The sequence below is a fragment of the Flavihumibacter petaseus NBRC 106054 genome, from assembly GCF_000974785.1.
In the GTDB taxonomy this organism is placed as follows: domain Bacteria; phylum Bacteroidota; class Bacteroidia; order Chitinophagales; family Chitinophagaceae; genus Flavihumibacter; species Flavihumibacter petaseus.
Window position 1 is genome coordinate 518,020 of record NZ_BBWV01000001.1, and the last position, 230,686, is coordinate 748,705.

General features: G+C 50.1%; 179 protein-coding genes (2 of these 179 running past the window's edge). 60 read left to right on the top strand and 119 right to left on the bottom strand.

The window, feature by feature from the left end:
- Positions 1 to 3,499, bottom strand: the 5' portion of a protein-coding gene (locus FPE01S_RS25590; RefSeq protein ID WP_052955453.1) for a histidine kinase. Its footprint begins 74 nt before the window's first position; 3,499 of the gene's 3,573 nt are visible here — the first part of the coding sequence; it begins with the start codon at positions 3,497 to 3,499; its stop codon lies off the left edge, out of view.
- A 113-nt stretch (positions 3,500 to 3,612) separates the two neighbouring features.
- On the opposite strand from FPE01S_RS25590, the gene FPE01S_RS02235 reads away from it, so the two are divergent.
- Positions 3,613 to 5,175 carry a Na+/H+ antiporter gene (locus FPE01S_RS02235; RefSeq protein ID WP_046367287.1) on the top strand — a complete coding sequence of 521 codons (1,563 nt, stop codon included), beginning with the start codon at positions 3,613 to 3,615 and terminating at the stop codon, positions 5,173 to 5,175.
- Positions 5,176 to 5,401: 226 nt separating this feature from the next.
- On the opposite strand, the gene FPE01S_RS02240 is transcribed toward FPE01S_RS02235, so the two are convergent.
- The 9 genes from FPE01S_RS02240 to FPE01S_RS02280 form a co-directional block, all read right to left on the bottom strand.
- Positions 5,402 to 5,998: a HEAT repeat domain-containing protein gene (locus FPE01S_RS02240; RefSeq protein ID WP_046367288.1), complete on the bottom strand. Its 597-nt coding sequence runs from the start codon at positions 5,996 to 5,998 to the stop codon at positions 5,402 to 5,404.
- A gap of 23 nt (positions 5,999 to 6,021) precedes the next feature.
- Entirely contained in the window at positions 6,022 to 6,900 is an 879-nt protein-coding gene (locus tag FPE01S_RS02245) for a leucine-rich repeat domain-containing protein (protein WP_046367289.1), read from the bottom strand.
- A gap of 77 nt (positions 6,901 to 6,977) precedes the next feature.
- Positions 6,978 to 7,469 carry an SH3 domain-containing protein gene (locus FPE01S_RS02250; RefSeq protein WP_046367290.1) on the bottom strand — a complete coding sequence of 164 codons (492 nt, stop codon included), beginning with the start codon at positions 7,467 to 7,469 and terminating at the stop codon, positions 6,978 to 6,980.
- Positions 7,470 to 7,638: 169 nt separating this feature from the next.
- A complete protein-coding gene (locus FPE01S_RS02255) occupies positions 7,639 to 8,790 on the bottom strand; it encodes an IPT/TIG domain-containing protein (protein WP_046367291.1) in 1,152 nt (383 codons plus the stop codon).
- Between the two features lie 41 nt (positions 8,791 to 8,831).
- On the bottom strand, positions 8,832 to 10,961 hold the full coding sequence (locus tag FPE01S_RS02260) for a glycoside hydrolase family 97 protein (RefSeq protein ID WP_083990114.1): 2,130 nt from the start codon (positions 10,959 to 10,961) through the stop codon (positions 8,832 to 8,834).
- Between the two features lie 13 nt (positions 10,962 to 10,974).
- The gene (locus FPE01S_RS02265) at positions 10,975 to 12,219 is read right to left on the bottom strand and encodes a glycoside hydrolase family 99 protein (protein ID WP_157473869.1); all 1,245 of its coding nucleotides are present in this window, start codon (positions 12,217 to 12,219) and stop codon (positions 10,975 to 10,977) included.
- 1 nt (position 12,220) lies between these two features.
- The gene (locus FPE01S_RS02270; protein WP_046367293.1) at positions 12,221 to 14,074 is read right to left on the bottom strand and encodes a RagB/SusD family nutrient uptake outer membrane protein; all 1,854 of its coding nucleotides are present in this window, start codon (positions 14,072 to 14,074) and stop codon (positions 12,221 to 12,223) included.
- A 10-nt stretch (positions 14,075 to 14,084) separates the two neighbouring features.
- Positions 14,085 to 17,198, bottom strand: coding sequence for a SusC/RagA family TonB-linked outer membrane protein (locus tag FPE01S_RS02275; protein ID WP_052955455.1), 3,114 nt, complete (start codon positions 17,196 to 17,198; stop codon positions 14,085 to 14,087).
- 183 nt (positions 17,199 to 17,381) lie between these two features.
- Positions 17,382 to 17,810, bottom strand: coding sequence for a lipocalin-like domain-containing protein (locus tag FPE01S_RS02280; RefSeq protein WP_046367294.1), 429 nt, complete (start codon positions 17,808 to 17,810; stop codon positions 17,382 to 17,384).
- Positions 17,811 to 17,863: 53 nt separating this feature from the next.
- On the opposite strand from FPE01S_RS02280, the gene FPE01S_RS02285 reads away from it, so the two are divergent.
- The gene (locus FPE01S_RS02285; protein WP_046367295.1) at positions 17,864 to 18,253 is read left to right on the top strand and encodes a YidH family protein; all 390 of its coding nucleotides are present in this window, start codon (positions 17,864 to 17,866) and stop codon (positions 18,251 to 18,253) included.
- On the opposite strand, the gene FPE01S_RS02290 is transcribed toward FPE01S_RS02285, so the two are convergent.
- Positions 18,240 to 19,637, bottom strand: a complete 1,398-nt coding sequence (locus FPE01S_RS02290; protein WP_046367296.1) for an MBL fold metallo-hydrolase — start codon at positions 19,635 to 19,637, stop codon at positions 18,240 to 18,242. The genes FPE01S_RS02285 and FPE01S_RS02290 overlap by 14 nt on opposite strands.
- Positions 19,638 to 20,033: 396 nt before the next feature.
- Between FPE01S_RS02290 and FPE01S_RS02300 the strand changes: the two genes are divergently transcribed.
- Positions 20,034 to 22,379, top strand: coding sequence for a phosphoketolase family protein (locus FPE01S_RS02300; protein WP_046367298.1), 2,346 nt, complete (start codon positions 20,034 to 20,036; stop codon positions 22,377 to 22,379).
- Positions 22,358 to 23,599: an acetate/propionate family kinase gene (locus FPE01S_RS02305; protein WP_046367299.1), complete on the top strand. Its 1,242-nt coding sequence runs from the start codon at positions 22,358 to 22,360 to the stop codon at positions 23,597 to 23,599. Before FPE01S_RS02300 ends, FPE01S_RS02305 begins: the two co-directional genes overlap by 22 nt.
- On the opposite strand, the gene FPE01S_RS02310 is transcribed toward FPE01S_RS02305, so the two are convergent.
- From FPE01S_RS02310 to FPE01S_RS02335, 6 genes are all read right to left on the bottom strand, one after another.
- Positions 23,596 to 24,060 carry an SRPBCC family protein gene (locus tag FPE01S_RS02310; RefSeq protein ID WP_046367300.1) on the bottom strand — a complete coding sequence of 155 codons (465 nt, stop codon included), beginning with the start codon at positions 24,058 to 24,060 and terminating at the stop codon, positions 23,596 to 23,598. The genes FPE01S_RS02305 and FPE01S_RS02310 overlap by 4 nt on opposite strands.
- A complete protein-coding gene (locus FPE01S_RS02315) occupies positions 24,044 to 24,385 on the bottom strand; it encodes an ArsR/SmtB family transcription factor (RefSeq protein WP_046367301.1) in 342 nt (113 codons plus the stop codon). The genes FPE01S_RS02310 and FPE01S_RS02315 overlap by 17 nt, the downstream gene beginning before the upstream one ends.
- Positions 24,386 to 24,757: 372 nt before the next feature.
- A complete protein-coding gene (locus tag FPE01S_RS02320; RefSeq protein WP_174446974.1) occupies positions 24,758 to 25,798 on the bottom strand; it encodes an adenylate/guanylate cyclase domain-containing protein in 1,041 nt (346 codons plus the stop codon).
- A complete protein-coding gene (locus FPE01S_RS02325) occupies positions 25,798 to 26,172 on the bottom strand; it encodes a response regulator (RefSeq protein ID WP_046367303.1) in 375 nt (124 codons plus the stop codon). Before FPE01S_RS02325 ends, FPE01S_RS02320 begins: the two co-directional genes overlap by 1 nt.
- Complete coding sequence (locus FPE01S_RS02330; RefSeq protein ID WP_046367304.1) at positions 26,169 to 27,551, bottom strand: sensor histidine kinase; 1,383 nt, start codon at positions 27,549 to 27,551, stop codon at positions 26,169 to 26,171. The genes FPE01S_RS02325 and FPE01S_RS02330 overlap by 4 nt, the downstream gene beginning before the upstream one ends.
- Positions 27,552 to 27,580: 29 nt before the next feature.
- Entirely contained in the window at positions 27,581 to 28,477 is an 897-nt protein-coding gene (locus FPE01S_RS02335; protein ID WP_046367305.1) for a YitT family protein, read from the bottom strand.
- A gap of 290 nt (positions 28,478 to 28,767) precedes the next feature.
- Here FPE01S_RS02335 and FPE01S_RS25785 point away from each other — a divergent pair, with 290 nt between their 5' ends.
- The 4 genes from FPE01S_RS25785 (at position 28,768) to cysC (ending at position 32,641) form a co-directional block, all read left to right on the top strand.
- Positions 28,768 to 28,959, top strand: coding sequence for a hypothetical protein (locus tag FPE01S_RS25785; RefSeq protein ID WP_157473870.1), 192 nt, complete (start codon positions 28,768 to 28,770; stop codon positions 28,957 to 28,959).
- A gap of 374 nt (positions 28,960 to 29,333) precedes the next feature.
- Positions 29,334 to 31,436, top strand: coding sequence for a PKD domain-containing protein (locus FPE01S_RS02340; protein WP_046367306.1), 2,103 nt, complete (start codon positions 29,334 to 29,336; stop codon positions 31,434 to 31,436).
- 81 nt (positions 31,437 to 31,517) lie between these two features.
- Positions 31,518 to 32,039, top strand: coding sequence for a hypothetical protein (locus tag FPE01S_RS02345; protein ID WP_157473871.1), 522 nt, complete (start codon positions 31,518 to 31,520; stop codon positions 32,037 to 32,039).
- Between the two features lie 50 nt (positions 32,040 to 32,089).
- Positions 32,090 to 32,641 (top strand): adenylyl-sulfate kinase, encoded by a 552-nt coding sequence (gene cysC, locus FPE01S_RS02350; protein ID WP_046367308.1) that lies wholly within the window; start codon positions 32,090 to 32,092, stop codon positions 32,639 to 32,641.
- On the opposite strand, the gene FPE01S_RS02355 is transcribed toward cysC, so the two are convergent.
- Genes FPE01S_RS02355 through FPE01S_RS02365 form a run of 3 tightly spaced genes read right to left on the bottom strand, consistent with a single transcriptional unit; the run spans position 32,590 to position 36,679 of the window.
- Complete coding sequence (locus FPE01S_RS02355; RefSeq protein ID WP_169749122.1) at positions 32,590 to 33,294, bottom strand: 4'-phosphopantetheinyl transferase family protein; 705 nt, start codon at positions 33,292 to 33,294, stop codon at positions 32,590 to 32,592. The two genes, cysC and FPE01S_RS02355, sit on opposite strands and share 52 nt — an antisense overlap.
- The gene (locus FPE01S_RS02360; RefSeq protein ID WP_046367309.1) at positions 33,287 to 34,654 is read right to left on the bottom strand and encodes a cytochrome P450; all 1,368 of its coding nucleotides are present in this window, start codon (positions 34,652 to 34,654) and stop codon (positions 33,287 to 33,289) included. The genes FPE01S_RS02355 and FPE01S_RS02360 overlap by 8 nt, the downstream gene beginning before the upstream one ends.
- 9 nt (positions 34,655 to 34,663) lie before the next feature.
- Positions 34,664 to 36,679 (bottom strand): 3-oxoacyl-[acyl-carrier-protein] synthase III C-terminal domain-containing protein, encoded by a 2,016-nt coding sequence (locus tag FPE01S_RS02365; protein ID WP_046367310.1) that lies wholly within the window; start codon positions 36,677 to 36,679, stop codon positions 34,664 to 34,666.
- A 68-nt stretch (positions 36,680 to 36,747) separates the two neighbouring features.
- Between FPE01S_RS02365 and FPE01S_RS02370 the strand changes: the two genes are divergently transcribed.
- From FPE01S_RS02370 to FPE01S_RS02380, 3 genes are read left to right on the top strand one after another with little or no spacing between them, the layout of a single operon-like run.
- The gene (locus tag FPE01S_RS02370) at positions 36,748 to 38,466 is read left to right on the top strand and encodes a fatty acyl-AMP ligase (RefSeq protein WP_046367311.1); all 1,719 of its coding nucleotides are present in this window, start codon (positions 36,748 to 36,750) and stop codon (positions 38,464 to 38,466) included.
- Positions 38,463 to 39,773 (top strand): LLM class flavin-dependent oxidoreductase, encoded by a 1,311-nt coding sequence (locus FPE01S_RS02375; protein WP_046367312.1) that lies wholly within the window; start codon positions 38,463 to 38,465, stop codon positions 39,771 to 39,773. Before FPE01S_RS02370 ends, FPE01S_RS02375 begins: the two co-directional genes overlap by 4 nt.
- 4 nt (positions 39,774 to 39,777) lie before the next feature.
- The gene (locus tag FPE01S_RS02380; RefSeq protein ID WP_046367313.1) at positions 39,778 to 48,537 is read left to right on the top strand and encodes a hybrid non-ribosomal peptide synthetase/type I polyketide synthase; all 8,760 of its coding nucleotides are present in this window, start codon (positions 39,778 to 39,780) and stop codon (positions 48,535 to 48,537) included.
- Here FPE01S_RS02380 and FPE01S_RS25790 read toward each other — a convergent pair.
- The 7 genes from FPE01S_RS25790 to FPE01S_RS02415 form a co-directional block, all read right to left on the bottom strand.
- Complete coding sequence (locus FPE01S_RS25790) at positions 48,427 to 49,056, bottom strand: DUF6629 family protein (protein ID WP_157473872.1); 630 nt, start codon at positions 49,054 to 49,056, stop codon at positions 48,427 to 48,429. The two genes, FPE01S_RS02380 and FPE01S_RS25790, sit on opposite strands and share 111 nt — an antisense overlap.
- Before the next feature lie 15 nt (positions 49,057 to 49,071).
- Positions 49,072 to 50,085 carry an NAD-dependent epimerase/dehydratase family protein gene (locus tag FPE01S_RS02390; RefSeq protein WP_046367315.1) on the bottom strand — a complete coding sequence of 338 codons (1,014 nt, stop codon included), beginning with the start codon at positions 50,083 to 50,085 and terminating at the stop codon, positions 49,072 to 49,074.
- Positions 50,082 to 51,728 carry a fatty acid CoA ligase family protein gene (locus FPE01S_RS02395; protein ID WP_046367316.1) on the bottom strand — a complete coding sequence of 549 codons (1,647 nt, stop codon included), beginning with the start codon at positions 51,726 to 51,728 and terminating at the stop codon, positions 50,082 to 50,084. The genes FPE01S_RS02390 and FPE01S_RS02395 overlap by 4 nt, the downstream gene beginning before the upstream one ends.
- Positions 51,725 to 52,606: an alpha/beta fold hydrolase gene (locus tag FPE01S_RS02400; RefSeq protein ID WP_046367317.1), complete on the bottom strand. Its 882-nt coding sequence runs from the start codon at positions 52,604 to 52,606 to the stop codon at positions 51,725 to 51,727. The genes FPE01S_RS02395 and FPE01S_RS02400 overlap by 4 nt, the downstream gene beginning before the upstream one ends.
- The gene (locus FPE01S_RS02405; protein WP_046367318.1) at positions 52,607 to 54,043 is read right to left on the bottom strand and encodes a hypothetical protein; all 1,437 of its coding nucleotides are present in this window, start codon (positions 54,041 to 54,043) and stop codon (positions 52,607 to 52,609) included. It lies immediately after the preceding gene.
- Between the two features lie 66 nt (positions 54,044 to 54,109).
- Positions 54,110 to 55,216: a sulfotransferase family protein gene (locus tag FPE01S_RS02410; protein ID WP_046367319.1), complete on the bottom strand. Its 1,107-nt coding sequence runs from the start codon at positions 55,214 to 55,216 to the stop codon at positions 54,110 to 54,112.
- 10 nt (positions 55,217 to 55,226) lie between these two features.
- Positions 55,227 to 55,583 carry a bleomycin resistance protein gene (locus tag FPE01S_RS02415; RefSeq protein ID WP_046367320.1) on the bottom strand — a complete coding sequence of 119 codons (357 nt, stop codon included), beginning with the start codon at positions 55,581 to 55,583 and terminating at the stop codon, positions 55,227 to 55,229.
- Between the two features lie 117 nt (positions 55,584 to 55,700).
- On the opposite strand from FPE01S_RS02415, the gene FPE01S_RS02420 reads away from it, so the two are divergent.
- The 3 genes from FPE01S_RS02420 to FPE01S_RS02430 all read left to right on the top strand — a co-directional run bounded on the left by FPE01S_RS02420 (position 55,701) and on the right by FPE01S_RS02430 (position 59,383).
- A complete protein-coding gene (locus tag FPE01S_RS02420) occupies positions 55,701 to 56,852 on the top strand; it encodes an acyltransferase family protein (RefSeq protein WP_046367321.1) in 1,152 nt (383 codons plus the stop codon).
- Positions 56,853 to 57,200: 348 nt separating this feature from the next.
- A complete protein-coding gene (locus tag FPE01S_RS02425; protein ID WP_072053941.1) occupies positions 57,201 to 58,799 on the top strand; it encodes a tetratricopeptide repeat protein in 1,599 nt (532 codons plus the stop codon).
- Positions 58,800 to 58,912: 113 nt separating this feature from the next.
- Positions 58,913 to 59,383 carry a fasciclin domain-containing protein gene (locus tag FPE01S_RS02430; RefSeq protein WP_046367322.1) on the top strand — a complete coding sequence of 157 codons (471 nt, stop codon included), beginning with the start codon at positions 58,913 to 58,915 and terminating at the stop codon, positions 59,381 to 59,383.
- Between the two features lie 95 nt (positions 59,384 to 59,478).
- Here FPE01S_RS02430 and FPE01S_RS02435 read toward each other — a convergent pair whose 3' ends face one another.
- Positions 59,479 to 59,928, bottom strand: a complete 450-nt coding sequence (locus FPE01S_RS02435) for a hypothetical protein (RefSeq protein ID WP_046367323.1) — start codon at positions 59,926 to 59,928, stop codon at positions 59,479 to 59,481.
- Between the two features lie 40 nt (positions 59,929 to 59,968).
- Positions 59,969 to 60,964, bottom strand: coding sequence for a fibrobacter succinogenes major paralogous domain-containing protein (locus tag FPE01S_RS02440; RefSeq protein WP_052955457.1), 996 nt, complete (start codon positions 60,962 to 60,964; stop codon positions 59,969 to 59,971).
- A 408-nt stretch (positions 60,965 to 61,372) separates the two neighbouring features.
- Between FPE01S_RS02440 and eat the strand changes: the two genes are divergently transcribed.
- The 3 genes from eat to eutC are packed head-to-tail and all read left to right on the top strand — an operon-like array spanning position 61,373 to position 64,886.
- The gene (gene eat, locus FPE01S_RS02445) at positions 61,373 to 62,719 is read left to right on the top strand and encodes an ethanolamine permease (protein ID WP_046367324.1); all 1,347 of its coding nucleotides are present in this window, start codon (positions 61,373 to 61,375) and stop codon (positions 62,717 to 62,719) included.
- Complete coding sequence (locus FPE01S_RS02450; RefSeq protein ID WP_046368574.1) at positions 62,716 to 64,089, top strand: ethanolamine ammonia-lyase subunit EutB; 1,374 nt, start codon at positions 62,716 to 62,718, stop codon at positions 64,087 to 64,089. The genes eat and FPE01S_RS02450 overlap by 4 nt, the downstream gene beginning before the upstream one ends.
- The gene (eutC, locus tag FPE01S_RS02455) at positions 64,089 to 64,886 is read left to right on the top strand and encodes an ethanolamine ammonia-lyase subunit EutC (protein ID WP_046367325.1); all 798 of its coding nucleotides are present in this window, start codon (positions 64,089 to 64,091) and stop codon (positions 64,884 to 64,886) included. The genes FPE01S_RS02450 and eutC overlap by 1 nt, the downstream gene beginning before the upstream one ends.
- Before the next feature lie 102 nt (positions 64,887 to 64,988).
- On the opposite strand, the gene FPE01S_RS24570 is transcribed toward eutC, so the two are convergent.
- From FPE01S_RS24570 to FPE01S_RS02495, 8 genes are all read right to left on the bottom strand, one after another.
- Positions 64,989 to 69,446, bottom strand: a complete 4,458-nt coding sequence (locus tag FPE01S_RS24570; protein ID WP_052955458.1) for an FG-GAP-like repeat-containing protein — start codon at positions 69,444 to 69,446, stop codon at positions 64,989 to 64,991.
- Between the two features lie 154 nt (positions 69,447 to 69,600).
- On the bottom strand, positions 69,601 to 70,986 hold the full coding sequence (gene mnmE / locus FPE01S_RS02465) for a tRNA uridine-5-carboxymethylaminomethyl(34) synthesis GTPase MnmE (RefSeq protein WP_046367326.1): 1,386 nt from the start codon (positions 70,984 to 70,986) through the stop codon (positions 69,601 to 69,603).
- Between the two features lie 18 nt (positions 70,987 to 71,004).
- Entirely contained in the window at positions 71,005 to 73,005 is a 2,001-nt protein-coding gene (locus tag FPE01S_RS02470) for a T9SS type B sorting domain-containing protein (protein WP_046367327.1), read from the bottom strand.
- A 45-nt stretch (positions 73,006 to 73,050) separates the two neighbouring features.
- Complete coding sequence (locus tag FPE01S_RS02475; protein WP_046367328.1) at positions 73,051 to 73,779, bottom strand: DNA-formamidopyrimidine glycosylase family protein; 729 nt, start codon at positions 73,777 to 73,779, stop codon at positions 73,051 to 73,053.
- Positions 73,780 to 73,863: 84 nt separating this feature from the next.
- Complete coding sequence (locus FPE01S_RS02480; RefSeq protein ID WP_046367329.1) at positions 73,864 to 74,694, bottom strand: energy transducer TonB; 831 nt, start codon at positions 74,692 to 74,694, stop codon at positions 73,864 to 73,866.
- A gap of 54 nt (positions 74,695 to 74,748) precedes the next feature.
- Positions 74,749 to 75,294, bottom strand: coding sequence for an ExbD/TolR family protein (locus FPE01S_RS02485; protein ID WP_046367330.1), 546 nt, complete (start codon positions 75,292 to 75,294; stop codon positions 74,749 to 74,751).
- Between the two features lie 25 nt (positions 75,295 to 75,319).
- A complete protein-coding gene (locus tag FPE01S_RS02490) occupies positions 75,320 to 75,985 on the bottom strand; it encodes an ExbD/TolR family protein (protein ID WP_046367331.1) in 666 nt (221 codons plus the stop codon).
- A 76-nt stretch (positions 75,986 to 76,061) separates the two neighbouring features.
- Entirely contained in the window at positions 76,062 to 76,919 is an 858-nt protein-coding gene (locus FPE01S_RS02495) for a MotA/TolQ/ExbB proton channel family protein (RefSeq protein ID WP_046367332.1), read from the bottom strand.
- A 277-nt stretch (positions 76,920 to 77,196) separates the two neighbouring features.
- Between FPE01S_RS02495 and FPE01S_RS02500 the strand changes: the two genes are divergently transcribed.
- Positions 77,197 to 79,710, top strand: a complete 2,514-nt coding sequence (locus tag FPE01S_RS02500; RefSeq protein ID WP_046367333.1) for a zinc-dependent metalloprotease — start codon at positions 77,197 to 77,199, stop codon at positions 79,708 to 79,710.
- A gap of 47 nt (positions 79,711 to 79,757) precedes the next feature.
- On the opposite strand, the gene FPE01S_RS02505 is transcribed toward FPE01S_RS02500, so the two are convergent.
- Entirely contained in the window at positions 79,758 to 80,270 is a 513-nt protein-coding gene (locus FPE01S_RS02505; RefSeq protein ID WP_157473873.1) for a hypothetical protein, read from the bottom strand.
- Positions 80,271 to 80,515: 245 nt separating this feature from the next.
- Here FPE01S_RS02505 and FPE01S_RS02510 point away from each other — a divergent pair, with 245 nt between their 5' ends.
- The 3 genes from FPE01S_RS02510 to FPE01S_RS02520 are packed head-to-tail and all read left to right on the top strand — an operon-like array spanning position 80,516 to position 83,001.
- Positions 80,516 to 81,250, top strand: a complete 735-nt coding sequence (locus FPE01S_RS02510) for a hypothetical protein (protein WP_046367335.1) — start codon at positions 80,516 to 80,518, stop codon at positions 81,248 to 81,250.
- Positions 81,237 to 82,331: a sensor histidine kinase gene (locus FPE01S_RS24575; protein WP_052955459.1), complete on the top strand. Its 1,095-nt coding sequence runs from the start codon at positions 81,237 to 81,239 to the stop codon at positions 82,329 to 82,331. Before FPE01S_RS02510 ends, FPE01S_RS24575 begins: the two co-directional genes overlap by 14 nt.
- Positions 82,303 to 83,001 (top strand): LytR/AlgR family response regulator transcription factor, encoded by a 699-nt coding sequence (locus FPE01S_RS02520; protein WP_046367336.1) that lies wholly within the window; start codon positions 82,303 to 82,305, stop codon positions 82,999 to 83,001. The genes FPE01S_RS24575 and FPE01S_RS02520 overlap by 29 nt, the downstream gene beginning before the upstream one ends.
- 4 nt (positions 83,002 to 83,005) lie before the next feature.
- Here the strand turns inward: FPE01S_RS02520 and FPE01S_RS02525 are convergent, their stop codons facing one another.
- The 21 genes from FPE01S_RS02525 to FPE01S_RS24580 all read right to left on the bottom strand — a co-directional run bounded on the left by FPE01S_RS02525 (position 83,006) and on the right by FPE01S_RS24580 (position 104,472).
- The gene (locus tag FPE01S_RS02525; protein ID WP_046367337.1) at positions 83,006 to 85,366 is read right to left on the bottom strand and encodes an ABC transporter permease; all 2,361 of its coding nucleotides are present in this window, start codon (positions 85,364 to 85,366) and stop codon (positions 83,006 to 83,008) included.
- 121 nt (positions 85,367 to 85,487) lie between these two features.
- On the bottom strand, positions 85,488 to 86,759 hold the full coding sequence (locus FPE01S_RS02530; protein WP_046367338.1) for an ABC transporter permease: 1,272 nt from the start codon (positions 86,757 to 86,759) through the stop codon (positions 85,488 to 85,490).
- Positions 86,760 to 86,794: 35 nt separating this feature from the next.
- A complete protein-coding gene (locus FPE01S_RS02535) occupies positions 86,795 to 88,171 on the bottom strand; it encodes an NADH-quinone oxidoreductase subunit N (RefSeq protein WP_046367339.1) in 1,377 nt (458 codons plus the stop codon).
- 1 nt (position 88,172) lies between these two features.
- A complete protein-coding gene (locus FPE01S_RS02540) occupies positions 88,173 to 89,609 on the bottom strand; it encodes a complex I subunit 4 family protein (RefSeq protein ID WP_245623926.1) in 1,437 nt (478 codons plus the stop codon).
- A gap of 48 nt (positions 89,610 to 89,657) precedes the next feature.
- The gene (gene nuoL / locus FPE01S_RS02545; RefSeq protein ID WP_174446975.1) at positions 89,658 to 91,559 is read right to left on the bottom strand and encodes an NADH-quinone oxidoreductase subunit L; all 1,902 of its coding nucleotides are present in this window, start codon (positions 91,557 to 91,559) and stop codon (positions 89,658 to 89,660) included.
- 1 nt (position 91,560) lies between these two features.
- On the bottom strand, positions 91,561 to 91,899 hold the full coding sequence (nuoK, locus tag FPE01S_RS02550; protein WP_046367341.1) for an NADH-quinone oxidoreductase subunit NuoK: 339 nt from the start codon (positions 91,897 to 91,899) through the stop codon (positions 91,561 to 91,563).
- Positions 91,900 to 91,908: 9 nt separating this feature from the next.
- Complete coding sequence (locus tag FPE01S_RS02555; RefSeq protein ID WP_046367342.1) at positions 91,909 to 92,409, bottom strand: NADH-quinone oxidoreductase subunit J family protein; 501 nt, start codon at positions 92,407 to 92,409, stop codon at positions 91,909 to 91,911.
- Between the two features lies 1 nt (position 92,410).
- On the bottom strand, positions 92,411 to 92,956 hold the full coding sequence (nuoI, locus tag FPE01S_RS02560) for an NADH-quinone oxidoreductase subunit NuoI (protein ID WP_046367343.1): 546 nt from the start codon (positions 92,954 to 92,956) through the stop codon (positions 92,411 to 92,413).
- A 56-nt stretch (positions 92,957 to 93,012) separates the two neighbouring features.
- The gene (gene nuoH, locus FPE01S_RS02565) at positions 93,013 to 94,068 is read right to left on the bottom strand and encodes an NADH-quinone oxidoreductase subunit NuoH (protein WP_083990115.1); all 1,056 of its coding nucleotides are present in this window, start codon (positions 94,066 to 94,068) and stop codon (positions 93,013 to 93,015) included.
- A gap of 31 nt (positions 94,069 to 94,099) precedes the next feature.
- Complete coding sequence (locus FPE01S_RS02570; RefSeq protein WP_046367344.1) at positions 94,100 to 95,203, bottom strand: NADH-quinone oxidoreductase subunit G; 1,104 nt, start codon at positions 95,201 to 95,203, stop codon at positions 94,100 to 94,102.
- 36 nt (positions 95,204 to 95,239) lie between these two features.
- Positions 95,240 to 96,592 (bottom strand): NADH-quinone oxidoreductase subunit NuoF, encoded by a 1,353-nt coding sequence (gene nuoF, locus FPE01S_RS02575; protein ID WP_046367345.1) that lies wholly within the window; start codon positions 96,590 to 96,592, stop codon positions 95,240 to 95,242.
- Positions 96,593 to 96,613: 21 nt separating this feature from the next.
- Entirely contained in the window at positions 96,614 to 97,111 is a 498-nt protein-coding gene (gene nuoE / locus FPE01S_RS02580) for an NADH-quinone oxidoreductase subunit NuoE (RefSeq protein WP_157473874.1), read from the bottom strand.
- A gap of 30 nt (positions 97,112 to 97,141) precedes the next feature.
- Entirely contained in the window at positions 97,142 to 98,383 is a 1,242-nt protein-coding gene (locus tag FPE01S_RS02585; protein WP_046367346.1) for an NADH-quinone oxidoreductase subunit D, read from the bottom strand.
- An 11-nt stretch (positions 98,384 to 98,394) separates the two neighbouring features.
- Positions 98,395 to 99,108, bottom strand: coding sequence for a hypothetical protein (locus FPE01S_RS02590; RefSeq protein WP_046367347.1), 714 nt, complete (start codon positions 99,106 to 99,108; stop codon positions 98,395 to 98,397).
- Positions 99,105 to 99,611, bottom strand: a complete 507-nt coding sequence (locus FPE01S_RS02595) for an NADH-quinone oxidoreductase subunit C (RefSeq protein WP_046367348.1) — start codon at positions 99,609 to 99,611, stop codon at positions 99,105 to 99,107. Before FPE01S_RS02595 ends, FPE01S_RS02590 begins: the two co-directional genes overlap by 4 nt.
- 10 nt (positions 99,612 to 99,621) lie before the next feature.
- Positions 99,622 to 100,203 (bottom strand): NADH-quinone oxidoreductase subunit B, encoded by a 582-nt coding sequence (locus tag FPE01S_RS02600; protein WP_046367349.1) that lies wholly within the window; start codon positions 100,201 to 100,203, stop codon positions 99,622 to 99,624.
- A 38-nt stretch (positions 100,204 to 100,241) separates the two neighbouring features.
- Positions 100,242 to 100,628 (bottom strand): NADH-quinone oxidoreductase subunit A, encoded by a 387-nt coding sequence (locus FPE01S_RS02605; RefSeq protein WP_046367350.1) that lies wholly within the window; start codon positions 100,626 to 100,628, stop codon positions 100,242 to 100,244.
- A gap of 108 nt (positions 100,629 to 100,736) precedes the next feature.
- Entirely contained in the window at positions 100,737 to 102,383 is a 1,647-nt protein-coding gene (locus FPE01S_RS02610; protein ID WP_046367351.1) for a tetratricopeptide repeat protein, read from the bottom strand.
- Positions 102,384 to 102,436: 53 nt separating this feature from the next.
- Entirely contained in the window at positions 102,437 to 103,378 is a 942-nt protein-coding gene (locus tag FPE01S_RS02615) for a PstS family phosphate ABC transporter substrate-binding protein (protein ID WP_046367352.1), read from the bottom strand.
- Positions 103,375 to 103,611, bottom strand: a complete 237-nt coding sequence (locus tag FPE01S_RS02620) for a hypothetical protein (protein WP_046367353.1) — start codon at positions 103,609 to 103,611, stop codon at positions 103,375 to 103,377. Before FPE01S_RS02620 ends, FPE01S_RS02615 begins: the two co-directional genes overlap by 4 nt.
- Before the next feature lie 39 nt (positions 103,612 to 103,650).
- Positions 103,651 to 104,472, bottom strand: a complete 822-nt coding sequence (locus tag FPE01S_RS24580) for a TonB family protein (RefSeq protein ID WP_052955460.1) — start codon at positions 104,470 to 104,472, stop codon at positions 103,651 to 103,653.
- Positions 104,473 to 104,542: 70 nt separating this feature from the next.
- Here FPE01S_RS24580 and FPE01S_RS02630 point away from each other — a divergent pair, with 70 nt between their 5' ends.
- Together FPE01S_RS02630 and hisS are read left to right on the top strand one after the other, a co-directional pair.
- Positions 104,543 to 105,055, top strand: a complete 513-nt coding sequence (locus FPE01S_RS02630) for a low molecular weight protein-tyrosine-phosphatase (RefSeq protein WP_245623927.1) — start codon at positions 104,543 to 104,545, stop codon at positions 105,053 to 105,055.
- A complete protein-coding gene (gene hisS / locus FPE01S_RS02635) occupies positions 105,048 to 106,415 on the top strand; it encodes a histidine--tRNA ligase (RefSeq protein ID WP_046367355.1) in 1,368 nt (455 codons plus the stop codon). Before FPE01S_RS02630 ends, hisS begins: the two co-directional genes overlap by 8 nt.
- A 12-nt stretch (positions 106,416 to 106,427) precedes the next feature.
- On the opposite strand, the gene FPE01S_RS02640 is transcribed toward hisS, so the two are convergent.
- From FPE01S_RS02640 to FPE01S_RS02685, 10 genes are all read right to left on the bottom strand, one after another.
- Entirely contained in the window at positions 106,428 to 106,889 is a 462-nt protein-coding gene (locus tag FPE01S_RS02640) for a hypothetical protein (RefSeq protein ID WP_046367356.1), read from the bottom strand.
- Positions 106,890 to 107,049: 160 nt separating this feature from the next.
- Positions 107,050 to 108,387, bottom strand: coding sequence for a TldD/PmbA family protein (locus FPE01S_RS02645; RefSeq protein ID WP_046367357.1), 1,338 nt, complete (start codon positions 108,385 to 108,387; stop codon positions 107,050 to 107,052).
- Positions 108,388 to 108,389: 2 nt separating this feature from the next.
- Complete coding sequence (locus tag FPE01S_RS02650; RefSeq protein WP_046367358.1) at positions 108,390 to 110,030, bottom strand: TldD/PmbA family protein; 1,641 nt, start codon at positions 110,028 to 110,030, stop codon at positions 108,390 to 108,392.
- A 27-nt stretch (positions 110,031 to 110,057) separates the two neighbouring features.
- Complete coding sequence (locus tag FPE01S_RS02655; RefSeq protein ID WP_046367359.1) at positions 110,058 to 111,374, bottom strand: TldD/PmbA family protein; 1,317 nt, start codon at positions 111,372 to 111,374, stop codon at positions 110,058 to 110,060.
- Between the two features lie 3 nt (positions 111,375 to 111,377).
- A complete protein-coding gene (locus tag FPE01S_RS02660) occupies positions 111,378 to 113,015 on the bottom strand; it encodes a TldD/PmbA family protein (RefSeq protein ID WP_046367360.1) in 1,638 nt (545 codons plus the stop codon).
- A 135-nt stretch (positions 113,016 to 113,150) separates the two neighbouring features.
- Positions 113,151 to 114,806 (bottom strand): hypothetical protein, encoded by a 1,656-nt coding sequence (locus FPE01S_RS02665; protein ID WP_046367361.1) that lies wholly within the window; start codon positions 114,804 to 114,806, stop codon positions 113,151 to 113,153.
- Positions 114,803 to 116,899 (bottom strand): hypothetical protein, encoded by a 2,097-nt coding sequence (locus tag FPE01S_RS02670; protein ID WP_157473875.1) that lies wholly within the window; start codon positions 116,897 to 116,899, stop codon positions 114,803 to 114,805. The genes FPE01S_RS02665 and FPE01S_RS02670 overlap by 4 nt, the downstream gene beginning before the upstream one ends.
- 30 nt (positions 116,900 to 116,929) lie before the next feature.
- On the bottom strand, positions 116,930 to 118,126 hold the full coding sequence (locus FPE01S_RS02675; protein ID WP_046367363.1) for a BatA domain-containing protein: 1,197 nt from the start codon (positions 118,124 to 118,126) through the stop codon (positions 116,930 to 116,932).
- 3 nt (positions 118,127 to 118,129) lie between these two features.
- Positions 118,130 to 119,014 (bottom strand): DUF58 domain-containing protein, encoded by an 885-nt coding sequence (locus FPE01S_RS02680; RefSeq protein ID WP_046367364.1) that lies wholly within the window; start codon positions 119,012 to 119,014, stop codon positions 118,130 to 118,132.
- 7 nt (positions 119,015 to 119,021) lie between these two features.
- Positions 119,022 to 120,014: an AAA family ATPase gene (locus FPE01S_RS02685; protein ID WP_046367365.1), complete on the bottom strand. Its 993-nt coding sequence runs from the start codon at positions 120,012 to 120,014 to the stop codon at positions 119,022 to 119,024.
- A 68-nt stretch (positions 120,015 to 120,082) separates the two neighbouring features.
- On the opposite strand from FPE01S_RS02685, the gene FPE01S_RS02690 reads away from it, so the two are divergent.
- Positions 120,083 to 120,715: a DUF4159 domain-containing protein gene (locus FPE01S_RS02690; protein ID WP_046367366.1), complete on the top strand. Its 633-nt coding sequence runs from the start codon at positions 120,083 to 120,085 to the stop codon at positions 120,713 to 120,715.
- A gap of 11 nt (positions 120,716 to 120,726) precedes the next feature.
- Here the strand turns inward: FPE01S_RS02690 and FPE01S_RS02695 are convergent, their stop codons facing one another.
- Together FPE01S_RS02695 and FPE01S_RS02700 are read right to left on the bottom strand one after the other, a co-directional pair.
- Positions 120,727 to 123,153, bottom strand: coding sequence for a TonB-dependent receptor (locus FPE01S_RS02695; RefSeq protein WP_052955461.1), 2,427 nt, complete (start codon positions 123,151 to 123,153; stop codon positions 120,727 to 120,729).
- Positions 123,154 to 123,284: 131 nt separating this feature from the next.
- Positions 123,285 to 124,478, bottom strand: coding sequence for a thiolase family protein (locus FPE01S_RS02700; protein ID WP_046367367.1), 1,194 nt, complete (start codon positions 124,476 to 124,478; stop codon positions 123,285 to 123,287).
- A 26-nt stretch (positions 124,479 to 124,504) separates the two neighbouring features.
- Between FPE01S_RS02700 and rlmN the strand changes: the two genes are divergently transcribed.
- Positions 124,505 to 125,548: a dual-specificity RNA methyltransferase RlmN gene (gene rlmN / locus FPE01S_RS02705; protein WP_046367368.1), complete on the top strand. Its 1,044-nt coding sequence runs from the start codon at positions 124,505 to 124,507 to the stop codon at positions 125,546 to 125,548.
- A 90-nt stretch (positions 125,549 to 125,638) separates the two neighbouring features.
- Positions 125,639 to 126,172 carry a hypothetical protein gene (locus FPE01S_RS02710; protein WP_046367369.1) on the top strand — a complete coding sequence of 178 codons (534 nt, stop codon included), beginning with the start codon at positions 125,639 to 125,641 and terminating at the stop codon, positions 126,170 to 126,172.
- 35 nt (positions 126,173 to 126,207) lie between these two features.
- Here FPE01S_RS02710 and FPE01S_RS02715 read toward each other — a convergent pair whose 3' ends face one another.
- From FPE01S_RS02715 to FPE01S_RS02730, 4 genes are all read right to left on the bottom strand, one after another.
- A complete protein-coding gene (locus FPE01S_RS02715) occupies positions 126,208 to 129,489 on the bottom strand; it encodes a VCBS repeat-containing protein (RefSeq protein WP_046367370.1) in 3,282 nt (1,093 codons plus the stop codon).
- A 22-nt stretch (positions 129,490 to 129,511) separates the two neighbouring features.
- On the bottom strand, positions 129,512 to 130,960 hold the full coding sequence (locus FPE01S_RS02720; protein WP_046367371.1) for a RagB/SusD family nutrient uptake outer membrane protein: 1,449 nt from the start codon (positions 130,958 to 130,960) through the stop codon (positions 129,512 to 129,514).
- A gap of 24 nt (positions 130,961 to 130,984) precedes the next feature.
- Complete coding sequence (locus FPE01S_RS02725; protein WP_052955462.1) at positions 130,985 to 134,476, bottom strand: SusC/RagA family TonB-linked outer membrane protein; 3,492 nt, start codon at positions 134,474 to 134,476, stop codon at positions 130,985 to 130,987.
- A gap of 62 nt (positions 134,477 to 134,538) precedes the next feature.
- A complete protein-coding gene (locus FPE01S_RS02730) occupies positions 134,539 to 135,543 on the bottom strand; it encodes a FecR family protein (RefSeq protein WP_046367372.1) in 1,005 nt (334 codons plus the stop codon).
- 98 nt (positions 135,544 to 135,641) lie between these two features.
- On the opposite strand from FPE01S_RS02730, the gene FPE01S_RS02735 reads away from it, so the two are divergent.
- A complete protein-coding gene (locus FPE01S_RS02735; protein WP_046367373.1) occupies positions 135,642 to 136,196 on the top strand; it encodes an RNA polymerase sigma factor in 555 nt (184 codons plus the stop codon).
- Position 136,197: 1 nt separating this feature from the next.
- Here the strand turns inward: FPE01S_RS02735 and FPE01S_RS02740 are convergent, their stop codons facing one another.
- Positions 136,198 to 136,620, bottom strand: a complete 423-nt coding sequence (locus FPE01S_RS02740; RefSeq protein ID WP_169749123.1) for a lipocalin family protein — start codon at positions 136,618 to 136,620, stop codon at positions 136,198 to 136,200.
- A gap of 116 nt (positions 136,621 to 136,736) precedes the next feature.
- Between FPE01S_RS02740 and FPE01S_RS02750 the strand changes: the two genes are divergently transcribed.
- From FPE01S_RS02750 to FPE01S_RS02760, 3 genes are all read left to right on the top strand, one after another.
- Complete coding sequence (locus tag FPE01S_RS02750; protein WP_072053942.1) at positions 136,737 to 137,771, top strand: pseudouridine synthase; 1,035 nt, start codon at positions 136,737 to 136,739, stop codon at positions 137,769 to 137,771.
- Positions 137,772 to 137,783: 12 nt separating this feature from the next.
- Complete coding sequence (locus FPE01S_RS02755; RefSeq protein WP_046367376.1) at positions 137,784 to 138,506, top strand: RluA family pseudouridine synthase; 723 nt, start codon at positions 137,784 to 137,786, stop codon at positions 138,504 to 138,506.
- Positions 138,507 to 138,608: 102 nt separating this feature from the next.
- On the top strand, positions 138,609 to 139,043 hold the full coding sequence (locus FPE01S_RS02760; RefSeq protein ID WP_046367377.1) for a hypothetical protein: 435 nt from the start codon (positions 138,609 to 138,611) through the stop codon (positions 139,041 to 139,043).
- Here the strand turns inward: FPE01S_RS02760 and FPE01S_RS02765 are convergent.
- The 6 genes from FPE01S_RS02765 to dinB form a co-directional block, all read right to left on the bottom strand.
- A complete protein-coding gene (locus tag FPE01S_RS02765; RefSeq protein WP_046368584.1) occupies positions 139,026 to 139,412 on the bottom strand; it encodes a bleomycin resistance protein in 387 nt (128 codons plus the stop codon). The two genes, FPE01S_RS02760 and FPE01S_RS02765, sit on opposite strands and share 18 nt — an antisense overlap.
- A 5-nt stretch (positions 139,413 to 139,417) precedes the next feature.
- Entirely contained in the window at positions 139,418 to 139,738 is a 321-nt protein-coding gene (locus FPE01S_RS25795; protein ID WP_072053943.1) for a zinc-ribbon domain-containing protein, read from the bottom strand.
- Between the two features lie 15 nt (positions 139,739 to 139,753).
- Positions 139,754 to 141,052, bottom strand: a complete 1,299-nt coding sequence (locus FPE01S_RS02775) for a metal-dependent hydrolase family protein (RefSeq protein WP_046367379.1) — start codon at positions 141,050 to 141,052, stop codon at positions 139,754 to 139,756.
- Positions 141,053 to 141,102: 50 nt separating this feature from the next.
- Positions 141,103 to 141,570: a hypothetical protein gene (locus FPE01S_RS02780; RefSeq protein WP_046367380.1), complete on the bottom strand. Its 468-nt coding sequence runs from the start codon at positions 141,568 to 141,570 to the stop codon at positions 141,103 to 141,105.
- A gap of 96 nt (positions 141,571 to 141,666) precedes the next feature.
- Complete coding sequence (locus FPE01S_RS02785) at positions 141,667 to 142,305, bottom strand: peroxiredoxin (protein WP_046367381.1); 639 nt, start codon at positions 142,303 to 142,305, stop codon at positions 141,667 to 141,669.
- Between the two features lie 59 nt (positions 142,306 to 142,364).
- Complete coding sequence (gene dinB / locus FPE01S_RS02790; protein WP_245623928.1) at positions 142,365 to 143,513, bottom strand: DNA polymerase IV; 1,149 nt, start codon at positions 143,511 to 143,513, stop codon at positions 142,365 to 142,367.
- A 60-nt stretch (positions 143,514 to 143,573) separates the two neighbouring features.
- On the opposite strand from dinB, the gene FPE01S_RS02795 reads away from it, so the two are divergent.
- Together FPE01S_RS02795 and FPE01S_RS02800 are read left to right on the top strand one after the other, a co-directional pair.
- Entirely contained in the window at positions 143,574 to 144,155 is a 582-nt protein-coding gene (locus FPE01S_RS02795; RefSeq protein ID WP_046367383.1) for a Crp/Fnr family transcriptional regulator, read from the top strand.
- A 74-nt stretch (positions 144,156 to 144,229) separates the two neighbouring features.
- Positions 144,230 to 144,841: a DinB family protein gene (locus tag FPE01S_RS02800; protein WP_052955463.1), complete on the top strand. Its 612-nt coding sequence runs from the start codon at positions 144,230 to 144,232 to the stop codon at positions 144,839 to 144,841.
- Here the strand turns inward: FPE01S_RS02800 and FPE01S_RS02805 are convergent.
- From FPE01S_RS02805 to FPE01S_RS02825, 5 genes are all read right to left on the bottom strand, one after another.
- Positions 144,787 to 147,150 carry an ABC transporter permease gene (locus FPE01S_RS02805; protein ID WP_046367384.1) on the bottom strand — a complete coding sequence of 788 codons (2,364 nt, stop codon included), beginning with the start codon at positions 147,148 to 147,150 and terminating at the stop codon, positions 144,787 to 144,789. The genes FPE01S_RS02800 and FPE01S_RS02805 overlap by 55 nt on opposite strands.
- A 143-nt stretch (positions 147,151 to 147,293) precedes the next feature.
- Positions 147,294 to 147,821: a ribosome maturation factor RimM gene (locus FPE01S_RS02810; protein WP_169749124.1), complete on the bottom strand. Its 528-nt coding sequence runs from the start codon at positions 147,819 to 147,821 to the stop codon at positions 147,294 to 147,296.
- Between the two features lie 58 nt (positions 147,822 to 147,879).
- Positions 147,880 to 148,326, bottom strand: coding sequence for a 30S ribosomal protein S16 (gene rpsP, locus FPE01S_RS26310; RefSeq protein ID WP_046367386.1), 447 nt, complete (start codon positions 148,324 to 148,326; stop codon positions 147,880 to 147,882).
- 113 nt (positions 148,327 to 148,439) lie between these two features.
- Positions 148,440 to 149,774, bottom strand: coding sequence for a signal recognition particle protein (ffh, locus tag FPE01S_RS02820; RefSeq protein ID WP_046367387.1), 1,335 nt, complete (start codon positions 149,772 to 149,774; stop codon positions 148,440 to 148,442).
- Between the two features lie 74 nt (positions 149,775 to 149,848).
- Positions 149,849 to 150,718: a sigma-70 family RNA polymerase sigma factor gene (locus FPE01S_RS02825; RefSeq protein ID WP_046368586.1), complete on the bottom strand. Its 870-nt coding sequence runs from the start codon at positions 150,716 to 150,718 to the stop codon at positions 149,849 to 149,851.
- 325 nt (positions 150,719 to 151,043) lie between these two features.
- On the opposite strand from FPE01S_RS02825, the gene FPE01S_RS02830 reads away from it, so the two are divergent.
- The gene (locus tag FPE01S_RS02830; RefSeq protein ID WP_046367388.1) at positions 151,044 to 151,424 is read left to right on the top strand and encodes an START-like domain-containing protein; all 381 of its coding nucleotides are present in this window, start codon (positions 151,044 to 151,046) and stop codon (positions 151,422 to 151,424) included.
- Here the strand turns inward: FPE01S_RS02830 and FPE01S_RS02835 are convergent.
- Positions 151,421 to 152,038, bottom strand: coding sequence for a hypothetical protein (locus FPE01S_RS02835; RefSeq protein ID WP_046367389.1), 618 nt, complete (start codon positions 152,036 to 152,038; stop codon positions 151,421 to 151,423). The two genes, FPE01S_RS02830 and FPE01S_RS02835, sit on opposite strands and share 4 nt — an antisense overlap.
- Positions 152,039 to 152,071: 33 nt before the next feature.
- Between FPE01S_RS02835 and FPE01S_RS02840 the strand changes: the two genes are divergently transcribed.
- The 6 genes from FPE01S_RS02840 to FPE01S_RS02865 all read left to right on the top strand — a co-directional run bounded on the left by FPE01S_RS02840 (position 152,072) and on the right by FPE01S_RS02865 (position 158,933).
- The gene (locus FPE01S_RS02840) at positions 152,072 to 153,493 is read left to right on the top strand and encodes an LptF/LptG family permease (protein ID WP_046367390.1); all 1,422 of its coding nucleotides are present in this window, start codon (positions 152,072 to 152,074) and stop codon (positions 153,491 to 153,493) included.
- Between the two features lie 20 nt (positions 153,494 to 153,513).
- Positions 153,514 to 154,266 (top strand): superoxide dismutase, encoded by a 753-nt coding sequence (locus FPE01S_RS02845; RefSeq protein WP_046367391.1) that lies wholly within the window; start codon positions 153,514 to 153,516, stop codon positions 154,264 to 154,266.
- On the top strand, positions 154,266 to 155,282 hold the full coding sequence (locus FPE01S_RS02850; RefSeq protein ID WP_046367392.1) for a cation diffusion facilitator family transporter: 1,017 nt from the start codon (positions 154,266 to 154,268) through the stop codon (positions 155,280 to 155,282). The genes FPE01S_RS02845 and FPE01S_RS02850 overlap by 1 nt, the downstream gene beginning before the upstream one ends.
- A gap of 23 nt (positions 155,283 to 155,305) precedes the next feature.
- A complete protein-coding gene (locus FPE01S_RS02855; protein WP_046367393.1) occupies positions 155,306 to 156,673 on the top strand; it encodes a dipeptidase in 1,368 nt (455 codons plus the stop codon).
- 247 nt (positions 156,674 to 156,920) lie between these two features.
- Complete coding sequence (locus tag FPE01S_RS02860; protein ID WP_046367394.1) at positions 156,921 to 157,328, top strand: RNA-binding S4 domain-containing protein; 408 nt, start codon at positions 156,921 to 156,923, stop codon at positions 157,326 to 157,328.
- A 306-nt stretch (positions 157,329 to 157,634) separates the two neighbouring features.
- Positions 157,635 to 158,933, top strand: a complete 1,299-nt coding sequence (locus tag FPE01S_RS02865) for a T9SS type A sorting domain-containing protein (protein WP_046367395.1) — start codon at positions 157,635 to 157,637, stop codon at positions 158,931 to 158,933.
- Between the two features lie 61 nt (positions 158,934 to 158,994).
- Here FPE01S_RS02865 and FPE01S_RS02870 read toward each other — a convergent pair whose 3' ends face one another.
- The 9 genes from FPE01S_RS02870 to FPE01S_RS02910 all read right to left on the bottom strand — a co-directional run bounded on the left by FPE01S_RS02870 (position 158,995) and on the right by FPE01S_RS02910 (position 174,059).
- Positions 158,995 to 160,026 carry a LacI family DNA-binding transcriptional regulator gene (locus tag FPE01S_RS02870; RefSeq protein ID WP_046367396.1) on the bottom strand — a complete coding sequence of 344 codons (1,032 nt, stop codon included), beginning with the start codon at positions 160,024 to 160,026 and terminating at the stop codon, positions 158,995 to 158,997.
- The gene (locus FPE01S_RS02875) at positions 160,019 to 160,681 is read right to left on the bottom strand and encodes a hypothetical protein (protein WP_046367397.1); all 663 of its coding nucleotides are present in this window, start codon (positions 160,679 to 160,681) and stop codon (positions 160,019 to 160,021) included. Before FPE01S_RS02875 ends, FPE01S_RS02870 begins: the two co-directional genes overlap by 8 nt.
- Positions 160,678 to 163,134 (bottom strand): glutaminase family protein, encoded by a 2,457-nt coding sequence (locus tag FPE01S_RS02880; protein ID WP_046368587.1) that lies wholly within the window; start codon positions 163,132 to 163,134, stop codon positions 160,678 to 160,680. Before FPE01S_RS02880 ends, FPE01S_RS02875 begins: the two co-directional genes overlap by 4 nt.
- Before the next feature lie 14 nt (positions 163,135 to 163,148).
- A complete protein-coding gene (locus FPE01S_RS02885) occupies positions 163,149 to 164,183 on the bottom strand; it encodes a glycoside hydrolase family 43 protein (protein ID WP_046367398.1) in 1,035 nt (344 codons plus the stop codon).
- Between the two features lie 11 nt (positions 164,184 to 164,194).
- The gene (locus FPE01S_RS02890) at positions 164,195 to 166,237 is read right to left on the bottom strand and encodes a beta-L-arabinofuranosidase domain-containing protein (protein WP_046367399.1); all 2,043 of its coding nucleotides are present in this window, start codon (positions 166,235 to 166,237) and stop codon (positions 164,195 to 164,197) included.
- Positions 166,238 to 166,241: 4 nt separating this feature from the next.
- Positions 166,242 to 168,095: a glycoside hydrolase family 2 protein gene (locus FPE01S_RS02895; protein ID WP_052955464.1), complete on the bottom strand. Its 1,854-nt coding sequence runs from the start codon at positions 168,093 to 168,095 to the stop codon at positions 166,242 to 166,244.
- Between the two features lie 100 nt (positions 168,096 to 168,195).
- The gene (locus FPE01S_RS02900) at positions 168,196 to 168,930 is read right to left on the bottom strand and encodes a DUF3823 domain-containing protein (protein ID WP_046367400.1); all 735 of its coding nucleotides are present in this window, start codon (positions 168,928 to 168,930) and stop codon (positions 168,196 to 168,198) included.
- Between the two features lie 21 nt (positions 168,931 to 168,951).
- Positions 168,952 to 170,817, bottom strand: a complete 1,866-nt coding sequence (locus FPE01S_RS02905; RefSeq protein WP_046367401.1) for a RagB/SusD family nutrient uptake outer membrane protein — start codon at positions 170,815 to 170,817, stop codon at positions 168,952 to 168,954.
- Between the two features lie 20 nt (positions 170,818 to 170,837).
- Positions 170,838 to 174,059 carry a SusC/RagA family TonB-linked outer membrane protein gene (locus FPE01S_RS02910; protein WP_046367402.1) on the bottom strand — a complete coding sequence of 1,074 codons (3,222 nt, stop codon included), beginning with the start codon at positions 174,057 to 174,059 and terminating at the stop codon, positions 170,838 to 170,840.
- A 143-nt stretch (positions 174,060 to 174,202) separates the two neighbouring features.
- On the opposite strand from FPE01S_RS02910, the gene FPE01S_RS02915 reads away from it, so the two are divergent.
- A complete protein-coding gene (locus FPE01S_RS02915; protein ID WP_052955465.1) occupies positions 174,203 to 177,370 on the top strand; it encodes a ligand-binding sensor domain-containing protein in 3,168 nt (1,055 codons plus the stop codon).
- A gap of 9 nt (positions 177,371 to 177,379) precedes the next feature.
- Positions 177,380 to 178,150, top strand: coding sequence for a response regulator transcription factor (locus FPE01S_RS25600; protein WP_046367403.1), 771 nt, complete (start codon positions 177,380 to 177,382; stop codon positions 178,148 to 178,150).
- A gap of 741 nt (positions 178,151 to 178,891) precedes the next feature.
- On the opposite strand, the gene FPE01S_RS02930 is transcribed toward FPE01S_RS25600, so the two are convergent.
- The 3 genes from FPE01S_RS02930 to FPE01S_RS02940 all read right to left on the bottom strand — a co-directional run bounded on the left by FPE01S_RS02930 (position 178,892) and on the right by FPE01S_RS02940 (position 182,459).
- Entirely contained in the window at positions 178,892 to 180,217 is a 1,326-nt protein-coding gene (locus FPE01S_RS02930; RefSeq protein WP_046367405.1) for a vanadium-dependent haloperoxidase, read from the bottom strand.
- Between the two features lie 26 nt (positions 180,218 to 180,243).
- Positions 180,244 to 181,290, bottom strand: a complete 1,047-nt coding sequence (locus FPE01S_RS02935) for a family 43 glycosylhydrolase (protein ID WP_046367406.1) — start codon at positions 181,288 to 181,290, stop codon at positions 180,244 to 180,246.
- A 74-nt stretch (positions 181,291 to 181,364) separates the two neighbouring features.
- The gene (locus FPE01S_RS02940; protein WP_046368590.1) at positions 181,365 to 182,459 is read right to left on the bottom strand and encodes a cellulase family glycosylhydrolase; all 1,095 of its coding nucleotides are present in this window, start codon (positions 182,457 to 182,459) and stop codon (positions 181,365 to 181,367) included.
- Between the two features lie 174 nt (positions 182,460 to 182,633).
- On the opposite strand from FPE01S_RS02940, the gene FPE01S_RS02945 reads away from it, so the two are divergent.
- Positions 182,634 to 186,185, top strand: coding sequence for a VCBS repeat-containing protein (locus FPE01S_RS02945; RefSeq protein ID WP_046367407.1), 3,552 nt, complete (start codon positions 182,634 to 182,636; stop codon positions 186,183 to 186,185).
- 135 nt (positions 186,186 to 186,320) lie between these two features.
- Here the strand turns inward: FPE01S_RS02945 and FPE01S_RS02950 are convergent, their stop codons facing one another.
- The 5 genes from FPE01S_RS02950 to FPE01S_RS02970 form a co-directional block, all read right to left on the bottom strand.
- Entirely contained in the window at positions 186,321 to 187,442 is a 1,122-nt protein-coding gene (locus FPE01S_RS02950; RefSeq protein ID WP_046367408.1) for an aldose epimerase family protein, read from the bottom strand.
- Positions 187,439 to 188,503, bottom strand: coding sequence for a UDP-glucose--hexose-1-phosphate uridylyltransferase (locus FPE01S_RS02955; RefSeq protein WP_046367409.1), 1,065 nt, complete (start codon positions 188,501 to 188,503; stop codon positions 187,439 to 187,441). Before FPE01S_RS02955 ends, FPE01S_RS02950 begins: the two co-directional genes overlap by 4 nt.
- Positions 188,500 to 189,672: a galactokinase gene (gene galK / locus FPE01S_RS02960; RefSeq protein WP_046367410.1), complete on the bottom strand. Its 1,173-nt coding sequence runs from the start codon at positions 189,670 to 189,672 to the stop codon at positions 188,500 to 188,502. Before galK ends, FPE01S_RS02955 begins: the two co-directional genes overlap by 4 nt.
- 101 nt (positions 189,673 to 189,773) lie before the next feature.
- A complete protein-coding gene (locus FPE01S_RS02965; protein ID WP_217998160.1) occupies positions 189,774 to 190,742 on the bottom strand; it encodes a glycoside hydrolase family 43 protein in 969 nt (322 codons plus the stop codon).
- On the bottom strand, positions 190,739 to 191,920 hold the full coding sequence (locus FPE01S_RS02970; protein ID WP_046367411.1) for a glycoside hydrolase 5 family protein: 1,182 nt from the start codon (positions 191,918 to 191,920) through the stop codon (positions 190,739 to 190,741). The genes FPE01S_RS02965 and FPE01S_RS02970 overlap by 4 nt, the downstream gene beginning before the upstream one ends.
- Positions 191,921 to 192,025: 105 nt before the next feature.
- On the opposite strand from FPE01S_RS02970, the gene trmD reads away from it, so the two are divergent.
- From trmD to FPE01S_RS02995, 5 genes are all read left to right on the top strand, one after another.
- Positions 192,026 to 192,694, top strand: a complete 669-nt coding sequence (gene trmD, locus FPE01S_RS02975; protein WP_046367412.1) for a tRNA (guanosine(37)-N1)-methyltransferase TrmD — start codon at positions 192,026 to 192,028, stop codon at positions 192,692 to 192,694.
- 376 nt (positions 192,695 to 193,070) lie between these two features.
- Positions 193,071 to 193,544, top strand: coding sequence for a nuclear transport factor 2 family protein (locus tag FPE01S_RS02980; RefSeq protein WP_046367413.1), 474 nt, complete (start codon positions 193,071 to 193,073; stop codon positions 193,542 to 193,544).
- A 346-nt stretch (positions 193,545 to 193,890) separates the two neighbouring features.
- Positions 193,891 to 194,961 (top strand): DUF2652 domain-containing protein, encoded by a 1,071-nt coding sequence (locus tag FPE01S_RS24585; RefSeq protein ID WP_052955466.1) that lies wholly within the window; start codon positions 193,891 to 193,893, stop codon positions 194,959 to 194,961.
- 156 nt (positions 194,962 to 195,117) lie between these two features.
- Positions 195,118 to 197,499, top strand: a complete 2,382-nt coding sequence (locus FPE01S_RS02990; protein ID WP_046367414.1) for an ABC transporter permease — start codon at positions 195,118 to 195,120, stop codon at positions 197,497 to 197,499.
- 40 nt (positions 197,500 to 197,539) lie between these two features.
- Positions 197,540 to 198,394 (top strand): SDR family NAD(P)-dependent oxidoreductase, encoded by an 855-nt coding sequence (locus FPE01S_RS02995; RefSeq protein WP_052955467.1) that lies wholly within the window; start codon positions 197,540 to 197,542, stop codon positions 198,392 to 198,394.
- 48 nt (positions 198,395 to 198,442) lie between these two features.
- On the opposite strand, the gene FPE01S_RS03000 is transcribed toward FPE01S_RS02995, so the two are convergent.
- Together FPE01S_RS03000 and FPE01S_RS03005 are read right to left on the bottom strand one after the other, a co-directional pair.
- Complete coding sequence (locus FPE01S_RS03000) at positions 198,443 to 199,981, bottom strand: hypothetical protein (protein ID WP_046367415.1); 1,539 nt, start codon at positions 199,979 to 199,981, stop codon at positions 198,443 to 198,445.
- Between the two features lie 165 nt (positions 199,982 to 200,146).
- The gene (locus tag FPE01S_RS03005) at positions 200,147 to 200,767 is read right to left on the bottom strand and encodes a DUF4142 domain-containing protein (RefSeq protein WP_052955468.1); all 621 of its coding nucleotides are present in this window, start codon (positions 200,765 to 200,767) and stop codon (positions 200,147 to 200,149) included.
- A gap of 111 nt (positions 200,768 to 200,878) precedes the next feature.
- On the opposite strand from FPE01S_RS03005, the gene FPE01S_RS03010 reads away from it, so the two are divergent.
- Genes FPE01S_RS03010 through FPE01S_RS24590 form a run of 7 tightly spaced genes read left to right on the top strand, consistent with a single transcriptional unit; the run spans position 200,879 to position 205,139 of the window.
- On the top strand, positions 200,879 to 201,157 hold the full coding sequence (locus tag FPE01S_RS03010) for a hypothetical protein (protein ID WP_046367416.1): 279 nt from the start codon (positions 200,879 to 200,881) through the stop codon (positions 201,155 to 201,157).
- 55 nt (positions 201,158 to 201,212) lie between these two features.
- Entirely contained in the window at positions 201,213 to 201,491 is a 279-nt protein-coding gene (locus FPE01S_RS03015; protein WP_046367417.1) for a hypothetical protein, read from the top strand.
- A 13-nt stretch (positions 201,492 to 201,504) separates the two neighbouring features.
- Complete coding sequence (locus FPE01S_RS03020) at positions 201,505 to 202,962, top strand: sigma-54-dependent transcriptional regulator (RefSeq protein WP_046367418.1); 1,458 nt, start codon at positions 201,505 to 201,507, stop codon at positions 202,960 to 202,962.
- A gap of 45 nt (positions 202,963 to 203,007) precedes the next feature.
- The gene (locus tag FPE01S_RS03025) at positions 203,008 to 203,484 is read left to right on the top strand and encodes a hypothetical protein (protein ID WP_046367419.1); all 477 of its coding nucleotides are present in this window, start codon (positions 203,008 to 203,010) and stop codon (positions 203,482 to 203,484) included.
- Between the two features lie 9 nt (positions 203,485 to 203,493).
- A complete protein-coding gene (locus FPE01S_RS03030) occupies positions 203,494 to 203,673 on the top strand; it encodes a hypothetical protein (protein ID WP_046367420.1) in 180 nt (59 codons plus the stop codon).
- Positions 203,674 to 203,682: 9 nt separating this feature from the next.
- Positions 203,683 to 204,279: a hypothetical protein gene (locus FPE01S_RS03035; RefSeq protein ID WP_046367421.1), complete on the top strand. Its 597-nt coding sequence runs from the start codon at positions 203,683 to 203,685 to the stop codon at positions 204,277 to 204,279.
- The gene (locus FPE01S_RS24590) at positions 204,276 to 205,139 is read left to right on the top strand and encodes an SMP-30/gluconolactonase/LRE family protein (RefSeq protein ID WP_052955469.1); all 864 of its coding nucleotides are present in this window, start codon (positions 204,276 to 204,278) and stop codon (positions 205,137 to 205,139) included. Before FPE01S_RS03035 ends, FPE01S_RS24590 begins: the two co-directional genes overlap by 4 nt.
- Here FPE01S_RS24590 and FPE01S_RS03045 read toward each other — a convergent pair.
- Genes FPE01S_RS03045 through FPE01S_RS03060 form a run of 4 tightly spaced genes read right to left on the bottom strand, consistent with a single transcriptional unit; the run spans position 205,132 to position 208,692 of the window.
- Positions 205,132 to 206,145: a TIGR03885 family FMN-dependent LLM class oxidoreductase gene (locus tag FPE01S_RS03045; RefSeq protein ID WP_245623929.1), complete on the bottom strand. Its 1,014-nt coding sequence runs from the start codon at positions 206,143 to 206,145 to the stop codon at positions 205,132 to 205,134. The genes FPE01S_RS24590 and FPE01S_RS03045 overlap by 8 nt on opposite strands.
- The gene (locus FPE01S_RS03050) at positions 206,105 to 207,562 is read right to left on the bottom strand and encodes an MFS transporter (protein WP_046367422.1); all 1,458 of its coding nucleotides are present in this window, start codon (positions 207,560 to 207,562) and stop codon (positions 206,105 to 206,107) included. The genes FPE01S_RS03045 and FPE01S_RS03050 overlap by 41 nt, the downstream gene beginning before the upstream one ends.
- 6 nt (positions 207,563 to 207,568) lie before the next feature.
- Positions 207,569 to 208,240, bottom strand: coding sequence for an SRPBCC family protein (locus tag FPE01S_RS03055; protein ID WP_046367423.1), 672 nt, complete (start codon positions 208,238 to 208,240; stop codon positions 207,569 to 207,571).
- Positions 208,241 to 208,290: 50 nt separating this feature from the next.
- A complete protein-coding gene (locus tag FPE01S_RS03060; RefSeq protein ID WP_046368597.1) occupies positions 208,291 to 208,692 on the bottom strand; it encodes a response regulator in 402 nt (133 codons plus the stop codon).
- A 138-nt stretch (positions 208,693 to 208,830) separates the two neighbouring features.
- Between FPE01S_RS03060 and FPE01S_RS03065 the strand changes: the two genes are divergently transcribed.
- Entirely contained in the window at positions 208,831 to 214,929 is a 6,099-nt protein-coding gene (locus tag FPE01S_RS03065; protein ID WP_083990118.1) for a HAMP domain-containing protein, read from the top strand.
- A gap of 2 nt (positions 214,930 to 214,931) precedes the next feature.
- On the top strand, positions 214,932 to 216,161 hold the full coding sequence (locus FPE01S_RS03070) for a sensor histidine kinase (RefSeq protein ID WP_046367424.1): 1,230 nt from the start codon (positions 214,932 to 214,934) through the stop codon (positions 216,159 to 216,161).
- Here FPE01S_RS03070 and ligD read toward each other — a convergent pair.
- The 4 genes from ligD to FPE01S_RS03090 are packed head-to-tail and all read right to left on the bottom strand — an operon-like array spanning position 216,158 to position 219,233.
- Positions 216,158 to 217,033, bottom strand: a complete 876-nt coding sequence (gene ligD, locus FPE01S_RS03075) for a non-homologous end-joining DNA ligase (RefSeq protein ID WP_245623930.1) — start codon at positions 217,031 to 217,033, stop codon at positions 216,158 to 216,160. The genes FPE01S_RS03070 and ligD overlap by 4 nt on opposite strands.
- Positions 217,034 to 217,068: 35 nt before the next feature.
- Positions 217,069 to 217,854 carry a non-homologous end joining protein Ku gene (ku, locus tag FPE01S_RS03080; RefSeq protein ID WP_046367426.1) on the bottom strand — a complete coding sequence of 262 codons (786 nt, stop codon included), beginning with the start codon at positions 217,852 to 217,854 and terminating at the stop codon, positions 217,069 to 217,071.
- Positions 217,855 to 217,869: 15 nt separating this feature from the next.
- Positions 217,870 to 218,169, bottom strand: a complete 300-nt coding sequence (locus tag FPE01S_RS03085) for a hypothetical protein (RefSeq protein WP_052955471.1) — start codon at positions 218,167 to 218,169, stop codon at positions 217,870 to 217,872.
- 59 nt (positions 218,170 to 218,228) lie between these two features.
- A complete protein-coding gene (locus tag FPE01S_RS03090; RefSeq protein WP_046367427.1) occupies positions 218,229 to 219,233 on the bottom strand; it encodes a LacI family DNA-binding transcriptional regulator in 1,005 nt (334 codons plus the stop codon).
- Between the two features lie 141 nt (positions 219,234 to 219,374).
- Between FPE01S_RS03090 and FPE01S_RS03095 the strand changes: the two genes are divergently transcribed.
- Together FPE01S_RS03095 and FPE01S_RS03100 are read left to right on the top strand one after the other, a co-directional pair.
- Positions 219,375 to 219,668 carry a hypothetical protein gene (locus FPE01S_RS03095; protein WP_046367428.1) on the top strand — a complete coding sequence of 98 codons (294 nt, stop codon included), beginning with the start codon at positions 219,375 to 219,377 and terminating at the stop codon, positions 219,666 to 219,668.
- A gap of 78 nt (positions 219,669 to 219,746) precedes the next feature.
- Positions 219,747 to 221,099 carry an MFS transporter gene (locus tag FPE01S_RS03100; protein WP_245623931.1) on the top strand — a complete coding sequence of 451 codons (1,353 nt, stop codon included), beginning with the start codon at positions 219,747 to 219,749 and terminating at the stop codon, positions 221,097 to 221,099.
- On the opposite strand, the gene FPE01S_RS03105 is transcribed toward FPE01S_RS03100, so the two are convergent.
- Both FPE01S_RS03105 and FPE01S_RS03110 read right to left on the bottom strand, forming a co-directional pair.
- Entirely contained in the window at positions 221,056 to 222,732 is a 1,677-nt protein-coding gene (locus tag FPE01S_RS03105) for a glycoside hydrolase family 32 protein (RefSeq protein ID WP_083990119.1), read from the bottom strand. The genes FPE01S_RS03100 and FPE01S_RS03105 overlap by 44 nt on opposite strands.
- Positions 222,733 to 222,743: 11 nt before the next feature.
- Positions 222,744 to 224,252: a glycoside hydrolase family 32 protein gene (locus tag FPE01S_RS03110; protein WP_217998161.1), complete on the bottom strand. Its 1,509-nt coding sequence runs from the start codon at positions 224,250 to 224,252 to the stop codon at positions 222,744 to 222,746.
- A gap of 804 nt (positions 224,253 to 225,056) precedes the next feature.
- Here FPE01S_RS03110 and FPE01S_RS03120 point away from each other — a divergent pair.
- Together FPE01S_RS03120 and FPE01S_RS03125 are read left to right on the top strand one after the other, a co-directional pair.
- Positions 225,057 to 225,527 (top strand): Lrp/AsnC family transcriptional regulator, encoded by a 471-nt coding sequence (locus FPE01S_RS03120; protein ID WP_046367431.1) that lies wholly within the window; start codon positions 225,057 to 225,059, stop codon positions 225,525 to 225,527.
- 5 nt (positions 225,528 to 225,532) lie between these two features.
- Complete coding sequence (locus FPE01S_RS03125) at positions 225,533 to 226,585, top strand: EamA family transporter (RefSeq protein ID WP_072053945.1); 1,053 nt, start codon at positions 225,533 to 225,535, stop codon at positions 226,583 to 226,585.
- Positions 226,586 to 226,591: 6 nt separating this feature from the next.
- Here the strand turns inward: FPE01S_RS03125 and FPE01S_RS03130 are convergent, their stop codons facing one another.
- Both FPE01S_RS03130 and FPE01S_RS03135 read right to left on the bottom strand, forming a co-directional pair.
- Positions 226,592 to 229,294, bottom strand: coding sequence for a family 78 glycoside hydrolase catalytic domain (locus FPE01S_RS03130; RefSeq protein WP_052955473.1), 2,703 nt, complete (start codon positions 229,292 to 229,294; stop codon positions 226,592 to 226,594).
- Positions 229,282 to 230,686, bottom strand: the 3' portion of a protein-coding gene (locus FPE01S_RS03135; protein WP_046367432.1) for an alpha-L-rhamnosidase. Its footprint extends 1,367 nt past the window's final position; the window shows 1,405 of its 2,772 coding nt (coding positions 1,368-2,772); its start codon lies beyond the right edge, outside the window; its stop codon occupies positions 229,282 to 229,284. The genes FPE01S_RS03130 and FPE01S_RS03135 overlap by 13 nt, the downstream gene beginning before the upstream one ends.

Consider the following 230,686-nt stretch of genomic DNA (forward strand, 5'->3'; position numbering starts at 1 on the left):
TAACTGATGCCGGTGTTTCAGATTGACGGTTCAGCAGGTTCAGCCGTTGCTCGGTGAGCTGCATACCGAGGGACTTTCTCGTGGCGGCGGACTTGCTTTTCAGTTCCCTCGCACGATGCCTGCCGACACCATTGTCTTCGATGGTGCATTCCAACGCATTGCCGTCATCGCAACTGATCTGGATCAGCAGTTTACCGGCTTCTTCTTTATGCAGCAGTCCATGCCAGATGGCATTCTCCACATAAGGCTGCAGGATCATGGGTGGAATCTGCAGGCTGTCTGACCGTAGTCCCTCAGACAGCTGGATCTGGTAACTGAATTTCTTTTCAAAACGAATACTTTCCATTTCAATATAAAGGCGCAGCGCTTCGAGCTCGTTGCTGAGGGTAACGGTCTTGTTATTGGAATTGTCGAGGATCAGGCGGATCAGTTTCGCAAATCGCGTCAGGTACAAAGATGCAGTGACCTGGTCGCTTTTCACAATATAGCGGTTGATGGAATTCAGGCAGTTGAAAATAAAATGCGGGTTCATCTGCGCACGCAGGGCCTGCATTTCCACTTCTGCCATTTGTTGCCGTGTTTCCATCAGTATTTTTTCTGCCTCCAGTTTTTCGGCTTCTGCTCTTGCCTTGACCATTTTATTCGCACACAAGGACGCAATTGTGGTGAGTATGGACAAATGCTTTTGCGTAAAGAACCCTTTTTTTGAGTGTTCACAATCAATCACCCCCAGTACTTTCCCATTGGCAACTATGGGAACCGTGATTTCAGACGCCCTTGCAGCATCATCAATAATATAGCGCGGGTCTTTGCTGGTATCCGGAACGATTTCCGCACGGCCATTGGCGGCGACCCAACCGGTGATCCCTTTTCCTACCGGAATTTCTATCGGGGTATGAATCATGGGTGTGTGGATCTCGTTGCTGAGCGAACTTTTCGGTCCGTGGGCGGCTACCTGCCGCAGCACCTGCTTTTCTTCGTCCACCAGGTAGATGACACAATCTTCGAATTGAAGGCGGCCGATGCAATTGCGCGCCACATCCCACAGGATCTGTTCTTCCGTACTGAAGTCCATGATGCTGTTGGAAAAATAATTGATGGCCTGTTCTGCTTCCAGCTCTTCCTGTTTTTCTTCGATCTTGCGGTTCCGGTTGCGTACCAGCAGGATGATAAGCGCCAACAGGGTTCCGCTCAGCAGGGTGATGAACCAGGCACTTCGCCAGAAGGGCGCTTTTATCTCCAGTGCCAGGGCCTGCGGCGCATCGACCCAATCAACGTTATTGATGCTGGCCGCCAGCAGCAGCCGGTATTTACCGGGAGGCAGCGAACTGAAGCGCACGGAATTGGTGTTACCGGCATAGTGCCAGTCGCGGTCAAGTCCTTCCATCTTATAGCGGTACTTCACCTTTTCGTGGTTGTTGAAATAGGGGGCGACGAATTCTGCTTCAAGGGCCCGGGCGTTGTAGGGAAGTTCCAGCATTTTGTCCAGCTCATACCAGGAAGAATCATTGTTGCCGGCAATGACACGCTGAATGTATACCTGCAGGGAATCCTGGCGGGCACTGAAGCGTTTGGGCTGGATATAGTTCAGACCGTTCGTGCCGCCGATGTACAGCATACCGTCCGGGCCTTTGTACCAGCTGTTGCTGTTGAAGCCATAACCCTGAACGTTGTCGGTATAGTCGAACAGGTAGAGTTTGGAATTCGCGGGATCAAAGCGGTAGATACCATTTTCGGAAGTTGCCCAGATAAGGCCTTCATCGTCGGGTACCAGTGAGGTAATGAAAGCATCGTTGAGCAGTTCGGTGAATTTTTTGATGGTGACTTCGCTGCCGTCATATGTAGCCGAGTAAACGCCGCCTTCAATGGCAAAAAGAAAGCGGTTATCGGGGAGCATCACGCCAGCCGTGATCATCGGTCCTTTGCCGGGAAGATTGACCCTTTGAAGGTATTGCAGTTTTTCGTCGAGCAGGTGAAGGCCTCTTGTGGTAGTGAGCCAGATATTACCATCGCTGCCCTGGTAGGCAAAGTTGGTATTTTCATTGGCACCCGGCACATCGACAAAATCCAATTGGTAGGATTTGCCGTTGAGCTGGTAAAGGTGATCGCGGCCCAGGAAAAGATGGTTGCCATTGCGCAGGGACGTGATCGCGTCGAAGAAATCGCGGGCGCTGCTGTTGCGCACGGAATCGCTGGCATAGGCGGGTCTTCTGAAACGGTCATTGGCCGGATCATATAACCATGGCCCCTGGTCACCGGGACCGAGCAGCATGTAATTCCCATCCCAGGCGATGCCCCGCACCGAAGGAAAAGCAAGCCTGTTTTTGCTGCTGCCTTCGGGCAGGTGGAGTTTCCATTGATTGGTGGCGCGGCGCCATTCGATGAAGCCATTGCCGGATGCCAGCCAGAGGTTGCCCTGTCCGTCTTCCGTGATGCTGCGGATATTGTCGATACCGGCGGGCAGGGTGGCATCATTCTGCCGGATCCGGATCAATCCGAAAGATTGCCCCTGCACATGGACGCGGGCGAGTCCATCGATGGTGGCCATCCAGAGGTAGTGTTCCTTGTCGAGGTACAGGAAATTCGCGTAATCGGTGGTAAGCACAGGCCGTCCCTGGAGTTGCAGGTCAATCTTCCGGAATTGAAACGTGGTATTGTTGTAATCAAATAAGCCGTGGGTGGTGGCAAAAAAATAATGATGGTCGCCGGCATCGGCGATGCCGCGCACGCCGAATTTGTCGATGCCCGATGCCTCGCTGATTGTAGCTACTTCACGGGGAACCGGTATAACAGTTCTGCGCTTGTCGCGGAAATTGTACCAGTACGATTCAATGGACCAGGTATTCACCACCACACTGTCTTCGTTCACAGGAAAGATCCGGCGCATATTGGCGTCGGGGAGGCTGTCGAGCTGGCGGGTGTTGACGCGGTAACAAAAGATCTTGCGGTTCTGCCCGAAGAAAATGCTGTTGCCGCAGCTGGCAAACGAGCGGGTGCTGAACCGGGACGATATCCCGAGAGCTGTGAAAGCCGGGATGAATTTGTTCTGCACCGGATCATAACGGAAAAAACCATTGCTGGTAATGACGTGTGTGCCCTGATCGGGCACTTCGAAAACGGGACCGACCGTGGCTGAACTATCGGAGACCGGCAGCGGGAAGGATTTGAATTGCGCGGTTGCTTCATCGAACAGGAACAGTTGGCGCACTGCTGATACCCAGATCCGGCCGGCCTGGTCACAGAACAGGTACTGCAGATCATTTGCCGTTTTGAAGCTGGTAGCCTGCCGGCCATCGAAGCGCTGCACATTACGGGGATAAAGGATCCAGAGAAAACCTTTACTGTCTTTCGCCATGGCCAGGTTGTTGCCGGGACGGATTCCTGATCCGTGATCAAAGGTTTGCAGGTGGTATTCGGGAAGCTGGGACCAGGCCGTGCCGGTCACCAGCAGCATAGCAGCCAGGTTCAGGAATACAGTAAAGGATAGGGCCGTGCGCAAATTTTTTATTTAATATAAACAGAAATGTCGTGAATTACCGGTGGCGTTGCACGCTGGCTGTGTGGTCTGCAGTTTTTTTGAGTATCCGGCGGCGGGGATTTGTAAATTGCCATATGCAAGAGCAAATCCTGTTGTACATCGCCCTGATTATTGCGGTGTTGTTTATTGTGATGCTGGCGGAGAAACTGCGCACCGCCTACCCTATTGTGCTGGTGGTCGCCGGCCTGTTGCTGAGCCTGTTGCCGATCGTGCCGGAAGTGGTGATCAATCCCGAACTGATCTTCGTGATCTTTCTTCCTCCCCTTTTATATGAGGCAGCCTGGTATACTTCCTGGAAAGAATTGTGGCGGTGGCGGCGGGTAGTGGGCAGCTTTGCATTCCTGATCGTGCTGGTGACTTCGCTGGTCGTAGCCTGGGTTTCGTCTTCGCTGATCCCCGGTTTCAGTCTTGCCTTGGGCTTCCTTCTGGGAGGTATCGTGTCCCCTCCGGACGCAGTTTCGGCGACTACGGTGCTGAAGTATGTGAAAGTGCCCAAGCGCTTTATCGCCATCGTTGAGGGGGAGAGCCTGTTGAATGATGCCGCGAGCCTGATCGTGTTCCGGTTCGCGCTGATCGCTGTAGAAACGGGAAGATTTGTTTTTCATGAAGCCGCACTCAGTTTTGTACTGGTGATCGTGATGGGTTCGCTGATTGGTGTAGCCATCGCCATGGTGTATTATGCCATTCACCGCTGGCTGCCCACTACACCGAATATCGACATTGTACTCACCCTGACTGCGCCCTATGTGATGTATATCGTGGCAGAGCATTTTCATTTTTCCGGCGTGCTGGCGGTGGTGAGCGGCGGGCTGTTCCTTTCTTACCGCAGCCACCTGATATTGAGTCACCGCAGCAGAATCAGGGGTGCGAATGTGTGGTCGATGTTAGGCTTTGTTTTGAACGGGCTAGTCTTTATGCTGATCGGGCTGGAACTCCCGGTGATCATCAAGGAGCTCGGGGATGTAAGCCTGGGAACAGCCATCGGATATGGCGTACTGATCACCGGCGTTCTGATTGTCGGTCGCCTGCTGAGCACCATGGGGGCATCTCTTTTCACCGTGTTCATCAGCCGCTGGATCACTACAGCAGATAGCCGCCCCGGCTGGCGTGGCCCTATCCTGCTGGGCTGGGCGGGCATGCGCGGGGTGGTTTCGCTGGCGGCAGCCCTTTCTATCCCCTATCATATCCCGCAACGGAACCTGATCCTGTTCATCACCTTTACGGTGATCCTGCTGACCCTGGTGGTGCAGGGATTAACATTGCCCCTGGTGGTGCGGCTGGTCAACCTCGATGACCCCGATCATATGGATACGCCGGAGCAGCAGGATGCCAATATCCGCAGGCAGCTGGCGCAGCGGACCCTTCACCTGCTCGAAAACAACTACCATGAAAATGTAGCGCTATCCCCTGCCCTGTTGCAATTGCGGGAAAAAATGCGGGCCGAGACCAATGGCACGGATGGTGAGACGCGCCATGCCTATGAGGATTTTCGTGAGGTATACCTGAAGCTGCTCGATGAGCAGCGCGACCTATTGCATGACCTGAACCACCAGCAGTTGGTGGACGAGGAAATTGTGCGTAAACACCTGGGACTGTTGGACTTAGAAGAAGAAAAAGTCCGGATGCGGTATGAATAAAGCTTAAAATACGCTGTAACTTGCTGTAAATCAGTTTTAAAGAAGTCTAAAAGTTGTTTTATCCTTGCTTTAACCTTGCTTTGGAAGCGTGTTTATATTGGAGAAGACCCCAATTTAAAGCAAGGATAAAGCAATGATAAAGGAACTTTAAAGGGACTTTAAAGCAAGGACCAGCGCTTTGAGGGTTAGCACTAAGAAATAAGACGACATCCCCTAAACCCTTAAATCAAAAACTTTTCCGAAGTGCTTTTTTTGCTTCCGCCGAAATAACCTCATCCTCATCATTAACCAATTGAAGTAAAACCGCCCTCACCTTATCAGATTTTACCTTCCCCAATGCAGCTACAAGCATTTGCCGCGATAATCCGTTTTCTCTGTTTAACACTATAGGGAAAATATATGCGGCTTGTTTCTTTATAATTGTCGCTTTCACGGCATATCCAATAACCCATTTCAGGTCTTGATTATCATTAGGCAATTGCAAATAGGTCTCTAACAAAACAGGAATTGCAAGCCCTTTTGCTTCCCGAACGGTCAAAGCCCTTACTATACCTTCCTTATTCCTGGCATAACTCACTAACGGCAGATATTTTATCAAAACAGGTATTGCCAGGGGGTACTTACTCTTAGTGTTGACTAAATCCCAGATGGTATCTATTTCTATACCAAGTTCAGCCAGTTCTTTAATTAAACCGTGATATTCTTTTGCCCTCTCCAATTCTATTTGTTTCGCGAGCAAAAGGGTTTCTCTTACCTCTTCTTTCGTTTTTGGCTTACTTGCTAACTCCGACCAGCGTTTCTCCAACAATTCAAGATCTGACATAACAGGCCTCGTTTTTTTTACTACTATTTTTTTATCATCTCCAGATTCTGCCTCACCAACCTTTCATAATCCTTGTTCTCTAATTTGATATTGTAATGTTTCCGGTGCTTGTAAAATACCTCCTTAATGCTTTTGGCAGGAATCAAATCTCCATCTGCAACACTGGAATTCCCCAGTAAAGAAAGCTTCACCAGAGCAGCAAGGTGATCCACAAATTCAATTGAATCTATTCTACTGCAATCATCAAGCTGCAGGTCGTTTAGCCCGGACAAATTACCGACAGCACTTAAGTCACCGACATTAGGACAGCATTCGAAAGAAAGCTTAGCCAGCTGCTGCATATTTATCAATCCGCTAATTCCTTTCAATTTTCTGCAATTTCCAAGACGCAAATATTTCAACTTACTGAACGAGTCAATTCCTTCCAGACTAATTATTGAAGCAGTCTTTATTGTAAGCTCCTGCAGGCTACGCAGCTTCGCGATTGGCTTGAGGTCTTTTTCATCATAGTCAATCAAACAGAGTGAATTCAATTGATGACAATTTTCCAACCCGGTAATTCTATCCTTTCTCCATGCCAACGTCAGGTTGTTTAAGTAGGCCTGGTTGCTGAGATTTATGACATTCTTCCCGTCAACAGCAATCGCCAGGTCTTTCAAATTCGGAAGGTCCTCAAGAAAATCAAATTCATAATCATCAAAGCTGGAAATATCAAGAGCTTCCAGAAATGAATACGCTCTTAAAAACTCCAGATTTTCCAGCCTGTCTTCACTAAGATGTGCAAAAATACGGAGCCCGCGCAGACCTCTTTCTTTGAGTATCAAACGAACGTCATCTGCTGTGTAACCTTTTTTGTATACTAACAGTGACCCGAATGGTGATACTTCAATGTCTTTATTCATTGTAGCCAAAATATACAAAAAAAACCGGCCATGCTCTATCCTGCCTTAACCTCGCTATAGCATCCTGTGTAAATTTTCTAATTGCATGTGGTATATGGATTGTCGCATTGCATATCCGGCGCTATCCAACCCAAATAGGATTTGGCACCTATAGAAAACTGGATTTTCAACCATTCACCGGAACAATCCAGCACCCACACAGCCTCATTGATCCAGGTTTGGATCACCGCAACTTTTTTAGCTTTAGCGGAGGGCTGCTGGTATAAATTCAGATCCCCGGCATAACTACGAACGTAGATCGCGAGGCGGGAATGCTGTTTTTTTATCCATCCCTGGTAACCCACCTCACTGATACTCATGCCGGCATCCACCAGGAAAGCATTGTCTGTTCGCCTCTTTAAACTAACAGCCACATAATCCTCACTGGCTGCATCATTTGCAAGGTACCGCGGCTGCCTGAAATCCCGCGTTTTATACACAGCCAGTTTTCCGGAATGTAATGGATCATAAATTACGCTGCACGCGCATTCACCCGACTTTCCGGCCTGCCCGTTTGAAAGTAAAGACATCAACAACAAACCCGTAATTACAATAAAAATTCTCATCATCCAGTACAAAGTTGCCTTCAGCAATAAGGAACAACTAAACAAATAAACAACTAAACCTCTAAACCATAAAAAATCCCGGCCAGGAATAGCCAGGATTTACAGTCGACTTACTGCTATATGAAAAAAACTATCATCGGCCTGCCTGTCCCAGGTGGGCCAGCGCGAGGATTTCTGCGTCAGTCAATACTTTGTTGAAGACCCTTACATCATCGAGGGTTGCAGTGATGCCATGAGAGGCCCAGTCGCGGTCAGCAGCAGCTGGCGGATGCCCCCACTGTCCATCAGGAAAATCATCTACAAAGGTGAAGGTGCCGAAGCTGACTTTATTGGGGGTCAGGAGGGCAAGTGTTTCGGGAGCCACCACATTTTCTGCCACGCGGCTGCCAAGCTTCACTCCATTGCCCCAATAGGTCATCGTGTTGGTGGGGCCATCATAAGTCACGGTGATCAGCGCCCAGCCATCTCCGTCATTGGTAAATCCTTCGGTTGCTGTCTCGCCTGGATTCAGGAACAACGCGTCATAGGTAGGATGCGTACCTGTTCCATTCACGTGCGTGGTCATGCCAGCGAGCGAATACACATTACCGTTGGTCCTGGTCGCTACGCCGATCAATCCCCAGATATCCTGGAAATCTTTTCCGTTGATCTGGAAGAGGGAACTCAATGTGCCGGTATTGTCCGGCACCTGTGCCCACATGCTCACGGTAAAGTTTGCAAGGGCATCCGCGTTGTTAATGGCATCGATCTCCGGGTAGATCATGTATGCGCCGGTGAGTTTTGCCGCCTTCCCGATCCGGCCGGTTTCATAGGCTACGGTGCCCACTGTCTTCTCGGCAACTTTGGTGGACACTGACTCCTTCGAGTCAGCATCGAATGTCCAGTGTGCGATCAGTCCGTCAGCAGCCACCTGGTTGGAATTGTCGTACCCGTCGATCTTGGGAACAAGCACCGTAAATCCCGGAAGGGTAACAGTTCCCCCGGGAGTAGTGACCTTCACGTCACCGGTAGCGCCGGTTCCGAGCACCGCCTTGATGGTGGTGGCATTTTCCACCACGAAAGAGCTTGCCGCCGTTCCGCCAAAGCTGACGGCAGTAGCGCCGGTAAAGTTGGTACCCGTAAGGGTGATGGTGGCGCCGGGTTCAGCCTGCGTGGGACTGAATGAGGCGAATGTCGGAGCGGGTACAACAGGAGGGCCATCATCGCTGTCGTCTTTGCTACAGGAATTCAGCAGTACCAGCAGTGCTCCGCCCATGGCGAGGCAGATTTTTTTTAATTGTTTCATGGTTGTAATGTTTAAGTAACCGTATTGCAATCGATAGTTCACTATTTCGTGACGGGACGCAGCGTTACCGCGGCACCTCCGCCTTTTGCCAGCACGAGCTTCAGCTTTGTTTTGCTGTCCACTGCCTGGCGGGTAATTACATAGGCTTCCGGATTGTCTTTCCAGTCGGCATTGGCAGCATCACCATAGATCACGGCCTGGAATTTTTGTCCCTTCGGCAAAAAGCTGAGATCCACAATAGCCATGCGGCTGTTCTCGTCAGTGATCGCACCGAGACACCATTCTTCTTTATCCTTTGATTTACGCGCGATGGTGATGTAATCGCCGGGCTCGGCTTCGAGAATGATGGATCTTTCAAAATCCACCGGAACCTCCCTGATGAATTGAAAGGCATCGAGGTGCGGTGCATAGTTCTCGGGAAGGTCAGCAGCCATCTGCACCGGGCTGTACATCGTCACATACAGGGCAAGTTGTTTGGCCAGCGTCGTATGTACCTGCAGACCAGGGTTGCCGGTATTGTAGCCGCGTAGTTTGAAGATGCCGGGTGTGTAGTCCATCGGGCCACCCATGAGGCGCGTGAAGGGCAGGATGGTCTCATGTTCCGGGGGATTACCGATACTGAAGGCATTGAACTCGTTGCCCCTCGCCGCTTCGCTGGCCAGCCAGTTGGGATAGGTGCGGTATTGCCCGGACGGACGCATCGGCTCATGCATATCTACCATCACCTGGTATTGTGCGGCTTTCGCTGCCACACGTTCGTAGTGCTGCACCATCCATTGCCCGTCGTGGCGTTCACCGCGGGGAATGATACGGCCTACATAGCCTGTCTTCACCGCATGATAGCCGTGCTCCTGCATGAAACGGAAGGCAGTATCCATCTGGCGTTCGTAATTGGTTACGGCGCCGGAGGTTTCGTTGTGCATGATCAGTTGCACGCCCTTGCTGGTGGCATAAGCGCGCAGGCCATTCACATCGAAATCGGGGTAAGGTGTAACAAAATCGAAAGGTGATTCTTTCCAGGTACCGAACCAGTCTTCCCAGCCGGTATTCCAGCCCTCTACCAGTACGCCCTCAATGCCATTCGCTGCAGCGAAATCGATATACCGTTTTACGTTGGCAGTATTGCCGCTGTGTTTGCCGCCGGCAAGCGCCCAGGTTCCCACGCCTGTCTGCATTTCCCACCATACGCCGACAAACTTCATGGGTTTGATCCAGGAAGGATCTTCCACTTTGGAAGGATCATTCAGGTTGACGATCGTATTGGAAGCGAGGATCGCGCGTGCATCGCGGCTCACCAGGATAGTACGCCATGGGGTGCGTGATGGCGCCTGCAGGTAGGCTTTGTTGTTATAGGTATCAGGAACGAGACTTGCCGTGAGGGCAAAACTGCTGTTGTCAACATGCAGCTGCAGGGCGGGATAATTGAGCTGCGCGGCTTCATGGATGTTCAGGTAGAGGCCATCGGCCGTTTTCATCATCAGCGGCGTTTGCACGGCTTTGGGATCAGGCGCTGTACGTACGGCGATCTCCGTGCTTTTGGCCACCATTTCGCGGTTGTCGATGGCACTGATGGCGGATGTCGTATAGGTATATTCGTTGGAATCGTGATCTCCGGGGATCCAGAAGGTTTTGTGATCTCCGGTCAGCCGGAAGGCGGTATGTTCTTCCGAAATGATAAAATGGTTCAATTGAGGTTGCCGCGGGAATTCATACCGGAATCCCACACCATCTTCAAATACCCTGAATACAATATTCAGTTTGCGCTGTGTTGCTGCCTGGATCAACTGAACAGATAGCTGCCGGTAGTTGTTGCTGATCTTACTGTTGGCGCCCCATACCGTTGTCCAGGTTTCGTTCAGTGAATCCTGCCTGGAATCTGCGATGCTGAAACCGCTGTTGAAATTGTCATTGCCGGCAAGTGTAAAACCCATTGCAGAAGGCAGGACTACAGGCTGGTTGCCATAGCTGACCTGGTAAAGCGGGGTTCCCTTGCTGTCGAGCGAAAACTCCAGCCGCACCTGGTTCATGGTCACCTGCAGCACAGGCTGCGAAGCAGCATTCGTGCCAGCAGGCGGTCCGCCCGGTGACTGGGCCACCGGTTGTGCGGCTACTGCTCCCGTGGCCAGCAACGAAAGTGATAAACAGAGATTTTTAACCAATTGCTGAATCATGATGTATTGTTGTTTAAGGAAAAGTTGACAGGATCTCCTGTGCTTTGTCAAACTGCAGAGAGACGAGATAATAAAATACCTGGTCCATCTTCTTTTGCGTTTCGGGTATGCCTGCCTGTGACTTGCGCAACGTGTACATTTTAGCTACCATCTCCAGTTGTTCCTGGCTGATACTGCTCACACCAAGTTTTTGTTGCAGCATGGTGAGATAGCTGTACCCGCTTTCCTGTGTTGGCTCGATGATCGTTCCCTCTCCATAGTCATTCCACGTAGCCAGTTGCACATAGGGCAGCGCCGGTTTGCTGAGTGCGAGATCAAGGGTAGTGGCAAATGTGCCGGTGCCATTGTGGTCGATCGACCAGGTGGGTCCACCCCAGCCGCCTTCAGCATAATAGGAATCGAAGCCGGGATAGGCCGAGCCGAACTTCGTGCCTGTAAAAGGCATAGTGTAAAACCAGTTCAGGGTAGCGAGATGGTCCTGGGGGATCCAGGCGAACTCGCCGGTTTTATTGGCACCTGCTTCTGATGATTCAAACCAGAGCGGAAAGAATGCAGGGGCAGTGGTCAACCCGCTGAATACATTCGACCAGTCGGCCGGTGTGGTCAGTGCCTGCGGGCCAAATACCATCAGCAACGGCTTTCCATTGAACTTTTCATAGTAGGGCAGCGAGAAATATTTTTCCTGCAGGTAAGCCATATCTTTTTTCGCAGTTCCCACCTTATCTGCCACACCGGTATGGTTGAGGTTCTGGTCTTCGTATACGATGGCAAACTGTAATCCCACGCGGGCCATCAGGGTAACAATCTTTTCTGTGTTCCTGACCAGCAGCGGATAGTCAAACTTGTTCTGGATACCCGGCCAGTCGATGAATACGCCATCGATGCCGCTCAGCTTCATCAGCAACAACTGGTACTCGATCACCATGGTGTCTCCTGAGGCATAGGGGCCGATCAGTGGATAATAATGTGATGCGATCTGCCGCTTGCCGGTACCATCTGTAATGTCAGGATTCTTATTGCTCATGGTCCAGTGAATCCCCCAGACACCACCATTGGTTGTCTTCGTTTCAAACCAGGGCATCAGGTGCGCGTAAACTTTTTTGCTGACAGTCTTTCCAACAGCAACCGGCGCAAATACCTTCACGGTAGTATCGGGGGGCACCGGGTCAGATCCTGAAGATTTGCCGCAGGCGAGTAACATCACGCACATCGCCGTGGCAACCAGGCAGTCTTTCATAGTGAATACAGTATAACGCATATCAGTATCCGGGGTTTTGTTGTCCCGCCATCTTGATGTTGGCATTCAGTTCTTCGAGTGGGATCGGGAAGGAATAGGAACGTTCATCACTCCAGTTGCTCGGATGATTATCGGGCAACAGGTTGCCATAATAAGCAGCTTCATTTGCACCGATCCGCCAGCGGCATACATCGAACCACCAGTGCCCTTCCGCGAACAGTTCAGCCCAGCGTTCGTAACGCAACGGCTGGTTGGCCAGGTTCACATCAGATGCGTCTGCTTTGGTACGGTCGCTGAGGGTTTTATAGTCCACATCAGAAGCACTGTTGACCGGAAGTCCATATGCACGGCGATGTACTTTGTTGATGTATTCCAATGCAGTGATATCGTCACCGCTGTTCATGCAGGCTTCTGCATACAGCAGGTAAACATCCGCCATGCGCAACAGGTAATAGTTGGCACCATCCGCTTGCTTTACATCATCCAGCCTGGAGTCAAGCGTCTGGTATTTCTTGTAACTCCACCCATGATACTCCTGCGTGGGCAGGTTGGCACATTTCGCTACAGGCCTTCTCTTGCCGGCACCACCGGGCAGACCGAAATACACCGTATCCTGGTAGGGCTCCAGGGCGCAGACATACAAGCGGGGATCAGTGATCTTTTCCGCACGGTACTGTTTTGTTTTGACGGTATACTCCGGATCGGGTATGCGTTTGATATTGCCCGTAGCAACATCTTCAGGTTTGGTGATGTCGAAATCCGGGTTGTCTACCAGTGCATACAACGGCAGATCATATCCAAAACGCACCAGGTTGCGGTCGTGCACACATTCGTTCGCATAACCCATGCCGATACTTCCCGTGCCCGCATCATTGAATCCACTGGGCGACCAGATCAGTCCCATGCTGGTGGTAAGGTTCTTGTTGGGCATGCCGCCGAAAATGCCATAGTCTGCCGCCACGCGATCCACATTGATCTCAAAAAGCGATTCTTCATTGAATTCACAGTTGGGATTATTGTTCAGGTTGCTGCCCACATTGGAATTGAACGCCATGCGGTATTTGTCATAAGGCATCAGCGTCTTGCCACTGTTGTCAATCACCTCTTTCAGGATGGTTTTCGCATTACCCCAATCCTGCGTGAATACATAGGCTTTTCCCAGCAGGGCTTTTGCCGCCCAGTCGGTTACCCGGCCGCGATAACGGTCTTCCCAATGAACCCCCTGCAGGAGTTGAGCCGCGGTTTGCAGATCCTGTTTAACCAGGTCCCACACCTGTTTCGCGGAACTTCTCGGTTGTTGTGTTTCCGCCAGTGTGGTGGGCACTTTCGTGAAGATGGGTACCCCCATTTTATCGTCACCGCCAGATGCGCTGATATAACTTTCGCCATACAGGCATTCCAGCATGAAATAATAATAGGCGCGCAGGAAATGTGCTTCACCGCGGATATAATTGACCATCTGCAATTCAGAGCTGGTCATGTAGTTGGCTTCATAAAAATCAGCCCGGTCGAGCGCCGCATTGGCGTCCTTCACGCCGGTAAACAGTCCCTGCCAGGTTTGTTTGGCCAGCAGGTTGGAAGAATTCATGTTGTTGTACTGGATATCATTCCAGTAGGCCTGCCCGCCATAGACAAGGTTGGATGTATGTTCCGTTGCCGCAAAGGTTTTGCACAGCAACTGGAAACCGGAGAGGTATTCGTGACGGTAGTTGGCATAGGCCGTGCCCAATACAGACGTCAGGTCATCCAGTGAAGTAGGATAAGAACCGCTGCTGTACCGGCCGAGATCAGTTACGCTGTCCGGGTCTTTGGTGCAGCCGGTAAACAAGCCTGCTGCAACCATCACCATCGTTATTTTTCTATATAGCGCGTTCATTGTTGAATGTTTAAAGGGTCAGGTTGATGCCAACAGAATAGATGCGGGTGCTGGGGTATTTGTAAGGGCCATCAATACCCCGCGACGTGGTACCACCATTGGTATTGAGGTCCTGGCTGCCGAGTTCCGGATCCAGTCCGCTGTAATTGGTGAGCCAGAAAAGATTATTGCCCATCACATAAAGCCTGGCAGATTTGATCTTCACGCGTTCCAGGAATTTGCCGGTGAAGCTGTACCCGATCTGCAGGTTTTTCAGCTTCACATAGGAACCATCTTCCACGAAATAAGAATTGGCCAAAGTATAGTTGCCGTTGGGATCAGGTGCGAAGGAAGTACCATCCGCACTCAACACGCCGATGCGCGGCTGGTCAGTGAGGCCATTGCTCCCGAGAAAGGATGCCTGGTAGGCTTTGGAGGTCGTGTTGCCGTCTGACCAAAAGGTTTCTGCATAAGGCGCCACACCATTGAACAGGTCCACTCCCGTTGCGCCGGTAAACAATAGTGCGATGTCAAAACCTTTATAGTTGGCGTTGAGGTTCAGACCGAAAGTGAATTTCGGATAGGGATTGCCGATAACCGTACGGTCATCGTCTGTGATCTTTCCATCCTGGTTCACGTCTTTGAAGATCAGGTCACCCACATTGGCACGTTGACCAGGACGCTGGGGATGTTTATCGATCTGGTCTTCCGCGGTATACATGCCTTCCACCTGGAAGCCATAGAATTGGCCGAAGGGAAGTCCCGCTTTGGTATACGTAAGCGCTTGTCCCACCCAGATGCCCTGGGTCGCATTGCCATCGCCATAGTTGTTGTTGCCGGTACGGATCGGATTGTTGTTGATGCCATCCAGGTCAAGCACTTCATTCTTGTTGAACGACCCTGTAAACCCGATACTGTAATTCAATGCCTTGTAAACATTGCGGTAACCGATGGCAAGATCAATGCCCTTGTTGTTCACCGATCCGATATTGGTAAAGAAATCACCAATGCCTACGCTGAGCGGTATCGGAAGGCGGTACAGGAGATCTTTCGTCGTCTTCGTGTACCAGTCCACACTGAAATAAAATTTTCCATTCCACAGTTCTCCATCGATGCCGATATTGGTTTCATACAGGCTTTCCCATTTGATCCCGCTGTTGGAAAGATTGGTCTGTGTGTAGTTCAGGATGGCCGTGCCGCCGGGGGTAAAATTCTGTGCACTCACCGCATCATATACGGAGAGGAAACGATAAGCGGGGATCTGGCTGTTGCCCAGCACACCATAGGAGCCGCGGAATTTCAGGGAGCTGACAACGGGCAATAAGGGCTGGAAAAATTTCTCGTTGCTGATCCGCCAGCCGGCTGATGCTGCGGGGAAAACACCATACTGGTTACCGGGACCGAATTTGATGAAATCGCCATCGCGGCGTGCCGATATACTCAGCAGGTATTTGTCGTGGTAGGAATAGTTGATGCGTCCGAACAATGATTTCACCAGCGGGTAGGGATCGTACCCACCGTTTGCGATATTGAACACGGTACCCGATGTAGGCAGGTAGGCATAGCTGGAGCCGCCCACATCAGTTTCGTTGGTGTAAAGGCCATTGTAGGTACCGCGATACTGTTCATACCCGATCAGCGCATTGATCATATGATCGCCAAAGCCATGATCAAAAGCGAGGGTATAGGCATTGAGCAGGTTGCGGTAGCTCACAAAGCTTTTTGCCAGTTGTTTTTTGACCACCGCGTCCACATCGGTGCGGAGCACGCCCTGGAAATCGTTCCCTTCTTCGTTGTAGCCTGTATAGCCGAGTGTTGCTTTGAAAGTCAGGTCCCATGGTAGTTTCACTTCCGCATAAGCATTGGCCTGAACATTCGTTTGCCGGTTGCTGCGGTCTTTGGTCATGATTTGTCCCACGATATTGGGGCCGCTGAATCCGGGTGGGTTTCTTGCCCATTCGCCATCGGCTCCATAAATCGCCATGGTGGGTACAGTACGGAAGGGCGGGTTCAGCCTTGGACTGATCGCGCTGCCTAACGGAGTGCCATAGTCGACGGGAGATGTCTTTCTTTCATATCCATAAACCTGTTCCCCGATCTTCAGCCATTTGGTCACTTTGATATCGGTATTCACGCGGAAGGCATTGAAGGCCGATTCGTTGTTGAGGTATACCCCTTTCTGGTCGTTGTGCACTGCAGAAACAAAATAGGTGACCGCAGGTGTGGAGCCTGAAATGGACAGGTTATAGTCCTGCTCGGTACCATTCCTGAAGATCGCATCCACCCAATTGGTATTGGGAAAGGTATCGGTCATATTGTTGTTGGAATAGACCGGATCGCGTACCAGTCTTTTCATCGCCACGAAATCATCGCGGTCGAGCAGTTCCAGTACATTGGGGGTGGTGACGCCGTAACGGGCGCTGAAATTGATGATCGGTTGCGGTCCCTGTCCGCGTTTGGTGGTGATCATGATCACACCGCCTGCTGCTGCAGCGCCATAGATGGACGCAGCGCTGGCGTCTTTGAGCACATCGATCGTGGCAATGTCCTGGGGATTGATATTATCACCGCTGCCCCTGATTCCATCAATGATGTAGAGGGGGTTTGGTTGGTTGAGCGAGGACACCCCGCGTATGGTGATCTGGGCGCTGGTTCCCGGCTCGCCGGAGGATTTGGTGATGTCCACCCCTGCGACGCGGCCCTGGAGCGCTTCCGCAACATTCTGTACGGGAAGATTTTTAATGGCCTCCCCTTTTACGGAGCTGATGGCACCGGTAACATCGCGGCGTTTCTGTGTGCCGTACCCGACCACGACAACCTGGTCAAGCGTGGTCGCCTGGGCGGCGAGGGTAATGGCGACCGTGGTTCGGCCCTGCAGGGGCACTACCTGGGTGCGGAAACCAATAAAGGTGACCGTTAGCGCGGTATCGCCTGGATCGAGACTGAGGGTGAAGCTGCCGTCATTGGCGGTTTTAACACCAGCTGAAGGCGACCGTTGTCCCTTCACGGTAGCACCCGTGAGCGGAACCTCCTTTTCATCGGTCACCTTTCCGGTGACTGTTTTTACCTGGGCAGAAGAAAACAGGAATGAAGTCAGGGCGGCACATAAGCATGACGCCATCAGCAGTTGTCGCGGCCATTTCATAGCAAGCAATTTTTGAGCTACAGAGACTGAAACTCAAAAGACGCATGGCTGCGAACGAAATCCAATTAGTACCGGCTTTATATCCGAAATATCCGGCGCATTGACTTCAGATCAGAAAATTATGATCTGATAATTAATCCATTACAATAGATTACAGTAAATCCACATATACTATTCTTACCCTTAGTATCGCACATATTTTTCAACATTCAGGCGTTCAATTCCGAGGTTTTCAATTTTTTCGACCCCTGTCTGTATCAGTGAATCTTTGGTAACCCGAAGCGTAAATGTGAAATCATGGCCTTCCCATTCCCGCGCATTGCAATACTCGAGGTGTTCGGTGTACTGGTCACCTTTGAGCTGGTAGGTGCCGCCACCGGAAGAATACATGGCTGTCGCGCTGTCTTTTCCTTTGGAAAGGTCATGTCCCATAAAAGCAAAATGCGTGGCATTGATCACTTTAATAAAGGACTTGTCGCCGGTATATTGGGTAGTCGTGGATTTTCCTTTTTCTACGACGGTTCCCGACACCAGCTTCCAGGTTCCCTGGACGGAAACTTCTTTAGCGGGTTTCGGAAACAAAGAAAGGCAGCACAAAAGCAGTGATAACATATTGGTTCAATTTGGTTCCCAATTTCAATAATTTAGGGGAGAATTGTTTCGATATGGAAAAAGATCAGCGGAATACTCCCCGGAACTCCAATGAGCATCTCGCTAACGAGCGGACATTACTGGCATGGATCCGGACGTCCATCGCGGTGATCACCTTCGGGTTTGTGATCGTCAAGTTTTCCCTCTTCATCAAACAGATGAGCATGGTCATGGGAAAGGAATATTCTGTACCGCAGCATGGTTACTCTGCGCCGGTGGGTATTCTCCTGGTGATCATGGGAGCATTGGGACTGATCTTCGGCGCCTTCCGGTACCGGGCAACCGAAAAACAGCTGGATGAAGGCCGCTATGTAAATCAGTCCGGCATGCTGTATATTTTTGTGGCGGCCATGCTGGTGATCAGCATCCTTCTTGTGTGGTACCTGGTGGTTACGACCCGTTAGCCATGATTACCCCGGCCGCTTTCATTTCTTTCAGTCCGCCTTCCACATCAATTAAATTATCATAGCCCCTTGCCCGCAGGATGGAATTGAATACCATGGAACGGTAGCCGCCGGCACAATGCACATAATAGGTCTTGTTCCTGTCCAGGGATTTCATATCGTCGTTCACAAAATCGAGTGGGGCATTGATGGCGTTCTGAACATGGCCGGCTGCATATTCATCTTCGCGGCGCACGTCGAGAATATTGATGGGGCCGGCATGTTGTAATGCGGCAAATGCTTCGGGTGTAATCACGGAAATGGAATCTTTTTCCTTTCCTGCCTGAAGCCAGGCCTCGAAGCCGCCTTTCAGGTAACCGATCGTGTGGTCGTAGCCTACCCTTGCCAGCCGGATGATCACTTCTTCTTCCCGCCCCTGGTCGGTAACCAGCAGGATTTCCTGTTGAATATCGGGGATCATGGCGCCGACCCATGGGGCAAAGCTGCCATCGATGCCGATATTGATCGAATTCGGAATGAATCCCCTGGAAAAATCTTCCGCATCACGGGTATCGAGGATAATGGCTCCGCTGGCATTTGCTGTCGCTTCAAAAGCATCGGGATCGAGTGCCTGCTGACCCCGGGCGATCACTTTATCGATGGAATCGTATCCCTGCACATTCATCAGCACATTTAAGGGGAAATAGGCGGGTGGTGGCTGAAGCCCGTCGATCACCTGGCGGATAAAATCCTCTTTGGTAAGGTCTTGTTGCAGGGCATAGTTGGTGCGTTTCTGGTGCCCCAGCGTATCGGAAGTTTCCCTGCTCATGTTTTTGCCGCAGGCACTGCCTGCGCCATGGGCGGGATAAACGATCAGGTCGTCGGCGAGGGGCATAATCTTATTGCGCAGGGAGTCATAAAGATGGCCTGCGAGAATTTCGGTGGTAAGGGTGGCATCTACTTTCTGGGCGAGATCCGGCCTGCCGACATCACCGATAAACAGGGTATCGCCACTGAAAAGCGCTTTTCCCTTTCCTGTTTCATCCAGCAGCAGGTAGCAGGTGCTTTCCATGGTGTGTCCGGGCGTGTGCAGCACTTTGATGCTGCACTTGCCCAGGGGCAGGATCTCGCCGTCAGTGGCGGCATAAAAGGGAAAGGAAGGTTTCGCCATCGGGCCGTACACGATCGATGCGCCGGTTTTGGCCGCAAGGTCCAGGTGCCCGGAAACAAAATCTGCGTGGAAATGGGTTTCCAGCACATAGCGGATGGTCGCCCCGTCTTTTTCGGCCCTCCTGATATAGGGTGCCACTTCCCGCAGCGGATCAATCACAGCTGCCTCCCCATCAGACTCGATGTAATAGGCCCCCTGAGCGAGGCAACCGGTATAGATCTGTTCAATGCGCATCACTACAAATTTACCGCTTTCCCGTTTTACAGATGGCTTGCGTGGCTTAGGTGGGCCTTGCCCACCGTCTTAGTCTGCCGAAGCGCAGCGAAGGTAGAAGCTCAAAAATTTACGCGTTTGAATCCGGTTGTTGCGATGCTACCCCAGTTCCAACAAGGTTTCCCTACCAGGATTTTATATGAAGTTCCCGATTGAGAATTTACATGGTTAAGAAAGCTATTGAGCCGTCTAAAACGCATACGGTTATAGAATGCAGTGTGGTGGCTCATTTCACTGAGTTTTACAATTTGTCCAATTTTGAAAAAGAGGATATCGTTCTCAAAATGGCGATTCCGGTGATCACCGGCTGTCATTACAGAAAGGTGAGCACCAAATGTGAGCACCAAACGAACCGACATGACAGATCTGAAACTTATTGATGCTTATTGGCGAGCGGCCAATTATCTTTCGGTGGGACAAATCTACCTCTTTGACAATCCGCTGCTGAAAGCACCATTGAAACTGGAGCACATCAAGAAGGCGCTGCTGGGTCACTGGGGTACGACGCCGGGACAAAATTTCATCTATGTACACCTGAACCGGATCATCAGCCAGTACGACCTGAACATGATCTATATTTCCGGTCCTGGCCACGGGGGACCGGCACTTGTAGCCAATACTTATCTCGAAGGAACCTATTCAGAAATCTATCCTGACATCACGCGCGACGAAGAGGGCATGCTCAGGTTATTCCGCCAGTTTTCCTTTCCCGGCGGTATTGCCAGCCATGTTTCCCCCGAATGCCCCGGATCCATGCATGAAGGCGGAGAACTGGGGTATTCATTGAGCCATGCTTTCGGCGCTGTATTCGACAATCCTGACCTGATGGTGGCCTGCGTAGTTGGTGACGGAGAAGCGGAGACAGGCCCTCTCGCAACGGCCTGGCATTCCAACAAATTTCTGCACCCGGTGAAGGATGGCGTGGTGTTACCGATCCTGCACCTGAACGGTTATAAGATTGCAAATCCCACCGTGTTGGCGAGAATCGACCCTGAAGAACTTGATGCCTTATTTAAAGGCTATGGCTATAAGCCCTATGTAGTGGAAGGTTCAGACCCGGAAGACATGCACCGCAAGATGGCCGATACACTTGACCAGGTGATCCGCGATATCCGGCAGATCAGGGAAAGGGCAATTGCCAATGAGCATGCAGGAAGGCCGCGCTGGCCCATGATCATCCTGCGATCGCCAAAAGGATGGACAGGTCCGAAGGAAGTGGATGGCGTACCGGTGGAAGGCAATTTCAGGAGTCACCAGGTACCGCTTTCCGATCCGGGAGAAAATCCTGCGCACCTTAAGTTGCTGGAGGCCTGGTTAAAACAATACCGTCCGGAGGAATTATTTGATGAAAAAGGTACGCTCCGGGAGGAATTGGCAGCACTGGCCCCGAAAGGCGAACGGCGCATGGGTGCCAACCCGCACAGCAATGGCGGCCCCTCCCTGCGGGACCTGCGTATGCCTGATTTCCGGGAGTATGCGATCCCGGTGAAGGAACGCAGCGCAGCAGGCCCGGGCGATACTAAGGTTCTTGGGAAATTCATCAGGGATATCACCAGCAGCAATCCCGATAATTTCCGCCTCTTCGGTCCTGATGAAACATTATCCAATAAGCTGAATGCCGTTTTTGAAGTGACCAACCGGCAATGGCAGGCACCGGTTGATTCCGGAGACGAATTTCTTTCCCCATCCGGCAGGGTGATGGAAATGCTCAGTGAACACCAGTGCGAGGGTTGGCTGGAAGGATACCTGCTCACCGGCCGACATGGACTTTTCAACTGCTATGAAGCCTTCATCCACATTATCGACTCGATGTTCAACCAGCACGCCAAGTGGCTGAAGATGACGGCTGAGTTACCGTGGAGAAAAAAATTGCCGTCGCTCAATATTCTACTGGCATCGCATGTCTGGCGGCAGGATCATAACGGATTCACGCACCAGGACCCTGGCTTCATTGATCATGTGGTCAACAAGAAGGCTTCCGTGGTGCGGGTGTACCTGCCGCCGGATGCGAACTGCCTGTTGAGTGTAATGGATCACTGCCTGAGCACAAGACATTATGTGAATGTGGTGGTGGCGGGAAAGCATCCCTCACCGCAATGGCTGCCGATGGAAGAAGCAGTGGTGCATTGCACCAAGGGAATCGGCATTTTCACCTGGGCCAGCAATGATGAAAAAACTGCACCGGATGTGGTGATGGCCTGCGCCGGGGATGTGCCTACACTCGAAACACTGGCTGCAGTATCCATCCTGCGGGAACATCTGCCGGAAATCAGGATCAGGGTAGTTAACGTGGTTGATCTCATGAAACTGCAACCGGAATCCGAACATTCACACGGTCTGAATGACCGCGATTTTGATGCGCTCTTTACAAAAGACAAACCAGTGATCTTTGCATTTCATGGATATCCCTGGCTGATCCACCGGCTGACTTACCGGCGTACCAATCATCACAACATTCATGTGCGGGGCTATAAGGAAGAAGGTACCATCACTACGGCATTTGACATGACTGTACTGAACGACCTGGATCGTTTTCACCTGGTGGAAGATGTGATCGATCGTCTGCCTGCCCTCGGAGAAAAAGCCGCCTGGCTGAAACAGCTGATGCAGGATAAACTGATTATCCACTATAATTACATCCGCGAACACGGCATTGATATGCCTGAAATAAGAGACTGGAAATGGAAGGTGCCGAAACAATAAACTGGCTGGTGGTGAATGCCGGCAGCAGTTCACTTAAAGTGAAGGTATTCGGGATGCCCGGGGAAAAGCTATTGTTGTCTGCCACTGCCGAACGGATCGGGTCCGGCAATGCCACTTTCCGCTGGCGTGCGGCGCCTTCAGAAACACCTTCAGCTGCGGACGGCTCGGAATCGCGCGAAAAAACACATGAAGCGGACCAGATCAATGATCATGCTGCGGCATTGCAAAAGATCCATCAGTTGCTTGCCGATGATCCCGAGATACTGCTGGACCAGCAACACCTGCACATCGCACATCGTGTAGTACATGGCGGAACAGACTTTACGACACCTTGCCTGATCACGGATTCTGTGCTGGAAAAAATCAAAACATGGACGCCATTTGCTCCCCTTCACAATCCTGTCAGTCTCTCCTGTATTGCCGTTGCCTCGCACTTATTTCCCGGAGCCGATCAGTATGCCGTGTTTGATACCGCCTTCCACGCGACACTTCCGGAACACGCAGCCCGGTATGCCCTGCCTGAAGCGCTATACCGGGAAGAAAAGATCAGGGTGTACGGCTTTCATGGCATCAGTCATCAATATGTGAGCGGGGAGGTCCGCAAACAATATGGTCCCGATACGCGGCGTATCGTCAGCCTCCACCTGGGCAATGGGTGCAGTGCTTCAGCAATCCGCGATGGCGTTTCTACAGATACCAGTATGGGGTTTAGTCCCCTTAACGGATTGGTGATGGGAAGCCGTCCCGGAGACCTGGATCCGGCAATTGTGTTGCACCTCGTACATGAATCCGGGATGGACACGAAGGCAGTGGATCACTTGCTGAACCGTGACTCGGGACTAAAAGGACTTTGCGGTCAAAGCGACATGCGCGATATCAGGGAAGCGGCAACAGCCGGTGATGCAGCGGCACAACTGGCCATCGCGATCTATGGTTACCGCATTAAAAAATATATCGGGGCATACTCGGCAGTACTCAATGGACTGGATGCGCTGATCTTTACCGGCGGCGTCGGTGAACATGATGCTGCCCTGCGCAGTGAAGTTTGCATGGGCCTCAACCGCCTTGGATTATTGCTCGATGAAAACAAGAATGCGTTACCATCGGAAACCATTGCTGAAATTCAGCAGGACGATGCGCCGGTGCGCATTCTTGTGGTGCCCACTGACGAAGCGCTGGAGATCGTCCGGCAGTGTTCAGCTATTGTATCGCATCTCTAGGCGGCCGACAACAATCCTGCGAGGTATTTATCCAGTTTCTCGATATTCTGCCGCAGGCCTTCGTCTGCTTTGAAGGTTTTGACCACCTGGATAAATTGTTCTTTGGATTCAAACAACATGTGCCAGTTCACCCTTGTCTGGTTGCCCACCGCTTCAAAGCTGATTGTTGCCAGGAACTTAGGGCCGCTTACGTGTTCGTACACCAGTTTCTGCAGTGGTATGATTTCCTTGAATACACTGTGATTTTTATAATCGGTACCGTCAGGGCCATGCATCACCAACACCCAATTGCCATTTTCCTTTACTTCCATCTGGCTGATGGTGTTGGTAAATCCGTTGGGCCCCCACCAGTTTTTGATATGGTGAGGATTGGTCCACACTTCCCACACCAGTTCGACAGGCGCATTCAGCAGCCGCGATAACCGGAGTTCGCGGTCAGCGGTGTCATTTTTTCCTTCCATGTTTTTTTTGTTTTTGAAGATGATCAAGGTATTGTTCGAGGGAGTCAAGATGTTGCTCCCAGAATTGCCGGTATCGTTCCACCCATTGTGCGACCTCGCGGAGTTTGTCCAGTTGTGCTTCGCAGATGCGTTCGCGGCCCTGCTGCCGCAATACGATGAGTCCGCATTCCGACAGGATCTTCACGTGCAGCGAAACTGCCTGACGGGTCATGTCGAACCGCTCGGCAACGGTGTTTACGTTGAGTGGTTGGCCGGAGAGGAGGTCGAGAATCTCCCGGCGGGTAGGATCGGCAATAGCCTGAAAAACGTCCCTTCTTGCTTCCATAGGCAAGTATTTGCTTGCTAATATACGAGCAAGCATTTACTTGCGCAAATTAATTTCGCGCAAAGTTTTCACGCCAAGACGCCAAGGTGCAAAGGCGCAATTTTTTGTTGGAGAAAGGTGACCTTCTGCAGGGCGGCCATTCTGGTCATCATAAAAGTTTGGTACCTGATATCCAAAATTACTGGCACACCTTCTTTGAAGGCAACATTATTCACCGGAAGCTGCACTAAATAACATATTTGCGCCTTTGCACCTTGGCGCCTTTGCGAGAAAAGAATACAGGGGAGTAAAAGCGAAGCGCCTTCAGGCTAAAACCATGCGGGAAACAAGATATTAGCCGACACCTGCGAGAACAAAATAGCGGGCTTTTCTTCATGCAATAACCTCGTAGGTCATTACCGGTTTTGCCTTGTTTTTGAGGGAAAGTTCGCCTACAGGTTTGCAGTTAAAGGATTCTTTGATCTTGCCGTAGGCGGATTCATTGATGAGGATCTGGTTCTCGCCGGCAGCTGCCTGCAGACGTTGCGCGGTATTCACCACATCGCCGATCATGGTATAGTCCAGCCGCCGGAGGCTGGCGGAACCGATATTGCCGGAGATCATTTCTCCGCTGTTGATTCCGATAGAAACCCTTGGCCGGAAGCCGGACAACTGGGCTTCGGCGGGGAGTGCCTCGATCTGAGCCCGGATACTCAATGCAGCATCAATGGCACGGTCCAGGTGAAAGTCGCCCCGGAAAACCGCCATCACCGCATCTCCGATGAACTTGTCGATATACCCTTCCTGCCGGATCACTTCTTTTACGATCACATCAAAGTAATTATTGAGCAACTGCACAACCTTATCTGCAGGAGCTGTTTCGCTGATGGCGGTAAAACTGCAGATATCGATGAATGCCACCGTGGCATCAACACTTTCGTTGGTGAGTAATGCGCCCTCAAACTCCTTTCCGCCCATGAATTTCAACACGTTTTCGTCCACGTACATGCGAAGGATATTGTTTTCCTGGATCGCTTTCATGGTTTCTCTCAGCTGATGGGCGTAGGAAAGGGTTTTCTCCATGGTAATGGAGAGGTCTTCAAAATTGATGGGCTTGGTGATAAAATCAAAGGCCCCGTGATTCATCGCTGTGCGAATATTGCCCATGTCGCCATAGGCAGAAACAATCACGGACTTCACCAGCGGATAGTCTTCTTTCAGGCGGCTCAGCAGGGTGAGGCCATCCATCTCCGGCATGTTGATATCACTGAGTACGATATCCACGTCGGGATGCTCATGAATTTTTTCAAGCGCTTCCTTTCCGTTGGCAGCAAATATGAAATCATACTGGCGCTCCCGTATCTTTTGCCGGAATTTCTGCTTGATCAGCAGTTCCAGGTCTGCTTCGTCATCTGCAACCAGAATTTTCGCCATCAGTGAATGTGTTTAAGTTTTTCTTTCAACATATTGAAATCAAGCGGCTTGGTGAGGAAATCATCTGCCCCGTTTTCCTTGGCTATCCGGAAATTTTCCTCATCACCATAAGCTGTGATCATGATTACCACCGGTGTTGGTTCATAATGATTGTGCTTGATCCTGCCCAGCAGATCAAGGCCGCTCATCCCCGGCATATTGATGTCTGAAAGGATGAGCACGGCTTCCTGTGTATGGCTGTCCAGGTATTCCAGCGCTTCCTCGCCGGAATAGGCAAAAGCGAACTCATAGGATTTTTCGCGGATCTCTTTCCGGAATCGTTGTTCGAAAAGCGACCGGATATCGGTTTCGTCATCAACTACCAGCACTTTCATGCTTTAGGGGTTTGAATGGGTAATGTGATAGTGAAGGCAGCCCCGCTTTCCTGTCCGGCCGGTGGTGTCTGTACATTCAGGGTTCCACCATGAGCTTTCACAATATCGTAACTGAGCGAAAGGCCGAGGCCTGTTCCCTGGCCGGTTGGCTTTGTAGTAAAGAATGGCTGAAAGATCTTGTCAAGGATCTTTTGGGGCACGCCGTTTCCATTGTCGGTGACCGTGATCTCTACCCTGTTGCCGGCCTTCCGCGTACGTACGGCCACGGTGGGCTCATAAGGTTTTGAAGCCGGCTGTTGTTCAGCAAGCTGCTGTTTCTTCTCGTTGACAGCATAAAAGGCATTGGTGATCAGGTTGAGCACCACGCGGCCGATTTCCTGGGGCGCAAGGTCAAGCGTACCGATCGCCGGATCAAAGTCCGATTTCATGGTAGCATTGAACGATTTGTCTTTCGCCCTCAATCCATGATAGGCCAGGCGCAGATATTCATCCACCAGTTCGTTGATATCGGTAGGTTCTTTCTGGCCGCTGCTGGAACGGCTATGCTGAAGCATGCCTTTCACGATTCCATCGGCGCGCTTGCCATGATGCAGGATCTTATCAAGGTTCACTTTGAGATCATCTGCGATCTCCATCGCTGTTTCCGGACGATTCTCTTTCAGCTCCTGGATCATTTCGTCCACCAGCTCCTTGGATACGTCAGAGAAATTGGTGACAAAGTTCAGCGGGTTCTGGATCTCGTGGGCGATTCCGGCCGTGAGTTCTCCCAGTGAGGCCATTTTTTCGGACTGGATCAGCTGCGCCTGGGTAGCTTTAAGTTCCTGCAGGGTTTGTTGCAATTCTTCCTTCTGGCGACTGATGGCTTCGGTTCTTTCCGCCACCTGCACTTCCAGTTCCTTCTTCATCGCCTCACTCATCATGTATTGTTCTTCCTTTTCGCGGAGACGCTGTCGCTGCTGTTCCAGAGCCTTGCGCTGGTTGCGGGTCATCAGGTAAACACCAAACATCCAGGCGACAGCACATAGCATGACAACATCTGCCGCTTCTTCAATCTCCTCATATACGGTAGGCGCAACCGTCTCTATTATCTTGATGCCAAAAGCAATGAACATATAGGGCGCTAATGCCACCATGATCCAGCGGAGCGGTTTGAACACCGTTTCCTTTTGCAACAGGTATACGATATATAAAAGAATCAGGAGGGCGAGCCAGTCAGATGTGGATCCTTTTTTTTCAAGGACACTGAGTATCAGCACCCCAATGGAAACAAAAAATCCGATCGTAAAAGTTTTCTGCCATTTTTCGGAAAGGCCCGATGACTGCGCAAAGACCCGCAGGTACCGGAAAGTGATCATGGCCAATACTGATTCCAGGTTCATAACGGGTGTTAAAGTTAAGGAACGACCGTTTACGCCGCGTGTCTTTTCTCTTTAAGAATGCCCCCTGATGCTTCCTTGATACTGTGAACAAACATAAAGGCGCGCGGATCTATCTGAAGCACAGCATCCTGGATCTGCTTGATCTCCAGGCGGGTTACCACGGTGACAATAATATCACAGTCTGAGCTTACTTCAAAACTGCCCGGCAAAAAACCACGTTTGCCTTCGTACACGGTAATCCCCTTGCCCATTTCGTTTACCAGTAACTGTTTGATCGCTTCATCTTCCGCGGAAATGATATTCATCGCCGTGAATTCCTCGATACCATCCACCACATAATTCGTGGCGCGGGTTGCTGTAAAATAGGTGATCAGGGAGTACATGGCTGTTTCAATGCCGAACTGGAATGCAGCAATGCCGAAGATTACCGTGTTGAACATGAGAATGATCTCACTGTTAGAGAAGCCGGTTCGTCGCCGGGTGAAAACGGCCATCACCTCCGCACCATCAATCACTCCGCCGCCCCTTATGACGAGTCCCACTCCCGTTCCGATCAGCAGCCCGCCGAAAATAGCGATCAGCAGTTTGTCGGTGGTGATTTTCGGTATGGGCAGGAATACCAGCAGAATAGAAAGCAAAACGACCGCTATTGCGGTCTGCACGGCGAAGGTTTTGCCGATGCGGCGGTAACCGAGATAGACAAACAGCGCATTCAGCGTTATGATCAGCACGCTGATATTGATGTGAAACACTTCATGCAGGAGTATCGAGATCCCGGTGATGCCGCCATCCATGAACCGGTTGGGGATCATGAAACCTTTCATGGCGAGAACGGCCAGGCCAACCCCCACAAGGAGATGAAGAAAATTTTTCCCGTTGGTTACCTGTTTCCATTCGATACGGTCGTGAAGCCTTTTGCTGGTCATATGGGGGATGGGTTACGGGTGCAAACTTAGGGAAGTTTGGGGTTTGGGGTTTGAGGTTTGCGGTTTTGGCCTTGCCCACCGACATTGTCGGGCGTAGCGATAGCGAAGGCTGAAGCTTCAGCGAAGGTGGGGGTTAGGTTCGAAGTTTAGGAGATTAGTTGTTTAGAAGTTTCCAGTCGCGGCGTGTGGTGATGAGTCAGCAGTTCCGGTAAGGTTTGCATGGGTTTCGGTGGGCTTCAGGCGAGTTTTCAGGGGGGCATGATGTTCGCTGGCACCAGTTAAAAGTGCGTATGAAAAAAATGCTTCTTTCCGGGATGATCTCGTTGACGATAGGGCTGGGTGCCTGTAACAACAATACGGCTGATGGCAATGACCGGGACCGCGATTCCACTACTTTGTATCCCACCGACACGACACCTGCCAACCAGCAACGGGACCCTATTCACAACGGGGCTGACAGTCTCAACCGTGGCCACAGGTAGGCTTCAAACTTTCTTAATGATATGGGCCGGTGAAATATCATCGGCCTTTTTTTTCCAGCTACTGATAGTTTCAGCTACCACGGACTGTTTCGGATAAGGGTGCTGTTTACTTCGATAACCCGTGCCAGGCGCTGGTTGTGGAAATATTTACCGCATTAAAATTTGAATATTTCCCGGCCGGGGGACATTACGGTACAGTTCTTGTTGCTTTTACGCACCCGGTAATTCGGTTACTCCCACATCCACCCCTTTTGAAGACCACCGGTTGATTTCCCTTAATTATTGTTTGTAGTTATAAAGACGGCTGTAAAGTCGCCCGTAAATCCATTATCCATAAGCGAATCGATATCCGACCCGATCCTTAACTGTACAAGATGATGACAAGAAATTTACTCCGGTTTCTGCGGGCAGGCGCGTTCCTGCTGGCGGGAATTCTGAACAAGGCTGTGGTTAGTGCACAAACAAACATTGTATTCCAGGATGATTTTGAAGGCAGTTCGATTTTTGCGGGGTGGGATGGCGAAGAGGATTGCTGCTCCTATTCCCTGACCAACAGCACCAATTTTAAACGGACGGGCAAAAAAGCATTAAGGGTTGAACTCCGGAAATCGGATGCAGAAGTAGCCGGCAGCAAAAGGGCGGAACTGATTGACAACAGCTACCCTGTTCCCCCGGAAACCAACCGGCGCTGGTGGGCCTTTAGCAATTACCTTCCCAGTGATTTCGGCCTCGACAACGTGCATGAGATCGTTGCCCAGTGGCATGACCGGGCGAAAACCAGTAGTGTCTCCCTATCCCCTCCCCTTTCCCTTCAGATCTACAAAGGCGACTGGATCATCGAATTACGCTATGATTCCGTCGATATCAATTCCGACAGGGGCGCCAATGTCAAACTCAAGACCTTTAATCTTGGCCCCTGGCAGAAGGGCGTCTGGAACGACTGGGTATTCAACTATAATTACTCTCACAACACTGATGGCTCGCTGAAGATCTGGCGGAATGGCCAGCTTGTGCTGGACTATAAGGGCCGGAACTATTATAACGGCTCCTACGACCCGTATTTCAAAGTCGGTCTCTACCGCTGGGTATGGGAATCTGACTGGCCATCAAAATCGGAGCAATCCATCTACAGTTCCCGGATCTATTACGTGGACAATGTAAAAGTGGGCAACCAGAATGCCGTACTGCAGGATTTCACTATACCCAATCCTGTACCCACCAATATTTCGCCGATCGCTTACCTCCGTTACAAACAGACTATCGGTCTCCCTACGAATACCGCCACGATCAGTGCCAGTGGCTGTTCGGATCCTGACGGCAGCATTAAATCATACCAGTGGACACTTGAAAGCGGCCCGAGTGTTCCCACCATGACGAATACGACCGGCGTAGACCTGAAGATCTCGGGCATGATCAGGGGCACTTATATCTACCGTGTAACAGTCACAGACAACCAGGGAGCAACGGCCTGGGCCACGTCGATCATAGAAATGACCAATAGCAGTACCCCCAATATTGTTCCCGTAGTGACCGCAGGAGCGACCAAACTCCTCACCCTCCCTACCAACAGTGTTCAGTTGTCCGCCATGGGCTCATATGATCCTGATGGATCGATTTCCGGTTACCTGTGGTCGCAGGAGTCGGGGCCAAATACTGCCACCATCTCCAATGTTTATGCATCAGCCCCTACCGTAAGCAACCTGGTAGCGGGGTCTTATTATTTCAAGCTGAAGATCACAGACAACAAAGGTGGATTCAACAATGCCTATGTGCAGGTGCTGGTATCCGGTACGGGTTCAGGGTCAGGGTCAGGGTCTTCAGGGTCAGACGGCTCCTCTGCCCCGGTTGCCAATAAGGTGCCCATCGCTAATGCCGGGCCCAACCAGAGCTTTGACGCACTGTACACCACCATCACGATGAACGGGTCGGCTTCCTATGACCCTGACGGCACTATCAAAAGTTACAAATGGACCCAGGTATCCGGACCAACTGTAACGATGAGTTCAGCCAATTCGGTAAGCAATGTAGCCCGCGGGGCTGTCGCGGGAACCTATGTGTTCAGCCTGACCGTTACCGATGATGATGGGGCAACCGCAACTGCCCAGATGACTGCGACGCTGAGAACAGTGAGTACGGCCCGGGCTTCGGGCACCCAAACGATCGCGATGGCGGGTCCGGTGGCAGTCGAATCACCCCGTTCCGGAACCTGGCAATGGCCCGGGAAACAGCTGGTGATCTATCCTAACCCCGCAAGGGAACAGGTGACGGTCAACCTGAATTCGTCCTATACCGGCGATGCGCTAATCCGGGTTTACACGCTCCAGGGAGCCCTGGTTTATGAAGAAAAATTCCGGAAAACCAGCCTGATCCACCAGCAGCAACTTCACCTGGCCCACCTGGCAGCCGGAACCTACATGGTCGGTGTCGTGGAAGGCAAAAAACAACTTGGCCTGGAAAGAATTATACGGGCAGAATAATGCTGTCCAAATGTTAACGGTACGGTTTCCTGGCAGATTTTCTACCGGGAAACCGTAACTTCCGTGTCTAATCCGGCTTCCATGCGATTTCTCATGGCCTGCCTCCTGGTGGTATCATTTCTCCCTTCAAATGCTCAAATGCGGTTTGGACCGCAACCGGACAGTAATGCCCTGAAGCAAAAATGGTCGGTCAGCACTTTTGTAGGAATGAGCTTCGGCTATGGTTGGGGCAGCTATGGCAACTATCACCAAAATGGCAGTTTTGCCAGCGTGCCCATGACGGTCCAGGTCAATCGTCGCATAACTGATAACTGGTATGCTTTCGGTGCACTGACCGCCGCACCGGTTTATGGTAATTACGGGCCTTCCTTCCATAGTGCATTCATGGGTCCTGGTATGTACACGGCCAACCCATCTGTATTTGGCGCATCCGGCAAACCGGGATTATACTCCCGGGCTGAACTGGGACTCATGTATGTAAACGACGCGAAGACCTTTTCCATTTCCGGTAGTTTCGGGGTGAGCCAAAGCAATTATCCCGGTGGCTACTATTATGGCATTCCGCAGCAACCGACTGACGGCAAACCTGCCGCACGCCCCTGATCAATGCTCCGCCTCAGCGCTATAACAGCGGAAATTGTTTATCTTCTGTCATGATGTTTATCCAGCTGACCGGTCTTTCCGGATCGGGAAAATCAACAATTGCCAACGGTGCCAGGTTGCTGCTGCAGCAACGGGGCCACGCTGTGGAGGTAGTTGACGGCGATATATACCGGAATGCCCTATGGCCGGACCTTGGCTTTTCCCGGAAAGACAGGAACGAAAATATCCGCAGGCTTGGTTTTGTGGCCAACCGGTTTGCCGCGAATGGCGTTATCTCCATCATGGCAGCCATCAATCCATACGAAGACGTCCGCAAAGAACTGAGGAATTACGGGGATCACGTTGTTACGGTATGGATCAACTGCGACCTGGCAACCCTGCTGCGCCGGGATACCAAACAACTGTATCATAAGGCGCTACTCCCCGAATCACACCCCGACAGGATCAACAACCTTACCGGCGTGAACGACCCCTATGATGTTCCTGTTGATCCGGATCTTATCATCAACACACACGAATGCACGGAAGCACTCAGCATTGAACTGCTGTATCATTTCATCGTGAACAGGATGGTTGCATCCCAGCAGGAAAAGGTCCGCTGATTCCCAGCTACAGCAAGCGCTGCAGCATACCCCGGCGCTATCCCGAGATCGGTTCCCCACCAGCCATCGGGCCAGGCTGAAACATCACAATCTTCCGGAGGAGATGAAAATCCTTCACCCCGCGCTTTAAGCAATGCCTCTTTCCTGGTCCACAACTGGTAAAAAACACCAGGTTGCCATGCAGGCGGTGCTGCATTCAGTATCGCCTTTTCCTTTGCCGTAAAAAACCTGCCGGCGATCCGTTGATACTGCAGATCATTCCTGAAACATTCAAGGTCTGCACCCACAAGTGTTTGTGCGGTTACTGCCAGCAACACATAAGCTCCCGAATGCGAGAGGCTGAATTGCAGGTCCGCATCAGCCAGTTTCGGTTTTCCATAAGCGTTATATACAAATTGAAGTGCTGCAGGCGCCCTGTAGAGGTAGTGGCCCAGCGTTGTGCGCAACATGGCACGGGCAACCACAAATTGCCGGCGGTCCTTTTCGAAACGATACGCTGCTGCCCGTTGCTGCTCATCCCCTGACAGGAGGATTACAGGATCTATTTCCGGCAATGTCGGGGCGACCTTCAGCAACCATAGATGGACGGTGTTGCGATCCAGATCCGGATCGGGCAAAAATGGTTGCCAGTGCAACCGGAATGAACTATCCACCAACATGGGAAGGTTGTCTTTTTTCCAGGATCATTTTCATGCCATAACGGGGCCGCAGGTTGATCAGCGGCTGCAGCGCAACGGGATGGCCAGGCATCATCCGGAGGCGCCATTGCGAAGCGATCGTCGCCAGCACGAGCACCCCCTGCATCCACGCAAAGGGCTCACCGATACAGGATCTTGGCCCCCTGCTGAATGGAAAATATTCATACTTGGCCCGCTGTCCCTGCGCGTGTTGTCCCCACGCTACCGGATCAAATGTTTCAGGGTTGGCGCGGAAACGGGCATCATGGTGAATCAGGTAGGGACTGATCAGTACGATCGTGCCTGCCGGAAAAGAATAGCCGCCAATGGTCACCCATTGGGCAGCTTGCCTGGGTACCAGGTATGAAGGGGGATACAGGCGCAATGACTCACCAAATACCATCCGGGTATATTTCAGGTTTGGAAGATCTGCGGCTACAGGTAGCCTGCCCTGCAATACGGTATCCAGTTCCCGGTGAAGTGCTGCTTCCGCGCCGGCATGTTGTGACAACAGGTACCAGGTCCAAGTCAAAGCCGTTGAAGTGGTATCAAATGCCGTCAGGAAAAGTGTGATCGCTTCGTCCCGCACCTGTTGCCTGCTCATGCCCTCGTCACCTGTTTCGCGGCTGGCACGCAACAGCAGGGAAACCAGGTCACCGTTATCGTTGTTTCCCTTTTCGCGTTCCGCAATCATCTTCCGCAGGATATGATCAAGCCTGGCTTTTGCGCTGAGGAATCTTCGGGTACCCGGCAACGGCAATTTAAGCAGGTGTTCAGCAAACGGCAGCGGGATGCGCCCGAACAATCCCGTTGCCGTTTCCAGGGCACGGTTGATCTCCGGAACCGACTGGTGAACGTCCACACCAAACAAAGCGCTGCCTGCTATGGCAATGCTCATTTCCGTCATTGCTTCCTTCATTTCCACCAACTGCCCGTCACGCCAGTCAGCCAACGTATGCTGAATGTTTCGAACGATACCCGGTGCGTAGCCATCCAGCATATTGCGGTGAAAAGCAGGCTGGATCAGGCGGGATTGTTTCTTATGGACCTCTCCTTCGCTTGTAAGCAATCCCTCACCCAGTAAAGACCTGACCATTTGCAACGGGCGCCCTTTTATGAAAGCGGACTGCTGCGTGGTAAGCACTTCCCTGATATAGTCGGGATGATTCAATAACACGATCCGTAGCGGTCCGATCGTGAAGTGGGCAATATCGCCGTATTGTTCTGCGAGATTTTTGAGAAACCCGATACTGTCTTTCCGGAAGGCAAACAGGTGGGCAAGCGGATATCTCGGCTTTGGACCTGGCGGTAGTCTTGATGTAAGGACAGTGCTCATCTCCGATAGTCAAAAATGATAAATAGCGCAGCCGATTTGTATACCTGAGCCAACGGTTATGATCAGCCCGATATCGCCGGGTTTTACCTGTTGGTTATCCAGTGCATATTTTATGGCATAAGGAACAGACGAAGTAAACAGGTCAGGGCCATCACCGGCCACATCAATCATTTTTTCCACCGGCACCGCCAGCGCCTTACTGACATTTTCAATAAAAGCAGTGGATAGCTGGGGTGGAAACAGCCGGGTGATCTGATTCAATTCCAGTCCAGATGATTCCAGCAGTTCTTTTACCGCTATGGTAATCCCGTTGATATAGATCGATTCAAGTGCTTCCGATTTTTCGGTACACAGTAATGGCCTGGCTTCTTCTGACCTGTAGCAGCTGGTATAGGCCTCCGTTGTACCTGCAGGATAATAAAAATGAAAATCCGAAAACCCCTGCCTGCCTGCAGGATCGGCTTCAAGAATAATGGCGGATGCTGTTTCGCGGATTTCCAAAGCGTCACTTTCAGCCATCCTGGCATTGTTGTCTGTTTCCGCGGCTACGATCATGGCAGTTGCAGTATTACCTGCAGTAATCATTTGCTGCGCCACCAAACATGCATTAAGCCATCCCACTGCCCCGTTAAAAATATCAAAGGCAAGGGTCTGCCGGTGATCAGCAGCCGGAGCAGTTGCATTCATATCGAGCTCACCGGCGAGCAGGCTCGCATAGGCCGGCTCGAGCAGGTATTCATCGCGGTAGACGCCTGCATACAACAGCAGCCCGATGGCATTTGCATCATACCGGGAACGCGCCAGGCAATCGTTCGCAGCTGTTACCAGCATCTCCATTGAATGTCCTGACAAAGCCGGTTGGATTGGCAGTATTCCGATGCTCTCGCAGCGAATAAAGGCAGACGTTGTAAATTTTGCTGCAGGAATCGCTGACGCCTGGCCGATAGTTGCCGGAGATTTGATAGCGGGCAAAGCTCTAAGACGGTCAGGCAGATCATCCAGCACATAGAGTCCGGTGCCGGTAGTCAGGCCAGAAGCGGTTACACTGAACACGATCCTGTCACCGGTATTGATCCGCCCCTGCCTTACCTGATCGCCTAACGCTATAAGGTGCGCAGTCGAAGCAGTGTTGCCTCTGTCTTCCAGGTTATTGATCGTATTACCATCGTGACACACCGGGCTGTTCAGTTTCCGGTTGATTTCATTGCGTGCACTGTTCATCGTCATCGTTGAGGTCTGGTGCATCACCAGGTGCTGGAAACTCTCCGGCGCCCAGGCTGCGCGTTGCAAGGCATCGAGTGCATGTTTCGCACCGGAACGTATGCCCACATCCGTCAGCCGCAGTGCGTCTGTATACATGATCATGCCACTGGTGGTTGCTGCCTTGGCGACACAATACGGACTGTATTTGCCGAAGGTCTGCAATTGCAGATCGACAAACCCTGTTCCGGGTACCGAACCCTGTTCCAGTACCACAGCCGCGCCCGCATCGCCCAGTGTCAGGCAGGCCAGCCGGGCATCCATGAAACCACTTAGCTCCCGTTGTGCTGTTTGCGTGAGATGGGTGATATATTCACCGCTGACCACCATTCCGCGGCGCACGGCACCTGAGCGGATCATGGCATCTACGATGTAGATGCCGGTGAACATTCCCGCGCATGCATTGGTGATGTCAAATACCAGTGCGTTGGCGAACCCGAATTCTGCCCGCAGTTTAGCTGCAGTTGATGGTTCAAAAGAGATGCTGCCAGGCGCATCATAGCGGGATATATTGCAGCAGATCAACACATCAATTCCGGCTGCGGAATGTCGTGAATAAGATAAACAGTCGGTAACAGCCTTTCGGGCAAGGTCAATGGAAAATTCACTGACTCCGGCGACGCGTCTTGTCCTGATGCCGGTGGCTTTTTCGAGCGGAAAACGGACTTCGTTACGGCAGCCCTTCAACACTTCACCAGTGGTGCGGGCTTCAGGTGGAAGGTAAATCCCAAGGCTTTCCATGATGGTATTCGGCCGGAGATCCATTTGATTAAATGTAGTTGTATTTACCCAAATTAATTTTTATTTTACAATAGTACAGATGCCGCCGTTATATGACTCATCTGCCCAACTCACTCGTTGATATTTTACGATGGCGCGCAATTCACCAACCGCAACGGTTGGCCTACCGGTACCTGATAGATGGTGAATTTGATGAAGCGGTTCTGACCTATGAGGAATTGGATCGGCGCACGCGCGCTGCCGGAACAATGCTGCAGGCTGCCACCCAACCTGGAGACAGGGTATTGTTGTTATTACCGCCTGGTCCGGATTTTATTGTTGCGTTCTTCAGCTGCCTGTATGCCGGTGTGATCGCGGTCCCTTCCTGGCCTCCGCATCCGGCGCGGCTGGAAAACCAGCTGGTACCCATTCAGCGTCTTGTTGAAAATGCTTCGCCTGCTGCTGTCTGGATGAATCTGACCCTTGCAGAAAAAATTCACACGATTCCGGAAGCGGGTCGCCTGTTTCAGCCATTGAAGGTATTGTTGATAGAAGCTGCGGCAGCTCACTCCCCAGAACACTGGCGGAAACCGGCCATCAATGGGAGTGATATTGCCTTCCTCCAATATACATCAGGTTCAACGACACTTCCCAGGGGTGTTATGGTAACACACCATAACCTGTTGCACAACCTGGGCATGATGGAAAACAAGCTTGGTCAATCCACGAACAGCCACGCAGTCATCTGGTTACCCCCCTATCACGACATGGGGCTGGTGGGCGGTATCCTGCAACCATTGTTCACCGGATATCCGGCCACCATCCTGCCACATCTCCTGTTTCTGCAACGGCCGGTCCGCTGGCTGCAGGCGATCTCCCGATTCGGTGCAACCACCAGCGGCGGGCCGAATTTCGCGTATGACCTGTGCCTCCGGAAAATAAAACCGGAACAGCGGGATCAGTTGCAACTCAATACCTGGACAACCGCGTTCAATGGTGCAGAACAGGTGTCCGCACAAACGGTCCTGGAATTCACCCGCTTTTTTGCCCCTTGTGGCTTTCACAGCAATGCCTGGGTTCCGTGTTATGGACTGGCAGAAGCAACCCTGATGGTCAGCGGGCGGCAATACCCGGAGCCTTTGATCAGGCACCTGGATCGTGCAGCACTGGAACAGCAGCGGGTCAGTGCAGTTACCGGCGATGATGAAAAAGGATTGCAACTTGTTGCCTGCGGCACAGTAGCTGATGATCAGCAGGTCATTGTGGTCGACCCGCACACATTGCTGAAAGTTGATCAGGGGAATGTGGGCGAGATCTGGATCAAGGGGCCCAGTGTGGCAAAAGGCTACTGGAACAATCCGGCAGCCACTGAACAGACTTTCAGCGCATCACGAACCGGGCAAACAGGAGAAAATTACCTGCGCACCGGTGATATGGGATTTTTAGCAGAAGGAGAACTTTTTATCACTGGCAGGTGGAAAGATGTCATCATTGCCGACGGACATAATCACTATGCGTGTGATATTGAGAAAACGGTAGAACATTCACATCCCGCGATCAGGCTCTCGGGTTGTGCAGCGATTGGCATCAGCCGGGATAACCGGGAAAGACTGGTGATCCTGGCGGAGATCGAACAACAGACCATTCTACAAAAGGATGCTGTCACCAAAGCCATCCGTACTGCAGTTTCATTGTGCCACGAACTCCAGGTGGACGATATCCGGTTCGTCTATCCCGGTGCCATTCCAAGAACACGCAGCGGCAAGATCAAACACTACGCCTGTAAAACAAATTACCTGAACGGAAACCTAAAAGAAATCATCGCCATATGAAATTCGGCATCTTCATCGACCTCCAGTTACCCCGTCCCTGGCAGGATGGTGATGAGGCAAGGCTTTTCCGGGAAGCGATGGAGCAGGTGGAACTGGCAGACCGGCTGGGCATTGACTATGTCTGGGCACAGGAACATCATTTCCTCGAAGAATACTGTCACTCCAGCGCTCCCGAAGTATTTCTTGCAGCCTGCAGCCAGCGCACGTCACGCATAAGGCTTGCCCATGGCATTATCGCCATGTCGCCGCGCTTCAATCATCCCGCACGAATCGTTGAGCGGCTCGCCACACTGGATCTTCTCAGTAATGGCAGGGTAGATTGGGGAACCGGAGAATCCGGATCAAGAATGGAACTGGAAGGATTCGGTGTTGACTTTGTGGACAAACGCGCCATGTGGGAAGAAGCGTTACGTGAAGCAGTAAAGATGATGTGCATGCAACCTTATCCTGGTTACCAGGGAAAATATTTTTCGATGCCGCATCGCAATATTGTGCCCAAACCAGTACAAAAACCGCATCCTCCCTTGTGGGCTGCCTGTTCCAACCGCGATAGTGTACAGCTCGCCGCAAGTCTTGGAATGGGTGCACTCACGTTCGCCTTTGTAAACGGCGATGAAGCGAAATTTTGGGTAGATACCTATTACGATACATTATTCAGCAACTGTACACCGATTGGTCAGACCATCAACCCCAATATTGCGATGCTCACCGGCTTCTTCTGCCACGAGGACAGTGATTATGCACTAGAGGCAGGACAGGAAGGTGCGCAGTTTTTTGCTTACGGACTGGGACATTACTGGCGAGATGGTGTACATGTACCTGGTAAAACCAACCTGTGGCATGATTTCCGGCAGCGTCCAAATACCGTAACAGAAAAACTGGAAAGGGAAAGAAAAAAAGCCGGGATGGGCGGCATTGGTAATCCGCAGCAACTGACCGAAAATTTCAGGGCACTGGAAGCTGCGGGTGTTGATCAGCTGATCTTCCTGCAGCAATGCGGGAATTATTCACATGAAGCCATATGTACTTCGATGAAGTTGTTTGCTGAAACAGTACTTCCGGAGTTCCGGGAGCGGGAAGTTAAAAGGCAGAAAGAAAAACAGGAATGGATATCGCCCCATCTCGAAAAAATCCGTCAGGCAATTATTCCGCCGGATCCCATGATGCCGGTGCCACCCGTGGAAGCCTATCCCCTGATCTGGAATCAGCATCGTGACGGGCAACCGCAGGCCGCACCGGATCGCAGGCCGGGCATGACGGCATTCTGGCAAATGCAGGTGGGAGGCAATCGTTCCGGAAAGATTTAATCACATGTTGAGCGAATACGATATTCAGCAATGGCTGGTCAGACAACTGGCGGCCAGTCTGCACCTCGAACCCGAATTGATTGATATTCGTGAACCCTTTGCGCATTACGGTCTAAGTTCCGGTGAAGCCGTCAGCCTTTCGGGGGAACTGGAAGAATTGCTGGGAAGAAGATTATCTCCCACCCTGGTTTACGAATATCCCAGCATCTTTACCCTTGCACAATTCCTGGTTCAGGCAGATGATCACGCTGATATAAGCAGGGTGGGCAACCCGCTTCCGGATGAGCACCCGGAACCCAAGCACCATGAAGCAGTTGCGATCATTGGTATCAGTTGCCGTTTCCCGGGAGCAAAAGATCCTGATGCTTTCTGGGAACTCTTGCGAACAGGTACTGACGCGATCACAGCCGCACCAGAAGAAAGAAAAAACATTTCCCAATGGGGAGGATTCCTGGAAAACATTGACCAGTTCGACCCTTTTTTCTTTGGCATTTCTCCCGTGGAAGCAGCAGGCATGGACCCGCAGCAACGGCTGTTAATGGAACTCTCCTGGGAATTGCTGGATGATGCCAACCTGAACAAAGATGCCATAACCGGCACCGACACTGGTGTATTTATCGGCATCGCATTGAACGAGTACAGCCAGCTGCAATTGGGGAACACAGATATGCTGACCAGTCATTCCGGAACAGGAAATGCCTTATCCATTGCAGCTAACCGGATCTCCTATTACTACGATCTCCATGGGCCAAGCATGGCTATTGATACCGCCTGCTCTTCTTCCCTGTCAGCCCTCCATCTGGCTTGTAAAAGTCTGCGGGATGGCGAATGCAGCATGGCTATCGCTGGCGGCGTGAATATTATGCTTTCACCGGTGCATGCCATTGCTTTCACGAAAGCAGGTGTGCTTTCCCCCGATGGAAGATGCAAAGCCTTTGATGCCCGGGCAAATGGTTATGTGCGGGGAGAAGGTGGCGGACTCGTTCTGTTGAAACCATTGGAGGCGGCATTAAGAGACGGCGATACGATTCATGCGGTTATCCGCGGAAGCGCCATGCGGCAGGATGGCCGGACCAACGGCCTGATGGCGCCCAGCCGTGAATCACAGGAAGCGCTTCTGGTAGCAGCGTGTCAGCAAGCCGGCGTAGCGCCATCACACCTGCAATATGTCGAAACACACGGCACAGGCACCCTCCTGGGTGATGCCATGGAAGCTGCAGCTCTAGGGGCTGTTATGGGCAGGGATCGTATTGTAGGGCCATGTATTATCGGAACTGTAAAGAGCAATATAGGTCACCTGGAAGCAGCTGCCGGCATCGCCGGACTGATCAAGGTGATCCTGTCTATGCGGCACAAAATGATCCCGGCCTCCCTGCACTACCTGTTGCCCAATCCGCATCTTGCCTTTGACACGTTGCACCTACAGGTACAGCAAATCATATCGGCCTGGCCGTTGAACGAGGGTACTGCACTGGCAGGTGTCAGCTCCTTCGGGTTTGGCGGCACAAATGTTCATGTGATCATTTCCAAAGAATACAAAACTGAGTTGCCAGATGCTGCTGTCACTGGCAACGATACAGCAGGGGTATATTTATTACCCCTTTCATCAGGCGGGGAACAGGCACTCCGACAACTTGCTGATCAATTTCGGGTAATGCTTTCCGATAGTTCCCTGTCTGTCCGCGCGATCTGCAGCGCTGCTGCCTGGCGGCGAAGCCAGCAATTTCCCCGGATTGCCGTCATGGGGAACAACCGTGAACAAATGATCGCAGGTCTGACAGCTTTCCAGCATGGATTGCCTGATACCGGATTAACTGTTGGTGATGAGGCAGTGACCCCGAACCGCAGGCTTGCCTTTATATTTCCCGGCCAGGGAGGGCAATGGCCTGGCATGGGAAGGGAACTGTTAAGATCTTCACCAGTATTTGCCGGCAAAATCAGGGAACTGGATAGCCTGATGCAACAATACCAGGACTGGTCACTCGAAGACTATCTGCAGTGCCATATAAGTTCCCAAAATGACCAGGAGATTGACATCATTCAGCCTGCCATTTTTGCAATCCAGGTAGGTCTTGCAGCAGTATTCGGGCACTGGGGAATCACTCCGGATGCCGTAGCAGGACACAGTATGGGCGAAGTTGCCGCTGCACAGGTTGCCGGAAAGATTAACCTTGAAGATGCTGTTCGCATTATCTGCAGGCGCAGTCAGCTGATGCGCCGCCTGCGTGGACAGGGTGGTATGCTCGCTACGGGTTTGTCCGCCGCCGAAGCAGGCAATCGTTTAAAGAAATATAACAACCTGGTTGACATCGCGGCATTGAACAGCCCGGAATCAACTGTGCTTACCGGAGATATTGCTGCTTTGGCGAGCCTGACGCAGACATTGCAGCAGGAACAGATTTTCTGCAAACCCGTCAATGTTGACATCGCTTCACATAGTTCACAGGTCGACGCTATCCGTACTGATTTACTTGATGCATTAAAAGAACTCCATCCTGTTACCGGCAGTTTACCACTCTACTCGACCGTTACCGGAACATTGTTGTCCGATCTGAAAATGGATGCCGTGTATTGGATGGATAATCTGCGTAAACCCGTTTTGTTCTCTTCCGCTGCATCTGCCCTGCAGGACGATGGCTACACAGATTTTATTGAGATCGGGCCACACCCCATCCTGCTGGGAGCCCTGCAACAGGTCTTTCAATCCGGTAACAGCCAACTTAACCTGTTGCCTGCACTACGCAGGGAAACCCCGGCAACAGAAGTGCTTTACGAGGTGGTTCGCAGGTTGTATACATCAGGTTATCCGGTCAGGTGGGAAGGCCTTTATCCGCAGCGGCCTCCCCTGCACCTTCCCCTAATGCCCTGGCAGCGCCAGCGGTACTGGCTGGAAGCTACGGCCCCGTTTTTGTGCAAAGAGAATCAAACAGTACACCCGTTACTGGGCGAAAGTTTGCAACCGGCAAATGCTTCCGGCACCCTGATTTGGCAAAAGGACCTTCAGGGTAACCTGCCGTCGTGGCTGCAGGATCACCGGATTGACGGGCAGATCATTTTTCCTGCTGCTGCATTTATCGAGATGGCTTTGCAGGTCCGAAAAGAAGCGGGTCTTGCCAATAACTACCTGCCCGGGTCTTTCCGCTTTCTCAAAAAGCTGATATTGCAAAAGGGTGTCTCTACGGAAGTACAGACTATCCTTGAACCCGGAAAGGAAAAAGAATACCTGCTCACGATCTATAGCCGTGTTACGAGGAAAGACAAATGGATCCTTCATACCACTGCAACATTTCGCCGCCAGGCTGAAATGCCGGCTGCAGTACCATCAGTATTTGCTGCTGAAAACTGCAGCTGTATTTCCATAAAGGATTTTTACCAGCGGCTGTTCAACAGGGGGCTGGAATATGGCGAAGCCTTCCGGGGACTTTGCTCAGTGTCGCAGGACGGAAACACTATCCTTGGGCGCACAGAACTTCCCGGAAATCTGCAGCAGGAAGCTTATCAATACCAGCTTCATCCTGCATTACTGGATGCCTGTTTACAGGTGATGGCAATTCATCCTGCCATTGACAAAGGACGCTTTCTGCCGGAAGGCTGCGACAGCGTACAAATACACGCAGCTCCCGCCGGACTGCTGTACTGCCGGGTTCCGATCACCGCCAAACAGCCGGTTGATCAAATCACGGAAAACATTTACCTGTACAGTAGTGATCTTATGCCGGTGGCCACTATAAAAGGGTTCCGGCTGCATCGTGTTGCAGAAGATCATCACAGCGGTAGCGAACAGCGCACCTGGCAGTACCACCAGGAATGGCAGTTACAGGATGAGGAACCCGGCGCGAAATTGCTAACGGGTAATCACCGTTGGCTGATCCTTGCCGATGAAGGCGGATTGGCCGTATCAACAGCAGCACAACTGGAAGCTGCGGGTAACACTGTAACGGTTATTTACAGCAATGACAGGAATGCCCTAACTAGTTTGTGGCAGGAATGCCAGCGTACTGACCCATTGTACGGTGTCATACACCTGTGGAGTCTTTCTATCCCGTCGCAATCAGACGCGCAGGAATATGCCACAGAGCGTCAGTACGACCTGGGCGTGAACAGCGTTCTATCGCTCGTTCAATTGCTTTCGCAACGTCCGGGCGCATCACCGCGATTATGGCTGGTCACAAGGGGTGCACAATGCACTGCGCCAGGTGAGCAGGTATCAGTTGAGCAGGCAGCACTATGGGGTCTCGGAAAGGTGATCAGTTTTGAATTTCCCGACCTGCAATGCATACGCATCGATCTCGATGGACAATTACAGAATGGCCAGGAAGCAGCAATCCTGTTGCGGCACCTGATGATGACCGGTAAAGAGGACCAGCTGGCATTCCGGAAAGGGAAACGATTTGTACTTCGCCTCGTGCCCCATCAGTCCACACAACAAGAACCTCCGGCTTTGCAGTTCCGCGAAGAAGCAACTTACCTGATCACGGGAGGTATGGGTGCGCTCGGATTATGCATGGCAAACTGGATGGTGGATCATGGTGCCCGATACCTGGTGTTGATGGGAAGGAGCGAACCGACGGATGCGGTTTTAACCAATACGGAACGCTTGAAGGAACGTGGTGTATCGGTGGTGCTGGCGCAGGCAGATGTTAGCGATGGGCAACAGGTTGAAGCCTTGTTCGCACGAATGGAGGAAGCGCTTCCACCATTGCGCGGCGTAATTCATGCCGCCGGCCTGCTGGATGACGGCGCATTACTCAACCTTGATGCCACGAGGATGAGAAAAGTAATGGCGCCCAAGGTAGAAGGCACCCTTCACCTGCACCAGGCAACGCAACATCTCCAGCTGGATTTTTTTGTATTGTTTTCTTCCGTAGTGTCTTTACTGGGCGCTCCTGGTCAGGGAAATTATGCGGCGGCCAGCGCCAGCCTCGATGCCATGGCCAATTATCGCCGAAGCAGGGGTTTGCCTGCCGTCAGTATCAACTGGGGGCCCTGGGCAGATGTGGGACTTGCGGCGGCGGCCACGCACAAGCTTATTGAAAAACAGGCTCCGGTGCAGCATCTTATTAAAGTGATCGGGATCGAAGACGGTCTTTCGATATTGTCGCAACTGCTGTATGCATCCGTACCACAGGTGGCTGTGCTTCCTTTTGACGTAAAAAATCTCCTGGAGCTCTATCCTGCCGCTGCCCACATTCCGTATTTTACCGCGATACAAAATCATCATCCGGTTACCGGAAGGCATTATAACCGCCCCCGCCTCCGGCAGGCCTATATCGCCCCGGAAACCACAATGGAACATCAACTCGCCGCCCTTTGGCAGCAAACGCTTCACATTGACTGCATTGGGGTGCTTGATTCATTTTTTGAACTGGGCGGAGACTCCGTGCTTGCAGCTCAACTTTTATCGCGTGCCCAGCAGTCCTTCGGCACCAGGATCGACCCCCAGGAAGCATTTCAATCGTTTACCATCAGGCATCTGGCAGCAAAACTTGAATCCGCCCTGATCAGCAATGCAAAGAAAGCTGCCCAACCAACGATTCCTCCCCGTTCTCCGGGGATGACAGTTCCGCTTTCATTTCCTCAGAAAAGGCTGCTCTTCCTGGAACTGCTTGAACCGGGCACAAGCATCAATAACTTATCTGCCTTTTATGAACTGCATGGAGACCTAGATACAGATGCGTTGCATTTCAGTGTCAACCAGGTGCTGCAGCGCCATGATGCCCTGCGAACAAAATTTTTGTTTCCTCAGGGTATGCCGGTACCTGCCTGGCAGGAAAAGTTATCCCTTTCAATCCCTGTAATACCACTGACACATCTATCCGGTACAGAGGCATTGTCCACTGCAAAAAAAATGGCAGCAAAAGAAGTCCGCCTGCCTTTCAACCTGCAGGATGCTCCATTGATACGGCTCAGGCTATATTCATTGACTGAACAAAGCCATTGCCTCCTGGTTGTAGTGCACCACGCTATCGCTGATGGCTGGTCACTGGGCGTCTTCCTGAAGGAACTGATGTATTATTATGAGCATTTCCAGAACGGCAGTCAAACCGGGTTACCTGACCTTCCATTGCAATATGCCGACTATGCTGCCTGGCTTCAGCAGGAACACCAGGGAAAGGAACATCCGTCGACGCAATACTGGAAACAAAAGCTGTCCGGAAACCTGCCGCTCCTTGAACTACCTACTGATTTTACCAGGGGAGCACGGCAAAGTTATAACGGTGCCAGTCATCATTTTACATTGGAGCGTAATACGGTTAAAGCAATTGAACAGGTTGCAGGTGCATCGTCTGCTACTCCATTCATGGTAATGCTCAGTGCATATGCCATGTTGCTTCACCGCTACAGCGGACAGGAAGAAATCATCATCGGAACACCGGTAGCCAATCGCAACCTGCCGGAACTGGAAAACCTGATTGGCGTCCTGATCAATAGTCTTCCATTGCGCATACAGTTGCCTGAGGCAATTACTTTTGAAATGTTGCTGGTGCAGGTCCGCACGACTTGCCTGGAGGCCCTGGCACACCAGGACTATCCTTTTGAAAAAATAGTGGAGACCGTTCAGCCTGACAGAGACCTTAGCCGCTCCCCTGTTTACCAGACAATCTTTAATCTGCAAAATGTTCCTGTTCCCGAGATGAACCTTCCAGGTCTGGCTATTACACCATTGGATGTTGACGGTGATGTTGCACAGTTTGATTTGTCGTTTATGGTTATTCCTTCCGCGGGCGATTGGCGTTGCCAGGTGACATTTAATACGGATCTGTTCGCACCGGCTACGATCACTGCGATGTTCAGCTCTTACATCCGGTTGCTGGAATCGGCCCTGGCGGAACCAACACAGCAGGTATCAAAACTGCCGCTGCTGGATGAAGACACTTATCAGTTCCTGGTTAACGAACTGAATGATACGGCAGAGGTTTACCCGGACGCCGCCTGCCTGCACGGGCTATTTGAAGCACAAGTGCTTCGGACACCGGATGCCATTGCCGTGAAAGACTCCTGCGAAACGCTGAGCTATGCGGAGCTCAACAGACGTGCTGAACGCCTGGCAGCACAGCTTTGTGCATGCGGTGCCGGACCGGAATTCCGGATCGGCATACACCTTGAAAAATCTGTTTCCCTGGTTGTGGCCTTGCTGGGAACGCATAAAGCGGGAGGAGCCTATCTGCCCATCGCCCCCTCATTGCCGCAAGAAAGGAAAGCATTTATGATCAGGGATGCAGCATTGCAACTGTTGCTGACGGAAAGTGATGGTGTTCCCCTTGAATCCGCCGGCCTGCCCATATTGTATTTACAGCGCGGCGGAAGAACAGCGGAACAGGTCAGTTCCATGACCGCCACAAAGGCGACGCAGGACAATCTCGCATACATCCTGTATACATCGGGATCGACCGGCCTTCCCAAAGGAGTGATGATCACCCATGCTGCATTGACCAATTTCATACAGTCGATGCAACGGCGACCGGGGATCTGCAGCCATGATGTATTGTTATCCGTAACGCCGATCTCATTCGATATCATGGCACTTGAAATTTTTCTTCCGCTGGTGACAGGGGCAACCGTAATACTGGTGGAGAAAGAAACTGCAACACAATCATTACTGCTTGCAGAAGCAATCGAACGGCATGGTGTCACGTTGATGCAGGCAACACCAGCTACCTGGCAATTGCTCCTTGATTCCGGATGGAAAGGAGCACCTGCTTTGACAGCGCTTTGTGGCGGTGATGTACTGACCCGAAAACTGGCAGATCGGCTGCTTGATAAAGTTGCACAGCTATGGAATCTCTACGGGCCAACTGAAACCACCATCTGGAGTTCACTGACAACAGTAAAAAGAGACAGCGCACCAATCACCATCGGGCAGCCCATCGCCAATACACAATTGTATGTACTTGATGCTTTGGGGCAACCGCTGCCGGCCGGCGTGATCGGAGAATTGCATATCGGCGGCAAGGGTCTGGCGCGCGGCTATTGCGGGCAACCCGCACTGACAACAGCGAAGTTCGTGAGTCGCTCCTTTAATCATTTGCCACCCACCGCGTCTGTCCGGCTTTATAAAACGGGTGATCGTGCCCGTTACCTTGCCGATGGCAGTATTGAGCTGATCGGACGCTGGGATGACCAGGTGAAAATCAATGGTCACCGGGTTGAACCGGCAGAAGCCAATGCCCAACTGCTTCAGCATCCGGAGGTGCGCGATGCGGTTACTATTGTGGAGGCGTTGCCTTCCGGGGAAAAGCGACTGATTGCATACCTTGTAACGGACTATCAAAACCGGGATTGGGCTTCCTGGCTAAGGAGCAGACTGCCCGCCTATATGATACCGGCTATTTTTATTCCACTGGAAACTTTGCCGCTGACACCCAACGGAAAAATCAATCGCGCAGCTCTGCCTTTGGCTGCAACGCAACTCCGGCAACCCGGTTATGCTGCACCTGTTGGCATTATAGAAAACCAACTTGCAGGAATCTGGGAAAATGTTTTACTCACTGCGCCGGTTGGCAGGCATGACAATTTCTTTTCACTTGGCGGCGCTTCTATGCAAAGCCTGCAGGCCGTTGCGCATGCGAACGCAGCAGGCATCGCCCTTCAGCCTGCTGATCTTTTCGAATACCAGACTATTGCGGAACTGGCCGCACATCTTGAGAAGTCGTCACCTGTTGGCACGAACCACGAGTATAACGAGAAGGCTGAGTATGGCTGCGAAAAAACACCAGACAGAAATGAGGTAGCTCGTGAAGAAGAAATACGTCATGATCAATGACAAAAGCATGGCTGCAGCCAGGAGCTTGCTGTACCGCAACGTGGATAGAAACGGAGAGATGGCAATTGTAATAAAGTTTAAGGGGCGCATGATGGTGAGGTGTGGAAATGCGCGGTAATAACGGATATGGCCGTGTTCTGCCACCGCCCGGATAGGATAGCTGATCAGGCAATAAAACATGTACAGGGCTGAAGCGATGCCGAGTATCAAGAACCAGGAGATCAGTTTTTTCCTCTTTTCATCCGGTTCCATCAGCCACATCGTTAACGGCGCCCATACAGGCCAGATGGGTTGCGAGATAAAGGAATATCCATATAGTGCCGGCTTATACCAGGAAGTAAAATCCGGGTCGGTGAGTGAGAGCCAGATCATACCTTCCGCTGCCTGATGAAAACTGAACAGCAGGGGTGTGCAGGCGAAGAGGAGCATTCCCCGATTTCTGGCCTGGCTGATGGAAAAATATCCCGGTGCCACCAGACTGGCACTTACGGCAAAACTTGCTCCGGCAGAAAAACACATAACTGAAAGTTTAGGTTATGAACTGAAACGTGCATACTGGCCTGACGCTACCCACATGCGCAATCTTTCCATTCCCTGCTCGATTGAAATGTCAGGCGAATAACCAAAATCTCTTTTTGCAGCAGTGATATCAAACCAGTGTGCAGTAGATAATTGCTGGGCGACAAAATAACTAACCGGAGGCTCTCCATTTAATTTCAGCGCGCGGTAAAGGCGTTCCAGGGTCTTTGCCGAAAATCTGACCAATCCAGCAGGCAGGTGTCGTGTAACCGGTGCGCAGCCTCCTGAAGCCAGCAGCATATTCATGAGGCTGGTCACGGGGATAGGGCTTTCCTGGGAAATGAAATAGGTTTTTCCTGCAAGCTGTTCAGGATGCTTCAGCAACCGATCAAATGCCCTGATATGCGCCATTGCGGCATTATCGATATAGGTACAGTCCACCAGTTTTGGGGCATTTCCCAAAATGCACAAACTGCCGCCTTGCGAGCGTTTTATCAGTGCCGGCAAATAATGCGTATCGCCTGGTCCCCAGATAAGGTGTGGCCGCAGGCTGACCGTTCTCAGGGATGCGCTGTTTGCTGCCATTACCAGTTGTTCAGCAAGGGCCTTGGTTTTTGGGTACCATGCCGAATACTTTTTGGGATAGGGAAGACTTTCATCGCCACCTTCAAGATCTTTACCGTCAAATACCACACTGGGTGAGCTGGTAAAAACAAGGTTCTTTATACCATATTGCCTGCAGGCGCGCAAAACCTGTTCTGTGCCCCACACATTGGTCTGGTAAAAGTCGCGGTAATGGCCACTGGTACCGGTTCTGGCGGCAACATGAAAAATTCCGTCACAACCTGCAGCCGCTTTGCTGAGCCTGGAATAATCGGCGATATCCCCCTGCATCTGGAGGGCTCCGGTATCTCCCAGTTCAGGGTAATGATTACGGGTATATGAAATAACGTCGTGCCCGGCGGTGCGCAGTTGCTTTACAATAGCACTTCCGAGAAATCCGCCGCCACCGGTTACCAGCAGTTTCATGCCATTTCATTTTTAGCCCATTCCGCCAGCTGCTCACGAATGATCTTCGCATTGTGCCGGAAATCCACCGGAAAGCCTGGGTGAAACAATAATGTTTTGATCTGATCCGTATCCGGATATGCCGCTGCCCATTGCAGCAGTTCAATTCTGAGTTGTGCTTCCTGTTTTTTTTCGATATTCTTCTCCGCTTCCACACAAAGCACAGCCTCGCCGCCCACTTCCACGAGCGCTGACCTGAACACACCGGGATGTTTGTTAAAAATGCCTTCCACTGGAACTGAATACAGCTCGCGGCCACCCGTTCTCACACGATGTGCCTTGCGGCCGCAGAACCAGAGTTTCAGTTCTTCATCAAAATAACCGAGGTCTCCCATCCGGTGCCAGCATTGGTTTCCATCGGGTATTTTAGCCAGGCTGGTTTCCTCCGTCCGGTTATAATAAAGCCGGGTAACAGCAGCACCCGTTACAATGATCTCTCCTATTCTGCCAGGTGGTAGTTTCAGCTCATCCGACCATTGCGGAATTGCTTTGTCGCTGATCGGAATGATGGCTATCGTTATTCCATTCACTGCTTTGCCCAGGCAAATGCCGTGACCCGTATCCGTGAGTTTCTGCGTTTCTTTCAGCAGTTGGTTACTGGCGATAATGGTCACCGGCATCGCCTCCGTTGCGCCATAAGGTGTAAAGATCTGAACCTCCGGGTTTAACAGGGAGGAAAACCTTGACAAGGCTTTTACAGAAGCCGGTGCACCGGCAGAAATCACTCGCTTCAATGTTGGCAACCGGATGCCATGACTGGTGGCATAGCGGCCGACGGCATCGATCAGCGCCGGAGACCCAAACATGTTGGTGATGCCCCACTGGCAGATCGGTCCGGTAATTTTTTGGGGGGCGACCTGTGCAGGTTTCGTGAAATCCATATCAGGCAGAACGCTGGTCATTCCGAGTGCGGGATTGAACAGCGCAAAAGGTGCAAACGTAGGCATGTCAATTTCACCCGGAACAAAATCAAAAGTGTGCCGTATGCTGTCCAGCTGTGCCCGGAAATTTCCGTGCGAATAACAAACACCTTTGGGCAACCCCGTGGATCCGCTGGTGAAAATGATTGCTGCCGGATCATCGGGCAATGCATCAAAAAACGGTCCCGGCCCTGCGGAGCGGTCTGCATTCCTGACGGACCGCAAGCTTTTTCCTGCCCAGCGCCAACGCCCACCCACCGTTATGCTGCGACGGATCGTTTTGCGACCCCAACCAAGGGCAACCCGCGCAAGTTGCGCTTTCTGCACCCCGATAAAACCAACCGGAGCAACTTCATCGATGCATGTCTTCAGGTTCCTGCGACCGATCCCGGGATCGATGTATACAGGCACAATTCCCGAAAACAGCATGGCAAAACTCAGTACGAAAAAGTCTGCTCCCGGGGGTACCATCATTACCACGCGGTCACCTCGTTCATATCCTGAGGCAAGCAGCCCGCGGGCGACACAAACTGTTTCGCGGGCAAGTTCCCGGAACGAGAGCCTGCTATATTGTGTTATACCATTACCGTCCATACTGTCTGGCACGGGAAAAGCGATGGCGATAGTATCAGGCTGCCGTTCTGCCATTTCGATCACTGCGGCAGCAATGTTGAATGGCTTCATGCTGTATTGAAAAAATCGGTTATCAGGTCTCCTATTGCTTGCTGCTGATCTTCGAGTATATAATGACCTGAATCTTCAAATTCATGAACCTGCGCGTTGGGGAGATAACTTTTCCACGCCTGGAGGATCGTCCTGTCAAAAACCCGGTCTTTCATACCCCAGGCAATCAGGACAGGCGTATTCCTGAATTGCGGCAAACTTTGCTGTACAGCGGTGATGGTATCATAACCACGATCTCCCGGGCGCAGCGGCACATCCTGGATGAACCGTAGCGTGGCGATCCGGTTCTTCCAGGAATTATAGGGAGCGGTAAATCCCTTCCGCACAGCACGGGAAAGACTGACGCGCTTAACCCCTTCGATGGTTGCCAGTCCGCTGAAAGCGTTGAAAGCGCGGATGAAAAATGCGCCCGGCCAGCTCCTGAAAAAATGCAGCATCAGTGGAAATCTTTTCCCTTCCGGCAAATGAAATGCGGCGGTATTCAGCAATACAATTTTTTTGATCGCTTCCGGGTGACGGTGCGCATATACCATCCCGATGATCCCACCCCAGTCGTGCATCACCAGGTGAATGTTGCCGGTAATATGTTTCTCCTGAAGAAATGTTTCAAGGTCGCGCACACGTTGCTCGAGTGTGTACTGGTAATGCTCATCACCGGGTTTATCCGAATAGCCGCAACCGATATGGTCCGGTGCAAGGCAACGATACTGGTGTGACAGGCGGCAGATCAGTTGCCGGTAATAAAAGGACCAGGTAGGATTACCGTGAAGCAATACCACCGGATCACCGCTTCCTTCTTCCACATAGTGGTAACGGTGCCCGTTAATGCGGGCAAAATGACTGGCAAAGGGGTATAGTTCCTGGTTAACCAAATTCATTTATTGACGTCCTATGATCAGCATCATTTCTTCCGGTGTAACGTACATGCCTATGCGGGTCAGCTGCTGGCTGAGTCTGCCGGTGATGTGGCGGTACAACACATCCGATCCGACGCCGAAAGCACGGAAAGCCTGTATCAGGTGATGATCGTCTGTCTTGTCGCCATATACTGACTTCATCAGGACTTTCAGTGCTACTTTATTCCGCAATTTTTCCCATCTTTTACCCCGACGGAAAAGTTCATTGTACATCGCCACGCACAGGTCCATATGCCGGGTCTCGTCCTGTTCAGAAATAGTGCGGCTGATGCTGCAGAAAAGTTTGTCCGGCATGTATTTTTCGTTACCGAAGAATTCCAGGTAAGCAGCGCCGATAGCTTCTACGATTACCGCCAGGAAAAGCCCCGTACCCGGCATAAAACGTGCCAGCCACATGTACCGTTTTGCGCCTTTGATCAGTTTTGCCGCGATGAATTCCTTAGCCTGCAGCTTCTCCACCAGGAACCTGCGGAAAGTAGCGGAATGTTTGGCTTCATCATTGATAAAAGTGGTCATCGCTTCCTGGATCTCGCGATATCTCCGGTAATGAATGATGCCCATGGTCAAAGGTGCAATGGCGCTCTGTTCCACTACCAGGGCGTGATTGGCGATGTCGCGTAAGCCCCTGAGTTGTCGCTGCAATACCAGGTCCTGCAATTGCCTTAGTTCAGGATGGGCCTCCGGGATCCTTCCGGTGACCAGCGTTTGTTGCACCAGCATCAGCATCTCTTGCAGGTCGTGCAGTACATAAGGAAGAATTACAGTAAGGTCCGATCGGATTTCGCCTGATAACTGCTGCAAATGGTGGCTCACATTTCCGTTATAGCGGTGCAGGGCATCTGTCACTTCCTTCAGATGACCGGAAATTTCGACCAACGCAACTTCCTGCTCCTGCCGCTCCTCCGCCGAGCGGATGAGTTGCACCGTTGTGCCTCTCCGGATATATCCCAGACGTTGGTGTTCCTGCAATACCAGCCGTTCGTCATTCAGTAATTCCTGGCGGTCGCGCAGCTGCTGCACTTCTTTCTGCAAGCGCGAAAAAGGAGCAAGCAACTCCAGGGCTTTCCCGATGGAAGGCGTGTTTTCAGGAAGGCATTCTGCAAGGGCTTTAAGGGCATCTTCTTTTATGGGAATCCCTTCTGCCCTGAGTCGCCGGATACTGCCATCGATATTCTCTGCCACCATGGGCAGCACCAGCATGAAAATATGTTTACGGCCTGCCGGTTCCAGCTGTTCGAGGTGAATTTTCAGGTTATACCGGACATCCTGCTGCCAGTCAAATTTGGTCTCGCGGTTCCAGTATTTCTGTTCTGCGTCCCGGGTGTATTGCGTAAAATCCTGCGTAGGCGTGATATAGTAATCAGGCCGGCCTTTATCTGCAGTTTTGGTGAGGGACATGGCTGGGAAGGGTTAATCGCCCTCTCTGAATTTACAACATCAGTTGCAGATTTGCAAGTCAGTTCTTCAGCTGGCTGCCTGTTTTCTGTTGTATTGCCAATGGCTGATATAGCGTTCAAATCTGTCCGTTACCAACTGAAGTTCGTCAGGCGGCATTTCATGTTTGAGGCGAACAAAGTTCTGCTGCAGGTCTGCGAATTGCTGCATTTGTTTTTCGCAATGACTAAAGTCATCCAGGCCCAACTGCCTGTAAATAGCGCGCATGGTATCGACGGGTTCGCGAACGAGGTTATCATAGGGAATTTCCACCAGTTGCCCGGAAGGTACCAGTGATTTTTCCTCAAGGTAGCGGTCCATCATGCGGCTATAGGTATCCAGGATGACCTGGTTGACGCCCATCTCCGGGATACGTCCCAAGGCGTATATGCGGTGCGTAACCTTCCAGAATCTTTTGTTGGAGAGATAGACATCCACAGGGTGGCGGTGGATGAAAATGAATTTCGCATTTGGAAAAAGGGAAAGGAGCAGTTTGATACGGGCAGTGTTCGGCGGACTTTTCAACACGAGTTGCCTGCCTTTTCCGGAAAGTGATATCTTTTTAAGCAGGAAAAGAAAATCCTTTGTCCATGCCTGTTGCTCTGTTTCGGTAACATCATCAAACAGCACATACCTGTTGAAATGATCCTTCATTTTTTCGGGAAAGAAATAACCCCATTGGGCGCCCCTGGGATTCACAGCGGTAGTCATGGTTCCATCTTCTTCTCCGGGATAACGGAAAGACATGGGGATACGATGAACCGGGTCCTGCAGGCGGAAAATCCGGCAGATACCTTCGAGCAAAGGAGAAAGCCATTTTTCTGTGGTGAGCATGATCTCCGGGAAGATCATCTGGAAAACAGAATGATAGCGGAGGCGCTGATCCTGGGAAATAAATTCATGCAGAAATGAAGTGCCGCTCCGATAGAAGCCAAGTACAAATATGGGGTCGCGGGTGATGGTATGCTGTTCGATCTTCCTGCGGAAGAAGGCTATTTCGATCCACCGGAAGGGTTCCAGCAGGATGGTTTTGATCAGCCATCCCGGCAGGTTTTTAATGCCGGTCCGAGCAATACCGCCGTGTTCCCGGGTGATCCGCAGGAAGGTAAAGAAAGGCAGCGGGAAGAGCCTGTTCATGCCGTATGTTTTAAACCGGCTCGCCGAAGGTGAGCAGGTTATTGTCAGGATCAAGCAAAGAGAACTCCTTTAACCCCCAGGGCTTCGATTGCAATGGCGCGTTGGGATGGATGGCTATGTTGCGGTCGAGCAATTCGTTGTAAAAAGCTTCAATACCTTTTACACGGATATATACCTGTCCATAATTCTCCTGTGGATCAAGTTCAGCAAAGTGGAAGAAATGGATCTCTATATTTTCCTTCTGAAGTATGAGATAGTCAGGATAGTCTGCTGCGCCGGCATCGGTGAATTGAAGCTGGTCCACGTAGTAAGCCTTCGTGGTCGCCTTATTGCGCATCGGCAGCTTGGGATGAACAGACTGCAGCATGACGCTAATTTACAAAAAAAGGAGTTTGAAGTTTGGAGTTTGGACTTAGCCCACCGAAGCTTCAGCGTCGGTGGGGGTTTGGAGTTTGTTCCTTTTCTTTGCTCCCCAACGAAATTTATGACCCCTGCCTATTCAACATTTAAGGACACCAGGCAACACTACGAAATTCTGGATGGATTGCGCGGAATTGCGGCGATCCTGGTGGTGATGTTCCACCTCCTGGAAACCTTTGCCCTTGGTAATCACGAGAAACAGCTGATCAATCATGGCTACCTGGCGGTTGATTTTTTCTTCCTGCTTTCCGGTTTCGTGATGGGCTATGCGTATGACGAAAGATGGGACCGCATGAGCATGGCTGATTTCTGCAAACGCCGCCTGATCCGTTTGCATCCCATGATCATTGTCGGTTCGGTGATCGGGGCATTTTTATTTTATTTCCAGGATAGTCCGGCTTTCCCGGGCATTCATGATATACCGGTAGGGACCTTACTGCTTACCATGGTGATCGGCTTTACCCTTATTCCGGTACCGCCCTCGATGGATATCAGGGGCTGGGCAGAAATGCACCCGCTGAATGGGCCGGCCTGGTCCTTATTCTTTGAATACATCGCCAATATCCTGTATGCCGTTGTGCTTCGCCATTGTAACAGGATCATACTGTCGATACTGACTGCGGTGGCCGCAGCTGCGCTCATCCACCTGGCTGTAACGAGTGCGCAGGGAGATGTGATCGGTGGATGGTCTGTTGACCCCGTTCAGCTGAGGATCGGGTTTACGCGGCTTTTATACCCCTTCCTGGCGGGCCTGCTGCTATCCAGGGTAACAAAGCCAGGGAATATTAAAAATGCCTTCCTGTGGAGCGGCTTGCTCCTGGTGGTTATGCTGTCGATGCCCCGGATAGGCAACAGTGATCAGCACTGGTTGAACGGTCTTTACGATTCCCTGTCGATAGTGCTGATATTCCCGGTGGTGGTTTATTTAGGCGCCAGCGGCAGTGTCGAAGGCCGGCTTTCAGGTGTCAACCGCTTTTTGGGCAGAATTTCCTATCCACTCTATATCATTCATTATCCATTTATCTACACATTCGTCGCCTGGGTATCAAAGTACAACATAACCCCTACGATGGAATCGCCAGGGTCGCTGATCACCTGTGCTGCCGTAGCTGCCGGTATCCTGGCTGTCAATATTACGCTGGCATGGCTCCTGGTGAAGTATTATGATGAGCCGGTGCGGAAGTGGTTGACAGGAAGGTTTTTTAAAAGTTTATGAGTTTGACTATGGGGTCGTTTAGAGGCTGAACCTGGTCTTTCACCCCGGGAATTTTACTAAAAAACGAGATGAATGGTATGGTTTTGTCGCTAACCCTGCTTCATTCGACGGTAGCTGTCCATTCCTTCGGGTTGCCTTCGGGATTCGTTCGGGATTCAAAGGGGATTCCCCGTTAAATTAACGAATGAGTCCCGAACGAATCCCTTTCCTACAGCGTCTTGTACTGAAAAAACTTTCCTTTCCGCGACACGCTTAATTTTTATGCACAGGAACTAACTTTGAAGCCGGATATTGTCGCCGTTTTACCTTGCTGTAGAAGCAATTTGTGTTCCAATTAAATGCGAAACAATGGAAATAAACCTTCCAATTTCCGCAGTCCTCGGCCTGATGCTTCTGATTTTATCCTGTAATTCAAAAAAGGGCCAACCATCCGGGAATGACATTCAGGCGCTTCACCTGAAACAGGGTGAATTGATTTCCTGCGGACCGCCGGATAAGGAATTCGGACAGGTGAATTTTGACATATCATGCTCCCCTGGATTGAGAAAAGAATTTGACCTTGCTGTCTCCCTGTTGCATTCCTTCGAATACGACGAGGCGGAAAAAGTATTTTCCAGGATCATTGACAGGCAACCGGATTGCGCGATGGCCTATTGGGGAGTTGCGATGAGCAGCTTTCACCAGTTGTGGGAACCGCCTTCGAAAGCAGACCTGGAAAAAGGAGCAAAGGCCATTGAAATTGCACTATCTATCCCGCAGAAAACAAAACCGGAATCTGAATATATCAACGCGCTCGCATTGTTCTATAAAGACTGGAAACAGGTTGGCCATCGTACACGAAGCCTGAACTACCAGCAGGCAATGGCCCGGATCCATCGCGACAACCCCGGAAGCAGGGAAGCGGCAGTATTCTATGCGCTGGCACTGGTCGCCAATGCAGATCCTTCAGACAAAACTTTTACCAATCAAAAAGCAGCTGGAAAAATACTGACTGCATTGTACCCCGGCGAGCCTGACCATCCGGGGGTCATCCATTATATCATCCACGCGTACGACTATCCGGAGCTTGCGGAAATGGCATTGCCAGCGGCAAGAAAATATGCAGCCACCGCACCTTCCTCAGCCCATGCACAACATATGCCTGCACACATTTTCACCAGGCTGGGACTTTGGGAAGAGTGCATCCGTTCAAGCATCGCTTCAACCGCCGCGGCCAAATGTTATGGGGAGAACGCTGGCATCAAGGGACATTGGGACGAAGAGCTTCACGGTATGGATTACCTCGTATATGCTTATCTCCAGAAGAGAGAAAATTCACCTGCCAAATCACAATGCGATTATCTTAACAACATCCAGGACGTGTACCCGGTAAATTTCAAAACTGCCTACGCATTTGCTGCGATACCTTCCCGGTACGTCCTGGAAAATAGGTTGTGGAAAGAAGCGGCGGCGCTGAAAATACATCCGGCTGGATTTCCCTGGCAAAAATTTCCCTGGCAAAGTGCCGTTTTTCATTTCACCAGGATTTTGGGTGATGTACATACCGGCCATATTGATACTGCTGAAAGTGAATTGAAGATTTTGAAGGCGATCTATGATACACTGACAAACCAGGGCGATCAATATAAGGCCACCCAGGTGCTGATACAGGTAAAAACGGGCGAAGCGTGGATAGCGCTAAAAGAGGGCAGGAAACAGGAGGCCGTCCGGTTGATGACCCAGGCTGCCGACCTGGAAGATAATACGGAAAAACATCCGGTAACGCCCGGAGCTGTTTTGCCTGCCCGGGAACTGTTGGGAGACTTGTACCTGGAACTGGATCAGCCGGACAAAGCACTGCAAGCTTATGAATCTGACCTGAAAATACATCCGGGCCGCTTCAATGGTATGAATGGCGCGGTACAGGCACGGGCACTCTTAAACGACCGCGTTAAGACAGCAAAATGAAGGAATTATATTATTATTTTTGCTAACGTTTTGACGCCTTGTAAGGTTCTGCAAGGCATTCATTACCCGGGGCGGACCCTTTGAGAGCAATTCATTTTTAAAAATATAGAATTATGAAAAAAATGTTTCTGCCGATGGCATTGCTGGTTGTAATGTCCCTCACCCTGCTCCCACGCTGTGGCTCAACTTCAAGCATGTTAGGTGCCGGTTCTTCCCTTTTAACTTCGTTAGCCAGCAATCCCAATCTTTCTTCCTTTGCAAGTTTATTACAGACTCCCGGGCTTGATAAAGCATTGGGATCTGCCCTGAAGGGAGATTTCACCATGCTCGCTCCTACCAATTCGGCATTGAGTGGTCTTGGCCAGGATGCGCTAACAAACCTGACCAAATCTGAAAACATTGATCAACTCGCCGGCATGTTGAAAAACCAGATCGTACCCGGTAAACTGGATGCCAGCCAGCTGGCTGCGGGTGGGGTGAAAACTGCCGGAGGAAATAATCTCAACCTGGGCACAGCACAACTGGGTGAAATGATCAAAGGAAAGAATTTCAATATCATACCAGTTGACCAGTTATTAAAATAAGCACTAGTCAATCGTACTATACATACCAATTTATTTTCCTTAAAACGGGGCGATCAGATCGCCCCGTTTTCTTTTAATGGATACGATTGAAGCAGTTACAAACGAACTCTGAGCCCCAATACCGGAAATGACTGGTAGCTGTATAGGGCGCCATGCAACACCCTGGCTTTTTCGATGTCGATAAAAGCAGACGCAGCTTTTGCCTTGTTCCTGTTTTTGGTTGATTTATATAACAGGTAAACACCACTCAGCGTAACTGCCGAACTAATGACATACGCTGCTGTATAATCTTCGTATTCCGGCTCAACATATCCTCCTGAAAATACGGTTGTCATAGCGCCCTCAACGCCCTGGGTGCCATCTGCAATCAGTGTCACCACAAGACCCGTTGTACCGGCCGCGGCCAATAGCCAGCCGACGGTTTTTTGTGTTTTGCCTTTTTTATACAGGTCGGAATTTTTCCAGTTTTGATTTACTGTGGAATCCTGGGCAATCGTCGCGGTTGCGAATACCAGGGACAGCATCAGCATAGTTAGATTTTTCATTTGACAGTATTTAAACCAGGTTAAATAACGGATTGCTGAATTAGTCTTTAATACAGCGGATAGAGGCTCCCCTAACCTTCAGCCCCGTTATCTGATTTCCTTCGGCGGTGAAAGCAAACAAGCCCTGCGCTTCAGCTTCTGCAGGATTGCCTGAATAGGTTGTTGTCGTCCACCAGTAGCCACCATTCCCGATATAGCTATATTCACCATTTTCCATACGGGTTCCTCCTGGCAATCCTGTAAAACCACTGCTGTTCGTAGCGCCTTCATTCGGACTGATCCAGTGTGCCAGTCCAGCTTCTTTCAATGCTCCACCGGCCACCAGCGATTCGCCGAGTTCCAGCACTAACGCGCTCCTTTCTTCATCACTCGGAACATGCCAGCCCTGGGGGGCAATCTTGCGGGAATCGGCAGCTGCGAACCAGTTATACAATTTGCCGTAGGTAGTATGGCTTGACTGATCATTGTTATAAATTGCGAATGCACCGGTGGTAGCGGTTCCCCAGGCAGTATTGCTTAATCCGGTGGGTATTGTATCCCCATTGCTGTAGCGGGTCGTTTTCAGGTTTGATTTCATCCAGGTTTGACTTCCGATTATCACGACCTCATACACGTTCCCGTCTATATCGGTCACAGAAGTTTCGGACTCTCCAAGTGTTGTAAAGGAAAACTCGTTTCCATATGCCGTGCCCTTGCTGTTGGTACCGTATGAGCGGACATAATATTTGGTTTGGGGCAACAGGCCGGTCATAGTGCTGGTGAAACTTCCATTACCCGCTCCGTTGGTCGTTTTTGAATCGGAAGTCGTAGGAGCGGTTGCAGTGCTCCAGCAGATGCCTCTTGCCGTTACCGGGGTAGATGCGTCGGACGTTACATTGCCGCCTGATCCCGCAGTGTATTGCGTAACTATATTCACGTTAGTGGTTGTCAATACGGGAACAGCGCCGCTGTTACCGGGTTCAGGGTCGTCGCTGCAGGAAAACAGTCCAAATGCCAGAAAGGCCGGCACCAGACAAACAAACGTTGCCTTTTTCATGTGGGGATGTTTTATAGTGTTTAGTGGTTTGGGTTGCCTTTAACCAAAATATTCCCATCCTGCTGGTTCGCACCGGCAGCTAAGGGTAGACGATAGCCATTTTCAATGCAGGGCAGTCCTGCAATTAAAAACCCTTCACAATCATGTACACTCGTTGTTAGCCGGATGTCCGGGAGCACGCTTCAATAAATAATCTTCCGGCGAGGAATGTTCCGAAAAGAATCTGGCCGGGCATCAGGAGGAAACGGCCATCCTTTGAAAGTCTGGTACGAAATGAGAGTATCGAAGACCTGGGCGATCGGGAAAATTTCTACATGCTATCGCATGAAAATTCCAGTGCTATATAAAGTTAAAAAAAGGAAAATTGGTATGCAAGAGAGTTCAGAAATAATTCGGTAGTTTCATAACATGACCGAAACCAGTGGCCACGGGAAACCGGCACTCAAAAAATCACTGACGGCACTTCATTTGTGGGGCATTGCAGTAGGCCTTGTAATTTCCGGCGAATACTTTGGCTGGAACTACGGCTGGGCCGTTGCCGGAACGATGGGTATGCTGATCGCTTCCTTCCTTGTGCTTGTTCTTTACATCACTTTTGTATTCAGCTTCACAGAACTCACTACAGCAATTCCCAATGCCGGCGGACCTTTTGCGTATGCATTTCGTGCGTTAGGTCCATTGGGCGGGTTGATTGCAGGATATGCCACCCTGATAGAATTCCTGTTTGCCACACCAGCTATCGCTTTTGCCCTGGGCAGCTACCTGCACTTCCTTTATCCTGCTGTTGATGTGTTGTATGCCGCTATCGGAAGTTACCTGGTTTTCACCCTAATCAACCTGATCGGGATAAAAGAATCAGCGGTATTTACACTCGTTGTAACCCTGCTGGCGGTTGCAGAACTGGTGTTCTATACGGGGATTGTAGCACCACATTTCAAATGGGGGAATTTCATGCAGGATAATATGCCCTTCGGATGGGCGGGTGTGTTTGCTGCGCTTCCATTTGCCATCTGGCTGTTTCTCGCGATAGAAGGCGTAGCGATGGTAGCTGAAGAAGCAAAAGATCCGCAACGCACCATTCCCAAAGGATACATCCTGGGCATGGCAACGCTCGCTGTACTGGCGATGGTGGTCATGATCGTAACAGGCGGCGTTACCAACTGGCAAAAATTGTCGCATATTGATTATCCGCTGCCGGAAGCAATCGGCTTTGCCCTCGGAAAAACCAACAGCCTTACAAAATTATTTGCAGGCATTGGACTGTTTGGGCTGATCGCTTCTTTTCACAGTATTATAACCGGTTATTCCAGGCAGATCTTTGCATTGGCAAGGGCCAGTTACCTGCCGCCCTTCCTGTCTCACATCCACCCAAGATTTAAAACGCCCCATTGGGCATTGACAGCCGGAGCCCTGGTAGGGATAATTGCGCTATGCCTTGGCCATACAGACAAGCTGATCATTATTTCGGCCCTGGGAGCACTTGTTATGTATATCGTCAGCATGATCAGCCTATTCGTACTTCGTAAAAAAGAACCCTCACTGGAAAGACCATTCCCGTCACCTTTTTATCCCTGGTTTCCTGTAATCGCCTGCGTCTTGTCGGCAATTTGCCTTGTAGCATTGGTCTATTACAATCCGTGGATGAGCCTGGTATTTTTCGGTGGAATGGTCCTGGTAGCGGTGTTGTTTATATGGATGCGGAAAAAGACAGCGGCGCAGAAACTCGCGGAAGAATCAACGGTTGCAGCAGTATGATCTACAAAACAACGCTTCAACACATCACCTGGTCTTTCGATAGTCTGAAAATATTGATGGCCAAAGCCTCGCCCTTCAGGAGCGGAGACCTGCTCGCTGAGCTTACTGCCGGTAGTTATGAAGAAAGGGTAGCTGCGCAGATGGCGCTGGCTGATGTACCGCTTGCCCGATTCTTAACCGAACATCTTGTTGACTACGATTCAGATGAAGTAACGCGGTTGATCATCGACACCCATGATGCGGCAAGTTTTGCACCGGTTGCCGGCTTTACCGTTGGGGAACTGCGGGACTGGCTGCTGAGTGATCATGCCGATGAAATAACCCTGCGCAGTCTGGCTCCCGGGCTGACGCCGGAAATGGTGGCCGCTGTCTGCAAACTGATGCGCAACCAGGACCTGATCGCCGTTGCGCAAAAATGTGTTGTCGTAACCGCATTCAGGAACACGATCGGGCTGAAGGGAAGATTGTCTGTAAGGTTGCAACCCAATCACCCGACCGATGACCTCAAAGGAATTGCAGCCAGTATGGTGGATGGCTTGCTGTATGGCAGCGGTGATGCCGTGATTGGTATCAACCCTGCTACCGACAGTCCCGCCACTACCGGTGGCCTGCTAAATATGCTCAGCGACATTCGGGAGAAATACAGCATTCCCACCCAATCCTGTGTACTGAGCCACCTGACAACGACCATTGGCCTGATGAACAAAAATGCACCGGTAGACCTGGTGTTTCAATCCATTGGCGGCACTGAAAAAACGAATAAAAGTTTCGGCTTAAACCTGTCGCTATTACAGGAGGGGTATGAAGCGGCACTTTCACTCGAAAGAGGAACGGTAGGCAATAATGTGATGTATTTCGAAACGGGCCAGGGCTCTTCTCTGTCCGCAGATGCGCATGAAGGCGTAGACCAGCAAACCTGCGAAGCCCGTGCGTATGCGGTGGCACGGCATTTCCGGCCTTTGCTGGTGAACACCGTGGTCGGTTTTATTGGCCCCGAATATTTGTACGATGGCAAACAGATCATCCGTGCTGCCCTCGAAGATCATTTTTGCGGTAAGTTGCTGGGGTTGCCAATGGGCGTGGATATCTGTTACACGAACCACAGCCAGGCAGACCAGGATGATATGGACAACCTGCTCACCCTGCTCGGCGTGGCCGGCTGCAATTTTATCATGGGGGTACCAGGAGCTGATGACATCATGCTCCACTACCAGTCCACTTCCTTTCATGATGCCCTCTATGTGCGAAAGGTGCTGGGCAAAAGACCTGCCCCTGAATTTGAGCTATGGCTCCGGCATCAGGGTATTATGGATGACCAGGGAAACCGCCTGGTGGTACAGCCTTCCCATAACCTTTTAAGCGCCATCTGATGCCATTGCCCGTAATCCATATCACAGCCGTTCAGGAAGATGCCTGGCAGACCCTGCGTGCCTTTACCAATGCCCGCATTGCACTGGGAAGTGCCGGCACAGCAATTCCTGTAAAAGAAGTGCTGCAGTTCAGGATGGCACATGCCAATGCCCGTGATGCGGTATTTTCTATCCTGGAGGTTGACCGGCTGTCTGCTGACCTGCAACGTTTACGGCTACCCTTCCTGGTAGTACACAGCCAGGCAGCGGACCGTACAATCTACCTGCAAAGACCCGACCTTGGCCGACGGCTGAATCCGCGTTCCGCAGAAAGACTTCTGGAACACCAGCACGACTATGATGTGGTGATCATCGTAGCCGATGGTTTATCGGCGACGGCCATCAACAACAATGCGCTCCCGGTATTGATCAACCTCGTTGGTGACCTGCAACAAAACCATTATGTTATTGCGCCCATTGTCATCGCAAGGGAAGCGCGGGTCGCCCTGGGCGACGAAATAGCCTCCCTGCTGCGCGCGCGGCTCAGTATTATGCTGATCGGTGAGCGGCCCGGTTTAAGTGCCCCGGCGAGTATGGGGGCATACCTTACCTATGATCCTGTTGCAGGACTCAACGACGAGCGCCGCAATTGTATTTCAAATATTCATGCGAAGGGTTTGCAGCCCAACCTGGCCGCACAAAAAATCTATTACCTGTGTAAAGAAGCCTTGCGACTGAAGATCTCAGGCGTTCAGTTGAAAGATGAAGCGACCGGTATTTCGGGCTCTGATAATTTTCAGCTACCCAAAACTACATAGCGCAATTACATTAAGCACTTTAGCCAAGACGGCTGAAAATAGGAATTTCCGGCAATCTCTTCAAAAACTTTGAACCCCATAAGGTATTGCCAATTGATCTTACTATAGTTTAATAAATCTCAAATTCAGTATTTTGCCTGATCTACTTCTCAAAGTGGCCACATATGATCCGTTCGCCAATTGTTGAATAGGTATACTTACCCTTGTCTGGTTTGCAATTTTCTTAACAGCGAATTTATGCCCGCTTGTCAGGCTTACAACTTCAATTGTTTCCCAATTATCGTCAAGACTGAGGTTTTCTATAATGAGCGTTCCGTTGGTGACAGGATTAGGCACCACCATTCCTGATCCAACTGGTGTTGATTTTACTGTAAATGCCAGGGTATTACTAAACACCTCAGCCGCATCGATACATGGCACACTGGTGGTATACTTGCATCTCACTTTATCGCCAGTTACCGCCGGTTTGTAATCTAAAACCGATGACAGGGCACCTGGAATATTCTGCCAATCGTGTGCGCTGGTGCTATCCTGCCATTGGTAGGTTGGAGTATTGCCGCTATTCTGCAGCGACGAAGTCAACAAGGTTAATTCATCTTCCGCTACGGTGGTCAAACCGTCTATTGTAATCACCGGTAAAATAACGGGTATTGCGTTAATTGTAATTTCATTGCTTTGAACAATCGCTGGAGAGGCACAGGTTTCGCTGCTGGTTGCCTGTACATATATCTTGTCGCCGTTTCTTATTTCATTATCGGTATAAACAACACTATTGTTTCCAACATTAATACCGTTTTTCATCCATTGGTAAGCAGGACTTTTACCTGCGTTTTCAGTTGTAGCCGTAAACGTCACCTTCGTTCCGGCGCAAGGGGAAAGATTCGAAGCTAAAATCGAAACAACTGGTGTCACCGACTTATTTACAAAAACAACAGCAGTATCCCGGGCAATGCATCCGGATACATTTTGAACAGACAAAAAATAGGCTGTATTGTCAGTTGGCGTAATCGTCGGATTAGCTACTGATGATTTGAAACCTACAGGATTAGAAGTCCAGTTATAGGTGTTTCCCGGGATACCCGGTACACCAATAGTCAATTGCTTTCCGGAACAGATATTCCCGTTGGGACCCGCATTGGCTTCCGCACCTTGTTTTACTGTTACAATCACCGTATCGTAATAAGTCTTACTATCAATATCCAATGCCAGGTAGTAGGTGGAAGTAGCAGTCGGTGAAATAACGGGATTTGCCACGGTTGACACATAACCTCCTGAAGATGTCCAGCTATACGATGCACCAGGGATGGCTTCCATTCCTATCTGAATATTGGTACCGCTGCAAATAGTGGTATCGTGCCCTGCATTGGCTGGTGATTCAGAAATGATATTCCGGAAGACATCAAAAGATTCCAGACTATAGCTTATGCACACAAAATCTGTTCTCCCGTCATTATCAAGGTCCCCCAGCGGAACACTATAAGGATTTGTGTTTGGGCCGGCATCAAAATTTACCCTTGGAGCAAATGAAATACCACCTTGTAAACTTCTATTCTCGAAGACGGATGCTGTCTGTTCGCCCGGGTTGGGACAAACTATATCCGGCCTGCCATCCCCATTCAAATCAGCCACCTTTACTGAGACTGGAGCCCAGGTTGGACAATTCACAGCGGGTGCGAAAGAAAAATTTCCAACGCCAGAACTTGTATTTCTGAAAATACTTACCGCTGATTTTCTATTCAGGTTTCCAATAGCCAAATCGATTTTTCCATCCAGATCGAAATCAGCTGCTGCCATACCTTCTGGTGATCCAAAATCAGGGTCAGAAAAAATAATTGGTGCAGCGAACGAAACTTTACCGGGTGTGCTCAAATTTCGATATACAGAAAAAGTCGCACCATAATAATCGCCTATAATCATTTCAGGTCGTCCATCGCCATCAAGGTCAACCAATTCGCTACACAAAGGATTTCCTGCGGCCGGATATTCTATACCTTTTTCGAATGAAAGTACTCCGTTTTGAGAGGTATTTCTGATTATTCCGATCCTGCTTCTATCAAATGCAGGCGCGCTGACTGCAGCCGCGATGTCAAGCCTTCCATCACCGTCTATGTCTGCAATAGCCAGATCATGATCAGTATGCGGGGTAAAAAATTTAGCAGTCACAGTGTCCTCAAAGCTGATATTGCCCGGGGTGCTATTGTTTTTGAGAATCTGGACGTGATTGGTTCCAATGACCAGGTCAAGTAGACCATCCCCATCCATATCCTTTAACACGTTGTCTCTAACAAACGTGCGAATATCGATCCGAGGTGCGAAACTGATATTCTTGATCGTTGACGTATTCCTGAAAATTGAAATAGACGAAATATTATTGGTATTCCCCGTAACTACATCGAGTTTCCCATCATTGTCGATGTCACCCAGACACCCCTGCTTGATATCCCATGACGAAGGGTTTACTGTATAATGTCCTGCTTTGGTAAAAGATGCTGCGCTAATTGAACCACCTCCCGGGAATGTCACAATAAATGGATGGATTGAAGATGCCGTCTGCCTGTTCACCGTGACTGAGATTGGGTCATATGTTGCGCCGGCAGGTACAGTAACCGTTAATATTGTCGCTGTTCCAGTGATCACTGTAGCTTTCACGCCACCAAAAAAAACAATATTATTCGCAGCTGTCAGATCGAATCCCTTGCCTTTGATAGTCACAACTGTCCCTACCGGTCCCGTGGCTGGACTAAACGAAGCAACAGAAACCGGAGGCACGAAGGTGAATCCAGGTAAGGTTCCTTTTCCGGTTGTTGTCGTTAAAGTTACAGCGCCGCTGGCACCAGTTGCAACAGTAGCATTTACCTGAGTGGGTGAAACAATGGTGAACGACGCAGCGGGAACTCCGCCAAAACTAACAGCAATAGCTTCAGATAAGTATTCACCTGAAATGGTTACCACTGTACCCGCAGAAACTTTTGTCGGTGAGAACGTAGTCAATATGGGCGGAGGCGGTATAAAACTAAACCCATTCATACTGTCTACTCCTCCGGTTGTCGTTATATGTACAGCACCAGACGCTCCATGTCCGACAACGGCAGTAACCACTTCTGGTGAAACTACCGTAAATGATGCAGCAGGAAAATTCCCAAAACGAATGGCAGATGCTGACTTCAAACCGGATCCGGTAATCGTTATAGTTCCTCCGGCTTTTCCGGACACCGGTGAAAATGAGCTAATTTTGGGTTTTGGTATTGGCGCTATAAACATTGATTTTTCGACAGTATCGGCCCCACTGGCATTCAAAACAACCAGCTTAATGCTATCCCTTGGCTGATACGGGTCATGTGTATAGGAAGTATGAAAGTTGGTGCTTATCTGTTTGTTATTTACGTACCATTTAAATTGATGGCCGGGCTTCGAATAATTGACCAGTCTAATTTCATTGGTAACCGACATGTTTACTGTATCAATCTTAAAAAATGCTTTTGGCAAAGGGATGCCACCACCATTGGTCGTGAGCTCAACAAGACCATTGCCACCGCCCGCCCATACCTGTTCAGCATTCCACTCCAACAGGTCGTTGTGCGAGTAATTTAAATAGTTGACATTATTGTCACGAACCAGGGGCTCCCATAAAGCCCCTCCATTGGTCGTTTTGCACACCGTGAATGGTCCGGAAAGTGAATAACCAATTGAATCATTTACAAACTGAAATTTGCTGCAACTAAAAGGTGTTATCTGTGGATCGTTCAATAAGGTCCAACTGTTTCCGCTGTCAACAGTGACATAAAAATACCCAACCCTATCCTCATTATACATATTTATCCATCCTTTAGCGGCGGTCAAAAACTGTGCATAATTCAGCCTGCCGCCGGGGATTACCGGCAGGTTTAGTACCCGCCAGCTTGTTCCTGAAGTAGTGGATGATATTAACCGGGAGTCTGACCCGCGACGCAACGCATAAACTGTATTGTTGTCTGGTGCTTTAAGATAATGGTAATACACTTCAGGGTCAGTTTTGACAACGCTCCAACTGATGCCCTGGTTGGTTGTTTTTAATATCATGTCTGCGTCCAGCGCATAACCGATATTGCCATTCTCAGGAAATACCATATCATTGATGCCGCCCTGCACGGCTGGATTAAGCTGCGAGTGATAAACCAGCTTAAAGGTATTGCCACCATCGACGGATCTCAGGATGGCAGGTACCCATCCATAGTGACCATAAACGACTAATGTATTTTTATCAAATGATTTTACACCAGCAATGATGTAGCCGAATGTGAGGTTGACACCAAATCCGTTATAATCAACGTTATTAATAGTTATATACTTCCTGACATATGTTCTGCCGCTATCGCTGGTATACCCGATCCAGTTTTTAAAGGCAACATAGCCCTCGGAGGGGGAATAAAAACTTAATTTGCGAACCTCATTATCAGGTTGTGCATTGTCATAAAATACCTTCCGCATCTGCGCATGGGCATCATTCAAAAAAAACTGGGCAATAATTAAAATGGCTGATAAAATCAGAAGTTTTCTTCCGGGGAAAGATGCGGATATCATCGATAAGGTTTTTGGGTCTATTAGGGTTCCTATCCAAATTCCGGTGCTTGTCCACAATGTCCTGGTCAGTACTTGCCGAATATCTATAAAAATATAAAAAGATGCGAATAATGGTAGCTATTATGTAAGGTTTTGATCTTAATTGACGAATTCGTCATTTCCCGATGCAGAATTTGCTGAAAATATAGTCGAGAAGATCTTCATTGCTCACTTCGCCGGTGATCTCGCCGAGGTAATGCAACGCACGGCGGATATCGAGGGCCAGCAAATCGCCGGGAAGGCGTGCATCCAGCGCCTGGCGTACATCGGCAAGTGCGCCGGCGATCTGGCGGAGACTCTGGTAATGACGGGCATTGGTCACAACGGTGTCTTCTGTTTGCACCTTCCCGCCCAATACCATATCTACCAGCCTGTCGCGCAGCACATTGATGTGCAACTGCTGTTTGGCGCTGATAAAAAGGATCGGCGTAGCAGCAGCATAGCGGTCACGCATCAGCGCTTCTTCCCCTTTATCAACCTGGTTGCCTACCAGCAGGTATTGAAATCCCTGTTCATCGAAAGCGCGTTTGTTCACGAGCAATTCTTCCGCCGGCATGGTGTTCGCATCAAACAGGTACAGCACCACATCGGCCTGCCGCATTTTTTCCAGGCTTCGTTCCACCCCGATACTTTCGATCTGATCACTGGTATGTTCGCGGATACCCGCTGTATCAATAAAGCGGAAAAGAATACCGTTGATGTTCAGTATCTCTTCAATGGTATCGCGGGTAGTTCCTGCGATCTCGCTTACAATGGCCCGGTTCTCATTCAGCAATGTATTCAGCAAAGTGGATTTCCCGGCATTGGGTTTACCGACTATGGCAACACTGACGCCGTTGCGGATCACATTGCCCAGGCGGAAAGAATCCGCCAGTTTGGTAGTCCCTTCCAGCGCTTCCGTTACCAGGTGGTACAATTGTGCGCGGTCAGCAAACTCCACATCTTCCTGGGAAAAATCGAGCTCCAGTTCGATCAGTGCAGAAAAGCTGATCAGTTGTTCCCGCAGCATCCTAAGGTCTTGTGAAAATCCACCGCGGATATTGTTGAGTGCGTTTTTCTGGGATGCCGCCGTATTCGATGCGATGAGATCGGCTACCGCTTCTGCCTGCGCCAGGTCAAGGCGGCCATTCAGGAATGCGCGCTGGGTAAATTCGCCGGCTCTTGCCAGCCTTGCACCATTGCGGAGAAAGGCATCGATCAGCTGTTGCAATACATAGGGAGATCCATGTCCGCTCACCTCAGCCACATCTTCACCCGTATAGGAACGCGGCCCCCTGAACAGTGTCACGACCACTTCATCGATCACCTGCCCTCCTTCACGGATCAGGCCTACGTGCGCTGTATGGGTCGGTTGCTCAGACAGTGATTTGGAGGGAAACAATTTATCGACAATATCAATGGCAGCCGGCCCGCTGAGGCGGATCATGCCAATAGCACCAATTCCCGGAGGTGTGGCAAGGGCGACAATGGTATCCTCCCAATTCGGCTGTCCGTATTTCATCGCGCAAAGATAAGGTGCCTACCGCACCAGCATGGCCGCTCCTTTTTTCTCGATGACCCGACCCGAGATATCGATACCTCTTGCTATACAGACAAAATAACCTGTTGGCTGGGGCTTTCCGTTGAATTCGCCATTCCAGCCAGGGCTTTGACCTGCATCTCTGAAAACCTCCTGGCCCCACCTGTTGAATACCTGGAAACTGGTGAGCTCGCGCATACCGATAGGAATAGGTCGCAGGAAGTCATTCCGTTTGTCGTTATTGGGTGTGAAGGCAGTAGGAAAAAGGATATCGGAGCCTGCCACCACTTTAACCATTACTTCATCTATTCCGGTGCATCCCTGCCCGTTGGTAGCAACCACCCGGAATACCTGATCGTGTTGCGGATGGCTGACAGTCTGGGGCGACTGCGGAGATTCGACTGCTGCTGCAGGTTCCCAGGTCCATTGGTTGAAACCCGCACCAGTAGGATCAGTTGCCTGCAAAGTTACCGGCTCGCCGCGCCGGATCGTCGTGTCATTTCCTGCAAATACCGGTGCAGTTGACCCAAAGTGTACGGCAACCTGGTCCGGTAACGACTGGCAACCGTAACTATCCGTTACGGTTAGCGTCCAGGTGATATCGGAGCCTGTGGAAAGAACCCGGGGATTGGCGATGGTGGCATCATTGAGCCCATCAGCCGGTGACCATTGATATAAGGAGCCGCCGCTGCCGGTCAATGTCGCCGTCTGGCCCGCACACAACGTTATATCATCACCTGCATTGGCTACCGGTACCGGATAAACGCCAATCGTAATGGAATCCGTTTCGGGACAGTCTTCTGAAGCGATCGTAACATAGTAGGTTGTAGTAATAGCGGGTGCAAGGATGGGTTGGCTGCTGTGAATGTCACTGACACCGGCAGCGGGTGACCAGGTGATCTGGTTTCCCGCTAATGGCCGCGGCCACAACAAAGTTGTTCCTGAACATATTCCGGTATCCGCACCCAGGTCAAAAGAACTGGCTCCGCCGGCGCCAGGAACATCTACCGCTGCAGTCCATAAAGCGCCAGTAACATCTGTTGCCCTGACCAGGTAATTTCCCGGGGAAAGATTATTAAAGACAGGGTCGGGCTGGGGTAGCCCTCCATCAAGCTGGAATAGATAGGGAGATTTGCCATGTTGGGGCGTTAGCTGAATAAATCCCCCTCTTTCGGAACACCCTGTATAACCTGTCTTGACCTGAACATTAAAAGTACAGGCTGCCAGGATCTGGATGCCAAATGCGCCGACTGTTCCGTGCGCGTCTTTCACCAGCAGGATATGTATTCCCGGACTCAGGTTTTCGAACGCATCGGTTATAGTAAACTGGCCGCCATCAAGGGAAAAATAATAAGGTGACCTCCCTCCCCTGCCCTTTAACCCCGCAATCTTTCCGTCACCGGCACAACTGTTTACCAGCTCACTGATCGCTATATCCAGCATGCAGGTATTGATAATCACCCTGGTACGGGAGCCGGTACATCCCTTTGCATCTTTCACAAACAGATCGTAATTGCCTGCCGGAAGGCCGGTAAAAACCGGCGATTCCTGCCAGTGTTCAAGGTCAATGCTGTAAAGGTAGGGCGGCATGCCGCCAATCGCCAGCAAAGTGATGGAGCCATCACTTTTGTCACAGGCGGAAGGGGTGATTGCACTGGCATCGGAAATCTCCGGCGGGTCGTCTCTGTTTTGCACCAGCACAACGCGGGTAACGAATAACCCACTGGCGTCTTTGGCTCCCACGGTGTAGTAGCCGGGCTTCAGGTTTTCAAAAAGGCCGCTGCTCTGAAAAGCCCGGCCTGTAATGGAATACATGTAGGGCGATTCACCTCCAGACGCGTTCAGCGTTATGGTGCCGTTGGCCTGCATACAGGTAGAATTTTTGATTTCTGCATCTACCGGGAAGGAGGTCTGTGCAATTCCCGGCACCGCACAGAGATTCAGCCAAAGCAGCGCTGCCCAGGAATAACCGGATACCATTTTGTAAATAGCACTCGCCATTGGGACCTCTTTCTAATTTACGAAATCCGGACCTGTTTGGTTGCCTCAGTACTTAATCTGGCAGTTGTTGCAGAAATAGGTGCGTCTTTTGGATTTGCCCAGTGTCTTTTTCTGAAGGGGGAGCTGGCAACGGGGACATTCACTTTTCTCATAGGCCTGCCAGTGACGGGACAAGGTGCCTGCTTTTTTCTGTTTGAGGAAGGTTCTGGCATAGCTGCGTACCCCGGCTACGATCTGCCTTATAACAGCAACGGGAATGTCTGCCGCGTGGCTAAGGGGGTGTACTTTCTTTCGGAAGAGCACCTCATTTTTGATAATGTTGCCGGAGCCGGATACAATCTGCTGGTCCATCAGGCAGTCGCAGATAAGCGTATTTTTCTTTTCCCTGATCTTTTTTACAGCAGCCCTGGGATTCCAGGAGGTACTGAGAATGTCAACGGACCAATCATAGTGGTCATCGAGGGGACCTTCCAGTAGTTCAAGACTGGTGAGGTAAAATGCAATCGTGCCACTACTGAAATTGAGCACCATTTTGGCGCGCCGCTTTCCTTCGGGGTCGATGGCATAGGATCCGAAAAGCATAAAGTGAACGCGGAGCGTAATGTCGCCGAACTGCAGCAACAGCTGTTTCCCCCAGGAATGGAGGGCAGAGAGTTTTCTGCCAACCAGTTTCTTTCTGCCAATGCCGGCATAGCCGCCCATCGCTTCAAGCGTTTTTCCCCTGAAGACGGATAATTGTTCTTTTGCCAATACAATGGAGGGACCTTCCGGCATAGTTGGCAATTATAAAATACCGGACCAGGCTGGATAAAAAAAGCCGCCCCGGATGGAGCGGCTCTACTCAAAATAATGCTTTGTTTATTCAGATTCCAGGCGGAAGGTGATCGGCTGCTTTTTGTAGCTTTTTACCTGGCGACCGTTCTGAACGGCTGGCGTCCACTTACCGGACTTCTTGATAACCCGTACCGCTTCATCATGCAGTTCTTTGGGACCACTTACTGCTTCCACATCACTCACATTTCCTTCTTTGTCCACAATAAACTGTACTACTACGGTACCCTGAATTTCCTGGTCAATCGCTTCCTGGGGATAACGAAGGCTCTTGTTCAGGTAGCGTTGCCAGGCACTGGCGCCGCCGGGATATTCAGACTCGATTTCCACCTTGGTAAAGGTTTTGTCCCAGTCTTCTTCCACTTTTTTAGGGGCTTCCACCACACCTTTACCTTCATCAGAGGCCGGAGGAGCAACGATGCCTTCATCTTTCAGACCTTCCTGGTTAATGGTACCGATTTTGGTGTCTTCCAGTTTCTCTACTTCAGGCGGCTTCTCGTCTTCTTTTACTTCCTCATCCTTTACGATTTTGGGAGGGGTGAACTTGGCCATTTCCACCTTCGGAGGCTCGGGCTTTGGAGGCGGGGGTGGAGGAGGCGGTTCAGGCTGTTCCTGCTTTTTAATGTCTTCCAGCTGCACGTCATTAACGACCATCTCCACATTCTTCCTGTTTTTCCCGAGATTGTTCGCCAGAAGGCTGCCCAGGAAAACCAAGAGGAGGATCGCTGCCGTGGCGATCAGTGCCGTTGTCATGCGCTTGTTGTAGGTCTTGCGCAGGTCGTAGGCACCGTAGGCTTTGTTACGGCCATCAAAAATGATGTCCAGTACGTCAGCCGATAGTATTTTGTTCGTTTCCATTGTCCTGGTTTTAGAATAAGATGCGTATGCTGTCAATTTTCCATAACTGCTCGCTTACTGAGCAGCGGGTGCACCACCCTGGGATACTGCAATCAATTGATCTTCAACAGGAGAAATATCTACCAGTGCATATCTTTTGATTACGTTGATGCTCATCTCATCCAACATGTTCACTACGTTTTTGTACGTACTTTCCTTATTGGGTTTGATCACCACAACCAGGTCTTCAGCCTTGGTGGTCTTTTTCTTGTTGATGATCACATCACGGATCTCCTTAAAGTTAGTGCTTTTAAAGTTGGAACCATCTGGTGCCAGCTCCCCTTCGTAATAGAATACGTTATCGTTTTTCGCCAACAGGATAGTCAGTGCACCGGAAGCTTTCGCCTTGTTCTGCTCTTCGGGCTTTTCTGTGTCCTTAGGCAGGAACAGACGGAGCGCCGTTGGCTGACTCATCGTGGTGGTAAAAATGAAGAACGTAATCAGCAGAAAGCCCAGGTCCACCATCGGGGTGAGATCCACCCTGGTAGACAGCTTCTTACCTTTTTTAACGCCGGGTCCTTTCTTATGTCCGCCACCCGACGAGGTATCCATTTCTGCCATGATATAATTTTTTTCGTGTTTACAATTATTCTTCCACTTTCTGTCCTGCCGCCCGGTTCAGGTTGTCCCTGTAAAGATCAGTACCAACAGGAACCCCGGACGGGTTGGTGATCATACCGAATTTCATCAGGTCATTTTTCTTGAAGGCGTCAGTTACCCCTTTGAAAGTCGGGTATTTGGAAGCGTTGTCTCCTTTGAGAAGAAGATTCATTTTTGTTCCCTGGAAGGCTGTAGCAACGGCTCGCATCCAGTCAACCATTTCGTTATTGGCGGTATCAGTTACCGGGATTCCGGGAGAACTGATCTTCGGCCAGTTGTCGATCGGTTGCTGCAGGTAGGATTTCAGCTGACTGAACGGAACACCTACGAACGGACCTTTCGCGAAATTTTTCATTTCTGCGTCGGTAAGGCCCAGGTTACGGAGGCTGTTCACCGTTTCGATCACTTCCTGCTTGGGTGCATCGTCAGAGAAAGAAAGGAAAACCTTTCCATCTTTATCGATGGTTACCATGGCCATATCCTTCTGTTCTGCAACCTTGTTGGCTACGGAACTCGGGGTAACAACTGCCAGTGTTTCGGATGGCTTGAACTTTGTTGTCAGGATGAAAAACGACAACAGGAGAAAAGCCACGTCACACATCGCGGTCATATCGATCGTCGTACTCTTGCGAGGGACTTTTACTTTTGGCATGACTTATTATTAATCTGTTTCAATTTAGATTCCAAACCTGCATTTTTCCATAAACCATGGAGAAATGCGCCCTGAATTACTTGTACAGGGAAGCGAAGCTTTGGGTCAGGGTGAAACCGGATTCGTCGATACCGTAGGTAATGCCGTCAATTTTTGTGGTAAATACGTTATACATGATGATCGCTACAGCTGAAGTACCGATACCGAGGGCGGTATTGTACAGGGCTTCAGAGATACCTTTTGACAGTTCGCGGGCAGCATCACCACCACCTTCGTCACCAAGTTTGGAGAAGGAACGGATCATTCCCATTACCGTACCCAACAGACCGAGGAGGGTTGCTACTGAGGCGATGGTTGACAGGAATACCAGGTTCTTTTCCAGCATGGGAAGCTCAAGTGAGGTAGCTTCTTCCACTTCTTTCTGAATGGACAGCACTTTCTGCTCAGTATCCAGTTCAGTGTCGGTGATCATTTCTTTGTACTTGCGCAGACCGGCTTTCATCACATTACCTACAGAACCTTTCTGCTTATCGCACTCAGCGAGGGCAGCGTCAACATTCTTGTTGGCAAGGTGATACTGAACTTTGCGGATGAACTCGTCATTATTGCCGGTTCCTGCTGCCTTGGAGATGGTGAGGAAACGCTCAATTACGAAAGTCAATACGATAAGGAAACATGCAATCAAAACAGGAACGATGATACCACCGTCATACATTTTGTTGAAAGCTCCTTTGGGCCCCTGATGACTAGGCCAGAAACCACCATTAGGATCGGGAGCTGTAAATCCACTGTCCGCACCGGCACCGAACCTCCAGATCAAATACCCTGCAATCAAGCAAATAAGGGGAGCGATCCAGGAAATAGCATTACTTCTTTTTTTCGCCTGAACAGAAGTTGCTGCCTTGGCCGTTGCAGTAGGTTTAGTCTCTGCCATAATCGTTTGTTTTTAGTTTTTGGTAAACAGGTAAATTATCTTGAATAGACCCAAAGTGTTTTGGGGACACAAGTCTAAATAAAAAACAAATAAAAAGTATCAAATTGACACAATAAATATCCGAATACGCTACAAATTAAAAAAATCTGTCCGACCATCCCCGGAAACCCGCGTTAACACCTGATATCCCGGGTTTTGTCCTTTTCCTCACGGTATTATAATTAGCGTCAATACTTTTGTTATTTTCACCCTTTTTCCGTCGCAAATGCCAATAAATATGTATAAAATTCCCGTGGGTTTGCTGTTATTTTTATGTTTATCCGTAACCGCACAGCAAAAGCCCGGCAACTCCACCAATCCGCCGGCAGCCGCTACCCCACCCGCTGCACTCCCAAAGTCCGGCCCCAAGCCTTATAAAGAGGTCATCACGGCCAAAGCCATAACAGATGACGGACTGTTTAAAGTGCATAAAGTAGAAGAGAAATATTTTTTTGAGATCGCAGACAGCCTCCTGAACCGGGATATCCTGGTGGTGAACCGCCTGGCCAGATCGGCCGCCGGTATGCGTAATTTCTTTTTTGGTTATGCCGGTGATATCATTGGCGACAATGTGATCCGGTTCGAAAAAGGACCGAATAATAAGGTCTATATCCGCACCATCTCGTTTGATGAAATGGCCCCGGATTCCACCCTGCCGATGTACCGGGCGGTGATGAATTCCAATATCCAGTCCATTTCACAGGCATTCGACCTCGCTTCACTGGGTAAGGATTCCAGTGGCATTGTGATCGATGTCACCAGCTGGATCAACAGTGATAATGATATCCTGAACTTCGACCCCGCTGCCAAACGCCTTTTCAAAGTAGGCTCGGTTCAGTCGGACAAGTCTTATATCGATGAGATCCGTTCTTTTCCTTTCAATACAGAAATCCGTACGGTAAAGACCTACTCCAAAACTGCTGGTACCGGGGTGGTGAGTCCGCTCGCTGCACCGCCCAGCGGATCATTTACCATTGAAATCAACAGCTCCATGCTGCTGCTTCCCGCCAAACCGATGAAAGCACGTTATTTTGACGAGCGTGTCGGTTACTTCACCCGGGAATATGTAGATTTCGATAAGAATCCCCAGGGTGTGGAGAATGTGAAAATGGTCACCCGCTGGAAACTCGAACCGAAGCCGGAAGATGTTGAAAAATATAAGAAGGGCGAGCTGGTGGAACCGGCCAAACCGATCGTATTCTATATCGACCCCGCTACCCCGAAAAAATGGATTCCTTACCTGATCCAGGGAGTTAACGACTGGCAGGTGGCTTTTGAAAAGGCAGGCTTCAAAAATGCCATTATGGCCAAAGAGGCGCCAACCAACGACCCGGACTGGAGCATCGATGATGCGCGATATTCCGCGATCGTGTACAAACCCTCCGACATTCCCAACGCCAGTGGCCCCCACGTGCATGACCCCCGCAGCGGCGAGATCCTCGAATCGCATATCAACTGGTACCACAACGTGATGGAGCTTCTCCGGAACTGGTACTTTGTTCAGGCGTCTCCCAATGATCCTGCAGCACGGACCACCCAATTCAATGATTCCCTGATGGGACAGCTCATCCGGTTTGTTTCCTCCCACGAGGTAGGCCATACGCTTGGCCTGCGCCATAACTTCGGCTCCTCCTCTACTGTACCGGTGGAAAAACTCCGTGACAAGAAATGGGTGGAAGCCAACGGTCATACTCCTTCTATAATGGACTATGCGCGCTTCAACTATGTCGCCCAGCCCGAGGATAATATTTCGGAGATCGGGTTGTTTCCCCGAATCGGTGACTATGACAAATGGGCGATCGAGTGGGGGTACCGCTGGATGCCGGAGGCAGCTACCGCCGAGGCTGAAATCCCTGCGCTCAATAAACTCACTATCGAGAAACTGAAAGACAAACGGCTGTGGTTTGGTACAGAAACCAATCCCGATGATCCCCGGTCACAGAACGAGGACCTCGGCGATAACGCAATGAAGGCCAGCGGTTATGGCATTAAGAACCTGCAGCGAATCGTCCCCAACCTGATGACCTGGAGCCGCGAAGCCAATAAAGACTATCAATCCCTGAGCACCTATTACAATGAAGTTGTCACACAGTTCCAGCGCTATATCGGACATGTGTGTAAAAACGTAGGAGGTATCATGGAAACCCCAAAAACGGTTGAACAGCCTGGCGCTGTGTACGAGTTTGTTTCCCGGGAACGCCAGAAAGAAGCGGTCGATTTTATCGGCAGGCAGGTTTTCAACACTCCCGGCTGGCTGGTGGATGAGCAGATCCTGTCCAGGATCGGCAGTAACGGCCCGGCTGTTATCAGCCGTCTGCAGGACATGGCGCTGGGCAGGCTGATGAGTCCCGCTACCTATACCAAGTTGCTCAATGCAGAAGCTGCGAATGGCGCCAAAGCCTATACAATGACCGAGTTGCTCAACGATCTCCGTCACCAGATATTTGCAGAAATACCTGCCCGCAGGCCGATTGATATCTATCGCCGGAACCTGCAGAAGAATATGGTGGAAAGATTACTGGTGGTGATCAGACCTTCCGCCGGTACGCCCCCTTCGGCCTTTGGTGGCATCACCATCAGCTTCGGGCCTACCATTTCAAGAAACAGCGATATGATCTCGATTGCCAAGGGTGTTTTGCGAAGCATGCTGACGGAACTCCGTTCAGCCGGCAGCCAATATGGTGACCCGACGACGCGGTATCATTTGCAGGACCTTGTAGACAGGATCGACGACGCGGTAAACCCCAAATAAATCATCAGAAAAGGCCGGCAAATTGCCGGCCTTTTCTGATAAAAACCTTACTCCCCTTCCCGCGCTGAATTGCTTTCTTTCGGTTTTGCCAGCTGCAGTTGTTTAATGACTTCCGGATCACCCCCCTGCTGACAACGCACCTGCAACAGTTCCTTTCCATCAGTCAGCTGCACAAAATAAATACTGCCTTCGCGGCTGCTTACCTCTTCCACCCAGGTTAAGGTATGGTCGAGCCACGCTCTCCTGATGACATCCCGAACTTCCTTTGGTAAAAGGGAAGGCGGATAGACCAGCGTACTGTAATACCAGTTCCCTTTCCTGCTGTAGCGGGCAATGATCTTTTTTCCGTCCCGCCAGCCGTAGGCGAGAAAGCTGTCCTCAGTTTTAAACCAGCTGACTTCATCAGGATTTCCGAAACGCCGGGTAAAATCCCTCACAGCAACGACGTTTACCTGATTGCCGCGAACGCGGTCCAGCATTGCCAGTTTTGCAAGGTCCTGGCTGAATGCTGAAGTCGCAAAGAAAAAAAGAAGTGACAGCATGCAAATGTGCTTTTTCATACAATAAGTTTTAATGGTTACCCTATTGGTTTCAATTGTTGCATGAAGTTAATCCCGAAGAAAAGCGGCATGCTGATATTCCAACAGATGACTTCAGGCAGCCTGCAGAAATACCAGTGAAGGCAACCAACAGCAAGGCACAATCCGGAATTACCATTCGTCACCGTTAACCTGTAATCTGTCGACTAATGCTCAGGATACTTTGACCCGTGAAGGGAACTGTCTACCTTTAAGAAAAAAGCGCAATGGGCCTCAAACAACTGCTATTCGCCCAGGGCAAAAAGCCGAGCCTGAAACGGCACCTGCTTTTCTGGATGGTCATCACCACCTACTACTATTGCCAGAGCATTTCCCCGAACTGCACAAAGGGACTACCCTCAGCAGAGGTGTTCCGATACGCCGGAGTCAGCGTCCTCTGCTTTCTCCCGGCCTGTGTTATTGGAGTGTTCGTGTTTCTCAGGTGGCTGAAGCCGCTGCTGACGCAAAAGAAATACCTGTTGTTCGGATCAGGTTGCCTTTCCACTGCAATCATGTTGCAGCTATTGAATTATTTTACTGCTGTTGAGTTCTTCCGCATGAGTTGTCATTGTGACACAGGAACCATCATATTCGAACGGAAATTTGCAATGGCATTTATCAATACGCAGCTGGCCATCTTCCTTGGCGTACTCGCACTTGCCCTGCACCTGCTGGTTAAGCAACACCAGGTTCAAATCAACAACCTGGCACTTGCCACTGCAACCACAGCCAAAAAAACAGACCTCGCTAAAGCAGCGCTTTATCCTGCCTATCTGATGGATTCACTGGAAAGTATTCAAAAAGCTTTACTGCGGAAAGAAGAGGAGGCCGGCATTGCCATCCTTACCCTGTCTGAAAAGCTGAGCAACCGCTTGTATGGCTCCGGTGTGCTGATGCCTGAAGAACACGAAGGAACCAATCTCATTGAACTGGAGAAAAGACTCGATCATGACTTTGCATGAACTGATATTTTCCAGAAACAAAGGTCTGGTCATCCGACGGCATTGCATCTTCTGGACAGGGAGGCTCATTTTCCTCATATATAACTATTATCTGGTTCTCTATCTTCAGAACGATACGCTGCCGTCGGACGCGCTCACAGCATCTTTTACTGGTGCTGCAATACAGCTTGCCGGTGAACTCCCCTTTACCTATGGCATTCTTTACCTGATATTTTCCGTCAAAACAATCAATGTCTGGGTAAAAACAATGCTGATCACCATCATTACGATCGGCGCTGCACTGTTGAGTTTTGTATTGACAGGAGGCGATAGCCACCGCCCCGAAAACCAGTCAGCACTATTGTATTACTGGCCGGCGGTATGGGGTTATGTCGGCTATGGTGCACCGGTAGTTACGGCTATCTTCGCCATGTTCCGTTTATTGAAACAATATGCCGCCACCAAAATATCACAGGCTTCGCTGCTGCATGAAAATCAAAAGGCAGAGCTGGAATTACTCAAAGCACAACTGCAACCGCATTTTCTTTTTAATACGCTGAACACTATCTATGCCACTTCGCTGGAGGAACCAGCGCATGCGGCAGGAATGGTATCAAACCTGAAAAGCAGTTTCCGTTACCTGCTGCAGCAATCCCGTCAGCCTTCGGTGCAACTGGATGATGAACTGGATATGCTGCGGCATTACGAGCAACTTGAACTGTCGAGGTTCGGTCACCGGTTACAGCTTGATCATGCAGTGTCAGGAGATACAGGTTCCTGCCAGATCGCACCGTTATTGCTGCTTCCTTTGGTCGAAAACAGTTTCAAGCATAGTGTGGCAGATACCAGGGGAAATGCCTGGATCAGGGTCATGTGCAATATCAATAACGGGATTATGGAATTCAGCGTGAGAAATTCCTGCCAGCCGGAACGTTCCTTCAGGATCAGGAAAGGAATCGGCCTGAGCAACCTTCGCAGAAGGCTGGAACTATTGTATCCCGGAAAGTTTTTACTCATTACCGAAAGAAGCAATCATCAATTTTTTGTTCGCCTGCAACTTCATCTGATACCAAATGCCAGCAATCCGATGCATCGCCATTGACGACGAACCACCTGCACTGATCGTGATGGAAAAATATATCAGGTCGGTACCCGCCCTTTCCCTGCAGGGGGTGTTTACTGATGCCCTTGAGTCTTTGCCGATGATCAATCAGCAGCAGGTTGACCTTATCTTCATGGATATCCAGATGCCCCAATTGCTGGGTACTGATTTCCTCCGCTCCTTACCGGTTATACCAAAAGTCATTTTCACTACTGCTCACCGGCAATTTGCACTGGAAGGATTCGACCTGGATGCCGTTGACTTTCTACTGAAACCAATACCATTTCCCCGCTTTCTGAAAGCAGTCAATAAAGTAACCAGTTTGCAAGCTGCGGCAGAGTCCACTCCAGAGCAGGAGCCTGCCAGCCTGTTACTCCGAAAAGACCGTAAAATGATTAAAGTAATGCTGCAGGATATCCTTTATATCGAAAGCATCCGCGACTATATCAAGGTGGTCACACTCACCGGTACGATCATCAGCAAACAGGCGATCTCTGCGCTGGATCAACAGTTGAGCCAGGCAGGTTTTCTTCGTATTCACCGGTCATTCCTGGTTTCGGTTTCCAAGGTAAAAGCCTTTACCAGTGAATTGGTGGAGATCGGACAAACAGAATTACCCATCAGCAGAATGTACCGGGGGGCTGTGGAAAAAAGGCTTAGAGCGGTATAGCGCATTACTCGGTACGAATACTCTTCACGGGGTTCATTAATGCTGCTTTGACTGACTGAAAACTTACCGTGACCAACGTGATCATGAGCACAGCAAGTGCTGATAACAGGAATATCCACCACGGAAGCGCAGTGCGGTATTCATAGTTGGTCAGCCAAAGATTCATACTCCACCAGCTTAAGGGTATAGCCACAAGAAATGAAATCATTATCAGCCGGAGAAAATCAGATGACAACAACGACCAGATGCGGAAAACAGGTGCCCCCAGTATCTTTCGCAATCCGATCTCTTTCCTGCGTTGCTCAGCTACAAAGGCTGTAAGTCCGAATAAACCGAGGCAGGAAATAAATATGGCCAGGCCGGTAAATACCGCAGCAAGATTGCCAACACGCTTTTCCGCACTGAATTTTCGCGCATAGGCATCGTCGAGGAATTCATATACAAACGGGCTACCGGGATTGAATTTGCGGAAGACCTTACCGATTGCTTCCAGCGATGTGTGAAGCGGCCTGTCGTGTTTCAATCTTATCGTAATAAATCCTCTCCAGCCATCTCCCAGGAATACAGCCGGCTCGATCGGGCTGAACGGGGAGTTCGTCACCATATCATCTGCTACACCAACAACAGTATACTCTTTACCGGAAAACTTCATGATCTCTCCTACCGGATTCCCCATACCGATAACCTTTACTGCCGCCGCATTCAGGATAAGCGAATTGGTATCAGTGGTGAATTCACGTCCGAAATCGCGCCCCTGCAATATCTTCCACCCTATTGTTTTTCCGAAATCGGCACTGACATTTACATTGCGGAAAAACTGCGATTCCTGGTCAGGCCGCTTGCCGCGCCAGTATAGTTCATTGTTGTTCTGAAATGCTGTGAGGCGCATGGATGCGCTCGCTACATTTTCAACAAGACCTTGTTGCAATAATTCCTGCCGGAGCACTTCATAATTCCTGCCTAATTCGGGGGTATTGATGCTTACATTGACTAATCCTTCGCGATGAAATCCCGGAGTACGGTTCATTCCATGCTGGATCTGCCGGAAGACAACAATAGTTCCGACAATGAGCACCATTGAAACAGTGAATTGCAACACGACCATGACCTGGCGCGGGAGTGATGCATTTTTTCCGGTCCGGAATGTGCCCTTCAGCACTTTGACAGGATCAAAACCCGACAGGTAAAATGCGGGATATGAACCAGCCAGTAATCCTGTCAGCAGGACAAATCCGATACTCAGTATCCAGAATACAGGATTCGTCCAGGGTATCACCATTGTCTTGTCGGCCAGGTAATTGAAATAGGGTAAACTAAGCATGACAATCGCCAGGCAGAGGAGGAAGGCAGCTGCAGCGATCAGGACCGACTCAGCAAGAAACTGAATGACCAGTTGCAGCCGCATGGAACCAATTGTCTTTCTGATACCGACTTCACGGGCTCTTTTTTCACTTCGCGCAGTTGACATGTTCATGAAATTGATGCAGGCGAGAAACAACACAAAAATGCCGATAGCCGCAAACAGCCACACATAGTAAATACGCCCTCCGCTGGCCTTGCCATTTTCAAACTCACTGTACAGGTAAAATTTGTCAAGCGGGTATACTGAGGCTTCTTCTTTCCAACCGGTGATATGAGGTGTAGGCAGGTTTTTTATTCTGGCGGTTGCCTGTTCTGCGGTAACCGAAGTTGCCAGTTCAGCATAGAGGCGGCCGTTGTGGTCATTCCAGTCGGTATTGCCGCTGTGGTAACTGTTTTTCAGGTTGTACCAAGGCATCACGATTTTTACACCTGCAAATGTATTGTTGGCCGGAAGGTCCTCGTATATACCGCCTATCTTAAGATCAAATTCGTTGTCCATGCGGACAGTTTTACCAACAGGATCCTCCTCTCCGAAAATTGCTGCGGCCAGCGATGAAGAAATGATAGCAGTAGAAGGATCATTCAATACAGCTGCACTTCCCATGGTCATGCGGAATGGAAGCATCTCCGGCAATTCACTTTGCGCCCAGATTGCGGCCGCATAAAATTTCTTATCGCCACTGATGACCAGGTGATCTGAACCATCGCAGGTAAGGGCTGTACGGGTGAAGAGATCCTTAAAGTCATTTCTGAAACTTGTTCCCATTGCCATGGATACTACATCACCGGTGTAGGACTCACCGTTGGAAGACTGGGTGACCATGCCTTTTACGATGCGCTTATGATTGGTGAAATAGTGATCGTACCCGATTTCGTCAGTCAGCCAGAGCCCGATCAGAAGAGAAATAGCCATTCCGAGGGCAAGCCCGCAGATATTGATAATGGCAAAAGTCCTTTTACGCTGGATATTGCGCAGGGCGATCTTGATGAAATTGTACAGCATGCAGGTAATGCCTCAAAAGGGAAGCCAAAGGCAAATGGCCTGGTAATCAATATTTAATGCAGGATTCGGCTGTCCGCTATTGATACAATGAAGAGAAATGCTGTCCAGAAGTGTACAGATCTTACTCGTAACGCAGCGCTTCGATTGGATTAAGCCGCGAGGCTTTATAGGCAGGATAGGACCCGGCAAGCAGCCCGACAACGGAGCAGATCAGTACACCGAAAATCACCCATCCCCAGGGTACTACAAAACCGGTACTCATCAGCATACTAACTATATTTCCCAGGAGAATTCCCAATACAATTCCGATGATTGCACCATACAGACTGATCAGGAGGGCCTCGAAAAGAAACTGCCAGCGTACATTGCGCTGCTTACCACCCAGTGCCTTAACCAGTCCCACCTCTTTTGTCCTTTCCGTAACTGCAACCAGCATGATATTCATCAGGCCGATAGCTGCACCGATAAGGGTGATGATGCCGATCACCACTGCAGCACCGGTTATCCAGCCAATCTGACGCATGGCCATTTCTGCAAAAGCATCACTTTTATCAATCAGGAAATTGTTCTCCTCCTTGATCTCGTTCTTGCGGATCACGCGAAAAATACCTTCTGCTTCCCCGATCGCTGTTTCAATATTCACAATGGAGGTTGCCTTGACGCCGATTTGAAAAGAGGCGGCTGCCGTGCCTGAAAAGAACCTTCTGACGGAGTTGTAGGAAGTGATGATCACATTGTCAAGGCTTCTCCCGAAAGTCGACCCACGCGACGCTAAAACCCCAATAACGCGGAATGAAATATTGTTGACCCGGATCACCTTTTCAAGTGGGGCTTCGGGGCTGCCACTAAACAGCTTGTCGGCCACATCCTTGCCGATAAGGCAAACGTTGCGGCCTGAACTTACATCGAGTTCATTGAGGTTTCGGCCAGACAGGATCGTATAGTTATTCAGGTCCAGATAGTTCTCATCACCACCATTGATCCAGACTGTCGGGTTGGTTTTCTTGTTGCCGTAAGCTGCCGCATTGTTGTTTCCGCCACCGAGGGAGAGGGCAACTTTTGCCGGGTATTTATAACGTTCCTTGAATGCTTCGGCCTGCTCGCGGGTGATTGGCTTGTTGGTGTTGGACTTTTTGATTTTTTTCGCGCCTTTGGATTCTTTCTTCAGCTCCCCGCGATCGAAACGGAATGCGGAACGGTACCGTATGGTAAAGCCATTCGCGCCCATGCTGGAAAAGCTCTCCATGAACTTCTGGGAAATTGCCTGGATGGCTGTATTGATCCCGATCAGGGCGCCAATACCCAGCGCGATAATCGCAACCGTGATGCCGGTGCGCAACTTATTGGACCGGATCGTGCGGTAAGCCAGCGAGAGCGTGTCGCGGGTATTCATAGCATGAATGTAAGCATTTTACCCAACGGAGCCGGTCAGAAATAGAGGTATTGTAGTACCAGGTTGGGAAATATGCCCAACAAGATAACCAAGGCTGCCATACCTACCAAAGTCCAGCGGAAGCCGGCATTGACGGGTTCCATTTCTGCCTGGCCGGTTTTGAAATACATCGCCTGGATCACCCGGAAATAATAGTACACACTGATCACTGCACAAAGAATGGCAAAGAAAACGAGCCACAGGTTGCCGCCGTTTTTTACAGCAGCAGCCAGCATATAATATTTACTGAAGAATCCCAGGGTCAGGGGAATGCCCGCAAGTGAAAGCAAAAATATTGTGGTAGTTGCTGCAAGTACCGGTTGTGTTCTTGCCAGTCCGTTGAATCCTTCAAAGGTGTAATCCTTCATGCGGATCAGTACGGCGAAGATACCAACGGTAGCAAGGCTGTATCCCAGTGAATAGAGGATCAATCCTTCTTTGGAAAGATCATTATAGCTGTACAATGCAAAAAGCATGAACCCGGCCTGGGCAATGGAAGAATAAGCCAGCATCCGTTTCACACTCTGCTGGAAGATGGCAGTAACATTTCCGATAAAGAGTGTTGCCGCGGTGATTACGGAAAGTACAAGTTTCCAGTTTTGTCCTGATGCAGGGAAAGCGGTATCGAACAGCCGGATGAACCCGATGAACACTGCCGCTTTTACCATGGTAGCCATAAAAGCAGTGAACACTGTGGGTGCACCATCATACACATCAGGTGTCCAGAAGTGAAAAGGCGCCGCAGATACTTTGAATGCCATGCTGATCAGCAGTAGTAACAGGCCCGAAATATACCAGGCATTTCTGCCGGGGTTAACGGTTTCCGTCAATCCCGAAAGCGCAAATGTTCCTTTTGCACCGTACATCAGGGTGATGCCCATCAGCATGATGCCGGTGGAAAAGGAACCCATCAGGAAATATTTCAGTGCTGCTTCATTGCTTTTCAGGTTGCGCTTGTCGCTTCCGGTAAGGATGTAGAGCGGAATGGAAATGATCTCGATGCCGAGGAACAACATCAGCAGGTTATCGTAAGATGATACGATCGCCACACCGGCCAGGATGAAGAACAGGAGCGCAAAGTATTCCGCTGCATTGATACCCACACTTTCAATATCGCGGGCGCTCAGCAGGAAATAAAGCAGTGTAACAAAATAGGCGATACTGTTGAATAACAATCCATAGCTGGAGAAATGCAGCATACCGCTGGTGTTCACATGGAAAAGCACCCAGCCGGACTGTTCAGCAATATTGCCGGCAAGTAACAGCGCACACAACACAATGGCCAGGCTCCTGATGGTGGCCTTGTTGCTGGTGAGGATACTGCTGAACATCATCAGCACACCAAATATGGCAGAAAGAATGATACCGTTCATACTATTTTAAATTCATCCTGTTCAGGATCTGCTGCGACAGCTCCTCAGTTAACGATAATATCGGTTTTGGATAAATGCCCACGACCAGTATGGCTACCACAATGATGGCCAGCGTGATCTGTACATTCAGTGAAATATCTGTGGCATTTGCCGTCAGGGCATTGGTTTCTCCGTAGAATACGCGCTGGATCATCCGCAGGGTATATACTGCACCCAGTATGATGGTCAATCCACCGGCAACGGCATAGGCGATTCCGAACTTGGTAGCCGTGGAACCCAGAACACCATTGAACATCATGAATTCGCCGATAAAGGCATTGGTCAGCGGCATCGCGATATTGGCCAGCGCAACGATGACAAGCAGCAGGGTCAATGCCGGAGCTTTCTGCGCAATTCCTCCCAGGTCGCTGATCTTCCTTGTACCAAATTGTTGTTCAATGGCATTTACCACCAGCCACATGCCCAGGATGTTGATTCCGTGACTGAACATCTGTATCATCACTCCCTGGATACCACTGAAACTGGGAGCAAAAACAGCCAGAATCATCAGGCCGATGTGGGCAATAGAGGAATAGGCAACCAGGCGTTTCAGGTCATCTTGTTGTAACGCAACAAATGATGCGTACAACATACCAATCACCGCCAGCGTGGCAACGTTGTCGCCGTACTGGTAGGTTGCAGCTGGTACAACAGGAGCCAGCCAGCGCAACAGGCCAAACACGCCCATCTTCGCCATTACCCCACTAAGCACCGCCGTAACGGGCGTTGGCGATTGTTCATAGGTGTCGGGTTGCCAGGTATGGAAAGGCCAGAGAGGCATTTTAATTGCAAATGCGAGCAGCAATAACAGGAAAATACCAAACTCCTCGTTCGCACTCATCTTGAGTTTCAGAAAGTCTGAATAGGCGAAGGATTGTCCTGCCTTGTTGTACAGGATGATCATTCCGATCAGCATGAACAGCGAACCCAGGAAAGTATACACAAAGAATTTGATGGTAACCGGAATTCTCCTTTCGCCGCCCCACCGGGAGCTCAGGAAATAAAGCGGTATCAGGGCGAGTTCCCAGAAAAAATAAAAGAGCAATGCATCCATGGAGAGAAACACCCCCAGGAGACCTGCCTGTGATAACAGCAGCAGGCCGTAAAAGCGGTTGCTGTCTTCATAGGAATTATTCCAGGTACCGTAGATAATCAGCGGGAAACTGATCACCGTCAGCAGGCAGAGCAGTTTGCTCATCCCGTCGAGGGCAAAATGGAAGCGGCTGTTCAATGCACCTAACCAACTGTGGTCATACACGAGGTAGTGCGGGCTGTCCCAAACCGATACCGCAGCCAGCATCAGGGCGAAGGAGACCAGGGTAGAAAAGAACGCCAGGTTTTTGGAAGCTGATTCCGACCTGACGAAGAACAGGCCCAGGCCTGTTATCAGCGGAATCATTATCAATAGAACTGGTACCATTATTTGAGTTGCTAACTTTTGGGGTTATTATTTTTTCAGGAAAAACTGGAGCACGAACAGGATAATGATACCGATCACCATCAGCAACACATAGCTGCCCACCTGTCCGCTCTGCAACAGCCGGACCTGCCGGCTGGCATACTGAACACTCCTTCCCACGCCGTTCACCAACATATCGATGCCATATTTCTCCACCTTTTCCAGCAATTTTCCAAATGCGTTAACGGGTTTGGTCACTACAGCTTCATACAACTCGTCAACATACCATTTGTTTTCAAGCACTTTTCCGAGGCCGGTTGCATCTTCCGTTGTTTTCTGATATTTCGCAAACCTGCTCCAGGCCATTGAGATCACTACAATTACCAGGGCAGTAACACCACCCATCATCAGCCATTCCGTTGCATGTGGTATTTCATGTGGATGCTGCAGTGCTGCTGACTTTTCAAATATGGGTGCCAGGAATTTTTCCAGCCAGTGTGCGTGTTCCGCAAACAGTGCCGGAATTCCGAGGAAACCACCTACAGCACTAAGAATGGCCAGAATTACCAGCGGGATCGTCATGGCAGCCGGAGATTCATGAAGGTGATGTTCCTGCTCATGGGTGCCGCGGAACTGCCCGCGGAAGGTCATGGCATACAGGCGGAACATGTAAAATGCCGTCATCAGGGCACCAGCAACACCCAGCACATACCACACGGGGTTTTTCGCGAATGCCGCCGCAAGAATCTCATCTTTCGAGAAGAAACCTGATAATGGAGGGATCCCTGCGATCGCGAGGCACCCGATAAGGAATGTCCAGTGGGTGGTGGGTAATTTCTTGCTAAGACCACCCATGTTGCGGATGTCCTGCTCATGATGCATCGCGTGGATCACAGAGCCGGCCCCGAGGAAGAGCAGCGCCTTGAAGAAGGCGTGCGTCATCACGTGGAAGACAGCACCGGTGAATGCACCCGCACCCAGTCCGATGAACATATAACCCAACTGGCTGACAGTTGAATACGCCAGTACTTTTTTAATATCATTCTGTTTCAACGCGATGGTTGCGGCCAGGAGCGCTGTAGCTGTTCCGATCACCAGTACAACGGTCTGAGCAGTCGGGGCCAGCGTATATAACAGGTTGCTGCGTGCGATCATGTAGATACCGGCCGTCACCATCGTTGCCGCGTGGATAAGGGCTGATACCGGTGTGGGACCTGCCATCGCATCCGGTAGCCAGGTGTACAGGGGGATTTGCGCACTTTTACCGGTAGCGCCGATGAACAACAGCAACGCGATAATGTTCAGGTCTTTTGCAGGCAGTGTGCTGATCTTATCAAAAACATCCACATAAGTTACGGTACCCAGTTTGGCGATCAGCCAGAAAATAGCCAGCAGGAAGCCAAGGTCACCAATCCGGTTCATGATAAAGGCTTTCTTTGCCGCACTGCTGTATTCCACATTGCGGAACCAGTATCCGATCAGGAGGTAAGAACAGAGACCAACGCCTTCCCAGCCGATAAACATGATCACAAAATTGGAGCCCAGTACGAGCAGCAGCATGGAAAACACGAACAGGTTCAGATAGGAAAAGTAGCGTGCATAATGCAGGCTGCTTTCCTCGTGCATGTAGGCGGTAGAATATAAATGGATCAGGAACCCGATACCGGTAATGATCAGGAGGAAGAGGCTCGACAGCGCATCCACCTGGAACGCGAAAGGAATGCTTGTTTTTCCAAAGGAGATAAAATCAAACAGCACAACCGTTCCTGAATGACCGCTTTTCACTTCCATGAACAACAACACACTCACGACAAAGGAAGCGAGGATCGTTCCGGAGCCGATCACAGCAGTCAGCGGCTTTGATAAACTGTTTCGCAATAATCCGTTCAGCAGAAAACCCACCAGCGGGAAAAAAGGTACCAGCCAAACGTAATCCATAATATTCTTCATGTTAGTTTTTCAGTCTGTTCAGGAAATTGACATCCACCGAATGGACATTGCGGTACATCATCACGATAATGGCGAGTCCCACTGTTACTTCTGCTGCAGCCACCACCATGATGAAAAAAACGAACAATTGCGCGTCAGCGCCGTTATTAACAGCGCCAGGCACTTTGGCCAGCATGTCTGCCAGATGCATTTTACTGAATGCTACCAGCAGCAGGTTAACCGAATTCAGCATTAGTTCGATGCACATAAAAATAATGATCGCGTTCCTGCGCGTCAGTACGCCGATCACTCCTATGGAGAAGAGCGCCAGGGCAAGAAATATGTATAGGTTAATAGGCATCTTATCTGATTATTCTTTTTTACCCAGCACCACGGCACCGACCATTGCACTCAGGAACAATATGGAACTGATTTCAAAGGGAACAACATAGTCTCTGAAAAGGGTCTTGCCAAGATTTTCGATCAGGCCGGAATCGCCTGCATTGACGAGGGCATAGGTGCTTTTGCTGTCAACGTCGCGCAGCGCTGCTACCAGTACCAGCAACAGGCAGCCTCCGGCAATGGTGCCGGCAAACTTCAACCACTTCTGCCGGGAAGGTTCTGATTCGCTGTTCAGGTTCATCAGCATCAGTACAAACAGGAACAGCACCATGATGGCTCCTGCATAAACGATGAGATTGACGATAAACAGGAATTGCGCATTCAGCAGCAGGTAATGGCCGGAAATGGCGAAAAAAGTAAGGATCAGCGAGAGGACACTGTACACCGGATTCCGGCTGACGATCACCATCAGGGCACTGCCGATGGCCAGGACTGTCAGAAACCAGAATAATATTGTCGTAATGTTCATGTTAGTTTTTTTTCGCCCTTTCGCCTTTAGCTTTCTGGTACAGTTCGGGTTCCTTAACCGGATCCGGGATCAGCAGATCGGGTTTCCCGTATATAAAGCTTTGGCGGGTAAAGTTGGAAGGTGTGAAGGTTTCGCTGAGGTAGATGGCATCTTTCGGACAGGCCTCTTCACAGAGTCCGCAGAAGATACAACGCAGCATGTTGATCTCATACCGGGCGGCATATTTCTCTTCGCGGTACAGGTTCTCCTCTCCTTCTTTCCGTTCAGCTGCTTCCATGGTGATGGCTTCTGCCGGGCAGGCTACAGCACACAAACCACAGGCAGTGCAGCGTTCGCGGCCTTCTTCATCGCGGTTGAGCACATGCAATCCGCGAAACACAGGGCTGAATGGGCGCGTTTCTTCAGGATAATTAATCGTGGGTTTCTTCATGAAGAAATGCTTCAGGGTGGTACCCATCCCCTTGGCGATCACCGGCAGGTACATCTTCTCCCACACCGTCATTGGCCGGCGGTCAACTGCTTTGGATCTATTGGTAAGTGCTTCCATAATCGGCGCGTAAAATTATTTCTATTGTCCTTTCTCTCCAACTTTAACCATGCGGCCTATGCGTGCCTGTACAACTGCCAGGCGGCGGTGACCAGCATGTTCAGCAGGGCAAGGGGAATCATGCCTTTCCAGCCAAGATTCATCAACTGATCGTAGCGGAAACGCGGGATCGTCCACCTTACCCACATGAAGAAAAATATGAAAAGAAAGATTTTTCCAAAAAGTGCTGCTATCTGCAAGGCAGCCACCGCATTTACTCCCCAGGAATTCACAAGATTTGCATCATTCACAAAAGGAATATCATATCCGCCAAAATACAGTGTTGCCATCAGCGCACTGCTGATGAACATGTTGATGTATTCAGCAAACAGGTAAAAGCCAAGTTTCATAGAGCTGTACTCCTGGTGGTAACCGAAGTTCAGTTCATTCTCCGCTTCCGGCAGGTCAAACGGTGTACGGTTGGTCTCCGCGAAAGCACACACAAGGAAGATCAGGAAGCCGAGCGGTTGTTTAAAGAAATACCACCAGCCGGTACTTTGCTGTTCTACGATCGTCCGGAGACTCAGGGATCCTGTCAGCATCAGCAGCGCAATGATCGCAAGGCCCATTGCCAGCTCATAGGAGATCATCTGAGAGGCACCACGCAATGCAGCGAGCAATGAAAATTTGTTGTTGGAAGCCCAGCCACCAATCATGATACCATAAACGCCCATACTCACTACACCGAATATATAAAGGATGCCGATGTTGATGTCGGCGATCTGCAGGCTTACCACCTTTTCACCAATATGAATTTCCTTGCCCCATGGGATCACCGCACTGGTCATCATGGCAGTCATCATCGCCAGTCCGGGTCCGAGAACAAAAAGAAATTTATTGGATGCATTCGGTATGATCTCCTCTTTCATAAAAAGCTTCAGACCATCGGCGAGCGGCTGCAATAAACCACCCCAACCTGCCCGTGTGGGGCCGATCCTGTCTTGCATGTAGGCAGCCACCTTTCTTTCCATCCAGGTAGAGTACATTGCGGCTACCAGCGATATCGCGATCACCGCGCTGATGAGCACTGCTTTTTCAAGGAGAAAAGTGAGGTCTATGGAAAGAAGCATCATAAAAGAAAATTCAAAAGTCAGTATTCAAAAGTCATTGGTTAAAATCGTCGCTGTGTGCCGGTCCTTCGATCTCGCTGAGTTTGATCTCCGGGCGGTTTACTTCACTCACATCGTGGATATCCATGATCAGTTTCGGCGGACGGCCACCCATTACTTCCGGAAGTGTGTCTTTCGGTGTCACCAGTTTTTCATAGTGGCCCTGTGAGATAACTGAATGCCGGTCAATGTGAGAGGGGCCTTCGATCACCCAGTCACGTGCTTCTTTCTTCTCAAAGCGGCATTCGTTGCAGATCCAGCCAGGTTTGCCGTCAGTAGTGTCTTTCACTTCACCCCACTCGTCTTTACGCGCAGTAACGCGGTACACTTCTTCACCCCGCATCCAGAGCTGCACCTCACCGGAACATTTCGGACAATCGCGGTGTGCGTCCATGGGCTTGGTAAACCATACCCTGTTCTTGAACCGGAAGGTCTTATCAGTCAGCGCTCCAACGGGGCAAACATCGATCACGTTACCGATGAAATCGTTATGCAATGACTTTTCGATAAAAGTGGCGATCTCGGAGTGGTCACCACGATCGAGTACGCCATGCTCTCTTTTGTTGGTTAACTGGTCGGCTGTAAACACGCAACGGTAGCAGAGAATGCAACGCGTCATGTGCAGCTGGATGTATTCACCCAGGTCATGCTTCTTGAAAGTACGGCGGTTGAACTCATACCGGGTGCCTTCCTTGCCATGTTCATAGCTGAGGTCCTGCAGGTGACATTCCCCGGCCTGGTCACAGACGGGGCAGTCCAGCGGATGGTTCAGCAGCAGGAATTCCACCACGCCATTGCGGGCATCGATTACCCTTTCACTGGTGATGTTCTTCACGATCATGCCATCCATCACCGTTGTACGGCAGCTGGCGACAAGTTTAGGCATAGGCCGCGGATCAGCAGTTGAACCTGCTGCCACTTCCACGAGGCAGGTGCGGCATTTACCACCACTGCCTTTCAGCTTGCTGTAGTAACACATGGCCGGGGGAGCCACTTCGCCTCCGATCAGACGCGCGGCATTCAGAATGGTTGTTCCCGGCTCGACATCCACGGTGATGTTGTCGATAGTTACCTTAAATAATTTTTTCTCCTCAGCCATATAATTATTTCAAGAGTCAATTCTTTTGTTCCTCCCTTACACTGCAACCGGTCGCGGATCTGCGTAATGGGCCAGACCGTAGTTGCGGGTAAGGCACTCCTGCGGGTTATTGACATGCCATTCAAATTCGTCACGGAAGTGACGGATGGCAGCAGCAACCGGCCATGCGGCCGCATCCCCCAGCGGACAAATCGTATTCCCTTCGATCTTGCGCTGGATATCCCACAACAGGTCGATATCAGATTTGGACCCTTTACCACTGTCGATCTTCTTCAGGATCTTTTCCATCCAGCCGGTTCCCTCCCGGCAGGGCGAACATTGTCCGCAGCTTTCGTGACGGTAGAAGCGGGCGAGGGTATAGGTGTTCTTCACCACACACTGGTCTTCATCGAGTACGATAAAGCCCCCGGAGCCCATCATCGAGCCGGTGGCAAAGCCGCCATCGCTGAGGCTTTCGTAGTTCATATAACGGGTCTCCCCCTTTGCCGTTTTCAACAACAGGTTGGCAGGCAGGATGGGAACAGAGGAACCTCCGGGGATACAGGCTTTGAGCCTTTTGCCGTTGGCGATCCCGCCGCAGTATTCATCGCTGTAGATAAATTCTTCCACAGAAATGGTCATGTCAATTTCGTATACACCAGGCTTGTTGATATTGCCACAGGCGGAGATCAGTTTGGTACCGGTAGATTTGCCGACGCCGATTTTCGCATACTCTTCTCCACCCATATTGATGATCGGCACCACGGCTGCCAGGGTCTCCACATTGTTGACCACCGTTGGCCGGTCCCATACACCCTTTACGGCAGGGAAAGGTGGCTTGATACGGGGATTGCCCCGCTTGCCTTCCAGCGATTCAATGAGGGCGGTTTCTTCTCCGCAGATATACGCACCGGCCCCACGCTGTACATAGATCTCACAATCGAATCCTGTTCCCAGGATATTCTTGCCGAGAAAGCCATTGGCTTTCGCTTCTTCGATAGCGTGCTCGAGGATATCAGGAATCCAGGCATATTCGCCACGGATATAAATATAGGTAGCGTTGGAACCCAGCGCATAGGAGGCTACGATTAGTCCTTCGATCAGCAGGTGCGGCAGGAATTCCATCAGGTACCTGTCTTTAAAAGTACCGGGTTCTGATTCATCAGCGTTGCACACCAGGTGACGGGGTATTCCCTCCGGTTTGGCCAGGAAGCTCCACTTCATACCAGCGGGAAAGCCTGCACCACCACGGCCACGCAGACCGCTTTTCTTAACTTCTTCGGTAACCGCGTCGGGACTCATTTGTTTCAAAGCCTTTTCCACGCTCCGGTAGCCACCTTCGCGGCGGTAGACTTCGTAAGTCCTGATGCCTTCCACGTGCGCTTTATCCAATAAGAGTTTTACAGCCATATTACGCTCAGGTTCTATAGTTTAATTCAACACACCGGCTTCTTTCCGGCAGTTCTCAATGATCTGGTCCACCTTTTCACGGGTCAGGTGCTCCCGGAAATGTTTTCCCAGTTGCATCATAGGGGCATAACCGCAGGCACCCAGGCACTCCACTGTTTTCAGGGTGAAGAGCCCGTCAGGAGTAGTTTCCCCGATACTGATGCCAAGGCGCTGTTTGATATAGTCAATGATGTTATCGGCACCGCTGATCATACAGGGGCCGGTCTGGCAAACTTCGAAAAGATATTTGCCTACCGGCTTCAGGTTGAACATGGAATAGAATGTCGCCACCTCATACACTTCGATCGGCTCCAGCTGCAACAGGCTTGCGACATAGTCCATAGTCTCTGCACTGAGCCAGCCGTATTCTTCCTGCGCCAGGTGCAGCACGGGAATCAGGGCGCTCTTCTGCTTTCCTTCCGGATAGCGGGCAACGATCTTCTTCACCTGGTTCAATCGCTCTTCTGAAAATGTAATCATAGTATTCAATGTCAACGTCAATAGTATTCTTTATGCATCCAGTTCACCGGCGATCAGGTTGAGGCTGCTCATGGTGATGATCGCATCACTCAGCATCGCACCTTTTGTAAGTTCACTGTATGCCTGGTAATAGATGAAACAAGGCCTTCTGAAATGCAGGCGGTAAGGTGTTCTGCCACCGTCGCTGATCAGGTAGAATCCCAATTCACCGTTGCCGCCTTCCACGGCATGGTACACCTCCCCTTTCGGCATATCGATTTCACCCATCACGATCTTGAAGTGCCAGATCAGCGCTTCCATCTTGGTGTACACATCTTTCTTTTCAGGCAGGTAATATTCCGGTACATCAGCGTGATAAATCTCTGCCTCTGCTCCCGTGAAGGCTTTTACCTTTTCATAAGCCTGTTCGATGATGCGCAGGCTTTGCCACATTTCTTCATTGCGCACGAGCCAGCGATCGTAGTTATCGCCGGTGGTGCCCACAGGAATATCGAACTGGAAGTCTTCGTAGGAACAATAAGGTGAGGTGACGCGCACATCGTAGTCAGCCCCTGCTGCCCGGAGATTGGGGCCGGTGAAGCCATAATTGAGGGCCCGTTCAGCGCCGATTGCGCCGGTTCCCATGGTACGTTCCATAAAGATCCTGTTGCGCTCAAAGAGTGCGATGAATTCTTTCAGTACACCAGGATATTCAGCCAGGAAGCGGTCCAGTTTCTGGAAGGCTGTAGGGGTGAAATTTCTTTCAAACCCACCGATCCGGCCGATATTGGTCGTGAGGCGGCTGCCGCAGATCTCTTCATAGATCTCATAAATCAGTTCGCGGTACTGCATCACGTAGAGAAATCCTGTAAAGGCACCGGTATCCACGCCGACGATCGAATTGCAGATCAGGTGGTCGGAGATCCGCGCCAGTTCCATGATGATGATGCGGAGATAGTCTACACGCTTGGGCGTTTGTACACCCAGCAGTTTTTCGCAGGTCATGTGCCATCCCATGTTGTTGATCGGTGACGAACAGTAGTTCAGCCGGTCGGTTAACGGGGTGATCTGGTACAGGGGACGGCGTTCGGCGATCTTTTCAAATGCCCGGTGGATATAACCAACGGTCTGTTCTGCCGATACGATGCGTTCTCCATCCACTTCGAGGATATTCTGGAATACACCGTGTGTAGCCGGGTGTGTGGGACCAAGATTGAGCGTAGTGGTCTGCTTTCCGATGGATCCTTCCGGAAGTTTGACGTGGTGTTCAGGATGGTGTATAATATCTGACATTTTCCGATTATCTATTTTGGTATCTGGTCAACTTTAGGAGCTTCGCCGAGCTTTTTTGATTCGTGGAAATATGCGGCTATTAAGTCTTCAATATTCTCCCAGGTTGCCTTTCTATTCTCTTGATTTATCATTTCAACCAGGGCCGGATTATCCGAAAAATATTGACTCAGGATAGCCGCTGCCCTCTCATTTTTTTTCTTATTGCCTATCTTACCACTGGTGGGCAATTCACTTAGTCCTTTTTCGTCATTATCCAGAAATATACGATAACTGGTAACTTTCGACGTATACATGGGGGCACCATTGACACCCGAAGAATGCATCGTCTTCGTCGTCGTGATGATTTTATAGTAGGTTGTTATTCCATTTGACCAACCAGTTACTACATATTTATCTTCACCAGGATCTCCGAAACCTTCTCTGCTGTAATCAAAATTGAAAACTGGTTTACGGAAGGGAAGAAAAATCCAGGTGCTATCGTCATCAGATACTATCCTTTTGGAAAGGAACACGTTTCCATTTACTCTGAATCCCTGTATATCTCGTGGTTTAAACTTGATCTTTTCCCCCAATTGTTCTCCATTTCCGGTCATAATCTTCACGGAATAGGGAGATGCCTCCCGAAATTTGCAAGGAATTCTTTCACTTTTCCATGTAATGTATATGTCCGGTGGCGTGGTTGCGACAGAAGCTAGAATGTTCAATATGATCAAAAGCTGCATCATCCGCGGCCGAACATTTCGTCATCTTTATCTCTTCTTGTCTGATCTTCCATCGGGAACTCCTTGCGCATGGGGAAGTAGTCCATTTCGTCTACGTTGAGAATGCGTTTCAGGTTGGGATGCCCCAGGAAATTCACACCATAGAAGTCGTAGGTTTCCCTTTCCATCCAGTTGGCTGCCGAAAAAAGGCTGCTGGCTGTATAAACATCGGGAGCCTGGATGTCGGTAAACACTTTCATCCTGATCCTGACATTTTCGGTCATGTTATGCAGATGGTAAACAACCGCCAGTTCCCGTCCTTTCTGATCCGGATAATGTACCGCACATATGTCGGTCAGGAACCTGAATTTCAGCTCCGGTTCGTCATAAAGAAACTGCAGTACTTTAAGATTGAGGTCTTTAGGAACTTCAAATGTAAACATCCCGTAAGGAGATTCCATGTTGACGATCGCTTCGCCAAATTTCTCTTTGAGCGTTTCCTGTATATGTTCAATGGTTAATCCCATAAATTCTCGTTTATTCTATTCCGTAGCTTTCCAGCAACGCTTTATACCGGTCACTATTGCGGCGGCGGAGAGATTCTTTACCCACCAGCTCCTGGATCTTCATGAATCCGTCCAGGATCGCTTCCGGCCGGGGCGGACAACCCGGTACATATACATCCACGGGAACCACCTGGTCAATTCCCTGCAAAACGGAATAAGTATCGAAAATACCGCCGGAAGACGCACAGGCGCCTACTGCAATTACCCAGCGGGGTTCTGCCATCTGGAGATAAACCTGCTTTACAACGGGACCCATTTTTTTGGCAATGGTGCCCATTACCATCAACAGGTCACACTGGCGCGGTGAAAACCCTACCCGCTCGGCGCCGAAACGCGCGAGGTCGTAATGAGAGGCCATAGTGGCCATGAATTCGATCCCGCAACAGGAGGTAGCGAAAGGCAGCGGCCAGATGGAGTTCTTCCGGGCGAGGCCCACAAGATCACTCATCTTACCTGCGAAAAAACCTTCTCCCTGGAAACCCTGTGGCATATCAGCCACATTAACGGGTTTTCCTCCTTCATTCTTGACGTTATATTGAACCGGACGTGCCATAGTGTTCGGAATTTAGGTGAACAAATGCGGATGGGAGCTTAATCTTCCCAGCGAAGTGCTCCTTTCTTGATGATGTAAATGAATCCGCACAGGAAAAAGGCAACAAACATCAGCACGGCGAGAAATCCTTCCCAACCCAGTGCCTTAAAATTAACAGCGTAGGGGTAGAAAAAGATGACTTCCACATCAAATAAAACAAAGAGAATCGCCACCAGGAAGTACTTGATGGCCACCGGTTGGCGGGCATTTCCCACTGCATCGATCCCACTCTCAAAATTCTCCAGTTTGTCGCCGGTTTTCCGTGAAGGACCAAGCAGATGGGTGGCTACCAGGGTGATCACAACAAATCCTAATGCAAACAGGAGCTGAATGGCGATGGGCAGGTAATTGACGGTACTATTGACCTCTAACAAACAAAGATTCATGCTTTTGTTGTTGTACGCGCAAAAATAAGCCAGTGACTCTAATAAAACGCGTAACATCGAAAAAAAGCCCCGCGTTGGCGGGGCTTAGAATAGTATTAGAGAAATATCTTATTTAGCGGGCGATTTCGAACCTCCGGCGGGACTCTTCTTCGCTGGCTTGTTGAGGATGTCTTTGATCCGGGAAGCATCAGCGTTTCCGGGGTCAACTTCCAGTACTTTATCCAGGTATTTGGTTGCTGTTGCCTTGTCCTTTTTAATATCATTATAATAAGATACGAGGTAGAAATAAGAGGTAACAGCCTGCTGCTTGTATTTCACAGGGTCCAGTTCGGTTGCCTTTGTAGCGAGGCGCTCGTAGGCAGGCACTGCAAGTCCCTGGGACATCGTAGTATCCTGCGCCTGCTTGGCTCGTGCTGTCCACAGGTAGCCGAAGATCTCGTTCGGATACTTTTCAATATAAACATTGAAGATGCTGTCTGCAGTTGGATAACGCTGCGCCTGGTAATTGGCAAAACCCCAGTTGTACAGGTCCACATTGCTTGGATTGGGCTTGACAGTATACAGGCGTCCGAGGATATCCGCTTCAAGTTGACGGTTGCCGGATTTTTTAGCAAAAGCAGCTGCGTTAGACATCAGTTCCATGCGGCTGGCCTGGGCGGTATCGAGGGCGATCGCCTTGTCAAAACTGGCCATCGCCTCGGCTTCATTACCGGGGAATTTGCTGAGCAAAGTTGCCCGGAATTCATAATCCTTGGGAACAAATCCATCTTCCTTCTGCTTGGCGAAATAATCATCCAGGTATTTCTTGGCATTGATGGAATCATTCTTTTCATTGTAACTGTAAGCGATCAGTTTGTAGTAACGGGGATCGGCCTGGTCACCCAGTTTAGAGATGTAACTGTTCGCTGTGCTGATGGCTTCATCATAACGGCGGGCTGCAAACAACAATGAAGATCTTTCGTAGTCGAGCGCGGGTGTAACATCCGTTACTGCAGCGTACTTGTCAAAATAATCTTTCGCTTTGTTGATGTCACGGTTGAAATAATAATAATACAACTCAAAATAAGCGGGACCATAGTTGGGATCCATTTTGATGGCATCCTCAAACGCAGGCACAAATATTTCAGCATTGCGCTGTGTGAGGTAAACCTTGCCGATTGCCTGCTTGGCGCCGGCGTAATTCGGATCGAGTGCGAGTGCCTTCTGATAAGAGGAAACAGCTGCTCCTCCGTCTACCTGTTTGCGATAGGCATCCCCGATCAGGATCCAGGTCTCAGGACTGTTAAAACCTTTAATCTGCGTGGCTGCGGTAAGCTTTTCAATGGCATAACCCGCATCACCATTTTTAGCTTCGGTGTTGGCGCGCCCGATGGCGTTGATTACCGCAATATCTTTTGATTTGGACATACTCAGCGCTGTTTCAAAGCGCTGACGGGCCTCGTCTTTTTTACCTTCCGTCAGTTCGAGACCGCCCATTCCGGCCAGTAGCAGGGGCGCATTTCCGTTGGAAGCAAGTGCTTTCTGGTAGAGGGCTTTCGCTGCGGCGGTATCCTTCAGTTCCAGGAGCGACTGGCCTAACCAGTAAGTTGCATTGATATCATTGGGGTTGGCGGCCAGGATCTTTTCAAAGGTTTCCCGGGCGCTTTTGTACCGTTCGTAATAGAAGAACTTCTTACCCTGATCTACGTTTTGGGCCAACAGGGGCTGAGCGAAAGTGACTGCGGCGAACACCAGGCTGCTGAGGTATTTCTTCATGTTCGTTTGCTGTTTTTAGTCGAGTTGTAAATGTATTATAAAAATGGTCTGGTTTATTCATCAATTCCCGCGCTCCGTATTTCGAATCGCATTTTGGCCGGCCAGAGATAAGCCCTTTGGAAAATCAACTGTCCTCTTTCATAGATCAGAAAATTTACAAATCCGCTTCCCAACCCTTCATAATTTTCTTTTAAAATATATTGCAATCCCCGTACCAAAGGATATCTGCGCATCGCAATATTCGCCTGATATGGCTTAACATATGTTTCATTCGGACAAATAACACATTCCAGGGAGGCTATAGATACCTTCTTCTGGAAACTCAGTGCCATGGTGTCTTCGGGGTTGCCGATCCAGCTCACTCCCACGAACCCAATGGAATTGGGATTGTCCGCCACATATTCTATTACCTCCCTGCTGGATTTTGCTGCCTGTACAGTACTGCTGAAAGGCTTGCCGCGCAGGATGGAATCCATCGCATAACGGACAGTGCTCGTTGCCGTTTTCCCGTCCATCACCGGCTGCAGTTTCAGGGAACCCGTACCATCCAGGATACCCCGAACCTGGTCCATCGTGAAGATGGAATCCTTGCTCTTGTTGTTCACCACCAGCGCCAGTGCGTCATAGGCCATTTTACCCTGCACCGGCACAAAAGACAACCTATCCCGCATATCCTTCTCCTCCGCCGGCAACAATCCGCGGGTTACAATCACCATCCTGATACTGTCCACCATGAGGTCTTTCAGGCATTCCGCTTCCGGCTTGTAATGTGCGATGATCTTTGCCTTTGGAAAAGAGGATTCAAATACTTTGATCTGGGAATCGATGACAGGTTTAAAGGACTCGTCCACGCTGATGTGGATCGTTCCGCTGGTCAGGTTGTCGGTTCTGTATTCAACAGGGCCATTGTTACACTGGCTGAAAGCGAATAATGCACAGATTCCCAAAACATACCGGTTCCAACGATGATGCTTAAGCGCTTTAATAGTAGTCATTCGGAGTAATAGTTCTTTTGATATCCCCTGTAGATCCTCCATGCGCCATAAATGATACACATGAAAGCAAAAAAGTATTTAAAGAAGGGTTCCAGTTCAAAATTAAAGCCCAACCTGTCGGAGAACAGGAAGAATCCGCCGAAACCGAGGATCAGGATACCCATGCCATAATCCAGTATGGAACGCATGAGATTGTACTGTTTTTTCCTGTTATCCTGTTGATCTGAGGCCATATCAGCTGTTTATCCGGGTTGGGCAAGTTAGGAAAATTTCTAGTCTTCCCCCGCCTGAAAAATTACCGGGATGTTGAACCAGACAGGCACCGGGCGGCCGCCCTGTGATCCGGGTTTCCAGTCGGGCATCTTATGAATTACCCTTAATACTTCATTATCATAGGGTTCACCACCCTTCTGAACCAGTTCGATGCGATCGATCTTCCCGTTCACGCCTACTACAAAGCGCACGACTACTTTGATCTTTTCACCGGGTTGCTGGTCGTCATTCGGACGAAGGTTCCGGGAGAGCCAGCGCTGCAGGGCACCATCCCCGCCGGGAAAACTGGGCATAACGGAGGCGTAGGTCAGTGGCTCATCCACCGGCGGTTCAACTACAGGTTCGGGTACTGCCGGCTGTGTACCGGTTCCCTGCTGCACCGGCGCATCACCAGTGGTAGCCGTTCCGTCTGAAGTATAGTTGCTGATCTGTGCATTAACCATGACATCTGTTTCAGGAACCTCTGTGCTATCGGCCTCAGCGGTGATCAGTGGCGCCGTGTTTTCTATTGTTGCCACCTGGGTTGGATTGCCGGGTGGAGGAGGTGGCGGTGGTGCTACGGGAGGGAGCGGTTCAACCGGCGGTTTGATTTCAGTTAGTATCATAGTATCACCAACAGGAATTATATAATTGATATCCACGGGACGCGGATTGCGTGAAAACAACCAACCCAGGCTCAGCGCTATTCCCAGCATCGCCAGCAGGCTCCAGCGCAGGCGTTCATTATAATGCCTGCGCAGGTCGTAAGCACCATAGGTTTTATTTCTGTTTTCAAAAAGAATGTCAAGAAGATCGCTGCGTAAAATAGTTTCCGGTTTCATACAAAAAAGAATTTGGATGACTAAATAGGATGGGTAAACGCAGCGCTGTGTTCTTGCATGAGATGCCATCATGACAAGAATCCATACCGGAAACTATAGTATTTTTGCGGCCATGAAGATTTTGATGGTCTGCCTGGGGAATATCTGCAGAAGCCCACTGGCAGAAGGTATTATGCAGGAAAAAGCCCGACTGGCAGGGCTGAACTGGCAGGTTGACAGCGCCGGCACCAACGGCTACCATGTGGGTGAACCCCCGCATCGGCTTTCCCAAAAAGTAGCCCTGTCAAGGGGACTCGATATCAGCCATCAATGTTCCCGGAAATTTGAAGCAGCAGATTTTGATCGCTATGACATGATCTATGCCATGGCCAGCGACGTACTCGACGACATGCGCCGGATTGCAGGAAACCGTTTCAAAACAGAAAAGGCCGATCTCCTGCTGAATATTTTGTTTCCCGGTGAACTGCGGGACGTACCCGATCCTTTTTACGGACCCGAACCGGGTTACCACGAAGTCTACGACCTGATCGAATCTGCCTGTGACAGGATTATTGCACACTCAACCCGAACCCAACATGTCTAAACCATCCCTTCCTTCCGGCACCCGCGATTTTGGACCGGAGATCGTTCGCAAACGTTATTATATATTTCAGACCATCCGCCAGGTTTTTGAAAACTACGGTTTCCAGCCACTGGAAACCCCCGCCATGGAAAATCTCGAAACCCTGATGGGCAAGTATGGCGATGAAGGGGATAAACTGATTTTCAAGATCCTGAACAATGGCCTTTCTGATCCAGACAAATCAGAAAAAGCAAGACATGGATTTGAACTGGTCCTGGCCGGTAAAAATGAGAAGTCGATCACCGAAAGAGCGCTTCGGTACGACCTGACTATTCCCTTCGCCCGTTATGTGGCCATGAATGCAGGTCAGCTGGCACTTCCCTTCAAACGCTACCAGATGCAACCGGTATGGCGCGCCGACAAACCCCAGAAAGGCCGTTACCGGGAATTCTACCAATGCGATGCCGACATCGTCGGAAGTCGTAGCCTGCTGAACGAAGTTGAACTGACAGCACTATATGCAGAGGTTTTCGAAAGGCTGGATCTGCCCGTGGAGATCCGGATCAACAGCCGTAAACTGCTTGCCGCCCTGGCAGAAGCCTGTGGGGGTAGTGATCAGCTGACGGATATTACCGTTGCCATTGACAAGCTCGACAAAATCGGGATCGAGAAAGTGAAACTGGAAATCCTTGGTCGCGGCCTGAACGAAGGGCAATGGGAAACCATCCGGACTTTCCTTTCCATCGACGGCGATAACAACAGCCGGCTTGCTGCCGTCGAAAGCCTGCTGGGTCACCTGGCCATAGCGCAGGAAGGCATTACGGAATTGCGCACCATTCTGGGGAATGATCCCCCTGGCAACCTCGTACTGGATTTCACACTCGCCCGCGGACTAAATTATTATACCGGAATTATTTTCGAAGTCAAAGCTGTTGGTGTTGCCATCGGCAGTATTGGTGGTGGCGGCCGCTATGACGACCTGACCGGCCTTTTCGGCTTGCCAGGTATTCCCGGGGTCGGTATCAGTTTTGGGGTTGACAGGATCTATGACGTACTCGAGGCATTGCAACGATTCCCCGAAGCCGTACAGGCCGGCACCCGCGCCCTGTTCTTCAACCTCGGGCAGGCCGAAGCAAGAACCGCTTTCAGGTTGATGCAAATGCTCAGAAGCGCCAATATCCCCAGTGAACTTTATCACGAAACAGCCAAATTCGACAAACAGTTTAAGTACGCCGAGAAAAAGAACATTCCGCTGATCATTATTATCGGCAGCCAGGAACTGGAAAACAACACCTGTGTGATCAAGGACCTTCGGACGGGCAAGCAGACAACGCTCCCGCAAACGGAGTTGTTTGCCTACCTCAGCCGCCGGGGCGCATAACGGCTGAACCGGTCATTTTTTAACCTGCACAGAGTGGATGGCAGCGTCGAATATTTCCAGGTTGCCATTGGCAACGGAATCATAGCCGACAATAAAGCCATCCCTGGTCTGCCGGCTCCAATGAGTGCCATTGTCGTACTTGCCGGAACCGATCTGGCCGGTTGCTTTTTCCAGCGACAACATATCGCTTTCCGACTTCGTCAGCACGATACTGGGCTCATGAGCACCATCCCGGCAGGCAATGAAAAATGACGCGCCGTCCTTGTACTGAAAAGTCCGGACTACATTTCCGTCATTGTCACGGGAGTGGTTTTCTGAAACGGAACCGGGCGGAATGGCCAGCACCAGCCGGCGTTTTTTGGCGCCCTCGTTATAATCATATTCAACGCGGTCGCTTTTGGATAATACGCCGCAGGATGAGGTTGCTATCACTGTGATCAACAGCGATGCAAGGATGGGATTTCGTGGTAGCATGGTCAGGTGTTTGTGTACCTTAATTTAAACATACATCCACGAAGGATTTCGTGAAATGAGGCCGAGCGATGAACTCATGATAGGTATACCGGCAGAAGCAAAAAAAACTTCGTGGGCGAATGGGTCCGCACCACGAAGTTTTTACCGGTATATTTCTACTTTATACTGCGTCCGAAAGAGAACTGAAAGTAAAGTCCCTGATCCGCATCGGCGGTATCAGTGCATGACTGTTGGATTCGCCGCTCACCGTACGTTGCGGAATGCCCAGCGCATCCAGGTTGTTCAGCATGATCACGGGGCTTTCATTGAACCGGAAATTCTTGATCGGAAATTTGATCTTTCCGTTTTCAATGTAAAAAGTTCCGTCCCTGGTAAGCCCCGTTAGCAGCAAAGATTGAGGATCAACCTCACGGATATACCAGAGCCTGGTCACGAGCACTCCCTTTTCCGTTCCAGCGATCAGTTGTTCCAGCGATTGTGATCCACCTTCCATGATAAATCCATCAGGAAAGGGAACCGCCTTTACTCCTTTTTTCTGTGCCCAGAAACGGGAATATGGAAGATTTCTGATCGAGCCCTTGTCGATCCAGGTTACTTTCTCCTGCGGTCTGCCATCACCATTCCAGGGTGCTGTCGGCAGTTCAGGATTCTGAGGATCAGAATAGATCGTCACCCTTTCATCCATTAGTTTTTCACCAAGCCTCGTGGTACCACCGGGTTTGCTCAGGAAGCTTCTCCCCTCATCCGCTGATCGCGCATCCATGGAATACAGCAGGTTCTCCAGCAATACAATCGCAGCGGCCGGTTCCAGTATGACGGTATATTTTCCCGGTTCAATTGCCCTGGCCTCAGCAGATCCTTTTGCTTTTTGCGCTGCTACGGAAGTAGCAGCAGCTACATCCAGTTTCGAAACATCCGTAAATCCTTTTGAAGCGTACCCGGATCCCTTACCATCCTCGGTTCTCACCGTCACGTTGAAGTTGACACGGGTGTTGGTGTTGTAGGCAAAGAGTCCCTTACTGTTCATCATCGCACTGAAGCCGCGGCTGTCTTCCAGAAATCCCGCCGCCGTCAGTCCGCTATCTTTTGAGATTTTCAGGCTCTGCTCAACGGCATCTGCACGGTATTTCGCATCAATGGCAGCAGTCCCTTCGTCCCAGGTCTTACTGGAGGCTGCATACTGCTGAGGTCCCAGCATCGGCATGTACTCCGGATTTTCCGGGGCCAGCTGCGCCAGTTCCTCAGATCTGCGAACTACTTTTTCAAGTGAGGCGTCGTCAAATTCGTTGATAGTGGCAATTCCGAGTTTCTTCCCGTATGCGGAAGAAACCACGAGGCTGGACTGCCCGATAGAGCCGCTGGTGGATACGGCATTGCGGGCATAGCGGATATTCGCATTCTGGCCGAAACTGATATTTACTTCACATTCGTCAGCTTTGGAATAAGCCAGCACTTTCTTCAGCAGCTCGCGGGCTTGGTCTTGTGTAAGTAGTGGCATGACTATCCTATTTTTCTTGCTGTGTTAATGACGTTAACATTCTTAAAATGCGTGGTGGCTGATCCATGCGATACCGCATTGCTTTGCATCGGTTGGCCTTTCCCATCGCCGAAAGCCCCTCCCAAACGGTAATCGCTTTCATCGGCAATGCCGGCACAGGAATTCCAGAACTCCTGTGTATTGCTTTGGTAAGCAACATCTTTCAGCATACCGGCAATCTTGCCATTTTTGATTTCATAGAACAACTGCCCGCCAAACTGGAAGTTATAGCGCTGCTGGTCGATCGAGAATGATCCGTCGCCGATAATATAAATTCCTTTTTCCACGCCTTTGATCAGGTCATCGATACTTTTCTTTTCCCTGCCTGGCTGAAGACTCACATTCGGCATGCGCTGAAACTGAACGCTGCTCCAGCTGTCTGCATAACAGCACCCCTGCGATGCGTTCAACCCGAGGATATGTGCCTGATCGCGGATCACCTGGTAATTCACCAGCACGCCGTCTTTGATCAGGTCCCACTGGCCACATTTTACGCCTTCATCATCATAGCCCATTGCCCCCAGCGAACCCGGTTGCAGGCGGTCGGCCTTGATGTTGACGAGTTTGTTGCCAAAGTTGAATTTCTTCGTCTGCCATTTGTCCAGCGTCAGGAAGCTGGTACCGGCAAAATTGGCTTCATACCCCAGTACCCTGTCCAGTTCGGTGGGATGACCAACAGATTCATGAATGGTCAGCCACAGATGCGACGGATCGAGAATCAGGTCATACTTGCCCGGCTCAACGGATTTTGCTTTCAGCTTTTCACCGGCCTGTGCACCGGCGAGCCTGGCATCCTCCAGCATATCATAACTCTTCTTATATAGCGTGGTGACAGACTTGATCTTATCCTGCGGTTTCGCGGAAAGATATTCATATCCCATTCCGGAAGGCGCGCTTAATGAATTGCGCGTTTCGAATTTACCCGTGGCGGCATCGATCTTGGTAATGAAGAAAGCCGGCCAGATCCTGTGAATGTCCTGTTCAATATACGAACCGTCTGTAGAAGCAAAATACTTCTGCTCGTTCACGAGAAACAGCAGGGAAGTAATATAATTCGCCCCTGCCTTCATGGCGGCATCGCTCACGCCAAGCAGCAGGTCAACCTTTTCCTTGATGGGTACTTCAAACGCATTTTTTTCAATTGGCGTTTTCCAGCTTACTTCGCCATAGCCCTTCTGCGGAGCAAGTTGAACCGGCTCTTTCAGTAAACGGGCATTCTCCTTCGCAATGGACACAGCCATGGCTGCTGCTTTCGCAATGCTGTCATTGTCCAGCTGGTCGGTAGCGGCAAATCCCCAGCTGCCGTTGGCGATAACGCGGATCCCCATGCCGAAGGATTCGGTATTCACAATATTCTCAACCTTTTCTTCGCGTGTAACGACAAACTGATTGAGATAACGGCCAATACGGACATCGGTATAGGTAGCTCCTTTCGAACGCGCTGCATTCAGTGCCACATCTGCCAGACGCTTCTTTTGCGCCACATCGATACCTGGCTCCAATGCCTGTTCGGGCCGGATGATATTCCCCATGGTGGTGAAACCGGGAAGAATACTGCCAGCTGCGCCGAGACCGGAGAAATAAAGGAAATCACGTCTTTTCACGTTCAGTTGTTTTAGTTAATGATGATTTTATACTGCGTCGGAGAGTGAAGTAAAAGTAAAGTCCCTGATCCTTACCGGTGGCAGAAATGCCGATCCGCTTCGAACGGACGCTCCCATAGCATCAATATTATTCAGCATAATTATCGGGCTTTCATTAAAGCGGAAATTTTTGATGGGAAATTTAATCTGGCCGTTCTCAATGTAAAATGTTCCATCGCGGGTAAGTCCGGTTTGCAGCAGCGTTTGCTGATCCACCATCCGGATATACCAGAAGCGGGTAACAAGGATGCCTTTTTCCGTGCCCCTGATCAGATCCTCGGTCGATCCGGTTCCTCCCAGCATGATCATGTTCCGGGAACCAGGGAGCGGATTCACATTTTTCTGAGACGCCCAAAAGCGACTGTATGCAAGATTCTTAATGACTCCCTTTTCCACCCAGGAAGTTTTTGTTAACGGCAACCCCTCCCCATTCCAGGTATCGCCGGGAACTTCCGGGTGCAGGGGATCCGACCATATCGTAACCTGGTCGCCGAAAAGCTGTTCTCCCAGGCGGGTACCCCCGCCTTTCTTACTGAGAAAACTTCTGCCCTCGTCTGCCGAGCGGGCATCAAATGACCTTAAGATGCCACCCAGCATATCTGCCGCTGCCAGTGGTTCCAGTATCACGGTATATTTTCCGGGTTCGATGGCTTTGGCCCCGGAAGAACGGGTTGCCTTGAAAGCTGCCGTTTTACTTAATGCCAGCGTATCCAGCTTGCTTACATCATTATACTGCTGACTGGTATAGCCCGAACCGGTACCTTCCCGGTTGCGAACGGTCACAGAAAAGTCAACTCCGGAATCAGTACTGTAAGCAAACAATCCTTTTGAATTCATCAGGGCACTGCAGCCGTGATTGTTTTCAAGGTAACCCGCGGCCTCAAGGCCTGCCGATTTTGCGGCCCCCAGGCTCCTGGCGACCATTTCCGCCCTGGATTCAGGAGTCATCGCTGCGGTACCAGCTGAGTGGGCAATACTTTCTGCGTATTGCTGCGGACCCAGCAGCGGCATATATTCCGGATTTTCCGGTGCCAGCCGGGCGAGCTCTTCCGCCCTGGCGACCACCTTGCGCAGGCTTTCTTCATCAAACTCATTGATCGTTGCCGTGCCGGTTCGTTTTCCAAAGGAAGCACTCACAGCGATGCTTGCATTGCTGACCTCGCCAGCTGTCGAAACTGCATTGCGCGCATACCGGATATTACCACCCTGGCTGGCATTAACAGAAACCTGGCACTCGTCAGCTTTGGAAAAAGACAATAATTTTTTGAGGATGGACTGTGCATCTTCTTTACTGAGAATTGCCATGCGTTAAATTTTTCTGGCCGTATTAATTACGTTCACATTATTGAATCTGGTGGTCGCACTGCCATGAGAAACAGCACTGCTTTGTGCCGGCTGTCCCTTACCATCATTAAAGGATCCGCCGAGGCGGTAATCCCTTTCATCGCAGATAGAATGGCAGGAATTCCAGAACTCCTGAGTGTTACTCTGGTACGCCACATCTTTCAGCATGCCGGTAATCTTTCCATTGCTGATCTCGTAAAATGTCTGACCGCCGAACTGGAAATTATAGCGTTGCTGGTCGATTGAATAAGAACCGTTACCCAGTATGTAAATGCCCTTTTCCACTCCTGCGATCATCTGGTCCACACTGAGCGACTGCTTACCGGGCAATAAAGAAACATTTGGCATTCTCTGGAACTGAACATCGTCCCAACCCTGGGAATAGCAACAGCCCTGCGACGCCGGAAGGCCCAGGATATGTGCCTGGTCGCGGATCACCTGGTAATTCACCAGGATGCCATCCTTTATAAGGTCCCACTTCCCGCACTTTACGCCTTCATCGTCATATCCAACAGCACCCAGTGAACCGGGTTGCATTTTGTCTGCAACGATGTTTACAAGGGGATTTCCAAAATTGAATTTTCCGGACTTCCATTTATCCAGCGTCAGGAAACTCGTGCCGGCATAATTGGCCTCGTAGCCAAGCACACGGTCAAGCTCAGTCGGATGCCCCACTGATTCATGAATGGTCAGCCAGAGATGGGTGGGGTCCAGCACTACATCATACTTACCTGGCTCAACAGACTTGGCCTGGTGCTTGGCTGTAGCGTTGGCGACGGCAGACTTAACATCTTCCAGGATATCATACCGTTGTTTATACAGCGTAACGATTCCAGGGATCTTATCTTCCGGTCTCGGCCGCAGATATTCATAACCCATTCCCATGGGAGCGCTGAAGGCCGACCTGGTCTCAAACTTATTCGTGGCACGGTCTACCCTGGTAACATTGAATGTTGGATAGATCCGGTGGATATCCTGGTCAATATAGGAACCATCTGAAGAAGCGAAATATTTCTGCTCGTTCACGGCAAAAATCAGCGAGTTGATAAAGCTTGCGCCAAGCTGCAGCGCGGTATCATTCACCTGCATCAGCAAATCCACCTTTTCTTTTACCGGAACTGTGAATGCATTGATCTCGACAGGTGTCTTCCAGGACACTTCACCGTATCCTTTTTGCGGTGCCAGCTGTACAGGGTCGCCCTGAATGGATGCATTGGCGAGTGCAACAGCCACAGCTCTGCCGGCACATTCGGCAACGCCGTCCTTCGTCATCTGATTGGTGGCAGCAAACCCCCAGCACCCTTTTGCTATAACACGGATGCCTACACCATAACTCTCAGTATTCACAATGCCCTGCACTTTTTTCTCCCTGGTGGATACAAACTGATTCAGGTAACGCCCGATTCTCACATCCGTATAGGTGGCACCCTTACTCCGGGCGGCATTGAGCGCAACATCTGCAAGCTGTTTTTTCAAGGCAACATCAAAAGGGTTATCCAGCAGTGCTGCCTCCGGAATTTCCTTTCCATAAATCGGAATGTTGGGAAGAAAGACGCCACCAAGTCCCCATCCGGCCATCTGAACAAAATCGCGCCTTTTCATGGGTAATATTTTTTGTTGACAGTCTCCTGGCTGAAATGCACAGGAACGGGAATGAAAGCATTCATGTGTGTGTGTGTGTGTTTACGATAAACAGGAACTACCAAACTAATCAAATTAAAACCGTCCCCGCCACCTTTAATCCAGTTTTTTTTCCATCCATAGAAAAACAGACGCCATAAAGAAGCAACCTAAGAACAGGCCACGCAACCTTTGCCAGTTCATGACAGGTTTCCCGTCTATACTTTTCGTTACGGTTGCCCGGGTGCCGGCAAAAGCCTCAGAAGCCTGCATTCGTTCCCGCATTCGCATCGTGAACCATTCTCCCCGGTCAAATACAAACCAGCGGGCCGAATCCTGGCGGCTGACTGCTGTTTGCCAGCCCGACCTATCCGGCCACGCGACGGTATAGTGTAACCAGGGGAAAATCGTCCCTGCAGCAGTATATTCCGGAGCTGCCGTTCGCCAGAGCAAAATCGTTTCGTCCCATGGTTCCGGAAAATTGTTCAGTGCTGACATTGTTTTTTCAGGCTCTGATACAGGTAATGCACCAGTGATCACCGATGACCAGTATGCTGCGTAATGACTGTTTTTCTCTGTAAGCCTCAACGAAAAACTACTATGCCATCCACTGATTGCAACATGACCAGCTCCTTCATTCATACGTACAGCAAGTACTGTATCGCGATTTTTCCAAACCGGCGTTGCCGCCGGCCCGGGTACGAATGTCAGCGTCCCTTCTGCTTCTCCCCCATTGCCGGATTGCCACCTGTAACCACGACCATACCATACCTCTTTGGTCAGTGAGCTATCCGCCAGCAACACCAGCCCCATCTTTCCCGCTGCTATCAATTGCCTGGCTGCATTGCTCACCGCGGGATTCGCCGCCATAGTACCGGCGTCAGTGACCAGCAAATCAAACTGTCCGAGCCATTGCCCTGCCGGTCTGCTAAAATTTACAGGATCTGCATGGAGGTAGTTGGTCAGGTATTGCTGATTGCTGATCCTGTTCCGTGCCGTTACTGAATAACCCATCTGCCCCAGCCAACGCGAGAGAAATCCGGTCTCTGCATCAGGAAACCCTGTCAGCACCAGTATTTTCGTTTTGCCAGCAGCATGCACGATTACGGGCAACCTGCTGGTTTCAATTGTATCCCTCCCGCGAACGACCACCATCGTGAATACCTGGGGTCCTGTAAAAAACGGAATCGTGTTCAGCACAAAGTCATTCACTTTACCCGGACCAACCAAAACACTGTCTCTCACCGTGCTTTCCTGCAACAAGAACAAACGCGCAGTATCCTCCCCGGTATTATCATATTTACCCCGGCATTCGAAGCGGTTGCCCTGGTAAACCATTTTGGTCCAGCCAACCGACAGGAACCCGCGCGGTTCCGGAGAAAGATGAAGCTGTACCGGCACCTCATTCATCATCTTCCAGTAACTGGCTGGTAATCCATAACCGAACACATGCAGCTGCTCCACAGTTGCTGATGATGCATATAACCACTCCCGCCAGGTATAAACAGGAGTGCCGGGATGCTGCGACAAAAACGATTTTAAAGAATCGGGATGTGTGCCTTCCGTTGCCAGAACCGCCATCAAACGGGTCTCTTGTTCACGCGGCCGGAACGCATAGTACAACAACATGCTGAGCGCCACAACAGCTATTGCATTGGCCATCAGGCGCCACCACAACCGGCGCTTGTTCTGCCTGTGCCATTCCATCCGGCAGAGCCAGTACAGCATCAGCAATAAACTGATCCCCGTTAATATGGTTACGATGGCATTCATGGACGCTGACTTTCCAGCAAAATTTTACGATACTCTTTTATCAATGGGTTTACAGGCATTCCCGGCGCCGGCGCCGGCATCCTTACCGGAACTGACAAGCGGGTAAGCGCTGCTGCAGCGATCCCAAGATCGGGTTGTACCGGGGCAATCCCGGTCTGAAGGGCTTCCCTGATGCTGACCATCACTTCATAGTCATGTAACCAGGAAGCTGGTTCTTTAGCCGCCTTTTCTCCTATGATCGCTATCGCTTTATCCAGTTGATCCTTTTCACTTTTTTCAAGCCTTGTGGAGGGCCCTTCCCGCAATGCATTGATCAGTCGCATCGCATCGGATAAAATTACTGCCCCCTCGTCTGCTACCTGGTAGTTGTAATCCAGTTGTGTCGAAACAATCTTGTCCTGGTCGCCCGTGCCCCGCTTTCCAGGATCCAGCGGGGTTGTTCTCACCGTAGTTTTTGCCACGTACACTCTGGACTGCTGCTGTAGTTCTTTCAACAACCGCAATGCCTTGTATTCGTAAGGCAGGGCCTGTACGGGCTGATAGATGCGCAATTTCAGTTCTGCGTTCCACATCTCTGTCAGCGTAGCTTTCAGCTGCTTTTTTGTGGCAGCGTCAAAATAGGTAGCGTCTTCTGCTTTATCATGCTGGTGTGAGACCTCTTCCAGCACCTTCTGTGCATTACCGAAATCAGGATTACCAGACTCATGGCCTTCATCATGTTCATGGTAGCCAATGTTCGTTTCATCTTCTTCGCCTAGAAATTTGCCGTATCGCAGCCGCAGGAGCTTCTGTTCTGCCGCAAGGTCATTGCTCTTTTGCTGAAACATTTCCCTGGAAAGATCCGGCTTGTCTTTTATCAGTTGTTCCGTTTCAATAATAATCTGACGCTGGCTGCGGAAAAATTCCGGTTTAATTGCCATAGTCGTCATGACACCATCGAAACTCATCAACTCCGTTGTGTCAGATAGCTTCACCACCCAGACATCGGAGCGCGATTCCTGGTTGGCTGCATCACGTGCCGTGATATAACCATACCATTCATCGCCGGGCCGGATGTCCCATTTCTTAAGATCTATATTTGCATTCCATTCAAATTTTCTGCTGCCGGCCAATGCTCTCCCGAGACTGATGTCAAGCGTCCTGAATTTCACACTTTCACCTGTACCGCTGGCAATTGTTCCATGCAGTGTTGCAGCCGCGAGGCCATTATCATCCACCAGCAACGCCTGAAAATTCAGGTTTGGTTGTTGCCCCGGTTCCAGTTCTACCTTTCCATCAGGATTGACCAGGTGAATTACAGGGGGGAGGTCGGCGATCATTTCGAATGGGTATAATCCAGAGAGGCTGTCGCCCCATGCAACCTGGTAAAACCCCGGTGTATCCAATACTTTCGTTGCTGTCCAATTTTTTCCGGAGCTGTCAGTACCCCTGAGATTCAACACTGTTTTATCCTGAAATACCAGCCGGAATTGTTTAACCGGAATTGTTGTTGATATGTTCCAGGTTATTTTAGAATGTTGTTCTGCACGGATAGCCCAGTTTTTTTGTGTTAGCTTACTTCGCTTCAGGTAACCTGGTGGCTCGATTACTACTGATACACTAACACCTGCAGGGGAAATCGTAACAATCCGGCTGCCATTAACAGGTGCCGGACCAGATGTCGCTTTGCGGGCCGGAACCGGCAACATGAAAAACAAGACCGACAACAGGATGCTGCCGGCTATCAGCCAGTACCGGCGCCGTAAAGTTCCGGACCAGGGATCATCAATTTCAAGACGATTCAAAACCTCCGTGGTCTTGTTGCGTTGCAGATGAAAGAGCATGCCGTGATCTCCGGGTTCGGCAATTATCAATCCACTGCTTTCTTCCAGTTCCGGAAAACTGAGATCGAGTTTCACCGCAACATCTTCCGCTTTCAATGCTTTTCCCTGCTGCAGCCAGTAAGAGAAAATTACGGCCAGGATCACCAATACAACGGCAGCCCATAGCGGCAATTTTACCAACCGGAACAACAGGATGGATACCGGCAGCGACAACAATGCCCCGGTCAACATCGCCATCCATCGACTCTGTTGATTCCAGCGGCGCTGCAAGTCATATATACGGTTAGCTGACCTCAGTGTTTAAGTTTTAGTTTTCCTCCAGCGCAACCACCTTTCCATTACAAACAACAGGATCAGAAGACCGGTCATCCAGCTATCCACGGGCAAAGCGGCGTGAATCATTTGGGTGGGGGTTGCATTATTCTTTTTACCCGACGGAAAATCCACCAACGCAGAAGGATCAATGCGGTCCTCCAGCCTGGTTAACCTTTGTTGTTCGCTACCGGGTTGAAACAACCAGTACAGGCGTTCCGGCAGGTCATCCAGGGAAGCGATGCCACCGGCTCCATCTTCAGCAACAGAAAGCCGGTGAATATTTTTAGCCGGATCAGGCTGCCACAAAATATCATTGCCCGACGCAGATTGCCATATTATCCTGCCAGCACTTTGTTGCGTTGTATCTGCCTGCAATATCAGTCCGGTTGAGGTCATTGCAGGAAGCGGCCTTGTACTTAACCAGAACAACACGGAATTGCTGTCCGGCCTCACCCTACCAGGATCGTTAACATGAATCAGCTGTACACTGTCTTTAAAATAATATTGTAATGATCTGATGGCTGCTGCCAGGTGCTGATCCTGTCGCAGAAATTTTTCACTGTCCCTGTACAACCAGATCTTCCGCGGAAGCCTGGCCGCCGAAGCCAGTTCCTTTGGCTGCTGATCATGATACAGCCTCCAGTCAACCGGTCGGTTCACCTTTGGCTTGGGTCCTGAAAAACCCTGTACGTTATCCGGTGTAAACAACACCAGCGGCATACCGGCAGGAGCCCTGCGTTCAATGGCATCAAGCAGCGTGAAATGGTCATAGCGGTGTTGCGCTGTACCTGCGGTGTCACCCATTTCTATTTCCGGAAAAGCTTTTTCCCAGGCATGCAGCCTGAATCCCTGGTGAATGAGGCTGTCGATCGCTATCCGGTTCCTGCCGATCCCTTCACGCGGCACGAGAACCCACCCTTTCACCCGCTTATCGCTTTTTTCTTTTTGCCATACCGGCCCGGCCAACCACACTGCCGCCAACAGGATCATCGCACACCGCACTGCCAGCAGTAACCATTCAGTCAGCCGATGTCGACTGGCCTGGTTTGCCGTTGCTTTAGGCAGAAAGCGAATGGTACCAACCAGGGTTACCGCCCCCTGCCGGCTTTTCCACCAGTGGATCAGCAGGGGAATGCAGATACCCGTTCCTGTCAAAAGCCATATGGGTTCCAGAAATCTCAACTACTAAATAAATGATTTTTGTCGCTGCTGTAAAAACTCGAGAATTCCTTCGTTCAATGGCTGGTCCATTTTCAGCTGGCAATACGTAATTCCTTTTTCAAGCAACTGTTTCCTGATATTGCCGATGTAATGCGCCAGGTTTTCCTTTGCCTGGGCACGATCACCATCCTGGATATTGTCTGTGCGTTCAGCGGTTTCCCAATCCTGCAAGGTGGCTGCTGATCCGAAATTCATGTCGAGCTCCCGGGATCCCATAAGATGAAATACGATCACTTCATGTTTCGAAGCAGCCAGCGAATGCAGCAACTCCAGCGTCTCGTTGTTTGCCTGGTACAGATCTGTTATGAATAACAGCATTTCCTTACCCGGAACACCCGACCTCAGTTGCGGAAAAAACCGGTTTGATAAAAACAGGCCCCCGGTTTGCAATTGTTCCAGCTGGTAAAAGAAACGGGACAAGTGCCTCGCATCGTTCCTGACAGGAAGACTTTCCCAATTGTCCTGATGTAACACCATCAGGCCTAATGCATCCCCCTGCCGGTAGGCCAGGTAACCCATTGCAGCCGCCAGCAGTTTTGCATAATCTATCTTCCTGATACCTCCTTCCAGGTACGCCATGGAGGCGCTTGCATCGATCAGTATCCGGATCCGGATGCTGGTATCCATTTCTGACTCCCGCACATAATACCTGTCTGACCGTGCATACATTTTCCAATCCATCCACCGCAGATCGTCTCCGGGCTGATAGCTGCGATACTGGCTGAATTCCTGTCCCTGCCCCCTTACCCTGCTTTTGTTGATGCCTGATAAATAAGGATCGACCATCATTTTTGCGGCGAGCCCTATATTTCCAAGGGAAAGCAATATTTCTGGAGTGGGAAATTGCATGAACTGTCTAATTTTCCTTGCGGCTGACACTTTCAAGCAACGCCTGTGAGATCCGGTCGCTATTCACATGCTCCGCCTCAGCTTTGAAATTCACCAATATCCGGTGACGAAGCACCGGAAAAATCATGGTCTCAATATCTTCCTGGATAACGGCATACCTGCCCTTCAGCAGTGCCCTGGCCTTTGCTGTCAGGATCAGCGCCTGCCCGGCACGCGGACCGGCTCCCCAGGCCACCCATTCCTTCACAAAAGGAATAGATGTGGTATCCGGACGTGTTTCCCGTATCAGCCTGGTCACATAGCCGATCAGCGCAGTACTGATATTCACTTCCCTCACCAGTGACTGCAGCTGCAGGATCTCATCCGCCGACAACACTGCTTCAACCTTCACCTTCCGGTTGCCCGTCGTCTGATGCAGAATCGCCGCTTCCTCTCCCGCTGAGGGATATCCGATCTTTACATATAACAGGAACCTGTCCAATTGTGCTTCAGGCAAAGGATAGGTACCGGCCTGTTCAATCGGATTCTGTGTCGCAAGGATAAAAAACGGTCTCTGCAGGTAATGGGTGTGGCCGGCATATGTAATTTCGAATTCCTGCATCGCTTCCAACAGAGCCGACTGTGTTTTTGGAGGCGTCCGGTTGATCTCATCCGCCAGGATGATATTGGCGAATAAGGGTCCCTGGTTGAACTTGAAAAATCTTTTCCCGGTAGCTACGTCTTCTTCGAGAATCTCCGTACCGATAATATCAGTAGGCATCAGGTCGGGTGTAAACTGGATCCTGTTAAACTGGAGGTCCAACGCCTGTGACAAGGTGCGCACCATCAACGTTTTTGCAAGTCCGGGTACACCTTCCAGCAGACAATGACCTCCCGCCAGCAAGGCTATGATCAACTCTTCCAGAACAGCGTCCTGGCCGACAATCTGTTTCTGAATTTCGGCTTTCAGTCGCGATACCTTTTCCAACAGTTGTTGCAATGCAGCTTCCGTATGTATCAAAACACAGGTTTTAAGTAAAATGAATTATGTGAAATACGGCTTATTTTAGCAAACGCTTCGAAAAATACATGACTGGTAAGTTCACCTTTGTACGCCTGAAATATAGCTCAGGAGATTGGGATACCGATCAACGCATGCCCGCCAATATCCTCAATTCGCTGATTGAATATACCACCATTCCGGTGTCACCACAGGAGAAAATTGTAGACCTCGCCACCACCGAGATCTTCAGGTACCCCTTTTGTTACATGAGCGGGCACAAGCTCGTTCAGTTTACACAGGCCGAAAGCCGTCATTTCAAACAGTATGTGGACAACGGTGGCTTTGTATTCGTGGACGATTGCAATCACGATATCGATGGACTGTTTGCCAAATCGTTCGAAGCCCAAATGAACCAACTGTTTGGCCCGGCTGCTCTCAAAAAGATCCCTGATTCACATGGCATCTACCACACTTTCTTCAAATTTGAAAAAGGTCCGCCCAATACAGCATTTGAATTAAACGGCTGGGGTGACGATCTGATCCATGATTACCTGAAAGCCATCACGATCAACGGAAGGATCGGCGTACTGTACAGCAATAAAGATTACGGTTGCGAGTGGGACTATGATTTCCGAAACAAACGGTTTCTAGCTGAAGACAACACCAAATTCGGGGTCAATATCATTGTCTATGCATTATCCGCTATTCCTTCCCGTTAGTTGGTAACCGGTCAATTCCAGGTGAAATTCAGCGGAATGTTGAGTTTAACATTGAAATTTCTTCCCATCCCGAATACACCCTGCCGGCCGGTAACCGGGTTAACTGCTGTATACTTGAGCCGGTCGAGATGATTCTGATAGGCCACATCACCGAGATTCGTCAGGGCAAACTGGAGCGTCGCCAGTTTATTTTCTCCTTTGTGCAGGTCAGCGCCCAACGCTAAGTTAACCAGCCAGTAGTCTCCGGTTACTGTTTCAGTGTTGAACCCGGTAAATGCACGGCTTTGCCGGAAAGTATAATCACTCTCACCAGTGAGGTAGAGGTTCCGGATCAGCTTTCCTTTTGGCAATACATTGATGGTCAGTTCAGAAACCAGCCGGGCAGCCGGGATATTGGGAATATTACGGCTCCCGTCTATGGCCTGGTCGAAGCGGCCGATAGTGTATCCGAAGTTGTTTTTGATATGCAGCCAGTCCATAGGGTGGGGATGGATATCAACTATCAGTTCAGCGCCATAAAGCACAGCATCCTGCTGGTTGAACTGAAAGACTGTTAAGGTGTTTCCGGATTCGGGATCAAATATGGTTGAATCGGATCCTGCCTGGTTGAGCAGCTTGCGGTAGAAAATAAAATCATTGATCCTGTTGTAAAATACATTTCCTTCCAGGGAAAGATGGGGAGTATTCCATTCCAGTCCCGCATCAGCCTGTATGCTGGTCTCACTATGAAGTGACTTGTCGCCCACTTCATAACGGATCGTTCCTTCATGGGCACCATTGCTTGCCAGTTCGGCAAGGGAAGGTGCACGAAAACCCCGTGCAAGGTTCGCCTTTACCTGTAACCGGCTGTTCAACTCGTAGCTGATCCCCGCGCTACCGGAAACATTTGCAAAATCCCGGGTGAACGCAGTAAATTTCTCTTCCTGGTCAACGATCATGTCATTGCTGTTGATATGACGGTTGTCAAACCTGAGTCCCCCGCTGAAGGACAGCCTGCGTAAATGATATTGTGTAAATCCGAATATTCCGATATCGGTCACGGCATAATCGGGAATCAGAACTTCTTCTGCGCGGTTGTCATTGGTCTGATACATGCCACTGGCCCCGAACGTAAACTTCCAGTTTGTTTTTGCCGGCAATTGCAGCTTCGCCGCATAAGTAAGTGTTTTGAGATCGAACCATGCATCAGGTGATGTTGCTGCTTCGGCGTTTCCATATTCCCGGCGTTGATTACGTTGAAAACCGAGCGTAACATCCAGGTTGTTCTTACCCAGATTAAATACATTGTCTGTACTCACTTTGAAATGTTGTACATGCTGGTAAGGAACATAGGACCGAATAGATTTGAAATCGCCTGATGTCGCTACCGTGTCGCCGCCCGCCACAGGTTTCATAAACCTACCCGATTCATCTCTTTCTCCTTCAACCATTCCTGGTTGCTGATCAAAGTAACTGACCAGCACATGGGTATAACCCCACGAACCGCCGTACCCGAGCATACCACCGAAGTTCTGCTGATGGAATTTGGAATTGAATACATAGCCATCGTATTTGTTCTGGTAATCATGTGCGGCTTTATATGAACCATAGGCGTTCCAGCTTAGTCCGTTTTTTGTGCCACCCATGTTTCCATAAAATCCTCTCAAACCATTGTTGGACTGATATTCAGATCCGATTGATCCACTGATCTGGCCTTCATTCGCAGGCTTCTGGGTGATAATGTTAATCACGCCGGCCATCGCGTCACTTCCGTATAAAAGAGAAGCCGGCCCCTTCAACACCTCGATCCGCTGGATACTGTAATCATCTATTTCAATACCATGCTCATCTCCCCATTGCTGCCCTTCCTGACGGATGCCGTCATTGATCGTAATCACCCGGTTATAACCGAGGCCACGGATAAAGGGTTTGGAAATTGCAGGGCCGGTACTGAGTGCAGACACTCCGGGCACGCTGTGTGCGAGGGCATCAATGGCATTTGTAGCAGATATTCTCTGGAGTTCTTCCCTTTTCAGAATATCGACGGGTTGCGGCGATTGTTTGACGCGCATCGCAGTAGAAACTCCGGTGATGGTAACAGCCTGATTTTCCACAATCCTTTCCTGCAGGCTGAAATCTTTCCGGGTATTACCGTTGATGCTGATATTTTCAACGATCGCCGCATGTCCCTGGTAGCTTACTTCCACCAGGTAAACACCATTGTTTATAGGTGGCGTCGTAAATAATCCCTGCCGGTCAGCGATGGCGCCTTTCTTAATATCAGGAAAATAAACGGATGCCCCGGAAAGTGCCTGCCCCGTTCTCGTATCCACCACTTTGCCGGAAAAGATTCCCCGGCCCGCAGCATTGCCTGGTTGTGCAACGGCTGCCGGAGAAAATCCTGCGATAACAAATAATAAGGCGGCAAGCAGATAGAACCGGTGTTTGTTTCCTGACATGATCCAGAATTAGGCACCAAAAATGCAACAACATTTCATTTTATTTGCAACAACCGTTCAATTATTTATCAATTTCCCTGAAATTTCTCTTTTTTTACCACAACACCTTCCGATATTACCGATCGTGGCCGCTATGTGGATTCAAAAATAACTGCCGCCCCCTGCCCTACGCCAACACACATTGTTGCCAGACCATAGCGGACTCCCCGTCGTTTCATCTCGTGCAACAACGTGGCTACAATGCGCACACCACTTGCTCCAAGCGGGTGACCGAGTGCGATCGCTCCGCCATTGACGTTAACTTTTTGAGGATCCAGGTCGAGCGCCCGCATGCAGGCCAGTGACTGGGAAGCAAAAGCTTCATTCAGTTCAATCAGGCCAATATCCCGGATGGAAAGTTTTGCGCGTTGTAACGCTTTATGGACAGCAGGAACCGGGCCAACACCCATTACAGATGGATCTACCCCTGCAACAGCCATACTGACAATGGAGGCCAGCGGTTTAAGTTTGTAAGCCTGAACGGCATCCTCTCCTGCCAGGATTGCTGCGGCGGCGCCGTCGTTGATGCCGCTGCTGTTACCTGCAGTAACAGTGCCTTCTTTCTTAAAAGCCGGCTTTAATGCCGCCAGTTTCTCCAGTGTCGTTTCCCGCGGATGTTCATCTTTCGTGACCATCGTCGCTTCCCGGTTGATGGTTACGGGAACGGGGATTAATTCATTGCGAAAGCGCCCTTCAACCTGGGCTTCCGCATAGCGGCGCTGGCTCTCAAGGGCAAATTTGTCCTGGTCCGCGCGGCTAATCTGCCATTGTTCCGCCACATTTTCGGCGGTTTCCCCCATTGTATAAGGATGATACAGGCTGGCCAGCCGTTGATTGACGAAACGCCAGCCCATGGTTGTGTCAAATACCTCCTGCTGGCGGTTCCAGGCGTTGTCGGCTTTTGCCATTACAAAAGGCGCCCGCGTCATGCTCTCCACGCCCCCCGCAACGATAAATTCGCCATCACCGCAGGCAAGTGCACGTGACGCATCCATAATTGCCTGAAGCCCACTGGCGCAGAGCCGGTTTACCGTGTTTCCCGCCACTGTTACCGGAAGACCGGCCAGCAGTCCGGCCATGCGGGCAACATTGCGGTTATCCTCCCCGCTTTGGTTGGCTGCACCGGCGATAATGTCTTCGATTTTAGCCGGGTCCACGGCGGGGTTGCGATCGAGTAACTTTCGGATAACCAGGGCAAGCAGATCATCGGGGCGTTGGCTGCTCAGGCCGCCGCCATAGCGGCCGATGGGCGTTCTGGCCGCATCGATCACATAGGTTTTTTTCATAACGGCCAAAGATAGACCTTTGCAGAATGCTGAAGCTGGACAAGAAAAATATCAGGGAGCTTTCCCTGGAGGAGCTGGAAACATTTTTTGCGACTATCGGAGAGAAAAAATTCAGGGCCAGACAGGTCTATGAATGGCTATGGCTGAAACCGGTGGTTCAGTTCGATGAAATGACCAACCTCAGCAAAGACCTGAGGCAAAAACTCAGTGAACAGTTTTCCCTTCCGGCATTAAGGGAGGACCTTACCCAACACAGCATGGACGGCACGTTGAAAAGCAGGTTCAAAACTGTAGATGGCCACCTTGTAGAAGGTGTGCTGATTCCTACCGACGAGCGGCGGACTGCCTGTGTTTCCTCACAGATCGGCTGCTCCCTGAGCTGCAAGTTTTGTGCAACAGGATATATGGACCGGAAACGCAACCTCGAATTTGATGAAATATACGATGAGGTAGTACTGATCAACCGCCAGAGCGAAGCGGTATATGGCAAAAAATTAACCAATATCGTTTTCATGGGGATGGGTGAACCGCTGCTGAACTATAAAAACGTGCTCAGGGCAATCGAAAAAATAACCTCCCCGGACGGACTTGGAATGAGCCCCCGCCGCATCACCGTTTCCACTGCCGGGGTTGCCAAAATGATCCGCCAGCTGGGTGACGACCAGGTGCGGTTCAAACTGGCACTTTCCCTGCACGCCGCCAACGATGCCAAACGCCACGAGATCATGCCCATCAACGACAGCAATGACATCAAATCACTGGTGGACGCACTCAATTATTTTTACCAGAAGACCGGAAACGAAATCACTTTCGAATACATCCTGTTCAAGGATTTCAATGATTCCCTGAAAGACGCTGAAGAACTCGTTCACCTGTATCGGAAAGTGCCTGCCGACCTGATGAATATCATCGAGTACAACCCGATCGACAATGCAGATTTTCAGAAACCGGATGAGGACAAGGTGACGCAATTCATGGCATTCCTTGAACGCAACCGCGTGAATGTCAGGTTGAGACGGAGCCGGGGCAAGGATATCGATGCTGCCTGCGGGCAGCTAGCCAATAAATAATCATCCGGCACTATTTCCTGCTTTAACATTTCAACAGCTTTTCGGCTTAAACCCGATTGCTGATAACTGGTCTTATGCTTAAACAGCATAATGAAAAGAATAATTGCATTAGCCCTGGTAATCGCTGGTTTTCAGGTAGCCATGGCACAGGATAGCACCATATCAAAAAGGCCTCATCATGGCCATCATCCCCGGGGAGAATATGGTCTCAGCCAGTTACACCTGACGCCGGAACAGCGCCAGCAATTGGACAAACTGCAAAAGGAACACAAGGAAAAAATGATGGCCATCCTTACGCCGGAACAAAAAGCAAAACTGGAGCAGCAAAGGAAAGAACGGGCAAATGACCGGCAGAAACATCGTGGAGCCTCCATCAGCAAGATGAAGGAGACGCTGCAACTGACAGATGATCAGGCGGCAAAAATGAAAAGCATCCGGGAAGATCATAAGAAACAGGCGGAACTTATCCGGGCCAACAGCACCCTCGCTGAAGGGGAACGCCTGGCACAGCTGAAAAAACTTTCTGCTGACAAACGTAGTGAAGTAAATGCCATGCTTACTCCTGAACAACAGGAAAAGCTGAAGCAATTCAACGATAAACACCCTAAGAGGACGGTTCGATGATTCAGTGGACAATGGGCTGCCTGCGGCAGCCCATTTTATTCAAATACTTTGAGGCACCCCCGATTGATTCCTACGATGAAATAGCGGCGTTTCCCGCTACCCTGCACCATTGCTATCGCCCGCATATCACCACGCTCAAACAAACCGCTTTCCCGTTCTGACAAAGACTGAAAATTTCCCTTTCCATCACCCAACAACACCATTCCGTTCATTCCTGTAGTAAATCCATAACGCACTTCCCAGCTACGATCATTACCACCCACCATCAGGTCAATGAATCCGTCTTTGTTGATGTCGGTGGTCAATACCTTAAAAATGGGCGCTGATTGCGCAGCAACCGGCAACGGTGTCATCCTGAAATTGCCTTTACCATCATTGATAAAGATCAGGGACCGTAAATCAGTTATAGCAAGTTTTTCCACCGTTCCCCTATAGCCATCAAAAATATCATCCAGTGTTGCATCTGCATACCCGCTGTACCTTTCATAACGCTTCCGGATCAGGGGAACCTGGGCAATCAGCTGATCCCTTGGAACATCCGGGTAAAGCCTGTACCGGCCATCCTGGTCAGGCAGGTAAAATCCGATAACGGATTCGGTATTGCCATTGCCATCCAGATCTGCCTCATAAAGCGTAAGCGGTTTGTCGCTGCTCGCCCGGAAGTGACTGTTCAGCCCGAGGTTGCCGGCAATTATATCAATGTCGCCATCGTTGTCTATGTCTGCTATGCCGAGTGACTTCCACCATCCCGTAATGGCAGCCAGGCCGTTACCGGTTGGCAAGGTAAAATGTCCACGTTGGTTCAGATGCACCGTTACCTGACCAAATTCGGCGGCAGTAACCAGGTCGGCATCACCATCACCATCCAGATCTGCCCATCCCGCCGCATTAATAATGCCCATATGGGAAGGCAGTCCTGATGCAACAGCGCGACGAAAATATCCCGACTGGTTTTCGAGCAACATACTGCTGTCAGCCAACGGATATGCCCCTGGTGTACTTTTTCCACCAACAAACAGATCCAGATCGCCATCACCATCATAGTCTGCTGCTGCTACCGTTCCGCCATTGCTGGTTTCGGCCGGAATCCTGTTATTTGCCGGTTCCAGGTGCCCGCTGCCATCGTTCAGGAAAAAAGAATCCTGTAAGGCAACAGCACCCTTTCCGAACTCCGTACTCCCCCTGACGATGTACAGGTCCAGGTCATGGTCATTATCTGCATCAAACAACAGGGCAGCAAGGTCTTCATGGGATCCCGCTTCGCCAAGATCAGTCATCCGGAACTTTCCATCAGGCTGCTGGAAAAGAATATGTGCCGAGCTTACTGTGTTTCCACCAATAAAAACATCCTCGAGTGAATCACCATCAATATCTCCAACAGCATAGCAGGGACCATTCTGCGAGGTCTTGTAGGGGATTAGTGAATTGATATCAAAATCAGAAAAGTCTGCCTCCTGGTGTTGATAAATGACACCAGTGTTCGCTGTAATGTCGGTAAAGAGTGGCACCCGGATGACATCAGCTTCAATCGCAGGAAGCGTGGACTGGTCGTAACGGAAGGTATAGACCGAATCCGCGGCCAGCAAGCTGCGCAATTCTGTTCTTCCATCCGGCCACCGGATGCGGCAGGAATCAACCATCCGATGGTTACCAATGCCAATAACCAACTTTTCGTCCACACTGGATAGATATCCCCTCACTGGATACTGTTCCTGCCGTATTTTTTTATCTGCAATGAATACTGTCAGAACTGCCCCGATCCCCTGTTTGTTCAGGCTGTCTCCTTCGAGGTGAACGCTTAAAAAATGACTCTTTTCTTCGCCGGCAGCATTGTTATTAAGTGTGTTTCTGTATACTATGGCCGGGGCGTCGATGGCATTTACCACAAGATCGAGATCTCCATCATTATCCAGATCCGCATAAGCTGCACCGGTGGAAAAAGAAGTGCTGTCAAAGCCCCACCCGTTAGTTTTGTCTTCGAAGAACTCCCCGGCGTTGTTGCGGAAAATATTGTCTCTGATTTTAATTTCCGGTAATTGCTCCAGTTGGACTTTGTAAGTGCTTTTTCGAAAAGCCGCCGTTCCGAATTTGTTATTTGATTTAAAATCGTTTACAATAAAATCAAGATCAGTTATGTTGCGCCGGTAACCATTTGATATATACAGATCGCGAAATCCGTCGTTGTCAAAATCTGCCAGTAATGGCGCCCAGCTCCAGTCTGTTGCTGCAATGCCGGCCATTTCTGCACATTCACTGAAAAACAGTTCCCCATCCGGCCCAACGCCTTTGTTAAGTTGAAGAGAGTTTTTTACAAACTGGGCCTGGTAATTCAACTTCCGCTGACTGGAGAATAACGCATAGTTTGGTTTGCCCAGCATCATTTTCCTTCGCTGGTTTTCCAGGGGCAGCATATCCAGCTGCACAATGTCCGTCCATCCATCGTTGTTAACGTCAGCAATATCAACACCCATTCCATTCAGGCTGGTTTGCGTTATCCATTGGTTGTTCCGGTCAGAAAATGTTCCATTCCGGTTATTGATCAGCAGCAGATCGTTGCTGATATAATCGTTGGAAATATACAGATCCGGGTAGCCATCATGATTAAGGTCGCTTACCGCCACGCCCAGTCCAAATCCTTCTGCTCCAAGACCTGCTGCGATCGTTACATCTGTAAAACAGGGTTGTGTTTTATCGCCGTCACTCCTGTAGAGCCGGTCAGTGGTCTCGCTTTCACCTTTCAACAGCCTTGGGCGTACGAGATAGTTTGTCTTCGCCGAGGCCAGCCCATTGTTCAGCAAATACATATCGAGGTCGCCATCCAGGTCATAGTCGAAAAAGGCAGCCTGCATGCTGTAGGCGGTATTGTTTAATCCGTATGCCGCAGCCTGATCTTCAAATACCGGGATTCCGGAAGCATCGGGTCCTTTATTGATAAAAAGTATATTGGCCCCGATACAGGAAAGATAGATGTCCTTGCGGCCATCCTGGTTAATGTCGACTACAGAAACCCCGTTAACCCACTTTGTTGTCTCCACCTTTGCCGGTGAAGTGATGTCGGTAAACCGGAAACTACCCTGGTTCAGATACAATCTGCTGCTCACCATATTTCCGGCCATGAATACATCGGGAAGTCCGTCACCGTTAAAATCGCCAATGCCGACACCGGCGCCATGGTATATGTTGGGGAAGTTCAGCGCATTAAGGCTATCACCGGCAGTAATAAGATTATTGAAATGTAAACCCGAATATTCTTCGTCTACCCGTTCAAATAAAGCAGGTTTGCCACCTGTTGAACAGGTGGCAAACAGTAATCCCATCAACAGGGAAAAAGATAAAGATTTAATAGTTGGGATTTTGTACAAGATTAGGATTCAATTCAATTTCCGTTACAGGAATTGGAAAATAGAGATTTTTATTAACGTCGAAATTCTCCTTGCCCAATACCTGACGGATATAATAATCAGATTTTCCGATCCTCCGTATATCGAAAAATCTGTGGCCCTCGCCAAAAAACTCCACTCTTCTTTCCTGAATTACGGCATCCCTGAAAACATCTTTGGACAAGCCATGAACCGGGTCGAGTCCGGCCCTTTCCCTTACTTTGTTGATGTAAGGTTCTGCAGCTGCCGTCTGACCGGTTTCATTCAGGCATTCGGCATAGGTCAGCAAGATCTCCGCATACCTTATTACGGGCATATTCCGGTCGGCATCAATCATTCCCTGTGTGCTGATGATATCGTCCCCTACAATATACTTTGCAAGGTGTGTCTCCTTCTGGGGCGACCATGCCGGATCATATGGAATTCCACTGTAAACAGAACCGGCTTCAAAGATGTTGACTGCCCGGCGCAGGTCGCCTGCTTCATATATTTTAGTGTCGCCCGGCTCAGGAACAATGATACTCCAGCCCCCCGTGGGAACATAGGCATTGGGGCCGGTATAGTTACTGGTCCAGTTGCCTTCATTATTGCCCCATCCGCCGGTACCGGGAACAAACTGTACTTCAAAAATAGACTCAATTCCATTTTCAAATGCGGTCTGAAAGTTCCTGATGTATAGTTCATGAAGATCATACACGTTCAGGTCAATGACAGCTTTTGCCATATCCCGGGCTGCTTCAAATTTTCCCTGGTAGAGGTATGCCCTTGACAGCAATCCCATGGCAGCTCCTTTGGTAGCCCTGCCGAGGGAACTTGCAGGATAGTTCAAAGGAAGGGCCTGTGCATCGGTCAGGTCTTTTTCGATCTGCGCCCAAAGTTCCTCTTTCGGTGAACGGGAGATAACTGACAATTGCTCTGTCGTCATTTCTGTCGTGATAAGTGGCGCATCACCCCAGATATTGACTACATTGAAATAGCACAGGGCCCGGACAAATTTGGCTTCGTTTACCAGCCGTGTCTTTAGGGATTCATCCATATCGATGCCGGGGATCCTTGCAATGGCGGTATTGGCCCGCGCTATCCCCGCCCACCACGCTCTCCAGGACCCGAGCACCTGCTGGTCCTGTGAATTTACGGTGTAGGTATCAAGATCCACGAACCAACCCGGATCGTAACAAGCCATATCGTCAGCGGCTACATCGCCGAACATCATCACGCCTAACCGATAACCACGATCCACCTGAAGCGCATCATAAACTGCACTGACGCCCATGATAGCAGCCTGATCAGTTTCCCAGTAGGTAGCGGCTGAAACCTGGTTCAGCGGCGGCCGCTCAAGAAAATCACGGGAACATCCTGATGCAAGGAGCACAGCACCTGCCAATAATATTGAGGTTATATTTTTCATATACTTTTTCTGAAGGTGAATGATTTAGAAACTAACCTGGATGCCACCAACGATACTGCGGCTTTGCGGGTAAATCGTATTGTCAAGGCCGCTGCTGGCGTTGGATTGCTTCTGGGAACCGATATCAGGGTTGTATCCGGAATACTTCGTTATCGTGAACACATTCTGTGCGGACACATACACCCGGACCATCGACAGCGAAATCCGGTTGATCAGTGCAGATGGCAATTTATATCCCAGTTGCAGGCTCCGCAAACGGAAAAACGATCCGTCTTCCACATGACGGGTGGAGAAACGGTCATTCCCGTTCGGGTCATTATAGATGGCCCTGGCGTATTGACTGGAAGGATTTTGCGGCGTCCAGCGGTTTAACATGGTCTTGCTCTTATTTTCTACTCCGGATGTTGCTTCTGTAATGAATTTATTCACATTCACAATCTGGTTACCGGCTACGCCCTGGAAGGAAAAGTTCAGGTCGAACTGTTTGTAGGACAGGTCGCCTACGATACCATACATATAATCCGGAATCGGACTTCCGATAAAGGTCTTGTCCTTGTCATCTATCTTTTTATCGCCGTTAACATCCCGAAACCTGTAGTCTCCGGGAGCGGTATTGGCGGAAGCAACAGCTTCTGCCTTGTCCACCTCATCCTGGTTCTGAAAAATGCCATCCACAATAAATCCGTAAAATTCACCAACAGAATGTCCCTCCTCTGTCCGCGTCAGATTACCCTGCGAAGTATTCACGCCGGCTGGTCCGCCCATAGTAGGGGATTTCAGGTTTGTGACCTTATTGGAAAAAGTAGTCAGGTTAACACCCAGTGAATACCGGAAATCTCCTTTCAGTGATTGATTCTCATAATTCACTGCAAATTCAAAACCCTTGTTTTCAACGGTAGCACCATTAGTGGGCATGGTTATCGATCCACCCGCCCATGGACCATCCCAAATACCGAAATAACTGGGAACAGGGCGTTGCTCTATCATATCGGAATATTCTTTCCGGAAATAATCAACGGTCACGTTCACGCGGTTATCCAGCAACCCAAGATCAAAACCCAAATCGGTCTGGGTTACAGTTTCCCAGCGAAGTGCTGAATTGGCAATGCTGTTCTGAACCATTCCGTTTACCGGCACGCCACCAAAATTGTAGAGGTACCCGGTTCCCATGTTGGCATATTCGGCGCCTACACCAAGACTACCATCAATACCGGTTTGTCCCCAGCTTCCGCGGAGCATGAAGTTGCTTACGATCCTGACAGGCGCAAAGAAATTTTCATTCGACAGTCTCCAGCCTGCAGAAAATGAAGGAAAAACAGCATACTTGTTCGCAGCGCTGAATACAGATGCACCATCCCGGCGGATATTGGCAGTGACCAGGTATTTGTTGTCGTACGCGTAATTGATCCTTCCCAGAAAGCTCAGGTAACTGGTAACCGTTTTATTTCCTGAAGCCAGTCGTCCTATCGATGATCCTGCATCCACTGTAGTCAGCACATCATTAAGATGATTTTCCGAAAAAGCATATACGCTTTCATAAGTCGACTTCTGCGCGGTATAACCCACCAGCGCATCTACATTGTGCTTCTTTCCGAAAATATGCTTGTAGTTCAATGTATTTTCAGAAAGGATATTGCTGTTGGTTCCCTTGCTGGCATAAGCAGAACGCGACAGGTCAGCAACTGATTCCTCGGTCACCAGTTTTTGGAAACCATTTGAATTGGACAGTACATAATCAATGCCAAGGCTCGTTCTGAATACCAGGTCACGCATCAGCCGTATATCGAAATACAGGTTCCCCAAACCGCGAATCCTCTCGATCGGGTTGTACAATTCAGTGGCGATACGAAGCGGATTGGGAATTTGCCCAAGAAAGTTATTGCCCGCCGCTGGTGTACCCGCCCAGCTGCCATCCGGGTTGTAAACACCCAGTGTAGGAGAGCGACGCAGTGCTATCGCAACTACACCATCATATTTGTCGTTATTGTTCACCGAGGTCAGTGAATTGCTGCCTGTGCGGCTGAGGTTAAGGCTGGTTCCCATTTTCAGCCACGGCAGTATCTGATTGTCAAGGTTGGTCCGCAGGGAATAACGGTCAAATGCCGATCCTTTGATCACACCGTCCTGCTTCTGGTAACCACCGGAAATAAAATATTGATTTTTATCCCCACCGCCGGAAATAGACAACTGGTAGTTGCTCATGGGTGCCTTCTGAAAAATCTGATCCTGCCAGTCGGTCCCTTCGCCCAGTGATTCAGGGTTTGCAAATTCATCATAAACCGGTGAATTGCCATTGATGCGTGACTCATTGCTGAATGCAGCAAATTCCTTCGCATTCATCATGTCAATCTTGTGAGCAATGGACTGAACACCATAATACATTTCACCATTGATCCTTGCCTTCCCTGTCTTGCCTCTTTTAGTAGTGATCAGCACCACGCCATTGCCGGCACGGGCACCATAAATGGCACAGGCAGATGCATCTTTCAGTACGTTGAGTGATTCAATGTCTGACATATTCAGCGTCGCCAACGGGTTGGTCGCAGCATCACTGCTATTGTAAGTAATAATAACTCCATCAATTACATACAATGGCTCGCTATTGCCAAAGCCACCGATACCCCTTACCCGAACGGTCATACCACCACCGGGTTCGCCCGAGTTGGTCGTAACCAGAACACCCGGCAATTTTCCCTGCAACGCCTGATCTACGCTGGCTACCGCCATTTTGTTCAGGTCTTTTCCGTTTATGGTAGCCACTGAACCTGTTAAATCCTTTTTCCGCTGGGTACCATAACCCACCACCACCACCTCACCGATGGTTTTGAACTCAGCATCCATGGTAATATTGATCACTGACTCATTTCCGATCTGTACCTCGCGGGAATTATAACCGACAAGTGTAAATACCAAAGTCCCTTTACGGTCAGGAATGTCAAGTGAAAAACCGCCGTTCATATCGGTAGTGGTTCCAATTGAAGATCCTTTGTACACGACATTTACATTCGGCAATCCCTCTCCACCGGACGCAATCACCCTGCCGTTGATCCGGATCTCGTCGTTAATGCCGTGTACTGTTTTCTCCGCATCCGCCTGGCCGTTTTCGCTGATGATGGCGATTTCGGGAGACGGCTGGGCTAGTGGGGCAGTTTCTGCCCAGGCCACTTGTTTTTTCTCAGTCAGTATCAGGTAGATCCTGTCGCCTACTTTTTCAAAGGTTAGCTGCAATGGCTGCAATACATAATGCAGCTCATCTTCCAGCACGGTAAAGCGTTGCGAATAAAGACCCACCTTTTTGTCCTTTATGGTATTCCTGTCAAAGGAGAATGTGACCTTATATTTTTTCTCCAGGTCACCGAGCAACGCAGAAAGTGACTTCATTGATTTTTTCCCCTGCAATAATCCGCCGGGGGCTTTATGGGCAGACGCGAGCGACTGAGCCGCCCCCCGCAGCGGGACAAACAATATCCAGGCTGCAAGCAGGATAACCTGCAGGCAGTAGATCAATTTTTTCATGATGGCAGTTTGATTCGTTAAAAAAGCAGATGTTTTGGGGATGTTGATGAAAATAACGCCGGTTATTTTTTTGTACGGAAGATGATTTCCCTGTCGTTCAATTGGATTTCCAGATCATAGGTTTTGCTGAGTGCGGCCAGGAGCACCTGCAGGTTATTGGTCGGGTAAACACCGTTGAATTGTTGCCCGGAAAGCCTGAGATCTTTCATCACTACTTTCAAACCGTAGTTTTCTTCCAGTACCTCCGTGATCTCCTTAAAATCGGCATTGACAAATGACATCTTCCCTTCTTTCCAGGCGGAATAAATTTCTGTCTCCACCACCTTCCGGCTGAGTTTATGACTGGGACCGTCATATTCAACCAGGTCACCGGGCGCCATGATCACAGGTTTGTTTTCGCCGGTATTCACTTCTGTTAACCTGACCTTGCCCGTATGCAAAACCACAGTTGTCTTGTTTCGCCGTTGCTGCAGGTTAAACTCTGTTCCCAATACTTCCACATTGATATCCTGTGAATGCACTATAAACCTGGAATTGTCGACGGTATGCCTGACAGAGAAGAATCCCTCCCCTTCCAGCCAAACCTCTCGCTGTGAACCCTTGCCCCAATCTCGTTTCCAGTTCAACCGGCTATTGGCATTCAAAGTAACCTGGCTCCCGTCCGGCAACACAACTGATCTTGTTTCAGCAAAGTCTGTCCTGACCTCCACACGGGTTTTGGACAGCAGGAAGGGAACACTCAGCAATAACAACCCCGCAATGGCTGCTGCAGCAGCCCATTGCCGGATACGCAAACGCGACCAGGAAGGGATCACGGTACGCTGTTGATTAAGCGCTGACCTGAGCCGGTCACGTGCCTGCAGCGTGTGCGCATCACTGACAGGGTCACCTTTGCCTACCAGCTCTTCCAGCAATTGCCTTGCCCTGGCTACCACGTCTATGGCCGCAGGATGCTCCCTTATCCAGGTGTCCCAGTACTGAACATGATAAGCATCCGACTTCATAAACCAGGCAATAAAAGTTTCATCGGCAGCAAGATCTTCCGGCGTTAAATCCTTTTCATTCATCCAAAAATGACATTTGATAATATAGTGTCAGGAATCGGCCCGATATAATCATTCTGTTCAGATTATTTTCATTTATTTGTAACAACTCCATTTCAGCCATGTCAGACGAAAGTTTAACACTATGGCAGCGGTTAAGGGAAGGCGACGATTTTGCGTTGGAAGCCATTTTTTTATTGCACCATAAGGACCTGTTCCGTTACGGGTTTAAAATTGCCATGGATAAGGCCATGGTAGACGATTGCATCCAGGACCTGTTCCTGGAGCTTTGGAAAAACAGGTCACGGGTCAGTCCCACGCTGTCGGGTAAAGCGTACCTCATGAAGGCGCTGAAATACAAAATTTACAGGGCGCTGAGAAAAGAGGTACAAACGATGGGAATAAGCGGGAGTATTGAGATGCCAGCTGAATTCAGCTATGAGGCGGCGCTGGTTCAGCAGGAGGAACAATCGGAACTGAGGAATAAATTGCTCAGGGAAATGAACAAACTGAGCCCCCGACAGCAGGAGGCATTGTACCTGCGCTATTACTCACAATTAAGTTATGCGGAAATCAGTGAATTGATGGCGATCAGCCCGCAGGCAGCCACGAACCTCGTTTTCAAATCAATAAAAGCCTTGCGGGAAAATTTTCACTTCCTTTATTTGCTTGCGTAAGTTATATCTTTTCAAAAGTTACAAAATCCTGGCTGCCGTCTCCTCCACTGGTGTGTTCCAGACGTATACGATTTTCGTTTAATTCAAGTATCTGCCAGTCTTCATTCAGTTCTTCCAGCGGATCGGCACTTCCTAAAAACAACAGGAGTTTATCGCGGTCATCGTCATGCTGGAAGGTAAAACTGCCGTTGGTGGTATTACTGTTTCGGGTGGCCATGGCAGTTCCGTCATCATGAAACATAAAGGTGTAACCGCTAAAGTCTGTGGTCTCATCCACCCCGTCTTCTTCAAAATGTACAATTTTCCAATTGCCCGACGTCAGGATCGAGGTCTGCTCACTTACAGTTGAATCATCAGATTTATGGCAGGAACCCAGAATCAGCAATAGCCCGGCTATGATAAAAATGCCAGATAGTCGTTTCATGAACTGTTTTTTTTGAATAACGGTGGAAAACCCGCTCCGGTTGCGCATTTCCACCTGACACAGCAAAAATCTTACCTTTGTGGTTCATCCTGTTGCAAAACAGCAAATAAATCATCATGAAGAAGCCCACCGGGTTCGAAAAATTCGCCAACAAGAAGAAGGCTGGTACTGTAAAGGAGTCCCACCGCAAGGAGAAAAGGGAGTTTAAAAAAGAGATTTCCAGGGAGATGGCCGCCAAAAAATCGGCTTCCAGGGGAATATCAGCCCGGGATAGTCAGAAACCCAGTACGCCGGCAGGCAGGGCAAAACCCGCTACAACCGCTGAAAAAGAAACCGGACCCCGCAAAACAATCACCCGGAAAGGGGTAGCCGAAAGCAAACCAGCCCGTTCCGGTGCGCAGGATCAACCTGAAAAGGAAAATACAGCTGCAGCCGGATTAATGCCACTGAACAAATTCATTGCCCATGCCGGTGTCTGTGCAAGACGCGATGCAGCTGCAATGGTAAAGACCGGTGTGGTGGAAGTGAATGGCAAAACCATTACCGAACCAGGATTCAAAGTCACTACTAAAGACACGGTTAAGGTCAACGGTAAGAAAATTACCCCAACCCGCAACTTTGTTTATATCCTGCTCAATAAGCCAAAGGACTTTCTCACCACCACAGATGATCCGCACGGCCGGAAAACGGTTCTGGATCTGATTAAAACCGCTACCACTGAAAGGGTCTATCCGATCGGAAGGCTCGACCGGAATACCAGTGGTGTGCTGTTGCTGACCAACGATGGTGAAATGGCACAATCGCTTTCGCACCCTAAAAACCAGGTGCGGAAAATATACGAAGTGAGACTCGACAAGCCGCTTACCAAGGCAGATTTTGACGCCATTGCAAACGGCATTACGCTGGAAGACGGCGTGATCATACCCGACGCGCTGGGTTATGCCGATCCCCGCGATAAAACCATCATCGGCATAGAGATCCACAGCGGCCGTAACCGCATCGTACGCAGGATCTTTGAACACCTCAAATATGATGTAAAAAGCCTTGACCGGGTTATGTACGCCGGCCTTACCAAAAAGAATGTGAACCGGGGAAAATGGCGTTTCCTTACAGATAAGGAATTACGTCTCTTAAAACATTTTAACCACTAATCGCTGCCCGGTATGAAAGCACCAGAAGTTTTAAAAGAAACAGCGGATTACATTATCCTGAATAAACCGGCTGGCGTATTATCCATTCCGGACCGTGAGCAGTCTGCAGTATCACTGAAGGATATGCTGATCCGGCAGTTTGGCCAGATCTTTACAGTTCACCGACTCGATCGCGATACCAGCGGGGTGATCATTTTTGCGAAGAACGAAAATGCCCACCGCTATTTGTCACAGCAATTTGAAGCCCGTACAACAGAAAAATATTACCATGGCCTCGTTACCGGGAGGGTCTATAGTGAAGAAGGATTGATCGACGAAGCAATCGGAGAACATCCTTCCAAAAAAGGCGTAATGACCGTTGTCAGGAAAGGCAAACCTTCCCTTACTGCATACCGCCTTTTACAGGCATTTCCACAGTTTTCCTGGATGGAATTCCGGATCATGACCGGCCGCACACACCAGATCCGTGTGCATATGAAACACTTCGGTCATCCGATCGCCTGTGATCCGGTATATGGCGATGGCCAGCCGGTGTTCCTTTCCGCACTTAAAAAGAATTACAAGCTGGGCAAAAACGAGCTCGAGGAAAAACCGCTTCTGGCCCGGCTTGCTTTACATGCTTCAAAACTTGTATTCGAAGCTCCCGGCGGCGAAATTGTCTCCATTGAAGCACCACTGCCTAAAGACCTTAAAGCTGTCCTGCAACAACTGGGTAAACAGGAAATAGCACGCTGAACTGCCGGACGTCAAGGATTCGTATTCAGTTGTCAAACGCTTTTTCTGTCGCCCTGCTGAAATCGTTGTTTTGGGTATTCTTATCATTCAAAACAATGCAGTATGAACATCGCGACATTAAGAAAAGCAGGCTGGCTGGTAGCGCTGGTTACCCTGCTTGCCGGAATCTCCGGTTTTACCAGGCCCTTGGGCGGCATCCAGGTTACGGTTACACTGAAAGGGCAGCCAGCCGCCGAACGCCATTATGGACAAAAAGATCCGGTGAAAACAATTCACCTGAACAAGCTGGCACCTTCGGATGAACTGGTGATCAGGTCAAGCTATTGCGGAACGCTGGGCCGTAAAGCGGCAATCGCATTGGTAGATCAGTCAAACCGCAAATTGTACGAATGGGCATTTGATGAAGGGGCAGCAAAAGACGGCATGGCAATCACTGTTGAACAACTCCGAAAAATTGCCGGGGGGCAGGAATCAGTTCAGCTCGTATATATTCCTAAAGAGTTACCAAACAGTATTATCCTACTCACACTTGCCTGAAACCGGGATATCCTGGCCGAACTGCAACATGTACCCATTGTTGTCACAGATCGCAAATTCACGCATTCCCCATTCGAAAGATTCAATCGGGTACACCACCGTTGCCTTATCCTTAACTTCTTGCCATAAAGCTTCGACATCACTGACAAGAATATAGAAACTGCCGGTAAATACAGGCTTCTCAAATGGAAGATGATCATTGGGACGGGCCAGCATGATCTCAACGTCTCCGCGAAATAATGCGGCCCATCCCCAATCTTCATTCTTTTCCCCTAAACGGAAACCCAGCACAGTCTCATAGAACTGAATGGTTTCGTCCAGTTGCCTGGTGCGGATAAGGGGACGTAATGATTCGAATTTATTTTTCATCGGCATCAGGTAACAGAAGCATAGATCACAATCGCCGCAATTACAGCAGCTCCTGTCAAAGTCCAGAGGGGAAGTTTGGCAGTTGTCTTCAGATCCTGGTAAGACAACCTGATGCCTTCCGGCATCTGCTTTGGTTTGTAGGTAGCCTGGCAATGGTTGCATTGAGCGACTCCCGTTTTACCGATCGGGAAAAAGGGTATCCAGTATACATGCGCGTAGCGCTGAAAGACATGGATCTCAAAATTACGATGACTGTTACAGGACGGGCAGCTCCCCGGTACGGTATCAACGGCGGTTTCGGTGTTCCGCCAGCCATAGATGATCATGGTTGAAGTGTTGGTTTATGGTTGGGTATTACTTTCGCTTTTAAAGACCGTACCATCTTTCATCACGAACCGGACCCTGCTCATTGCCGCAATTTCTTTCAGGGGATCACCGTCCACAGCGATGATATCTGCCAGTTTTCCCGTCTCAATGGACCCGATGGTTGCGGAGGCACCAAGCAAATCTGCAGCCGCTACTGTTGCTGCCTGTAATGCTTCCATCATCGGCATGCCCGCTTCCGTCATATACTGGAATTCCAGCCAGTTTTTGCCATGCGCATATACTCCGGCGTCAGTGCCAAAGGCAATTTTTACACCGGCTTTGTAAGCCTTTGCAAACGTGGCCTGGATCTGCGGACCCGTTGCCAGTGCCTTGGGTGTAACGATATCAGTATAGTACCCGGGTATCTTTGCGCTGTCCGCGGTTGATTTTCCGGCAATAATCGTCGGCACATAATAAGTGCCGTATTGTTTCATCAGGGCAATTCCTTCATCATCCATAAATGTTCCATGTTCGATGGAATTCACGCCGCCCCTGATCGCCCGCTTGATGCCTTCAGCCCCGTGTGCATGCGCCGCTACCTTGAAACCATAGTCTTTTGCAGCAGACACAATTGCCCTGATCTCTTCTTCCGTGAACTGCGCATTCGCGCCATCCTTTGCCTGACTAAGTACACCTCCGGTAGCTGTAATTTTGATGAGATCCGAACCATCCTTGTAGCGTTGCCGTACCGCATGATAGGCATCCTGGGGGCCATTGATCACCCCTTCATAAGGGCCGGGATCTCCCATCAGGTCTTTCCGGTAATTATTCGTGGGATCCGCATGACCGCCAGTTGTGGCTATTGCCTTTCCGGCAGTGTAGATCCGCGGACCAATGATATCTCCTTTGGCGATAGCATTCCGCATCGCAATGTTTATCCCGCTGCCACCAAGATCACGAACCGTCGTAAAGCCGCTGTACAAGGTTGTCCGGGCATACTTGACTGCACCGAAAGCTACCTCAGGCGGGTTCAGCACAAAGCGGTCCGAAGCGCCTCCTTTTTTGGTTTCACTTTCCATGTGCACATGCATGTCGATAAGGCCGGGCATCACGGTCATCGATTTGAGATCGATCACCTTGTCGCCCGGCGATGCAGCAACATAACCTGTGCTGACGCCGGTTACCTTGTTCTTCTCAACGGTAATGGTCATTTGTGAAAGCACTTTTCCGGCTTTCACATCAATCAGATGACCGCAATAAATAAGGGTTTTTTGTGCCTGCAATATAGTAGTCGAAAAGATGAGTGCAAGGCAGGAGAAGAGCCAGTTCCTCATAAAAAGCAAAAGGTTAGTTTTCGAAAAATACTAACCTTTTGCGATAAATCCTATTGAATGGTTCCTTCAGCTTCAACCAGTGAGTCCACTCCCACGCGTACACGATATCCGGTCAGGGAAAGGAGCGAATCATAGGTGATCGGCTGATTGGTGGGACCCCAGATGATCGGGTTTACGGTAACCATACCCGTTGTGCCATCCACCAGGCCAAGGTTTGCGTACACAGAATCCCGTTGCAGCGTAGTGTCATACGCTACGATCGCCGCCGGATAACTTAACGCACTATCCCGAAACGCTGTATCCAGGCTAAGCTGCAACGAAGCATTTCCGTCTGCCAGCTCTGTGATCTTAACTGAACCGGCTGCCAGGTCAGATCCGCTGGTATCGTTCACCAGCGTGATTTCCGTGTTGCCGAGCTCCTCCGGTGCAGGCGCCGAATTGGAATCTTCCTTGCTGCATGCGATCATTCCTGCTGTTACGCCGACTAACATCAGGTAGGTCAGTGATTTTGCTTTCATACACGATACATTTTGGTTTGGCGTAACCAAAATGATACCGCGTGATGCCGTCAAAAGTTAAAATAGTCTGAAGGGGCAGCATTTCCCCGTTACAGATCAGTCAACATTCGGTTGTGGCGTATAACGCAGGTAAGGTTTTACTACCTTAACTCCTTTCGGAAATTTCTTGATCGCATCTTCTGTGCTTACTGCAGGTACAACAATCACATCTTCTCCTGCCTTCCAGTCAGCCGGCGTAGCAACACTGTAGTTGGCAGTAAGTTGCAAAGAGTCGATTACACGCAGTACTTCAAAGAAATTTCTACCGGTAGATGCGGGATAAGTGATCATCAGCTTCACTTTCTTATCGGGCCCGATCACGAACAAGGACCTCACGGTAAAATTCTCGGATGAATTCGGGTGGATCATGCCATACAGGTCGGCTACTTCACGCTTATCGTCTGCAATGATGGGAAAATCAACTGTGCATTGCTGTGTTTCATTGATGTCATTCCGCCATCCCAGGTGTTTGTCAAGCGGATCAACGCTCACCGCCAGTACTTTCACATTACGCTTCTCAAATTCCTGTTTCAGTTTGGCTGTTTTTCCGAGTTCTGTTGTACATACAGGTGTATAATCTGCAGGGTGGGAAAACAAGATCCCCCAGCTGTTTCCGAGATACTCATAAAAATCTATTTCACCTTCAGTTGTAACGGCTTTGAAATTGGGCGCCGCGTCGCCAAGACGTAAACTCATAGTATTGTTTTTATCGAATGGACGGCTAATATAAGAAATTCCTATAAAACTAATAGGGTTTAAGATTTTCTTCCCCCGGCTTTCTGAATAGCGGACTTCCCGAACTTGTTTTTGACATCGTCAATTGCCCTGTACAGGTCGGATTTCCGGTTTCTGTCCTCAAACAGGTGGGTCTGCAGGGCATCACCGGTCAGCTCACTGGCACGCACCCCCAGCAGCCGTACGGGCTCCCCTTTCCGGTAAAGCTGCCCGAATAAAAGCCTGGCCTGGGTCAGCAGTTCATCGTCATAAAAAGTGTAGGGGATACTGGCCTGCCGGCTGGTTGTTTCAAAATCCGGGTAGCGGATCTTGACGGTTACGCAACCGGCCATTTGATTGTCCTGCCGCAGTTCATACCCAATCCGCTCGGTCATCCGGGTCAGTTCTGCCATCAGGAATTCCAGGTCCCGCTGATCCTGTTCAAAAGTGTTTTCAGTGGAAACCGATTTTGCCTCCTGGTAGGGCGCTACCACACCATTGTGAATCCCGTTAGCTTTTTGCCAGAGTTCTGTACCCCATTTGCCGAGATACTTCCGTAATAATTCCGGATTGGCGGTACGCAGTTCATAGATTGTCTCAATACCAAGCTGCAGCAACTGTCGAAAGGTCTGTTCGCCGACGCCGGGTATCTTGCTGGCCTGCATGGGATCAAGGAACTGGTTTTCTTCGCCGGGCTGCACAAAAAGATAGCCATTGGGTTTGACAGCATCAGTAGCAATCTTGGCAATCATCTTATTGGTGCCCATACCGAACGATATCGGCAGCCCGGTCTTATTGATAATCTTCTGCCGAAGTGCAATTGTCCATTCGAAAGGCTGAAAGAACCTGTCCATTCCCGTGAGGTCAATGTAAAACTCATCGATGGAGGCTTTCTCAAAAACGGGCGCATCTGCGGCAATAATTTCTGTCACCAGCCTTGAATAGTGACTGTAGGCATTCCTCGTTCCCGGTATGATCGTCAGGCCGGGACAAAGCGATTTTGCCTTTTTCATCGGCATGGCGGAATGAATGCCGAATTTCCTGGCTTCATAGCTGCAGGCGGCCACAACAGACCGGTCACTGTCACCACCCACCACCAGTGGTATGCCTTGCAATGCAGGCTGGAGCAGGCACTCCACCGATACGAAAAATGCATCAAGATCAAAATGCGCTATAAGTCGCCTGGCCATACACCGAAGATACATTGCCGGCGGGCGAAATGCAGTATATTTAACCTTCCTCCCAACGCCATGGATCCACTGGAAGCCCTTTACAAACAATTAAATGCCATTCACCCCATTGACGCTGAAGCATGGACGGCATTCAGCGCAATCTGGTCACCTGTCCGGTACAAGCGAAAAGAAATACTGACAGCTGCCGGTGAAACTGAAAAGTACCTGTACTGGGTGATAGAAGGTGTTCAGAGAGGTTTTCACCTGCATGGCGACAAAGAAGCAACTGTTGTATTTACTTACCCGGCATCTTTCTCAGGAATCATCGACAGCTTTCTGCTGCAGCGGCCGAGCAAATACTACCTCGAGACGATAACGGCCAGCAGCTTTCTGCGGGCACCCTTTACTGAAGTGGAAGCCTTACGCAAAAAACATGCATCACTGGCTGAAGCCATGTATCGCACACTTTGCTATACAACGTCCGGCATCCTGGAACGGCAGATTGAGCTGATGGTATACACTGCTGAAGAAAAATTCAGGGTCTTACTGCGCCGCAGCCCGCATATCCTGCAGATCATTCCGCACAAATACCTCGCCTCCTACCTGGGGATCGATCCGACCACTTTCAGTAAATTGCTGGGCAGTATCAAGCTGCCCTGACCTCCATGAAAATCTTGGCGCAGACCAAGAATCACCCCGAATGTGACAAGTAGTTTTGTGTAAATTAAAAGAACATGAAAGCAAGTTTGTCCTCCGAATTCCTGAACGGCCTGAAAGGTGCTTCAATCTTCCTGCTCGAACAGATCAACCAGATTTCAACGCACACGCCGAAGGATCTTCTTGAAGTGAATGATGGTGCCGGCAGATGGAATACCCTCCAGGTGATCGAACACCTGAACACGTATTACCGGTACTACATCCCCCTGATGGAGGTCCGCATACTCGCTTCGAACCGTCCTGCAAGACAACATTTCCAGCCGGGATGGCTGGGTGGATGGTTCACGAGGACGATGGCACCTAAATGCGGAAAAGTGGCGAATAAGATGAAGGCTATGAAGAACCATTCTCCTTCGCCCGACCTGACGGCCGAAGTGGTACTTGGTGAGTTCCTGCGCTGGCAAAGAAAATTCATTCACCTGATCCAGCTATCTGAAAGTCACGATATATCCGCTATCCGTATCCCCATTTCCATCGCACCGTTTATCCGGTTACAACTGGGAGACACGCTGGCCTTTATTACAGCACACAACGAACGGCACTGGATCCAGATTGAAAACCTGCTCGGCCGCTATCACTCATCTTTCAGGCTTGATACCGGATTGGCAAGCGCTGCCCTGACAGATTGAAAACTTACTGTAGCAAGGGTAATGAGCAATGCCAGTATACCTGCGATGATAAACACTTCCGCTCCTATTGTTACGCGGTAATCATATCCCGATAACCAGTGCTGCAGGAAATACCAGGCAACCGGTGTGCTGATCAAAATACTGATGAAAACCAGTATGGCAAAATCTTTGGAAAGCAGCATCCACACCTGTCCCACTGAGGCACCCAATACTTTCCTGATCCCGATCTCCTTGTTGCGTTGCTCGGCCATATAGGCTGCGAGCCCGAACAGTCCCAGGCAAGAGATACAAATTGCCAGCAAGGCGAAAATGCCCGACAACTTGCCGATCATCTGTTCAAGATTAAACTTTTGAGCATAGTCATGATCAGCGAAACTATAATCATACGAGAAAGAGGGATTGTAGCGGTTAAAGATCGCCGTTAGCTTGCTGATCGCCGTTGCAGCTGGCACCTTGTCTGCCAGCCGGTAAATCAGGCAACCCTGTGTACCTGGTTCAGTAAGGAACATCATCGGTTCGGCAGCTGCAAAAGGCGAGGCGATCAGTGCATCCTCGATCACACCGCTGATTTCATATCTCTTTTCATTCCAGGTGATCAATTTGCCGATCGGATCCTTGATACGCATCTGGGTCATGGCCGCTTGGTTGAAGATCACCTTGGTCGTATCATCCAGGGAAGTAAAATCATGGCCCTCCCTGAATTTGATACCCATGGTTCTGAAATAATCCTGACCAATCACAACAGTAGCCATCTCAATATTTTCATTGGGGTACATACCCGGCCAGTTGTCGACTCCCGAATGCCAGTAAATCTCTGTTGCAGGGCTCGATGCCGTGGTAATATCTGTGATGATCTTACTTTGCAGCAATTCATTCCGGAGTGCCGTATAGTTTTTGGGAATATCGCCATTGCTCCAGGTGACCATCAGGCGATTGGTATCAAAACCAGTGGGCCGGTTTTTCGCAAACTGGACCTGGTTGTAGATCACGATAGTGCTCACAATGAGAGCAATGGAACAGGTGAACTGGGTTACCACCAGGATCTTTCTCGAAAGGGATGAAGATGTACCGTGTTGCACTTTTCCTTTCAGCACCTGTACCGGCCGGAATGCACTCAGGTAAAGCGCGGGTTTCGCGCCGGCAGCGAGGGCTGTGATCAGTACCAACCCCAACAGGGCGATCCAGTACAGCGGTTCGCGATAGGGAACTGCAACTGATTTTCCCGCTAGCTGGTTAAAGAGTGGTAACGCCAGTTCCAGCAGGACGCACGCGAGCAGAAATGCAATAAAGGTCATTAAAAACGACTCCAGCATAAACTGAATGACCAGTTCACCGCGCAAAGAGCCGATCGCTTTACGGACGCCAACCTCACGGGCACGTTTCTCAGAACGTGCCGTGCTGAGATTTACAAAGTTGATGCAACCAATCAGCAACACGGCAACGCCGATGATACAAAAGATCCTGATGTATTCAATGAAACCGCCGCTGTCTTTTCCGTTAACATACTTGCTGTACAGGTGCCACCGTTCCATCGGTTGCAGCACTACTTCGGAATGCTGCGCATTATAGCCCTGTTCAGACCTTGTTATTAGCCGAACTTTCTCCGCAACCAATGCAGGATTGCTGCCGGGTTTCAACTGTACGAACTGTTGCCAGCTGTTGTTCCCGAACGACTGCCGCGCCCCTTTCATATAGTCATAGGTCTGTTCCATATAGGCAAGCGGAATGATGAAAGAAAACTGGAACGTAGAATTTGCAGGAACATCTTTCAGCACACCGGTCACTTTAAGATCGTGACGGTTTTCATATCGAATGGTCTTATTGATCGGATCCTCGCTGCCAAAAAACGCTTTGGCCATGGATTCTGAGATAACGATGGAATAGGCATCTTTCAAAGACACCCCGGGTGAGCCCTTGACCATCGGGTACCGGAATGCTTCCAGGAATTCCCCGTCGGCCACAGCACCCCTGAAGTTTAACTTCCTGTCCCCCACCATCAGACCATGCGTGCCCATCCAGTCGGAAACAATCACCCGCTCAATTTCCGGCACCTGTTTCAATGCGTCCGCAAGCTTCAGCGAAGTAGTGGTAAAATTCAGGATCTCACCATTGCTGTCGAAATTCCGGCGCACCTGGTAGATCTGATCGTAGCCTGGTAGAAATTTATCAAAGGAATATTCGTGGTAAACCCAAAGCCCGATGGTCAGGGCTACAGTCATGCCAAGGCTCAGGCCAAGAATATTGATCGCGCTGAATACCCGGTTCCTCTTCAGGTTACGCCAGGCGGTAAGAAAGAAGTTTTGAAACATGGTGAAGGTTTCGGTTCAATCTTATGTGCCAAATCTCTTACCGATATTGTAAATGCCTTGAAGTCAATCAACTAGCTGCTTACGAAGGTGTCCGGATGTACCCTTTTGATACAGAAACCGTCCGATAGCGGACGGCCGGGAGATCAGCGGTAGAGGTCCAATAATCCTTCGGGGAGATTCAGGTAAAGCTTTCGTTGCCGTTGATCTGCTTTCAGCAGAGTTTCCGCATGGATGGGAATCAATGCTTCTTTGCCGTTCAGGTCGATCCTGCAAAGGACCTGGTGCGGTTGCTCGATCACTTCGAGGATCTCGCCCAGGTTTTCTTCTGTTCCCTTTTTATCTTTATTGATGATGGAAAAACCCAGGAAAGAAAGTGTGGCTTCTTTGGATACGTACTGGTTAAAGTCCTTTTCTTCGAGCCAGACAGCCTTCTGGTTCAGCTTCAATGCCGTTTCACGGGTATCCACCCCTTCTATCCGGAGAAAGATCTCCGATTCGTTTTTTACCCGCGTTGCGGTCAGGAAATAAGGGAGAAACTCGCCTTTCTTCATTTCGATAAAGATCGTTTCAAGTCCCTTCAGGGCAGTCTTCTTTCCGAGTGCATGTTTCAGTACCACTTCTCCCTGCGTACCGAAAGTCCCGGCAATTTTTCCGATGGATAAATAATTCACGGCTGTAAATAAAAATCCCGGTACGTGGCGTACCGGGATGAATTGAAGCGAATTTTTTTTATTCCGCTACGCCACCTTCCTGACGGGGTTGCGGCCTTCTGTTTCCACCAGCGGGGAAACGGCGCACCTGGCGTTGTTTGCGGTGTTCGTCACTGCGTTTCTTCAACTGAGCTTCGTGTTCCTTATGCCAAACTTCGAATTTGGTCATAGCGGTAACATCATCGAACAAGCCCAGTTTCACGCCACGCAGCAGGTGTTTCAAATACAATACGCCCTTGAAAGACAGGATACGACGCACGGTATCAGTGGGTTCAGCACCTTTGTGCAGCCAATCAAGCGCACGCTGGCGGTCCAATTGAATAGTAGCGGGAACTGTCAGAGGGTTGTAAGTACCGATCTTCTGGATGAATTTACCATCCCGGGGTGCACGGGCATCAGCCACTACGATGAAGTAGAAGGGCCTTTTCTTGCTGCCGTGACGCTGCAATCTCATTTTAACTGGCATCGTAAATAAAAATTTAAATGCGTGAATAAATAGGGTTTCCGTTGATAAGGACTGCAAAAGTAGCAATCCGTTCAGTTATTGCAAACTAAAAAATTATTAAAGCATTTCAAAGCCTAGCGCCTGCCAAATCCACCCATTCCAGGCATTTTTCCGCCCATAGGCATTTTGTTCATCATTTTCATCATGTCCTTCATCTGTTCGAACTGCTTCATAAAGGCATTCACTTCGTTCAGGTCTTTACCACTGCCGCTGGCGATCCGCTTACGGCGGCTGCCATCGATCACATCAGGGTTTGCCCGCTCGAAAGGTGTCATGGAATTGATCATGGCTTCAATGCCTTTGAAGGCGTCGTCGCTGATATCAATATCCTTGATGGCCTTCCCCACACCCGGGATCATCGCCAGCAGGTCTTTTATATTTCCCATTTTCTTGATCTGTTCGAGCTGCTGCTTGAAATCGCTGAAGTCAAACTGGTTCTTGCGGATCTTTTTTTCCAGTTTTTTGGCTTCTGCTTCGTCGAATTGCGCCTGGGCACGTTCAACGAGCGTAGTGATATCACCCATTCCCAGGATTCGTTGCGCCATCCTTTCCGGGTAAAACACATCAAGCGTATCCAGCTTTTCGCCGCTGCTGACGAATTTGATCGGCTTTTTAACTACATATTTAATGGACAGGGCAGCACCACCACGGGTGTCGCCATCGAGTTTGGTGAGTACGACACCGGAAAAATCCAGCCTTTCATTAAAGGCCCGGGCGGTATTCACCGCATCCTGGCCCGTCATGGAATCTACTACGAACAGAATTTCCTGCGGGTTTACCGCGGCTTTCACGTTCGCCACCTCGTTCATCATCGCCTCGTCAATGGCCAGACGGCCTGCCGTATCGATGATCACCACATTCTTATTCAGGGAACGCGCCTGGGCTACCGCCTTCCGCGCAATATCAACAGCATCCTTGTTCTCCGGTTCGCTGAATACATCAACTCCGATCTGTCCTCCCAGCACCTTCAGCTGGTCGATCGCTGCCGGACGGTAAATATCCGCCGCAACAAGCAATGGACTCAGCCCCTTCTTGTTCTTCAGAAAATTGGCCAGTTTACCGCTGAATGTCGTCTTACCCGAGCCCTGCAATCCTGCGATCAGGATCACAGCCGGATTGCCCTTGGCGTTGAAAACAGCTTCTTCGCCTCCCATCAGCGTCACCAGCTCGTCTTTGACGATCTTGACCATCAGCTGGCCGGGGCTCACCGCAGTTAAAACCTTCTCCCCCATTGCCTTATCCTTCACGGTGTCCGTGAATTCCTTGGCAATTTTATAGTTGACGTCGGCATCCACTAGGGCCCTGCGGATCTCCTTTACTGTTGCTGCTATATTGAGTTCTGTAATTCTTCCCTCGCCTTTGATCTGCTTAAAGGCCGATTCCAGTTTCTCACTTAATGATTCGAACATAGATTCCGGTTTGCGAATAAAAAAGCCATCCCCTGCGGGATGGCTGGCAAATATAGCATAAAATGTATAACCGGTTAAACGCCCAGGTAAGTGCGCAATTGCATACTCCTGGAGTTGGTTTTAAGCTTGGTAATGGCCTTGTCCTTGATCTGGCGAACCCGTTCACGGGTGAGGTTGAACTTTTCCCCGATATCCTCGAGGCTCATCGGATGATCAACACCAATACCGAAGAAGTAACAGATCACTTCTTTCTGCCTTTCCGTAAGCACCTGCATGGAACGATCGATCTCCATCCGGAGACTCTCATCATGCTCGATATTCTTGTCGGTACGCTCGGCATTGGGATTTTCCAGTACATCGATCATGGTATTCTCCTCGCCTTCACTCAGCGGCGTATCCATGCTCACGTGGCGGGCGGCAATCCCCAGGGTAGCCGATACTTCCTCCGTGTCGATTTCCAGCAATTCGGCGAGTTCTTCGGGCGAAGGTTCCCGCTCAAATTCCTGTTCCAGCTGGCTGAATGCTTTCTGAATGCGGTTGGTGAGGCCGACTTTATTGAGCGGCAGGCGGACGATCCGGCTTTGTTCAGCCAGCGCCTGCAGAATACTCTGGCGGATCCACCAGACAGCGTAGGAGATGAATTTGAATCCACGCGTTTCATCAAATCGCTGTGCAGCCTTGATCAGGCCAAGGTTTCCCTCGTTGATCAGGTCAGGGAGCGATAAACCCTGGTTCTGGTATTGCTTGGATACCGAAACCACGAAACGCAGGTTGGCACGGGTAAGCCTGTCCAGGGCGCGTTGATCCCCCTGCTTAATGAGGCGGGCAAGACGAACTTCTTCTTCCGGACTGATCAGCTCCACTTTCCCGATTTCCTGGAGGTACTTTTCCAGGGATTGGGACTCCCGGTTTGTAATGGATTTGGAAATTTTGAGTTGACGCATGCTCATAGGCGGGCGGTTTTAGAGGTTTAGTTTTTTTTCAAAAGGTGAATAGGTTTCATTTCCATATAACGATGAAATGCAATTTTTCTTGCACATGAGTCCTTGCATTTTACCGATAGGGTTTCACAGCAATTTAACATTTCGTAATCCTTTTTCCAAAAAATTTACCACTAAAAGATTGTGATTCAGGGATAAAACCCTGTTTTTGTTCAGGTAATTGGGTAGATTTCTTTAACAAAAAATACTTGGTGGATAATTTTGCGGCATTATTAATTTTTCTATTATTGCAGTGATCGCATTACTTTAAGATCGTTATTGACAGGAGATGAGTAAGAAACAATTGTACACTTTGGAATATCCGGTAAGGTGTTCGCCCAGCATTTTGTATGAATTTTTGAGTACCCCGGCCGGATTGCAGGAATGGTTCGCCGATAAAGTTGACGAGAGAGACCAGATATTCAGTTTTTCCTGGAACGGATCAATTGATAAGGCAGAGGTCCTGGAAAGTGAAGAGAACAGTTTTATCCGCTTCCACTGGCTTCACGCCCCTAAAGATGAATTTTTTGAGTTCCGCATAGAGAAGTCCGAGGTCACCAACCAGACCATTCTGGTGATCAACGATTTTGCCGACAAAAAAGAAATCAAGGACGCAGGCCAGCTCTGGGGATACCAGGTAAAAGACCTCTTCCACCGACTGGGGAATTAATACCGTTTTTCAGCCAACAATTCCAGCCAATACCTGAAACTGCTTTCGAGGAAAGCAGGAGTATCGCTCCATGCCTGAAGCGGCAGTTGTCTTGCCAGTTTAAGTACATCCTGCCTCATCAGTGTTTCCTTCAGCATTTCCATATTGATGGCATTCAGCGGTTGATAATTGTCCGCCGAAAAATCATGCTCCCACGGTGATGGATGAACGCCGTAATAAAGTGTTGCTGTCACCTCAGGAGGCAGCGTGGATATATTTTCCACCACCAAAGCTTTGAATTTTCCCGATACCTGTAAGGTGCTGGAGAAAAAGTTACCCCACCAGAAGAATTGCCTCACAGCAAGGGTTTGTTCGCGGTTGAAATCGCGGATCAGATCCAGCATTACCCAGGGCAATTCCCGGTAACGCTCTCCGCGTGACAATTTGGGTGGCAATGCAAAACATGATGCAGGCAAAGTTTTCCGCCGGCTTTCCAGGAACTGAAGTGCCCATTCATGATGCTCCCCCAACAGCTGCATCACTTTCTGAATGATCACATTCTTCGTTAAAATGAACGCGGCATCTTCCACCAATTCCTGTTCCTTCCCGGAAAGCTGTATTTTTACCCCGCTCATCGGGTAAAGTTATTTCAAATTCATTCCCTTTCCGTGTTCAAAAAGCTCGACATTCTCATACTGAAAGCCTTTATCGGTCCCTTTATCGCTACATTTTTCATTACGCTTTTTGTGCTGGTGTTACAGTTCTTCTGGCTGTACATCGACGATATCGTGGGAAAAGGACTGGATCTCTTCACCATAGGTCAGCTGATCAGTTATGTAGCCGCAACCGTGGTACCCCTGGCACTTCCCCTTGCTATCCTGCTCTCCAGCATCATGACCTTCGGTAACCTGGGGGAAACTTTTGAACTGGTGGCCATCAAATCTGCCGGCATCTCCCTGCTGCGGTTCATGCGCCCGCTTCTGGTGGTAAGCATCCTGATCTGCGGTGTCGCCTTTCTTTTCAACAACTATATTATCCCGGTCTCGAATCTCCGCCTCAACCGGCTGAAATACGATATCATCAATAAAAAACCGGCATTCGACCTCCGCGAAGGTGCATTTTACACAACACTTCCGGGCTATGCCATCAAGGTGGGTAAAAAAGAAAAAGACGATTCTACCCTTACCGATATCATCATCTTTGAAAAAGACCGTACCCTGCAGGATAATATCATCATTGCCAAAAAAGGCATTATGAAAGTGTCCGCAGACAAAAGATTTCTTGAATTCAAACTGCTCGACGGATGGCGGTATGCTGAACGGGGTTCAAGGGTGAACCTGAACTCCGAATATATCCGGCTCGGATTTAAGGAATTCAAAAAGGTGTTTGACATGAGCTCTCTGCAGCTTGGCAAAACAGAAGATAGCCTGTTCAAAGACAATTACCAGATGCTGAGTGTGCGGCAACTGAATGTTGCCATCGACTCACTGAGCCGCATAAACGATGTATTCCGGAAAAAAACCAACACGGAAATCTCTCCCTACGTCACTTTTGTAAAACAGATCGATACCGGCTGGGTGCAACCGGCCAGGTTTACAAAGGTCGACTCCCTCAACCAGATCATTCCCGACAGTGCATTCACACAGGCCAATGAGCGGGTAGTATCACAGCTGTCAATCGTAAAAAGTACCCTCGACATCAATAAGACAGACTTCGAGAACAGGTCAAAAAACCTGCGTTTTCATAAAATGGCATGGCACGAAAAGTTCACGCTTTCCATCGCCTGCCTGGTCTTGTTTTTGATTGGGGCGCCGTTGGGCTCGATCATCAGGAAAGGAGGAATCGGTACGCCCCTGGTTTTCGCCGTGGTGTTTTTTGTGATATTCTTCCTGTTGAACAATTTCGGTAAGAAGTTCGTGAAAGAGGATGTGATGTTACCGATAACCGGAATGTGGATGGCAACTTATGTATTGCTGCCCATAGGCTTTTTCCTGATCATTAAAGCGCTGAATGATTCCCAGTTATTCAACAAGGAATTCTACCACCGTCTTTTCCGCCGTTTCCGGCCGAAGAAGGCAGAACCGCAGTAACTTTAATAAAACATAACAAAATGAAAGCTTCGCATCCTTCCAGACGTGCTTTTATTGCCAACAGTACAAAAGCCACCATCGCCCTTGGCCTCGGAGGTACCCTGTTGTCTGAATCAGCAACAGCAGCCACTCCTTCCGTACCTGCAGCACTTTGGGTAACCGGGTTTAAACAGGATCCGCTTCCCTATGCCTACCCTGCACTGGAACCCTCCATCGATGCACAGACGATGGAAATACATTATACCAAACACGCCGCCACTTACGCCAAAAACCTGGCGGAAGCTGCAGCAGCTGAAAAAGTAGATACCAACAAACCGGTAGAAGAACTGCTTGCCCGCATCAACAAGTACTCTGAAAAAATGCGGAACAATGCAGGAGGCCACTATAATCATGAACTGTTCTGGAAATCCATGCGTGCACCACAGTCGGGTAACCAGCCGGGTGGAACACTGGCGGCAGCCATCAACCAGAAATTCGGTTCGTTTGACCAGTTCAAAACAGCATTTGCCGATATCGCCAAAGCACGCTTCGGCAGCGGATGGGCCTGGCTGATCCTGAAAGATAAAAGTGTGCTGCTGACGTCCACACCCAACCAGGACAATCCCCTGATGCCGGTTGCAGGAACAACGGGTATTCCCCTACTCGGACTCGATGTGTGGGAACATGCCTATTACCTGAAATACCAGAACAAACGTCCCGATTATATCAATGCATGGTGGGATGTGGTGAACTGGGACTTTGTGCAATCACGGTATGATGCCGCTAACAAATAATGCAGCCGCAACAGCAAAATTTCAGGATACAGCGATGGGTGGTGATGCTGGCCTGCCTGCTTTTCGTTTTGAAAGTACTGGCCTGGATCCTCACCCGCTCTGTATCCATCCTGACAGATGCACTCGAAAGCACGGTAAATGTGGTTTCGGGATTCGTTGGTCTGTATAGCCTCTATGTGGCTGCCAAGCCACGTGATACCGACCATCCCTATGGTCACGGTAAGGCAGAATTCCTTTCCGCTGCCGTTGAAGGCACCCTGATCATGATAGCGGGGCTCATCATCATCTATGAATCGATCTGGCATATTTTCAATCCCCAGCCCCTGCAGCAACTGGATTGGGGCATTGCGCTGATCTCCGTCACCGCCATTTTGAATTACGTGATGGGAGCTGTAGCCATCAGCAAGGGCAAAAAGAACCAATCACTTGCCCTTGAAGCAAGCGGCAGGCACCTGCAGACAGACACCTATACCACGCTGGGAATTTTACTGGGTATCGCCCTCATCAGGTTTACCGGTCAGCAACTGATCGACCCGATCATGGCCCTTTTGTTCAGCGTCATCATCCTTGTAACAGGATATAAGATTCTCCGCCGTTCCCTGGCCGGCATCATGGATGAAGCTGACCTTGAATTGTTACAGGAAATGGTGAAAATGCTGAACCGGGAAAGACCACCGAACTGGACTGACCTGCATAACCTGCGGGTGATCAAATACGGTAGCGTACTGCATATCGACTGTCACCTTACTGTGCCCTGGTACCTCAATGTACATGAAGCACACCGTGAGATCGATACCCTCAGCGCCCTCATCAAAAAGAATTTCGGAAACAGCATCGAACTGTTCGTGCATTCTGACGGCTGCATGCCATTCTCCTGCCCCATCTGCACGAAACAGGACTGCCCGGTAAGGCAGCATCCTTTCCAGCACAGGGTGGAATGGACCGTCGAAAACATCTTATCGGATGCCAAACATCGCCTGGCCACAGCAACCGGGGTATTGGACAAAACCGCCTAAATTCGCAGGGCAAACTACCGCACATGAAAGCATGGAAAGACTACCAGGAGCATAAAAAAGACCGTTTCCTCAATGAACTGATTGAACTCCTTAAGATACCCAGTGTCAGCGCCAGGCGTGAACACCGGGAGGATATGGTCCGCTGTGCAGAAGCGGTAAAAGAAAGTTTGCTGGCCGCCGGTGCCGATAAAGCCACGATCTATCCCACAGCCGGTCACCCGATTGTTTACGGTGAAAAGATTTCTGACCCATCCAAACCAACAGTGCTGGTTTATGGTCACTATGATGTGCAACCGCCCGATCCGCTGGACCTCTGGCATAGCGGCCCCTTCGATCCCGTAGTGAAAGACGGTAAGATTTTTGCCCGCGGTGCCTGTGACGATAAGGGACAATTCTACATGCATGTGAAGGCTATGGAAACCATGATCCGCACCGATAGCCTGCCGACGAACATAAAATTTCTGATCGAGGGTGAGGAGGAAGTTGGTTCCCCCAATCTTGCGGAATTTGTAAAAGCCAATAAGGCACTGCTGGATGCCGATGTGATCCTGATCAGCGATACTGCCATGATCAGTCTTGATGAGCCCTCAATTGACATAGGTGTGCGCGGCCTTGCCTATATCGAAGTGGAAGTAACCGGTCCCAACCGCGATCTTCACAGTGGTGTTTATGGCGGAGCAGTAGCCAACCCCATCACCATGCTGGCCCGTATGATCGCCAGCCTCCACGATGAGAACAACCGCATTACTATTCCCGGTTTTTATGATGATGTGGTGGAATCCGGCGCAGAAGAACGCAAGCTGATGGCTGAGGCTCCTTTCAATGAAAATGAGTATAAAAAGGAACTGGGCATTGATGCCGTTTGGGGAGAAAAGGGATATACTACCAACGAACGCACGGGAATCCGGCCGACCCTCGAGCTCAACGGGATCTGGGGCGGATATACCGGGGAAGGGGCAAAAACGGTATTGCCCTCCAAGGCTTTTGCCAAGATCTCCTGCCGCCTGGTACCTGACCAGGATTCTGAAAAGATCACCAGGATGCTGATCGATCACCTTTATAAGATTGCACCAGCCGGCGTAACCGTAAAAGCCGAGCTGCATCACGGTGGTGAACCCTATATGACGCCGATTGATTCAATCGGGTTCAAAGCTGCAGCCAAAGCCATTGAAGCGACTTTCGGAAAACAGCCCATCCCCGTCAGAGGCGGCGGCAGTATTCCAATTTGTGCGCTGTTCGAAAAAGAACTGGGACTCAAAATCATTTTCATGGGATTCGGACTGGACAGTGATAATCTCCACTCGCCCAATGAGAAATTTGATTTGCAGAATTATTATAAAGGCATCGAAACGATTCCTTATTTCCACCAGTATTTCGCGGAAATGCAGTAAAGTCTGGCGTTTGGAGTTTGGGGTTTGGGGTTACCATGCCTACCAACTTTCACCGGCAAACTGGCAGCAGACCTACACCAATCCTTCAGCGGTCCCACAGCAAAGGGGTGTGTTTGCTGGGGGATGGGTGTAGTTCGGCTGTAGGACGGGTGTATTTCGGGTGTTGGCTGGCCAGGCAGATACAGTCAGGCGCTGCTCATTCCAGGCATGTACTGCCGGATGCCGTATTTTTGCTAACGCATTGAATATGAAAGAAAAGCTCCGAATCGATAAATATCTCTGGTGCATCCGCATCTTCAAAACGCGCAGCCTGGCCGCTGATGCCATCGACCGCGGCAGGGTGAAACTGAACGGTGACACTGTGAAGGCATCCCGGGCTGTAGTCATCAATGACGAATATGATATCCGTACTGAAAGCAGGCGGTGGATCATTCGCGTTAAGGGCCTGCTCGACCACCGCGTACAGTATACAGAGGCCATTACTTATTATGACGACCTGACCCCCATCGAAGAAAAAGATAAGGCTGCATACCAGGCCTTTAGCTTCAATACAGGGAAACGCCAGAGCAAGGTCGGAAGACCCACCAAAAAACAGCGCAGAGACCTGGAAGATTTCACCGACGAACCAGGCCTGCACCCGGAAGGAACGGAGTGATCACCAGTGTCTGCGTATTTTCTGCAACTCCGGTTACTCCTTTCGTAGATCTCTGCCCTGCAACACGCGTATGTTCCCCATTCACGATGATGCACATACGAACACGCGCTGGTAGAACTACGAATTCTCTGCACTTTATAGCGGTTTTCGGGTACTAATACCTACGGAAAATCTCCCATTCATCGAAAAAACCCCATACCTGCTTGTAATTTCCGAATCCTGTGTCAATCTTTGTATTCAGATCGATACCTATGAAACGAACAATACCTATGAGGAATAAAAACTTCCTTACCCATTGTTGAAAAAATGAAAACGTACCCAAAATTCTCCAGCCAGTCTATGGTAAACCTGATCAGCCTGCTGATCCTGTTGCTGGTGATTTTTTCTCTCAGTAAAGCTTCTGCCCAGAATAACAATATCAGCTTTACCAACTACAAACTCATTTCCGGCGCAGCCGGTCAGAAAGGTGCCACATACCGCTTCTCTGCTGTTACCAAAGATCATTACGGAAAAGCTGCAGCAGACTGCATTGTAAAGATCGAAAGCGTTTCTCCCGGAGTTAACCTGAAACAACTTACGCATGATGCTTCCGGCAACATTACCTCTTTCCAGCCGGTTGTTGAATATCTCGATATCAACGGTCCTTCCTGGATCGAATTCAGCTTCACCTTCGTTCCCCATAACAATACACAGCTCAGCCTGCACCACCTGGACGAGATCACCACTTCCGTGAGTGGTCTCAACAACTACGGTATTGCACAGGAATTTGCTGAATGCAATCTTGGCCCCAACAGCAAAGTGGTGTATGACAATGAGATCACCAACCTGATGATCTCAGCTACAGGAACCGGGTTCCGTGCTGAAAACAAATTCGGTTCAAAACAGAGCAACAGGAATATTGAAAAGCTGAGCATTATTAATCAGCACGTTGCCGAGATCCGCATCAAAATCGGTATCAACCGTAACAACAATAACTGGGGTGGTACCAGTACTTACAAGATCGAACTGAAAGATGCCAATCCTGATATGGCGACAGTTTATATGCCGGATATCGTTGGATTCCAGGCAAGAATGCAGCAGGAGCAGGTGCAACTCGCCTGGAGTTCACCGAACCTTAACCGCATCCAGGATATCGTGATCGAGAAAAGTGTAGACGGAGAGATCTTCCGTGAGGTTGGGCGCTTCAACAAAGCCAACATGGAAAAAAGCGGCCTGTTCCAGTTCAATGATGATGCCCGCAACGCTTCAACCATGGGTGCAGTATTTTACCGCCTCCGTACCCGCAGCATGGAGGGTGAGATCCAGTATTCTTCAGTTAAGATGATCGCACTGAATAAGAAAGATGCTTTCGTAAAAACTGAAATGAGTATCGATCCGGTTACTGGTGCATCTGTTCTGCTAACGCCTATTTCCTGGCAGCAGAAAGAAATCTTCGCTGAAGTATTCAATGCCCATGGTGAACTGGTGAAGAAAGTATCTGATCCCAAAGCCCTCCCCCAGATGTCTCTCGACATGAAAGAACTTGCAGCCGGAGCTTATGTAGTACGATTCACTTGTGGCAAGCAATATTCCACACAGTATATTATTCATGGTGAAAGCCTTTGATGCATAAACGATTTCCGTTCATTTAGCCAGTGAAAAAAGCCGGTTGCAAATGCAACCGGCTTTATCTTTTCGAGCTTGATTCCCGGCAGATCAACGCCGGTTCCAGCACCATTTTTTTGGGTTGGGTCAGCCAGGTACCGCCTTTTCTTTGTCCCTCAAAAAACATCTTTGCCGCTTCTTCTCCCATCTTCACTGTCTGCTGGTTGACTGTGCTGAGCGAAGGTGTCAGAAATTCCCCGAATGCCTCATTGGCGAAACCAATGATGGCAATATCATCCGGGATCACCTTGCCAGCCTGTTTGATTGCCTGGATGGCACCAAGGGCTGTAAAATCTTCCACCGCAAACACTGCATCCGGTGGCTGGCGTAAGGCCAGCAGCTGTTTCATACACTCGCGTCCTGAATCTATACTCACCTTTCCATATACAATCAGGTCATCATTCAGCGGAATATTGTGAACATTCAGGGCATCGATATATCCTTTCAAACGTTGGTTGAAAATGCTTACGTGTTGTTGTCCGCCGATATGGGCGATCCTGCGGCACCCCTGGCTGATCAGGTGTTTGGTTGCTTCGAAAGCACCGGCATAATCGTCAACCACTACTGACGACACACCCAGCTGATCATTTGCCCGGTCGAACAGGATCAGGGGTATACCCCGCCTTTTCAGTTCCTGGTAATGGTCAAGGTTGATCGTTTCCTTTGAAATAGACGCCAGTACGGCATCCACCTGTGACTGCAGGAAGGTCTGAACACCTTTCTTCTCGTATTCGAACAATTCATTGGTCTGATAGATCAGTACGTTGTAATTGTTTTCATTGGCCACTTTTTCAATACCATGCACTACCGATCCGAAAAAGCTGATCTCTGCGCTGGGAATGATCACACCGATGATATTCGACTTGCCCAGCCGCAGTGATGAAGCGATCTTGTTTGGCTGGTAGTTAAGCCGGAGTGCGGTCTCTTTCACACGCAGTTTGGTCTCCTCCTTGATGCCGGGATGATTGTTCAGGGCACGGCTCACCGTTGCCGGCGTGATCTTCAACGCCCGCGCGATATCGGCAATCGTCACTTTTGAAATGATATCACTCATTGATTTGCTTGACCAGGTTCAGGAGATCTTCCTCCTTATTGAATGACAGCTTCTTCTCTTTAACTGCTTTGTCTATCTCAGCTTTCTTATCAGCATACACTTTACCCAGCTGGCTGAAACTGCTCACCTTCTCCCACCGTCCCTTCCGGAAGCCCCAATAAGCTTTGCCGGACTTTACAGTGACCCCATCCGGCAGTTTGAGTCCGTAGGCAGATCCGTTCTGCATCATCGACCTCAGCGGTGATGAGGCACTGACATTCGATGACAAATTGTACCCGACATTGTTGCCTTCTTCTATCAATGAACAGGTATGTTCCACTGCCAGCGGGTAGTTGCCTTTCACCAGCAATTCCAGGTATAGCTTCTCGCGCGGAATAAACGTGCGCCCGCTGATGAAAACTGAATCCACCTTTTCCGGTTCAGCTATTGCGAGATAACGGGAGTTTCCGGCATCAAAGATCATCTCGCCGGTCAGCGCGTTATAATTCAGGCTGGCTGTAGTTTCCGAACCATTTTTCTGCAACACCTTGCCGGGCTGGAACGCAGGCAATACGTAGTGTGACACGGTTTGTGCCGGTGCATCAATCTGCGCACGGGCACTTGCGAGTAACAGCAGGAGTCCTGTCAGTAAAGGCAAAGCTTTTTTGCAGGTCATTTTTTAAGTTTTGCTTCAAGCATTTTGATAAAATACCCCCCTACCACGGAACGTGCCTGAAATCCAACCATTTTGCCATCTGTTGTCTCGTGCCAGTCACTCAGGGGGACCCTGCTCGGCGTCTCTGTGGCAAACCGGTATACCGGCTGAATGAGGGCATCGAATTTCGCACGATCATCAGTCAGTGCAGACGTCCAAAGGATCCAGTCGGACTTGGTGTACGTTCTTCTGCTGTCAAGCGGAAGACCGAATCCATTCTGCCTGGTGAGATAATAGTCAATTTCTTTCTGGTATACTGTTGCCGGGAAAAGGTTAGTGCCGAGCAGCTTGTCCCAAACCAGGTTGTATTTCTGACTCCAGGTGCCTTTGCCTTCAAAGGTGAGCGAATAGTGATCACCGTCATCTGCCAGTTCCATCCATTTCTTTACCATCCCTGCGGCAAGTGCCTGATATTTTTCCGCTACATCTTTTTTACCCAGTTGTGCAGCCATTTGCGCATACCCACCAAGCGCTACGATCGCTTTTACAGACAGGTTGGCATTCCTTGCAAGGTGACCGGCAAAATCATCCGTACAAAGCTGGTTGGCCGGATCAAAACCCTCTTTGGACAGGTAATCCGCCCAGACACTTAACGTGTTCCAGTGTTTGGCGGCATAGGCAGTATTTTTTTCCACTTTGGTAATTGCCGCTGCAAGGATGAGCATGTTACCACTCTCTTCCACGGGCATGTCTTCTCCGTAAGTCTGCCCGTTGGCCAGCGGATAAGTGCCGAGATCATGCGCCGCAAAGGGCTTTTTCCATTTGCCGCTCTCGCTGTAGTAGAAAATGCCGTTCATCATTCCTTTAAGCAGGTCGGGATTGTACACGAGGTACATAGGCGCGGAAGGATAAGTGATGTCAACAGTATTGATGGAGCCGTTGCTGAAATTCTCTTTGGAAAGGAACAAGAGATCTCCCTGCGGGCTTTTCACCAGTTTATGCGCAGCGACGCTCTGCCGATACGCGAGTTCACATAGGCGGGCATAGTTTTCACCACCGGCCTTTACTGCGTCATCGCGCATCTTCTTGTTAAATGCGACACATTTTGCGATAACGCTGCTATAGGAAGTGTGGGCTGCTGCCAGTTGTGCTTCCATAGTGGCATTGGGTCCTTTTTTCCACCACGGTTTAAGATTGGTGCCAAAATACTGAATGGATTCCAGGTCATCGTAACCCAGCATCACCACCTGTTGTCTGGCTGCGAAGCCCACCTTCCCCCAATCCCAGCTGGTGTTTAGTAACAGGTGTTTCCCTTTTGCAACGGAAGACCCCGCACCGAAGAAAGCCTTGCTGCCCTGCATGTCTTCGGATATATTCTGTTTCAGGTTGATCGCCGGGTTCGCGGCTGCAGCCACATATACATATCCCCAGTCTATCCTGACATCATCTCCTTTTTTCTTCAGGATCGGCTGTTCAACCGTTCCGGCTTTCAGGATCTGAAGGCCGCCTGACTTGTAGGAAGTTGCCGACACTTCCTGTACCGGCAGATTTACCGCAAGATCAGTACTTACGCCGAGGTATAGCTGCACGCTGTGATCTGCGCCATCTGTCGATTTCACACTTGTTGCAAGATAAGTCACCGGGCGTGCCAGCAGATCCAGGTTGTTGAGCAACAACGGTGATGTAAAGGTTGCTTCCAATGCAATACCACCACAGGTGAATTTGTATTTTGTCTGCGTGGCATTCAATGACACCGACTCCTGTTGTGCGACAAGGATCTCCGGGTCTGCCGGATCTTTTACTTCATCCACCAGGCCAGCGTCCAGCCAGGCACCGCCCCCTGTGTTGGTCACGTGAACGGCCAGCAGGTTTTCTCCGGTTTTAAGTTTTGATAATACAGTTCCGGAAAGCGGGAGATACGTGAATTTTCCTGCAAAACCCTTGTAGGCATAAGCCAGTTCACCATTGATAAAAACTTCCACATCATCATCGTGCTGCAGCTTCAGCAGCAACTTTGAAAAAGTCAGGTCATTGATCGTCACTTTCCTTCTTGTCCATATATCGCGGGATCTCCAGATGGTTTTGCAGATGCCCTCATTGTCGCCAAACGGCGCCTGTCCCTTCTTCCAGGACGCATCATCAAAGCCAGGCTTCATCCAATCGGCTGAAGGCGCTGTTTCGGTATAACTGGCCGTATAATTCAATTCATCACCGGCCGGAACTATGGTATTGTATCGTTTTTCCTTTTCGCCCATGAACCGGTATATTTTTCCATCTACTCGAAGCAGTCCCAGCAGCGACTGGCTTGTCCCGGTCCAGTGGCGGGTGGGCGACGCTGCAAGTTCATCGGTGGCCGACCAGATACTGAAATAAGGATCATGCGTAATAAGCGGATAGGCCGGCGCACGGAATTCCTGGGCTCCGGCAAAAAGTGAAGCCGCTAAAAGACCAGCTGCAGCAAATATTTTCTTCATCATCAGTTATTTAATCATTTCGAACCGGAGGGAACCGGTACAGGTTGTCCGGCTTTTACCGGAACGCCGAAATCAGGAGTACCATCAGCTTTCCAGGTAAAGGGTTGGGCACGGGGTGAGCGTTTTGTTCCACAGCCATCGCCGGGATTGGAATTGGCGTGATAGAGTATCCAGTCTTCCTTTCCATCGGGAGATTTGAAAAATGAATTATGGCCGGTGGCGAAAACACCATTTTCTGTGGACTGCCGGAAAACCGGCTCACTGCTTTTCTCCCATGTAGCAGCATCCAGGGGATCATTTCCTTTCAGGCGGAGCAGGCCCAGTGCATAGAAGTCAGTCCAGCAGGCGCTCCCGGAATACACTACAAAAAGTTCATTCCCATGAATCAAAGCCTGTGGTCCTTCATTCACATTGATATGCGGAGGATCATCCGGATTACCGATATCACCATGCTTTTCCCAGTCATATTTCGGGAAGCTGATACGCACCCGGTCTGATTCGATAGTCAAAGGGTCTTTCATCCGAGCGATATAAATATCCTGCTGTCCGTTGACATCACCTTCCCATCCTGACCACACCATGTACAGCTTTCCCTTATACTCAAACACATCACCGTCAATTGCCCACTTATCGGTTTTATCAACCACTTTGCCTTTGAACACCCACTCTCCTTTCATCGGGTCCGGTGAAGCATTCTCCAGCACGTACATCCGGTGATTGATATTCTTACCGTTGTCTGCTGCAAAATATGCATACCATTTACCCCTCAGGAACATTACCTCCGGTGCCCAGAGTTCTTTCGACCAGGCTTTACCGGCCGGCGGAACAAAAATAGTTTTCTGTTCGGCATTTGCCAGGTCGGCAATGCTTTTCGCTTTGCGCAATAGCAGTTTGTCCCCCTCCGTATGGATGTAAAAATAATTACCGTCTTTGTAAAAACTATAGGGATCCGGTCCCGAAGGCAACAGGGGGTTGGTAAAAGTCGCCTTTTGTGACCATGCCGTCATTGACATGGCGCCGCAGGCAAGGAGCAATAAGTACTTTTTCATGAAAAGGTTATTTATTCAGCTACGGGAAATGCAGCAATCCTGAGTCTTGCACCTCCCATGGGTACGAGTGTCAATTCTGTAACCGGTTCCTTAGACACCACCGGGCTTTGCGGCAGGGTGTCACATAATCCGTACTGATCAATTTTCCATCCCGGAATCAGTTTACCCTTAACCGTCATAACTATCGGTGCGGCATCGTTACGGAACGGATTATTGTCTTTGGGCCATTCTTTTTTCACCACGCTAACAGACCGCAGCGCATCATATTTATCGAGGTAGAGTCCGTAGTTCCAGGCATTGCCAGGGAAGATCTCCCAGCTGGGCCATTTAGTCGCGTCGGCAGATTCCTGCCAGCGGGAATCACCGATAGCTGTCTCTTTGCTGTCACGCTGTTTATAATTCTCGTCGATCTTCAGGGAAAAGCTGAGCGGGCCATAATTGACGGACACACTGTTCTTGTTCGCCTTCCATTCCTGCAGTCTAACGGCCATGGGCAGTTGCAACGTGACCTTATCTCCGTTTTTCCATGAACCTTTCAGCTTGAGATATCCCTTGTCGTCACCAGTTACCGATAATGTTCTGCCGTTCACTTTTACGACCGGGTGGGCACACCAGTCGGGGATCCGCAGGTACAGCGGAAAATCAACCTGTTCCCCACAGATTACCTGGAACTGGATCGTGTTATCAAAGGGATAATGAGTTTTCGTAATGATCTCAATGGGTGTTCCGCCACCTGCTTTGGCCTTCAGGTTACCTTCAGTATACAACTGTACCGCAAGCCCGTTGTCCGGCGTGGCCATCCAGGCACTTTCTGCATAGTATACCCAACCTGCGGCATGATTGTGCTGGCAGCAGCGGGAACTGAACGGGTTCATCATCAGGAAGGGCCCGTTGTTGTCGATGCCTGGCGCATGATTCGCCTGATCGCTCTGTACCATATTCGGTGCCGTCAGGTAACGCAACGATTTATAATCGGGCATAAAAGCAGCAGGAAAGGAATTGAATGCTACGTCTTCACAATGATCGGCCCAACGGGTATCACCGGTGAACTGCAGCATGTATTGGTCAGAAGTCATCTGCTCCACCATGCCACAGGTTTCGATGGCCTGGCGCGGATCGGAATAACCGGTACGGGAATTTTCATCACCGCCCCACATGCCGCCTGGTACCTGGCCGAATTTTTCCTTTACCAGGGCGAAGTTGCGGTAACTCGCCTGCCGGTCGGATTCTTTGGCACTCTGCAGGTAATAGGTTGCCGGTTCACGGAAGCATTGTGCAATGTTTACATTGTGCCAGTTGGGCAGGTTATTCTCCTGGCGCCAGTCCGCCGTGTTCCTGTCGATTTTTGTCGCCAGGTCAAGCAGGAAAGTATCGCCTGTAATATTATACAACCAGTACACACTTAAGAGGTTATCTCCGCCCCTGCTTTTTTCCCAGTAATCCTCCAGGAATTTATCATCGGGAAGTGCTGCTTCAAACCGGAAATACTTCGTCATGAAATCGATTACCCGCTGATCACCGCTATAACTGTAATAAGATTGCAGGCACCACAGCATGGGCATATTGGTCCAGAGATCACGGCTGCCGTTCTTTACGACATCGGGACCGAAATCGCCGTCCGGCCGCTGGTTTTCCAGTACTTTATCAATCCAGAATTTTGTTTCGGCGATCATCTTCTTATCGTTCAGTACATAAGCGATATCACCATAACCTTTCAGCCAGTAAGGCAGTTCTTCCCAGCCCCATTTTCCTTTCCCCTCTTTGTTCAGCCAGGCATTATCAGATTTGGACAACCAGATACTGATCTCACCGAGATGACCGGTCAGGCCTTCCCGTTGCAATTCCAGCTGCCGTAGCAACCAGCCTCCCGGGCGGAATGCCGTTACGGGAAGCCGGGTGAAATAATTCTTCAGCAGGGGAGCACGGTTGCCGGTGTAGTATTTATTATTGAGGTTGTTGATAGTTGTTGTTACGGCTGTTGCCTGGATCTTCTGAGCCGAAGCGGAAACCGCAGCAGCAACCATCAACCCACCTGCAATACATTTTTTCAGCATGACTTTATTTTAACGCTGTTTTTACTGCGTCGGATTTGATGACTTTATCGTGCAATGTTTTCAATTCTGCGACCGGCATCTTCATTACCTTACGGTCGTAGGTCATGATACCGTTGGTCTCCACTTCCACATCCGTGGTCTGGGTATACACTGCGGCAGACAATCCATGCTCGATCAGTTTCGGAAACCGGTTAACGAACTCTGCATATTGCTTATACAAGTCATCGCTGTTTTTGAAACTCCTGTAACCCCAGTTGTTCTTATCCTGCCAGGTATGTCCTTCGAGGGGAAGGCCGAGACCGCCAAACTCCCCGAGCACCAGTACACGATCCTTTCCAAACAAGGCGGGATCCGGCATCAGTGGTTCGGGATAATTATGCAGGTCGATAATATGGCCGACAGGCTCGAAGTTACCTCCGCTGGCAGTATTCACGAGGCGTGAGGGATCATTCGCCATAGTCCACTCCACGATCTCTTTGGTTTTGAATTGGCCCCATGCCTCATTGAACGGAACCCAAACCACGATACCCGGGAAGTTGTACAGGTCTTTCATGATCTCTTTCCACTCTTCACGGAAGGAGGCTTCAGAAGCTGCAGTACGGTCTTTATCGGTGGCACGGCCATAGATACCCGGACGATTTTCCCAGCGGTTACCGAGGTCGCCGCTTGGCATATCCTGCCACACCAGCATACCCGCCTGGTCACAGTAAGTATACCAGCGCGCTGGTTCCACCTTCACGTGTTTGCGGATCATGTTGAAACCCATGTCACGCGTCTGGATCACATCAAATTTCAATGCTTCGTCAGTTGGCGCTGTGTACAAGCCATCGGGCCACCAGCCCTGGTCAAGCGGACCGTACTGGAACACGAATTCGTTGTTCAGCAACATCCGCTGGATACCTTTTTTATCGGTGCCCATAGAGATCTTGCGCATGGCGAAGTAGCTGCTGATCTCATCTACTTTTTTGCCTTTGCGCAGCAGGCTGATCTTCAGATCATACAGGAACGGATCATTGGGAGACCAGAGCCTGGCATTGGGTACGGAAAGGCTTACTGAACCGGCACCGGTCTGGCGCTGCTCGGCAACTTTTTCCTGCCCTTTCCAGGCAGATACCACTACTTCGTCACCAGGCTGAATGTTTTCGAGTTCGGTTGCTACCTGGAGTACTCCTTTATCAATATCGGGAGTTTGTTTGAAGCCGGCAATATAGGTAGTGGGAACCGCTTCCAGCCATACTGTCTGCCAGATGCCGGTGACGGGTGTATACCAGATGCCTTCGGGATTGTTCACCTGTTTGCCGCGTGGCTGCGGGCCATCGCTGGAAGGGTCCCATACTTTCACGACGATCTTCTGAGCGCCCTTACCTTTCAGGGCTGCAGTAATGTCGAAGCTGAAGGGGTCATAGCCGCCTTCGTGTTTGCCGACAGGCTGATCATTCACCAGCACTTCACAACGCCAGTCTACCGCACCGAACTGCAGCAGCACTTTACTTTTTTTGAAGGTTGCAGGCAGGGTGAAACTTCTTTCATACCAGAGTACGCTGTCTTTGCCAACAGTTTTTCCAACACCACTCAGCGAGGATTCTACTGCAAACGGCACGAGGATATTTCCCTGATGTGCTGAGGGAGCAGCAACTGCCTGGGGCAGGATGCTGTAAGACCAGAGGCCGTTCAGGTTCATCCAGGCATTCCTGACCATCTGGGGGCGGGGATACTCGGGCAATGGATTTTTGGGATCAACTTTCTCTGCCCAGGGTGTCCTGATCTTATTTCCTGCAGGCTTCCAATTGTCCTGCGCCAGCAACCCGGTGCACAACAACATCGACAACGATGCGAAGGCAATCTTTCTTTTCAACATGGTGATGATTAAAATAGTAATATGTAAAAATAAAGAAGGCCATTCAGCCGCATGGCTGAATGGCCTTAAGGCTATCAAAAGTTACCGTAATGGCAACGGTTTAGTAAGTAACCTTGATCACGGGACCATACAACCAATCTTCCACCCCGTCGATCCGCACACCAATGCGTCCGAAAAGATAGTTCTGGTGAACTTCAAGTTCCGGGATCGGTACTACGAGGTGAATAGCATTGGGATCAGTGATCGCACCACCAGGAAGCTTTTGCTCAGATACTACATCTACATTGTCGATTTTCCGGATGATCTTGCTGTCGCCCGCATTGGAAACAAACTGTGTTTTGTTCACAAAAAGGGCTACTTCACCAATATTCCTGCCGTCAACACCGGTGATGATCTGCTCTACACCAAAGTCAGCAACGATATCGGTGCCGGATACGGTGATTGCCTGATGACGGATCATGTAGTAGGGTGTCACCTCCAGATCTATTGCCTTTCCTCCTTTCATGGAGATGGCTATCGTATCGGGATTGCCATTGGTTTTGGGCCACACGAAAGGTCCCTGACCATTGGGCACAACCAGCTTGTATTCACCATCAAACAACAGCGCATTCAGGCTGCCGTCCTGGCCAAAGCTGGAACGGATCGGCGCCGATCCGCCATAGCCGGGCTGATACAGCTCAAAGGGTACCTGGTAGTTTTCAAAACCCAGCGCTTCCCCCTGATATACGATCCGGCCGGACAACTGGGAGGAAGGTGAATCATAGTTATCCTTTTTACAGGATGCAATGGAGGCCAGCATCGACAGCGCCACGATATATCGAAATGATGTTTTCATGATAAACAATTTTGAAATGAATTATTGGTTGGGCTGACGGATGATTCTTGGGTTGGCGGAAATTACGTTATCCGGGATTTGAGAATAGTAGTTACCCAGCAGGAACCGGTTTGTTCCGGTAACGTTAGACGGCAATACTTCCTTGTAAATCCATTTGCCGGCATCAGGGCCATCAGCCAGCTGATAAGGCCACAATCCCCAGGGTTGCGTACTGCGCTGAAGTGCCTTACCGAGGTTGGTTTTAATTTCAACAATTCCGGTTGGTTCGCCTACCCAGATCTTGTGTGCAATCCTCCAGCGTTTGTAGTCAAACAGTATATGACCTTCAAAAGCCAGTTCAACACGGCGCTCGTGAACAATCCTGTCGAAGGTAACATCAGCACCGGTGAGCGGCACCGTAATGCCTGCACGGCTTCTCACCTGGTTCATGAAATCTGCGGCCAGATCAGCCTGACCCAGTTCAAAGTTTGCCTCCGCTGCATTCAGCAGAATTTCAGCATAACGGTAACGGATAAATGCTACATCACTGCCACGGCCACGGCGACCGGAACCAATGGTTGGATCAAGCCACTTGCGGACATAGAAGCCGGTCTGTGTGCGGAATTCCCGTCCGTTTACCGGTCCGTCCAGTCCGATGAATTTTTCTGCGAGATCTCCTTCTCCAAGAATTATCTGACCGGCAGCCGTAATATTTCCTGCCTGGATGTCAACACGCTTTCCCTTGAACAAACCATTGGGAAGAAGAACAGTACCGGCAAGCCGCGCATCGCGGCCGGCAAAAATGTCTTCCTGGTTTTCGTAGGCAATCGCCTTACCACTGCCATCGGTAGCGGGGATAGGAGCGAACGTACCATCCAGCATTTCAAAGTTGCTCACCAGGTTGAGGGATGGATTCAGACGACCGGCATCACCGCCTTCATCAGAGATGGAGTAGGGCTGGTCGTTCGTGGTGTATCCGTGTGTCTTTCCGGCGAAAGCCTTGAAGTCTTCAATAAAGATGGACTCTGTGTTGGTAGAACTTTTGTCCAGGAAGATCGCAGCAAAGTTTTCAGACAGGACCGGCAGACTCTTGTAGAGTGACAGCGGTCCGGCTTCTCCATTGATGATCTGCATGGAAGCCTCCAGTGACTTCTGGTAATAAGCATCGGCCATGGAAGCAGGAATGCCTACTTCACCGCCAGGAAGACTTACAGAAGGCGTGGTGGCGCCATATTTGGCGATAGAAGCTGCATACAGCGCGGCCCTTGATTCCATGGCCAGTGCTGCTGCCTTGGTGGCCCTTGATTTATCTTCCAGGCTCGTAGGGAGGTCATTCTTGATGGCTTCCGCTTCTGCAATCACAAAGTCATAGATCTCCGATTCCTTCGCGCGGGGGCGTTGCAGGTAAGTTGGATCTCCTTTATAGTCATACTGCAATGGCTCCAGGATCAGAGGTACACCACCCATCCTTTTCACCATTTCAAAATAGAAGCTTGCTCTCAGAAAACGTCCTTCCGCAGCGAAGCGCTTTTTGTCTTCTGCTTTCAGTTTGTCAGAAGCTTCAATACGCTGCATGAAGAGGTTGAGGTCGCGTACATAACCATAATCGTACAGGCCCCAGTTGCCATAACCCCAGCCGGTATTCTTTACGATCCAGTACGATCCGTTTTCAGAAGGGAAAGTCTCGCTGAAATCGGCAAAGCTCTGCCAGCCATTGTCGAGGCTGCTGAAATCCACCATCCGGTTGTACAGATCACCCAGTACGGAGATCACGAGCGCCGGATCAGAAAATGCTGTTTCAGTAGGAATAATCGAGATCGGTGGAATATCCAGAAATTCACTGTCTTTCTTACAGCCACTGAAAGCGACGGCAAGAGAAAGTATGGATAATGATAGAATCTTTTTCATAATTGTGCTTGTCAATGAAGTTAGAAAGTCAGGTTACAACCAATGTTCAACACTTTGTTCTGTGGGAATTGTAATCCGTTGTCATCCACAACTTCAGGATCGATGCCATACTGTTTCATGTTGTCGATAGAGAACATGTTGTAGGCATTCAGATAGAAGCGTGCACGCTGCATTTTAGCCTTGCTCAGGATCTTTGCAGGAATGCTGTAACCCAGTTCCAGTGTACGCGCCCTCAGGTAAGCCACATTGTGCAGCCAGTAATCAGACTGTGGCCCGTAGTTGCTGTGGTTGAAGCCGGCGTTGTACCGGTTGGCAGGATATTTTCCACCCACCCATGCACTGTTCGGATCATAAATATCTTCTCTGTGCCAGCGGTCGGTAAAGATGGTATTCAGGTTACCGTTGTTCTGGAATGCCCAGCGGCCTTCCCAGCTCTGGAACCAGGTGTAACCGGAACCACCGGAGAAGTCAGCATGGAAATCGAAGTTCTTCCAGGCGAGGCCAAGAGAGAAACCGAAGTTCACCATTGGCTGACGGCCATAACCATAGCCGACAGGACGCTGATCATACTGGTCAATTTTAAGGTCACCATTCTGATCCTTGTAGATCAGGTCACCTGGTAGCATGGTTCTGTTGCCCTGGCCATCAATGTTGACCGGATAGTTGTTGATCTCTTCAAAAGACTGGAACTGTCCCTGTACTTCATAACCCCAGTCAATACCAACATAACGATCACGGATATCATTGCGATACTGGTCCCAGGAGTTGTTAAAGATCGGGTTGTAGGTATCCAGCCATTTCTGCCTGGCGTAAGAGACGTTACCACCAACATTATAGGTCCAGTCACCAACGCGGTCTGTCCAGTTCAGGGAGAATTCAAAGCCCTGGCTCGCGTCACTGTTGATGTTTTCAGGAGGCAATGCATAACCGATTTCCACCGGAACCAGCACATCGTTCTTGGTGCCGAGCAGGCCCTCCCGCTTGCGGTTAAACCAATCCACTGATCCGATCAGCCTGCCGCGGAACATACCGAAGTCGATTCCGATGTCAGTGATCTTGCTGGTCATCCAGGTGATTCGGGTGATGGGAACACCTTTGTCGCGGGAAACCGTAACCGCGTTGCCATTGATGATGGCGGTACCCTGGTTGTAATTGTAACCTTCCATATAGGCATAGGGCGCTACGATCGGCCCGTCGCCATTGATGTTGCGGTCGTCACCGAGTTCTCCATAGGACCCACGGATCTTCAGGTCTGTGAGTACATCAGATCCTTTCAGGAGACGCTTCATGAAAGGCTCCTCTGTAATGCGCCAGCCTGCAGACACTCCGGGAAAATAACCCACCTGGCTGCCGGGCTGGAACAGATAACTCGCATCCCGACGCACAGAGGCTTCCAGGAAATAGCGGTTGGCATAACCATAGGTTACACGACCGATATAACCAATACGCGCTTCTTCAGACTGCTCATCCTGGTACTGGTCCATCGTGGGGAAGTAAATCAGGGGCAGGTTGTTGGAGATAGGAGAAGCGTGGATCCAGTTGCGCGTGCGCTTGTTGTGAATCCTCTCTGCTACAAACGTAGCACCGATATTGTGCTCACCGAAAGCACGCTGGTAGTTCACCTGGCCCTGAGCATTGGTATTGATCTGTTTGATCTGCTCACGGTCGCGCCAGGGGTTGGTGGCACCACCGGTTCTTTTGTATTCTTCTGCAGTAGTATCGGTTGCAGGAATGTAGGTATAGGCGTCATAGGTATATTCCTGGTTGTTCGACAACAGGTCTGCAATATAGTAGGAATATACACCACGAAGGGTCAGGCCTCTTACGCCCGGAACCTGCCATTCCACATTGAAATTCGTTTGCAGTACGCGCCAGTCGGAACGTAGTTTACCGGAAATGGTTTCATTCAGGAACGCGTAGTTTGATTCCAGGTGTTCGCCCATATCATTCAGGTAGGCGGGATTGTCATTGGCATAAGGCCTTTCCCGCGGGGTATTGCGGAGAATGGCAAGTCGCGACAGGAAATAGTCGTCACCACCCGGTACACCCGGGTTCTGGCGGGTTTCGATACGGCCGTTGATGTTTGCGCCCACACGAAGTCCGTTCGCAACTTTTGCCGTTACGTTCGCCTGGATATTGGAGCGGTTGAACTTGTATTCACGACCCAGTACAGAATTCTGATACAGGTTAGTCGCAGATACATAATAGTTTACTTTATCATTACCACCGTTGATGTTCACGTTCACACTGTTCTGTGTGGCATTTTTCTGCATCACATAATCTCTCCAGTCGAAACTGCGGTACTGCGGACCGGCTGCCTCGCCCTGCTTGTATTTTTCCAGTTCCTGCGGGGTGATATTGGTAGAATTGAACCAGTTCAGTTCAGCATCTGCACGGTAATACATGTAATCATAGGAATTCCGCAACACATCCGGGAAGCGGGTCCAGTTCTGAATACCGGCATAACCATCAAAATTCACGGTATTGCGTCCGATAGCACCACGCTTGGTGGTAACCACCACTACACCGTTGGCGGCACGTACACCATAAATGGCGGCGGCCCCATCTTTCAGAATGGTGATGCTTTCAATATCGTTGGGTGCAAGGTTGTTGAACTGGCCGGCATCCTGCTGAATGCCATCGATTACATATAAGGGAGTTCCCATGTTCCTGATCTGGATATTGGCACTGGAACCGGGACGGCCATCAGGCATCCGGAAGGTTACACCAGGTAACTTACCCGCCAGTGTTGCACTCACGGTTGCACCACCATGCACACGTTCAAGATCTTTCGAGGTTACCGTACTTACGGCTGCTGTGATCGATTGTTTGCTCTTTGTTCCATATCCGATCACTACTACCTCACCGAGGCCACTGTTGGCAACATTCATCGATACATCAAAATTGCGGCGGTTGCCCACACGACTTTCACTTGCAGCATAACCTACTGACGTGAAAACCAATACAGAACGCTCGCCGGCTACTTGTAAAGTGAACCGCCCGTCGTTGCCCGTACTGGTCGCATTGGAAGTCCCCTTCTCGGTTACCGTAACCTGTGGAAGCGGCGCCCCAACACTGTCACGAAGAATACCGGTAACGGTCACTTTGGCCGCATCCTGAGCCATTAGTGAGCCGCCTAAGAAGAGGAGAAAGGTGAGAAAAGTAAGTATCTTCTTTTGCCGAAGATAAGCTGGCGTAGTCCACGCCATCCTGCGCAGAAAATACCTGGATGGGGATTTCATACAGCAATCAATTGTTGGTTAAAAATGGATGTAATCGTTTACATGATTTAAAAAATGCTACTTTTAAATCACCATGTGAAGGAACTCCATATTTATCACAAGGCTGATTCGCTACGTATCAAACTTTTTTCAAATTGTTACATTTGAGAGGATACTTTCGGTTACTGCTCGCCATTACCTGCTGCCTTACTGTTGCAAACGGTTTCGCGCAGCCCTACTATTTCCGCCACTATCAAACCGAAAACGGCCTTACCAATAACACAGTATTCTGCAGCACACAATCCAACAACGGATTTATTTGGTTCGGTACAAAAGAAGGACTCAACCGCTTCGATGGCTACCGGTTTAAAAAAATCCGGCACGCCACCATCGCTCCTGAAAATGCACACGCAGAATTTGTACTCAGCATTTTCAATGATGCCAAAACCGGTAACCTCTGGGTAGGCAGTTCACTCGGCCTGTTCCTTTACGATGAAAAAGAAGAGATCCTCAAACCTGTCGTAGATTCACTTCGTGATGTAAATGCCATCCAGGTTGATCAGCAGGGCCGCATCTGGTTCGTTTCCATTTTCAGTCTCCACTGCTACAATCCCAGGCAAAAGACTTGTATCGGATTTGAAGGGGAGCAGTTTCCGCCAACCACCTCGCTTTCGCTGATGCCTTCGGGTGACCTGCTGGCCAGTTCCATCTTTGGTGAAGTATACCGTTTCACTCCCGGCACCTCCACGCACCGTGCTTACAACATGTTCAACAGGTCTGCGCCTTCTGTTTCGGTTTGGGTACACCGCGTAACTGCCGTGAATGATACACTAGCCCTGGTCGGCACATCCAACCAGGGACTGAAAAGACTGAACCTGCGCACCGGAAATTATGATGATGTCTTTTCACGCAACGCCGACATGACAACCATCTATGTGCGGGACATTATGCGGAATGCTGCTGACGAATACTGGTTCGCAACTGAAAGCGGCATCTTCATCCTCAATACCACTACCAATCAGCTTACCAACCTGAAGAAGAAATTTCTTGACCCCTATTCCCTATCTGACAATGCTGTTTATACACTTTGTAAAGACCGCGAAGGCGGCATCTGGGCAGGCACTTTCTTCGGCGGCGTGAACTATCATCCAAAACCCTTCACCTTCTTTGAAAAATATTTCCCGGACAATTCCGCCGCTTCCATCAGCGGCAGTGCAGTGCGTGAAATCTGTGAAGACAAAAATCACGCGATCTGGATCGGCACGGAAGATTTCGGACTGAACAAGCTGGATCCCGCAACCGGCAGGATCACCAAGTACAGTCCCAATGGCGAACCCGGCAGTATCTCTTACAGCAATATCCACGGACTGATGCCGGACGGCAACGACCTCTGGATCGGCACGTTTGAACATGGTATCGACCGGATGGATATACGGACAGGAAAAGTGTTCCGGCATTATGCAGCGGGTACCGGACCCAATACACTTAAAAGCAATTTCGGTCTCAGCTTCCTTAAAAGCAGTTCAAACAACATCTATGTAGCCACCAGCAACGGTGTGTTCTGGTATGTACCTGCCATCGATAATTTCAGCCGTCCGCCCGGCGCACCGGAATATGGATTTATGGCTACCCTGCTGGAAGATCACCAGGGTATTATCTGGATCGGGTCACACAATGACGGCTTGTATGCATACGATCCTGTCAATCGCATCACTACTGTTTATAAACATGCAAAAGACAACCCCAACACCCTTTCCAGCAACATCATCAACGCCCTCTACGAAGACGGAAAGCACCAGCTGTGGATAGCGACGGATGGCGGTGGCCTCTGTAAACTGGATGCCTCCAGGAAACAGTTCACATCGTATACCACCAGTAACGGCATGCCAAGCAATTACACCTTCAAAATTCTGGAAGATAAAACCGGGCAGTTCTGGATCAGCACCTCCCGCGGCCTGGTGAACATGAATCCCGACAACAACACGATGCGGGTGTATACCAAGGAAAATGGCCTGCTCAACGACCAGTTCAACTACAGCTCGGGATACCTGCAAAGTGACGGCAATATGTATTTCGGAAGCATCAAGGGCATGATCCGTTTCAACCCTTCCGGCTTCTTCCGGAATACCTACCAGCCAAATCTTTTCATCACCGGTCTGCAGGTGCAGAACAAGGAAGTGGCTATCAGCAGAGACAGCAGTTATCTCAAAGCATCTATCCTGTATACCGACAAGATAACGCTGCCGTATAACCGTTCTTCCTTCAGCCTGGATTTCGCCGCATTGAGTTTCACCTCTCCGGAGCTCACCGAGTATAGCTATAAAATGGATGGACTGGACCAGGACTGGACCTATCTTAAAGCCAATCGTAAGGCCTATTTTACCAACCTCGCACCCGGCAATTACAGCTTCCGGCTCAAAGCCGCCGTAAGCGGACAATGGGTGAAAAATGAGCGGGTACTGAAAGTGGAAGTGCTGCCGCCCTGGTGGGATACGATCTGGGCAAGGATGCTGTATGTAGCGATTGCCGTCAGCATCATTTATTATATTATCCAGAGCTATCACCGCCGTACGCAGATCAGGAAAGAAAAAGAGATCTATGAAGCCAAGATCGATTTCTTTACCAATGTTGCGCACGAGATCAAAACACCGCTGACCCTTATCAAGGGCCCCATCGACAACCTGAAAGACTACCTTGACATCTACCCGGATATCCGCGAAGACCTGCTGATGATGGACAGGAACACCAACCGCCTGGTAACACTGGTCACCCAGATCCTCGACTTCCGGAAAACTGAATCAAAAGGATTCCGTCTTGAATTTGCCCGCGAGAATATTTCAACCATACTGGAAGATGCCTTTCTGAATTTCCAGGCACTGGCCAAGAAAAGAGAACTGGAATATAAACTGGAACTACCTCCCAATGATGTGTTTGCGCTCGCCGATGAAGAAGCACTGAACAAGATCTTCAGTAACCTGCTCAGCAATGCCACCAAGTACGCTGCCGAGAAAGTGAAGGTGCGGTTGTTACCGCCCGGTGAATTAGATTTCGTGTTGCAGATTGAGATCCTCAATGACGGTCACCTTATTCCTGAAGACATGGCTGAGCGGATTTTCGAACCCTTTTTCCGCCTCAGGGAAAACAGCCGGCAGAAAGGAACCGGGATCGGTCTTTCACTTGCCCGCTCGTTGGCAGAACTGCACGGCGGAAGACTGTTCCTGCTGCATGATCTGACTGAACCTATGAACTGTTTTGTATTGCAGCTTCCCCTGCATCAAAACGCTGCTGATAAACCTTCTATTGCCAGGAATACATCCTACCAAACCAATTAAAATTACGTTATGCTGCCATTAATCCTTCTCGTTGACGATGAACCGGAAATACTGGAATTCCTGGAGCGCACCCTGCGCACCAAGTACAGTGTTCTGAAAGCCGCCGATGGCAAAGCCGCTTTGAAAATCCTTTCGGAAGAAGCTGTTCAGCTGGTGATCAGCGATGTCATGATGCCGGAAATGGATGGCTTTGAACTTTGCCGCAACATCAAATCGAATGTGGAATATTCCCATATCCCGGTGATCCTGCTGACGGCCAAAAACACGTTACAGGCCAAGATAGAAGGCCTCGAACTGGGCGCTGATGCCTATATTGAAAAACCCTTCTCCAGGGAACACCTGCTTGCACAGATGGCCAGCCTGCTGAACAACCGCAACATGATCCGGCAATACTTTGCCAGTTCACCGCTCGTGCACATCAAAAGCATTGCCCACTCGCGTGCTGATGAAAAATTTCTCGAACAACTGAATGAGACCATCTGCAAAAACATTGAGGACACCGACCTCGATGTGGAAAAGCTGGCGAAGATCATGACCATGAGCCGCATTACACTCTATCGCAAGATCAAGGCCGTTTCAGATCTGACACCACTGGAACTGATCAATATCACCCGCCTCAAAAAAGCTGCTGTGCTGCTTGCCGAAGGCGATCATAAGATCTACGAGATCTCGCACATGGTCGGCTTCAGTTCACAAAGCAATTTCGCTCGTAACTTTCTGAAACAATTCAATATGACGCCCACGGACTATATGCAGGCGAAGCTGAAGGAAAGGGTGTAGAGGAAGGTGATCAGTAGTTTAAAAGTTTAATTGTTTAGTTGTTTAGCAGTTGCGTCCCGCGATTGGACGAGCAAATTATTTGTTGCAGCCCCCGTTGGTTTGGTTGATTTTGGCACCTGATTTGATCAAATGTACAGGCAGCAGTTCTTTCTATTTGAAAAGTGAAGCGCTCGAAAATGACGTGGGTTGAGCCGGCTATGAGCCCATTACTGGACGGATGAGCCCATTATTTCACTTAATGAGCCCATTATCCAGCGGCATAAGCCCATTACTGTGAGCATCATACACTTCAGAAGTCACACTGTTCAGATTTCGGCAGATAATGGTGAGCGAATTCAAATGGGAATATAAATGGATGACTTCCAGGTACTTGTGGTGAACTATTGCTTCATCGCAGGGTTGTTGGAACATGATCAGACCGGGGAGTCTACCTTGCGCGAAAGTTACCACGTGATCCCTCATATTCCCCCGTCTGCCGTTCATTTGCCGTTCCTCTGCCGTTGTTCCTATACTCTTCCCAGCGTCATGTCAGCTTTATCATTGCTTCCGGGCCTTCCTGGCCGTTTCGGACCTTTGCCATCGATCCCGGTCGCTTCGGCCACTATGCCCAATTGATTCGTGGCTGCTTCGGGACCTTTGCCAGATTGATTCCTCGTCGCGTCCTGGCTTAACGATTTTGATATCCGGATAGCAAACGGAACCTAATACATTGATCCATTTCTCAAAACCACATACCAGTCATCAACGCGTTTTGATCCTGATGCAGATCAACTCCGCCATCTTCTTGCCTTCTGCCAGTCCGAATTTAATTGCAGGTGTATAGTGAATCCCTCCATACATCCTGCTGATCGCAGCCTCTTCAGCAGCCTGCTGAAAAGACCTGAATTTTCTCGCGGGAATACCAAACTCCACTTCTGTTGAATCTGTATAGCCGAAATTTTCCCCGAACTGCCGCGTCAACACTACCGCTGAAGCAGCGGATACCACGCTGTGACCGCTGGTATATTCCGGGAAAGGCGGCGTTTGCAGGATAGGCATCCAGTCGCCGTCGATATAGGTGCTGATGTAGGTTTCCGGTCGAACCACATTGCTGCGGTATTTCTCCATCCAGCAAACAATGAACGCATCGGCAAGCGTGATACAGAGTTGTGCATAGGTGTCAAGACTTTTCATCACATCTGCCCTGCTTTGCTGACAGGCCATCGCCGCTATATTCACCCAGTGGCCACCGGGCGAGATCTTTTTTGTCGCATACATCACATGTCCGTTCACGTTCAATTTGAAAGGATTGCAATCCCAGAAATTGGCGATCAGGATCTGCTCGTCATTTAATTTTTTGCTGGTTTCATACACCTCCAGCGCCATGTTGTAAAATGGGCTGCCTTTCTGTGAAGAAAACGGAAGGATCTCCGGCGGCGCAAACTGTTTGGCAGAATCGATCACAAAAGTGCGCATCAGTCCCCAATGCGGCTCAACTGCCTTCATGTATCCGGGTGCCGTAGGTTTCCAGGTGCTGCTGTCATCTGACACATTGTATTTGGGAAGTGAACGTGTATACTGGTAATTGTCTTTTGAAGCCCATTTAAGTATTGCCGCAGCAATGGCCTCACCAAAGGCCTTTGAATTCTTCCACGTTTCATCAGGCATTCCCGCAGCTGCAAAACTTTTCAGGATCTGCTCGTCGTAGGCTTTTACACTGTCTTCAGAAATCACCATGCTTTTGCCTACCATCAGGATGGCATGCACAGCCGCCATAGGAAAATGATAGGCTTTCCCCGGCTCCGGCTCCGGAAGTTTTTCCAGGCCATGAAGTTGTCCCGCGAAGGAGCGGTAACGTTTATCCGTGAAGCGGCCGGCTTCGTACCCGGCAACGGAGATATAAGCGTAGGTGCGGCTGGCGACAGGCGGTGAATAAATATCGTGCACGATGATATCAGTCATCTTCTTTACTGCCCGGTGGATATGCCGCGGATCATCCGCCATCTCCGTCCAGTCGCCATAATGATGAGCAAATCCCTGAACCGCAAAGGCCAGGAGAAACGAGCAGCACACAACAAGCAGTTTCATCGTAACACAAATTTATAACTTCATCATCAGGGCAGGTAGAAATCAAATGGCTCATCGCGTACAGCCACGAGTGTGCCGTCTTTATAGACCAGTTCAGCTACCTGGATGGATGTCCGTTTATTGGAATAGGAATATGTTCCGTCTTTGTCAAGTTCTCCTTCAAAATGCACTTTCCGGCCGGGATGGGTAAAATAAAAGATATAGGCCTTCTCTCCTACCACCACCACATCAGCATGCGCACCGGTAGGTGAATCTTCGCGCCGCACACCGTTCTTGTCCAGCACCATGCCCTGGCGTTCCCAGCGGAGCGCGTCATCGGAACGATAAACCCGCTGTCCGGCCCACTCATCGGTGATCATCCAGTAATTGCCCTTGAACCGGAAGGCTTTCGGGCCTTCATGTGGTTTGCCGCCGATCGCTGGCGTGTCCACCAGCTTCCAGTTTTTCAGATCACCGCTTTCGCCGGTCATGGTGACTGCATTACGCGTATCATCCTTGTACCAGATATGCCATTTTCCATCGGCGAGTTTCAGAAAAGTTGGATCAATCACATTATCAGAAGAAAGTTTCAGCGGGCCCTCGTGTTGCCAGTGCCAGAGATCCTTACTTGTATAGTGCGTAATCACTGCCTTGCCGCCCCAGTCGTTGCGCACACCACGGATATAGGCGACGAACATGTGATAAACTCCCTTGTCAAGAATGATATCGGGAGCCCAGAAAGTGTTGACACCTTCTTCAAATTCCAGCACGGGGTTGCCTTTGTAAACCCAGGTCTTGCCATGGTCGGCAGAAACGGCAATGCCAATACCAGTACCATAACAAAAGCCCACGTTGGCGCTCATCTGGTTGGCGCGGCGCTGTGTGTAAAACATCCACCATTCCTTTTTCTCCGGATGATAGACTACAGTCGGATCAGCGGCTCCGTCATATATGGGATCGCGGTAAAGTGGAGCGGGGGCAATACGGAGACCGGATGGCTGCTCAGCAGGATTTTGTGCAGCAACTGCCTGGAAGATCAGGCAAAAAAGTCCGGCAGCAAGCAGTTGGCGGGTGAAGCGGTAAACAGTCGTCATCCTTATGGTTAAATGGTGCAGTGATTCGGTGGTCAAGCTATACAAATTCATGATGAAGGATGTAGTATTATTGTTCATTTTCTATTCACGGTGTTACAGTATTGTTTCAGCAGGCTGATCTCTGCAGTATCGTAGGGCCGGAAATCAGCAGTATAGAGATCATGCTGCCAGATTTTGGGAGCAGGATCGCCGGGACGGTGCCCCCAGGGCAGGTGCGTCTGCGTTTTCCCGTTGACTACACCCCATAGCATGCAGCCGATCTTTTCCTGGCTGAAATACCCAATATGAGTGCTGATCAAGGATCCGGCGGGACGGTTCATCCACTCCGTGCACACCAGTGGCCGCCCCTGCAGTTTCAGTTCTTCCACCATTTTCCGGAGCGCATCCAGGTTGCCATAGTTGTGGAAACTCACGATATCGGATCCATTCAATGCAATCTCATTCAGCCTTTTATTGCCATCCCAAACGCCGACAGACAGGGGTTGTGACGGCCGCACTTCCCGCGCCCAGCGGATCGTGTTGCGCAACAACGGCAGGCTGGCAGTGCCCAGGCCGCCATTGGTGGGTTCGTTGTAAAGATCCCAGAACAGGATCCTTTTGTCATTTGAAAACCGCGTGATCACTCCCTTTACATATCGTTCCAGCAACGGAAAAGTGCTGCTGTCTACCACCATGCTGTGGCCGGGACTGGGAGACCACGCCCATGCATACCAGCCCTCGAGCGGCTCAGGCTGCCTGCCCGTTTTGGGATCATGTTCCAACCCAAAGACACAGTCGTCGAACAGCGCCGGTACCATTTTGATGCGATGCTTTTCGCAGCTGCATAAAAATGTATTCATGCGCCGCAAAAACCCTTCAGGATCTTCGGCATAAACAGCATACTGGAGCACTACCCGAAGTGAATTGAGCCCGGTCTGCTCCGCCAGCGCCAGCTCCCTGTCAATGGCCACGGAATCGAAAGTGGTCCTATCCCACATGGCGGTATAGTTGATGGCATAGGCCGGAATATAATTGGCCCCGCAGATCCATTGCTGGTCTTTATACCATTGCCAGGCTTTCTCAGGAGACCACCGCAATTGGGAACCAGACTGTGCATCAACCTTTTGTAACGGGCCCAGGAGGGCAGCGAGGGTTAACAGCAAGACTATTGTGAGGTCAGATTTTTTCATTCCCTTTTTTGCCCCAAACCACGCATTCCGCGGGCATAAAAAAAATGCCGCCATTAACCCGTTTCCGGCTTAATTTAACCCGCCCCGCCGATACGGATTGAATAGATTTTGATAGGATTTACACTCCGGCTCAGGAGGCAAATATTTAGATTGTGATCCAAACGACTGCTTACGATGAACAACCGGAGACTGCTGCTGCTACTGACTATCCTGAATACCCTTCACCTTACTACCGGCGTCGCACAAACGAAGGAAAAAACACTTTTCCGCCTGTTGTCACCCAAAGAAACAGGCATTGCTTTCTCCAATTCGCTTACGGAGAGTGACTCCCTAAATATTCTCAACCAGGCAAACATCTATAACGGTGGTGGCGTGGGCATTGGCGATTTCAACCAGGACGGGCTGCCGGACATCTATCTCGCCGGTAACATGGTCTCCAATAAACTCTATCTTAACAAGGGTTCCCTGCAGTTCCGGGATGCCACCAAAGAGAGCGGTGCAGGTGGTAACGGCCATTGGAGTACCGGCGTATCCGTAGTGGACATCAATGCCGACGGCAGGCTGGACATCTACGTTTCCTGCTCCTTCCGCAAAGAAACTGCACTGCGCACCAACCTGCTTTATATCAACCAGGGTAATGATAAGAACGGCATTCCTGTTTTTGTGGAAAGCGCCGCATCCTACGGACTGGCAGATACAGGCTTCAGCACGCAGGGGCTATTTTTCGACTACGACCTGGATGGCGATCTCGATTGTTATCTGGTTACCAACGAACTGTATGATCCTAAAACACCGATCCGTTACCGACCCAAGGTAACAGACGGATCTGCAAAAAACACCGACCGGCTTTACCGGAATAACGGCAACAATACTTTTACGAATGTTTCCGCTGAAGCGGGCATCACCATCGAAGGGTGGGGACATGCTGGTGCCATTAGTGATTTCAATGGTGATGGCTGGCCCGATATCTATGTGGCCAACGACTTTATCTCCAATGACCTGCTCTGGATCAACAACCGCAACGGCACCTTCACCAACCAGCTGGGTGATTATTTCCGGCACAATGCCTGGAACGCCATGGGCACGGCGGTTGCTGATCTCAACAATGATGGCATGCCCGATCTGGTTTCACTGGAAATGCTGCCGGAGACCAACCTCCGTAAAAAGCGGATGCTGGTAGGCAATGAATATTACAACTACTTCAACAACCAGAAATTCGGGTATACCCATCAATATGTACGCAATGTGGTTCAGCTGAACCAGGGAATGACCCCTGAAGGCCACCCGGTATTCAGTGACATCGGCTACCTGAGCGGCGCTTTTGAAACCGACTGGAGCTGGTGCCCGTTGCTGGCCGATTTCGACAATGATGGACTCCGCGATATGATCTTTACCAACGGTCTTCCCAGGGATGTAACGGATCTCGACTATGTTGCCTACAACAATGGCCAGGGCGGTGGCAGCGGCAACTTCAAATTATCGATGGTGGATTCTCTGCCCATCGTGAAACTTCCGAACTATGCGTTCCGTAATGTGAATGGAATGGAGTTCAGCAACCAGTCGGCCAACTGGGGCTTCACCCAACCAAGCTTCTCCAATGGTGCAGCTTACGCTGATCTCGACAATGATGGAGACCTGGATGTGGTGATCAACAACATCAATGAACCTGCCTTTGTTTATGAAAATCAACTGGACCGGCAACAGCCCGGCGCGCTGAAAAACCGCCTGCAGGTAACTTTTAAAGGCAGCGCCCTGAATACTGCGGGTTATGGGGCGACACTGCGCATCTACGTCAATGGGCGTCAGTTCTATTATGAACATCAGCCCTGCACGGGTTATTTGTCCACCGTTGATAACCGCAGCTGGTTTTCGCTGGGAGCCGGCACGGCAGATTCCGTACGCGTGCGCTGGGCCGATGGCAAAACGCAATTGCTGAAAGCAGTTCCGGCAGGAACACCACTGGAGCTGCGATACAGCGATGCTTCCGGCATTACCCCTGTATTTGCCGCAATACCAGGTGAGCCGCTGCTGCGTAATGTCAACAGTATCACAGGAATCAACTACCGTCATCACGAACGCGATGCCATCGATTATAACCAGCAACCCGCTATACCGCATAAATTAAGTCAGTACGGTCCCGGCATTGCAGTGGGCGATATCGACAATAATGGGTTTGAAGATTTTGTGATCGGCGGATCTGTTGGCGGGAAAGAAGTTTTTTTCCTGCAGGATGCACATGGAAAATTCACCATTGACTCAACGCGTATTCCTGCAGTGGACAAACACCCGGGTGAGGATATGGGCTTGCTGTTGTTTGATGCCGACAACGATGGCGACCTTGATCTCTATGCGGTAAGCGGCAGTTATGAACTGGCACCGAATCAGCCTTCCAGCCAGGACATTCTTTATTTCAATGATGGATCCGGGCATTTTGAACCGCGTTATTCTGCCCTGCCGAGAATGTTCAGCAATGGCTCCTGTGTGAAAGCTGCAGATTATGACGGTGATGGCGACCTCGATCTCTTTGTCGGCAGCCGGGTCATTTCCGGGTCCTATCCGCTGGCGCCGTCCAGCTTCATCCTGCAAAACCATTCCGGAACTTTCATGAATGTTACAGCAAAGGTTTGCACCGCACTGGAAGATGCCGGTATGGTCACTGACGCGCTCTGGTCAGACATTGACAATGATAACAAACCGGATCTGCTGGTAACAACAGAATGGGGGCCGGTCAGGATTTTCCGGAATACGGGAGAAAGCCTCTTGCCAGTTGAGCAAACCGGGGTCGACAGCCTGAATGGCTGGTGGAACAGTATCATTGCCGGCGACTTCGACAATGATGGCGACATGGATTATATCGCCGGGAATCTTGGCCTCAACTCCAATTACAAAGCCAGCGCCGCTGAACCATTGCAACTCTACGCCAAAGATTTCGATGACAATGGCCTGCTGGATCCGCTGGTGTTTTGTTACATGAAAGCACAGGATGGCACCCGCAAACCTTACCCGATGACGGTACGCGATGACATGGTCAGCCAGATCCTTTCCATCCGCAAAAGATTTCCCACCTATAAGGCATATGGCATGGCAACCATGGATATGATCCTTGGACCGACTGGAAAAAACGACGCGGTTTATCTTACTGCCAATCACATGAGCAGCGTTTACCTGGAGAACCTGGGCAATGGACGCTTTAATGCGAAAGCACTTCCCCTGGAAGCACAGACGGCACCGCTTTTTGGCATGCTGGCAGATGACCTTGATGACGACGGCAACCTCGACCTCCTGCTTTCAGGTAATGACTATGGAATGGAGCCTTACAGTGGTCGTCATGATGCCTTCGACGGACTGGTATTGAAAGGTGATGGCAAAGGTAATTTTAAGCCGCTTTCCATTGCTGCCAGTGGCTGGTATATCAGGGGCGATGGAAAAGCTATTGCACGGCTGGCATCTGCGAAAGTCGGCAACCTGTACCTCGCCACACAGAACCAGGGACCTTTACTCGCTTTCGAAAAAACAAACGGCGAGACTACTCCGAAACTGTTCACCCCCGAAAGCAGTGATGTCAGTGCTGAAATCGTTTTTACTGATCAATCCATGAGAAAGGTGGAATGGCATTACGGTTCAGGATTTCTCTCGCAGAGTTCACGGAAGATTCCAATAACCAATCGCATCAAAAGAATCACGGTGACAGGTGTCGATGGAAAGAAAAGAGTGATTTCTTTTTAACGTCTTTTTCTCACTCAATTTTTTCTATCCCGGTGCTGATTCCCGAAGAAACAAAAGACAGAAAAGGCCGCCTCAAAAGCAATTCTGAGACGGCCTCTTAATATCGCGTGGTTTTTCAGCGCCCTACGGCGGAAATTATTGCTGCACAGAAAACACGTACCGGGAATGTGTGCTGTAAGTCTTTCCCGGCTCCAGTACAATTGACGGGAACGAAGGTTGGTTCGGTGCATCAGGATAATGCTGTGTCTCCAGGCAGAAAGCAGTACGGAAATCATCTTTCGCGCCACTCTTGAATGTATTCTTTCCCTGCATGAAGTTGCCCCCATAGAACTGAAGCCCCGGTTCGATCGTCCAGGTTTCCATGCGGATACCGCTCTGATCGCCGATGGTCACCGCAGCCAGGCGCAGCGTGCCGGCATGCCCTTGTAACACATAGTTGTGATCGTAGCCTTTGCCGAAAGTAAGTTGCTCATCCTTTACCTCCAGTCTTGACCCGATTGTGGCAGGCTTACGGAAATCAAAAGGTGTTCCTTCCACTGCAGCGATCTTACCCAGCGGGATCAGGGTGCTGTCTACCGGCGTATAGGCATCGGCGTTGATCTGCATCACGTGGCTGTTGATGGTGCCGCTGCCTTCTCCATTAAGGTTGAAGAAGGCATGGTTCGTGAGGTTCACTACCGTCTTCTTGTCTGTAGTCGCCTCATAGCTGCAGTCGAGTGCGTTATCGGCCGTGAGGGTATAGGTTACTTTCACTTTGAGGGTGCCGGGGAATCCTTCCTCACCATCCGGGCTGGTATAGGTCAACTCGAGACTGCTGTCACCCAGTTGCTTCGCATCCCATACCACCGCCTGAAAACCCTTCTTACCACCATGCAGCGTATTGGGGCCATTGTTGGTGAAGAGTGTATACTGAACAGAATCAAGCGTGAATTTGCCATTGGCAATGCGGTTGCCCACCCGGCCAATGGTTGCACCGAAATAGGGCTCAGTTGAATTTAAATAGTCACTGGCAGTAGCAAAGCCAACCACAACATCGCGGCTTTTGCCGTCTTTCGCAGGAGCTTCAAGCGACACAATGCGACCGCCATAATTGGTGATGGCGCAGCGCAGGCCTTTGCCGTTGCTGAGCTGGAAAAGCTGTGCCGTTTTGCCGTCAATGGTGGAATCGAACGCAGGTGTCATGTTGTTGTTGGATGTACTGGTGGGACTCTGGCAAGCAATGCAGCAGGCCACCAGCGCGGTTAAGCAATGTTTCATGAAAGCTGATTTGTATTTTCCTTGTAATGCAGTTCCGACAGCCCGCGTAATCTTTCCGCAGCCCACTCCGGTGTCACATCCCGTTGAGGATTGGCCAGCATCTCGTAGCCCACCATGAATTTCTTGACGGTGGCCGAACGCAGCAGCGGCGGATAGAAATGCATGTGCCAGTGCCAATGCGGCTGATCACCACTGTTCACCGGCGCCTGGTGCATGCCGGCGCTGTACGGAAATGAAATATTGAACAGGTTGTCGTAGCGGGTAGTAAGCTTCTTCAGGATATCGGCCAGTGCAGTCACTTCATCTGCCGTAAAGCCAAGCACATCGGTTACGTGGCGCCGTGAAATGATCATGGTCTCATAAGGCCATGTCGCCCAGAAGGGCACCAGTGCAACAAAATGTTCATTGGTGGTAACGATCCTTTCCTGAAGCGCCATTTCCTTGTCCAGGTAATCGCTTAACAGGCTTCTGCCTTTTTCCCGGAAATGGGCTTCCTGCCGGCGGTTCTCCTTATCGATCTCCAGGGGAATATGGGACGAAGCCCAGATTTGCCCATGCGGATGCGGATTGCTGCAACCCATGATCTCACCCTTATTCTCAAAGATCTGTATGTAGTGGATGGCCGGATCAGCTGACAGCATACGGAATTCCTCCTGCCACAGCCGGATCACGGCTTTGATTTCTTCTACAGTCAGCTGCGGAAGCGTGAGGTCATGCCTGGGAGAAAATCCAATCACCCGGCAGGTTCCTTTTTCCGAAGCAGCAATCAGCAAGCCATCGTCATTCAGGCTGCCATCGGGCGTGTCTGCGAGCAGTGCAGCAAAATCATTGGTAAAAGCGAAAGGGCCATCAAACTGCGGATTCACGGCACCGTCGGCCCGGCGATTGCCCGGACACAAATAACAGGCAGGATCATACGCAGGCCGGTTGTCGGGCGGCAGCGTTTCCACCTTGCCCTGCCAGGGTCTTTTCGTACGATGAGGGGAAACCAGGATCCAGTCACCCGTCAGGATGTTAAACCGGGTATGGGGATGTTCCCGGAAAGAAAAGTCTGTTGTCATATTTTGGAGGTACCGTTGCCGATGCTGATTACATATGCAGGAAGATCCTTACCGGTATGTTCACCGTACTGGTGCGCCATATCAGCGATGAGTTCTTCCACAGCATCAACAGCAACGAGGTTGATGGTGCAGCCGCCAAATCCGCCTCCCATCATGCGTGCACCGAGTACACCGGGATGATTGCGGACGCGGTCCACCAGGAAATCAAGTTCAGGACAGCTCACTTCATACAGGTGGCTGAGACCATGATGGGTCCGGAACATCTTCTCACCGAAAGCTTTCATATCACCGGCCTCCAGGTCGTTACAGGCACCCAGCAGCCGCTCTTTTTCCTCTACCACATAACGGCAACGCTGATAGATCAGCGTGTCTTGCGGAGCGACGTAGCGGTTCAGCATATTCAGGTCGGCATCGCGGAGACTTTTTACTTCGGGCAGGTGTTCCCGGATCATGGCTACTCCGGTTTCACACTGGTTCCGGCGCAGGTTATACTCACTGGAACCCAGGGAATGCTTCACATTGGTGTCGAGCAGTACGATCCGGAAACCATCCATGCTGAACGGGATATAGGCAAAATCGAGACTGCGGCAATCCAGGCGGATCACATGGTCCTTTTTCCCGAACATGCTCGCAAACTGGTCCATAATGCCACAGTTCACCCCTACAAAACGGTTCTCCGCGGCCTGTGCCGCCTTCACCATAGTCAGGCGGTCGAGGCCGAGTGAAAACAATTCGTTCAATGCAAATGCGGTTGCACATTCCAGTGCAGCAGAGGATGACATACCGGCACCCAGCGGTACATCGCCGCCGAAAACCAGGTTAAAGCCGCCCAGCGCATATCCCATACCCCTGAGTTGGGAAACTACGCCCAATACATAATCGGGCCAGTTGCCGGTAGGCAGCAGGGCGTCCAGGGAAGCGAGGTGACTGTCAGGGAAATCGTTTGCATAAAGGTGAATAACATCATCGTTCCTGCGGGAAACAGCAACAGTTGTTGCCTTGTCAATAGCAGCGGGCAGAACGAATCCATTGTTGTAGTCAGTATGTTCACCAATCAGGTTCACGCGTCCGGGAGACCGGACAATTACAGCGGCATTACCAAATCTCTCAGAAAAAACCGTCCGTATGGCTTCGGCCGTTGATGGCCGTGTGGTTGTAGTTGTGCTCATGGGCAAATTTACATCAAAAAGACCCACCTCTCCCCTCCCATGGAAATGGGAGGGTCTGATGGTGGACGACTGCTTGTCTGCTCTTAAAAAAATCTATTATACTATTCCTTAGCCCGGACGCCTGCAGCGGCTTCTTCCAGGTAACGGAAACTATTGTTTACGGGTTGAAATCCTCCATTCAGAAAACGCAGGTCAACAATTCCTGTCAGTCGCGGGGAAACCGTGACATTGTTATAATGAGTATGCAGCACATACTGCCACTGCCCCTTGCTGTTTTTGAAAAGATCGCCATGGCCGGTGCCATTGATGCCCAGCTGTTGCCGGCTGATCAGCGGGCTATTTTGCAGCTTGGTCCACGGACCCATCGGACTCTTGCTGGTGGCACATCCTACGGCATAATCCTTATTCCGGAAATCGTTTGCAGAGTAGAACAAAAAATAGGTACCCTGTTCCAGTACCACGGTAGGTCCTTCCGTTACTGTCCAGTCGCGGTTTTCCGTATTCTCCCAGGGCTCTGTCGCGCTGAGCACCGGCTGCAGTGTTTCCGGAAAGATATCCGAAAGGTCGGGTTTGAGTCTGGCAACGAAGAGCCGGTTGCCCTGCTCCAACCGCACATGATAGAGATAGAGCTGCCCGTCGCGATCCTCAAAAATATAGGGATCGATTTTTTTTCCGTCACCGGCCAGGTGCTTTTGAACCGTCTGCCTGAATGGACCGAGGGGACTGTCACCAAAGGCGATGGCTATTTGCTCATCTGCCGTATAAGCCATATAAAACCTGCCACGGTAGGCGAAGAGCTGCGGTGCCCAGAATCCTTTTTCACCGAATGCTTCCCCTTTGACCAGTGCATACCCGTTATTTTTCCCGGCAGGTGCAGACCATTTTTTCAGATCTGAGGATACCTGTACCGTAAATCCTTTCGCAGCATTACCTGTACCGTACAGGTAATATTTCCCATGGTAAGGGAATATAGTGGGATCCGCCAGCCGGATAGTATCTGTCGTTGCAAAACATTGCAGCGACAAGAGCAGCGCAGCTGCCAGGATCCGGTATGACCTGCGGGGTATCAAGGGGCTGTGGCAGTTAAAGACCTGATGACTTTCACTTCGTCTTCCCGGTATGGCTTGCCATCTCTCCGGAAGATATCGTGGAACCACAACGGTGGCTCACTGTTATACTTTTTCGTCCAGCTGTCCCACGGATAGATGGTTTGGCTCTTGCCATCCACAAATCCCCAGTTGTACATGCCGATATTATATTTCTTACCGATGGGCAGGGACCCTTCAAATGTGCTGCCATTGGGCCTTGCCATGTACTCCGTACAGAGGATCGGTTTCCCGTAGGGCTCCAGGTAAGAGATAAGCCTTTCAAATTTGGCAGCGCTGTCATAGCTATGGAAAGAAATGATGTCTGACTCGTCGATCTGCAACTTCTGCATCCTGTCGAGACTGTCATAAACGGGATAATTGCCTTTCCAGATGCCGGAGGTAAGTGGCTGGCTGGGGTGCTGGCTGCGGGCCCATCCGAAGGTTTTTTTCAGAAGCACCAGTACATAATCCACTTTATTGGCGATCTCCACTTTTTCATACGCGGCACCGGTCATATTGTCCGGTTCATTCCAGAGATCCCACCCCAGAATGCGGTCATCTTCAGCAAAGCGCTTAACCGTTCCCTTTACATAGGCTTCCAGGCGCGGATACTGGGAGGAATCTTTCAGGGCTGCCTGACCGGGACTTTGCACCCAGCCTGAATTGTGCGTATAAGGTTTGGGGTCACGTTGTTTGCCGGTTTTCGGAAAAGGATCCCAGCAGGAATCGAAGAAAACAAACAGTGGCCGGATCTTGTGCCGGGAGGCGATATCCAGGAATGTGTCCATTCTCTGGTAAAAGCCCAGTGAATCCTGCTGGTGCAGGAGGTCGTGGAGGAATACCCGCATGGTATTCATGCCCAGGCTTTGGGCCCAGCCCAGTTCCCGGTTGATCGTGGCGGTATCAAAAGATTCCGCCTGCCACATCTCCAGTTGATTGATCGCATTGCTGGGCAGGAAATTGGCACCTACCAGCCAGCCCTGGTGAGCATACCAGGCATTGGCCTGTTGCTTTGTCCAGATCTGCCTTTCACCGCCAACCACCACGGGCCTGCTGTTGTCAGCGTCACTCCCCGATTCTGCGGGACGGTCACCAATACCGCAATTGCTTAGAAATAGAATTACCAGGAGGCAAACAAATACGTTGAAGCAAATTCTCATACCAATCCAATTGTAAATGGAACTTTGCACAAATAAACTTAATCCCGCCCCCAAATCATGTGCAGATTGTATCAATGATTGAGCAGAATGTATCAACTTTGCCGCATGCGGATTGATATTGTTTCCATAATACCCGAATTGCTGGAGAGTCCCCTGAACCATTCCATCATGAAAAGGGCACAGACAAAGGGATTGCTGGAAGTGCACGTACACCACCTGCGGCAGTGGGCGGTTAACGAATATGGTCAGGTGGACGACTACCAGTATGGCGGAGGTGCAGGCATGGTCATGATGTGTGAGCCGCTTGCGAATGCCATCGAATCATTGGGCCGCGACCGGAAATACGATGAGATCATCTATATGACACCTGATGGCAAACAATTTGACCAGAAAACCGCCAACCGGCTGTCTCTCGGTGAAAACCTGCTGATCATCTGCGGACATTACAAAGGAATCGACCAGCGTATCCGCGATCATTTTGTGACCCTTGAACTTTCTGTCGGTGATTATGTGCTGAGCGGCGGAGAACTTGCTGCCGCAATCGTAACAGATGCTGTCGGCAGGCTGCTGCCGGGTGTGCTGAATGATGAGACCTCCGCCCTGACCGATTCTTTCCAGGACGACCTCCTTGCACCACCGGTGTATACCCGTCCCGCCGATTTCCGCGGCTGGAAGGTGCCGGATATTCTGCTTAGTGGTGATCTCAGGAAAGTGGAAGAATGGCGGTACGAACAGGCGGTGCTGCGCACGCAGGAGCGACGGCCCGACCTTTAGGAAAAGCGCGCAATTCTTTTCACGCAAATGGTTTTTTGCTCGTCAGTTGAGTCGCTGGCGCTCCTTTCCCGCAATGGTGTATTTTTTCCCGCAAAGCACGCAAAGATGCAAAGGCGCAGAGAAGAATTTAATCGTTATTGGTGAAGGTATTTCGTGCGCGATATTTGCAGGTCAGAAAGGAATATTCTATTTTTCTGGTGTGCTGTTTGTTTTCTCTGGAGTGTTGTTTGTTTTTCTGAAGTGTTGATTGATTTCACTGGTTGTTTCCTGATCATCTGATTGTGTTGGTGAAATTGAGGTGCCTGACCACCCTTTGATTACTACACTTCTTTCCGATTTGCATTATTGTCATAAAACCAACAATACCCTTCCTGTTATGAAAAAATTTCCATTGGTTCTTGCCATGCTGATTGTTTTCAGCGTCGCCTCGGCGCAACAATCGGCTGCTTCTGAACTGGTTAAAGAAGTTGAAGCTGCAGAAACACTAATGTTCAGCCAGATGAATTATGAACATGCTGCTGAATACTTCAAAAATCATGTTTCCAAAGATTTTATCACCATCAATGCGGATGGGGTGATGGCCAATAAACAGGAGGCGGCCGCCGATACTGCCCGACTGAAAATGACCGGCAGCGCACAACTCAAAATAGTAGAAAGAAAGATTCGGGTGTACGGCACCGTTGGCATCTCCACCGGCCGCGCCCAGGCATATGTTAACGGAACAATGGTCGTTGAATTCCTGTATACGGCAATCTTTGTGAAAGAAAACGGGGACTGGAAATACACGGGGTGGCAGGGCACATTATCAAAAGACTCGCCCCATATCGCCCCGCCGCCTTCCGGAAAATAGGCTTTCCTTTCTTGCAGCAACAAAATCAGAACTTTCTCACAGCAACAACATCAGAATTCTTGCAGCAACAGCATCACCCTGTCGCTGCAAGAATTCTGCCTTTCATTACGTGCAATTTCCAATACTTCATCCTTCTTCTCTGCGCCTTTGCATCTTTGCGTGCTTTGCGTGAAAAAATACACCATTGCGGGAAAGGAGCGCCAGCGACTCAACCGAAGAGCAAAAAACCACTTGCTTGAAAAAACTCCCTGTGTGAAAACCGATAGCGACCCGCACCCTCTACCCGTATCAAAGAAAAAATCCTTATGCGGGAAATACAGTATCTTAGAACCTCATCCCGCGAGCAATGGCTGAAATCAATGCCACCATTCTGATTCCCGACATCAGCGGCTTTACGGAGTTCATGTCAAACACTGAACTCAGCCATGGCACTATGGCCATCAATATGCTGATCGATGCAATCGTCAAGACAGTAAACGACCGTTACGAAGTTTCTGAGATCGAAGGCGATGCCGTACTGCTGATCAAAAAAGATCCTGCTCCTTCGAAGGACGAAATGACCGCTCTATGCCTGGAGATCTTTCAGGCCTTCCATTTTCAGCGATTGTGGATGCAGCAACATACGGTTTGTCCCTGCCGGGCATGTATGGCCCTGGAAAACCTGTCCCTCAAGTTCATCGGACACCACGGACTCCTGGCAGAAATGCGGGTAGGCAGGTTCATCAAACATTCAGGACCGGAAATGATTGTGGCACACCGTTTACTGAAAAATGGCATCGGCCATCACGAATATGTTTTGCTGACGGACAACCTGCTGCAGCACATGCAGACAGCAGAACAGGAAACCGCTGTCATGAACTGGCAACAGGCTTCAGAAGAGCTGACCACCCTGGGCAAGATCGACTACTCCTTTGCCTTACTGACGGAAATAAGAGAACAACTGCCACCCCCGCCAGACCCGGTGGTGTACTATGAAGAATACGAAACGCCCTACCAGGATTTTCCGGTCGCTGCCGATTTCCAGGACGCGTATATGAGGGTGATGAATATTCCGGACAGGGCCTCGTGGGTGCCCGAACTTCAAAGCGTTGAACAGGAATTTGCCCATGTCTTTATCGGCAGTAAACATGTTGCGCGGTATACAGACGAAACCGTCACGATCTCTCCCGCTAAAATGCTTCCGGGTGCCGAACAGATCATTTATGCAGAGATCTGGAAGCTTGAAAAAGCCGGCATTTCCATGATCCTGGAACAGGTATTCACCCGCCTTTCCCAGGGCAATTCGCTTCTTCAATTGAGATTTCTCCCCTTCGAACCCGGAAAATCCCGCCAGGATATTGATGAACCGACAGTAGAATGGCTGGACAGGCACCTGGATGCCTTTGGCAACGCCCTTGCGGAAATGGTGACAAAATAGCCGGCAACCGCCTTCTCAGTGTTCCATAATGGATCAGACACTGTACCATAAGCGTACACTGCCGATCCCTGCCGAATCGCAACCGGTTCATTTTCAACCCTTCGCAAAACCGGTCCAATTCTTTCAGCCTGTTTCTGCGATGCCAAAAACCCACTTATGCTGCTGAACTACATCAAGGTCGCCTGGAGAAATCTCGCCAAAAGCAAAGGCTACAGCCTGATCAATATCGGCGGACTAGCCATCGGTATGGCTGTCGCGATCCTTATCGGTCTCTGGATCTGGGACGAACTTTCTTTTGATAAATACCACTCCAATTACGATAAGCTGGCCCGGGTGATGCAACACCAGACCTTCAACGGCAAGGTGGGCACCCAGTTTGCCAACCCGGCTGTGACCGCACAGGAGATCCGCAACAAATATCCCAATGATTTCAAGTGGGTACTGCAATCTTCCTGGAACTTCCAGCATACGCTTGCAGTGGGACAAAAAAAACTGCTGAAGGAAGGTTCCTTTTTTGAACCGGGTGTAATTGAAATGCTCGGCCTGCAGATGCTCAGGGGCGACAAACAGGCTTTAAAAGATCCGTACAGCATTGTGCTTTCCCGTTCTGTCGCCACCGCATTTTTTGGTGACAATAACCCGATGGGCAAAACCATGCGCCTGGACAACAAGACTGATGTCAAGGTCACCGGCGTGTATGAAGATCTCCCGCATAATACGAGTTTCCGCGAACTGAAATATATTCTCACCTGGGACCTTTACCTCAGCAGCAACCCATGGATCCAGAAAATGGAAAATCCCTGGGGAAGCAACTTTACGCAGACTTTTGCTCAGGTGGCAGACAATGCCGACATGGAAAAAGTGTCGAAGAAGATCCATGATGTCAAACTGAACGCGCTGCCGGCGAATGACCGGAATTACAAGCCGGTGATGTTCCTCCATCCCATGAAAAAGTGGCACCTGTACGCCGATTTCAAAGAAGGAATCAATACAGGCGGAAGAATTGAATACCTCTGGCTCTTTGGCATTATCGGTGTTTTTGTACTGTTGCTGGCCTGCATCAATTTCATGAACCTCAGTACGGCGCGTTCAGAAAAAAGGGCCCGCGAGGTGGGTGTGCGAAAAGCTATCGGCTCCGCACGGAGCCAGCTGATCGGCCAGTTCTTCAGCGAATCATTTGTGGTGGTGATCCTGGCACTGGTACTTTCCATCCTGCTGGTCATATTATTCCTTCCCTACTTTAATCAGCTGTCCGATAAAAAACTGGCAGTGCTGTGGACGAATCCGTACTTCTGGCTGCTGAACCTTGCTGTCTGCCTGTTCACCGGTCTGATAGCCGGCAGCTATCCTGCTTTATATCTTTCCTCCTTCCAACCGGTGAAAGTGCTGAAAGGGACTTTCCGAGCCGGCCGTTTTGCCTCCATCCCGAGAAAAGTACTGGTAGTGTTGCAGTTCTCCGTTTCAGTGATCCTGGTGATCGGTACCATTGTGGTATACCGACAGATACAGCATGCCAAGAACCGGCCGATTGGATACAACAAGGACAGCATGGTCTATGTATCCACTAACGATATCATACATACGAAATTCGAAGCAATCCGGCATGACCTGAAAGCGAACGGAACAATTGTTGAGATGGCCGAATCCGGCAGTCCCGCTACTGAGGTCTGGAATTCCAATGGCGGCTTTGACTGGGAAGGAAAGGACCCGAACTTTTCGGTTGATTTTCCCAACAACGCCGTGTCCTATGATTTCGGAAAAGTATTGAACTGGCAGATCAAGGAAGGTAGAGATTTCTCCCGTGATTTCGCCTCGGATTCTGCGGCATTCATCCTGAACGAATCCGCCGTAAAATTCATTGGTTTTGAAAACCCGGTCGGCAAAACACTCATCTGGGAAGACAAACCCTACACGATCATTGGAATAGTGAAAGACATGCTGGTGGAATCCCCCTATGCACCGATCCGTGCATCACTCTGGCATATGACCAAAGACGCAGAGAATGTGATCACCTTGCGCATCAATCCCAAAAAATCGGCATCCGCGGCAGTAGCTTCCATAGAGAAGACATTCGCACAATATGATCCGTCCACCGCTTTTGAATTCCGGTTTGTAGATGATCAGTTCAACCGCAAGTTCGGAGAAGAAGAAAGAATCGGAAAACTGGCAACCTGTTTTGCGGTACTCGCAATTCTCATTTCCTGCCTTGGATTGTTTGGCCTTGCTTCTTTTGTGGCAGAGCAGCGCACCAAAGAGATCGGCGTACGCAAAGTGCTTGGTGCGAGTGTAGCCAACCTCTGGCAGATGCTATCGCGCGACTTTGTACTGCTGGTAGTAATCGCCTGTATCCTGGCGGTTCCGATCGCCTGGTACGGTATGTTCCACTGGTTGCAGAAATATGACTACAGAACGCCAATCAGCTGGTGGGTTTTTGGAGCAGCGGTATTCGGTGCCCTGTTCATTACCTTGCTGACAGTAAGCTTCCAGGCGGTAAAAGCGGCCAGGGCCAACCCGATCAAAAGCCTGAGGACGGAATAGACTGTGGCATAGTTCCTGCAAATCGCGGAATAAAGTCCGCATGTTAAGCTGGAGACTATTCCTGGTAACCGTATTTATTCTCGCCTGCCTTAGTTTACCAGCACAGCAGCCCTATGCAGTTATTGCCGGAGGCAGCAAAGGAATCGGGTTCGCCGTTGCCGAAGCCCTCGCCAAAAGAGGCTTTAACCTGGTATTGATCGCACGGCATGAAGACGGACTGATCAAGGCAAAAGACTTTCTGACGAAAACATATTCCATAAACGTGGAAACGTTGCAGCTTGACCTCGCTGACTCCGCCAGCGCCCTTCGGGTAAGGGATTTCTGCCTCGAAAAAAAACTGCCGGTTAAACTCCTGGCCAATGTTGCCGGGCTGGGTGGAACAAGAGATTTCGGAACACTGCCGATAGACTCCTTACGATATATGATTCACCTGAATGTGGAATCAACGGTAGTACTCACTTATGTGATGATTCCGCTACTTGAAAAGCAAAAGCCGGCATATATTCTTAATGTTGCCAGCATGGCTGGCTTTGCACCCATTCCCAGCAAGAACCTGTACTCCACCACTAAAGCAGCGGTCGTTGCTTTCAGTTATAACCTGAGATATCAGCTGGAGGATCGTGGCATCAGTGTAACCTACCTGGCGCCGGGTCCGGTATTTACGAAGCCCGAAATCATTGAAACGACCAAAAAGAATATGGGCTGGGTAGGAATGCAGATGGCTGTTAAGCCTTCCAAAGCAGGAGAGGCAGCTGTCAGGAGAACATTGAAAGGAAGAATGGTGGTGGTTCCCGGAACGCTTGCTTTCGGTGCCTCACAATTGTTAAGGATCCTGCCCAAACGATGGAGTTCCGGTATTTATAACCGCCTTGATAAAAACAAACAGGGTGACTAAAGAAAAAGGGAACCAATGGTTCCCTTAATCATTATTGACCGTCTGTCTCTATTTCTTTTTGCTTTCCTTATCGGAAAATTTATCCTTGTCACTATCCTTTTGTTCGGATCCTTCTTTCGCTTTGGCACCCATGTTGCCGAAATCCGATTTCTCTTCCACTCCTTCACTTTGATTGTATTGCTGGTGAGAAGCACCAAATTGATTTCCCTTGGGTTGTCCACCCTGGTCCTGGCGCATTTCATTGCCCTGCTGGCCCTGAGATGACTGGCCGCTTTGACTACTTTGTCCACTTTGTCCACTTTGTCCACTTTGACTACTTTGACTTTGACCACCCTGGTTGCTTTGGCTGCTGCCCTGGTTACCCCAGCTCTGACTGCCGCCGTATCCTCCCTGGTTACCCTGGCCGCTGTAACCCTGGTTGGAATAACCCTGGTCACCATAACCCGGGCCACTTCCAAAAGACTGGCTTCCCTGGCTCATGTTGCCATGCTGACTTCCCTGGTTGTATCCCTGGCTGCCATAACCCTGTTGACCCTGCTGGCTGTTCCAGTCACGGTCCTGTGATCCCGATTGTCCGCCATACTGACCCTGGTTGTGCTGACCCCCATATTGCTGCTGACCACCATATTGCTGACCGCCATATTGCTGACCGCCCTGGTGCATGCCGCCATACTGATGTTCTCCACCGTATTGCTGGTTACCCTGGTTGCCACCATATTGCTGGCCGCCCTGATCTCCGTATTGTTGATTGCCCCAACCCTGTGACCTGTTCCCCTGGTTACGGAACTGAGAATTACCGAATCCTTCATTTTCACGGTAGCCCATATGTGTATTGCCTGAATTCTGGTTACCACCAAACTCCTGGTTGCCACCAAATCCACGATTGCCGATGCTTTGGCTGCCACCATAACCCTGGCTGCCGCCACGGTTACCATGGCCGCCATAGCCACCCTGGCTTCCGTAGCCACCTTGTCCGCCATAATTGCTTTGGCTGCCATAACCCTGCTCTCCACCCCATTGCTGGCTGCCGCCGTATCCCAGGCCACCCTGGTTGCGTCCACCCTGGCCCTGGCTACCGCCCCAGCTCTGGTTTCCTCCATAGCCCAGTCCTCCTTCTCTTTGGTTCCAGTCCTGGTTTCCTCCCCAACCCTGGTTGCCCCTGCTCTCCTGGCCAAACCGCCCGGAAGCGCCATAATCCCTGCCATAATCCTGTCCCCATCCTTGCTGGTAACCCCGGTTTTCACCACGGTAACCACCACCATAGAAACGATCATCTTCTTCATTACGGCCGCCACCATATCCTCTCTCGGAGTTGCCAAAATTCCTGTGGCCGTACTCCCTCCTTCCGGAAGACTGACCATAGTCATCGTCCTCATTGTCATAACCTCCCCAGCCGCGATTGCTGCGGGGACGCATGCCGGAATCATCAGAATATTCATCCTGGTAATCTTCACGTCTTTCATTCCGGTAATAGTCACTTTCCTGTCGGTCATCGTATCTTCCAAGGCCGCTATTGCGGGACTCGCGGCCACCTGACGGCCTGTCCTCCCTGCCTTGTTCATACTGGCTTGATCTGAACTTTTTCATAACAATCGTTTTTTCTTTTTTAATGAATGTTTCAGGTTGAAAGCAGCATAAATTCCATACCATCCATGCTATCGGAAAGCCTGTTGCTACGTGTAGATGGGCTTCTACATCACGACTGGCAAATCCCTCCCCGATTCCGGTGTTTTCCCCATCATGCTGTCTTTCTTAACGCTTTACCTTTTTGACAATTTTTTCGATCGCCTGGGCTGAATCAAGGTGCATGTGAAGTACCGGCAATGTCTTCTGGATAAAGGCACGTATATCCGCATCTTTGGTTTTGTCGCTATACTTTTCAAACAAGTCAATGGTTTTTTTATGATCACTGACCATTTGATCCATATACTTGCGGTCAAACTTATTACCCTGGAGTTTCGCCATGTCATCAGCATGTTCCGGAGCCGTCTCAGCAGGAAGGGTTACATTCCTTCTGCCGGCCATTGTCTCTACTTCCCTGTTTGCTGCCTCATGATCGCGGATCAGCACGCCAGAGAAGCGTTTCACGTCTTCGCTCAGGCCTTTCTCCTGGCCCATGCGCGCTGCAGTAACTTCATGCCGGCCTCCGGCAGCAGCGCGTACGAGAAACTCGGCACCGTCCTTATCCGTACTTACTGTATCCGTTCTGCCAAGTGTGGCCGTTGACGAATCACGGTTAAGCAAACCCGAATCATTTTTTGTAGTCTCTTTTGACTCATTCGCAGAGTCCGCGTCATTCACGGCCTGCCTTGTTTCATTGTTACAGGCGGCAGCGAGTACCACACAGGCTGCCAGCATCAGGTTGTTTTTCATACCAAATGATTTTATTGATCCGGTCAGAAATTATGGTGCCATCCGGAATAACGGGGCTTTTGGTATGCTTTATGTTGCCTTTTCTATACGATTGTTCGTCAAATAAAGCCTATGATGCTCCTTCATTTTGAATGCAGGTTCAAAATCAACACACAAGTATATGATGCCATCATATACCCTTCAACGGCTGTAGACCAAAGTGGATTCCCGCGTTTTTTCCGGGTTCTGCTCAATGGAGCACCTTTTGGAATGCTGATGCGTACAGAACAGCACTGGCAGTGTCCGGCAGAACGCCCCCACTACCTGATTGAAGAAATTGGCGAACAGATCACCCTGTGGTACCAGTCCCTCACCGGCAATATTGTTCCCTCCATTCTTAAGAGTGTTTAAACTTCTACATTTTTTGTGCTGGGCATGAATATTTTATTCCCCAGTAAAAAAAGTCATGAAACACATTCGTATTGGTTACCTCCTGGTTACCACCTGGCTTTTGGCCATCACAACAGAAATTTTTGCCCAGGATAAGATCGTAATTGACAAAGATCAGGCCGCCGGCTTCCTGGAAAGAAACTGGATCTGGCTAAGTATTGTTGCGCTTGCAATTCTGATCATCATTTTTTCAGGGTCAGGACGTCGCCGTGCATCCACAACCACCACCACCAAAGTCGTAAAGGATGATGTGGGCAACGTGACAAGGGTGGAAACCACAAAGACCAGTGAATAATAAATAATGCAAAGTGAAAAGGATACTGATCATAGATGATGATCCGGACATATGTTTCCTTGTAGAACGGCTCCTACAGCATCAGGGTCATGAGACCTTTTCGGTCAACCATCCGCGGAAGGCGTTACAGCAACTGGAGAAAACAGCCTACGACCTTGTCATTACCGATTTCCGGCTCGAAAGCATGGACGGTAATGAACTTATGGCAAGGATCCGATCAAAATATCCCATTCCCGTAATTGTAATTTCCGGATATAATAATGTGCGCAAAGCTGTGGAAAGTATCCGCGGCGGCGCATATGACTTCATTCTTAAACCGATAGAAGCCGACCAGTTGCTGACTGTTGTCGAAAGTGCCCTTGCAGCACCGCCACCAGCCATCAGCCCCGATTCTGCCGCACCTGTAAGTACCGGTCAGGCGGCCCCGGAACTTGCAGGATTCAGTTCCGGCCACTACCTGGTTGGAGAAAGTGAAACCTTCCGTAAAATCATGCAACAGATCAAACTGGTTGCCTCTACCGATTACAGTGTAATCCTTTATGGCGAAAGCGGAACCGGCAAAGAAGCCATAGCCCGGGAGATTCACCAGAGCAGCGGTAGAAAACAGTTTCCCTTTGTAGCGATCGACTGCGGGGCATTGTCCAACGAACTCGCCGGCAGCGAGCTGTTCGGCCATGAGAAGGGCGCCTTTACCGGTGCTGTTGGTCAGAAAACAGGAAGCTTTGAAGCAGCGAGTGGTGGCACCATTTTTCTCGATGAAGTGGCGAATCTTTCCTATAGCATCCAGGTATCGTTGTTAAGGGTACTGCAGGAAAGAAAAATCCGGCCTGTCGGTGGCATGCGTGAAATTGAGATCGATGTCCGCATCATCGTAGCCAGCAACGAACGCCTTTGGGCCAAATGCCGGAACGGCACCTTCAGGGAAGATCTATTCCACCGCCTTAATGAATTTAATATTGAAATACCGCCGCTCCGGGACAGGAAAGGGGATATTCCGTTGTTTGCCCGTCATTTCCTCAAACTCGCCAATAGTGAACTGAACAAAAACATCCTCGGCTTTTCCGAAGATGCGCTCGGCACACTCGTACATTACGATTGGCCCGGCAACCTTCGTGAATTACAAAATGTTGTAAAGCGCTCGGCCTTACTCAGTGAGAATGAATGGGTCACTGCCGATGCGCTGCCCCAGGAAATCACGAACCCCGGGTTGCGACAGCCAATACTGGAACAGGAACAGTCCATTCCCGCCAAAGCGCGTACTGAATCACCGCCGCCCGAAAAATACCGGTCACTGAAACTGTCCTCTATTGATTACGAATACGAACTGATCCAGAAAACCCTCAGGGACAACAACAACAACAAATCAAAGGCAGCCAGAATATTGAATATCGACAGAAAGACGCTTTACAACAAGATCGCCCTGTATGAAGAATTGCTGCGCAGGCGCGCAACGGGTGATGAGCCTTCCTGACGATTTCACACCTGAAGCTGGCATCGGTTTTTTAATCTCCGTTTTATGAAAAAGGAACTTCCATATGCGAAAGCAGAACTCAATAACGCCGTGATCACGGAACTGGAACATCCGATTCATGTGATGTTTCATGTCAGTTTCCCCGACGGCTATGAAAACATTTTTTTTACAGATCCGGAAAGCGGCAGGTGGCTCGAACAGGATCTCGGCCCAACTGATCTTGCAGAAGCCATCGGCCAGCTGACTGCCTGCCAGCCGGACCTGGAAAAATCCCTCCGAAAACTCAGGTGGATCAGTGAAATCCAGTTGGGCAGGAATATCCTTTTTGGCTTCCTGCAGTTCAACCTGTCGCAGTTCAACGCATTTGAGATCTATCATGCCAATCACCGATACCTGTTTACAATCGTCCGCATCAACGACGCTTTATGGCAGGTATTCCGGCCCGAAAAAGACGCCGACTGGAATGACAAGGATGATCTGCTGCAATGGCTGCCTGAAATTCTGGAGGCCCATAGTTTTTAAACAACGGTTATGGAAAATATAAACAGCGAAGCAAATGACATCCTGAACGACCTGATCGAAATCAATAACGAGGGGATGGACCTCAAAACAGCTATTACGATTGATGTCAGGGCACTGATAAAAAAACAAAAAGTTGAGTTGAAAAGCATTCACGATAAAATCAGGCTGTTGAGAGACAGCCATAAATAAATTTCAGCCGTGGAAAACAGTAAACCTTTGCAGGCCACTACGAATATCCCCTTTCAGATTGCAGGCGGTACCCAAACCATCTGTCTTGAACTCAGCGCTGAAAGTGTTCTTAAAGCTCATGTGAAATTCCAGGTCGGTTCGGCAAGATTGCTGAATGTTAATGAATGGAACTCCGGTACCGGGTGGCGGGGCCATTTCGAATCGGTATTGCTCAATGCAAAGGGAAAGAAATTGGATGGTCTCGCAGAAAAAGGTACCTTCATACACCTGCGCCGTAATACAGGCCCCGGCAGAAAAAATGAACTCTGGTTTGCTGTAGAGTCCATAGAATCAGGAGGTGCCAAAGATGAGGATACGTCGTTTTTCTCCATTCGCCTGAGGCCTTGTCCCGAACCCGGTTCAACCGTATTCCAGGAAAACTATTTCTTCCAGACCACTACCACCTTCAACCTACTGCTCTATCGCCGCGCCCTTGTGCTGTATGGATGTCTCATTACCCGCAACGACCAGGAAGAGGACGCCGATAAACCTTCGCCGCCGTTACCCTGGAAAGAACTTTTCCAGTATGTGTTTGCTGCTGATGCCGCGAAAATTTCATCGTTATGATTGCTGCCGATAAATTAACCCCCTCCCTTCAGCCGGTCTTTTGCCATGGCAAATTTTCCGAAAGTCCGCTATGGCTCCCCTGCGGGCACTGGCTGTTTTCCGATGTGGAAGAAGGGAATCTCTGGGAGCTGAGAAACGGCCAGTGCCGCCGCTCTGATTTTACCAAAAGGCTGGTGCCACCCACCCCGCATCCACTGCATAGCAGTCACACCGGGCCAAATGGCCTCGCCACTACACCGCAGGGAAATTTACTGGTTTGTCATCATGGTCATCATGCCCTGCTGATCATTGATGATTTCGGGTGCAGGAAACTGGTCTCGTATTACAATGGCCGTCCTTTCAACAGCCCGAATGACATTGCCGTAAAAGCAGACGGGCGGATCTATTTTACTGATCCGCCTTACGGTCTTAAGGACCAGAGACTTCATCCGGGGTATTTTCAATCCACTGCCGGCACTTACCTGTTCTATAAGGAAGAATGTATCAAGATCGACGATACACTGCAATATCCCAACGGAATCTGCTTTTCGCCGGATGAGCAACTACTGTATATCAGTTCCAATCATCCCGACGAGAAGATGATCCTGGTATTCCGGGTACAGGCGAACGGTCACCTGTCTCCCCCGCGGCAGTTTGCTGCCTTTAACAGCGATGGTATGACCACAGACAGGGATGGCAATCTTTACCTGACCGGTTCCGACGCCGTGATCAAACTCGATTACAGGGGAAATTTTAAAGGCTCATCGCCATTTCCGGGGATGACCACCAATATCGCTTTCGGCGGCCATAGCGGGAAGGAACTGCTCGTTACAGCAGGTGAAAATGTATTCCTGTTTGAAGAAGGGCTGAAGTTTAACTAGCCTTCCCGAAATCGCTGATAAACTGCTCCTGTTCGCGGTTGATATTATGAAGGATCACCCGCTCGGCTCCCATTTGCAGGTACTGCCTCGCTTTTTCTTTCAGCGCCTGCATGTCGGTAAAGATCTCAACATTTTCAGCCACCTGTTCCTTAGTAATCTTCTCAGTAGCGCGATCGAAATCCTCAACTCGGTGCAACCCTTCGAGTTCCTTCATGCCCACCATATTGCTGCGCCACTGATGAAGTGCGCCCGCCAGTGCCTGGTCACGATCAGGATGATAGGTAAAAGAATATTGTACAAAGAATGGCTTTTCACTGCCCGCTTTGCTGCGGAACAGATTGATCTTCTTTTGCAGTGCCGTAAGATCTCCACCTGTGGTCAGTAAACCATCTGCCCAGTCACCCGCCCAGGCAGCTGTAGCCTCTGAAATCGCTGCACAAAAGATCCGGGGCGATTGCTTCGGAAGACTGTATAATCTCGCTTCCTGTACGGTGATCAGTCCGCGATGACTTACTTTTTTTCCGTTAAGTAAATCCCTGATCACCACGGCACATTCCTTCAGCCGTTCATTCCGGAGATGCTTGTCAGGCCACCGGTCGCCGGTAATGCATTCGTTGATGGCCTCACCACTGCCCAGCTCAAGCGTAAAGCGATCCGGGAACATTTCCGTTAACGTCGCCGCGGCCTGGGCCACGATCGCAGGATGATAGCGTTGCCCCGGTGCACAGATCACACTGTACGGCACCGATGTGGCATGCATCGCCGCCCCCAGCCAGCTGAACGAAAACCCGCTGTTTCCCTGCCGCACACTCCACGGATGAAAATGGTCAGAACTGTGTATGCCCTCAAACCCTGCTGCCTCCGCAAGCTGAACCAGGCGCAACAGGTGCCCCGGCGAAAACTGTTCATGTGAAGCGTGATAACAGATGATCCCCATGGCGGAATAAACAAAATTCGCGTGCCAGCTAAACAGTGCGCCGCCTGATCCGTTCGCGGAAATAATCATGCAGCTGAATGATGCCGCCTACCAGGAAATATTCCTTTAGTTCGTGCCGCAGTTGTTTGCGCAGGATCTTCCGCACTTCACGGTGTTCCACCTCCCCGGCTTCTTTTACCTGCGTCAGCAACTGGCTGGCAATGAACACAAATACTGCGCTGATCAGGAAAAGGAAATTCCATTCGTTCAGCGCAACCAGGTGAAATGTTTTTTCCCGCACCGGCCCCACCCATTCTGCATTCACCAGCAGATGACGGTCGCTGAAATAATCTGCCAGCAACCCGCCGATGATGGGTGCCAGCGCCGAAAAACCTGCTGTCATAATATTCCGCACAGACAGGTAGACGATGGCATACTCTTTAGGCGCCAGCTTCATACCGATATTGACCAGCGACAGGTTGATCCCTGCCAGTGATATCCCACTCAATACATGAATCCAGAACAGCAATAACAGGTTTGCCCACAAGGAAGTATAGATGCCGCCAAAAGACCAGCCAATAAGACAAACCAGGTAAACGGGAATGGTGATCGCCAGGATGGATTTGTTGCTGTACCGGTCAGCAAAAGCCCCCCATCGCCGCACAAAAAATACACCCGACAACTGGCTGGCAATGGTCAGCAGGATGATATAGGAAAGCGGAAGCCCTATCGCCTTCAGCATGAATACCGAAAAGAAAGGCGTAGCCAGGTTGACGGCAAATACCCACAGTGAGTTGAAGGACAGGAGGCGGATGAAGTTCGGATCAGACAAAGGCTTGCGGAAAAGCTGGAACAGGTTTTCCCTTGACAGGTAACTCAGTGGCTCGGGCGTTTTCGCGAGCACATAACAGCCAATAAGACCCGAAACCGATCCAAGCACGAACATGCTGCCGTAAATGGTCAGTTCCAGCGAAGGATGATGTTTCCTGACATAATCCAGCAACAGGGCAGCCGAAAGGCTCATGATGGCATTGGTTGCCTGGGTAAAAGCGCTGCGGCGTGCGAAAAAGCTTCCCAGCCTGCTTTCAGGCACAAGGTCTTTCATCCAGGCATTCCAGCTGGGGCTGGCTATTGATGCGAAGAAATAGTAAAAGAAAAGGAAGAGAATCACCCAGTTCAGTTCAGGTTTCGAGGCGATCAGCAGTATCCCCACAAACAACATGAACGTCCTCCCGGCCAGCTGGCAGTAAACACAGATGGCACGTCGGTTATTGTAACGCCGCACGAGCCAGATCGACAGGAGCTGAAACAGATTATTGAAGGTGGGGCTTGCAGCAAGGATTCCGATCTGCAGGTTACTGGCGCCCAGCAACAACGCCATCGCCACGAGGAACGTGCCGGTGGTGAGGGATACCATGATCTCGCTGGTAACACCATCGAGGGTAACCAGCTTCAATCCCGATTCAACCTGTGCAGGTGGAATCTCCTTCGATGGTTGCAGTGACATGATGCACTATACGTGATGCAGTTCCAGTTTGTCTTTTAATCCGGCAAGGTCCTGGCGGATAAGCTGCTCAAAGGAATGGTTCATCAGTTTACCGGCAGCAGCACCAATGGCACCAAGCGGCGGGCGGTAGGAGATCAGCACCTGCAGATCGGTGCCGCCTTTTTCGTTTACCAGGAATGTCACCTTTCCGGAGGCTTCTACCGCTGCACCCGGTTGGGAAGTCCAGCCAAGCTGGTAACCCGGTTCTTCATGTACGATCATGGCATTCCAGCTGAGTTTTCCAACGCCACCGGGAATGCGGGCTGTCCAGATGGATTCCTTGTCGTTCAGGATCTCTACTTTTTCGATATGACTGAGGTAATCGGGCAGCCGTTCCAGTTGCCGCCAGATATTGTACAACTCCCAGCGGGGACGGTCAATCGATTCCCGGAAATGAATGTTAATGTTACGCACCATATCCGGCTGCGCCTTCTTCCCCATCGCCTGGTAGAGCGGACAATGGCCATACATGCCACGGTACAAGAGATACCCGCCAGCCAGTACTTCCGCCTTGCGGAGAAATCCCCGTTTCAAAATGCCGTCAACCAGCATCCAACCGCCGGCGATCAGGGAAATTGCTCTTTCTGCAGGACCGACATTCGCCAGCCGCTTATTATGATGTACCGCTGCAATAGGCATAAAACACTTTTTGAAAAGTAATTCAAAACTGGTGCCACAGCGGGGCAGGATCAATGGGAGATATACTCCTTCATTTTCTTACCGATACGGACCAGTCCGTCAACATCCGAAGGTTTAACCAGGTAATCTGCTGCACCGTTTTCAAGGCAGCTTTTCCTGAAAGCAGGGGAACTGGATGTACTCCAGATCAGCTTGGGGATTTTATGATACCGGTTCGTTTCTGCGAGCATTTTAAGAATCTCGGAACCGTTCATCAGGGGAAGATTATAGTCGAGCACAATAAGAGAAGGGAGCTGGCTGTCATCCAGCCGCTGGAGGTATTCCAATAGTACTTTTCCGTTCGTAAAACAACTCACCTCATAGTCATGATCCAACGATTCAAATGCCTCCTTGAAGAAGTCCTGATCATCAAGATCGTCTTCTCCGAGGAATACTTTAAAGGAACGATTCATGTTGCCTCCGGCCGGTTTGTCAATATTTCTTTCCAAAATTTCCATTCAGTTGTAGAAGCCTTTACCCACCTTGGATTGAGATAAATATACTTATTTTTTTTAACGGAGATTCAATAGGTTTGTTGCACAAATCTCGATATGGCAACAAGGAAAAGTTCTCCCCAAAAAGAGACCAGAACATTGCCCCCCTCCCCCAAGAAAGTTGTCAAAGCCTCCGGGACCAATGGTACCACATCAACAATAACAAAGCCAAAAAGTCACGTTCTTCCGGCATTCGAAGACGATGTTCTGAATGCCAATGAATTGTTGACCGTGTTATCAGAAGTTAAAAATGGAAACTTCGCCATCCGGATGCCCTTTAACAAACTGGGAACAAGCGGTAAGATCTGCGACGTACTCAATGAGATCATTTCACTGAACGAAATCCTCATGCAGGAACTGAGCCTCGCACGCAACACGATCGGCAAGGAAGGTAAACTGAATCATCGCGTCGAACTGCCACGCGCTGCCAGAGGTGAATGGCGCAACGGTGTTAACTCACTGAATACCCTGATTTCCGATCTGGTACATCCCACTATCGAAATCGCCCACGTAATCAGTTCTGTTGCGAAAGGAAACCTTTCCCAGGAAATGCCGCTGAAGATCGGCGACCACGGACTGCAGGGTGAGTTTGCGCGCATCGCTACAGAAGTGAACGACATGGTAAAACAGCTGAACCTGTTTTCCATGGAAGTAACCCGTGTGGCCCGTGAAGTGGGTTCTGAAGGTAAACTCGGCGGACAGGCAAGGGTTAAGGGAGTGGCGGGTGTGTGGAAAGACCTCACCGATTCGGTGAACCAGATGGCCGGTAACCTCACAGCCCAGGTGCGGAGTATTGCGGAAGTGACCACAGCGGTGGCGAAAGGCGACCTGTCGAAAAAGATCACGGTTGACGTACAGGGTGAGATCCTTGAGCTGAAAAATACGATCAATACGATGGTGGACCAGCTGAACTCCTTCTCCTCGGAAGTAACACGTGTGGCCAGGGAAGTGGGAACAGAAGGAAAACTCGGCGGACAGGCAGAAGTGCAGGGTGTTGCAGGTACCTGGAAAGACCTCACGGTATCGGTGAACCAGATGGCCGGTAACCTCACCGCACAGGTGCGGAACATTGCCGATGTGACCACCGCCGTGGCCAAGGGCGACCTGAGCCGCAAGATCACGGTGGATGTAAAAGGCGAAATCCTTGAGCTGAAGAATACCATCAATACCATGGTGGACCAGCTGAACTCCTTCTCTTCGGAAGTGACGCGTGTGGCCCGTGAGGTGGGATCAGAAGGCAAACTTGGCGGACAGGCAACAGTAAAAGGCGTGGGTGGTGTATGGAAGGACCTGACAGAATCGGTAAACCAGATGGGTTCCAACCTGACCGCCCAGGTAAGAAATATTGCAGATGTAACGACAGCGGTGGCCAATGGTGACCTGTCGAAAAAAATTACAGTGGATGTTCAGGGCGAGATCCTTGAACTGAAAAACACCATCAATACGATGGTGGACCAGCTTAACTCTTTCGCATCGGAAGTGACGCGTGTGGCCCTTGAAGTGGGTACTGAAGGAAAACTCGGCGGCCAGGCAAAAGTGCAGGGTGTGGGCGGTACCTGGAAGGATCTTACCGACTCGGTAAACCAGATGGGTTCCAACCTGACCGCACAGGTGCGGAACATTGCTGAAGTAACTACAGCGGTAGCCAATGGTGACCTGTCTAAAAAAATCACGGTGGATGTTGCGGGTGAGATCCTCGAGCTGAAGAAAACGATCAACACCATGGTGGACCAGCTGAACTCCTTCGCCTCCGAAGTAACACGGATGGCCCTTGAAGTGGGAACAGAAGGAAAGCTCGGCGGACAGGCAACGGTAAAAGGTGTGGGTGGTACCTGGAAGGACCTTACCGATTCTGTGAACCAGATGGGATCCAACCTGACCGCACAGGTGCGTAACATTGCAGAAGTAACCACTGCGGTGGCAAAAGGCGACCTGAGCCGCAAAATCACTGTGGATGTAAAAGGCGAGATCCTTGAACTGAAGAATACCATCAACACGATGGTGGACCAGCTCAACTCATTCGGCTCGGAAGTGTTCCGTGTGGCCAGGGAAGTGGGTTCGGAAGGAAAACTTGGCGGACAGGCCGATGTACCGGGTGTGGAAGGCCTCTGGAAAGATCTTACCGACTCGGTAAACATCATGGCATCGAACCTGACCTCGCAGGTGCGGAACATTGCCGAAGTAACGACAGCGGTTGCCAATGGTGACTTGTCGCGTAAAATTGAAGTGGATGTTAAAGGTGAAATCCTTGAACTGAAGAATACCATCAACACGATGGTGGAACAGCTGCGCGCCTTCGCTTCCGAAGTAACGCGTGTGGCAAGAGAAGTGGGAACCGAAGGTAAACTCGGCGGACAGGCGAATGTACCCGGCGTTGCGGGTACCTGGAAAGATCTTACCGATTCCGTGAACCAGATGGCCGGTAACCTTACCGCGCAGGTGCGGAACATTGCAGATGTTGCGATCGCGGTTGCCAACGGAGACATGAGCCGGAAGATTACGGTGGATGTAAGAGGCGAGATCCTGCAGCTGAAAGAAACCCTGAACACGATGGTGGATCAGTTGCGCGCGTTTGCCTCTGAAGTAACGCGTGTGGCCCGGGAAGTGGGAACGGATGGTAAGCTCGGCGGGCAGGCCTTTGTGCCCGGCGTTGCAGGAACCTGGAAAGACCTTACCGACTCCGTGAACCAGATGACCGGTAACCTCACCTCGCAGGTGCGGAATATTGCAGAAGTGACCAAGGCGGTGGCATCAGGTGACCTTTCCAAAAAAGTAACCATCGATGTAAAGGGCGAGATCTTCGATCTGAAAAATACCATCAATACGATGGTGGACCAGCTGAACTCCTTTGCCTTCGAAGTGACGCGCGTGGCGCGCGAAGTGGGAACAGAAGGTAAGCTGGGGGGACAGTCAGAAGTGCAGGGGGTTGCGGGAACCTGGAAAGACCTTACCGATTCGGTGAACATGATGGCGTCCAACCTAACGAACCAGGTTCGCGGTATCGCCAAGGTGGTAACCGCAGTGGCTACCGGAAACCTGAAACAGAAACTGTCGATCGTATCGCGCGGCGAGGTGGCACAGTTGACCGACACCATTAACGAAATGATCGATACGCTGGCTTTGTTTGCCGACCAGGTAACTACAGTGGCCCGTGAAGTAGGTGTGGAAGGAAGGCTGGGTGGCCAGGCGAGTGTGCCCGGCGCCTCCGGTATCTGGAAGAACCTGACGGAGAACGTAAACCAGCTGGCGGAAAACCTCACCACCCAGGTGCGGGCAATCTCTGAAGTGGCTTCCGCGGTAACCAAGGGTGACCTTACGCAATCCATCAATGTGGAAGCTAAAGGGGAAGTGGAAGAACTGAAGGATACGATCAACCAGATGATCACCAATTTGAAACAAACCACGCTGCGTAACCAGGAACAGGACTGGCTGAAATCCAACCTGGCCAAGTTCACGCAGATGTTGCAGGGACAAAGGGAGATCAACACGGTGACCAAGCGGATCCTTTCAGAGCTGGCACAGGTGGTGAATGCACAAAAGGGTATGTTCTATATCCTGCAGGAAGACGAAAACACCGCAGAGCAGAAACTTAAGCTTTTCGCCAGCTATGCTTACGACGATGCTTTATCACTCAACCGTGAATTCTCACTCGGAGAAGGCCTGGTGGGTCAGTGCGCTGTTGAAAAACAACCCATCCTGATCTCCAATGTTCCGGCCAATTATATCAAGATCGGTTCGGGTCTTGGCGCATCAGACCCGGTGAACCTTATCGTGCTTCCCGTATTGTTCGAAACCAATATTAAAGCTGTAATCGAACTGGCATCCTTTGAGCCATTCAACCAGACGCACCTTGACTTCCTCAACCAGTTGACGGAAAGCCTCGGTGTGGTGCTGAATACAATCGAAGCCAACTCACGTACGGAAAGGCTGCTGGGACAATCACAGTCCCTTACCGACGAGTTGCGTCGTGCGAACGAAGAACTGCAGGACAAAGCACATCTTCTTGCGAAGCAGAAAGAAGAAGTGGAGAACAAGAACCAGGAAGTGGAAGAAGCGAGAGTATCCCTGGAAGAAAAAGCAGAACAGCTGCAGCTTACCTCCAAATATAAATCGGAGTTCCTGGCCAACATGTCGCATGAATTGCGTACGCCGCTGAACTCACTCCTCATCCTCGCACAACAGCTTTATGAGAATGCCGAGGGCAACCTCACCGACAAACAGGTGAAATATGCCAAGACCATTCACAGTTGCGGCGATGATCTGATCCAGCTGATCAACGATATCCTGGATCTCAGCAAGATCGAATCCGGTTATATCTCCACGGACTTCATCAATATCCATTTCGCTGAGATCGTTTCCTTCGTGGAAAGCACATTCAAACATGTGTCTGAAAATAAAAACCTGCGCTTCATCATCGAGAAAGACCGCAATCTTCCCGATATCATTGAAACTGACTCACAGCGCCTCAACCAGATCCTCAAGAACCTCTTGTCCAATGCCTTCAAGTTTACTGAGAAAGGCGAAGTGCGGCTGCGGATCTATGAGGCAGACCACGAGTGGTTGCAACCCAACGATAACCTGGATAATGCAAGACGTGTGGTGGCCTTCGAAATCCGCGACACCGGCATCGGCATTTCCAAGGAAAAGCAGAACATCATCTTTGAAGCTTTCCAGCAGGCAGAAGGCTCTACCAGCCGCAAATACGGCGGTACCGGTCTCGGACTTTCCATCAGCCGCGGACTTGCCGAACTGCTGGGCGGCTCCATTGAACTGGTAAGCGAGGCCGGAATGGGAAGTACTTTCACCTTGTACCTGCCGCTTGAGCCTGGCACTATACCAACGAAAAAAGAAAAGGGATCGCTGCGGAAGCGAAGTGAATACGCAGTAGGGGAAACACTGGTGCCAACCATCAAGGTTTCTGACACCAAAGAACTTGAATCCTTGAATGAGATCATCAACGACAATGGGGATGACCGAAATAATATCAATGCTGATGACCTGGTGATCATGGTAGTGGAAGATGACCTGCAGTTCGCCCATATTATCCTTGAAGTGGCACATACTACCGGCATCAAAGTGGTGATTGCCACAAATTTTGCTGCAGTATTTGAATTGGCCAACCGGTTCTCCCTCGCAGCTATTACACTTGATGTAAAACTGCCGGATGCCAGTGGATGGCGGATCCTTGACCTGTTCAAGAACGACGACAACCTCAAGCATATCCCGGTTCATGTAATATCCGGGGAAGAGAATCGTCACCTGGCCCGGCAGCGGGGCGCCAAAAACTTCCACCTCAAGCCAATTTCCGGAACGGAACTGAATTCCATGTTGCAGGAGATCAGAACATTCCACCAGCGTCCGTTACGCAATGTGCTGATACTCTCCGACCGCGATACGCATCTCCTGGCAGAAAAATTGCAGGAACCCGGCTTGCTGGAATTCATTACCACCAGCAATGCAGAAACGGCGATGGATACCATTTCCAAACAACCAATTGAATGCCTGGTACTGGATCACGAAGCCGCAGATCCCACACCACAGGAAGCTTATGCTGACCTGCTGGATCTTGCCGGCAAACTGAACATTCCGGTTATCCTGTTTACACCACCGGGTGAGGCAGTGAATGCATGGCTGAAATCGGTGAGCCAGGTAATCACCAAGGCAGACGGTGAAACCGGCGTGTTGTTACATGAACTGATCGGCTACAGCCATGTAAACCTGAAGCAGTTGTCAGCCGACAAAACGGGGATGGTGGAAAAGGCAAGAATGAAAAAGGATATCCTTAACCAGAAAAATATACTGGTAGTGGATGACGACGTAAGAAATCTTTTTGCGCTGACGACGGCGTTTGAGAAATATAATATCAATTCCATCACAGCAGAAAGCGGTATGGAAGCCATGGAACTGCTGGGTCAACCGAACCAGATCGACATGGTGCTGATGGATATCATGATGCCTGAAATGGATGGTTATGAAACTATCCAAAAGATACGGCGTGAACACAAGAACAACAGCCTGCCGATCATTGCTGTTACCGCAAAAGCAATGAAGGGAGACCGTGAAAAATGCCTTGAGGCGGGAGCTTCCGATTATATTACCAAACCCTTAAAAATTGACCAGCTACTGTCGCTCATGCGGATCTGGTTGCATAAATAATCATGGCGGGTGTACCTGATATTTCTATCCTCGTTGTGGATGACAGGGAAGAAAACCTTTTGTCCATTGAAGCCATCCTGGAGAATCGTGACTATAAACTGGTCAAAGCGTTGTCCGGAAGGGCTGCGTTGAAGATCCTGCTGCAGGAACACGATTTTGCCCTGATCCTGATGGACGTCCAGATGCCTGAAATGAACGGCCTCGAAACAGCTTCCCTGATCTACCAGCGGGAAAAGCTTCGCCACATCCCTATCATTTTCATTACTGCCCATGAGTTCGGTGATGACCAGCGATTCGAAGGTTACAAGATGGGGGCCGTTGATTTCATCTACAAGCCTTTTCATCCTGAACTCCTGCGGGCAAAAGTGGCCGTATTCACAGAATTGTTCCGCAAGAACCGGGAGTTGCAGACCAAGGAAAAACTGTTGCTGCGATCCAATAAGCAGTTACAGGCCGAGATCAATGAAAGGATAATTTCCGAGAATAAGGTCAAAGCACTGAATAAGCAATTGCTGCAAAACAACAAAACACTCAAGTCGATCAACGAAGACCTCGATCGTTTTGCCTATGTAGCTTCCCATGACCTGCAGGAACCCCTGAGAAAGATCAGGATGTTCAGCGACCGGCTTCTCACCTATCCCGGGATGACTGAAGACATGAAAGCTGTCCTGGGCAAGATCATGCATTCGTCCGATCGTATGAAGCTTTTCATTGATGACCTGTTGCGTTTCTCCCAGCACACCAATCACATCGACGATTTTGCACCGGTGGACCTGAATACACTGCTGCAGGAAGTTGTGGAGGAATTCGAAATTGACCTGCAGAAAAAATCAGCTACTGTTGAATTGGTGCAGCTTCCTGTTGTGTGGGGAAATGGCACATTACTGAAACAGGTTTTCTTTAACCTGCTGGGGAATGCACTGAAGTTTACCGAGCCCTCCCGCAAACCGCAGATCCGGTTGCAACAGGAAGAAACGGATGAACATTTTGTGGTGTCAGTAGCTGATAACGGCATCGGCTTTGACCCTGCCTACAGCGAAGACATTTTCCAGGTCTTCAAGAAGCTGCACAGTTATGATGAATTCCGGGGAAATGGCATCGGCTTGTCCATCTGCAAAAAAATCATGGATTATCACAACGGATTGATCAAGGCAGAAAGCAGGCCGGCGCAGGGTTCTACGTTTTACCTCTACTGGCCGAAGGAAAAGACAACGGCCCAGGTGCAGGTCTAGGCGCCGAAAGCATCAAGTGCTTTTGCCATATTCGCTTTGCCGGTGAGTACGCCTTTGAAGAGATCGCCTTTGGCATCCAGCCGCTTGCTGATATTACGGATCGTGAACTGGCCGGGATGTAATCGTCGGTTCACTTCTTTCCATTCCAGCGGCGTGGATACGGTTGCACCAGGAACAGGCCGCACGCTGTAAACCGAGCTAAGTGTCTGCCCGGGACGATTCTGCAGGAAATCTATGTAGATATTATTCTTGCCCCGTTTGGCAAGCGACCGCTCCAGGCTTGTAAAATCAGGCACGAGTTCATGCACCAGTCCGGCGATGATGTGTGCAAAATCACGCACCTGGTCGTAGTCATAAGCCTGTTTAAGGGGAATATACACATGCATCCCGCTGGCACCCGATGTTTTGCAGAAAGCAGGCAGTCCGCCTTTGTCGCAAACCTCTTTTACGGCGAGTGCTGTTTCGACTACCTGTTCAAAAGTATTGTTGTCAGAGGGATCAATATCGATCACGAGCCAGGTCGGATGATCGGGATGCTGCATCGTGCTGTTCCATGGATTCATTTCGATGCAGCCCAGGTTCGCAACATACAACAACGTGTTCAGGTTGTTGCAAACAATATAATCGATCACCTTATTGCTGCTCTTGCTGTCTACCGGAAAAACCGTCACAAAATCAGGCGCATGTTCCCCTGCGTCTTTATGATAAAAAGATGGGCCTTCAATCCCGTCCGGATTTCGTTTTAGCGACAATGGTCTGTTCTTCAGGTGCGGAAGAATCCAGGGTGCTATTGAATTGTAGTAATTGATGAGGTCACCTTTGGTATACCCCTCTTTTGGCCAGTAGATCTTTTCTGTATTTGTAAAGGTCAAACCGGTCGGCTTTCGTTTATTTGTGGCCGTTGCACTCATGACGCTTTTTTACGGCTGCTGCTCCGCGCAGGAGTCAGACTGGCTTTCAGTTGTTCCATGAGATCCTTGGTATTTGAATGCACCACTTTCATCGGAGCAACCTTGATGGTTTTGCCTTTGGCCTTGGCCTGAATCAGCTTCATCAATTTATCCGAATAGTCATCCCTGAACGCACTGATGTCGAATTTTTTGGTGAGCTGATTCACGAGGCTCAAAGCCATTTTCAATTCCGGTGGTTTGCTTTTGGTGGTAGGTATTTTAAGCTCAGCGGGATCCCTGACTTCTTCAGCAAAGCGGATTCTGTTTAGTACAAGCGTGTGTTCCTGCGCCTTGATAAGGCAGAGATGTTCACGGCTGTGCATAACCAGCATGCCGATGCCGGCTTTTTTGGACTTCAGCAAAGCTTCACATAAGAGAGCATAGGCCCTGGTGCCGGTTTTATCTGGTTCAAGATAATAGGGTTGCTCGAAATAATTTGTATCGATTTCTTCCAGGTTCACAAACTGGGTGATCTCTACGTGTTTTGACTTTTCGGGACTGGCCTTCTCAAAATCCGATTTATCCAGTACTACATATTTGTCACCCACCAGGTATCCTTTTACAATATTCTCCCAGGGCACTTCCTTCCCGGTTTTTTCATTGACTCTTTTAAAGCGGATATTGGCATGATCCTTTTTGTCGAGCATGTCGAGGCTAAGGCTGCTGTCCTCCACTGCGCTGTACATTTTGACCGGAATATTGACCAGTCCAAACCCAATGGAGCCTGTCCAGATCGCTTTCATGGCAATAAGTTTTTGTCAGTCTTTTTTGTCTCCACCCAAACTGTAATAATTGTTCTCTTCATCTTCTTCCCCGATGTCTTCCATATCATCATCCAGTTCTGATCCCGGAACATCGAGTGTATCGCCGGGGTTCTCGTGACGTTGCTGGGCGTGAGGTACCTTGATGGCGCCACTGGCCGGATTCATGATGTCTTCATCCGAAGGATAATCCATCTTTTCAAGCTCGGATTCGATGTTCTTTTCGTTGGTCTCTTCTTCCATTATTTTTTTGCCGGAGGGTGGCTGGGAATGACCGGGAGGTGTTTTCTTGCTCATGGCTGATAATTTAATTGATCGCCTGCGGTTGCCCTGCATGCAGCAAAAAAAGTATGCCATCATGCAGATGCCCGCGGTATCAGGGTCGCTTCCATCTGGCACTGGACGGTTTGTTGACGATTTTCCATGGCTTTCAGGAGGATATCGATTGCCTGCCGGCCCATTTCCGGAAGGGGTTGCCGCAGGTAGGTCAGCGGCGCGTAAAAAAGATCAAGCGATTCCGTTTCATCATAGGTGACGATGGCGAGATCATCCGGTACCCGCAAAGATAAGCGATTGAGATGGCGGAGGCCGGTAGCACAAAGGGTATTTGAGGCAAAGAGCAGGCCATCAACAGGCTGCGGAAGGTGCAACAGGCGGTCGATGGCTTCCGGTACGCCTTCAGGAACTGCATCCAGCGGCAGCAATTCCTGCCACTCCGGCAGCGGTGTAATGCCTTTTGCACGCAAAGCATCAAGATAACCCTGTGCCCGCTGGTTCAGGTGAAAGAGTTCGCTGCGATAGTTGATCAGCCCGATCCTACTTCTCCCCTTTTCAACCAGGTAGGTCACAGCATCCCAGGAAGCCTTATGATTATCCAGCGCCACATAATTTGAAGGCACTTCGGGGAAATAACGGTCAAGCAAAACAAGCGGGATCTGCTGTTGGCGGAGGTAACTGATCTGCGCTGCAGCGCCATCAGGCGGGGAAATGATCAGGCCATCCACCTGGCGGTTAAGAAACGTATCGATCAGCTTCTCAAACTTTGAAAGCTTTTCATCAGAACTGCCAAAGATCACTGTGTACTGATACTTGTCTGCCGCATCCTCAATGATCCGCGCCAGTGAAGAAGAGAAAGGGTTGGATATATCAGCTACGATCAACCCGATAGTTAAAGTCTTGTTTGTTTTCAGGCTGCGGGCGATCTGGTTGGTTCGGTAACCCATCAGTTTGGCAGTTTCCCTGATCTTTTCGCTGATCGCTTTCCCGATACGTCCTTCTTTCTTGTTGTTCAGCACATAAGAAACCAGAGCGGTGGAAACACCAACGCTTTCGGCTATATCTTTAAGGCTAACACGCTTCATAGTTGCTTCTGTATCAGGATAAAAAGGAATACCAAGTTAGTGTTAAACGGCGTTAACAAAAGGTGAAGAGTTTAAACGATTAAACTTTTTGCTATACCTTTGTGTCTTATAGACGTAAAGTGATAACGAAAACACCGGAACATGGATACGTTTAAAAACATTGGACTGGTAGAGTGCAGTAAGTCTGGAAAGATCTTTCAACTCGGTACCACCAGTACCATCCAGGGATATAATCTGAAAAAGGTGCTGATCAACGGCACCATCTCCGAGGGTCTTGCCCGCAATCTTTATCCCGAGGCGGAAGTGGTGCAGGAACTCGAAGCGATCACACAAGACGCATCAATTGACCTGGTGATCATATCCGCCCCGCAGGGATATGACCGCACCCTGGTTTCTGAAGTGATGCAATCCGGCAAACCAGTCCGGATCGTCTAGTCAACAATTGTTGCCTTTTTTTAACGATGAATGCCTGCCAGAACGGGGGCATTTTGTTGTACCTGAAACTGTAAACACATGACACAAACATTTTATCCGCATAAGTCCAGGAGGACGTTTTACACGGCAATACCGCCTAAGAAGACTTTTTCCGGGTCGATAACGGCCACGGAGAACCGAAACAAAAAAGACATGGAGCTGACTGCAAACGAAGAACAAAAGGAGACCGGCAAAGCGCCGAAGGACAAAAAATTTGACCTGCAACCGGGATTGATCACCCTGATGCTGGGTGGTCTGAGCCTCGGCATGGCGGAGTTCATGATTATGGGCGTGTTGCCTGACGTAGCACAATCCCTCCAGGTATCCATTCCTGTGGCAGGGCAGCTCATTTCCCTTTACGCACTGGGTGTGGTGATTGGCGCACCGCTGATGGTGATGCTGGCGGGCAAGTTTCCACCCAAACAATTGCTGATGGCCATGATGGGGATGTTCGGCTTATTTAACGGCATTTTCGCGCTCGCTCCCAACCATGAGACGCTTGCTGCAGCAAGGCTGTTTTCCGGCCTTCCGCATGGCGCCTTCTTTGGGGTCGGCGCAGTAGTGGCCAGCAAGCTTGCAGCGCCCGGCCGTGAAGCAAGGGCAGTGTCAGTCATGTTCGCCGGACTCACGGTAGCCAACCTCATTGGCGTACCCCTGGGTACCTGGATCGGTCACCAGTTCAGCTGGAGGATCTCGTTTGGCATTGTTGCCCTCGTAGCCTGGATAACGGCAATCAGTATCCGCAAATGGCTGCCCAATGTTGCGACTCAGCAAAACGGAAGCGCCAGGGAAAGCCTGCAGGTTTTTAAAAGTCCCGCATTCTGGACCATCATTGGTATTTCTGCAATCGGAACCGGAGGCATGTTTACCTGGATTTCCTATATCGCGCCCCTGATGATCAACGTATCCGGATTTCCTGCCGGCAGCATGATGCTCATCATGATGGTGGCGGGTCTCGGAATGGCTGTAGGTAATTTCATCGGAGGCCGCCTGGCGGACCGCTATTCTCCCCTGAAAACGACAGCTTCCCTCCTGCTGGCCATGATCGTGTGCCTGCTCGCAGTTGCCCTGCTGTCCAAATACCAGGTGATCTCCATCCTCCTCACCTTTGTAACGGGCGCCACGGCTTTCGCGGTGATCGCACCCATGCAGATGCTGATGATCAGTCACGCTAAAAACGCTGAAATGCTGGCCAGCGCTACCCTGCAGGCAAGCGCCAATACCGGTAACGCCCTCGGCGCCTTTCTTGGCGGTTTGCCCATCGCAGCCGGTTTCGGTTATACCTCGCCGGAATATGTAGGCGTTGTGCTCGCCTTTATCGGATTCCTGTTCTGTATGCTGCTGCGTACTATTCCCAGGCAGCTTTCAGTTCAAAAACATCCAGCTGTTTAAAGGAACATTTGCCACCGGTTACGGATATAGATGACTTGGTTCCGGAGATGTTTTTATTCACCGGCATATAGTAAAGGCCATTGTTGGCAAAAATTTCCAGGCCGGTGCGATCAGCATAAACTGTTAGTTGAAGATTCCCCTGCTGAAGGGGAATTTTTGCTTTTATGCCATCACAGCTGAGTTCACCTGCTGCTGCATCATACAGAACTTCCAGGCCGCGGATGTCAATGTGTATCGCGCTGCTCTTTCCGGGTGTTGCCACCATCCGAAACTCCAGCAGTTCCGCCTGTGTTTCACCAAGCGGATCGTCTGACTTTTCGGAAAGGCTGATGGCGCCACTGCGGATCGTTCTTCTGCGCAGTGTTTCGAGTTCTTTCACAGGAATTCTGACCATTCTTATTCCTTCGGGGGTAGTGATCAGTTTTAATTCCATCGGAATGGTCATGCTCTGGTTGAAAGCCATGTCACCCTTATCGGTTGCGGTTTGCCACCAGCCGATCTCGATCCTTCTACCGGTTGGTTCATTGCTGAAGGTCTGCGCTGCATAATATCCCCGACCCACCTGCCCCACGAGCCGCTCTGCGTCCGGCCTGAAGGTTTTGCCATCAAAACTCCCGATCGCATAAACACTATTGGCTGCTGACAGTACCCATCTTGTATTGGCCGGATTGCCGTCAACAGGCAGCTCAAAAAAGTCAGGGCATTCATGCAGGTAACGATCGTCTTTCACCCCACCCCGCACGATGGAAGTTTTTGTCCAGTCCTTCAGATTATCCGAGCGCAGGAACTGCATGGAGTGCTGCCCGCCTTCCTGTTCTACCCAGAAGAGCATTACCCAGTGGTTACCCGGGGCGTACCAGAACACTTTGGGGTCCCGGTTATCCGTCCTGACCCTGGGCACTGCAGCATGATCCATTTTCTGAAAATACATACCATCCGTTGTCCACGCCAGCCCCTGGCACCATGCCTTTGCGCCGGTAAAAAACATCACCATGGCAGGTGTGCCCGGCTTGCCGAAGCCACTTGTATTGTTGGAATCTACCACCGCCGTACCGCTGAACATCGGGCCGTACCCGTCAGGATGCAACGCATCGCCGATTTCTTTCCAGTGGATCATGTCTTTGCTGACAGCATGCCCCCAGGTCATATTGCCCCAACCCCTTCCATAAGGATTATGCTGGAAGAACAGGTGGTATTGTCCCTGGTAAAAGCACATGCCGTTGGGATCATTGGTCCATCCCCGTTGGGGCGAAAAATGAAATTGTCCGCGCAATGCTTCACTGTATAATTTACCCGAATTGGTATCGAGATCCGACTGAACAACCGGGTGGAAGGTCGGTGAACCCAACGCGAGCTTGTCCACCCGCAACTCGATCGAATCACCTTTCCATTCACTGATATCAAGATAAGCGAACCAGTCCGCCCTGTCCTCCGACAACTCAATATCAAAGAAGCGAACCAGTACACCATCTTTCCAGATCTCCACGTTCTTTTTTGGAGCGCCGTTTTTTACCGGCAGTTGCAGGTATTTTTTTGCGGGCGTGAAATAAGCGTTGAAAGCCTGTTGTGAAAAGCCGGATACCGATACACATAGTAGTCCTGCCAGCAAAATCCATCTCGTCGTAAGATTCATATTCAATGTTGCTATTTGGCTGGTGAGCGTGCGGGATTCAACATTTCAACATACCATTCAACCGGAAAATTGTATGGAATGCTGGAGCCCGTTATCCGGAAAGTTTCAGTTGGGAAAAAGATGGCAGTCATGCTGGTCCAACCGTCAAACAGTTCCAAAGAACTCCGGTCAAGGATAAAATCCAGTTCAAGTGTTTTGGATGATGTCAACCGCGGGGCATAGATGATTTTTGGGAAATCAGGATGGAAGTCTGTGTTACCTGCCTCTGAGCGGTCGATGAAATACTGATTGGTACTGTGATCATAACCAAATACCAGCTTCTCTCCTTTTCCGTTGGTGCATTGAATGGCGACGCTGGTCACGGGCATGGTCAGCCGCATCCTGAGGAGACTGTCCTTTTGGGTATTGTAAACATCAGGCGGGCCGCCAAACGTAAAATTTTTTAATGTATATCTTGTACTGATGAGGGAAGTCGGAAAATCCAGCGGGTATGTCCGCACCGCAAGATTGTTCCCTTCACCCTGGATAGATAAAGTTCTCGGAAGGGTCATCGCACTTCTCCACCGGGTAGTAGGTACATCCTGCGCGTATCGCCAGTCACTCATCCAGCCAATGAAAACCGGTGTCTGCTTATCTGAAGAAATGGTGACTCCCGCATAATTATCAGGGCCATAGTCCAGCCAGCGGGTCAGTGTATCACGGGGAGTGAATTCCTTTCCGTTAAAATCACCCAGGAAGTACTGCGTTGCTGAACCTCCATTGGGGCCACCCGGGTTGATACTTACCAGCAACACCCAATAATTCTTCCCTTTATAACGCAAAGGGAAAAGGTCAGGACATTCCCATACGCCACCATGTGCACCAACTTTCTCACCAAACTCCGATAACTTTTTCCAGTTTTTCAGATCAGGCGATGCAAAAAAAGTGATCCTGTCTTTGGTAGCCAGCGTCATGATCCATTGCCTGGTGTCTTCATGCCAGCGAACTTTAGGATCGCGGAAATCAATGATACCAGGGTTTTTCAACACGGGGTTGCCGGCGTATTTCGTCCACGTCATGCCTTCATCCAGGCTGTACGCAATACTCTGGTTCTGGTAATCCTGTTTACCGGCGTCAGCCCCTTTGGGATCATGGTGCGTGAAAATCGCTACGATGGGAACTTTTCCGTCTTTTCCAAAGCCACTGGTATTATTCTTATCTACTACGGCACTGCCCGAAAAAATATAACCCAGACTATCAGGGTACAGGGCGATAGGCTGCTCCTTCCAGCGGAAGAGGTCTTTACTGGTCGCATGGCCCCAATGCATCGGCCCCCATTTGTTGCCACCGGGATAGTATTGGAAAAACAGGTGGTAAACACCCTTGTATTCGAACATTCCGTTGGGATCATTCATCCAGTGGCGTTCGGGCGAAAAGTGAATCATAGGCCGATGCGCTTCACCGGAATCTGATTGCGCCAAAGTATTTGAAAGTCTTACTGCCAGCAGGCAGATGAGCAATAATCGTGTGAAAATTTTCAAGCGGTTGGTTATTGCCGTTAAGTTACTGGTTGGTTACCAATTCCCCACAAATGTCATAGGTCTTTTTACCATTGTAAGCCGCAAAACCTCATGAAAGGCCTGTTTTGACTAACGGGCTTCGGAAAAACTACTCATGAAAGCCACACTTACCGGAATGATACTGGAATGATACTTCAATGCAAGGGGAATAGCAGTGCGGAATCAGCAATTGCAATATATACGGATCTCCTGATCACTAAGGCCGCAACGAGGTTCGAAAGGCCACACAAAGGCCTCCGCGTTGACAAACATCTGGTTGTTAATCAAATGGTTGCCAATAAACACAAACGGCCCCTTTACCGCAAATCCTTACCCACAGAGCTTTTGACCGCTTTTAAACGCCTTATCCATGTGTCAAAATGGCCTCTTCCCTATACAAACCCACCCCTTAATACGGGAATGACACATGGATTAAACTTGTTCTAGTCCGGGTTAAGTGAACCTCCCAACTTCGCTAAAGCTACTTAAGGCGAGGCCCGCCTACGCTTAACCTTCAGCCTCCGTTATCGCTTCGGCTGACAATGTTGGTGGTCGAGGCCCACCTTCGGGAAAGCTTTGATGGGCAGGACAACAAACTTCAAACCCAACTACAAACCCCTGCCTACGCTAAAGCTTCGGCAGGCAAAGCCAAACTTCAGACCTCAAACCTCTCTCCCCCGACGTTTATTCGCCAGAACCAATCAATGCCCGAACATCAACAATTATTTTCCCGAATTTCAGAATAATATTCGGAAACATCCGTACCTTTCCGAAAAGTTAGCGGAAATGACAGCAAATCTTGATACAATCGACCTCCGGATCCTGGAGTTGATGCAGGACAATGCCCGCATTTCCAATGCTGACCTTGCCCGTGAACTGGAAATGGCCCCGTCCGCTGTCCTGGAAAGAGTCAAGAAACTTGAACAGAAAAAAGTAATCCTCGGTTACACTACCCGCATCAACCCCCAGGCCGTCCAGCAAAAATTGCTCGCCTTTATTTTCGTCCGTACCAATGATGGTTTCGGCGAAACCGGTTCAACTACCGAAGCGCTCTCTAAAATTCCCGAAGTGCAGGAAGTGCACCATATCGCCGGGGAAGACTGCTTCATCCTCAAGATCCGAACCGAAGACGCCGCCTCCCTCATGCACCTCATGCGAAATTCCCTTAAACAAATCCCTAAGATCTCCTCGACCCGAACCACCATTGTTTTGGAAACTGTGAAAGAAGAACAAACTATCGTAATACCTAATTCCTGAAAATCATGTCTGCTTCAACTACAAAAAATGCATCTCCCGCGCTGGTGGTGCTGGCTTTTGCGACGGTATACATCGTCTGGGGTTCCACGTATTTCTTTATTCAGAAAGGCGTTCACGAAATTCCTGCCCTCCTGATGGGTGCCATCCGTTTTCTCGCATCCGGTGCCATCATGATGGCCTGGTGTTTTTATAAAGGCGAAAAACTCTGGTCCTGGCCGCAGGTCAAAGCAGCGGCCGTTACAGGCCTCCTGTTGCTGCTCGTGGGTAATGGTGCCGTAATCTGGGCAGAAAAAACGCTTCCCTCCTCCCTGGTAGCGGTGCTGGTTTCATCGGCTCCCCTGTGGTTCGTTTTACTGGACAAACCCAAGTGGAAAGAAAATCTCTCCAGCCGTTCCACCATCATCGGATTACTGGTTGGATTTGTTGGTGTGGTGTTGCTGTTCAAAGAACAGGTAAGTGCTGTTATCGGAGGCAGCGGACACAGTGGTCAGATCTGGGGGCTGGTGATCCTGATGATTGGCGCGATCAGCTGGTCAGGTGGTTCACTCTACTCCAAATACAACTCGAAAGGTCCCGGTGCAGTAAGTACCGCATGGCAGATGCTCACCGCCGGACTTGCATTCACCATCGGAAGCGGACTGAACAATGAATGGAAAGACTTTCACCCGGCAGCAGTTTCGGGACAGGCATGGTTTGCTGTAGGTTACCTGATCACAATGGGTTCACTGGTCGGCTACAGCGCTTACGTATGGCTGTTACAGGTCCGGCCGGCAACGCAGGTGAGCACTTACGCCTATGTCAATCCCGTTGTGGCAGTATTACTCGGCACGCTGCTGGCCGGTGAAACGATGACCGCACTGCAGCTCACGGGCCTCGCCGTAATTCTTACGAGCGTGTTGCTGATCAATCTCAGCAAATACCGCAGCGCCAAACCGGTTCAAGCAGCAACTGCGCTACCGCAGGCTGACGAGAAACCACAACCTGCATCAGGTGCGCATGGCAACCGGTATTTGCAGGATCGCCGCGAAAGAAGAAAGCCTGAAGAACTTGCCCAATAACAGGATTTACCAGGATGCCTGTATCCGCGAGATTCCTGAACCAATGGCATATTGCCTGCAGCCATCCTGGTAATTTCCTCCTGTAAAAGGAGCACCGTTAACTGTTACAGCAGCTGTTTCCGGAACAGGCAGGCAGACTGTTCCAGTTGTTCCGGGTGGTACTTCCACCAGCAGTTCAACTGTATTGTGTGTTTTCTTCCATTCGGAACGAATGCGGCCATTCACGGCATCATAGCTAGCTTTCACCCATTCCAGTCCATCAGGAAACTGTGGCGCGATCCGCACTTTCCTGAATCCCGGTTCTATCGCATTGATTCCCGCGAGAGACCGGTAAAACCATTCCTCTATGGAGCCAAACATCGGGTGGTTACGGGAATGGACCGTTTCTGAAAATGCCCATGTTTCCCAAAGTGTGGTAGCGCCTTTTGAAAACATATAACCCCAGCCAGGAAAGTCCTGCTGGTTGGCAACACGATAGGCCCAGTCCACTTTATTATACTGGCGCAACACATCGAAGAGCATCCAGGTGCCGAAGATCCCTGTGGCCACGTGCCAGTGGTGCCGTTCAAGTTCCTGCTGCAATACCTGCAGCGACTTTTCCGGCTCCGGTGAGATTCCATACCACAGCGCCATAGCCTGTGCAGTCTGTGTGGCGTTGTCAAACCTGCCGGTACCCTGCACGTAATATCTTCCGACAATGGCCAACTGAATCGAAGCAGCCAGTTTTTCAAAGCGTTCCTGCTGTTCGGCATTACCAATGAGCTTTGCAAACTTTGCTGCGAGCCGGACATGATGCAGGTAAAAAAGAGATGCACTGAAAGCCTCTGGTTTGGTATCAAGCGCTTCGTGATCGCTGATATCCCAATAAAACAAATGCTGTTCTGCTTTTGATTCAAGAAATGATATCTGCCGCTTCAGCGCAGCAAAATGTTTCACCAGCAGGCTCGTGTCGCCATAAAATTCGAATAACTGGTCCTGCAGGAATGGAAAGGCCAATTGCCAGCCCAGCGGTCCCGAGTCATCACCATATCCACGGTCAGCAATACCTGTAAAGGGCGCAATTTCCGTTATGCCACCCAGTGGCCGCTGCTCATTGGCAAAATCCTGTACCGCTTTTTTATAGAAGCCAGACATATCATAGTTGTAGAGGTATGAAGGAGCGGTCACCACGATGTCTGCACCATAGCCCATTTTCTCCCGGCCCGGACAATCAGACTGAACACTGAATACATTGCTCAGAAAGGTCCATTGTACAGCTTCATGTATGCGGTTAAACAAATCGTTCGAACAACTGAAGCTGCCGTTTTGCGGCAATGCTGCATGCAGCCGGAGGCCTTCAATATCTTCCTTTCGGGGGGTGCCCGGCCACCCGGTGATCTCTACATAACGGTACCCGTGAAAAGTGAATGATGGCGCCCACACTTCCGTACCCTTGCCCGAAAGCACATACTGGTCTTCCTGCCAGGCAGTTTCCGGGGCACCGGCGCCGGCCGGGATGCCGCCTTTCTTGATCTGGGTGGCAGCCGTGGTCATCACATTGAGCCGCCCATCTGAAAAGAGGTCCTCTCCGAACCGCATCTTGACGCGCGTACTACGGGGGCCTTTCACTTTGATCCTGGCAACACCGGCAAAATTCCTGCCCATATCGACCATAAAAGTATCACCGGCTACCCGCCATACCCGGGTAGGATGAAGCACTTCACCAATCTTTACAGGAGGATACGATTGCGGGGTCAATTCCCCCGATGGACCTTTCGCCACCGCTACCGGTTTCCACTGATCTGTGGGTAACCGCGCATCATGGGTTTCTCCCAGGTAGACGTTGTTGTGCACCACAGGTCCCGCAGCAGCCTGCCAATCAGGTCCGGAAGCGATAACGGCAGTGGTCCCGTCACGATAGGTAATATGAAGCTCTGCCTTTACACATGGCCTGCCATGTTGCTGATAGTCACGCAGATCCCATCTGCCGAATAACCTGAACGGTGCAGGATTCCACCAGCCATTTCCAAGCGATAAGCGCAATTCATTTTTTCCTTTCTTCAACTGCGCACCTACATCATACACCGTATAATAAACCTGTTTTGCAAAGGTGCTGAATCCAGGATCCAGCCAGTGATCTCCCACACGCTGGTTATTCAGTTCGGCAATATAGTAACCGGGACTCGCCACATACAGGTGTGCACTTTTGATCGCACCCTTTGGCGTGAATACGTTGCGCAATACGGGCATCCGGTCTTCTGCATAATACAAGGAATCTATAGCGGGCAGTGGCTTACCATCATCGATCCAGGACGCTTTCCAGGTACTGTCTTCCAGGTAGGCGGTATAAAAGGAGGACGGTTCGCTCCAGCTTCCGGCGTTTCCGTTTTTATCATACACCAATACTTTCCAGTAATACTGCTGATGTGGCCTTAATGGTTTGCCGGAATACATCACCCCATTCTTACCTGTCGTAACTTTCGTTTTCCAGTAATTCCCTTCACCCTTCGACAACAGTTGTATGTTATCCGCCACCAGTATTTCAAATGCCGTCTGTTGCTGATTTATCAGGGAATCCCGCAGCCGCCATCGCAATTCCGGCCGGGCTGTCGAAAGACCCATTGGCTGCGATTGCTGTTCACAAGTCAATGCAGTTGCGCGAAGGAAGGATTGTGCATCAGCGGTGAAGCCGGCAAGCAACAACAGCAGCAGTATTTTTATTTGTTCCATCGATCCAGTATCAGATGATAGGTTCCTGATCCCAGGGTAGTGGATACTTCCTTAACCGTTGAACCGCCCGATACCTGCCATTGAATGGGTACCTTTTCTGCTTCCGCTATCGCCGACGGATCACCAGCGGGCAGGTGAACTTCTGCGGTGGTATTAACTGGAATCTCCAGCCATACATGCAGCTTTCCGGATTCAATCTTCCAATGCGAAGTAAGTTTTCCATAACGCGTGCTGAGGGCCGCATTTACCTCAGTCAGGATCTTCTTTTGAGCAACCGTGTCTTTCTCTGAAAGATTCAGGCGTTTGCCATTCACGAGTGGCCGTATGATGATCTTGCGGTATCCCGTGAGCTGGTCATCGCTGTTGATACCTGCCAGTGTCCGGTACATCCAGTCACCGATCGCACCATAGGCATAGTGATTGAAAGAATTCATCCCAATCGTCTGGAAGGTGCTGTCGGGCTTGATGCCATCCCAGCGTTCCCAGATGGTGGTGGCTCCCATTTTCACGGGGTATAGCCAGCCCGGATAACCTTCCTGCATGAGCAGCGTATACGCCAGATCGTTATAGCCGAACCGGCTGAGTACATGACAGAGATACGGCGTTCCCAAAAATCCTGTAGTCAGGTGATAGTCGTAATCTTTCACATTGTCGGCAAGGCGCTGTGCTGCCGCTGCACGTAAACCTTCAGGCAGCATGTCAAACTGAAGCGCGAGTACATAAGCTGTTTGCGATCCGGAAACCAGTCTGCCGGATGGTGTCATATACTCTTTTACAAATGCCGCCCTGATGCTGTTCGCCAGGCTTTGATAGTGACTGGCATCAGCTTCCTTCTTCAGCAACACTGCTGTCTTATACAGGATGTCAACTGATCCTGCATAGAAACACTGCGAAATAAGATATTTATCAGTGATCGCACTTCTGCCGTCGTTATCATCATCGGGGCGATAAAACAGCCAGTCCCCGAAATGAAATCCCTTTGCCCACAGATCGTTTTTACTGTTGGCTTCCATATAGCCCACCCAGGCCTTCATACTGGCATACTGTTCTTCGAGGATCCGCTGGTCACCATACAGCAACCACATGTGCCAGGGAATGATGGTCGCACAATCTGCCCAGCCGGTTGATCCGGCAGCATCCTTGCCCAATACGTTGGGAATTACAAACGGCACGGAGCCATTCGGCAACTGATCGGCAGCAACATCTTTCAGCCATTTTTTGAAGAAGTTGAGCACATCCCGGTTGTAGGCGGCCGTTCTCGAAAAGACCTGCGCATCGCCTGTCCAGCCCAGCCGCTCATCGCGCTGCGGACAATCGGTGGGAACATCCAGGAAATTGCCTCTTTGTCCCCACTGGATATTATGCTGCAGCTGATTCAGTAAAGAATCGGAC

Excerpts from the sequence above, each read along its gene's own strand:
- FPE01S_RS02740 (WP_169749123.1), bottom strand. The coding sequence starts at position 136,620 with ATGAAACGACTATCTGGCATTTTTATCATAGCCGGGCTATTGCTGATT.
- FPE01S_RS02800 (WP_052955463.1), top strand. The coding sequence starts at position 144,230 with ATGAAAGCAAGTTTGTCCTCCGAATTCCTGAACGGCCTGAAAGGTGCT.
- FPE01S_RS02850 (WP_046367392.1), top strand. The coding sequence starts at position 154,266 with ATGCAGCCGCAACAGCAAAATTTCAGGATACAGCGATGGGTGGTGATG.
- FPE01S_RS02885 (WP_046367398.1), bottom strand. The coding sequence starts at position 164,183 with ATGAAAAAGTACTTATTGCTCCTTGCCTGCGGCGCCATGTCAATGACG.
- FPE01S_RS03125 (WP_072053945.1), top strand. The coding sequence starts at position 225,533 with ATGTCTGCTTCAACTACAAAAAATGCATCTCCCGCGCTGGTGGTGCTG.
- FPE01S_RS02865 (WP_046367395.1), top strand. The coding sequence starts at position 157,635 with ATGAAAACGTACCCAAAATTCTCCAGCCAGTCTATGGTAAACCTGATC.
- FPE01S_RS03105 (WP_083990119.1), bottom strand. The coding sequence starts at position 222,732 with ATGAATCTTACGACGAGATGGATTTTGCTGGCAGGACTACTATGTGTA.
- FPE01S_RS02630 (WP_245623927.1), top strand. The coding sequence starts at position 104,543 with ATGACAAGAATCCATACCGGAAACTATAGTATTTTTGCGGCCATGAAG.
- FPE01S_RS02485 (WP_046367330.1), bottom strand. The coding sequence starts at position 75,294 with ATGGCAGAAATGGATACCTCGTCGGGTGGCGGACATAAGAAAGGACCC.
- FPE01S_RS02375 (WP_046367312.1), top strand. The coding sequence starts at position 38,463 with ATGAAATTCGGCATCTTCATCGACCTCCAGTTACCCCGTCCCTGGCAG.
- FPE01S_RS02290 (WP_046367296.1), bottom strand. The coding sequence starts at position 19,637 with ATGCGCATTGAACAGATCTATACCGGTTGCCTCGCTCAGGGGGCCTAT.
- FPE01S_RS02360 (WP_046367309.1), bottom strand. The coding sequence starts at position 34,654 with ATGAGCACTGTCCTTACATCAAGACTACCGCCAGGTCCAAAGCCGAGA.
- FPE01S_RS02860 (WP_046367394.1), top strand. The coding sequence starts at position 156,921 with ATGAAAGAAAAGCTCCGAATCGATAAATATCTCTGGTGCATCCGCATC.
- trmD (WP_046367412.1), top strand. The coding sequence starts at position 192,026 with ATGCGGATTGATATTGTTTCCATAATACCCGAATTGCTGGAGAGTCCC.
- FPE01S_RS02235 (WP_046367287.1), top strand. The coding sequence starts at position 3,613 with ATGCAAGAGCAAATCCTGTTGTACATCGCCCTGATTATTGCGGTGTTG.
- FPE01S_RS02755 (WP_046367376.1), top strand. The coding sequence starts at position 137,784 with ATGAAAGCACCAGAAGTTTTAAAAGAAACAGCGGATTACATTATCCTG.
- nuoL (WP_174446975.1), bottom strand. The coding sequence starts at position 91,559 with ATGAAGAATATTATGGATTACGTTTGGCTGGTACCTTTTTTCCCGCTG.
- eutC (WP_046367325.1), top strand. The coding sequence starts at position 64,089 with ATGCCATTGCCCGTAATCCATATCACAGCCGTTCAGGAAGATGCCTGG.
- rlmN (WP_046367368.1), top strand. The coding sequence starts at position 124,505 with ATGCTGAAGCTGGACAAGAAAAATATCAGGGAGCTTTCCCTGGAGGAG.
- FPE01S_RS24570 (WP_052955458.1), bottom strand. The coding sequence starts at position 69,446 with ATGATATCCGCATCTTTCCCCGGAAGAAAACTTCTGATTTTATCAGCC.
- FPE01S_RS02410 (WP_046367319.1), bottom strand. The coding sequence starts at position 55,216 with ATGAACAGGCTCTTCCCGCTGCCTTTCTTTACCTTCCTGCGGATCACC.
- FPE01S_RS02720 (WP_046367371.1), bottom strand. The coding sequence starts at position 130,960 with ATGAAAAATATAACCTCAATATTATTGGCAGGTGCTGTGCTCCTTGCA.
- FPE01S_RS02505 (WP_157473873.1), bottom strand. The coding sequence starts at position 80,270 with ATGAAAAAGCACATTTGCATGCTGTCACTTCTTTTTTTCTTTGCGACT.
- FPE01S_RS03025 (WP_046367419.1), top strand. The coding sequence starts at position 203,008 with ATGAAAAAGGAACTTCCATATGCGAAAGCAGAACTCAATAACGCCGTG.
- FPE01S_RS02700 (WP_046367367.1), bottom strand. The coding sequence starts at position 124,478 with ATGAAAAAAACCTATGTGATCGATGCGGCCAGAACGCCCATCGGCCGC.
- FPE01S_RS24580 (WP_052955460.1), bottom strand. The coding sequence starts at position 104,472 with ATGAAACCGGAAACTATTTTACGCAGCGATCTTCTTGACATTCTTTTT.
- FPE01S_RS02275 (WP_052955455.1), bottom strand. The coding sequence starts at position 17,198 with ATGAAATGGCCGCGACAACTGCTGATGGCGTCATGCTTATGTGCCGCC.
- FPE01S_RS02245 (WP_046367289.1), bottom strand. The coding sequence starts at position 6,900 with ATGAATAAAGACATTGAAGTATCACCATTCGGGTCACTGTTAGTATAC.
- FPE01S_RS02765 (WP_046368584.1), bottom strand. The coding sequence starts at position 139,412 with ATGAAAAATAAATTCGAATCATTACGTCCCCTTATCCGCACCAGGCAA.
- FPE01S_RS02540 (WP_245623926.1), bottom strand. The coding sequence starts at position 89,609 with ATGATTCCGCTGATAACAGGCCTGGGCCTGTTCTTCGTCAGGTCGGAA.
- FPE01S_RS03100 (WP_245623931.1), top strand. The coding sequence starts at position 219,747 with ATGACACAAACATTTTATCCGCATAAGTCCAGGAGGACGTTTTACACG.
- cysC (WP_046367308.1), top strand. The coding sequence starts at position 32,090 with ATGATGTTTATCCAGCTGACCGGTCTTTCCGGATCGGGAAAATCAACA.
- FPE01S_RS02570 (WP_046367344.1), bottom strand. The coding sequence starts at position 95,203 with ATGGCTGAGGAGAAAAAATTATTTAAGGTAACTATCGACAACATCACC.
- FPE01S_RS02415 (WP_046367320.1), bottom strand. The coding sequence starts at position 55,583 with ATGCTGCAGTCTGTTCATCCCAAGCTGCCGATGCGCAATAAGGCGACC.
- hisS (WP_046367355.1), top strand. The coding sequence starts at position 105,048 with ATGTCTAAACCATCCCTTCCTTCCGGCACCCGCGATTTTGGACCGGAG.
- nuoK (WP_046367341.1), bottom strand. The coding sequence starts at position 91,899 with ATGCCTATTAACCTATACATATTTCTTGCCCTGGCGCTCTTCTCCATA.
- FPE01S_RS02875 (WP_046367397.1), bottom strand. The coding sequence starts at position 160,681 with ATGACCTGCAAAAAAGCTTTGCCTTTACTGACAGGACTCCTGCTGTTA.
- FPE01S_RS02830 (WP_046367388.1), top strand. The coding sequence starts at position 151,044 with ATGAGTAAGAAACAATTGTACACTTTGGAATATCCGGTAAGGTGTTCG.
- FPE01S_RS02750 (WP_072053942.1), top strand. The coding sequence starts at position 136,737 with ATGAAGAAGCCCACCGGGTTCGAAAAATTCGCCAACAAGAAGAAGGCT.
- FPE01S_RS02665 (WP_046367361.1), bottom strand. The coding sequence starts at position 114,806 with ATGAATGCCATCGTAACCATATTAACGGGGATCAGTTTATTGCTGATG.
- FPE01S_RS24590 (WP_052955469.1), top strand. The coding sequence starts at position 204,276 with ATGATTGCTGCCGATAAATTAACCCCCTCCCTTCAGCCGGTCTTTTGC.
- FPE01S_RS02535 (WP_046367339.1), bottom strand. The coding sequence starts at position 88,171 with ATGAACGGTATCATTCTTTCTGCCATATTTGGTGTGCTGATGATGTTC.
- FPE01S_RS02330 (WP_046367304.1), bottom strand. The coding sequence starts at position 27,551 with ATGAACCTGGAATCAGTATTGGCCATGATCACTTTCCGGTACCTGCGG.
- FPE01S_RS02390 (WP_046367315.1), bottom strand. The coding sequence starts at position 50,085 with ATGAAACTGCTGGTAACCGGTGGCGGCGGATTTCTCGGAAGTGCTATT.
- FPE01S_RS03055 (WP_046367423.1), bottom strand. The coding sequence starts at position 208,240 with ATGCCTATTGCAGCGGTACATCATAATAAGCGGCTGGCGAATGTCGGT.
- FPE01S_RS02615 (WP_046367352.1), bottom strand. The coding sequence starts at position 103,378 with ATGACTACTATTAAAGCGCTTAAGCATCATCGTTGGAACCGGTATGTT.
- FPE01S_RS02945 (WP_046367407.1), top strand. The coding sequence starts at position 182,634 with ATGAACAACCGGAGACTGCTGCTGCTACTGACTATCCTGAATACCCTT.
- FPE01S_RS03000 (WP_046367415.1), bottom strand. The coding sequence starts at position 199,981 with ATGAAAAAGTTCAGATCAAGCCAGTATGAACAAGGCAGGGAGGACAGG.
- FPE01S_RS02510 (WP_046367335.1), top strand. The coding sequence starts at position 80,516 with ATGGGCCTCAAACAACTGCTATTCGCCCAGGGCAAAAAGCCGAGCCTG.
- FPE01S_RS02440 (WP_052955457.1), bottom strand. The coding sequence starts at position 60,964 with ATGAAAAAGGCAACGTTTGTTTGTCTGGTGCCGGCCTTTCTGGCATTT.
- FPE01S_RS02590 (WP_046367347.1), bottom strand. The coding sequence starts at position 99,108 with ATGATGCAGCTTTTGATCATATTGAACATTCTAGCTTCTGTCGCAACC.
- FPE01S_RS02780 (WP_046367380.1), bottom strand. The coding sequence starts at position 141,570 with ATGAAAGCAAAATCACTGACCTACCTGATGTTAGTCGGCGTAACAGCA.
- FPE01S_RS02845 (WP_046367391.1), top strand. The coding sequence starts at position 153,514 with ATGAAAGCTTCGCATCCTTCCAGACGTGCTTTTATTGCCAACAGTACA.
- FPE01S_RS02805 (WP_046367384.1), bottom strand. The coding sequence starts at position 147,150 with ATGTTTCAAAACTTCTTTCTTACCGCCTGGCGTAACCTGAAGAGGAAC.
- FPE01S_RS03060 (WP_046368597.1), bottom strand. The coding sequence starts at position 208,692 with ATGAATCGTTCCTTTAAAGTATTCCTCGGAGAAGACGATCTTGATGAT.
- FPE01S_RS02480 (WP_046367329.1), bottom strand. The coding sequence starts at position 74,694 with ATGGAAACGAACAAAATACTATCGGCTGACGTACTGGACATCATTTTT.
- FPE01S_RS02775 (WP_046367379.1), bottom strand. The coding sequence starts at position 141,052 with ATGAGGAACTGGCTCTTCTCCTGCCTTGCACTCATCTTTTCGACTACT.
- FPE01S_RS02940 (WP_046368590.1), bottom strand. The coding sequence starts at position 182,459 with ATGAAAAAATCTGACCTCACAATAGTCTTGCTGTTAACCCTCGCTGCC.
- FPE01S_RS02280 (WP_046367294.1), bottom strand. The coding sequence starts at position 17,810 with ATGTTATCACTGCTTTTGTGCTGCCTTTCTTTGTTTCCGAAACCCGCT.
- FPE01S_RS02835 (WP_046367389.1), bottom strand. The coding sequence starts at position 152,038 with ATGAGCGGGGTAAAAATACAGCTTTCCGGGAAGGAACAGGAATTGGTG.
- nuoI (WP_046367343.1), bottom strand. The coding sequence starts at position 92,956 with ATGGAAGCACTTACCAATAGATCCAAAGCAGTTGACCGCCGGCCAATG.
- FPE01S_RS02470 (WP_046367327.1), bottom strand. The coding sequence starts at position 73,005 with ATGGCGAGTGCTATTTACAAAATGGTATCCGGTTATTCCTGGGCAGCG.
- FPE01S_RS02260 (WP_083990114.1), bottom strand. The coding sequence starts at position 10,961 with ATGATTCAGCAATTGGTTAAAAATCTCTGTTTATCACTTTCGTTGCTG.
- FPE01S_RS02345 (WP_157473871.1), top strand. The coding sequence starts at position 31,518 with ATGCGATTTCTCATGGCCTGCCTCCTGGTGGTATCATTTCTCCCTTCA.
- FPE01S_RS02370 (WP_046367311.1), top strand. The coding sequence starts at position 36,748 with ATGACTCATCTGCCCAACTCACTCGTTGATATTTTACGATGGCGCGCA.
- dinB (WP_245623928.1), bottom strand. The coding sequence starts at position 143,513 with ATGGCCAGGCGACTTATAGCGCATTTTGATCTTGATGCATTTTTCGTA.
- FPE01S_RS25795 (WP_072053943.1), bottom strand. The coding sequence starts at position 139,738 with ATGATCATCTATGGCTGGCGGAACACCGAAACCGCCGTTGATACCGTA.
- FPE01S_RS02855 (WP_046367393.1), top strand. The coding sequence starts at position 155,306 with ATGAAAGCATGGAAAGACTACCAGGAGCATAAAAAAGACCGTTTCCTC.
- FPE01S_RS02320 (WP_174446974.1), bottom strand. The coding sequence starts at position 25,798 with ATGGCGAAAATTCTGGTTGCAGATGACGAAGCAGACCTGGAACTGCTG.
- FPE01S_RS02405 (WP_046367318.1), bottom strand. The coding sequence starts at position 54,043 with ATGTCCCTCACCAAAACTGCAGATAAAGGCCGGCCTGATTACTATATC.
- FPE01S_RS02250 (WP_046367290.1), bottom strand. The coding sequence starts at position 7,469 with ATGTCTTTACTTTCAAACGGGCAGGCCGGAAAGTCGGGTGAATGCGCG.
- FPE01S_RS02680 (WP_046367364.1), bottom strand. The coding sequence starts at position 119,014 with ATGCAATTTCCCACTCCAGAAATATTGCTTTCCCTTGGAAATATAGGG.
- FPE01S_RS03015 (WP_046367417.1), top strand. The coding sequence starts at position 201,213 with ATGAAACACATTCGTATTGGTTACCTCCTGGTTACCACCTGGCTTTTG.
- FPE01S_RS02315 (WP_046367301.1), bottom strand. The coding sequence starts at position 24,385 with ATGGAAGCAAGAAGGGACGTTTTTCAGGCTATTGCCGATCCTACCCGC.
- FPE01S_RS03090 (WP_046367427.1), bottom strand. The coding sequence starts at position 219,233 with ATGAAGCGTGTTAGCCTTAAAGATATAGCCGAAAGCGTTGGTGTTTCC.
- FPE01S_RS25785 (WP_157473870.1), top strand. The coding sequence starts at position 28,768 with ATGAAAAAAATGCTTCTTTCCGGGATGATCTCGTTGACGATAGGGCTG.
- nuoH (WP_083990115.1), bottom strand. The coding sequence starts at position 94,068 with ATGATGCTTCTTTCCATAGACCTCACTTTTCTCCTTGAAAAAGCAGTG.
- mnmE (WP_046367326.1), bottom strand. The coding sequence starts at position 70,986 with ATGAAATACGGACAGCCGAATTGGGAGGATACCATTGTCGCCCTTGCC.
- FPE01S_RS02430 (WP_046367322.1), top strand. The coding sequence starts at position 58,913 with ATGAAAAAAATGTTTCTGCCGATGGCATTGCTGGTTGTAATGTCCCTC.
- FPE01S_RS03085 (WP_052955471.1), bottom strand. The coding sequence starts at position 218,169 with ATGAGCAAGAAAACACCTCCCGGTCATTCCCAGCCACCCTCCGGCAAA.
- FPE01S_RS02270 (WP_046367293.1), bottom strand. The coding sequence starts at position 14,074 with ATGAACGCGCTATATAGAAAAATAACGATGGTGATGGTTGCAGCAGGC.
- galK (WP_046367410.1), bottom strand. The coding sequence starts at position 189,672 with ATGAGCACAACTACAACCACACGGCCATCAACGGCCGAAGCCATACGG.
- FPE01S_RS02365 (WP_046367310.1), bottom strand. The coding sequence starts at position 36,679 with ATGGATCTCCGGCCGAATACCATCATGGAAAGCCTTGGGATTTACCTT.
- FPE01S_RS02265 (WP_157473869.1), bottom strand. The coding sequence starts at position 12,219 with ATGCGTTATACTGTATTCACTATGAAAGACTGCCTGGTTGCCACGGCG.
- ffh (WP_046367387.1), bottom strand. The coding sequence starts at position 149,774 with ATGTTCGAATCATTAAGTGAGAAACTGGAATCGGCCTTTAAGCAGATC.
- FPE01S_RS24575 (WP_052955459.1), top strand. The coding sequence starts at position 81,237 with ATGACTTTGCATGAACTGATATTTTCCAGAAACAAAGGTCTGGTCATC.
- nuoE (WP_157473874.1), bottom strand. The coding sequence starts at position 97,111 with ATGATTACATTTTCAGAAGAGCGATTGAACCAGGTGAAGAAGATCGTT.
- FPE01S_RS03120 (WP_046367431.1), top strand. The coding sequence starts at position 225,057 with ATGACAGCAAATCTTGATACAATCGACCTCCGGATCCTGGAGTTGATG.
- FPE01S_RS02420 (WP_046367321.1), top strand. The coding sequence starts at position 55,701 with ATGACCCCTGCCTATTCAACATTTAAGGACACCAGGCAACACTACGAA.
- FPE01S_RS02730 (WP_046367372.1), bottom strand. The coding sequence starts at position 135,543 with ATGAATGAAAAGGATTTAACGCCGGAAGATCTTGCTGCCGATGAAACT.
- FPE01S_RS02645 (WP_046367357.1), bottom strand. The coding sequence starts at position 108,387 with ATGCCACTACTTACACAAGACCAAGCCCGCGAGCTGCTGAAGAAAGTG.
- ku (WP_046367426.1), bottom strand. The coding sequence starts at position 217,854 with ATGAAAGCGATCTGGACAGGCTCCATTGGGTTTGGACTGGTCAATATT.
- FPE01S_RS02655 (WP_046367359.1), bottom strand. The coding sequence starts at position 111,374 with ATGGCAATTCTCAGTAAAGAAGATGCACAGTCCATCCTCAAAAAATTA.
- FPE01S_RS02520 (WP_046367336.1), top strand. The coding sequence starts at position 82,303 with ATGCCAGCAATCCGATGCATCGCCATTGACGACGAACCACCTGCACTG.
- FPE01S_RS02785 (WP_046367381.1), bottom strand. The coding sequence starts at position 142,305 with ATGAGTTTACGTCTTGGCGACGCGGCGCCCAATTTCAAAGCCGTTACA.
- FPE01S_RS02610 (WP_046367351.1), bottom strand. The coding sequence starts at position 102,383 with ATGAAGAAATACCTCAGCAGCCTGGTGTTCGCCGCAGTCACTTTCGCT.
- FPE01S_RS02305 (WP_046367299.1), top strand. The coding sequence starts at position 22,358 with ATGGAAGGTGCCGAAACAATAAACTGGCTGGTGGTGAATGCCGGCAGC.
- FPE01S_RS02660 (WP_046367360.1), bottom strand. The coding sequence starts at position 113,015 with ATGAAAAGGCGCGATTTTGTTCAGATGGCCGGATGGGGACTTGGTGGC.
- FPE01S_RS02760 (WP_046367377.1), top strand. The coding sequence starts at position 138,609 with ATGAACATCGCGACATTAAGAAAAGCAGGCTGGCTGGTAGCGCTGGTT.
- FPE01S_RS03045 (WP_245623929.1), bottom strand. The coding sequence starts at position 206,145 with ATGATTATTTCCGCGAACGGATCAGGCGGCGCACTGTTTAGCTGGCAC.
- FPE01S_RS02935 (WP_046367406.1), bottom strand. The coding sequence starts at position 181,290 with ATGACGACTGTTTACCGCTTCACCCGCCAACTGCTTGCTGCCGGACTT.
- FPE01S_RS02530 (WP_046367338.1), bottom strand. The coding sequence starts at position 86,759 with ATGAATACCCGCGACACGCTCTCGCTGGCTTACCGCACGATCCGGTCC.
- FPE01S_RS03130 (WP_052955473.1), bottom strand. The coding sequence starts at position 229,294 with ATGGAACAAATAAAAATACTGCTGCTGTTGTTGCTTGCCGGCTTCACC.
- FPE01S_RS02585 (WP_046367346.1), bottom strand. The coding sequence starts at position 98,383 with ATGTCAGATATTATACACCATCCTGAACACCACGTCAAACTTCCGGAA.
- FPE01S_RS02825 (WP_046368586.1), bottom strand. The coding sequence starts at position 150,718 with ATGCGTCAACTCAAAATTTCCAAATCCATTACAAACCGGGAGTCCCAA.
- FPE01S_RS02475 (WP_046367328.1), bottom strand. The coding sequence starts at position 73,779 with ATGCCGGAAGGTCCCTCCATTGTATTGGCAAAAGAACAATTATCCGTC.
- FPE01S_RS02555 (WP_046367342.1), bottom strand. The coding sequence starts at position 92,409 with ATGAACATTACGACAATATTATTCTGGTTTCTGACAGTCCTGGCCATC.
- FPE01S_RS02870 (WP_046367396.1), bottom strand. The coding sequence starts at position 160,026 with ATGAGTGATATCATTTCAAAAGTGACGATTGCCGATATCGCGCGGGCG.
- FPE01S_RS02435 (WP_046367323.1), bottom strand. The coding sequence starts at position 59,928 with ATGAAAAATCTAACTATGCTGATGCTGTCCCTGGTATTCGCAACCGCG.
- FPE01S_RS02240 (WP_046367288.1), bottom strand. The coding sequence starts at position 5,998 with ATGTCAGATCTTGAATTGTTGGAGAAACGCTGGTCGGAGTTAGCAAGT.
- FPE01S_RS03095 (WP_046367428.1), top strand. The coding sequence starts at position 219,375 with ATGGATACGTTTAAAAACATTGGACTGGTAGAGTGCAGTAAGTCTGGA.
- FPE01S_RS02970 (WP_046367411.1), bottom strand. The coding sequence starts at position 191,920 with ATGAGAATTTGCTTCAACGTATTTGTTTGCCTCCTGGTAATTCTATTT.
- FPE01S_RS02340 (WP_046367306.1), top strand. The coding sequence starts at position 29,334 with ATGATGACAAGAAATTTACTCCGGTTTCTGCGGGCAGGCGCGTTCCTG.
- FPE01S_RS02995 (WP_052955467.1), top strand. The coding sequence starts at position 197,540 with ATGTTAAGCTGGAGACTATTCCTGGTAACCGTATTTATTCTCGCCTGC.
- FPE01S_RS02285 (WP_046367295.1), top strand. The coding sequence starts at position 17,864 with ATGGAAAAAGATCAGCGGAATACTCCCCGGAACTCCAATGAGCATCTC.
- FPE01S_RS02325 (WP_046367303.1), bottom strand. The coding sequence starts at position 26,172 with ATGAAAGTGCTGGTAGTTGATGACGAAACCGATATCCGGTCGCTTTTC.
- FPE01S_RS02880 (WP_046368587.1), bottom strand. The coding sequence starts at position 163,134 with ATGAAGAAAATATTTGCTGCAGCTGGTCTTTTAGCGGCTTCACTTTTT.
- rpsP (WP_046367386.1), bottom strand. The coding sequence starts at position 148,326 with ATGCCAGTTAAAATGAGATTGCAGCGTCACGGCAGCAAGAAAAGGCCC.
- FPE01S_RS02380 (WP_046367313.1), top strand. The coding sequence starts at position 39,778 with ATGTTGAGCGAATACGATATTCAGCAATGGCTGGTCAGACAACTGGCG.
- FPE01S_RS03030 (WP_046367420.1), top strand. The coding sequence starts at position 203,494 with ATGGAAAATATAAACAGCGAAGCAAATGACATCCTGAACGACCTGATC.
- FPE01S_RS02980 (WP_046367413.1), top strand. The coding sequence starts at position 193,071 with ATGAAAAAATTTCCATTGGTTCTTGCCATGCTGATTGTTTTCAGCGTC.
- nuoF (WP_046367345.1), bottom strand. The coding sequence starts at position 96,592 with ATGGCTGTAAAACTCTTATTGGATAAAGCGCACGTGGAAGGCATCAGG.
- FPE01S_RS02490 (WP_046367331.1), bottom strand. The coding sequence starts at position 75,985 with ATGCCAAAAGTAAAAGTCCCTCGCAAGAGTACGACGATCGATATGACC.
- FPE01S_RS02640 (WP_046367356.1), bottom strand. The coding sequence starts at position 106,889 with ATGCTACCACGAAATCCCATCCTTGCATCGCTGTTGATCACAGTGATA.
- FPE01S_RS02395 (WP_046367316.1), bottom strand. The coding sequence starts at position 51,728 with ATGAAGCCATTCAACATTGCTGCCGCAGTGATCGAAATGGCAGAACGG.
- FPE01S_RS25600 (WP_046367403.1), top strand. The coding sequence starts at position 177,380 with ATGCTGCCATTAATCCTTCTCGTTGACGATGAACCGGAAATACTGGAA.
- FPE01S_RS02300 (WP_046367298.1), top strand. The coding sequence starts at position 20,034 with ATGACAGATCTGAAACTTATTGATGCTTATTGGCGAGCGGCCAATTAT.
- FPE01S_RS02900 (WP_046367400.1), bottom strand. The coding sequence starts at position 168,930 with ATGAAAACATCATTTCGATATATCGTGGCGCTGTCGATGCTGGCCTCC.
- FPE01S_RS02255 (WP_046367291.1), bottom strand. The coding sequence starts at position 8,790 with ATGAAACAATTAAAAAAAATCTGCCTCGCCATGGGCGGAGCACTGCTG.
- FPE01S_RS02400 (WP_046367317.1), bottom strand. The coding sequence starts at position 52,606 with ATGAATTTGGTTAACCAGGAACTATACCCCTTTGCCAGTCATTTTGCC.
- FPE01S_RS02990 (WP_046367414.1), top strand. The coding sequence starts at position 195,118 with ATGCTGCTGAACTACATCAAGGTCGCCTGGAGAAATCTCGCCAAAAGC.
- FPE01S_RS02950 (WP_046367408.1), bottom strand. The coding sequence starts at position 187,442 with ATGAAACATTGCTTAACCGCGCTGGTGGCCTGCTGCATTGCTTGCCAG.
- FPE01S_RS02525 (WP_046367337.1), bottom strand. The coding sequence starts at position 85,366 with ATGCTGTACAATTTCATCAAGATCGCCCTGCGCAATATCCAGCGTAAA.
- FPE01S_RS02715 (WP_046367370.1), bottom strand. The coding sequence starts at position 129,489 with ATGGGATTACTGTTTGCCACCTGTTCAACAGGTGGCAAACCTGCTTTA.
- FPE01S_RS03010 (WP_046367416.1), top strand. The coding sequence starts at position 200,879 with ATGATGCTCCTTCATTTTGAATGCAGGTTCAAAATCAACACACAAGTA.
- FPE01S_RS02930 (WP_046367405.1), bottom strand. The coding sequence starts at position 180,217 with ATGAAACTGCTTGTTGTGTGCTGCTCGTTTCTCCTGGCCTTTGCGGTT.
- FPE01S_RS02495 (WP_046367332.1), bottom strand. The coding sequence starts at position 76,919 with ATGGCAGAGACTAAACCTACTGCAACGGCCAAGGCAGCAACTTCTGTT.
- eat (WP_046367324.1), top strand. The coding sequence starts at position 61,373 with ATGACCGAAACCAGTGGCCACGGGAAACCGGCACTCAAAAAATCACTG.
- FPE01S_RS02795 (WP_046367383.1), top strand. The coding sequence starts at position 143,574 with ATGGATCCACTGGAAGCCCTTTACAAACAATTAAATGCCATTCACCCC.
- FPE01S_RS02425 (WP_072053941.1), top strand. The coding sequence starts at position 57,201 with ATGGAAATAAACCTTCCAATTTCCGCAGTCCTCGGCCTGATGCTTCTG.
- FPE01S_RS02690 (WP_046367366.1), top strand. The coding sequence starts at position 120,083 with ATGACTGGTAAGTTCACCTTTGTACGCCTGAAATATAGCTCAGGAGAT.
- FPE01S_RS02600 (WP_046367349.1), bottom strand. The coding sequence starts at position 100,203 with ATGGCACGTCCGGTTCAATATAACGTCAAGAATGAAGGAGGAAAACCC.
- FPE01S_RS03070 (WP_046367424.1), top strand. The coding sequence starts at position 214,932 with ATGGCGGGTGTACCTGATATTTCTATCCTCGTTGTGGATGACAGGGAA.
- FPE01S_RS03050 (WP_046367422.1), bottom strand. The coding sequence starts at position 207,562 with ATGTCACTGCAACCATCGAAGGAGATTCCACCTGCACAGGTTGAATCG.
- FPE01S_RS02955 (WP_046367409.1), bottom strand. The coding sequence starts at position 188,503 with ATGACAACAGACTTTTCTTTCCGGGAACATCCCCATACCCGGTTTAAC.
- FPE01S_RS02895 (WP_052955464.1), bottom strand. The coding sequence starts at position 168,095 with ATGTTGAAAAGAAAGATTGCCTTCGCATCGTTGTCGATGTTGTTGTGC.
- FPE01S_RS02335 (WP_046367305.1), bottom strand. The coding sequence starts at position 28,477 with ATGACCAGCAAAAGGCTTCACGACCGTATCGAATGGAAACAGGTAACC.
- FPE01S_RS02620 (WP_046367353.1), bottom strand. The coding sequence starts at position 103,611 with ATGGCCTCAGATCAACAGGATAACAGGAAAAAACAGTACAATCTCATG.
- FPE01S_RS03065 (WP_083990118.1), top strand. The coding sequence starts at position 208,831 with ATGGCAACAAGGAAAAGTTCTCCCCAAAAAGAGACCAGAACATTGCCC.
- FPE01S_RS03005 (WP_052955468.1), bottom strand. The coding sequence starts at position 200,767 with ATGAAAAACAACCTGATGCTGGCAGCCTGTGTGGTACTCGCTGCCGCC.
- FPE01S_RS02310 (WP_046367300.1), bottom strand. The coding sequence starts at position 24,060 with ATGGAAGGAAAAAATGACACCGCTGACCGCGAACTCCGGTTATCGCGG.
- FPE01S_RS02605 (WP_046367350.1), bottom strand. The coding sequence starts at position 100,628 with ATGAATCTTTGTTTGTTAGAGGTCAATAGTACCGTCAATTACCTGCCC.
- FPE01S_RS02595 (WP_046367348.1), bottom strand. The coding sequence starts at position 99,611 with ATGGGATTAACCATTGAACATATACAGGAAACGCTCAAAGAGAAATTT.
- FPE01S_RS02910 (WP_046367402.1), bottom strand. The coding sequence starts at position 174,059 with ATGAAATCCCCATCCAGGTATTTTCTGCGCAGGATGGCGTGGACTACG.
- FPE01S_RS02500 (WP_046367333.1), top strand. The coding sequence starts at position 77,197 with ATGTATAAAATTCCCGTGGGTTTGCTGTTATTTTTATGTTTATCCGTA.
- FPE01S_RS02905 (WP_046367401.1), bottom strand. The coding sequence starts at position 170,817 with ATGAAAAAGATTCTATCATTATCCATACTTTCTCTTGCCGTCGCTTTC.
- FPE01S_RS02710 (WP_046367369.1), top strand. The coding sequence starts at position 125,639 with ATGAAAAGAATAATTGCATTAGCCCTGGTAATCGCTGGTTTTCAGGTA.
- FPE01S_RS25790 (WP_157473872.1), bottom strand. The coding sequence starts at position 49,056 with ATGTGTTTTTCTGCCGGAGCAAGTTTTGCCGTAAGTGCCAGTCTGGTG.
- FPE01S_RS02450 (WP_046368574.1), top strand. The coding sequence starts at position 62,716 with ATGATCTACAAAACAACGCTTCAACACATCACCTGGTCTTTCGATAGT.
- FPE01S_RS24585 (WP_052955466.1), top strand. The coding sequence starts at position 193,891 with ATGGCTGAAATCAATGCCACCATTCTGATTCCCGACATCAGCGGCTTT.
- FPE01S_RS02695 (WP_052955461.1), bottom strand. The coding sequence starts at position 123,153 with ATGTCAGGAAACAAACACCGGTTCTATCTGCTTGCCGCCTTATTATTT.
- FPE01S_RS02890 (WP_046367399.1), bottom strand. The coding sequence starts at position 166,237 with ATGCTGAAAAAATGTATTGCAGGTGGGTTGATGGTTGCTGCTGCGGTT.
- FPE01S_RS02725 (WP_052955462.1), bottom strand. The coding sequence starts at position 134,476 with ATGAAAAAATTGATCTACTGCCTGCAGGTTATCCTGCTTGCAGCCTGG.
- FPE01S_RS02735 (WP_046367373.1), top strand. The coding sequence starts at position 135,642 with ATGTCAGACGAAAGTTTAACACTATGGCAGCGGTTAAGGGAAGGCGAC.